This window comes from Achromobacter sp. JD-1, assembly GCF_038594925.1.
Taxonomy (GTDB): Bacteria; Pseudomonadota; Gammaproteobacteria; order Burkholderiales; family Burkholderiaceae_B; genus Achromobacter; species Achromobacter spanius_C.
This window is the reverse complement of the sequence record NZ_JBCGCS010000007.1, coordinates 112881-313646: the sequence shown is the minus strand read 5'-3', so window position 1 is coordinate 313646 and position 200766 is coordinate 112881. Positions and strand designations below refer to the sequence as shown.

Below are 200766 nucleotides of genomic sequence, written 5' to 3'. Positions count from 1 at the left end.
GGCGCTCGGCATGAAGACCCCGGCTGAGGCATTTGCATTAGCCGCTTAACCTGAGCAGGTTCTGCTGGGTCATTACACGGCTGACTTGCGCCAAGGGCTCGGCGAGAACAGCCAAGTCGTAGCGCCAGTTCGGCCAGTCGGGGGCCTGCCAGATATAAAGATAATCGCCGCAGTTCATGCGGCGATTATCGAGGCTATTCGCCGCAGCGGCAAGAGGTTCGCTAGAGCGCATCCATGATCTGGCTGTCCGTGAATCTCGATCGCTTCATGCTGTAGAACTCCTCACTGAGAAAATTCTACTTCCGACTGAATCCACAGCATCGCTTCTGTGGGGGGATTACCGTTCGAACTGGCTGTTCGCGGGAGCGCTGCGCGGCGGACAGCGCGCGGCCGCCATCATGAGCCTGATCCAGTCGGCGCGGCTCAATGGACACAATCCGTATGCCTATCTACAGGACGTGCTTACGCGCCTGCCCACGCAGAAAAACAACCAGATCGCTGAACTGCTGCCTCATCGGTGGGTGCCGACCAAGTAGGCTGGACCGTCAAGGGTGTGTTCGGCAGGCGCTTACATTTAAGCCGATCCAGTAGTACTGGGTTATGCCTCCAGGGCAATTGTGCAGCAACCTGCTGCACAACCTCGGCCTTGAGCTTCGCCTCGACGTACATCTTGCGTAGACGCACGTTCTCGGCCTCCAGTTCCTTCATGCGCGCCATCAGCGATACGTCCATGCCCCCGTACTTGGAACGCCATTTGTAGAACATGGCCGAGCTGATGCCTAGGTCGCGGCACAGCTCAGGAACGGCAAGACCAGCCTCCACGCGCTTGATGGCTTCAATGATCTGGCTGTCTGTAAATCTCGACTTCTTCATGCTGTAGAACCCCTCAACGAGAAAATTCTACTTCTGGCTACTGTGGATTCAGACGGTCAGTGCAACATTGCGTCCAGCGCTTCAGCCGCGCGTGAACCACCAGGAATCCAGGATACCGCAGCGCGACAAATCATCAGTCGAGAGCTTGGGCCCGAACGGTTGCAAGATCTCGGAAGATAAACAGCTTGGCATCCGCTACTTAACCACCTCCATCAGCTTGCCGAAACTGTCCACCACGTCGTACTTAACATTCTCCGGGGCGTAGCGGCGGCTCATCTCGTCGAAAAACTTGCGTGCGCACTTGATCTTGGTTTTTTCGATCTCGCGCAGATCCATTGTGGACATTGAACCCTTGGTCTCGGCAACGAAGTAGATGTGCTTGACAGCGCCTTCCTTGAAGCTGATCGCCCAGTCTGGGTTGTAGTCACCTACGGGCGTGGGAATGAGGAAGCCGCGTGGCAACTTGGCATAGACCACCACTTCATTTGCTGTGTCCAGCTCTTTCACGAACTCCCGCTCCACCTTCGAATCCGTCAGCACATAGTCATAGATGTGTCGCTGGAGCTTGTCACCGGCCTTGCTAAAGTCCTGCTTGGTCTGCCCGGCAGTGAAGATGTCGAGGTCGAACTTGTCCTCGACGGGATCGTAGGCAAGGTGTTCGATGATGACCGTGGCCTTCTGTTCGTTGATGAGTCGCGTGGCCTCGGCGATGAAACTTTCCGGATTGATCTTGAACTGTGCAAAAACCGCGACGTTAATACCCGTGAGGATTTCCGCCACCGTGCGGCGAGTCAATTGAGTACCTTCGGCCAGCTTGCCGATCAGGTCGTACTTGACCGCTGAATGAATCGACTGTTCGTTGTATTCGGTCTTTGTTTCGGCAATCTTGAAACCATCTCCACGCTTTAGCGCCTCACCAGTCACCCGGTCGATCTGTTCACCTGTCTGGATGGTGTATAGCAATGGGGTCACGCGCAGGGCCGCGTCCAGCTCTTTGACCGCCTTTTGCACCAGCTCGTCCGAGTCGAAATCGACACTGTAGGCCGCCTTGCGGTTGATGCGGTTCCACAGCGCTTTGAACTCCTGTTTGTCGAAGTTGGCGTTGAGCGGGTTCTTCTTGGGTTTGCGGTCGTCACCGATGTCGGGCAATTGGTTAGCACTGAACACACTGTCGATAAGCTGGTACACCTGCGCGGCGTGCGATTTCAGTTCGGCTGGCAGGTCGGCCAGCGTTCCGGCCTTCTTGGCATCGTGATACGTACCCGCGATCCGATCTGAATCATCTGTGTAGTCGTTCTTGACCAGATAGCGGTAGATTTGCTTCGCCAGTTGCGGCGTAACCGGTACATCGCCAGTCGCCGTTTTCAGCACCTTGCCGGTGAAGTATTCCTCGTTTGCCACACGCGGACGTTCCGACAGCGAATCGCTGATATCCTTCTGCAGCGCGGCAACGAAGTCCTTGTAGCTCTCGCTTGCAACCACGGTCAGCACATTCACTTCGTGAACGGTGGCTGGGTGATCCATCCGGTCGCCTGTCTGGTTGACGGACAGCCGCAAGCCACGCCCCACCTCCTGGCGTCGGGAGATGGTGTTGTCGCTGTGTTTGAGCGCGCAGATGACGAACACGTTCGGGTTGTCCCAGCCTTCACGCAGGGCAGAGTGCGAAAAAATGAAGCGTACCGGCTCGGTGAGCGACAGCAAGCGCTCCTTGTCCTTCAAGATCAGATCGTAGGCATCCACATCATCTGAAAGCCCGGCGTTCTCGCCACGTGCGGCAACCGTCGGGTCAGCCAGCCGCTTGGTTTTTTTGTCGATGGAGAAGTAGCCACTGTGGGTCTTGCCCACCGGAATGCCCTTCAGGTACTTGACATAGGCCGTCTCGTCCAGATCGAGCATCTCGTTCAGGTACTGCGTGTATTCCTCTTCAAAGATGCGAGCATATTCGCCCTTTTCGTCCGCCTGCGTGTAGTCACGGTACTTGGCCACCTCGTCGATGAAGAACAGGGTCAGTACCTTCACGCCCTGTTGGAACAATGCCTGTTCCTTATCGAAGTGCGTTTTGACCGCCTCCCTAATTTGGATGCGGCGTAGAGCCGCCTCGGTCACGTCGCCGGTGGCGTCGCCGACCGTCAGCTCCACGCCATTGGTAAAGCTCAGGGTGTCGGTGTTGGCGTTGATGTCCGTCACCACGTAGTTGCGGTACTGATCCAACCCGCCCGACAGGTCGAACAGGTTGTCGCCCTTGCCGAGCTTGCGCACTACGCGCTTGATGTCGCCATTGGCGAGCTTCTGCTCAAACTCTACGCGCGCCTCGGGAGGCCTCTTGCTCGAAATTTCGATCGATTGCAGATACAGATAGCCCGCCGTGCCCACCAGCCCCTTCACCGCGATGCCGCGCACGGCAATTTTTTTAACCAGCTTCTGGTTGTAGGCGTCCAGCGCATCGAGGCGGTGAATCTTGTTGTGGGTGGTCTTGTGAGTGGCCGAGTAGCGCAGCACCATCAGCGCCTTGAACGCCTCCAGTGATTTCAGCGTCGCCTCACCCTCCATCTTCTGCGGCTCATCCAGAATCATGATCGGACGGTTGGCGCTGATCACGTCGATGGGTTTGCGGGACTGGAAGTCGTCCAGCACGTCGTAGATGCGGCGGTTTTCCGCCCCGCGCGAAGCGAAAGCCTGCACGTTGATCACCATCACGTTGATGCCCGCGTCCGACGAGAAGCTCTCCAGGTGGTGCAGTTGCTTAGAGTTGTAGATGAAGAAGCGCGCCTTCTTGCGGTAAGTTTCCAGGAAATGCTCGGCCGTGATGTCCAGCGACTTGGCCACGCCCTCGCGGATGGCGATGCTGGGCACCACGATAATGAACTTGCTCCAGCCGTACAGCTTGTTCAGTTCGAAGATGGTCTTGATGTAGCAGTATGTTTTGCCAGTGCCGGTCTCCATCTCGATGTCGAGATTGACCTTGGCCACCTTGGTTTTGACCAGCGTATCCGACAGCGGCAGATTCTGACCCCGCTGGACGGTCTGGATGTTGTCCAGCAGCGCTATTTCCGATAGCGTGAAGTCAGCGTTGCGAAACGCAGCCTCCTTTTCCTCCGCAGCCTCAGACGAAGCGGCCTCCAGCGCCAGCGCAGCTTGCGGGCTCGCTGGCGCTGCTTTCTGGCTGCCGGGATCGAGCCGGTAGCGAATGCCGCCGTGATGTGGAACCTGCCCCTTGAAGCAGTCCACCACCGCCTGCACTGCCGCCGTCTGGTAGGCCTGCGTCTTGAATTTCAGCTTCATCGCCGTCCCCTCAGATGCTCTTCACTTCGGTGGATGGCGACAACAGCTTGAATATCTGCTCCACGTTGATCTTGACGGCGCTGTCCTTAAACCCGGCATCGCGGAACACCACGCGCAACGGCTTGTGCGTAGCCAGTTCCTTGACGAAGGCTTCGTCGATGCCGCCATGTGCGTCAAGGCAGGCGGCGAGCGCGTCGCCGTCCACGAAGAACACGTCCTTGCCCTGGATGGCCTTTTGCTCGATGGGCAGGGCAAGATCAACGCCCCAGTCCAGCATGACCTGGAACAGCAGATCTTCCGCCGAGCGGTCGGGCTTGATGTTGTCCACGAACAGGTCGAGGCTGGACTTGTCCAGCGCGTCGGGGGCGTAGTACACGTCGGCCATGTTCGAGGTGTCGATCTTGAGGCTCCGAAATCCGACGTCCACTTTTGCGTCTGAGCTTCTGAATTGATCGCCAACGCGTCGGATTCTCTCTCTGGCAATATCTGCAATGGTTGAGAATCCTGCATTTGCGGCAGCACTTTCTATTGGGCACACTTCTGGCAACTGCACGAGGATGAATCTCGTATTTGTACTGCAGGTCGCATTTCGAGCCAGAATTGCATGTGCGGTTGTGCCAGAACCAGAAAAAAAGTCGAGAACAATCTCATCGTCATCATCTGAAAGGCACTGAGATGCTAAGGATTCGATGAGTTGCGTAGACTTTGGATGTGGGAAAAGCTTCGCATTTAATATGTCTTGAAGCTCCCGTGTTGCCTGCGTGTTGGATGGCGCGATCAATGAGTTTGAAACCTTGTCATCCGCCCTTGAAACCATCCAGGTCGATACAGGAACTGTGTCAAATTTTGCCTCGTTCTTGAAGCGCTTCAGCATGGGGCGCCCGGATGCATCAGCGGGAAATATTACTCTGCCTTCGGAGATTTTCTCTGCCATAGTCTTCCGGCTGTAGGGCCAATAGCGACCTTGAGGCGGAAAGAATTCATTTCCCGTAACGGGATCTTTTATGGGGTAATAAACATCGCCGCCTGCTTTTCCGGCGCTCAGATTATCAGCTTTCCAGGGGCCGCGCGGATCGTTGTCAGGGTTGGTGTAGCCCGCATAGGTTCGCCCTATACCTGCAAGTCTTCCCTTGTTTTTGCCGTAGCAAAGCACATATTCATGATCTACGCTTGTGTTGTCTACTGAGTCCATCGCGCCACTGCGACGTTTCCACACAAAGCTGCAGTAGAAATTCTGAGCACCAAAAATCTCATCGCAGAGCAGCTTAAGGTTAGCTGCCTCTGAGTCATCGATGGAGATGAAGATAACTCCATCATCACGCAGCAAATGCCGAGCCAATCGAAGACGCGGCAGCATCATGGTCAGCCAGTCCGAATGGAACCGTCCATTGGCTGAAGTATTTGCACTGAGCCTGTTACCCTCATCATCTTTCTGATTGGATGAGCGCAGATACTCTTCCGTTTCTTGTGCGAAGTCATCTTCATAAATGAAATCGCTGCCGGTGTTATAAGGCGGATCTATGTAGATCATTTTTATCCGCCCAAGATAAGTTTCCTGCAACATCTTCAATGCATCAAGATTATCTCCTTCGATAAACAAATTTCTCGTTGTGTCGAAGTCTATGCTTTTCTCTCGGACAGGCCGTAGCGTCTTGGCTATTGGTGCATTGGCGGTCAATACCGCCTCGCGTTTACCGGGCCAATTTAAATGATATCGCTCCTGCATCCCGCCTATGACAATGTGAGAAAGCTCTTGCTGTAACTTCTCAAAATCGACTAATTTTCTTAGATTACCCGCACCATCGCGCGCTTCAATTACGCAATGAGGGAACATCTCCCGGATGCGGGTGATATTCTCTTCCACGATGTTTGGCGAGTGCATTTTTAGATTATCCATGAGGTTGATTCGCTAATCTGATGAACGTTTTAATTTCTTCCTAGTTTGTATCCTGCGCGAATCAATGCCCAGAAGAATTCATTGTTGTTAACGCGAAATCGCCATTCTTGCTTGTAAGGGCGCGCACCTTCCTCCACATCAATGCCAAGCACAGAAAATTCATCATTGAGATCACTATCGCAGTTGAAGTAGATACGACACTCAGCCCCCCACTTATTTGGTTGGTGCTGATATCCTTCACCAATAACTGGCATCTCCCCTGTGATCTGAAGGTAGTCGGCCTCGAACTTACCAGCTGCATTGGGATGAACTTCTGCCTCTAAATAGGCGCCTGTCACACTTGCGGAGAAAAAACTGACATTCATTGAAAGCTCCTTTGGATTGTAGGTATTCGCACGTTAGAAAAATTTTGGTCAACCGGCCATAAGCCTATTAACTTCATTTTTCAGTTTTCGCAATTCTGCATTGATATCTACCTTGCGATTGAACTGTTTTTCCTTCGCCAGCTGTGCCGTGGTCTTATCCAGCTCGCGCTGCTTGGCTTGTGCCTGTTCGACGCGCGCCACCAGCTCGGCCAGTGTTTCCTGTGGCCGCGCTGACAATGGGATCAGGCGGTGCAGCAATTGCTCATACATGCCGCCCAGATGCAAGGCCACGGGCATCGCGGTGCGCTCGCCATCCATCGACAGCCAATCCGATGCAAAGTAGTCCGAGAGTACCCAGCGGCTGGTATCAGCTTCGTTCGGGCGCTTGTAGGCGGCAGTTACCTGAGTTCTACCGTCGAAAGTCAGCTCGAACACGATGGGAAACGGGATGGCCCCGTCGATGCAGCGCAACACATCGGTGTGCAATTCCGGCGCTTTGAGCTGGATGCTGAAAATCTGGATTTCCGGCACGCCGGGGCGCGCAGGGAGATGGAGCGTCTCCGGGGCCAGCTTGTACCGCCAGACGATCTGTTCCACCTGTTTGACGAACAGGTCTTTGAGCCGGGTGTTGGCTCCGCTGTGCTCGCAGATCTTGTTCTTGGGCAGAACGCGCCCGAAGGCTGCCTGTTTGGGGTAGGCGATCAGCGCACTCATCCAGCCTCCTGAATCACGAGGAAACTGATGAGTTCGAAGTCGTCCAGCCCGGAGATGGTGCCCGTGAGCGCCGTGGTCTTGCCGCCGGTGAACAGGCTGTCCAGGTCCTTTTCTTCCTTCACCTCGATCATCGAACGGATGGCTTTGCCCAACAGATCGGAGTAGGGCTGCATCCTGCGGCCATCCGACGTTGCCTGATTGAAGCGCTGGCAAGCCTCAATCATGGGCTTGTCTCGCCCTTTGCAGCATGTACGCGCCAGATCGAGCAAACGCTTGACCTCGGTGTGGTCGTGGATGACTTCGCCCTCGTGGTTGATGTAGACGAGGTAGTAGGGGTGCAGGCGATTGTGCTGGTTGAGGTTGACGCCTGAATTGCGGTTGCGCAGCGTGAAGATTACCCCTGGGCGCAGCCCCATCTCAGCCTGGGCGGGTACAACGGCGTGCATCCCGTTGGGCACATTGCTCAATTCGCCGTGGGCCTTGACGTAGTTGAGCAAGTCCATGCGGAAGTCATTCAGGCCCAGATCGGTGATGGAGACACCGGTCTTCAAATCCTCCAGCTCAATGACTTCTTCCTGCAAGCGGCGCAGTTGCTCCTTGCGGTACGACACGTCGTTGGCTTGCGCGGACAGCACGTTGTCGTCGCCGGTGGCAGTAACGTCAGCGATCATCATGCGGCTTTCGACGCGCTCCTTGAGGTTGATGTATTCGTCGAGCGAAATGTCGGGCCAGTAGTTGACAAGCTGGATGCTGCTGTTGGGCGAGCCAATACGACCCACCCGACCAAAGCGCTGGATGATGCGCACCGGGTTCCAGTGGATGTCGTAGTTGATCAGGTAGTCGCAGTCCTGCAGGTTCTGGCCTTCGGAAATGCAGTCGGTGCCGATGAGCAGATCGACTTCGTGCGGCTCGTTCGGCAGCACTACGGCCTTCTCTTTCGAGCGAGGGGAGAACAGGGTGAGCAGTTCCTGGAAGTCGTAGCTGCGCTTGTGTGTGCCGCTCTTGATGGTGGACTGCGGCGCGCCCTTGCCGGTGACCTTGGCGGTGTGGATGGCGTGCGTGGCCAGCAGCTCCGGTGCAAGATTGGCATACAGGTAATCGGCGGTGTCGGCAAAGGCGGTGAAGATCAGCACCTTCCTGTTGCCGGGGTTGATGGGGTTGTCGATCTTGCCGAGCAGTTGCGCCTTGAGGTGCTGCAACTTGGCGTCGTCCTGTGGGGTGATCTTGTTCATTGAGGCCAGCAGAGCGTCGATAACCTGCAAGTCCACCTTGAGCTCGTGCTCCCAGGATGGCAAGTCCATGTCGGCGAGGCTGATCTTGATCTTCCCGCCGATCTCGCCGCCCTCGTCACTAGGCATTGGCAGGTCGTCGTCCTCGGCATACAGCCCCTCCAGCACTTCCGTAAGGTCACCCACTGTCGCCGCGCCACCGGATTGGTTGAACACGGCAATTTTGGCCAGCGTCGCTTCGTTGTTGGCGCGCAGCGATTGCAGGGTGAGTCGGAATGACTGTACCGAGCTTTCGAGGCGCTTGAGCAGGTTGACCGTCATCAAGGCCTGCAGGCTCTTTTCGCGGTCAGCCTGACGCAGCGTGCCCTTGCCGCCAACCTTGGTGTCGTAGATATCCTCGTACTTTTTCAGACGACTGGGCAGGATGTAGCTGATGGGCGCATACACGGCCAGTCTGAGCAGGGAGAGCTGTTCGAAGATTTCGTTGAAACCCAGCACGTCCGACCGCTCGGTCAGGCGGCAGTGGACCGACAACGGCTTGCGGCGCTCGGGAAACTGGCCAATGTCCTTGGTGTCGTAGAAGGTCTGGATGTGCTTGCGCGAGCGAGCAATGGTGACGCTGTCGAGCAGTTCGAAAAAGTCAAAATCCAGCGAATCAAGGATTGCTCGCGCGGTGCGTTCTTCCGGTGGCAGCTTTGACCATGTGTTGAAGACTGCTTGGGCATTGCGAAAAACTTCTTCCACCGACTTGCTGGTGCGGAGTTTCTTGCTGAGGCTTTCCGAGTCGCCTTCGTAGGCCAGCGCAAGCTGGTTGCGCAGGTCGTTGAAGCGGTTGTTGACTGGTGTGGCCGACAGCATCAGCACCTTGGTCTTCACACCTTCCTGAATGACCTTGCGCATCAGCTTCTGGTAGCGCGTTTCCTTGTCCTTGTAGGCGTCGTTGTTACGGAAGTTGTGCGACTCGTCGATGACGACCAGATCGTAGTTGCCCCAGTTGATGCGGTTGAGCGGTGTGCCGAAGGATTCGCCGCTGGTGCGCGAAAGATCCGTATGACACAGCACGTCGTAGCTGAACCGGTCGCGGGCGAAGATGTTGGTCTTGAGGTTGCGGTTGTAGTTGAGCCAGTTGTCGGCCAGCTTCTTGGGGCAAAGTACCAACACGGATTTGTTCCGCAACTCGTAGTACTTGACCACCGCCAGTGCAGTGAAGGTCTTGCCGAGGCCGACGCTGTCGGCCAGGATGCAACCACTGTAGGTTTCCAGCTTGTTGATGATGCCGGTGGCCGCATCCTTCTGGTAGTTGAAGAGCTTGTTCCAGATCAGCGTGTCCTGGTAGCCCGTGCGATCATTGGGCAACACGTCTTCGTCGATGTCGTCGAGGAACTCGTTGAAGATGTTGTAGAGCATCAGGAAGTAGATGCTCTCGGGCGAGTTCTCCTGATAGACCGAGGCGATGTGCTCGCAGATCTGCTCAGTCACGTCCTCAAGTTTTTCGGAGTCGTTCCAAATCTGGTCGAACAGACTGAGGTAGGTGGCAGAAAAGGGGGCCTCGTCCATCTTGTTGACGAGGTTGGACACCGCATTGCCTTGCTGGTAGCCGAGATCGACGGCGGTGAACCCATGCAGGGGCATGTACGCCGTGTCGGTGCCGCCAGCCTGCACGCAGGCGAATTGCTGCATGGGCGCTTTGGTGCGGTTGCTGCGGAACGTGGCCTTGCGTTGTATCCAGTCGGCACATTCCTTGGCCACCGCCCGCTGGGTGAGCTTGTTGCGAAGCTGGATTTCAAACTCGCTGCCGTAGAGGCTGCGTTCGCGGTCGAGCTTGGGGATGTGGAATTCCTTGCGCTCCTTGCGAATTTTGTCGGTAACCTCGTTGGCCACAAAGGTGGGCGAGGTGAAGATGAAGTTCAGCTCGTCGATCTTTTCCAACTCGGTTTTCAGCGCCTCGAAGGCGTACATCGAAAAGCACGAGGCCGCGATCTTCAGGCGCGCGCCGGGCCTGAGGGTCTGCTTGAGATCGTCGCCCAGCAAACGGCTGATGTTGTCGATCAGTTCCATCGTGCTCCCCTTACGCTCGCTTGATCCATTTCGCGCCTCGCCCTTTGCCAGTCGATTCGATCAACCCCTCTGATTTCATCGCCCGCAGTACTAGTCGAACCATGTCCCGGCTCACGCCCGGGCAGGCTTCTTCAATCTCGGAAATCGAGAATGGCAGGGTGCGCCCTAGAACTTCCGTCCGCACCCGGTCGCCTTTGCTGCCACGTCCCCGTTCGATGGTGCCAACACGCTCCTCGAACTCACGGTAGGCCCGCAGCAAGGCACCCCAGAAGTAGTCGAGCCAGGGCTTTACGTCGTGCTGCCCCTGGTGCCATCCCTGCGAACTGGCTTCCAGCGTCTCGTAATAGCCTTCTTTGGTTTCCTCGAAGATGCGCTCCAGGCTGATGTAGCGACCCACTGCATAGTCGAAGTGGTAGAGCAGCAGCAGGGTCAGCAAGCGGGACATGCGACCGTTGCCGTCCGGGAAAGGGTGGATGCACAGGAAGTCGAGCATCGCCAGCGGCACCAGTACCAACGGGTCGGCCAGGTGCTGGTCCAGCGCGGTGGCGTAGCGCCCTGTCAGATCAGCCATGGCCATCGGCGTTAGATGCGAAGCCACCGGCTGGAAGCGCAGACGCGAAGTGCCATCCGGGTGACGTTCGATGATGTCGTTATTGGTAGCCTTCCAGCGCCCGCCCGCCTGCGGCATGTAGCGGTACAGCAGGGTATGTAATTGCAGCACAACACCCTCGCTGAAGGGCATGTGCGCGGCGGACTCGTGGATCAGTGCCAGAGCATCACGATAGCCGGCGATCTCCTGTTCGGAGCGGCTCTTTGGCGTTGCGTTGCGGATGACCAGAGACTTCAACCGCGAGGGTGCGACGACAACACCTTCCAGCCGGTTGGATGACTCGGTGGACTCCACCACCGCGATCTGGCGCAGGCCCTTGAGGGCTTCGGGCGACTGCGCGGCGTAGAGTTGCTGCTTGCCCCGGTACTCGCCCAGTGTGCGCAACGTGGCGGCCTGGGTGCCATCGAAGCGAAGCGCGGCAAGGTACTCAGGTGTGAGCGAGTGCATGTAAATGTAAGTCCAGGCTGTCTAAATGGGGTAATCATAGCCGTTAAATGGGGCATTGCCTCTAAAAATGCCTCATTAACGGTGTTTGACTACCCCATTTCCTGAACATTGGACCGGTCGCGAGGATCTGGCATGGCTGACCGGGGAGGAAATAGGTAACATGAATCCAAAAAATGGGGCAATCAATTAACAATTGCCCCATTTATTTCATTGCCTACCCCATTACCAGCGCCCAGCCGTCGGCAAAGGCAAACGGCAAGGGAATGGCACTCAAGGGGCAACGGCCCTACCCAGAAAAGGAAAAGGCCGCACCTGTCCATTTGTTCTGCAACACCCGGCCAACTCTTCCCTATGCTGTGCCGCTGCCCTCCGCAGCACTCAGATAGTCCGCCCAGTCCTGCAACAGTGCCCTTCTCTGATCCAGCAACAGCGCCTTGTTGTAGGTCGCCCGCACCTTGTTGCTTTCCACGTGGGCAAGCTGCCGCTCAATCGCATCAGGCCGGTAACCGTTCTCATTGGCCCAGGTCGAAAAGGTCGTCCGCCAGCAATGCGGCGTCGTACCCCGCCCCAGGTTCATGTCACGCATGGCATAAGTGAGCCGGTTGGGCGTAGTGAAGCCCTTGCCGCTCCGGTGTGGGAACAGATAGCAGCCACCGCCCGTGATGCACTGCAAATCCTTCAGCACGGCAATGGCCTGCGCGGACAACGGGCTGACATGGTCACGCCGCGCTTTCATCTTCGCCGCAGGCCGACGCCACAGTGCATCCTCAAAGTCGAACTCGTCCCACTCGGCATCCGCCGCCTCCCCTGGACGGCATGCGGTCAGCGCAATCAGCCGCAGGCACAACGAGGTTTCCGGATAGCCCCGGTAGCTGCGTAACTCCTGATAGAACTTCTGGATTTGCTCTCGCGTCATCGCCGCCTTGCTCTCGCTGAACGGCACGCGTAGCAGCCCGCGCAGGCTGGGAATTGGATTTGCCTCGACCAGCCCCCGCACCACCGCAAACTCAAAGATCGCCGAAAGATCACCTCTGACATGGATGGCCGCCCACGCGCCATGAGCCTTGCATTCCTCCAGCAGGGGGCGAATCTGCTTCACGCCTATGTCGCTCATCGGCATCCCGTCGAACTTCGGCGACAGGTACTTCCTGATACGGGACTCTTTGGTGCGGTAGGAACTGAGCGCAAAAACAGGCTTGATCTCGGCCAGGTACGCCTGCGCTACCTTGGCGAACGAGCTTTCACGAGCGCGCTTGCGTTCCTCCAGTGCTTCCAGGTTGCGCTGCTTGACCTGCTGCCGCTCATGAGCAGGATGGATGCCTTGCTTGACCAAAGCACGCGCTTTCTCTCGAACCGCGCGCGCCTCCGCAAGACTTACTTGAGGAAAACCGCCAATGGCAAAGAGGTTCCCCTTGCCTTGCAGGCGGTACTTCCACCGCCAGAGCTTGCCGCCGGTGGGCTTGACCAGCAGGAACAGGCCCCCGCCGTCTGAAAGTTTCCAGTCTCGATCAGTCGATTTGGCCGACCTGACCTTGAGGTCGGTGAGTAGATTTTCGGGCATCGTCGGACTCCACTGCGGGGAGATGTACCCCCACGGTTGAACACGAGTACCCCCAACGCTACCCCCGAATTTTCTAGACCTCGATGAACAATAGGAACGCTCAGCAGACCGTATTGTTTCTGCAACCCATTGATCTCAAATGGGCTAGCCTGTCCACCAAGCGCTACTGAGCGCCACCGAGATCCAGCAAAAATTGTCAGACGTTGATCACACGTTAAACAAGAAATTCATCACGTCCCCGTCCTGCACGATGTATTCCTTGCCTTCGGCGCGCATCTTGCCGGCTTCCTTGGCGCCTTGCTCGCCCTCGTACGTGATGAAGTCTTCGTAGGCGATTGTTTGCGCGCGGATGAAGCCGCGTTCGAAGTCGGTGTGGATCACGCCGGCCGCTTGCGGGGCGGTGGCGCCGATGGGCACCGTCCAGGCGCGCACTTCCTTCACGCCTGCCGTGAAGTAGGTTTGCAGGCCCAGCAGTTTGAAGGCGGCGCGGATCAGGCGGTTCAGGCCCGGTTCTTCCATGCCCATGTCGGACAGGAAGGCCTGGCGGTCGGCGTCGTCCAGGTCGACGATTTCGGATTCGATGGCGGCGCAGATGGCGACGACCGGCGCGTTGCGCGCGGCGGCGAATTCGGTCAGGCGGTCAAGCAGCGGGTTGTTGGTGAAGCCGTCGTCGGCCACGTTGCCCACGTACATCGCGCGCTTGGCGGTGATGAAGCACAGTTGGGCGATGTCGGCGTGTTCTTCCGGGCTGAGATCCAGCGCGCGGATGGGCTTGGCTTCGTTCAGTTGGGCCACGCACTTTTCCAGCACGGCCACGATGCGCTGCGATTCCTTGTCGCCGGAACGCGCGGTCTTCTGATGACGCTGCAGCGCTTTTTCAGCGGTTTGCATGTCGGCCAGCGCCAGTTCGGTTTCGATGACTTCGATGTCGGCGATGGGGTCAATCTTGCCGGCCACGTGGATCACGTTGGGGTCTTCGAAGCAGCGCACCACGTTGACGATGGCGTCGGTTTCGCGGATGTGCGACAGGAACTGGTTGCCCAGGCCTTCGCCCTTGCTTGCACCAGCCACCAGGCCCGCGATGTCCACGAATTCGACGGTGGCGGACAGGATGCGCTCGGGCTTGACGATTTCAGCCAGCTTTTGCAGACGCGGATCCGGCACTTCGACCACACCGACGTTGGGCTCGATGGTGCAGAACGGATAGTTCTCGGCGGCGATGCCGGCGCGGGTCAGAGCGTTGAAAAGAGTCGATTTGCCAACGTTGGGCAGGCCGACGATGCCGCATTGCAGAGCCATGGGAATCCTGTGTAAGTACGGTAGTGATCGTTAACGTTCTAGTTTACCCCGGGCGCGCCCTGGGGCAGCTTCATCAAGGCCGGCGATATGGCCCCGCTATTTGACGACGGACGGCGCCCAGCGCATGACGGCCCAGATCATCAAAATGGGGCCGGCGTTGAATGTGGCGTGCAGCAGGATGGCCGCGCCGATGCCGCGTCGCACCCGCGTCCAGCCCAGCACCAGGCCCGTCAGCCATTGCGGCAGCACCAGCAGCGGCATCAGCCAGTACGGCGTCTTGCTATAGACGAAGTTGGTCAGGTGAACCGCGGCAAACGTCAGCGCGACCAGATGGAACACCAGGCCGAAGTGCTTCAGGTAGTAGCGCCGCCATGTCGTGTCCCAGCCTGACAGCATCGTCGCGCGGGGACGCACGCCCCAACAGGCCAGCAGCATAAAAGCGGCCAGCAGCAGTCCCGTCCACAGTTGCGGGCCATACAGGACCACGGGCATCAATGCGGGCACCAACCAAAGCGCCTGCAAGGGCCGGCGCAAACCGTAGCGAAACAGCATTTCTTCAACGAGCGGCGCCCAGATAACCGCCGTCAGCCACGGCAGGTTGGCCGGATCGATGCGGTGGGTGGCGCCGCCCAAGCCAGCAGCCATCACAGCCACGGGGCCCAGCGCAAAAAGATTCAACGCCCACAGCAGCCCGGCCCAGGCCAACAGGCGTCCGGGGCGAATGCCCGGCCACCAATCAGCCAGAAACCCATTACCCACACGCCCCGCCGCACGCCCCGAAACGCGCGACACTGGACGCGGGTGACGGATATAGCGCCAGAAGTCCGCGACTTCTAATCGAAAGCGGGTTTTACCAGCGGGCGCGGACTGCGGGTGCTTGTTCATCCGGCAACGTTGCCGCTATGCAATTGGCGCGTGGCCAATGGGAAATCACCCGCCAGCATCGCCGGCACCACGGCGCGGCAGCGGTCGATGACGGCATCGATTTCCTTCTGCTCATCGCGACGCGGCGGATGCAGCACAAAGTCCGCCACCTGCTGGGCCAGGCCCAGCGTGCGCGGGTGGCCGATACCGATGCGCAAGCGCCAGAAGTTCGGGCTGCCCAGCACCGCCTGAATGTCCTTCAAGCCGTTATGCCCCGCATGGCCACCGCCCTGCTTGAGCTTGACCTGTCCGGGCAGCAGATCCAGTTCGTCATGCAAGACCAGCACCTGTTCGGGCGCCAGCTTGTAGAAGCGCGCCAAGGCGCCGACGGCCTGGCCGGATTTATTCATATAGGTAATGGGCTTGAGCAACAGCACGTTGTCCGCACCCAGGCGCGACTTGGCGACCATGCCGAAAAAAGATTTCTCAAGCGCAAAAGAAGTGCGCAGATCGTCCGCCAGATGGTCGGCCAGCCAGAAGCCGGCGTTGTGCCGTGTGGTTTCGTAGTCGGGACCGGGGTTACCCAATCCCACAATGAGGCGTATGGGAATAGACATGATGGAGGGTGTTTAAACCAAAAAACCCTGCGCATGCAAATGCACACGCAGGGTTTCGGGCACAAGCCGCGGAAAGCCCGAAGGCTTTCCAAGAAGGCTTAGGCAGCCGGAGCAGCTTCTTCGGCGTCGTCGGCAGCGGCGGCACCGCCGCCCTTGACGATGGCGGCAGCCAGCAGCGGGTTGTCTTCACCGCCGTGGGGCACGTAGGTGACGCCCATGGGCAGCTTGATGTCGGCCAGGTGGATCGAAGCGCCAGCCAGGGTGTTGGACAGGTCGATTTCGATGAACTGGGGCAGAGCCTTCGGCAGGCAGGTGATTTCCAGTTCGGTCGTCACGTGGCTGATGATGGCGCCGGCCAGCTTCACAGCGGGCGAGATTTCGGCGTTGACAAAGTGCAGCGGCACCTTGGTACGCAGAGCCTGGTTGGCGTCCACGCGCTGGAAGTCCACGTGCAGGACTTGCGGCTTGTAGGCGTGCCATTGAACCGAACGCAACAACACTTGCTCATCCTTCGAGCCTTCGAGCTGCATTTGCAGGATCGATGCGTGGAATTCTTCCTTACGCAGGGCGTGATAGATCTCGTTGTGGTCGAGTTCGATGTTCAGGGGGGCAGCCGTACCACCATAGACAATGGCGGGAACGCGGCCCGCGCGGCGCAGGCGGCGGCTCGCACTCGAACCCTGGACGCTACGCGCAGTGGCGATGAATTTCATGGAAAACTCCAAAAACAAAATAAGGTGAAGAGGCTTCACCAGTTAACGGCACGGCGCGCAACATGCGCGCCGTGTTGATTGCGCCTTGCCGCGACCAGCAAGGTGCAAAAACTAAAAGTAGGCTGTGGCCTGACCGACGCGAAGCGCGTCAGTCGACGAACAGCGAGCTGACCGATTCCGCGTTCGAGATACGCAGGATGGTCTCGCCCAGCAGCGCGGCGCACGACAGCTGGCGGATCTTGCCGCTGGCCTGGCCTTGCTCGGAGAGCGGGATGGTGTCGGTGACGACCAGTTCGTCCAGTTCCGACGCTTCAATGCGATCAATGGCGCCGCCCGACAGCACGGGGTGCGTGCAATAGGCGTAAACGGCGCCGGCGCCGCGGTCTTTCAGGGCCTGGGCCGCCTTGCACAGCGTGCCGGCGGTGTCGACCATGTCGTCCATGATGATGCAGGTGCGGCCGTCGACTTCACCGATGATGTTCATCACTTCCGACACGTTGGCGCGCGGACGGCGCTTGTCGATGATGGCCAGGTCGGCTTCCAGTTGCTTGGCCAGGGCGCGGGCACGAACCACGCCGCCGATGTCCGGGGACACCACGACCAGGTTCGAGAAATTGCGGCGCCAGATGTCGCCCAGCAAGATCGGACCGGCGTAGATGTTGTCCACGGGAATGTCGAAGAAACCCTGGATCTGGTCAGCGTGCAGGTCCATCGTCAGGACGCGGTCAACGCCAGCCACTTGCAGCATGTTGGCCACCACTTTGGCCGAGATGGCGACGCGCGCCGAGCGCGGGCGGCGGTCTTGGCGGGCGTAGCCGAAGTACGGAATCGCGGCGGTGATGCGGCCGGCCGACGCGCGGCGCAGGGCATCAACCATGACCATGATTTCCATCAGGTTGTCATTGGTGGGCGCACAGGTGGGCTGCAGAACGAAGACGTCCTTGCCACGCACGTTCTCGTTGATTTCGACCATCACCTCGCCGTCTGAGAAGCGACCGACGGTCATCTTGCCCAGGGACATATCGAGGTGGTTGACTACGTCCACGGCCAGCCGAGTGTTGGCCGTGCCCGTGAAGATCATGAAGCTATCGTTTGCCATGATGGATGATGCGATGGTCGTTGTAAGACACTAACGAGTGATGCGGGGTGAAAACGCCAGCGGATCCGGAAAATAAAAAAGCTGCTGAACCCGGGCCAGTGTCTTACAGGCGTGTTCAACAGCTTTTTTATGTATTCGGTTGGCTGGGGAGGAAGGATTCGAACCTTCGCATGCCGGAATCAAAATCCGGTGCCTTAACCAGCTTGGCGACTCCCCAACTATCTTGCAATCCAATTCCGCAACGGATGTTCAGTTAAACCAGTACAAGCCTGCACTAACCGAAACCGTGGATGCGTTGTGCTGTTTGTTTTAACAGCGCCGCGCATTATAGCGGATATTTCTGCTTTCGCCAAAACGGCTTCGGAAAGTTCTGAGAATTCGGCGAATAAACACGCGCCTGATCCCGACATGCGTACAGGGTAACCCTGTTCTGCAAGCCACCGCGATGCCCTGGAAACTTCAGGATAAAGACGGTGAACCACCGGCTCCAAGTCGTTTTTCCCGAAGGAAAAAGTTGGCGAAGCAAGAAAGTCCGCTATTGTGATGTAAGAAGAATCCCTTGTCAAATCGGGCGCTGAAAATATTCCAACAGTCGGCACGCTAGTGTCCGGCTGCGCCACCAGGTAAGCGCGTTCGGGCAGCGTCACGGCGGTGAGCGCTTCGCCCACGCCCTCCGCGAAGGCTGATTGCCCGAACACGAATACCGGCACGTCGGCGCCCAAAGGCAAAGCCAGGTCCATGAGTTCGCGCCGCGTCAGCCCCGTGTTCCACAGTTTGTTCAACGCGATCAGCACAGTAGCCGCATCGCTGGAACCGCCACCCAACCCGCCGCCCTGCGGGATGCGCTTTTCAAGACCGATCTGCACGCCCTGGCGCGTGCCCGTGGCTTGCTGCAAGGCACGCGCGGCGCGCAAGGTCAGGTCATCGGCTTCGGACACGCCGGCAAGCTCGGTGGCCCGGCTGATGACGCCATCGGCGCGCGCATCGAAATGCAGCGTGTCGCACAGGTCGATGAAGCGGAAGACGGTTTGCAGCAAGTGGTAGCCGTCTGCGCGGCGGCCCACCACATGCAGGAACAGATTCAGCTTGGCGGGAGCGGGAACGTCGTACAGAGTCACAGAGGGCAGCCGATGCGTGCGGGACAAGCCCACATTCTAGCCACGCGCCGGACCTTGCGCCGTGTAGTAAGGCACCTCGGCGCGCGCAAGCGGCGTGCGGCCGCGAAGGTGGTCGGCGATTTTCTCGGCCATCATGATGACCGGGGCGTTCAGGTTGCCCGTGACGATATCCGGCATGATCGATGCGTCGATCACGCGCAAGGCCTCCAGCCCATGCACGCGGCCGTATCCATCCACCACCGCCATCGGGTCGGACGCCGCGCCCATCTTGTTCGAGCATGATGGGTGATACGCGGTTTCCGCTTGCGCGCGCACGAAGGCATCCAGTTCTGCGTCGGTCTTATATGCGGCGCCGGGCGAGATCTCGCGGCCGGCGTATTGCGCCAGGGCGGGCTGCGCGAACAGCTCGCGCGTGATGCGCAGCGCCGCGCGGAACTCACGCCAGTCCTGCGCATCGGACATGTAGTTGAAGAGGATGCTGGGATGATCGCGCGGCGAACGCGAACGAATGCGTACGCGCCCCCGGCTGGGCGATCGCATGGAACCCACATGCATCTGAAAGCCATGCACCTTGATGGGGTTGGACCCGTTGTAGTTGATGGCAATCGGCAAGAAGTGATATTGCAGATTCGGCCATTTGAAATCGTCATGGCTGCGGATGAAGCCACCCGCTTCAAACTGATTGCTGGCGCCGATTCCCGTGCCCATGAACAACCACTGCGCGCCAATGGCGGCTTGATTGCGCAGCTTCAGCGACGGAGCCAACGACACGGGTTGCTTGCATTCGTATTGCACGTATAGCTCCAGGTGATCTTGCAGGTTCTCGCCCACGCCGGGCAGCTCGTGCTGCACGTCGATACCCAGGCCGCGCAGCACTGAACCCGCACCCACACCGGAACGCTGCAAGATCTGCGGTGATGCGATGGCGCCCGCGCACAACAGCACTTCGCGCAGCGCGTAGCTGCGGTGATGCTGACCGTGCTGTTCCCACGCCACCCCTTCTGCGCGCTTGCCGGAAAACAGAATCACATCAGTCCAGGCCCGCGTGACGATCGTCAGGTTGGCGCGTGCGCGCGCCTGGTCCAGATAGCCGCGCGCCGTGCTGGCGCGCCGACCGCGAGGCGTCACCGTGCGGTCCATCGGCCCGAAGCCTTCCTGGCGATAGCCGTTCATATCTGGCGTTTGCGCGTATCCCGCCTGCTCGCCCGCCGCCACCATGGCGGCAAACAGCGGGTTGTTGCCGGCCTTGGGGGTAGTGACGCTGACCGGCCCCGAGCCACCGTGATAGTCACACGCGCCCACGTCGCGGCTTTCGGCCTTCTTGAAGTACGGCAGGCAAGACAGGTAATCCCAATGCGCCAGGCCATCGATGCGCGCCCAATGGTCGTAGTCCAGGGCATTGCCGCGCACGTAGCACATGCCGTTGATCAGCGACGACCCGCCCAGCCCCTTGCCGCGCCCACAATCCAGGCGACGGCCATTCAGATGCGGCTCCGGATCTGTCTTGTAGCCCCAGTTGTAGCGCCTGCCCTGCAAGGGCATGGCCAGCGCGGCCGGCATCTGCGTGCGGAAGTCCAGCCGGTGATCTTGCCCACCCGCTTCCAGCAGCAGCACGGTCGTGCCTGGGTCCTCGGTCAGCCGCGCGGCCAGCGTGTTGCCCGCCGATCCGGCGCCGATGATGATGTAGTCGTACTCGCGCTTGATGGACATCGTCTTCCCCTCGAACACGTACAGAAATCGGGCTGCCCGCCAGCGCGGCGGGCGCCCGTCGCCGAATCGTCAGTACGATCAGAACACCGACGCGAAAGGGCCGAGTTCGACCTGCACGGATTTTGTCTGCGTGTATTGGGCCAGCGCATCCATGCCGTTTTCGCGTCCAAGGCCAGATTGCTTGTAGCCGCCCACCGGCATCTGCGCGGGCGATTCACCCCAGGTGTTGACCCAGCAAATGCCCGCCTGCAAGCGATGCGCAACGCGATGCGCGGCGGCCAGGTCGCGGCTGACCACGCCCGCGGCCAGGCCGTAGCGGCTGTCATTGGCGCGCTGCACCGCTTCGTCTTCGGTATCGAACGCCAGGATGCTCATGACGGGGCCGAAGATCTCTTCCTGCACGATCTCCATGCGGTCTTCGCAATCTGAAAACACCGTGGGCGCCACATAAGAGCCCTTGCCCAACGCACCGTCTGTCAGCCGCACCCCGCCCGCCAACAAGGTGGCTCCCTCGCGCTTGCCGATTTCTATCCAGCTCAACACGTGGTCCATGTGCGCCGCGCTGACCAGCGGCCCGAAGTTCGTGCGCGGATCGAAGGGGTCGCCAATGCGGATGCGCGCCACCCGTTCCAGCACGGCAGCCTCAAACGCCGCCTTGTGCGATCGGTGCACGAACACGCGCGTGCCATTGGTGCATACCTGGCCCGAGCTGAAGAAGTTGGCCATGACGGCGATGTCTGCCGCGCGTTCAAGGCAGGCATCGGGCAGCACGATCAACGCCGATTTTCCGCCGAGTTCCAGCGTGACGCTTTTGAGCGTTGCCGCCGCCACGCCCATCACTTGTTTGCCGGTTTCCACGCCCCCAGTGAACGACACCTTCGCCACGCCGGGGTGGCCGGTCAGCCAATCGCCGATTTCACGGCCGCTGCCCAGCACCACGTTGAAGACGCCGTTGGGCACGCCTGCCTGGGTGTAGATCTCGGCCAGCCGCAACGCCGTCAAGGGGGTGATCTCGGCGGGCTTGAACACCATGGCGTTGCCGGTGGCCAAGGCCGCGGCCGATTTCCACATGGCAATCTGGACGGGATAGTTCCACGCGCCGATGCCCGCAATCACGCCCAGCGGTTCGCGGCGCGTGTAGAAGAAGCTGGATTCGCGCAGCGGCACTTGCACGCCCTCCACGGCCGCGGCCAGCCCCGCGTAATACTCGATGACGTCCACGCCGGTGGCGATGTCGACGGTACGGGTTTCGGACAGCGGCTTGCCGGTATCCAGCGTTTCAAGTTCGGCCAATTCGTCGTTACGTTCGCGCAGCATCTGCGCCGCCTTCAGCAGCACGCGCCCGCGCTCGGCGGGGGTGCGCGCCGCCCATACCTTCTGCCCTTCCTGCGCGCTGGCCACGGCGCGGTCGATGTCCTGCCGAGCGGCCACCTGCACTTCGGCCAGCACCGCGCCGTTGGCGGGGTTTACCGTGGTGATGGTCTTGCTGCTGATGGCGTTGGTGCGCCGGCCATGGATGTAGAGTTGCTGGATAGGCAAAGGCATGGGAGTCCGTCCTATTGTCAAAGTGAGGGCGGGCCCAAGGCCGGTTCGCCCTTGGATTGGCTGCGGTCAAGCAGCAGGTCCACATAGTCGTAGGCAATGTCACGCGCCTTGTCGCCGGCAAAATCCGCGCCCTGCAGGCTGCCCCGCAGCCACAGGCCGTCGATCAGGGCGGCAAGGCCACGCGCGGCGTCTCGCGCTTGCGCCTGCGGCATCACGCGCCGGAACTGGCAGCACAGGTTGGAATGCAGACGGCGGTCGTTGGCGCGTTGCAACCGGCGCAGGCGCGGCTGGTGCATGCTGGCCGCCCAGAACGTCAGCCACGCGCGCATGGCGCTGCCCGACACCTGGGTGGGCACGAAGTTGCCGTTGATGATGGCGCGCAACTGGGCGCGCGCTGCGGCCGGCGCATCAAGACGCGCGCGCGAGACGGAATCTCGCAGGTTGCGCAGCAATTCCCGCATGGTGGCTTCCAGCAGACCGTCCTTGTCGCCAAAGTAATGGCTGATGATGCCGGTGGACAATTTGGCCGCGCGGGCGATATGGGCGATGGAGCTTTCCGCCAACCCGACCTGATCGATGGATTCAAGCGTGGCTTGGATGAGTTGATTGCAGCGGATGGGCTGCATTCCGACTTTTGGCATGATGAATGCGGTTCCTGGGCGAGCAAGCGCTGGCAAGGGCGGGGCAGGAAAAGGGGGGCTGCCCAACCGGGTGCGGTCGAGTCTAATTTATATTGATTGATCATTCAATATAAAAACAGTAAGGTCCGGCAGACACGATCAAACAACGATCGGAAGCAGCACGGGAAGCACCACGGCAGTATCACCACACGGGGAGACAGCGGTGCAGCATGATCGGAAGAACTCGGCGCGGGATCTCGGGGCCGCGCCGCCCAGGCGCGGCTGGCTTGCGCATACCAACCCCATCGTTTTCCTCTGTGCGTCCGGCGCCGTGCTGCTTATCGGCGCCCTGCTCATCGTGCAGCCGGGCGAATCGCAAGCCTGGCTCGAGGCCACCCAATTGCTGGTGGCCGCGCACTTCGGCTGGTATTACATGCTGGCCATGGCGGTCAGCGTGGGCTTTGCGTTGTGGCTGGCGCTATCGCGACACGGTGCGCTGCGCCTGGGTGACGACGGCGAATCGCCAGAATTCAGCTACCTGTCCTGGGTATCGATGCTGTTCTCATCCGGCATCGGCATTGCGCTGGTGTATTACGGCGTCTACGAGCCGCTGGACCATTTCCTGATGCCGCCCACCGGCGCGGGCGGCACCCAGGAAGCGGCGCGCAATGCGCTGACCCTGACCTTTCTGCATTGGGGCATCCATGGCTGGACGCTCTACGCCTTGACCGCCACGGCGCTGGCCTACTTCGCGTATCGTCACAAGCAGCCCCTGGCGCTGCGTTCTCCCTTGCAAGGGCTGTCCGGCAAGCCGCTGCCCAAGGGCGTGGGCCACGCGGTCGATGGCTTTGGCGTGCTGGCCACCATCGTGTCCATGGTGACCAACCTGGGGTTGGGCGCCTTGCTGCTGCATGCCGGGCTAACATACCTGTGGGGCGTGCCGAACACGGCCGCCGTCCAGGTGCCCATCGTGATCATCATGATGGTGGTGGCCACGGGCGCGGCGGCGCTGGGCATCAAGCGCGGCATCGCCATCCTGTCGAACGTCAATACCGCGCTGATGTGCCTATTGCTGCTGTTCGTATTCCTGGCCGGCCCCACGCGCCTGCTGCTGGACGGCCTGGTGCAGAACCTGGGCGACTATCTGAACGCATTTCTGGGCAAAAGCTTCGACATGTACCTGTATGACCGCAAGGCCGTGCGCTGGACCAGTTCGTGGACCATCTTCTACTGGGCGTGGTGGATAGGCTGGGCGCCGTTTGTCGGCATGTTCATCGCCCGCATTTCACGCGGGCGCCGAATTCGGGAATTGATCTTCGGCGTCATGCTGGTGCCGCTGGGTTTCACGCTGGCCTGGCTGTCCATCTTTGGCAATACCGCCATCAATCTGGTGCTGAACGATGGCGCGGCCAGCCTGGGCCAGATGGCCATGGCCGACCCGCCGATGGCGTTCTACACGCTGATGGAATACCTGCCGATGACATCGCTTGTGGCCGGCGTCGGCGTGGTCATGTCATTCATGCTGTTCCTGACACCGGTCGATTCGGGCACGCTGATGATCGCCAACCTGTCGGCCCGCAACGCCGACGCCGGCCACGACGCGCCCATCTGGTTGCGTGTTTTCTGGGCGGCGCTGACGACGATGCTGGGGGTAGGCCTGCTGCTGGCGGGCAACTTCAATGCGATGCAGACCGCCGTGGTGCTGTGCGGCCTGCCCTTTTCGGTGATCTTGCTGTGCTACATGGTCAGCCTGTACAAGGCGCTGGTCCGAGACAACCCCGAAGCCAGCCACCTGCCCGCCACGCGCTAAGAGCCGGGGTTCAGCGTTCAGAACTCAGAACCCTGAACTCAGAACTCAGGGCTGGTTGACCACCAGCCGCACCATGATGCGGCGGCCCGGCTCCTGGCGTTGCAGCACCAGCATCTGCGGACCCAGCGTGTCGTAGCGCGACAGGTTGGCACGCCAGCCGCCTTGCTCGAACGTTGTGGGCCGACCGAGCTCGTCGCGGGCCACATCCGACGCTTCCGGCTCGGCCGGCAGCTTGCCGCGCAGCCAATCGCGCAGGCCGGACACGGGCATGCTGCTGCCCAGGGCTTCTTCGGCCAAGGCATCGGGGTTATCGGCCAACAGGCGGGTGCCGTCGGCCTTGGTCAAGCTGGCTGCGCCGGGGCGCCCTTCCACGCGGGCTTCGGTTGAGCCTAGCGGGTTGGTCAGGTCCAGCACGTAGCGCTGGCCATCGTCCGACCATGAAAAACCGCCTTGCACGGCATTCTGCTTGCCGCCTTCTTCGTTGACCGTGATGGCAAAGCGGCCGATGCGTGAAAAGGCGTCGGCGCTGGCGCCCTCAATGGGTTTGGGTGTGGTGGTGCAGGCGGCAAGCGCCATGGCCAGCATCGTCACCAGCGCCAGCCGCAGCCAGCCGGAAAGGCCGGCCAAGCTTCGCATAGCCAACACGCTCACAGGTTGACCCCCAGGCGCTTGACCACATCTTGCACGGTCCTGTTCTTGGGATCTTTCATCAGCGCGGCGCGCAGCAGTTCCATCGCCTGATCGCGCTTGCCTTGGCTCCACAGCACTTCGGCCAGGTGGGCGGCGATATCGGCTTCCGGGCGCACGCTGTAGGCGCGGCGCAGGTATTCCGCCGCGGACTCGGATTCACCCATGCGGTACTTGACCCAGCCCATGCTGTCCAGAATGAAGGGATCATTGGGCGACAGTTCAAGCGCCTGAGTGATCAGGTCCAGTGCTTCGGGCAGGCGCTTGTTGTGATCCGCCAGCGTGTAGCCCAGCGCGTTATAGGCGTGTGCGTGGTCCGGATCCAGCGCGATGACCTGGCGCAGCATGCGTTCCAGATCGTCAAGACGGTTCTGGCGTTCATACAGCATCGCCAGTTCGTACTTGATTTCAACGGTGTCGGGCAGCGCCTCGTCAGCGGCTTCCAGGGTGCGGATCGCCTGGGGCACGCGGTCGGCGTCGCGCAGGATCTGTGCCTTGGTCAAGACGCCCAGCGTGCGTTCTTCTTCGTCTTGCGGGCCGGCCGCGTCAATCATGGTCAGCGCATCGTCGACGCGGCCACTCTTGGCGCGCAGCGCCGCCTGCCGCATGCGCACGGAATACCGCAGCGTCGGGTCGTCGATGCGGCCCAGTTCATTGATGGCTTCGTCGTAATTGCCCTGGTCTTCGGCAATGCGCGACAGCAGCACATGCGCATCGGCGGCGGCCGCGCCAGCGTCGGTCGCGCCCGGCACCGTGGCGCGCTGCCGCTGCTGCTGCACGTCCAGGTACTGCTGAAGCAGGGTCTTGGCTTGCGGCAGTTGGCCGGCCTTGTAGGCCAGTTGCGCCTGCATGAAAAGCAGGTCGAAGTCTTCCGGCGAGCGGCGCGACATGGCTTGCAGTTCGGCCAGCGCGCCGTTGTAGTCGCCGCTGTCGGCCAACTGACCCGCCAGCATCAGCCGAACCTTGCGGGCGCCGGGATTGCGGTTGATATAGGCGCGGGCATCGGCCTGGGCACGCTGCGGATCCACCCTGAAACCGTATTCCAGCACGCGCTGGGCGGCCGGTTCGGATTTGGGATCGGCGGCCAGCGCGGCGCGGGATTCCTGCGCGGCGCGCGGGTAGTCGCCGGCGGCGGATGCCACGTCGGCCAGGGCCAGATGGGCGGCGGGCAGCTTGCGCACGCTGTCGCTCAGGGATTCGTCAAGAATGCGCAGCGCCAGGCGGCGGTCGTTCAGGCGGCTGAGCACGGCCAGCGCCTGGCCGATGGCGGCCGGCTTGTCGCGCGATGCGTCGATGCGGTTGCGCAGCGCCTGGGCCAGACCCTTGGTCTGGCCATTGGCGGCGGCAAGCGCCAGTTCGGTGGAACTGGCTTCGACATCGTTGGGAGACAGGCGTGCCCAGACCCGGGCTGCTTCCAGCGCGCCGGGCAGGTTGCCGCCCGCCAACTGGAATTCCAACCCGCGTCGCGCCAGGCGGGGGTCGCCTGTGTCGCGGGCCAAGCCCACCATGGTGGTGGCCGCCGTGCCGTACATGCCGCGCTGGGCGGCAATTTCTGACGCGAGGACGCGGTAGAAGATGTCGCCGGTCAGCGAAACATAGGGCAGTTGGCCCGGCCGCAGACGGATCACTTCGGTTTCAGGCTGACGGTTCTGCGGGGCCATGCGTGGCCCGGTTGCATCTCGCGTCCGGCTGTCGGCCGCCTGGGCCGGCAGCGCAAAACCTGTTGCAAGCGCAAGCGCCAACGCGGCGATCCCGATATTCATTTGTTTAAAAGACGACTTCACGCGGCCCGTCCGGTTGATGGCACAATCTTCGTACACGCAATTGATGATCTTACACTGGCTCATGCCGGAACTGCCTGAAGTCGAAACTACGCGCCGAGGAATCGACGCCGTCATCACCGGCCGGACGCTCAGGCGCCTGGTCATCCACGAACCCCGCATGCGCTGGCCGATTCCCGCGGAATTGCCGGCGCTGATCGGTGGCCGCGCCGTATTGGAATGCGCGCGCCGGGGCAAATATCTGCTGCTGCGGTTCGAGCACGGCACGCAGATTGTGCATCTGGGCATGTCGGGCTCATTGCGCAGCGTGGCGCCGGGTGAATTCCTGCGCAAGCACGATCATGTCGAATGGATTTTCGACGACGCCGTGTTGCGCCTGCATGACCCCAGGCGTTTCGGGGCGGTGCTGTGGCATGCCGATACCGACGGCCCCATCGACGCCCATCCCTTGCTGGCCAAGCTGGGCATCGAACCCTTCGACCCGCGCTTTGACGGCGCCTGGCTGCATCGCCACTTCAAGAACCACGGCGCCGCCATCAAGCAGGTACTGCTGGCGGGCATGGCGGTGGTGGGCGTGGGCAATATCTACGCATCTGAAAGCCTGTTCCGCGCGCGCATCAACCCCAAGACGCCCGCCAACAAGCTGTCACTGGCGCGTTGCGAACGGCTGGCCGACATGGTGCGCGCCACCTTGGCGGACGCGCTGACTTCCGGCGGCAGCACGCTGCGGGACTACGTGGGCGCCACGGGCGAACCCGGGGCGTACTTCGAGATTCATGCCGCCGTCTATGAACGCGAAGGCCTGCCGTGCCGAGTCTGCGAAACGCCCATCCGGCGCTTTGTCCAAGGACAGCGCGCCACCTATTACTGCCCAAAATGCCAAAGGAACTAAGCCCCAAGGCCCTGAAATTATTGGGGAAATCCCTGTAAAGCCTCGATCATTTGTTTATAGCGAACGTATTGCACAAACACTAACGCCAAGCTATATTCCTTCCACACACCTATTCCTATAACAGTGGAAGGAGCCTCCATGAGCAAGCAATTCGCCTCGCACGCCGATATGGACGACAAGGTCGTCTCGTTCGAAAAACTGTCCGACAACGCCTATGCCTACACGGCCGAAGGCGATCCCAATACGGGCGTGATCATCGGCGACGAGGCCGTCATGGTGATCGACACCCAAGCCACGCCGGTCATGGCGCAAGACGTCATCCGCCGCATCCGCGAAGTGACGGACAAGCCCATCAAGTACATCCTGCTGTCGCACTATCATGCCGTGCGCGTGTTTGGCGCATCCGCCTACAACGCCCAGGAAATCCTGGCCAGCCGCGACACCTATGACCTGATCGTCGAACGTGGCGAGCAGGACAAGGCCAGCGAAATCGGCCGCTTCCCCCGCCTGTTCCGCAATGCCGAATCGATTCCGCCGGGTTTGGTCTGGCCGACGATGACGTTCAAGGGCGAAATGACCGTCAACCTGGGCAACCTGGAAGTCAAGCTGCTGCAAGTGGGCCGTGGCCACACCAAGGGCGACACCATCGCCTGGCTGCCCGAGCAGAAGATCCTGTTCGCGGGCGACCTGGTCGAATACCAGTCCACCCCGTACTGCGGTGACGCCTACTTCCGCGACTGGCCCAGCACGCTGGACGCGCTGTCGGGCTTTGAAGCCGAAAAGATGGTGCCCGGACGTGGCCCGGCATTGAAAGACGCCACCGAAGTGCGCCAAGGCCTGGCCGGCACCCGCGCTTTCCTGACGGACCTGTACGGCGCGGTGAACCGTGGCGTGGCCGAAGGCAAGGATCTGAAGACGATCTACCGCGAGGTCTACGACTTCATGAAGCCGCGCTACAGCGACTGGGTGATCTTCGACCACTGCATGCCGTTTGACGTGTCGCGAGCCTATGACGAGGCCTCGGGCCACACGCATCCGCGCATCTGGACCGACAAGCGCGATCTGGAAATGTGGGCGCAGTTGGAAGGCTGAGCCTGCCGGGCCGACGGGCTGGTGCCCTTCGGCCCTGTGAATGAAACTGCAAGAACAGAACCGCGCGTCGCAAGACGGCGCGCGGCTTCGCACATAAAAACAAAATGACCCACACAGGAGACAACCGTGGGAGACATCGACTTTCAGGCGATGGAGTTCGCCTATGAGAAGCACGCCGACCAAAGCGCCGGCGCCGCGGCGCGGCATCCGGTCATCGTGGTGGGCGCGGGCCCAGTCGGCCTGACCACCGCCCTGGATCTGGCGCGCCAAGGCGTGCGCGTGGTGGTGCTGGACGACGATTACCGCTTGTCCACCGGATCCCGCGCCATCTGTTTTTCCAAGCGCACACTGGAAATCTGGGACCGCCTGGGTGTCGGCCAGCGCATGATCGACAAAGGTGTGTCGTGGAACGTGGGCAAGGTGTTCTTCCGTGAACAGGAAGTGTGGCGCTTTGACCTGCTGCCCGAACCCGATCACCGCCGCCCCGCCTTCATCAACCTGCAGCAGTATTACGCCGAAGGCTATCTGTACGAGCAGGCGCGCCAGGAACCGAATATCGACCTGCGCTGGAAAAACAAGGTTGCGGGCGTGTTGCAGACCGATGCTGGCGTTGAACTCAGCATCGACACGCCCGAAGGCCCTTACACGCTGCATGCCGACTGGTTGATTGCCTGCGACGGCGCACGCTCGCCCGTGCGCAAGCTGATCGGCCAGGAAAGCCATGGCCGCATCTTCCGAGATCGCTTCCTGATTGCCGACGTGAAGATGAAAGCCGACTTTCCGACCGAGCGCTGGTTCTGGTTCGACCCGCCCTTTCATCCCAATCAGTCCGTGCTGCTTCACCGGCAGCCGGACAACGTCTGGCGCATCGACTTCCAGCTTGGCTGGAACGCCGACCCCGTTGAAGCCGTCAAGCCTGAAAACGTGCTGCCGCGCATCCGCGCGCTGCTCGGCCCCGACGCGCAGTTCGACCTGGAATGGGTCAGCGTCTACACCTTTGCATGCGAACGCATGGACAAATTCCGCCATGGCCGCGTCGTGTTCGCGGGTGACTCCGCGCACCGCGTTTCGCCGTTTGGCGCGCGTGGCGCCAACAGCGGCGTGCAAGACGCTGAAAACCTGGCCTGGAAACTGAAGCTGGTGCTGGCGGGCCTGGCGCCCGACGCGCTGATCGACAGCTACGCCGCCGAACGCGAGTACGCGGCCGACGAGAACATTTTGAATTCGTCGCGGGCCACGGACTTCATCACGCCCAAAAGCGATGTCAGCCGCAGCTTCCGCAACGCCGTGTTGAACCTGGCCAAGACGCATGCGTTTGCGCGGTCGCTGGTCAACAGCGGTCGCTTGTCGCTGCCGGCCACGTATGTCGGGTCGCCGTTGAATACGCCGGACGCCGACGCCTTCAGCGGCCGCATGACGCCCGGCGCCGTCGCGCTGGACGCACCGGTGTCGGTGAATGGCGCAGATGACTGGTGGATGGCGCAACTGGACGGCAGCTTCGTGCTGGCCGTGTTCTGCGGCAGCACCCTGCCCAACCGTGACACACAATCGGCCTTGCAAGCGCTGCGCATGGCCCCGGTGCCGGTCAAGGCGGTTCTGGTGGTTGACGCGCAGTGCGATGTGTCGGGCTTGTCGGCGGACTTGCCAGTGGTGGCCGACCGCCAAGGATGCCTGGCCAAGCGCTATGACGCGCAGCCCGGCACCACCTACCTGATCCGCCCCGACCAGCACATCGCCGCCCGCTGGCGCGCCTTCCATGCCGACGCGGTTACCGCCGCCGTCAAGCGGGCCACGGGCCACGCCTGATTCCTGAGGTCACAAACTCATGCTGATAACCGATACCAACCTGAGCGCGCCCGACGATTTTTACGAAGCGCTGATCGAAACACATCGCGACCTGACGAACGAGCAAAGCCAGGAACTGAACGCCGCGCTGATCCTGCTGCTGGCCAACCACCTGGGCGACATGGCACTCTTGCGCGAAGCATTGCAGCAAGCCAGGGAGTCAGTAGTGGGATCGTAGGATGGGTGAAGCGCGAGAAAAAACAAAGAAGAACGAAAACGCCGAACGCGCGCAACCCATCAAGCAACGGTGAATTCCGGAAGGATTCAGCCATAACGCAGCCGCTGCATGATGGGTTACGCGCGTTCCACATCGGTTTTCTTTTTGCCGATTCTTCGCGCTTCACCCATCCTACGAGCATCAAGCGTCCCCAAACGTATTCACAATCAGCCCGCGCAACCATTGGTTGCCACTATCCCGGTCAACCCGGCGTTGCCAATACATGTTCGTCTGCAGCGCAGGCACCTTTACCGGCGGCGTCATGAAGCGCAGGCCAAACGGCGCCGCGGCGCTGGCGGCGAGCTTTTCCGGTACGGTGGCCAGCAGATCCGTTGCGCTCACGATATATGGCACGGCCGAAAAGTGCGGCACGCTGAAATGTTCCGCCAGCACCACCCCCGCGCGCTCCATCGACTGGTTCACCTGCCCGTAGGGCGCGGCGCGCGATACGATCAGATGGCGTTCCGCGCGAAACGCCTTGATGCCCATCCCCGCATGCGCCGTGGGGTGTGCCTGCCGGAACAAGGTTGCATAACCCTGGCGAAACAGCATGCGCTGCAGCGTGCCCGCCCCCATTTCGTCAAAGGCGCCGATCGCAAGATCCACCCGGCCGGACTCCATCTCGCGCGGCAAGTCCGGCCCCTGCACCCGCACCGAATCAATCCGCACCTGCGGCGCCATTTGCACGCAGACCTCCATCAAGCGCGGCATGAAGTGGATTTCACCCACATCCGTCATGGCCACCCGAAAGCGCCGGTTGCTGGTCGCGGCGTCGAACACGTCCTGATCCTGCAGCGCCTGCGTCAGCACGGTCAGCGCCTCGCTGACGGGGCCGGCCAACCGCTGCGCGCGCGGCGTGGGCAGCATGCCCTGCCCGGTACGCACGAAGAGCTCGTCGCCAAAAGCCTCGCGCAGACGGCGCAATGCATTGCTGACGGCGGGCTGCGTCAAGTCCATGCGACGTGCCACCGCCGACAGGTTTCGGTCTTCCATCAAGTGCTGGAACAGGACCAGCAGGTTCAGATCGACGTTGCGCAGTTCGGCCATGCCGCCCCCTACTATTCACAAAATTTATAGTCTGTATTTTTACATTCCCGTAGCCGTATTGGCAGTTTTTTCCGACAATGACGCATCGCCGCTGCGTTCGTCAGACGGCCCCATACCGACCGCGCGGCCACGCACCGCGCCGCCACCCAGGAGGATTCCATGGAACTGCAATATCTGACCGGCTTTGGCAACGACTGCGCCACCGAAGCCTTGCCCGGCGCGCTGCCCGTGGGCCGCAATTCGCCGCAGCAATGTCCGTATGGCCTGTATGCCGAGCAGCTTTCCGGCACAGCCTTCACCGCCCCTCGCAACGAAAACCGCCGTTCCTGGCTGTACCGCATCCGGCCGGGCGCGCAACACAAGCCGTTTGAAGCGTTTGACGGCGCCGCCGGCTGGGAAAGCACGTTTGGCCATGGCCCGGTCACGCCCAACCAACTGCGCTGGAGTCCGCTGCCGATTCCCGCCGCCCCCACCGACTTCCTGGAAGGCGTGAAGACCTGGGGCGGCAACGGCGGCCCCGACGAACAGGGCGGCGTGGCCATCCATCTGTATGCCGCCAACCGCTCGATGCAGGGCCGTTACTTCTACAACGCCGACGGTGAACTGCTGCTGGTGCCGCAGCAGGGCCGGCTGCGCCTGGCCACCGAACTGGGCCTGATTGATTTGGAGCCCCTGGAAATTGCCGTCATCCCGCGCGGCGTACGCTTTCGCGTCGAACTGCTGGACGGCGAGGCGCGCGGCTACATGCTGGAGAACTTTGGCGCGGCGCTGCGCCTGCCAGAACTGGGTCCCATCGGTTCAAACTGCCTGGCCAACGCCCGCGACTTCAAAACGCCCGTGGCCTGGTACGAAGACGTGGAAGGCGACTTTGAATTGATCGCGAAATTCACCGGTGGCTTCTGGCGTGCGTCCATCGACCATTCGCCGCTGGACGTCGTGGCCTGGCACGGCACGCACGCGCCCTACAAATACGACCTGCGCCACTTCAACACCATCGGCTCGATCAGTTTCGACCATCCGGACCCGTCGATCTTCACCGTGCTGACCGCGCCGTCGGACACCCCGGGCACGGCCAACATGGACTTCGCGATTTTCCCGCCGCGCATCCTGGCCATGGAAGACACCTTCCGTCCGCCCTGGTTCCACCGCAACGTCGCCAGCGAATTCATGGGCCTGATACAAGGCGTGTACGACGCCAAGGCCGATGGCTTCGCGCCGGGCGGCGCCAGCCTGCACAATTGCATGAGCGGCCACGGCCCCGACGCCGAGACCTTTGAAAAGGCCTCACGCGCCGACACGCACAGCGCCCACTACATCCGCGATACGATGGCGTTCATGTTTGAAACGCGCCGAGTGATTCGCCCGACCGCGCAGGCGCTGGCTTCCGACGCTCTGCAAGACGATTACTACCGGTGCTGGCAGGGTATCGTGAAGCACTTCGATCCCACCAAGGCGTGACGGCGCCCCCTCGCTGACCCACGCTCACGGCGATGCGCGAAAGCGCATCGCCGTTTGGCGTTCACCATCTGGCGTTCATCCTTTGTTATCCGCCGTTCAGCATTCGTACGGCTTGTCGGCCCTTCAACACACACATTAACGAGACACGCAGCCATGACCACCACCATCAACGAAACCCACGATCCGTCCTTGAAGAGCTGGGTTGCCAGCGCCAACACCGGCACGTCCGACTTTCCGGTGCAGAACCTGCCCTATGGCGCCTTCCGCCGCAAGGGCACGAACGAGTCGTTCCGCCCCGGCGTGGCCATCGGCGACCAGATCCTGGACCTGGCTGCGCTGGCAGCGGCAAAGCCGTTTGAAGGCCAGGCCGCCGAGGCGCTGGCCGCTTGCGCCAGCGACAGCCTGAATGCGTTGATGGCCTTGGGCAAGACACATTGGAGTGCCCTGCGCCTGGCCCTGTCGCGTGCGCTGCGCGAAGGCGCCGCGTTGCGCAACGTGGTCGAGCCGCTGTTGGTGGCGCAAGCCGATGCAGAACACACCACGCCCGCGCGCATTGGCGACTACACCGACTTCTACATCTCGGTGCACCACGCCACCGCCATCGGCAAACAATTCCGCCCCGACAACCCTTTGCTGCCGAACTACAAGTGGGTGCCCATCGGCTACCACGGTCGTGCGTCCAGCATCGGCGTAGACCAGAAATTCCCCCGGCCCGTTGGCCAGACTCGCCCGGCCAACGAAGGCGAAGCGCCGCAGTTCGGCCCGTGCGCCCGCTTGGATTACGAACTGGAACTGGGTATCTTCGTGGGCACCGGCAACGTCCAGGGCGAGCGCATCAACCTGGCTGACGCCGACGGCCACGTGTTTGGCCTGTGCATTCTGAACGACTGGTCGGCACGCGACATCCAGGCTTGGGAATACCAGCCGCTGGGGCCTTTCCTTTCCAAGAACTTCGCCTCGACGATCTCGCCGTGGATCGTGACCATGGAAGCGCTGGAGCCGTTCCGCACGCAGTACAACCGCGGGCCGTCTGAACCGCAACCGATGCCGTACCTGGCATCCGATGCGAACCGCGCCAAGGGTGCCTACGACGTGCAACTTGAAGTGCTGATGACCACCGCCCAGTCGCGCGATGCCAAGCAGCCGCCGGTGACGCTGTCGCGCAGCAATTTCCGCGACGCGTACTGGAACGTGGCGCAGTTGATTGCGCACCACACAGTGAACGGCTGCAATCTGCAACCGGGCGACATGCTGGGCACGGGCACGCTGTCCGGCCCGCAGCCGTCGGAAGCGGGGTCCTTGCTGGAATTGAGCAACGGCGGCAAGACGCCGATTGACTTGCCCTGGGGCGAAAAGCGCACCTTCCTGCAAGACGGCGACCAGATCATCATGCGCGCCGCCTGCGAGAAAGCGGGCTACCCGAAAATCGGCTTCGGCGAATCCTCAGGCGTGGTGCTACCCGCCAAACAGTAGGATGGGTGAAGCGCGGCAAGCCGGGTAGAAGAACCCCGGCATTCGCCGCGCGCAACCCATCACGACTGCGTTCAGGAAGGATTTCTCGCTTGCCGGGCGTGAGGGGTTACATGCGATGAGAGGTGGGGTTCTTGGGTGAAGATTTTTCGCACTTCACCCATCCTACGTGCCACGACTTCATCACGGCTGACGCGAGAAGCCCTGCTCGGCAGCCGATACTTTGCAACCCATCACGGCAACCGATACTTTTCTTCCCGATACGCCCAGCTTGCCCACAGGGCATGCGCCAGCGCCTCATCGGTCAACGTCGGGTCGGCGGGCTGCACGGGCGCATACGTTTCATTTTGGCCTACCGGCGCCGCTTCGTAGCGGAATTCGCGTGGCGGCTTCGCGGGTTCCAGCACCAGCAGCTTGTCGCCCTGCAAATACCCGAAGTTGTCCGCGTACTGCATCATCGCGCGGTTCGGGTCGCGCTGCGTCAGGTCGGCGCCCAGCATCGGGTTCACGTTGTCCAGGCCAATCAGAGACAACAGCGTCGGCGCCATATCGATCTGGCTCACCAGGCGTTCGTCCTGGCGCGGCGTGATGCCGGCGCCCAGGAACAGCGCGGGTATCTGGAAATGGCGCACCGGCACGGGTATCGACCCATACACGCGCGAATCGTGGTCCGCGATCACCAGGAACACGGTGTTGTCCCAGTACGGCGCCTGCTTCGCCTTTTCAAAAAACTGCCCTAACGCCCAATCGGCGTAACGCACCGTATTGTCCACCGTGGCCGGGTCGCCCACCGGCTTGATGCGGCCTTCCGGGTATTCCCAAGGTGAATGGTTCGACACGGAAAACGCCAGCGTGAAGACGGGCTTGTCGCCGTCAGCACGCAACAGGCGGTCGACCTGGTTGAACATGTCTTCGTCGGACGCGCCCCATGAGCCTTCATACACCGGATTCACGAACTTCGGCCGGTCCACCACTTCGTCGAAGCCGTTGCCCAGGAAGAACGCCCGCATATTGTCAAAGTGCGACTCGCCGCCATACACGAAGCGTGAACGGTAGCCGTGCTTGCCCAGCACCTGCGCCAAGGTGAAGAAGCCGGTTTGCGAACGCGGCAGCTTGACCACCGCGTCGGCCACGCTGGGCAGAAAGCCCGCCGTCACCGCTTCAATGCCGCGTACCGAGCGCGTGCCGGTGGCATAGGCGCGATGAAACATCCAGCCTTCCTTGGACAGGCGGTCAATATTCGGCGTCAGGTCGCGTCCGCCCAAACTGCCCACATACTGCGCGCCCAGGCTTTCCTGCAAGATGATCACCACGTTCAGCGGCTTGTCGCGCCGCACCGTGGCCTTTTGTTCATGCAAGCTGGGGTAGCGCGCATCCAGTGGCGCGCCGGTCAGGCCGGCCTTATCGCGAACAATGGCGTTCATCTGGTCCACCGGCATCTTCGGATACATCGCGGCCGACGAGCGCTCGTCCTGCATGCGATAGGCCGCGTCGAACACGCTGTACAGCGAATTCAGCGCCAAGGCATTAACCATGGAATCCGAGCTGAACGCCACCTTGGCCGGATTGATAGGGCGATGCTCCAGCGTGCCGCGCGCGCCCAGTACCGCCAGCGCCAGGATCACGAAGGACGCAATCGGTCGCTTCCACCACGCCATGAACCCGTCTTGCGAACGCGTCGGAAACAGTTTGAACGCCAACCAGGCCGCCACCACCAGCACCACGAACGCAGCCAGCAACACGCCCTTGTAGCCTTGCCACAGCATCGACCCCACTTCCTTGGGATTGAGCAGGTAGATGAAGTACAGCCGATTGGGCCGCGTGTCGTATTCCGTGATGAATTGCGGCGTGGACACCTCCAGCAGCACATACAGCATCCACCACACGCGGAACCACCACGCAGTGATGCGCGCCGCCAGCGGCCGATGCCCGAACCACGGCGAGAACACAGCAGGCAACGCTATCACCATGGACAGCAGGCAGACGTCGATACGCAACCCGCCCAGCAGCACCGGCCACAAGCCGCCAGCCGCTTGTACGCGGTCCCACATCCAGAACGACAGCCCAAGCCGCGACAACGTCAGCAGCACCAGGACGGCGAGAATGAATCGAAGTGTCAGGCGACGCATGCGGCAGCCCCTCGCAAGCGTCGAATCGCGTTTGCCGCTACTGATAAAAGAATGCCGTTATCCATGCCGAGCAAAACCATGCCGCCTCGTTGTCCGAAATTGAAACCGGGCAAAGATTAACGCGGTTTTGCCAGATCAGCGGTGATATCGAATCGGCGGGCCGCGTTGCACGACATCGCCGGCGCAACAGAGCGCTTGCGCGGCCCAGCAGCTTGCCCTATTGAACGCGTCGCAGCCGTTCTCGGCTGTTGCTCAGGTGCGTGCGCATGGCGGCGCGTGCCGCCTCCGCGTCCTGGCGCAGGATCGCGCTGTAGATGTCTTCGTGTTCCAGGTTCACGCGGGCCAGATAGGCCGCCCGATCTTCCTGCGCAAACTTGGCGGAATTGATGCGGGTACGCGGGATGATCGCCGAACCCAGATGCGACATCAGATCCGCAAAATATCGGTTGTCGGTGGACTGCGCCACCAGGAGGTGGAACTGGAAGTCGGGGGTGATCGTGTCGCCGCCGCTTTCCAAGGCGCTCTTGAAAAGGTCCAGCGCGCGCCGCATGTCCTGCAACTGTGCGTCGCTGCGACGCGTGGCGGCCAGGCCCGCCGCCTCGCTTTCCAGGCAGATGCGCAGCTCAAGCAGCACCAGCACGTCGCGCACCGTGGCGATGTCCGCGGGGTCAATGCGAAAGTCGGCGCTGCCGCTGGGTTCCAGCGCATACGTGCCAACGCCGTGATGGGTTTCCACCAGACCTGAGGCCTGCAGGCGGGAAAGCGCTTCGCGCACAACGGTTCGGCTCACGCCGAACTGACTCATGATCGCGGACTCGGTGGGCAGCTTGTCGCCAGGACGGATCGCTCCGCTACGGATTCGCTCGGAGATGCTTTCGACCAAGCCTTGAGCCAAGTTCCGGGGACGACGCTGCGGCAAAACGGGGGTATCGACAGGCGCGTTCATCTGGGTTGATCCGACAATGATTACAAGGGCTTGGTGCGTGAATTTGGGGCTGATTGTACTTTGCACAAGTTGTACGACAACATACCAGATACGCCCGCCTACGCGCCATCGGCGGGCGGGCTGCGTGCGCGGTCATGGGCACAAATTCACCATTTCAGGGGGATGGGTCGTGCCCACCGGCGCGTGCCACGATGGTCGGAAGGAAAAAGAGCGCCGCCAGAAACCACAGCAAGGTGGCGGACCACAGCGTCTGGCTCAGGAAATGCGCACCTTGCAATATGCGCACCAGCGAAAACAAGACCCCGGCCGACACCCCCACCGCCAGCCCGCCCCAGCGCCACGCCGGCCGCTTCAGCGCCCAGCCGACAAAGTACAGCGTCAGCATCGAATAGCCCGCGCCCGCGTGGCCGCTTGGCAAGGCCCCCCCGGCCCGTGCGCGCACCCAGGTCCACCAGTGCAGCGGGTATGGCGTATAGCCGCCCAGTGTGTCCAGGTCGTACGGGCGCGGCAACGTCGTGTAGTGCTTGAGCTGGTTCACCAGCACTTGCCCGACCAGGCAAGTGGCCGCCAACGCCAACGCCGGCGCGCGCCACCGACGCCAGGACGGCACACGGAAACTGGCGGCCGCCACGCTTGCGGCCCCCAGGGCCACGCCGATGGGCAGCACCAGTACCAGGCGGTGCCCCAGCACTTCCAGCAAACGGTTCGCGCGCAAGGGAAAGTCGTCCAGCGCCGGGCTGAACAACGCATGTGCGATGCGCAGGTCCAGCCCCGACGTATTGGCCCACCACGCCGCCGCCGCCCACGCCAAGGTCATGCCGATGAGTTGGCTGCATGCATACCAGGCAAGCGTGGGTGCACGCGCGGGCAGCAGGGAGGAAGGCATGAAGAAAAGTCGACGAAGATCGGTTCGGAAGCAAGCGCAGAGCTTAGTCGCCCGAAGGTCGAAAATTCGTCAAATTCACGCGGGGGCTTGTGGAGCGGCAGCGCTGGCATGGGCGTCCAGGCGCAGCAGGAACTGGGTCCCCCGCGACGCCGGTTCGCGGGAAGACGCGACGGTCAGTTGCCAACCCTGCATGTCGCAGACGCGCTTGGCGATTGCCAGCCCCAAGCCGCGCGCCGTGTCGTGCTGGCCCGCGGCCGCCGAATCCCGCATGCGGCCGCTGTAATAACGGCGGAACAGGAAGGGCAGGTCGTCGGCCGCAATGCCTTTGCCGTCGTCGCTCAATTCCAACAAAGCACCCGCGTGAAACCTGGCGGTAAGCGTGGCCGGCGCGGCGTGCTCGACGGCGTTGCGCACCAGATTGCGCAGCACGATCAGCAGCGCATAGCGGTCCAGGGTCAACACGTGGCCCGCTTCGATCTGATTGTCGAAGCGCAAATCCGCCTGTCCGGCCTGGGCTTCATAGCCGCGCCAGGCATCATCCATGCAGACGCCGATATCCACCGGCGCGGGCGGCAGCAACTGATCGCGCGCCATCGCGCGGGCGCTTTCCAGGCACACGATCACATCGTCCACGTTGTCCACCACGCGCGTCAGACGCTGATGCTGGTCGGGCGTCAAGGACTGAGTCAGCAGCATCAATTCGCTGTCTGACCGAATGGCGGCCAGCGGCGTGCGGATTTCGTGGCTCAGGTTGCCCGCAAACTCGCGTTCGCGCGCGATGGATCGGTCCACCTGATTCTGCACGCGGTTGAAGGCTTCGATCAGGCGGCCGGCTTCGTCGTCGCGGGTAACGGCCATGTCGGGCGCGCCGGGGGCCCAGGTGGCCAGCCGGTCGGTCAGGTCCAGCAAGGGCCCCACCGCCACCGCCGCCACGCGCCGCGACAAGGCGTACGCGCCCAGCACGCAGATGGCGCCCACGCCCAGCACGATCAAGCCGAAGTCGTGGACCCGTTCTTCATTGTCGGTGGCGTCGTACAGCAAATACACCTTGCCGCGGCCGGTATCCGCCACCATGACGTGCCAGGTATAGGCGTCGGGCTCGATCAGGTGCAGGCCATTGTCCAGCCCCAACACCTCATCGGGAATGCCGGCGGGACGCTGTCCGTCCACACTCATCCAGGCTCGCATCGAGCCGCCCAGTTCACGCGCGCCCTGGCGCGGCACGAACTCGTCGCTGGCGCGCGCGTGTTGCACCAGTCGGTCCATTTCGGTGTTGAGGATGTCGTTGACCAGGTCGTCTTCCATCTGGTCGAACGTCAGATAGGCCAGCAGCGCCAGCGCAGTCACGAACAGCGCCACCGTTCCCGTCAGCGCCCACACGACCCGCTGGGTCAGTGTGCCGCCCGCCGCGCGCGTCATGCGGCGGCTCCGTTCAGCGTCAGGCGCCAGCCTGTGCCGTGCAGGGTTTCGATGCCGTCGAACCCAGCATCGGCCAAGGCGCGGCGCAGCAGGTGCACCTGGCTGCGCAGCGCGTCCGAGGACGGCGGTTCGTTGCCCCACAGCAGGGATTCGAGTTCCTCGCGCGCCACCACGCGGCCAGGATCGCGCATCAGCGCGTCCATGATCAGGCTGGCCTTGCGCGTCAGGTGCACGGGCTGCCCGTTGACTGACACGCTACGGCTGCGCGTGTCGTATTGCAGCGGGCCGAACACGCGCACTACATCCACCGTTGCGCCCTTGGCGCGCTGAATCAAGGCCAGCAGCCGGGCCTCGACTTCAAGCAGCGCGAAGGGCTTGGTCAGGTAGTCGTCGGCGCCATGCGAGAAGCCCGTGAGCTTGTCTTCCAGGCTGTCGCGCGCGGTCAGCATCAGCACCGGCACATCCGCGCGCATGTCGTTGCGCAACGCATGCAGCACCGCATTGCCGTCCATGCCCGGCAAGCCGATGTCCAGGATCAAGGCATCGAAGCGCTGCGCCTTGACGCACGCCAACGCGGCGTGGCCGGTATAGGCGACGTCAGGCAGAAACCCGCGAACTTCCAGAAAGGAATACAGGTTGCCGGCAATGATGTGATCGTCTTCGACGATCAGCACCCGATAATTCGCACCCGCCGCGGGGCTGACTGCCATGGTTGGCGCTCCGTATGGATTGACCGCGAGTCCGTCGCAGGCACGTGCTACGCCTGCAACACCTTGCCCGGATTCATGAGCCCCTGGGGATCCAGCGCGCGCTTGATCCGGCGCATCAGTGCCAGTTCAACCGGGCTTTTGTAGCGCGGCAGCTCGTCCCGCTTGAGCTGCCCCACCCCATGCTCGGCGCTGATGGAACCCTGGTGGGCATGCACGCTGTCATGCACCACACCATAGATCTCGCTTTGCAGCGCCAGCAGTTCGGCTTCGGTCTGCCCCGGCGCGTTGGCCACGTTGTAGTGCAGGTTGCCGTCGCCCAGATGGCCGAAGATGACGTGGCGCACGCCCGGAAAGCGTGCCTGCAACAGGGCATTGGTCTTGTGCACGAAGCCGGCGATGGACGAAATGGGAATGGACACGTCATGCTTGACCGACTTGCCCAACTCGGCTTCGGCCAGCGGAATGCTTTCGCGCAAATGCCACAGCGCCTTGCTCTGCGCCACATTGGCGGCAATGGCGGCGTCGTTGATCAGGCCGGCGTCGATGGCCTCGCCCAACACGGCTTCGAAGCGCTCGCGCGCGTGCGCCTCGCTTTCGCTATCGGACAACTCAAGCAGCGCAAACCAGGGGGATTCAGCGGAAGCGCCTTCGAAAGGCAGGCGCTGTTGCGGGAACAGGCGCACCACCCCTTGCAGGCAGGCGTTGCTCATGAGTTCGAAGCCCGTCAGCGCCGCGCCGAAGCCGGCGCGCGCGCGTGACAGCACTTCCACGGCCTGGTCGATGGTGTCCAGCGTCAGCAGCGCGGTGCAGGACGCCACCGGGCGGGGAAACAGTTTCAGGGTGGCGGCGGTGATGATGCCCAGCGTGCCTTCGCTGCCGATGTACAGGTCGCGCAGATCGTAGCCGGTGTTGTCCTTGCGCAGGCCGCGCAGCCCGTCCCAGATTTCGCCCTCGGCCGTCACCACTTCCAGGCCCAGCGTCAGGTCGCGCGTGTTGCCGTAACGCAGCACTTGCGTGCCCCCGGCATTGGTGGCCAGGTTGCCGCCAATGGTGCAACTGCCTTCGGCGGCCAGGCTCAGGGGAAATAAGCGGTTCGCCCCCGCGGCGGCTTCTTGCACCGCTTGCAGAATGCAGCCCGCTTCCACTGTGATGGTGTCGTTGTCGGTGTCCAGGTTGCGCACCGCGGTCAGGCGGGCCGTGGACAGCACCACGGCGCGGCCGGTGTCGTCAGGCGTGGCGCCACCGCACAGGCCCGTATTGCCGCCCTGCGGCACCACCGGCACGCCATGGTGCAGGCACAGCTTCACGGCGTCGGCCACTTCCTGCGTGGAACCCGGCCGTATCACCGCGAGTGCCGCGCCCCGATAGCGGCGGCGCCAGTCAAGCACATAAGAGGCGGCGTCCTCGCCGGTCAGCACATGGGTAAAGCCCAGGAGGGACTGTAGATCGCTCAGCAATGTCATAGGCGCCGCACAAGAAAGGCCTGGAGCGCGCCCCAGGCTGGGGTGTAGGGATGTGCGGGCTATTGTAGGGGCGGAATCGCGCGGGCCGAAAGCGCCGCGCTAGCCCACGGCCTGGTCGAGCCGGGTGCCGGTCAGGCCCGAGCAGTACGCGCGCGAGGCGATGCGGTTCATCAGGAAAGCGCGGTCGATACCGGCCGGGCCGGGCATTTCAGACAACGCGCGGTAGGCACGGCGCAATGCTTCGCCGCGCGTGGCGCCGTACACCAGCAGCCGGGTGCAGGGCAGGCGGCGGTCAACGCAGCCGTCGATACGCATTTCCAAGGCGTGGGCGCCGATGGCGTCGGGGCTGGCCGCGATGGCGCCGGCATGCGGCTGCACGTTGGCGCTGATCACGCGGAATACGCCGCTGCGGTCGTCCAGGGAAAAGGCCACGGCCCCGGTACCCTTCCAGCCACGGTCGCGTGCGACCTCGGTGGCGACGCCACGCAAGGCTGCCTCGATGGAAGGCGGCAGATGCGGGGCGGGGCATTCGGCGATCAGCACGCGGGCCTCGCGCCAGACGCAGCGTTCCCAGGCACGGCCCGCGACCATTTCGCCCGTCTCGGACACGAATACATGGATATCAAGCCGGCGTTCCTGGCCAGCGCCCGGCCCGGCGTAGTCCGTGGGAGGACCGCGCCGGCTGGTGGCGCGCCCCGATGACATCACAGTGGAAACTTTGGCACCCATGGCCCCTCCTGTCTTTCTGCTTGCAGCGCAAGCGTATCACCTTCGGATGACGAGCAAATTGTGTGCCATGCGCGCGGCCCCCGGAACGGCCCCGTCCCCTCTTCTCTCGCGCACCGGATCAAGGCGGCACGCCACGTGCTACGCACCAATGCAGGGCGGGCGCCACCCCTAAGACGTCCTACTGCTCCCGTCGGATGAGAGCCATGCGCCAATGGGGGATAATTCACTTTTGATGCTTAACCCAGCCGGGTTCTGATATGCGGGTTTACCACTAACCCCGTCAGCGCTGGCGCTGCAACTCCCTACTCAAGGAATCGTCGTGGGTAACAACAACACGCAATTTCCCGCTTCTGTCTTCAAGGCTTATGACATTCGCGGCACGGTGCCGGACCTGATCGACGCGACGTTCGCGCGCGCCTTGGGCGTGGCATTGGCCGCGCGCGCGCGCGACGAAGGCGTGCAGACCCTGGTTGTGGGCCGCGACGGCCGCCTGAGCAGTGAAATGCTGTCCGACGCCTTGCAGGAAGGCATGCAGGAAGGCGGCGTAGACACGCTGGACGTCGGCATGGTGCCCACGCCCCTGGTGTACTTCGCCGCGAACATCATGCAGACCGGCTCCGGCGTGGCCATCACCGGCAGCCACAACCCACCCAAGTACAACGGCTTCAAGATGATGATGGGCGGCCGCGCCCTGTATGGCGAAGAGGTACAGGCTTTGGGCACCGCCATGAACGGCGCGAGCCCGGCCCCGGCCGAACGCCCCGGTGTGCGCCGCCAACTGGACCTGATTGCCGCCTATATCGCGCGCGTGGCCTCCGGCGTGAAGCTGGCCCGCCCCATGAAAATCGCGATCGACTGCGGCAACGGCGTGGCCGGCGCGGTGGCCCCGCAGTTGTTCCGCGCGCTGGGCTGCGAAGTGACCGAACTGTTCTGCGAAGTGGACGGCACCTTCCCCAACCATCACCCGGATCCCGCCGAACCCAAGAACCTGCAAGACCTGATCAAGTGCGTGGCCGAGACCGACTGCGAGCTGGGCCTGGCCTTCGACGGCGACGGCGACCGCCTGGGCGTGGTCACGAAATCGGGCCAGATCATCTGGCCCGACCGCCAACTGGTGCTGTTCGCCCGCGATGTGCTGGACCGCAACCCCGGCGCCACCATCATCTACGACGTCAAGTGCAGCCGCCACGTGGGCCTGTCCGTGCAAGCTGCTGGCGGCGTCCCGCTGATGTGGAAAACCGGCCATTCGCTGGTCAAGGCCAAGCTGGCCGAAACCGGCGCGCCGCTGGCCGGCGAAATGAGCGGCCACATTTTCTTCAAGGAACGCTGGTACGGCTTTGACGATGGCCTGTACACCGGCGCGCGCCTGCTGGAAATCGTGTCGCGCGAAGCCGACGCCTGCGCGCCCCTGGAGGCCCTGCCGCAAGACGTTTCCACGCCGGAACTGAAGCTGGAAATGGAAGAAGGCCAGCCGTTCACGCTGGTGAAGGCCTTGCAGGACCAAGGACAGTTCGCCGACGCCAAACGCGTCATCACCATCGACGGCGTGCGCGCCGAATACGCCGACGGCTTCGGCCTGGCCCGCCCGTCGAACACCACGCCCGTCGTGGTGCTGCGCTTTGAGGCCGAGAACGCCGAGGCACTGCAACGCATCCAGGCCGACTTCCGCCGCGAATTGGGCAAGCTTGCGCCAGAAGCCAAATTGCCGTTCTGATCCTCTCATGTCGCTACCGAACAGCCCAGCCTGGCAACAATTCACCGCGGCGGCCAAAGCCGCTCCCTTGCGCGGCGAGCAACTCAGGGTGATCAACGCGCCGGGCCTACGCCTGGATCTAAGCACCCAGGCGCACTCGCCCGCCTTGCACGCAGCGTCTGAAGCGCTGCTGGCTCAGCAGCAGTTTGACGCCGCCCGCGCCACGCTGTTTGACGGCGGCCACGCCAACTGGACCGAAGGACGCGCCGCCTGGCACACCGCCTTGCGCGCGGCCGAGCCCCCCGCCCCGGTTGCCAGCGCCGTGCAGGCCGAACGGGATCGCTTGCGCGAATTCGTGCGCGAGGCCGACCGCAGCGACCGCTACGGCTACGTGCTGCACCTGGGCATCGGCGGCAGCGATTGGGGGCCGCGCCTGGTGACACGTGCGCTACGCCATGGCGGCGCGCGGCGCGAAGTGCGGTTTGCATCGAACGTGGATTCGCACTCCGTCGCCGACGCCATGAGCCGGCTGGATCCGCACGACACGCTGGTCATCGTCGCGTCCAAATCGTTCACCACGACCGAACCGCTGGCCAATGCGGAAGTGGCCATGAACTGGCTGCGCGACGCCGGCGTGGCCGACCCCATCAAGCAGGTGGTGGCAATTACCGCCAACGTGGAAGCCGCGCTCAACCTGGGCATCCTGCCCGACCACATCTTCCAGATCTGGGACTGGGTCGGCGGCCGGTATTCGCTGTGGTCCGCCATCGGCCTGCCCATCGCGCTGGCCTTGGGCAACGACGCATTTGATCAACTGCTGGCGGGCGCCGCGGCCATGGACGACCATTTCCGCACCGCGCCCAACGCGGAAAACGCGCCGCTGCAAATGGCGCTGGCCGGCGTGGTCAACCGCAGCGTGCTGGGTTATGACTCGCTGGTGATTGCCCCCTACGACTCCCGGCTGGTTCACCTTGTGCCGTGGGCCCAGCAGTTGGAAATGGAATCGCTGGGCAAGATTGCCACGGCGGACGGCAGCCCCGTCGGCTTGCCGACCGGCCCCGCCGTCTGGGGCATGTCCGGCACCGACTGCCAGCACACCTTCTTTCAATGGCTGCATCAGGACGTCATGGGCGCGCCCGTGGATTTCATTCTTTGCGAGCAGCCCAACCACGCCTATGCGCGCCACCATGAACTGCTGATCGCCAACTGCCTGGCGCAGCGTTCGGCGCTGCTGCGCGGCAAATCCTTTGACGACGCACTGGCCGAAACCTCGGCCACGGAAAGCGATCCGGCGCGCGCGCGGATGCTTGCAAAGCACCGGGTTCACCCGGGCGGCCGCCCGTCATCGCTGATCGTGCTGCCGCGCCTGGAAGCTTATACCCTGGGTGCGCTGCTGGCCATGTACGAACACAAAGTATTCGCGCAAGGCGTGATCTGGGGCATCAACCCGTTTGACCAATGGGGCGTGGAATTCGGCAAGGCGCTGGCCAAGCACATCATGCGCGAACTGGATTCGCCGCAGACCAGCCAGCAAGATCCCTCCACCCGCTTCTGGATCGACGCGATCGCGCGCGGGCGCTAGGCGGGATCAAACCGACATCAAGCGACTCAGCCGCTCAGCGCGTCGTAGAGTTCGACATGGATGCGGGCAACCCGCCCGATGTCGAATTCGCGCTCAGCCAGCGCACGGCCCGCCGCGCCCAGGGCCTGGCGCAAGGCGGCATCTTCGACCAGCCGCGCGATGGCGTCCGCCAGCGCCTGCGCGTCACGCACCGGCACCAGCAGCCCGGTTTGGCCCGGTTCGATGGCGTCGCGGCAGCCCGGCACGTCGGTCGTCACCACCGCCCGCCCGCATGCCGCCGCCTCGATCAACGATTTCGGCAAACCCTCGCGGTAGGAAGGCAATACGGCGACATGGCTGGCCGCATACAACTCGGCAATGTCCGACCGTTCACCCAGCGCCTGCACGGCACCGTCACGTTGCCAGGCATCCACCTCTTGCTGCGTGGCCGACGCGGGGTTGCCCGCGTCCAGCCCACCCACCAATTGCATGACCACCGGCACACCACGCGCGCGCAGGATAGTGGCTGCCTCGACGAATTCGCGCACGCCCTTATCGCGCAACAGGCGCGCCACCATGGTGACCACGACGGGCGGTGAAGGCGGCTCGGGCGACGCGCGGTAGGCATCCAGGTCCACCCCCGCGCCGCGAATCATGACGACCTGCTCGTCGCGCACCGCACCCAGTGACTTGAGCAGGTCGCGGTCATTGGCGTTCTGGAAAATCACGCGGCTGTTGGGGTGACCCAGCGCCAAGCGATACAGGCGCGCCACCACGGCGCGCACCAATCGCATCTTCAGGGAATTCGACAGGAACACGAAGCCCAGGCCGGAAATCGCCGCCACCATGCCGGGCACGCGGGCCAGGCGCGCGGCAATGCCGCCATACAGCACGGGCTTGATCGTGACCAGATGGACCACATCGGGACGCACGCGACGAAACAGGCGCAGCAACGCCAGCAATGTGCCCAGTTCCTGCAAAGGATGTTTGCCACTGCGCGTCATGGGAATGGCGTGATGCGTCATGCCCAGCGCCTGGATGTCGGCCACGGCGGGACCATCCATCGTGGCCACATGCACGTCGTAACCCGCCTGTTGCGCGGCCAGCGCCACCGGCACGCGATGCGACATGAAGAAGGCCGGGTTGTTGACCACGAACATCAGGCGGCGGCTCATGCCTGGCCTCCCGCAATATCGCGCCATACGGCGATGTAGCGCTGCACCATGCGCGCCAGATCAAAGTTTTCAAACACGCGCGCGCGCCCTGCCTCGCCCGCGCGCCCGTGGCCGCGCGCAGCCACGTCGCACAAGGCAGTCTCGATGCCGCGCGCCAGCGCCTCGGCTTGCTCGGGCGGCACGATGAGGCCGGTATCGCCAACGATATAGGCGGCGTCGCCCACGTTCGTCACCACGCAGTAAACGCCGCAGGCCATGGCCTCGGCCACCACGTTGGGAAAGCCCTCGGCGCAGCTGGACAGCACATGCACGTCCAAGCCGTTCATCACCGCCGGCACGTCGTCGCTGGGGCCGGCAAGAATCAGGCGGTCGCGCAGGTTCAGCTTGTTGATCAAGGCGGCAAGCTCGGCGTTGTCGGCCGTCATGCCGCGCCCGACCAGCACGCAGCGCAAGCCGCCGTCGCGGCCATCGCGCACCAGCGCGGCCACGGCGCGCAGCAGGTTGGCGTGGTCTTTCAGCGGGTCCCACCGGGCCACGCTGCCGATCACGGGCGCGTCTTCCGACAAGCCCCATTGCGCGCGCACGCGCGTGCGCGCTTGCGCATCGGGCGCATAGCGCGACAGATCGTAGCCGTTCGGAATCACCACCATGCGGTCGCGCCGGTAGCCTCTGTCGGCATGCCGTTCGGCCGCGTTCTGGGCGGCGCAAACGATGGCACGCGGCACGCGGCCGGACAGCCATGCGCAAGCCCGCAAAACCAGGCGCGCCGACCGGCTGCTGCGTTCAAGGTGCGCACCGGAATTGCGGATACCCCAGGCGATGGCACGCACGCCCGCCAGCCGCGCGGCCAGGCCGCCGATCAGGTCCGCGTGATACATCCACGTCTGCACCACGTCGGGGCGCTGGGTGGCGATCAGCCGGCGCAGCGTCAAAAAGCCGCTTGGGCTGACACGCCCGCGCTTCATGCCCAAGGCATGCACCGCCACGCCCGCCGCGCGCAGGCGCTCGCCGTAGATGCCTTCATCGGTCAGCGACACCACGGTGTGCGACACGCCGGCCTCCGGGTAGGTGGCCAAGCGCAGCAACACGGATTCCGCGCCACCCTGCCCCAGGCCGGTAATAACGTGCAGGACGCGCAATGCCGGGACGTTCATCGCTCCTCCCGCACCGCTTCGAACAGCTCGTCCCATTCCGACAGCACAGTGGCCAGGGCGTAGCGCTGACGCACAGCGGTGGCGGCGCGCACGCCCAACTGCCGACGCAGCAGCAGGTCGCTCATCACGCGCTGCAAGGCCTCTTGCAAGGCGTTGCGGTCGCCCGCGGGCACCAGCAGCGCATCCTGGCCGTCGCGCGTCATTTCGCGTGGGCCGCTGGGGCAGTCGAAAGCCACGCAAGGCAGGCCCAACGACATGGCTTCCAACAAGACATTCGGAAAGCCTTCCACCAGCGAGCTCAGCACGAACGCCTGGCCGCGCGCCAGTTCTTCCCAGGGCGCTTCGGTGCGGCCCGGCAGGCTGATGCGTGCTTGCAGGCCCAGTTTTTCCACCTGCGCTTCCAGAGCCGCGCGCTCGGGGCCTTCGCCCCAGATACGCAGGTGCCAGTCGGGGTGCGACGGCGCCAATTGCGCGAACACGTCGATCAACAGATCAAACTGCTTGTCAGGCACCAGCCGGCCCATCGCCAACAATTCACGCGGGCCATCGTCTTCACGCTGAGCCACGCGCGGCGCGTCGAGCAAGGGCGCGGGCAAGGGGTTGGGAATGACGGCCAGGCGCTTGATGCCCGGCACCTGGCGCGAAAAGGGACCAGCGGTGTCTTCGGCCTGCACGGTAACCATATCGGCGCGCGGATACAGCAGGCGGCGCAGCCTGCGCCACACCGTGCCGGTGGTGGTTTCGGCCACGGGGTTGGTGCGTTCGCAAACGATAAGCGGCACGCCCAGGCCCCGCGTGGCGAGGATGGCGGCCACGTTGACGTTGGTCAGGAACGACACGACCACATCGGGCTTGGTGTCGCGGATATGCTTGCGCAAGGCCATCAGGCGCTTGAACGCGGCCATGCCGCCCGACGCCCGCGTGCCGGCGATATCGGCCAGCCAGGCGAGTGTGACCTTGTCCGACACGGGATAGAAGCAGGTGCCCTTGGACGAATAGGTAGGCGTCAACGTGACGGTGTCGCCGCGTTCGGCCCATGCGTTGACCAGCGTCGCGGCCACCCGTTCGGCGCCGCCCGCGTGCATGGAACTGACCAGCATCAAAATTTTCATGCGTCAACGACTCCCAATAGTTCCCCCTTGATCCGGCGCGGCGCGATAGCGGTCCAACCAGGCTTGCATCATCAAGACGCCCCACAGGTGGCTGTCCCAATTTCGATGGCCCGAGGTGTGTTCGCGCCATTTGCGCAGAATGGGTTCGGGTTCGAACCAACCTTCCTGGCGCAGCCGCGCGGGGTCCAGCAACGCATCGGCCCATTCGCGCAGCGGCCCGCGCAGCCACGCGGCCAGCGGCACGGCGAAGCCGCGCTTGGGGCGGTCCACCAGCGCCTGCGGCACATGCCGATGCAGCACCTGGCGCAGCAGCCATTTACCGGTATTGCCGCGCACCTTGTACTGATGCGGCAGGCTCCAGGCGAATTCATAGACACGATGGTCGATCAGCGGCACGCGCGTCTCCAGACTCACCGCCATCGCGGCGCGGTCCACCTTGACCAGGATGTCGTCGGGCAGATAGGTAATCGTGTCCAGCTTCATCATGGCTTCGAAGGTCGAGCCCTGCATGGCGCGCGCGAATTCCGACACCGGTTCCACGCCGCCCTTGACGACTTGCGTGGGGTCGGCCCAGTACGACACGAAGTGGCGGTAGAAGTCGCCACGCGTATCCGTGCGCAACAGCTCGCCCAGCTTGCCGACCTTGCCGCGCCACGCGCCACGTCCGGGAAGATGGGTGGTCGCGGAAAGCAGCGCGCCAGCCGGCTTGCGCAGCATGGCGGGCACGCGCTCGCATTGCTGCCACCAGTTGTTCACGCGGAAATAACGCGAATAGCCGCCGAAGAGTTCATCGCCGCCGTCGCCCGACAAGGCCACGGTGACATGCTGGCGCGCCATCTTGGTGACGAGCGACGTGGGAATCTGCGACGAATCGGCAAACGGTTCGTCGTACATGTCGGCCAGCGACGGCACCACCGCCAACGCGTCGTCCGCGGTGACGTAGAGTTCGGTGTGATCCGTGCCCAGATGCGTGGCGACGGCCTTGGCGTGTTGCGCCTCGTCGTAGCCTTTCTCGTGGAAACCGATGGCGAAGGTGCGCACCGGCTTGGCGCTTTGCGCCTGCATCAGCGCCACGATGGTGGACGAATCAATGCCGCCTGACAGGAAGGCGCCCAGGCTGACGTCGGACAGCATCTGGCCACCCACTGCCTTGGACAGCACGCTTTCCAGCGCCTGGGCAGCCTCGTCGTCGGAGCCGAAGGTCAACGGCGACCGGGCCGCGCTATCAGCGGCTTCGCGGGCGGACCAATACACGCGCGGTTCCGGCATGCGGCGGCTGCGGGCGTCGTCGGCGGTGAATTCAATCCAGGTGCCCGGCGGCAACTTGTTGATGCCCTGATAGATGGATTGCGGCGCCGGAATGTAGTTGTGGCGCATGAAAGACGCCAGCGCATTGCGGTTCAGCTCGCGGCCAAATCCCGGGATGGGCATCAGCCCCTTCAACTCGGATGCAAACACCAGCTCGGCGCCCGAAAAGCCGTAGTACAGCGGCTTTTCGCCCATGCGGTCGCGCGCCAGCGTCAGCTTGCGCGACGCGCGATCCCACAGCGCAATGGCGAACATGCCGACCGCGGCCTGCAAGGTGGCTTCGATGCCCAGGGCAGTGAAACCGGCCAGCAGCGTTTCGGTATCGGAATGACCCCGCCAGGACGGCGCCAGCCCTGATTTTTCAAGCTGCTGGCGGATGTCCAGGTGGTTGTAGATCTCGCCGTTGAACACCATCACATAGCGGCCGCAAGCGGACGTCATGGGCTGGTGGCCGGCTTCGGTCAGGTCCAGGATGGCCAGGCGCACGTGGCCCAGCGCCACGTCGGCTTCCGGGTCTTCCCAGAAGCCGTTGCTGTCTGGTCCGCGATGGCGGATGCGGCGGCAGCTTTCGGCCAGCACGCGCTCCTTGTTCCCGATGGGGCCCCAAATTCCGACTATTCCACACATGATGAAGTTCTCGTGGTCACCGTAGCAACGGCGCGCGCCGCGCGGACCCTAGCGGCCCGGCTTGCGCGCGTCGTCAAAAAGTTCTTGCCATTGCTGCAACACGCGCGCGGCGGAAAAACGGTCGCGCACATCGGTTGCCGCTTGCGCCATCCGCTGGCGCCTTGCGTCGTTTTCCATCACATCGGACAGCGCCTTGCACAAGGCCGGCACATCGCCATTGGGCCGCACCAGCACGCCGTCGATGCCATCGCGCACGATCTCGCGCGGTCCGGTATCGCAATCGAACGAGACGGCGGCCAGACCGCTGGCCATGGATTCAAGCAAGGTATTGGACAGCCCTTCAAAGCGCGAGGTCAGCACATACAGGTCTGCGCTGTCGTACCAGTCGCCCACGTTGCCGGCGCGGCCGGGCATCGAGATGCGCGAGGCCAGGCCGGCCTGGTCGACTTGCGCTTGCAGCGCGCCGCGTTCATGGCCTTCGCCCAGAATAACCAGATCCCAATCCGGATGCGATGGGGCCAGCGCGGCAAACGCCTGGATCAGCAGATCAAACCCCTTGTCCGCGTGCAACCGGCCAACCGCCAGCAGGCGCTTGCGGCCGTCGGTCGTGGTGGGAACCAACAGGGGCTCGGCGCGCGGCAAGGGCCAATGCACCGGGTTGGGGATGACGGCCAGGCGCGAGCCCGGCACGTGCTGTTCGATCCAGTCGGCCGTGCCACGGGTCAGCGCAACGACTCGCGCCGCGCGCGGGTAGGTGATGCGGCGCAGGCGCTGCCACAGGCCGGACAGCGTCTGCGACGGCGGATGCGTGTGCTCCGTGGCGATCACCCGGCAAGGAATGCCCGTGCACGCCAGCACCGACAGCACCGACGCCGTGGTCATCATGCCCAGCACGATGTCGGGGCGGAATTCCTTGACCACGCGACGCAGCGCCCGCACGCGCTGCACGTTGCTCCAGAGGCCGCGCAAGCCGCCGCCCTCGCCCGCCGTATGCAGGACTTCGCGGCGCACCTTGGGATGCAGCGCGTAGACGTCGCCGTCCGCGCTGGCCTGCGTCACCACCATGACCTCGCGGCCCATGTCGGCCCAGTGCGCGCTCAGGTCGGCGGCAACGCGCTCAGCGCCACCGCCATGCAGTGAATGGATGAACAGCAGCACGCGCAATGCGCGGCCGGAGTCGGCGTCGGACATTCAATCGGCCTCCTTGGGTTCAGCCTTGCGCATCGCCACGACGAGGTAGCACGCGAAGGACAGCACATACATGAGGCTGGTTGCCAGCATGATGCCGGCTGCGCCCATCTTGGGCGCCAGCACGGTGTTCAACACGGCCTTCAGCGCAAAGTTGGCCACGGCGATGGCGGCCATGATGCGATAGCGGTTCTGGCTCGCCAGCAATTGCACCAGGATCAGCACGCCAAAATAGAAAGGCAGTTGCAACAGGCCCCAGCGCAGCACGTGCGCAACGACTTCGGTGTTTTCAGCCGTGAAGGCGCCGCGCTCGAACAGCACGGCCACGCCCCACGGGGCCAGCACCCAGCCGATGGCGACGACCACGGCGCCCGCGCCCACCATCAGCACGGACCACTTCAACGCCATGCTGCGCGCGCGGGCGGTGTCGCCACGCGCCTGCACATCGGCCAGCACCGGCAGCGCGGCGCGCCCGACCGACACCGCGCCTATGCCCAGCAGCAACGACAGCAGCCGGCTGGCGTAACCCAGCGTGGCGTTGGCGTTGGCGCCCAGGTTGGCGGCGGCGTATTGGTCCAGCGGGCCGACAAAGCTCATCGCCACCTGGCCGATCAGCATGACCCCAGCCGCGCCCATCAGTTCGGGCCAGTGCGGCGAACGCAGCGTCAACCGTGGCGCGCCCCAGAATCCGCCATCGGCACGCGCGGCCAGCCAGGCAAGCCACACGGTCTGGATGGCATAGCCCACCAGCGTGCCCCACAGCAGCGGGCCCACGCCGTCGGCGCTGACAGCCAGCATGACCCAAGCCAGTGTCGCCACGGCAGGCACGCTGTCCAGCAAGGTATTGACATGGCGTTCGTGCGCGCGCAAGCGCGCGGCGCTGATGCCGGCGATGAGCAGCAGCGCCGACACCGGAGCGAAGGCGATGAGCAGGTCGCCCGTCATGCCGCGCACGCGCTCGGGCAAGCCCTTGCCCAAAGCGTCCACGACGTAGGGCCAGGCGAACCAGGTTGCGATGGCCAGCGCGATACCGGCCGCGGCCACCCAGCCTTGCAGTTCTTTGATGAATTGGTCGCGTTCAGTGTCGTCCGCGCGGCGCAGGCGGACCAGCACGGGAATCAAAACCACCGACAGCACGCCCACGATGGTGACCGGTAGCCAGGTGGCCATGGTCATCGTGAACTGATAGGCGTCCACGGCGTCGCTGACGCCGTAGCGGTACGCCACCGCCATCTCTTTGATGGCGCCGGCGGCCTTGCCCAGCAGCAGGAACACAGCCACCCGGAACGCGCCCTTGAAGATGCGCTGGTGGTCCGGGTGGATGTTGCCGAGTTTGCGGACGAGTGCTTTCAAATCAACGCAGGAATTGCGTGTACCAGGGCATGGCCACTTCCAGGCCTTGCAGCACGGTGTGCGACGGCGCGTAGCCCAGCAGTCGACCCGCCTTGCTGACATCGGCCTGCGAATGGCGCACGTCGCCGGCGCGGAAATCCGCGTAGACGGCTTGCTTGTCGTAGTTCACGTTCTGGTTGCCCAGGGCCTTGACCAAAAAGCCGAACAGGTCGTTCAAAGTGCTGCGACCGCTGACGGCCACGTTGTAGACCTGGTTGCGAGCTTCGGGCGGCGCCATGGCGGCCAGCAGGTTGGCCTGTACCGCGTTATCCACAAAGCAGAAGTCGCGGCTGGTTTCGCCGTCGCCGTTGATGGTGACGTCTTCGCCCTTGATCATGGCGGCGGTCCACTTCGGGATCACGGCGGCGTAGGCGCCGTCCGGGTCCTGACGCTTGCCGAACACGTTGAAGTAGCGCAGGCCTACGGTTTCGAAGCCGTAGGAACGCGCGAACACGTCGGCGTACAGCTCGTTCACGTACTTGGTGACGGCGTAGGGCGACAGCGGCTTGCCGATGTGTTCTTCCACCTTGGGCAAGGCCGGGTGGTCGCCGTAGGTCGAGCTGGACGCGGCGTAGACAAAGGACTTCACGCCGGCGTCGCGCGCGGCGACCAGCATGTTCAGAAAGCCGCCGATGTTCACTTCATTGGTGGTGATCGGGTCTTTCAGCGAACGCGGCACGGAACCCAGGGCGGCCTGGTGCAGGACGTAGTCCACGCCTTCGGTCGCGCGTTGGCAAGCGGCCAGGTCACGAATATCGCCTTCGACGAAGGTGAAGCGCGCCCATTGCTCGGCCGTGACCGAGGTGCGCACCTCATCCAGATTGCGCTGGTGGCCGGTGGCGAAGTTGTCCAGGCCGGTCACGGTCTGGTTCAACGTCAACAAGGTTTCCAGCAGGTTCGAGCCGATAAAACCGGCGCAGCCCGTTACCAGCCATTTACGCGGCGCGGCGGCCAGTTCCTGCTTGATGGTTTCGTAGCGCGTGGTCATGGCGGAATCCTTACAGACGCAGGTCGGATTCGGCGGGCGACAGCACGTACTTCAGGTCGTACAGCACGTGTTGTGGCTTGCCCAGCTTGCGGATGCCGTCGGCGCCAAGAGCCTTGAACTGGTTGTGCGCCACCGCCAGGATCACGGCGTCGTACTTGCCCTCTTCGAGCTTGGCTACCGGGGTCAGGCCGTATTCGTGCACCGCTTCGTCCGGATCGACCCACGGGTCGTAGACGTCCACATCGACGTTGTAGTCGCGCAGCTCGCTGACGATGTCAACGATGCGGGTGTTGCGCAGGTCGGGGCAGTTTTCCTTGAAGGCCAGGCCCATGACCAGCACGCGCGCGCCTTGCACATGGATGCGCTGCTTGGTCATGCACTTGACCAACTGCGACACCACGTAGCCGCCCATCGAATCGTTCAGGCGGCGGCCCGCCAGGATGATTTCGGGGTGGTAGCCGATGGACTGCGCCTTGTGCGTCAGGTAGTACGGGTCCACGCCGATGCAGTGGCCGCCCACCAGGCCCGGGCGGAACGGCAGGAAGTTCCACTTGGTGCCCGCGGCTTGCAGCACGGCTTCGGTGTCGATGCCCATCTTGTTGAAGATCAGGGCCAGTTCGTTGATCAGCGCGATGTTCACGTCACGCTGCGTGTTCTCGATCACCTTGGCGGCTTCGGCCACGCGGATGCTGGACGCCTTGTGCGTGCCGGCAGTGATGATTTCCTGGTACAGCTGGTCGACCAGCTCGGCGACTTCGGGCGTGGAGCCAGAGGTGACCTTCTTGATGGTGCTGACGCGGTGTTCCTTGTCGCCCGGGTTGATACGCTCGGGGCTGTAGCCCGCGTAGAAGTCCACGTTGAACTTCAGGCCGGACACACGTTCCAGCACCGGCACGCAATCTTCTTCGGTGGCGCCGGGATAAACGGTGGATTCATAGATGACGATGTCGCCGCGCTTGAGCACCGCGCCGATCGTTTCGCTGGCTTTGACCAGCGGGGTCAGGTCGGGCTGCTTGTAGTCATCGATGGGCGTGGGAACGGTCACGATGAACACGTTCGCCCGACCGAGTTCGGCGCGGTCGGCTGTGTAGCTCAGTTGAGCGGCTTCGGCCAGCTCTTCATCACTGACTTCCAGCGTGTGGTCGTGGCCTGCCTTCAAGGCGTCGATACGGCGCGTATTGATATCGAAACCGATAACCGAACGCTTCTTCCCAAACTCCACCGCCAGGGGCAAGCCGACGTAGCCCAGTCCCACGACAGCGAGTTTCACATCCTGAATTCGCAACATAACTCTCCCTTCACCGTAAAACGTTTACGGCATTTTAAATGTGGTCGGGTAAATGATGATTAACGAGCCCCCGACGGCAATCGCCGGGGCACTCAAACCTTAATCCGAGGTCTTCAGCACGGACGGCAACAGCAGCCACCCCGGGCGACGCCAGGACACCAGGCGGGCGTACAGCCAGACGTAGACGCTGGCGAACACCACCAGGCTGGCGCCCAGGGCCCACGCGTTGTCCCACCAGATGGTGGCCGGCACCAGGCCGATCAGCGCCAGCACCCACATGTAGGGCGACGCCATCGCGTTGCACAGCGCCGGCACCGCATGGCGGCGGCCACGGCTGAAGGTCACGCGAACCAGGCGGCGGAACACCAGTTGGTGCAGGTGCAGCGCGTCGGGCTGGTCAACCGGCACGCCGCGCTTGAAGCGGCGGCGCCAGATCGAAAAGCCGGTTTCGAAAACGGGGTAGAACAGCACGGCCAGCGCATAGAAGGGCGACACCGACGGGTTGCGCACCACCAGCAACACGGCCAGCTCGGCCAGCATGAAGCCCAGGAAGTACGCCCCACCATCGCCCAGGAAAACGCGGCCGAACGGGAAGTTCCAGACCAAAAAACCCAGGGTGGCGGACGCCAGGGCGGCCGCGATCATGAAGATGGGCACGTCGCCCACTTGCAGGGCCACCAGGCTGATCGACACCGCCATCAGCGTGGCGACCATGCCGGCCAGGCCGTTCATGCCGTCCACGATATTCAGCGCATGGGTACAGCCGCCCACGGCAAACATGGTGAACAACAGCGATACGGGCCAGTACGACAGCACGTAATCCACCGGGGCCATGCCGACACGGCTGACCCCGCCCAGCAGCCACCAGGCAATAGCCGCCGACAGGAACGCCGCCAGCAAGCGCTTGCTGGCGCCGATATCTTTCGTAATGTCTTCAAGCAGGCCGGCCACGAAGACCGGCAGGGCGGCAACGAACAATGCCGGCCAAAGCCAGGTCAGCGTCATGTTGGCGGGGCCCAGCACCAGCAGGCCCAGCAGGGTGCCGGCCAGTACGGCCAGGCCGCCAACGCGGGGCGTGGCTCGGGAATGATTCGCTTGCGGTTTGTTGAGGTCGCTGTCGCCGGTGAAGCGGCCATGCCAGCGCTCCGACCACACGATGAGTCCCCCCACCATGAACGCGACCACGCAGATATACAGCCAGGTCACTTGATCACCTTTCTTGGTCTATGGAGACAGGCCCGCCATTATCGGGGGCAGGTGTAACGCCCATATATGGGAGGAATAAGGAAGTGCAATTCACGGGCACGAAACGTAACTCCCGGGTCAGGGGCGTTCTTTCGCACGGAAGTCCAGGATTCATGCAGGCGATTGTAGATCTTTCCGCCTTGGCGCATGCGAAATATCCCAGGGAAAACGCGGATGCCTCCATAGGGAGGAGGCACCGTCATTCCAAGGCCTACGATGAACCTGCACTTACAAATAGGGACACATCGAAGGCGCGCAAAAAAAAGCCCGAGATCGTAAGATCTCGGGCTAAATCCACCAAAGGAGGAGGGTGGAGGAGACAACCGTGGCATGTTGGGAGCTGACCTTCTGCTCGCTTTGCTGTCGGGGTTTTGCACCGCGCCGACTGCGTTTCAACATCCGATGTGTGAATATTAACGAGGTTTTTTGTGCGATGCAAGAATTTTTTTGATCTCTGTAGAAGGTCAAATTCCGCGTTGCGTTTTTGCTGCAAATTTACGGCTACCCCCTTGGAAACCCGCAGCCACAAATGACTTGGCCGAAAAAAGGGTTTTTGCCGAACGGGTAAACCCCTTGGGGATTTACCCTCGTCGGTTTCGGGTAATCCCGCCTGAATTGTCGCACCATTTTGGTGCAATCTGCACCACGATGCGACCAAATTGATGCGTCGCAACATTTCTGCCGGCGGGGCCAAAACCGTCACACTTCAGATCCAATACGCCGTCGTGGTCATCACTTTGGACATCGCCCGCATGGCCGTCTTTACAGGGCCTGGCAGCGGTACGCCCCCTGCCCGCTCGGCGCTGGCGCGGTGCTCCGCTTCGTCGTCTTTCATCTTCCGAACGACCTCGCGCGAACGTTCGTCCTGCACCGGCAAGGTGCGTAGATGCTCTTCCAGATGGGCCTCGACCTGCTTTTCGGTTTCGGCCATGAATCCCAGATTGCGCGGCACGCCGGCGGCGCTGGCCAGCACGCCCAGGGCGAAAGAGCCGGCATACCAGACCGGGTTCAGCAGGCTGGGCCGGCTGTTCAATTCCGTCAGGCGCTCGTTGCACCACACCAGATGATCCACCTCCTCGGCGGCGGCATTCAGCAGCAACGCGCGCGGGGCGGGCTCACGGCACACCGAGGCTTGCCCCCGGTACAGCGCCTGAGCGCAGATTTCGCCTACGTGGTTCACGCGCATCAATCCGGCGGCGTGGCGTTTCTCCTCTGCCGTCAGCGTATCGGGCGCTTCCGGCGTCTTGGCGGGATACGGCCGCCCGGCCGTGGCGCTGTTGGACAGGACACGCAAGGCGCGGTCGGCTTCGGCCAGCAGGGCATCCAGGGGGCCGACGCGACGGCGCAAGGAAACAGTTCCAGATTGGGACATGGCGATGGGCATGGGCGACTCCTCTGCAAGACTGAGCACACACCCCTGATGCGGGGCGGGGCTCTCATGCCTGGAATTGTACGCAACGGGTATCATCGGCCATTGACTGCGCGCAATGTGGAAGGACACTCAAAATGGAATGCACGATAGACTGGGGCGGCCCCAACGGCATGCTCTTTACCGCCAGCACCGGCAGCGGCCATGTGGCCGTGATGGATGGCGCCGTGGATGGCGGCGGACACAACCTGGCGCCCCGCCCGATGGAAATGCTGTTGGCCGGCACCGGCGGCTGCACGGCCTACGACGTGGTGCTGATCCTGAAGCGTGGACGCCACGCCGTCACCGGTTGCAGCGTCAAGCTGCAAGCGGATCGCGCCGAAACCGACCCGAAAGTCTTCACCCGCATCCATTTCGCCTTCACCGTCACGGGCCGCAACCTGCCGCAGGCGGCGGTGGAACGCGCCGTGCAGTTATCGCACGAAAAGTACTGCTCGGCCTCGGCCATGCTTGAGAAAACCGCGGCGATGACCTTTTCGGTCGAGATCGTCGACACCCAGGACGCGCCGGCCGCAGCCTGAGGACCGCCATGAAACAATATCTAGACCTCGTCCAATCCATCCTGGACACCGGCTCGTGGCAGGAAAACCGGACGGGCATCCGCACGATCAGCATGCCGGGCGCCTCGTTGCGCTTCGACCTGCAAAAAGGCTTTCCCGCCGTCACCACCAAAAAACTGGCCTTCAAATCCGCCATCGGTGAAATGGTCGGATTCCTGCGGGCCTCGCGCAGCGCGGCCGAATTCCGTGAACTGGGCTGCAAGGTCTGGGACCAGAACGCCAATGAAAACAGCCAGTGGCTGGCCAACCCGTACCGTGAAGGCCCGGACGACCTGGGCCCGGTTTACGGCGTGCAATGGCGCCAATGGCCGGCGTACAAGCTGTTGGACGCCAGCCGCCCAGCGCAGGTACAAGATGCCTTGGCGCGCGGCTACGCCAAGGTAGCCGACCTGGAAGAAGGCGGCGTGGCCAAAGTCTTGCTATATAAGGCGGTGGACCAGTTGCGCCAGTGCCTGGACACCATCCACGAGCGGCCCGGCGACCGCCGCATCCTGTTCCATGGCTGGAACTGGGCCCAAATCGAAGAAATGGCGCTGCCGCCCTGCCATCTGCTCTACCAGTTCCTGCCCAACGCCACGACCCGCGAGATTTCGCTGTGCCTGTACATCCGATCGAATGACGTGGGCCTGGGCACGCCATTCAATTTGACGGAAGGCGCCGCGCTGCTGCATCTGGTGGGCCGCTTGACCGGCTACACGCCGCGCTGGTTCACCTACTTCATCGGCGACGCGCACATCTACGAGAATCACCTGCCGATGCTGCGCGAACAGCTCACCCGCGAGCCCTACGAATCACCCAAGCTGGTGCTGTCCGACCGTATTCCGGATTTCGCTGTCACCGGGCGCTATGAACCGGAATGGCTGGAAAAGGTGGAACCCTCCGACTTTTCACTGTCCGGCTACACCCACCACGCCCCGCTCACCGCCCCGATGGCCGTGTAAGGTCGCGCTGGGCCGGCCGGCCGCTTCGGCGGCTGGTACCCGCCGAGCGCACGGACGCTATGTGAAGATTGGTGAGCTTCTGGACGCGCGATTTCGGTATAACCCATCCCTTAGCCCGGGACGCGCGTCCAGAACCGCGTGCGCGCCCAGGCTTCCGACCGGCTCATGCCGCGCCGCGCCCGCCGCTTGCCGCGCTACCGCGGCGCGCCCGGCAGCGCAGACCGCAGGCATTGCTTGCCACCTCCCCCTACCCGACAAGAGAGTACGTAAATCGCCAGCGTCGACAGCAGCAATCGTCTTGCGACCTGATTGCAACTGTTGACTACTAATTGATTTGATTTGAGGCCGGCGTGACGGCAGTAAGCGCTTAGGACAGGACCGCACAAATGCTCGTTGGAACTTATAACCCTTCGCTCGTCCTCGTATCTCTAGGGGTCGCCATCCTGGCGTCATATACGGCGTTGGGCATGGCCAACCGCGTGCGGGCCTCGAACGGGCTGCCGGCCGCGCGTTACTGGCTGGCGGGCGGGGCGTTCGCCATGGGCGTGGGGATCTGGTCGATGCACTTTGTGGGCATGCTGGCCTTCAACCTGCCCATCCCGATGGGCTACGACCTGCCCTTGACGATACTGTCGCTGGCCATCGCGATCGGCTGCTCGGCCTTTGCGCTGTGGATCGTGTGCAAGGACGAACTGCCATGGCAGCGCCTGCTCAGCGGCGCGTTGCTGATGGGCGCCGGAATCGCCGCGATGCACTATCTGGGCATGGCCGCCATGCGCATGGCGCCCGGCATCATTTACGACGCAAGGTGGTTTGCGCTGTCCATCGTGATTGCGGTGGTCGCCTCGGGCGCCGCGCTGTGGATCACCTACCGTCTGCGCCACGACGGACCGCGCCTGGCCCTGTCGCGGCCGCTGGCGTCGGTGGTCATGGGCATTGCCATTGTCGGCATGCATTACTCGGGCATGGAAGCCGCCGCCTTCCCCGCCGGCAGCATCTGCATGGCGGCCGACGGCGGGATTTCGGCAGGCTGGCTGGCCATCGCCGTGACCGCAGTCACCTTGAGCGTGCTGGCGATTGCGCTGGTGGTGGCGGTGCTGGACAACCGGCTCGAGGCGCGCACATCGGCGCTGGCCTCTTCCCTGGCCGAGGCCAATGAAGAATTGGTGCAACTGGCCCTGCATGACACGCTGACCAAGCTGCCCAACCGCATCCTGCTTGAAGACCGCATGGAGCAGGCCATCGAAAGCGCCAGCCGACGCAAGGGCTATTTCGCCGTGCTGTTCTTCGATCTGGATGGCTTCAAGGCGGTCAATGACGCCTATGGCCACCACACGGGCGATGCCTTGCTGATCGACCTGGCCCAGCGCATCCGCCAGGCCCTGCGCACCCAGGACACGGTAGCGCGCCTGGGGGGTGACGAATTCATCGTACTGAGCGAAGTCATCGAACCCACCGACGCCGCCAACGTGGCAGACCGGCTGATCGAAGCCATTGCGCGCCCGGTCATGGTCTATGGCCACGAAGTGCTGGTGACCTCAAGCGTGGGCATCGCCATCTACCCGAACGACGGCGAAGACACCCACACGCTGCTGACCAACGCCGACGCCGCCATGTACCACGCCAAGCGGCTGGGCGGCACCGGCTACAGCTTCTTCGAGCCGTCCATGAACGCGGACGCGCACGAGCAGATCGAGCTGCTTCACGACCTGCGCCTGGCGCAGGAGCGCGGCCAGTTCGTGCTGCACTATCAGCCCAAATATGAAGCCCCATCGGGGCCGATCATCGGCGCCGAGGCGCTGCTGCGCTGGAACCACCCCACGCGCGGCCTGGTCGGGCCGGACCAGTTCATTCCCACCGCCGAAAAGACCGGCCTGATCCTGTCGATCGGCGAATGGGTGATCAACGAGGCGTGCCGACAGATGCGGGAATGGATCAACGCCGGCCAGGCGCACTGGACCATCGCCGTCAATATTTCGGCTCTGCAGTTCGCCCACGCCAGCCTGGTGGAGACGGTGCGCGTGGCGCTGGCGCGGCACGACGTGCCCCCCTCTTGCCTGACGCTGGAAGTCACCGAGTCCACCGCCATGCGCGACGCCGAGGCCAGCCTGGCCGTGCTCAAGCGCCTGTCGGGCCTGGGCGTCACCATCTCGATCGACGATTTCGGCACGGGCTATTCCAGCCTGCTGTACCTGAAGCGCCTGCCGGCGACTGAATTGAAGATCGACCGCGGCTTTGTGAATCAGTTGGAAAACGACAATGAGGATGCGGCGATCGTCGCGGCCATCGTCGCCTTGGCGCAGCAGTTGAATTTGCGCATTGTTGCAGAGGGCGTGGAAACCGCTGCGCAACAGACGTTCTTGACGGGGCTGGGCTGTGATTCCCTGCAAGGTTTCTTGCTGGGCCGGCCGATGCCCGCAACTGAATTTCTGGAACACGCGACGAACTAAGGGGGAGCGAATTTGCTACGCTTACGCCGTCGCGCGGGCCGACCCCCGGCCCCGCCCCAACCGTAGCCAACCCGCATGCCCGCCAGCCTTACCCTGATCGTCGCCTACTCCACCAATCGCGTCATCGGACGCGACAACGCCCTGCCCTGGAAGCTGCCGGGCGATCTGGCGCATTTCAAACGCAGCACGCTGGGCCATCCCATCATCATGGGCCGCAAGACCTGGGATTCCCTGGGGCGCCCGCTGCCGGGCCGCAGCAATATCGTCATCAGCCGCAATCCAGACTTCAGCGCAGCCGGGGCCACCGTGGTGCCGACCCTGGAGGCCGCCATCGCCGCTTGCGGCGACGTGCAGGAAGCCTTCGTGATCGGCGGCGCGCAGATCTACGCGCAGGCACTGCCGATGGCGCAACGGGTATTGGCAACGGAAGTGCACGCCGACGTTGAAGGCGACGCGTTCTTTCCGTTGTTGCCGTCGTTTCAGTGGAAGGAAACGGGACGTGAAGCGCAGCCGGCGGAAAACGGCTATGGCTATGATTTTGTGGTGTATGAGCGGTAAGGGGTGTGGGGGGAAGTCGATGGGTTTCGCGCGATAGGCACGGGCATTCTTCGTGAATCCGTGCCGCGCTTCACCCATCCTACCGATTGAGTCCGGTGGCTGTGCGTAGGATGGGTGCAGCGCGGCACAAGCGTCAGAAGAACGCCTTGGCCAATCGCGCGAAACCCATCATGTAGCCTTCCTCGAACCCCATCGCGTCGCCTTCCGCCGCACGCATCACGCCGCCCCCGCATTCCGCATGAACCGCCACAACGCTGGCGCCTCGGAATACGCCACGTTGAAACGGACCCAGGGCGTATCGGCCTCGTCCACATCAAAATACGATCCTGGCGCCAGCCAGATGCCGTCCTTCAAGGCCAGCTCCGCCAGGCCATTGGCGCCGCGCTCGCGCCATAGCCCCGCCACCTTCGCCCACAGGAACAAGCCGCCTTGCGGCCGGCCATGGATCTCGAAACCGTGTTGCCGCATCTGCTCGGCCACCACCCCATGCGCCTCGGCCAGCCGTTCGCGGGTGCGGGCGATGTGCGCGCGATAACGGCCTTCACGAATTACCTGGTGCACGATGCGTTCCATGATCTCCGGTGACGTCAGCCCCACCGCCATCTTGGTGCGCGCAATATCCCGAACCAGGTCACGGTGCGCCACCACATACCCCACGCGCACCGACGGGCTGATCACTTTGGAATACCCGCCCAGGTAGACCACCCGCCGCGCGCCATCCAGCGCTGCCAGCATCGGCGTCACGCCCGGCGCCAATTCGCGCGAGATATCGTCTTCAATCACCCACAAGCCATGCCGCTCGGCCGCTTGCAGGATGCGGAACGCATTGGCCATGCCGATGCTGGCGCCCGACGGATTCTGCAACACCGTATTGATGAACAGCGCGCGCGGCCGATGCAGCGCCGCCACGCGCTCCAGCGCTTCGCAGTCCAGTCCGTCCACCGTGCGCGGCACCGACACCACGCGCAGCCCCGCCAGCCGCAGCAGTTGCAACAGGTTGGCGTAGGCGGGCTGCTCGACCACCACCGTGTCGCCTGGCCGCAGCAAGGTGCGGATCACCATGTCCAGGCCGTGCGTTACCCCTTGGGTCAGCAGCACCTGTGACGCTTCCACCTCCATCCCTTGTGCGCTGAGGCTGGCCGCGATGGTTTCGCGCAGCGGCGCATAACCGTAAGGGTGTCCGTAATTGGCGATGCGCATCGCGGGCACCCGGCCCATGTGGCGCAGGGCAACATGCAGCCCCTCTTCATTCAGCCATTCGCCGGGCAGCCAGCCACAGCCTGACTTGATGGGGATGGAGTGGTCGGCAAAGATGTCCGACAGCAGCCAGCCGGCGTTCAGGCGCGGCGGTTCCCATGACAGCGGTTCGCCCCGGCGGGCCGGCGCATCCGGCGACGCCACCCGATAACCCGCGCCCGGCCGCGCGGCCAGCCAACCCAGCGACACCAGGCGGCTATAGGCGCTGGCCACCGTGAAGGTGCTGACGCCGTACTGGCGCGCGAACTCGCGCACCGAGGGTAGGGACATACCCGGACGCAGCGTCTGTTCCTCAATAGCCCGCAGAATGGCCGCGACCAATTGCTCCACCAGGGTCGGGGCCAGTCCGCGCGCACGGTTGGGCTGAAAATCAATCACGTCGAAGATAACTGTACAGTTGTGGCACCCGCAACTATACAGTTAGCGGTCTTTGCGCAGATCGTATATTTTCATTCCCCGTGGGACGGACCAGAATCAACTGAATCCCGGCGGCAGCGCCTTTCCCCTTGCCGTGCCGCCGTTTCGTTCTCCCTGGAGCCGCCATGAACGCCCCCGCCAATTTGCCCGACTTGTCCCATCTCTGGATGCCCTTCACTGCCAACAAGCAGTTCAAGGCCCACCCGCGCATGCTGGCAACGGCCAAAGGCATGTACTACACGTCGGCCGATGGCCGGCAAATCCTGGACGGCACCGCCGGCCTGTGGTGCGTCAACGCCGGCCACGGCCGCGAGGAAATCGTCGAGGCCATCTCCCGCCAGGCCGGCATCATGGACTACGCGCCGGGCTTCCAACTGGGCCACCCGCTGGCCTTCGAAGCCGCCACGGCAGTCGCCAGCCTGATGCCCCAAGGGCTGGACCGCGTCTTCTTCACGAACTCGGGCTCCGAATCCGTCGACACGTCCCTGAAAATTGCACTGGCTTATCACCGCGCGCGCGGCGAGGGCCAGCGCACCCGCCTGATCGGCCGTGAACGCGGCTATCACGGCGTGGGCTTCGGCGGCATTTCGGTCGGTGGCATCTCGACCAACCGCAAGACCTTCTCGGGCGCGTTGCTGCCCTCGGTTGACCACCTGCCGCACACCCACAACCTGGAACAGAACGCCTACTCCAAGGGCCAACCCGCCTGGGGCGCCAACCTGGCCGAAGAACTGGAACGCATCGTGGCGCTGCACGACGCGTCCACCATCGCCGCCGTGATCGTCGAACCGATGGCGGGCTCCACCGGCGTGCTGATTCCGCCCAAGGGCTATCTGGAAAAGCTGCGCGAAATTACCTCCAAGCACGGCATCCTGCTGATTTTTGACGAAGTCATCACCGGCTACGGCCGTCTGGGCGCCGCCACCGCATCCGAATTCTTCGGTGTCACGCCTGACATCATCGCCATGGCCAAGGGCGTCAGTAACGCCGCCGTGCCGGCCGGCGCGGTCGCGGTCAAGCGCGAAGTCCACGACGCCATCGTCAACGGCCCGGCGGGCGGCATTGAATTCTTCCACGGCTACACCTATTCGGCGCACCCGCTGGCCGCCGCGGCCATCCTGGCCACCTTGGACATCTACCGCCGCGAAGACCTGTTCGGCCGCGCCCGCAAGTTGTCGGGCGCGTTCCAGGAAGCCGCGCACAGCCTGAAGGGCGCGCCGCACATCATCGACGTGCGCAACCTGGGCCTGGTTGCCGGCATTGAACTGTCGCCGCGCGCGGGCGCACCGGGCGCACGCGCTGGCGAGGTCTTCCAGAAGTGCTTCGACAGCGGCCTGATGGTGCGCTATACCGGCGATATCATCGCCGTATCGCCGCCGCTGATCATCGACGAAGCCCAGATCGGCCAGATCTTCGAACAGATCGGGAAGATCCTGAAAGAAGTCGCGTAACTCCGATGATGACGCTGCCCTTGCGGTCGCGCCGCATCCACTAACACCTCTTGCGGGCGGCCCTGTGCCGCCCGCAAGAGGTTTTTGAAGAATCCCGCCTAGAAGCCCCCGCACCATGAAGAAGATCCCCCATTTCATCAACGGCCAGCATTTCGATGGCCGCAGCAGCCGCTACGCCGACGGCTTCAATCCGGCCACGGGCGAAATCTGCTCGTCCATTCCGCTGGCGTCCAACGAAGACGTGGCGCTGGCCGTGGCTGCCGCCAAGGCCGCATTCCCGGCCTGGTCGGAAACGCCCGCGCTCAAGCGCGCCCGCATCCTGTTCAACTTCAAGGCGCTGCTGGACCAGCACCAGGACGAACTGGCCGAGCTCATCACCCGCGAACACGGCAAGGTGTTCTCGGATGCCAAGGGCGAAGTCATGCGCGGCATTGAAATCGTCGAATTCGCCTGCGGCATTCCGCAACTGCTCAAGGGTCAGTACTCCGACCAGATCGGCGGCGGCATCGACAACTGGAGCATGCGCCAGGCCCTGGGCGTGGTAGCCGGCATCACGCCGTTCAACTTCCCCATGATGGTGCCGTGCTGGATGTTCCCCGTGGCCATCGCCTGCGGCAACACCTTCGTGCTCAAGCCTTCCGAACGCGATCCGTCGGCCTCGCTGCGCCTGGCCGAGCTGCTGACCGAAGCCGGCCTGCCCGCTGGCGTATTCAACGTGGTGCACGGCGACAAGCTGGCCGTGGATGCGCTCATCAATCACCCCGACGTCGAAGCCCTGTCGTTCGTGGGCTCGACGCCCATCGCCGAGTACATCTATTCCGAAGGCACCAAGCGCGGCAAGCGCGTGCAAGCCCTGGGCGGCGCCAAGAACCATTTGGTCGTCATGCCCGATGCCGATCTGGACCAGGTTACCGACGCCTTGATGGGCGCGGCCTACGGCTCGGCCGGCGAACGCTGCATGGCGATCTCGGTGGCCGTGGCGGTGGGTGACGTGGCCGACAAGGTCGTCGAACGCCTGACTCCCCGCGTGAAGGCGCTGATCGTCAAGGACGGCATGAACGCCGACGCCGAGATGGGTCCGCTGGTGACCGCGCAGCATCGCAACAAGGTCATGGGCTACATCGAAGACGGCATCGCGGCGGGCGCGGACCTGGTCGTGGACGGCCGGGGCCTGACCGTGCCCGGCAACGAAAAGGGCTATTTCCTGGGCGGCACGCTGTTCGACAACGTCAAGCCCGCCATGAACATCTATCGCGAAGAAATCTTCGGGCCGGTGCTGTGCATCGTGCGCGTGCCCGACTTCGCCAGCGCGGTTGAACTGATCAACGCACACGAGTTCGGCAACGGCGTGGCGTGCTTCACGTCGGATGGCGGCGTGGCGCGTGCATTCGCGCGCCAGATCAAGGTGGGCATGGTGGGCATCAACGTGCCGATTCCCGTGCCCATGGCCTGGCATTCGTTCGGCGGCTGGAAGCGTTCGCTGTTTGGCGACCACCACGCCTACGGCGAAGAAGGCATCCGCTTCTACTCGCGCTACAAGAGCGTGATGCAGCGCTGGCCGGACAGCATTGCCAAGGGCGCCGAATTCACCATGCCCGTGGCGAAGTAAGCCACGCGCGCGCCCTTACGTTTTTCATCGCACCGTATTCAAGAAGGATGCATTACCCGGCTTTTGCATAGGGCGCGGCTTCGGCCGCGCCCGGCCAGTACCACGACACAGCAACATCAAACAACACAAGGGGATGCCTGATGCGCATCGGTATAGGCGGCTTTCAGCACGAAACCAATACGTTCGCGCCTTCGCGCGCGACGTGGGAAGATTTTGCCGAGAAAGGCGGCGGCTGGCCAAAACTGGTCAGCGGCCCCGCGATGTTCCAAGCCGTGGCAGGCGCCAACATTCCCGTGGCGGGCTTCATCGAAGCCATGAGCCAGCACACGCTTGTGCCCACCACCTGGGCTGCGGCCAGCCCGTCGGGCCCGGTCACCAAAGACGCCTTTGAACGCATCAGCGCGCTGATCCTGCAAGGCTTGTCCGACGCCTTGCCGCTGGACGGCGTCTACCTGGACCTTCATGGCGCCATGGTCACCGAACACCTGGACGACGGCGAAGGCGAACTGCTCAAGCGCGTGCGCGACCTGGTCGGCCCCGACGTGCCTGTTGTCGCCAGCCTGGACCTGCACGCCAACGTCACGCGCGCCATGGTGCGCCACGCCGACGCGCTGGTCTGCTATCGCACTTATCCGCACATCGACATGGCCGAAACCGGGCAGCGCGCCGCCGCGCTGCTGTCGCTGCGGCTGGCCGGCATGCCGCGCCCGTACGCATCGCTGCGTGCCCTGCCCTACCTGATCTCGCTGTGCTGGCAGTCCACCGACATCGAACCCTCGCGCAGCCTGTACGCGCAAGTGGGCGAGATTGAATCGCGCGGCGCCACCAGCTTGTCGTTCGCCACAGGCTTTCCCGCCGCTGACTTTCCCGAATGCGCGCCCACCGTGTGGGCCTATGGCACGACGCAGGCCGAAGCCGATGCCGCCGCCGCTGAAATGGCGCGCGCCGTGCTGAACGCTGAACGCGAATTCGGCGGCAAGCTCTACACGCCGGATGAAGCCGTGGAAGAAGCCATGCGAATCGCGCGCGACGCCAACAAGCCCGTTGTCATCGCCGACGCGCAAGACAACCCCGGCGCGGGCGGCAGTTCCGACACCACGGGCATGCTGCGCGCCTTGATCCGCCATGATGCGCGCGACGCCGCCATCGGCCTGATCGTCGACCCCGCCGCCGCGCTCGCCGCACACCGCGCGGGCGTAGGAAACAAGGTACGGATTGCACTAGGTGGACACTCGGGTATTCCCGACGACGAGCCGCTGGACAGCGAATTCATCGTCGAGAAAACTTCAGATGGACGCTTCGATACGCACGGCGCGTTCTATCGCGGCTTCCACATGGACCTGGGCCCCAGCGCCTGCCTGCGCATCGGCGGCGTACGCATCATCGTCGCGTCGAACAAGGTGCAGATGGCGGACCAGGAGATGTTCCGGTTCGCCGGCGTGGAACCCACGCGCGCCGCGATCCTTGTCGTGAAGAGCTCCGCGCATTTCCGCGCGGATTTCACGGCCATCGCGCAAACGATCCTGGTCTGCGCCGCCCCCGGCTCCATGCTGATGGATGCGGCAAAACAACCATGGACACGGTTGCGTCCCGGTATCAGAATGGCGCCTTGCGGACCGGTGTTTTCCGGCCGGACCGCAACCGCCTGACCCTCGCACGCCGCCATCGAGCGGCGCGTTAACGACGTAGCGGCCGACCGTGCCGCTCACACCGCTTCAAGGGGAATCTCCATGCTCAAGTTTGTTCGAGCGGCCGCGCTGGCCGGTGCAACGTTGATGATGGCTCACGGCGCTTACGCCGAAACCGTCATCAAGTCCGTCATGCACTCGCCGTTGCGCCTGACCGACCCGCACGCCACCACCGCGTACATCACGACGTGGCACGGCTACATGATCTACGACACCTTGCTGGCCACCGACGCCAACAACAAGATCCAGCCGCAGATGCTTGAGAAGTGGGAAGTCTCGCCCGATGGCAAGACCTACACGATGACCTTGCGCGACGGCCAGAAGTGGCACGACGGCAAGCCGGTCACGTCCGAGGATTGCGTGGCGTCCATCAAGCGCTGGGCCGCCGGCGACGGCATGGGCCGCACGCTGCTCAAGTTCACCGACAAGATCGAAGTCATTGACGACAAGAGCTTTCGCATCGTCATGAAAGAACCCACGGACCTGGCGCTGCGCGCCCTGTCCAAGCCCACCGGCACCGCGCCGTTCATGATGCCCAAGCGCATCGCCGAACAGCCCATCGGCAAGCCCATCACCGACATGACCGGTTCGGGTCCGTTCAAGGTTGCCGAATTCAAGCCGGGCGTGAAGACGGTGTACGTGAAAAACACTGACTACGTGCCGCGCAAGGAACCCGCCAGCGGCCTGGCCGGCGGCAAGGTCGTGAACGTGGACAAGGTGGAATGGGACGTCATGCCCGACGCGCTGACCACCGCCAACGCCCTGCTGGGCGGCGAGATCGATTTCGTCGAACAGTTCCCGTATGACCTGTTGCCCATGATTGAAGGCAACCCCGACCTGAAGGAAGAATCGCTCAGCCCGGTCGGCTACTTCACGATGTACCGCTTCAACTTCAAGTACCCGCCCTTCGACAACAAGAAGATCCGCCAGGCCGCCATGTACGCCATCGGCCAGGAAGACGTGATGAAGGCATTGGTGGGCAACCCCAAGTACTGGAAGACCTGCGCATCGCTGTGGGGCTGCGGTACGCCGATGGAATCCGATATCGGCAAGGAAATAGTCGTGCCCTCGAACATCGAGAAGGCCAAGGCGCTGCTGAAGGAAGCGGGCTACGACAACACGCCCATCCTCATGATGCACGCGACCGACGTGGGCACGCTGTCGGCTCAGCCGGTGGTGATGGCCCAGGCGCTGCGCAAGGCGGGCTTCAACGTCAACCTGGCCGCGATGGACTGGCAAAGCGTGGCCACGCGCCGCGCCTCGAAGGCCGCGCCGGCTGAAGGTGGCTGGAACATCCACAACACCAACTGGTACGCCACCGACGTGATGGACCCGGTGCGTTCCGCGCCCGCCGCCGCCAACGGCGACAACGCCTGGTTCGGCTGGCCCGACATGCCGAAGGTGGAAGAGCTGCGCACCAAATTCGCCCTGACGTCCGACCCTGCCGAGCAGAAGAAGATTGCCGACGAACTGCAGCGCATCGGCATCGACGAGGGCCTGTACGTGCCGCTGGGCCAGATGTCCGTGCCCACCGTCTACTCGACCAAGCTCTCCGGCCTGGTGCATGCACCGGTCTTTGCGTTCTGGAACGTCAAGAAAGCTCCTTAAAGGGGCAAGCAGTTCAGGGGGAAATACATGCTGGCATTTGTCTCACGCCGGCTCCTCGCGACCATCCCCGTTCTGGTGATGGTCGCGGTGGTGGTCTTCGCGATATTGCGTTTCAGCCCGGGTGATCCGGCCATCATCATGGCGGGCGACGGCGCCACGCCCGAACGTATCGTCCAGATACGTCAGACGATGGGCCTGGACCAACCGGTCATCAAGCAGTTCGTCATCTGGGGCGGCAGGCTCCTGAAGGGCGATCTGGGCACCTCACTCATGTCCGGCGTGCCGGTCACCAAACTGATTGGGCAACGTCTGGAACCGTCCATGAGTCTGGCGGTACTGACACTGGTCTTCACCTTGCTGGTGGCCATTCCGCTGGGCATCCTGGCGGCTTGGCGGCAAGGCAAGCTGCTGGACCGCGCCGTGATGGGCTTTTCAGTGCTGGGCTTTTCCGTGCCGGTGTTCGTCACGGGTTACCTGCTGATCTGGCTATTCGCCATCAAGCTGGGCTGGTTCAACGTGCAGGGCTATACGCCACTGGCCAAGGGATTCTGGCCGTATCTGCACCGGCTCATCCTGCCGTCACTGGCCTTGTCCACGGTCTACGTCGCACTGATCGCCCGCATCACGCGCACCAGCGTGATCGAGGTCATGGGTGAAGACTTCATCCGCACCGCGCGTTCCAAGGGTCTGGGTGAAACCGGCGTGCTGCTTGGCCATGCGCTGCGCAACGCCGCCGTGCCCATCGCCACGGTGGTGGGCCTGGGCATTGCGCTCTTGATCAGCGGCGTGGTCGTGACCGAATCGGTGTTCAACATCCCCGGCCTGGGCCGCCTGGTGGTGGAAGCCGTGCTGGCGCGTGACTACCCCGTCATCCAGGGCCTGACGTTGTTCTTCGCGTTCGTCTACGTGTTCATCAATCTGGTTGTCGATTGCGCCTACACGGTGTTCGACCCGCGAATCAGGTACTAGGGCAGAGCCATGCAAACGCCAACCGATGCCGCCGCGCAAGCGGCCGCCGACCTTCCCGGAGGCGGCACTCCTCACGTCACCGCCTGGCGGCAAGTCCGCCAGGGCCTTAAAAGCTGGCCGGTCATGCTGGCGCTGGTGGTGCTGGTCGCCATCGTCGCCATTGCCGTGTTCGCGCCGCTGCTGGGCACGGTGGACCCCACCTTCATCGACCCGGGCTCGCGCCTGAAGCAGCCCTTTACCGACTTCCTGTTCGGCACCGACGCCTTTGGCCGCGACGTCTGGTCGCGCGTGGCCTACGGCGCGCGCATCTCGCTGATCGCGGGCCTGGGCGCCGCGGTCGTCAGCGTCGTCATCGGCCTGATCATCGGCGTCATCGCCGGCTGGTTCCGGTCGCTGGACGGGCTCATCATGCGGACCATGGACGCCATCATGGCGATTCCCGGCATCCTGCTGGCGATTGCCCTGGTGTCCGTCACCGGCGCCAGCATCATGACTGTGCTGATCGCCATCACCATCCCGGAAATTCCCCGGGTGGTGCGACTGGTGCGCGGGCAGATCCTGACGGTGCGCGGCGAACCCTATGTGGAAGCCGCGCTGGCGCTGGGCACGCCCTTGCCGCTGCTCTTGTGGCGCCACATGGTGCCCAGCACCATCGCGCCGCTGACGGTGCAAGGCACGTATGTGTTCGCCTCGGCCATGCTGACCGAGGCCATCCTCAGCTTTCTTGGCGCGGGCATCCCGCCCGAGATCGCGTCGTGGGGCAACATCATGTCCGAAGGCCGCATGTACTTCCGCATGCTGCCCGGCCTGATTCTCTTTCCCGGCCTGTTCCTGTCGCTGACGGTGCTTAGCGTGAACATCCTGGGTGACGCCCTGCGCGACGCGCTGGACCCGAAAATGGTGCGCAGGATCTGATGCCGATGACCTACTCCCCTACTCCCCCCGCGGGCGACACCTCGTCCGCCATCCTGGCCATTCGCAACCTGTCGGTGGAAGTGGCCGGCGCGGGCAACCGCGTCGTGCGCAACCTCAGCCTGGACGTGCACGCTGGTGAAACCGTGTGCGTGGTTGGCGAATCCGGCTCCGGCAAATCGGTCACGTCGCTGGCCGTGATGGGCCTGTTGCCACCCGGCGTCCTGTCGATCAGCGCGGGATCCATCCGCGTGGAAGGCGAAGACGTGGCCACCGCGTCGCAGCGACGGCTGCGCGAAATGCGCGCGACCCGCATGGCCATGGTGTTCCAGGAACCCATGACGGCGCTTAACCCCGTGCACACCGTGGGCAAGCAGGTGGACGAAGTGCTGCGCCTGCACCGCAAGGGCATGAGCGCCGCCGAACGCCGCGCCAAGGTGCTGGACATGTTCCAGTCGGTGCACCTGCCGGATGTCGAACGCATATTCGAGGCTTACCCGCATCAGTTGTCGGGCGGCCAGCGCCAGCGCATCGTGATCGCGATGGCGCTGATCCTGGAACCCAAGCTGCTGATCGCAGACGAACCCACGACCGCGCTGGACGTGACCACACAAAAGCAGATTCTGGCGCTGATCAAGGAACTGCAGGTCAAGCACAAGACGGCGGTGCTGTTCATCACGCACGACTTCGGCGTGGTGGCCGAGATTTCGGATCGCATCGTGGTGATGAACCGCGGCGACCTGATCGAAAGCGGCACGCGCAACGAAATCCTGGCCGAACCCAAGCAGTCCTACACGCGGCGCCTGGTGTCGTCCGTGCCCAGCCTGGTGCCCAACCGGCGTGACGCGCCCGACGGCCAGTCGGTGCTGCACGTCAAGGGCCTGGGCCGCACCTATGCCGGCAAAAGCTCGCTGTTCTCCCGCACGGCCGCGCAGAACGTCATAGCCGCGTCCGACGTGAACCTGACGCTGCGCAAGGGTGAAATCCTGGGCATCGTGGGCGAATCCGGTTCGGGCAAGTCCACGGTGGCGCGTTGCATCGTGCGTCTGATCGAACCCACGGCCGGCCACATGATGATGGGCGGCGAAGACCTCAGCACGCTGTCCGGCTCGGCCTTGCGCCCGGTGCGCCGCCGCATTCAGATTGTGTTCCAGGACCCCTACCGGTCGCTGAACCCGCGCCGCACGGTGGGTGAATCCATCATCGAAGGCCTGCTCAACTTCGGCATGCCGCGCGACCAGGCCGTGAAGCGCGCGGGCGAAACGCTGACCGTGGTGGGCATGAGCCCCGACGCCATGCGCCGCTACCCGCATCAGTTCTCTGGTGGCCAACGCCAGCGCATCTGCATCGCGCGCGCGCTGGTGATGGACCCGGAAATCCTGGTGGCCGACGAAGCCGTGTCGGCGCTGGACGTATCCGTGCAGGCGCAGGTGCTGGAACTGCTGGAACAGGTGCGTCAACGCACGGGCGTCGGCGTGCTGTTCATCACCCACGACTTGCGCGTGGCCGCGCAGATTTGCGACACCATCATGGTCATGCAGCGCGGCAAGGTCGTTGAAACCGGCTCGGCCGAAACCGTGCTGACCGACCCTCGGCATGAGTACACGCGCACCTTGATCGACGCGGCCCCGGGGCGCGACTGGGACTTCCGCAACTTCCAGCCCGTGGCCACCACGCTGGCGCAAGCCGCCGCATCCTGATGCGCTGGTGTGCTGATGTGCTGATGTCCTGATCACCCGAATTGCCTTCCTTTGCAACACTGGAACCCAGATGTCACAACCGCATGAATTGTCCGCCCAGGAACTGCTGCAGGCGTATCGCGACAAGACCCTGTCGCCGGTCGAAGCCACGCGCTCCGTGCTCGAACACATCGAGCGCTGGGAACCGCACCTGAAGGCCACCTATGCGCTGGACCCCGACGGCGCGCTGGAGATGGCCCGCGCCTCGGAGGCCCGCTGGATGAAGGGCGAGCCGCAATCGGCCGGCGGCTATTCGCTGGACGGCGTGCCCGCCACCATCAAGGAAAACATCGCCACGCGCGGCACGCCCGTGCCCCTGGGCACCGCCGCCACCGAGCTGACCCCGGCGGCTGCCGACGCGCCGCCCGCCGCCCGCATGCGTGAAGCGGGCGCGGTGCTGCTGGGCAAGACCACCATGCCCGACTTCGGCATGCTGTCCTCGGGCCTGTCCAGCTTTCATGAGCTGACCCGCAACCCCTGGGACCTGACGAAGAACCCGGGCGGCTCCAGCGCCGGCGCGGGCGCGGCGGCCGCGGCGGGCTATGGCCCCTTGCACATCGGCACCGACATCGGCGGTTCGGTGCGCCTGCCGGCCGCCTGGTGCGGGATTGCCACGCTGAAACCCAGCCTGGGCCGCATCCCTATCGACCCGCCCTTCATGGGCCGTTGCGCCGGCCCCATGACGCGCACCATCACCGACGCCGCGCTGATGATGGGCGTGCTGTCGCAGCCCGACGCGCGCGACCACATGAGCCTGCCCTTCCAGGACTTTGACTGGCTCAACCTGGCGCAAGACGTCAAGGGCCTGCGCATCGGCCTGCTGATGGACGCCGGCTGCGGCCTGCCGCTGGACCCGGAAGTGCGCGACGCCGTGCAAGCCGCCGCGCAAGCCTTCGAGGCGGCGGGCGCCATCGTCACGCCCATGCTGCCGTGGATGACGCCCGACATGCTGGAAGGCGTGGACCGCTTCTGGCGCACGCGATCGTACATAGACCTGGCCGCGCTACCTGAAGCCCGCCGAGCCAAGATCCTGCCGTTCATCCGCGCCTGGGCGGAAAGCGGCGGCGGCCAGAGCGGCGAAGCCGTGTTCAAGAGCTACTACGAAACGCTGAACGTGCGCGCCAAGACCGTGGCCGCCTGCGCGCCTTTCGACTACGTGCTGTCGCCCGTGGCGCCGGTGGTGGCGTACAACGCCGAATGGCCGTCGCCCACCAATGAAGTGGCCACGACCATGCATCACATCGGCTTCACGCTGCCCTTCAACATGAGCGAACAGCCCGCCGCGTCCGTCAACTGCGGCTACACCCGAGCGGGCCTGCCAATTGGCCTGCAAATTGCCGGGGCGCGCTTTGACGACCTGGGCGTGTTGCGCGTGGCACGCGCGTGGGAACAGATGCGCCCCGCGCAGCAGCCGTGGCCGCAGCCCCCCAAGACGAACTGAGCTTCCCCTACCCTTTCCACAGGAATTCCCATGCGTTGGCTCTTGGCAATGATCAAGCACGAGACGAATACCTATTCGCCCGTGCCGACCCCGCTGGAACGCTTTTTCCGCGGCAGTCCTGAAATCCTGGCTGGCGAACGCGCCATCAAGGCCTACGAAAACACCGACAGCGGGCTGGGCGGGTATATCGAAGTGGCCCGCCGCGAGGGCGCGGAAATCGTGGTGCCCGTGGCCGCCGAGTCCTGGCCCAGCGGCCCCACCAGTGCCGACACCCACGAACGCCTGTGCAAGCTGGTGCTGGACCAGGTCAAGCTGGGCGGCTTTGACGCCATCTTGCTGGACCTGCACGGCGCCATGGTCGCCGAAGGCGTGGAAGACGCGGAAGGCGACCTGCTGCGCCGCCTGCGTGAAATCGACCCGACCACGCCCGTGGCGGTCACGCTGGACATGCACGCCAACATCTACGACGACATCGTCCACAACGCCACCGTCATCAGCGGCTTTCACACCTATCCACACGTGGACATCCGCGACGCCGGCGTGCGCGCGGCCAACGTCATCGTCCGCACGCTCAAGGGTGAAATCAAACCCGTCATGAGCTGGGCCAACAAGCCCATGCTGCCGCACATCATGTGCCAGGGCACGCACGCCGCGCCCAACAAGCCCTTGCAGGAGCGCTGCAAGGAACTGGAAGCGGGCGGCGTGCTGGCGGCGTCGGTCTTCGTGGGCTTTCCGCACGCCGACATCCGCGAAGCCGGCTTGAGCGCCGTCGTCTGTACGGACGGCAACCTGGCCGAGGCCGACAAGTACCGCGACGAACTGCTGGAACGCGCCTGGACGGGCCGCGCCGACTGGGTGTTCCACCCCGAGCCGCTGGAACCCACCATCGCGCGCGCCAAGCAGATCGAACAAGGCCCCGTCGTGTTGCTGGACCACTTCGACAACACCGGCTCGGGCGGCACCATGGACACCACCGCCGTGCTGGCCGAAGTGCTGCGTCAGGAACTGGACAACGTGGTGTTCTACGCCATCTGCGACCCGGACGCGGCGAACGAAGCTGCCGCCGCGGGCGTGGGCAAGACCATCACGATCAAGCTGGGCGGCAAGCTGGCCATGCCCGCCATCAAGCAGCCGAGCGAACCGCTGGAAGTGACGGGCCGCGTCAAGCTGGTGTTTGACGGCGTCTACCTGAACCGGGGCCCCATGTACCGGGGCGTGCGCAACGACACGGGCCTGACCGTCGTCATCGACACCGGTCGGGTCGAGATCGTGGTGGTGTCGCGTCACCAGGAACCCTTTGACATCAACTGCCTGCTGTCGGCCGGCATCGACCCGCTGCAAAAGCGCTATGTCGTATTGAAAAGCCGGGTGCACTGGCGCGCGGGTTTTTCCGACATGGCGACAGAAGTCATCGAATGCACCGGCGTGGGCGTGACCACATCCGACTACAGCCAGCTTGAATTCAAGAACGTGCGCCGCCCGATCTACCCTTTGGACCCGCTGTAAATCACGCTAAAAACAACTGAACCCACGCGATAACCGCGGAATTGTCGACAAAAAGGCCAGCGTTGATCGCTGGCCTTTCATTTTGAAACCTCCCGTAACTGTGCGCACGGTCATGTGTCCCTTCGCGTCGGTATACTCCGCCGCGGGCCCTTACAGGCCGATGAATACGTATACGCCGGCAGCCGCGCGTGGGTAACCACGGCGCGATGGCTCAGTGCCTTGCCTGCCGGGTATGACTCGACAATCAACGAAGAAGCAAAACGATGAAAAAGAGCGTAGCGATCACCCTCGGCGTGGTCATAGTGGGAGCGGGAAGCTGGATAGGCGCCACTTGGTATACCGGCAAACGCATTGAGGAAAGCTCGCAACGCCATCTGGCCGAAGCCAACGAAAAGCTGGCCAAGCTGACGCCGTTGTTCGGGTTTCGCATTGACCAGCTCAAGTACGAGCGCAGCCTGTTCTCGACCCAGGCACGCTACGGCCTGTCGCTGGTGAAGAACGACAAGAGCCTGGACGACATGCCCGCCGGCATGATTGAGTTCGACGCGGTCATTGAACACGGCCCCTTCCCCAAGACCGCCCTGTCGCGCGGCGCCCTGGCGCCCAAGCTGGCTTTCGTGCACGCTGAAATCGCCAAGACGGACAACCTGAAGGAAGTGTTCGCCCTGACCAAGGACGTCTCCCCCCTGGTCAGCGACGCCATGATCAGCTACAGCGGCACCACCAGCTCCACATCGAAGATTGCGCCGGTGTCGACGGCCGTGGACGGCAATTCGATCGACTTCAGCGGCATGCTGATCACCGGCACGTTCGACCGTACGCTGGAAGCCGTCACCGCGCACGGCGTGATGGACAAGCTGGCCATCGACGGCACGAAGAGCAACGACCCGGTCGTCATGGCCATCACCGGCATGACGATGGACGTCAACAGCCGCATGGGCAAGTTCGGCGTGTCCATGGGCGACTCCGATCTGAAGATCAAGCGCGTCGACGTCACCCGCCCGGGCGACGACGTCAAGCTGTCGCTGGACAACTTCGGCTATGGCGTGAAGCTGTCCGAAGACGACAAGGCCATCAACGTTCAAGCCACCTATCAAACGGGCGACATGACCGTTAACGACGTGGCGTTGGGCAACGGCCAGGCCGTGATCAAGCTGGCCAAACTGGACGGCCAGGCCGTCAAGCAACTGTCCGACACCTACAACCAGATGCTGCGCCAACTCATGGGGCATGCTGAAGACGAAGGCCTGAAGGACGAGCAGGTCCAGACCATGCTGGACGCCGCCGGCAAGCTGTTGGCGGGTAACCCGTCGTTCAGTATCGACCCCATCAGCTGGAAAACCGCCAAGGGCGAAAGCAAGCTGAACTTCACGCTGGACCTGGCCAACCCGCCCGACGTGAAGAACCTGACGCCGCAAGAGATCGCCGTCCAGGCCATCAAGCGCATCGACGCCACGCTCATCATCTCCAAGCCGATGGTGCAGGACCTGGCGACGCAGTACGCGATCAAGAAAGAAGGCCTGACGCCCGAGAAGGCCGCCGAAGGCGCGGCGGAAAGCGTGCGCCAGATGTCCGGCATGGCCGAGATGCTCAACGTGGGCAAGAACGACGGCGACAACATCGTCGGCAAGTTCACCTTCGCTGACGGCATGGGCAACTTGAACGGCAAGGAAATTCCCGCCGAAGAACTGTTCAGCGGCCTGCTGGGTGCAACCGGCATGGGCGGCGGCATGGACGACTTTGACGACGAACCGATGCCGGACATGGGCCAGGAAGAACCTGCCGCGGATGCGACGCCCGCCGTCGGCGTGATGCAGGATTTCAGCCTGGACACGGTCAGCAGCCTGCTGGACGACATGGGCATCACCGCCAACAAGCTGGATGGCGACGAAGGCCCCGTGCTGTTGCTGGATGCCGGCAACACCGGCGCCAGCGAGCTGCGCCTGGAATTCCTGTGCAACGACTTCACCGAAAAGTGCCTGGACCTGGTCATGACGGCCACGTACCAGACCAAGAAGCCGATGCCGCTGAAGGCCATCAATAGCTGGAACCAGGAATACCGCTGGACGCGTGCCTATCTGGACGACAAGAACCAGGCCGTGCTGCAGATGGACATGAACGCGGAAGGCGGCATCGGCAAGGACAACCTGCAGATCCTGCTGAATACCTTCATCAGCATCGCCGAAGACTTCAACACGGCGGCGCAGGCAGCGCCGGCCAAGTAAGCCTGATAGCCATCAGGGCAAACGCCCAGCAAAAAGCCTCCATCTTGCGATGGAGGCTTTTTTATCGCCGGGCGCCAAGCGCCCGGCTCGCCATGCGTTACGCGTAGGCTTCGATCGGCAGGCAGGCGCAGACCAGGTTGCGGTCGCCGTAGGCGTTGTCCACACGGGCTACCGGCGGCCAGTACTTGGCCTCGCGCAGCGACGCCACCGGGTAGGCGGCCTGCTGGCGCGGGTAGTCGTGCAGCCATTCTTCGGCCAGCAGCATCTGCGCGGTGTGCGGCGCGTTCTTCAGCACGTTGTCGTCGCGGTCACGCTCACCACGCTCAACCTGGGCGATTTCCTCGCGGATGGAGATCATGGCGTCGATGAAGCGGTCAAGCTCGGCCACGCCCTCGGATTCCGTGGGCTCGACCATCAGCGTGCCCGCCACCGGGAAGCTCATGGTGGGCGCGTGGAAGCCGTAGTCCATCAGCCGCTTGGCGATGTCTTCGGCGCTGATGCCGCTGGTTTCCTTCAGCGGGCGCACGTCCAGGATGCACTCGTGCGCCACGCGGCCATTGCGGCCCGCGTACAGCACCGGGTAGTGGTCGCGCAGGCGGGTGGCGATGTAGTTGGCGTTCAGGATGGCCACTTCGGTGGCGCGGCGCAGGCCGTCTGCGCCCATCAGCGCGATGTACACGAACGGAATCGGCAGGATGCCGGCCGAGCCGAACGGCGCGGCCGAGACCGGGCCAACCTTGGCGTCGCCGGGCAGCTTGCCCTGCTCGTTCACCACGCCCGGCAGGTACGGCGCCAGATGCGCGCGCACCGCCACGGGGCCCACGCCGGGGCCGCCGCCGCCATGCGGAATGCAGAAGGTCTTGTGCAGGTTCAGGTGCGATACGTCGGAGCCGAACTTGCCCGGCTGGGCCACGCCCACCATGGCGTTCATGTTGGCGCCGTCCAGATACACCTGGCCGCCGGCCTGGTGGACCAGGTCGCAGATTTCGGTGACGGCTTCCTCGAACACGCCGTGCGTGGACGGGTAGGTGATCATCAGCGCGGCGAGCTTGTCGCCCACCTGTTCGATCTTGGCGCGCAGGTCGGAAAGATCAACGTTGCCGTTGGAGTCAGACGCCACCACCACCACGTCCATGCCGGCCAGTTGGGCCGACGCGGGGTTGGTGCCGTGGGCCGAAGCCGGGATCAGGCAGACGTTGCGCTGATGCTGGCCGTTGGCCTGGTGGTAGCCGCGGATGGCCAGCAGGCCGGCGTATTCGCCCTGCGCGCCCGAATTGGGTTGCAGGCTGATGTTGTCGTAGCCGGTGATTTCGCACAGCGCAGCCGACAGGCGGTCGATCAGTTCGTTGTAGCCCTGGCTTTGCGAGGCGGGCGCAAACGGGTGGATCAGCGCGAACTCGGGCCAGGTGATGGGGATCATCTCGGCCGTGGCGTTCAGCTTCATGGTGCACGAACCCAGCGGGATCATCGTGCGGTCCAGCGCCAGGTCCTTGTCGGCCAGCTTGCGCAGGTAGCGCAGCATGTCGGTTTCGGATTGCACGCTGGAGAAAACCGGGTGCTTCAGGATGGCGCTTTCGCGCACGACGGATGCGGGAATGCCGCTGGCGGCGGCCGCGTCCAGCGCGTCGATGTCGAGCTCGACGTCGTCGCGTTCCAGGCCGGCGGCGAACACGTTGACCAGCGCTTGCAGATCGTCAACAGTGACGGTTTCGTCCAGCGACACTGCCAGGCGGGCGCCATCGACGCGGCGCAGGTTGATGTGCTCGCACTCGGCGGCGGTCAGGATGGCCGGGGTGGCGGCGCCCGTTTCCAGCAACAGCGTGTCGAAGAAGGTGTCGTTGACCACCTTCACGCCCAGCTTGATCAGTTCACCACGCAGGATGGCGGTGCTGCGCTGCACGCGCTGGGCGATGCGGCGGATGCCTTCCGGACCATGCCACACGGCGTACATGCCGGCCATCACGGCCAGCAGCACTTGCGCCGTGCAGATGTTGGACGTGGCCTTCTCGCGGCGGATGTGCTGTTCGCGCGTTTGCAGCGCCAGGCGCATCGCCGGGTTGCCTTGCGCGTCTTTCGACACGCCGACCAAACGGCCGGCCATGTTGCGCTTGAAGGAATCCTTGCAGGCCATGAAGCCGGCGTGCGGGCCACCAAAGCCGAACGGCACGCCAAAGCGTTGCGCCGAACCGATGGCGATGTCCGCGCCCCACTCGCCCGGGGCGGCCAACAGGGCCAGCGCCAGCAGGTCGGTGGCGCACGCCACCACGGCGCCTTGCGCGTGGGCGGCTTCCGCCAGCTTGCGGTAGTCGGACACGGAACCGGTGCTGTGCGGGTATTGCAGCAGCACGCCAAAGCACTCGGGCAGGCCTTCGGCCTCGTCACCCACGGCGATTTCCAGCCCCAGGCCTTCGGCGCGCGTACGCACGACTTCGATGGTCTGCGGATGCACGTGGCGCGAAATGAAGAACACCGGGCTCTGCGACTTGGCGCCACGGCGAGCCAGCGTCATGGCTTCGGCGGCGGCGGTGCTTTCGTCCAGCAGCGAGGCGTTGGAGATGTCCAGCCCGGTCAGGTCGGCGACCATGGTCTGGTAGTTCAAGAGCGCTTCAAGACGCCCTTGCGAGATCTCCGGCTGATACGGCGTGTAGGCCGTGTACCAGGCGGGGTTCTCAAGAATGTTGCGCAGTACGACGTTGGGCGTCTGCGTGCCGTAGTACCCCTGGCCGATGTAGTTGCGAAAGACCTTGTTGCGGCCGGCAATCTGCTTCAGCTCGGCCAGCACGTCGGTTTCGCTGCGCGAGGGCGGCAGCGCCAGCGGGGCCTGGCTGCGGATCTTGGCGGGCACGACTTCGTCGATCAGGGCGTCCAGGCTGACGCTGCCAATCACTTGGAGCATGGCGGCCTGGTCGGCGTCGGACGGGCCGATGTGGCGGGGGATGAAGTCGGTATGGGTGTCTAGGGCGCGCGACATGGAGAGATCTCGGGGTGGTGGTGCATTTCGCGAGCCGGGCGCGCCACGAGGACGGCGCGCCCGGCTCGAACCGGCTTAACCGTTGGCGACGGCTTCGTAGCCGGCGGCGTCCAGCAGCTTGTCGGCGTCGGCGGCGTTGACCGGCTTGATCTTGAAGATCCAGGTGGTGAAGGCCGATTCGTTGATCAGGCTGGGGTTGTTTTCCAGTTCGTCATTGAAAGCGACGATTTCACCGTCGACCGGCGCGTAGATGTCGGAAGCGGCCTTGACCGACTCGACCACGCCGGCGGTTTCGCCCGCCTTCAGCTTGGCGCCGACATTCACGTCGCCAACGAAAACCAGGTCGCCCAATTGGTCCTGGGCGGTGTCGGTGATGCCGACGACGAACACGTCGCCTTCAGCTTTGACCCATTCGTGGGACGGGGTGTACTTGCGATCGGTGGGCAGGCTCATGGGAAATCCTCTAGGGAATACGGGGTAGATGAATGGTGTTGCGCGCCTCGCGCGAACGCCGCGTGCGTCTGGGCAGGCGGCCGGTCGCGCGAAGCTTCGAGTTTACGAGTGTTCGACGGCTTTGCCGTTACGAACAAAAGGCAGCTTGCAGACCAGGGCGGGCACCCATTTGCCACGGATATCGACTTCGACCGTATCGCCCGGACGCACGCCTTGCGGCAGGCGGGCAAAGCCGATCGACACGCCCAGCGTGGGCGACATGGTGCCGCTGGTGAGTTCGCCCGTGCCGGCGGGTGTGCGCACAGCCATGTGGGCGCGCATCACGCCGCGCTCTTGCAGCTTCAGGCCGACAAAGGCGGCGGGGGTGGCGAATTGTTCTAGCGCGTCGCGGCCGATGAAGCGGCGCTCGGCGTTCTTCAAGGACACGGTCCAGGTCAGGCCGGCCTGGTCGGGCTGGGTCAGCTCGTCCATGTCTTGGCCGTACAGGTTCATGCCGGCTTCCAGGCGCAGCGTGTCACGCGCGCCCAGACCCGCCGGGCGCACGCCCTGGGCGGCAAGGTCGCGCCACAGTTGCACGACGTCGGCGGCGGGCAGGACGATTTCAAAGCCGTCTTCGCCGGTGTAGCCGGTGCGAGCAACCAGCGTGTCGTCGCCCACGCGGGCGGCGACGAAGGGAGTCAGGGGTTCGGTAGCGGCCTGCCAGGCCGGGCGCGCGGCCCAGACCTTGGCGCGGGCGTTGGGGCCCTGCACGGCCACCATGGCCAGGTCGCGGCGCGGGGTGATGGCAACGTCAAAATTGCCGGCCTGCTTCACGCGCTGCATCCAGGCCACGTCTTTGTCGGCGGTGCCGGCGTTGACCACCACGCGCCATTCGTCGGCGGCGAAGAAATAGATGATCAGGTCGTCGATAACGCCGCCCTGCGGGTTCAGCATGCAGGAATACAGCGCCTTGCCGGGCACGGTCAGCTTGGCGACGTCATTGGCGACCAGGCGTTGCAGGAAGGCGAAGGCGTCCGGGCCAGCGACATCGACATTCAGCATGTGCGACACATCGAACATGCCGGCGTCCTGGCGCACCGCGTGGTGCTCTTCAAGCTGCGAGCCGTAGGCCAAGGGCATGTCCCAGCCGCCGAAATCGACCATTCGGGCGCCGGAAGCGATGTGTTCGTCGGCCAGCGGGGTGCGTTTGAGGGTTGCGGACATGCGCGAGAACTCCGGGACGGCAATGCTTTGCCAGGGTTACGGAATGCCGGTCGTGACAAGCGGACTGCGCCCGCACGGCATCGGCTGAATCTTCCGCCCCTCTGTCCTTTTGCCTGAGAGTTGCCCCGCGCGTGGCGGGTTTGCACCTTCGGCGCCTGGGCTGCTCGCTGTGTCCCGAATTCGGGGCGGCGCCAGGTCTCTCCAGAGTACTGTTTTGCCGCATCCACACGGTAAAAACCGGGACGGGGCAAGCATGTGCGGTATCGGTTACCTGAGCGATTCTGGGCGAATTGCGCCTTCGGCGGCGGCCCACTGAAACGGCCGCTCTCTCCCGCAAACATGCGTGACAGCGGCGCCAAGCATACAACGAAAACCAGCCCCGGAAAAGCGCGATTTCGGGGCTCGCCCCCTTGGCAAACCACTGCCAGGAAGCCGCGCTCGGCTTGACGCCAGCGGAGGCTATCCCAGCGCCGTGTCCAGCAGCATCATCAGCACAAAGCCCAGCATCAGCCCGCAGGTGGCATAGACCTCGTGCCCCTTGCGGTGCGATTCGGGAATGATTTCATGGCTGATGACAAACAGCATGGCGCCAGCCGCGAAGCCCAGACCCCAGGGCAGCAGCATCGCCGACCAGCCCACGATGGCGGCGCCCAGCACGGCGCCCAGCGGCTCGACCAGCCCCGACAACATCCCCAGCGCCACGGCGAAGGTTCGCGTGTAGCCGGCTGCCAGCAACGCCACCGCCACGACCAACCCTTCGGGAACGTCCTGGATGGCGATGCCGGTAGCCAGCGCGGTGCCGGCCACCGGATCGCCGCCCGCAAAGCCGACCCCGATGGCCAGGCCTTCGGGCAGGTTATGCAGGGTGATGGCGATGACGAACAGCCAGGCCCGACGAATGCGGCGCGACTCGATGCCTTCGCGCCCCTTGATGAAGTGTTCGTGCGGCAGCGTGCGGTCCATGATGAGCAGCACGGCGGCGCCCAACAGAATGGCCGCCCCCACCGTCAGCCCCGCGCCCCATGGGCCCATGCCCTGGCTTTCGGCCGCCGCGATGCCCGGAGCCACCAGCGAAAACGCGCAGGCCGCCAGCATGACGCCAGCGCCGAAGCCGAACATGCTGTCCTGGACCTTTTGCGGAATGGTGCGGGCGAACAGAATGGGCAAGGTGCCCAGCGCGGTGGCGGCGGCGGCCACCAGGCCGCCCAGCAAGGCGTCAGCTACGTGCGGCGCGCGCACATCCAGATAAGCCCACAACTGGTGCAAAGCCAGGCATGACACCAAGACCGCCAGCGTCCAGACACTGATGCTGGTGGCCGCGGGACGCACGCGATGACGACTGAAGGTGTTCATGGGGCGGCTGCCTCCGTCACAGAGCGGGCTTAGCCCTTCGCAGCCGCATAGCGGCGAGCCACTTCGGACCAATTCACGACATTGTAAAAGGCGCCTATGTATTCAGGACGACGGTTTTGGTACTTGAGGTAATAGGCGTGTTCCCAGACGTCCAGACCCAGGATCGGGGTGTTGCCCTGCATCAGCGGACTGTCCTGGTTGGCGCTGCTTTCCACCACCAGCTTGCCGGCGGGCGTGACCGAAAGCCAGGCCCAGCCGCTGCCAAAGCGGGTCAGGGCGGCTTTGGTGAAGGCCTCGCGGAAAGCAGCCATGCCGCCCAGTTCGGCATCGATGGCGGCGGCCAGCGCGCCATCAGGCTCACCGCCGCCTTCGGGCGACATGACGGACCAGAACAAGCTGTGGTTGGCGTGCCCGCCGCCATGGTTGCGCACCGCGCCGCGTATGGCTTCGGGCAATTGGTCCAGGCGCGCGACCAGGGCTTCAACAGGCTCTTCCGTGCTGATGCCCGCGCCATCCAGCGCCGCGTTCAGGCTGGTGACATAGGTTTGATGATGCTTGCTGTAGTGGATCTCCATCGTCATCGCGTCGATGTGAGGCTCCAGGGCGTCATAGGCGTAGGGCAGCGTCGGAAGGGTATAGGGCATGCATGTCTCCGTGGGACAGGTGCCTTTGCATCGAAAGGCGCCAGTCGAAATCGAAAACATAAATGATATGTATTTTTATTTGATAAAACAATAACGACATTGTCATAAGTCGCGGAATGGTCCCGTCCTATGATCCCGCAGTCCTAGGGCGCCCACCCCGGACGCTTTAACTTCGAGTATCCGCCGTAAACATGATCGAAATTTCCACCACGAGCATCGCAAGCGCTCTGATAGTCCTGTTTCCCCTGGTAGCACTCATCCTCGTTTCCCTGCGCCGCGTTGTGCCCACCAACATGGTGCACATCGTGCAATCCAGCAAACAGACCACGCCCTACGGGCGCGGCAAGTTGGGCGGCAACACCTACTACCACTGGCCAAGCTGGGTACCGATCTGGGGCGTGGCGGTATCCAAGTTCCCGGAAAGCAACTTCCAGGTCGACCTTAAGGATTACGCTGCCTATGACGCGGCACGGCTGCCGTTCGAAGTCGACGTCACCGCGTTCTTCCGCATCGAAGACGCCTCGCTTGCCGCCCAACGCGTGTCCACCTTTGATGTCCTGGTCGACCAGCTTCGCAACGTGGTCCAAGGGTCCGTGCGCAGCGTGCTGGCAACGAACAAGCTGGAAGACATCATGCAGGCGCGAAGCACGCTTGCCGATGCTTTTACCGCGGCAGTCGACACCCAACTGGCCGAATGGGGCGTCAAGACCGTCAAGACCATCGAGTTCATGGACATCCGCGACAGCGCGAACAATAAAGTGATAGACCAGATCATGGCTCGCGAAAAGGCGCGCATAGACCGCCAGAGCCGTGAAGAAGTGGCCGAACACAATCGCGCGGCAACCGAAAAAGAAATCGCCATGAAGCGCGAAATCGACCTTCAACAGCAGAACGCTCGCCAACAGGTCGGCATGCGCAACGCGGAAACCGAACGCGAGGTCGGCATCGCGGAAGAAAAGTCGCGCCAGGCGATTGCATTCGAATCCGTCAGCACGGCTCGAAAGGACATGGAGGTGCAGCGAGTGCGCGACGTACAAACGGCCGAAATTTCGCGCGATGTTGCCGTCGTCAGGGCCGAAGAAAACCGGCAGATTGCCGTGGTCGCCGCCCACGCCGAAAAAGAAGCCCAAATTGCCAAGGCGGAAGGCGATTTGATCTCGGCCACCCGGGAAGCCGAGGGGGTAACGGCGCTTGGCGCCGCAAAAGCGTCAGCGGAGCAAGCCATGCAGGTGGCGCCCGTTGAAGCGCAAATCAAGCTGGCGAAAGAAATCGGAGGCAACGCCGGCTACCAGGAATACCTCATCCGCATCGAACAGGTACGGTCAGGCAAGGATGTCGGCATGGAAATGGCCCGCGCCATGCAGCAAGCGGACTTGAAGGTCATCGCCAATTCGGGCGATATGCAAAACGGCGTCGCCTCACTGGGCGACATGTTCACCCCCGCTGGCGGCACACGCCTGACCGGCATGTTGGCCGCGCTGGCGCAAACACCGGAAGGCGCCGCACTGATTGAAAAGCTGGGCGTCCCGCTGGTAGCCGGCAAGGCGATCAAGGAAGTTTCCGATAGCGCCACACTAGGCGCCGTGGCAGCCGCTGCCATGTCCCACGAAGCAATCTTGACGCCCCCGCCTGCTGCGACGCCTACGGCCGAAGGAGCAATCTGGCGGCAGCGCTGATCTCTGCGCGGTTTACAGCGCCTTGCCGCAGGCCACGCCCGAGGCCCAGGCCCATTGGAAGTTGTAGCCGCCCAGCCAGCCGGTCACGTCCACGGCTTCGCCAATGAAGTACAGGCCGGGCGCGGTCTTGGCCTGCATGGATTTCTGATCCAGGCCGCGTGTGTCGACACCGCCACGCATCACTTCGGCCTTCTTGTAGCCGGCGGTGCCGCTGGGCACCAGCGTCCATTGATGGATGTCTTGCGCCAAGGCCCGCAGCGTCTTGTCCGGCGCGTCAGCCAGGCGCATCGCGGCAAGGCCGGGCTTGCCGCCCTGCTCCGCCAGATGCAGCCAACGATCCGCCAGCCGCTTGGGCCACAGCCCTGCCAGCACGGTGTGCAATTGCTGCCGATTGCCCGACTTGGAAGCCAGCAGTTCTTCGGCCAGGTCACGGCCCGGGGCCAGGTCAATGACGATGGGTTCACCTGGCTTCCAATAGCTGGATATCTGCAGGATGCCCGGCCCGGACAGGCCGCGATGGGTGAACAGCAGATCTTCCAGGAATTCACCACGGGTCTTGCCCTGCCCCGTTTGCAGGCCCACTTCCAGCGCCACGCCCGACAGTTCCGACAGCGCCTGCCATTGGGCCGGGTCAAAGGTCAGCGGCACCAGCGCGGGCCGGGGCTCGACCACCTTCAAGCCGAATTGGCGCGCAATCTTCAAGCCAAAATCGGTGGCGCCCAATTGCGGGATCGCCATGCCACCCGTGGCCACCACCAGCTTGGCCGCGCGGATCACGCCCTGGCTGGTGCGCAACTCGAAACCCTGCTCACCATGGCTGATCTCGGCCACCGAACAGCCCATGCGCCACTGCACATTGCCCGCGTCGCACTCGGCGCGCAGCATGTCGATGATGGATTCGCTGGAATCGTTGCAGAACAACTGGCCACGATGCTTCTCGTGCCAGGCGATGTGGTGGCGCTTCATCAGCGCCAGGAAATCCTGCGGCGTATAGGCCGACAGTGCCGAGCGGCAGAAATGTGGGTTGTCGGAAAGAAAATTGGCGGGTCCGGTGCCGATGTTGGTGAAGTTGCAGCGGCCGCCGCCCGAAATGCGGATCTTCTCGGCCAGGCGCTCGGCGTGGTCGACCAGCACCACACGCAAGCCGCGCTGGCCGGCTACCGCTGCACACATCATGCCAGCGGCGCCGGCGCCGAGTACGGCTACATCAAACATCAGGACTCCAGACCCGCCGGGTCTTATTCTTCGATCAGGCAATCAACGTAGTAGCGCTTTTCGCCATCGGGACCCACTTCATCGGCCAGGCCGTGAATATAGGTTTCGAAGCCGGGGAAGCGCTCGTTGAATTCACGCGCGAATTGCAGGTACTGCACGATGGTGCGGTTGAAGCGTTCGCCCGGAATCAACAGCGGAATGCCCGGGGGATACGGCGTCAGCAGCACACCCGTGACGCGGCCTTCCAGCTTGTCGATGTCGACACGCTCGACCTCGCGGTGCGCCATGCGCGCAAAGGCGTCCGACGGCTTCAGCGCCGGCACCATGTCGCTCAGGTACATCTCGGTGGTCAGGCGGGCGACGTCGCGCGCGCGATAGGCTTCGTGGATTTCCTGGCAAAGATCGCGCAGGCCCATGCGCTCGTAGCGGCGATGCACGCGGCAGAAGTCCGGCAGGATGCGCCACAGCGGCTGGTTGCGGTCGTAGTCATCCTTGAACTGCTGCAAGGCGGTCAACAGCGTGTTCCAGCGGCCCTTGGTGATGCCGATGGTGAACAGGATGAAGAACGAATACAGGCCGGTCTTTTCAACCACCACGCCGTGCTCGGTCAGGTACTTGGACACCAGCGCGGCCGGAATGCCGGTTTCGCCAAAGCTGCCCGACATGTCCAGCCCCGGCGTGATGACCGTGGCCTTGATCGGGTCCAGCATGTTGAAGCCTTCGGCCATTTCGCCGAAGCCGTGCCAGTGGTCGTTGGCTTCCAGGATCCATTCGTCGCGGTTGCCGATGCCTTCGGACACCAGGCGGTTCGGGCCCCAGACCTTGAACCACCAGTCGTTCTTGCCGAATTCCGATTCCACCTTGCGCATGGCGCGGCGGAAGTCCAGCGCTTCGCGGATGCTTTCCTCGACCAGCGCGGTGCCTCCGGGCGGTTCCATCATGGCGGCGGCCACGTCGCACGACGCGATGATCGCGTACTGCGGCGAGGTCGACGTGTGCATCAGGTACGCCTCGTTGAAGACGTTGCGGTCCAGTTTGCGGGTCTCGGATTCCTGCACGATGATCTGCGAGGCCTGCGAAATACCGGCCAGCAGCTTGTGCGTGGAGTGCGTGGCGAAGACCATCGCGTCCTGGCTGCGCGGGCGGTCCTGGCCAATGGCGTGCATGTCCTGGTAGAACTCGTGGAAGGACGCGTGCGGCAGCCAGGCTTCGTCAAAGTGCAGCGTATCGACATAGCTGCCGAGCTGTTCCTTGATCATTTCCACGTTGTAGATGACGCCGTCGTACGTGCTTTGCGTCAGCGTCAGGATGCGCGGATTCTTGTTCACCGCTTCGCGCGCGAAGGGGTTGGCTTCGATCTTCTTGCGGATGTTGTCCGGGTGGAATTCTTCCAGCGGAATCGGGCCGATGATGCCCAGGTGGTTGCGCGTGGGGCGCAGGAACACCGGGATCGCGCCCGTCATCGTGATGGCGTGCAAAATCGACTTGTGGCAGTTGCGGTCCACCACCACCACGTCGCCGGCCGCGACGTTGGCGTGCCACACGACCTTGTTGGACGTGGACGTGCCGTTGGTCACGAAGAAGCAATGATCGGCGTGGAAAATGCGCGCGGCGTTCAGTTCGGACTCGGCCACGGGGCCGGTGTGGTCCAGCAGTTGGCCCAGTTCGTCCACGGCGTTGCAGACGTCGGCGCGCAGCATGTTTTCACCGAAGAACTGGTGGAACATGCGGCCCACGGGGCTCTTCAGGAAGGCGACGCCGCCCGAGTGGCCCGGGCAGTGCCAGGAATACGAACCGTCTTGCGCGTACTTGACCAGCTCGCGGAAGAACGGCGGGGGCAGCGAATCCACGTAGCTGCGCGCTTCGCGGATGATGTGGCGCGCCACGAATTCGGGGGTGTCCTCGAACATGTGGATGAAGCCGTGCAGCTCGCGCAGGATGTCGTTCGGAATGTGTTCCGACGTACGCGTTTCCCCATACAGGTAGATGGGGATGTCGGCGTTGCGGAAACGCAGTTCACCAATGAACATGCGCAGGTTCTTGATCGCGCTGGCCACGTCCTCGGGCGAGTCCACGTCGAACTCTTCATCGTCGATGGACAGGATGAAGGCGCTGGCGCGGCTTTGCTGTTGCGCAAACGAACTCAGGTCGCCGTAACTGGTCACCCCGATCACCTCGACGCCCTCGGCCTCGATCGCTTCAGATAAGGCACGAATACCCAAACCGGACGCGTTCTCGGAACGGTAGTCCTCGTCGATGATGAAAATGGGGAAGCGAAATTTCATGCAGGCGCTCCTGGGGGCATGGCGGGTTCGGTCGCATAACGCGGCGCGAGTGTACTGCTTGTAAAAATCCGGCTGATGACAGACGGCGCGAGCCCCCGCCGACAGGCGGGAATGGCCGAATTGTAGGGCCGTTTTTCTTTCAGTCCTACGGGAAATCCCCAGATGGGCCGAACAGCCGTTGTCATCGCGCCAAAAGCGGCGGCTTTCGGCACGGAGACAACGGTTGCCGGGGAAAAAACCTACCGGATGGTACGAGCTTCACCAGCCCGCAGGGCCGAGGTGAACAGCTCGAAATAGGCGGGGATGGACTCGGCGGCCCCGTCCCGAATGCGGCGCTCGACCTTGGCGATGGCGCCAAAACAGACCTCAGCCCCAGGTTCGCCGCAGACAAGCACGACCGGATCGTCGTCGTCGCAGACCTCATACAAGCCGCCGTGTGCGCGGCGACCCACCTCGTAAAGGTAGGCGGCGGCGCCGACGGTCTGCATGGGGGTCAGGGGCAGGCTGCCCAGGTGGGCGGCCTCTAGCGCGTCATCAAGCGCATGGACGCTGGACAGGGAGTAGTCCAGCACGACGCCGGTGGATTCGGCGACGTCTACAAAGTGTTGCGCGGCGTCCGCCACTCGCTCGACAAACGCATCCTGCACTTCGTCGAGATTGGCGTCCTGGTTTATCTTGAGGAAACCGAACATCGTTGGCTCCTTTGTGAAAACCGCAAGCGGCAATAGCCCGATTATAGGCGGCGGCTTTGCCTATACTGCCCCGCAAAGCCCGCCAACGTTTCCTATTCCCAACACTTGACGCCCATGAACCCAACGCTAGTCAGACGCCTGACCACCCCGGATGCCCCGTCTTTACGACGCCTGCGCCTGGATGCGCTGATTGAAACGCCCGAATCGTTCGGATCAAGTTACGAAGAGGAACACACGCTGACACTGGAAGATATCCAGGCGTGGATCGCGCCGCAGAACGATGGCGCGATGTTCGGGGTATTCGACGATGAGTCGCTGGTGGGCATCGTGGGCGTGGGCCGCCAGCGCAAGTTGAAGATGCGCCACAAGGCGCACATCTGGAGCATGTACGTGGCGCCCGCGCAGCGCGGCCGTGGCTTGGGCCGCTTGCTGATGCAGGCCGCCATTGCACACGCGCGCACCATGCGTGGCATCCGCCAGGTGCAGTTGAGCGTCACCGCCAACAACGCGGCGGCAGCATCGCTGTATGCCAGCCTGGGATTCGAGGAATACGGCAAGGAGCGCGAATCCCTGTGCGTGAACGGCCAGTTGTACGACGAGACATTGATGGCGCTGCCGCTCGACGGCAAGTAGCCCGCTCGGCCCAGGGCGAGGGGTCAGGCGCCGTTAGATCCGACCGCCCCAGTCAGGCCGCCGAACCGCGCCGCCGCGCGCCATAGGCGCACACCTGATTGCGACCGCCATCCTTGGCTTTGTACAGCGCCTGGTCGGCCGCCTTGATCACCGCTTCGGGCGCGCGCAAGGCGTCGCCCCGCTCGGCCACGCCGATGCTGACGGTGACACGCATCGGTCGCGCATTGCGTCCACCACGCGCACCGCGCCGACGCTGGCCGAGCTGGTCCGCCTTGGGCCGCGCCGGCTTATCCCGCAAACGCATCTGATACGCCTCGATGGCCCGTCTGACCGCTTCCAGATGCGGCATGCTTTCGGCCGCCGTCTTGCCGGGAAACACCAGCGTGAATTCTTCGCCGCCATAGCGATAGGCCTGGCCGCCGCCCGGCACGCGCCGCAATTGCGAGGCCACCATGCGCAGCACCTGATCGCCCACGTCGTGGCCATGGGTGTCGTTGAACGCCTTGAAATGGTCCACATCGGCCATCGCCAGCGTGTACACGCGGCCCATGCGCTGCAAGCGCTCGTTCAGCGCGCGCCGCCCCGGCAGGCCGGTCAGCTCGTCGCGAAAGGCCATGTGAAAACCTTCGTGTGCCAGCGAAATGCACAGCGCGGTGAGCGCCGCGGACGACATCAGGGCCAGTTCAATCGGGTGATGCTCGCCGCGCGGCAACACCCATGCCATGCACACGAAACCGAGCCACTGCCCCGCCTGCTGAGGACGCCCGTAACGCAACAGCAGCAAAGTCAGCGTCAGGCCGGTGCCCAGCAGCGCCACCAGCGCTTCGATCGGCACGCCCAGGCGCGCCAGCTTGCCTTGCACGGCCAGGGTGCCAAACACTTCCACCAGGCCGTCCTTGCCGATCAGAGCAATGCCGGCCACGCCGATGGCAATCAGGCCAACACGCAAGGCCAGGTCCAGCAGCATGCTGGAACGTTCCGCCCACAGCGCGTTGATGGTGTAAGCCACCGCCCACCAGGCCAGCGCGGGCCCCAGCGCCCAGGGCGCTTCACGCGCCAGCGTTGGCCACATCACGGTGGCGGCCAGTACGCACAGCATCAGCGCCATCGTCTGCGAACGCTGGTACATCAGGCAGATCGCCGCGCCAATCAGCGCCATCACCCAGGGCACGAACGGCACGATCAATGTGAGCGCCGGCGGCCATTCCCGCCACAACAAGAGCGCAACCGCGGCGGCCACTGGCAGCGCGGGGTAAAACAACAGGGGCAGCCAGGGAATATGGGGGTAACGCACGGGGGTCGGGGCCTTGCTCAGCTTGCAGAGATGACGTCGCCAAATCGGCAAACACACATATTCTTTTTACGGTCGCGGGCGTGGGTTCTTTAGCGCATACGACCCAACACCGCCGCCGATCTCTCCGCGTGATATGGTTTTCAACCGCCTGACTCCGGAACGCCCCATGCAGCTTCTTATCAATATCGATGTGCCCGATCTCGAGCATGCGCTTGACTTCTATCAGCGCGCTTTCGGCCTGACGCTGCACCGACGACTGGGGCCGAAAGCGGCGGAAATGCTCGGCGCCAGCGCCCCCATCTACCTGCTTGAAAAAGCCGCGGGCACGCGCGCCACCAGCGCCGTGCCGCAATGGCGGGACTACGCGCGCCACTGGACACCCGTGCATCTGGACGTGGTGGTGCCGGACGTGGACCGCGCTGTTGATCAGGCCGTGGCCGCCGGAGCGCGTCTGGAAGACCCCGCGGCAACCCACGCGTGGGGCCGCATCGCACACCTTAGCGACCCTTACGGCCACGGCATTTGCATCCTGCAATTCCTGGGCCGGGGCTATGACGAACTGGTGGAAGACACCGACGTGCGGATCACGCCCGTCGCGGCGGCGGATTTCGATGCGCTGGCGGACATACGCGTCGCGGCCATGCGCGACAGCCTGGAACGGGTGGGCCGCTTTGACGCCGACCGGGCGCGCGCGCGGCTACGCGACAATTTCCACCCGGACTGCACCTGGTGGATTGAACGGGGCGGACAACGGCTGGGGTTCTATGCCCTGCGGCCGGATGGCCAGGGTTTGCGGCTGGACCACCTGTATGTGGTGCCCGCCGCGCAGGGCCAGAGCCTGGGCGGCCGCGTCCTGCAAGGCATTCTGGCAGACGCCGACCGCCAAGGGTTGCCGGTCAGCGTGGGCGCGCTACGGGGTAGCGACGCCAACCGCTTCTATCGTCGGCACGGCTTCGTTCAGGCTGGCGAGACCGAATGGGATATTGCATACCTGCGCCCGGTGGGCGGGCAAACGCGCTGAAGAATCAGGCTTGATTCGTCAGCGCCGCCCATCAGGTACGCGGCAAGGTCACGCCGCGCTGCCCCTGGTACTTGCCGCCACGATCCTTGTACGAGGTCTCGCAGACTTCGTCGCTTTCCAGGAACAGCATCTGCGCGCAGCCTTCGCCGGCGTAGATCTTGGCGGGCAGCGGCGTGGTGTTCGAGAATTCCAGCGTGACGTGGCCTTCCCATTCGGGTTCCAGCGGCGTCACGTTGACGATGATGCCGCAACGCGCGTAGGTGCTCTTGCCCAGGCAGATGGTCAGGACACTGCGCGGAATGCGGAAGTATTCCACCGTGCGGGCCAGGGCAAAGGAGTTCGGCGGGATGATGCAGACATCACCCTTGAAGTCCACGAATGAGCCCTCGTCGAAATTCTTGGGATCGACGATGGTGGAATTGATGTTGGTGAAGATCTTGAATTCGTCGGCGCAACGCACGTCGTAGCCGTAGCTGCTGGTGCCGTAGCTGACGATGCGCCCGCCATTGGCCGTGCGGACCTGGCCCGGTTCAAAGGGTTCGATCATGCCGGCGTCGGCCTGGCGGCGGATCCAGCGGTCGCTTTTGATGCTCATGGTGGCAATGGTGCTAAAGGGGTGAAGTGGGGGCCATTTTACTCAGTTCCCCCAGAACGTCCGGTAGACCAGGGCAATACCGTTCACTGATCCGCCCTTCAGGTCCACCGACAGCCCGCGCGCCAACCGGTAACTGGCCCGGCCCACGGTATCGCTGCCCGCCAGCCCCTGTTCGACGCTCAGCGTAATGCCGTTGGCGAACGATTTGCTGGCCACCAGGAACTGGGTGGCCAACTGGCTGTTGCTGTCCCGGTTCACGTTGCCCGCCACGGTGCGGTCGGGCAGGATGCTGCCTGAACTGCCGATGTTGCCGGTGCGCACGCTGACGTCGTCCAGCCCGAACTGCTTGTAGAACGGCTGCCCGCCTCCCAGCAGCGCGGTACCCACCGACACCAGCAGGGCCGCGTCGCTGCCGCTTTCGTCGGGCCCCCGACCCAGCAGCAGCCACGACAGCTTTTCCACGTCGCTGACTTCGGGGTAGGACACCAGGTCGATGCGCGGACGCTGGGCGGTGCCCACCACCTTGACGCCGGCTTCCACCTGTTCGCCCGTGCGCAGCGCCTCGATATCCAGTATCGGGTTGTCCAGCCGGCCTTGGAACGTCAGGGTGCCACGGGTTAGCCGCAGCTTCTGGCCATAGGCCTCGATGCCGCCGCCCCGCGTGCGCAAGGCGCCCACGCCCGTCAAGCGGCCATCGTTCAGCAGGATCTGGATAGAGCCGAGCAGGCCGGCGTCCAGCCCCATGCCGGTGATGTAGAAGCGCGGTCCCATGTCGAACTTCAGATTCATGCTGGTTTGCAGCGGCGTGGACACCGTGGCGCTGTCCTCGCCGGCACGGATGACTTTCACATCGTCGTCCAGCGACGGCACGCCCTGCAGGATTTCCAGGCTGAACCAGCCGGCGTCGGCTTTCAGGTCGCCCACGATATCGATGCGCGGCATGGCCGCCGTCAGGTTGATGGTGCCCGAGACCATGGCGTAGCGGTCCGAGCGTTGCAGCGCCGGGAAGCGATACAGCGTCAACTTGATGTTGCCGCCGCCGTCCATGATGTTCCATTGACCGCTGGCCTCGGCGTATCCGCCCTTGGCGCCGGGGTTGGTCGTGATCCATTCCTTGGTGCGCCATTCGGCCGGCATCACGCGCAGCGCCGCCGGAAACCGCAGGCTGTCCAGCACCAGCCGCTGGCCATCCAGCCGCGCCGCCAGCGTGCCGTCAACGAGGCGCACGCCGTCGTCGATGCGCACCACGCGCAGCTTGTCGCCACGGATGTTGCCGGTGGCCGACCACTTGCCGGCCAGCGTGCCCTGGACGTCGATGTTGGCCTTGACCGCCCCGCCCACTTCCATGGTGTCACCCACGAAAAGACTGACCCAGGCCAGGTCGGCAATATCGGCGTCAAGCTTGGCGCGCAGGGCTTGGCGCTCGTCCAGCGCCATGCCGCCCTTGGCGTCCATGCGCAGCACCGCCGTGCCGGTGCCATTGACGGTGCCCATCTTGTTGGTGGCCAGATTAAGCCTGGCATCCAGACGGCTGGCATTCGGCGACGTAGGCGTGGCGGTCAGGTCCAGCACCAATGCCTTCAAACCCAGCGGGATGGGCGGGTCGCCGGGAATCAACAGGTCCCCTTCGCGACGAGCGATGCGGGCCTTGCCGGCCAGCCTGCCGTCGAATTTAAGGTCCCAAAGCACATCCAGCGCGATGCGGCGCTGGCCCTCGGGCACCATGGCGTTCACGCGAGCGGGCCCCTTGCCCAGCTTGCTGGCGGCATCAGGGTCGATGGCGCCTATCAGCTGGCGGGCCATGGCGGCGGTAATGACCAGGTTGTCGGCCTGGCCGGCGGTTTCCCAGCGCTTGCCGCCCCCGCGCGATCCCTGATGCGCCAAGGTCAGCCGCTCCTTGCCCGGCAAGGTGATGCCAAGCACGGTCTGCCCGACCTGCCATTGCCATTGCGGGTGTACAGCCGAGGGCAGATAGGCCAAGGACACGGGACGGTCAGCCGCCACGGTGAAGCCGGCGGTATCAGCCGTCAGCCGGGAAAACGTGCCGCGCCAGCCAACCAGCGCCGAGTCGGGCTGGCCCGCCGGGCCTTTGCCCCAGCCACCGGCAAAGACGATATTGGCCCTGACGGGCGCTTGGCCCAGGACACCGGCGCGTGGTTGGGCGGGCGTATAGCCAGCGCTCAGTTCGCCGCGATGCGCGGCCACGGTGCCGGCTAATTTGCCCTTGAGTTCCGCGCCACCGGGGATGCCGGGCCAGAAAGCGTCCAACTGCGGGGCTTGCGCGTCCAAGGTCAGGGCGCCGTCATTGGCGTCCATCTCTCCCGATGCCTGAATGCGGTTGCGGCCCAGTTTCAGATCCACGTCCAGGCCGTGAATGCGCAGCCCGGCCAGCGGGTCAGCGGTGGAGGACGGGGTGGTGGTGGGGGCTGCCGCGGCAATATCCACTTGCGCCTTGACGCTGCCTGTCAGAGGCTGCTTGTTCCAACGGGTGCCGTCTTCAAAGCGCAGATCAACGGCGGCGTGACGCAACTGGCTCAGGTTTTCGATATCGGCCTGCACGTCGCCGCGTACGGTCAGCACGGCTGGCGGAATGGACTCGCCCAGCCAGGGTGCCAAATCCAGGCGCTGCGCGCTGATGGTGCCCGCGATGCGGTCGCGGCCCGCCCCCTGCTGCGCCGGGTTGGATTGCAGGTCCAATTGCGCGGCCAAGGCCGATTTATCGGGCAGTTGGACGTTGACCCGCGCGCTGCGCAACACCAACGCCGTGCGCGGCGCCAGGTCGGCCACCACGTTCAGCAGCAAGCCGGAGCCGTCGCCATCCAGCTTGGCCTGGATACCATCCATCGACCCGGCGGCATCGGCGCGCAACATGACTTGGCAGGCGGGCGGCGGCGGCCCTGCCAACTGGGACGAGTCGACAGGCTTGGCCTCGCCCTTGGCGGATGCCGCCGCCCCGGTCTTGGCGTCGGCCTGGCGCTTGGGGTCGGACTTGGCTTTGGGGTCGGGCGGTGACTTGGGCGACTTGGCATCGGCCTGCTCGCCGCTTGCCGTCTGGCTTGCGGCCACCATGCCGCTTAATTTGTCCGCCTGGCACAAGGGGGATTCGGGGCCAGATCCGCGCGCGGTCACATCCAGGCGCGCGGCGAAGGGCCAGGGGTCCGCCATGCCTTGAAGCTCGGCCTCGCCCGAGACCTGCGCCTCGCCCATTTCGTGGCCGACGCGCAATGAAGCAATGCGCAACTGCGCGCCCTGCTTGCCGGCCGCGAACGTGGCGCTCAGGTCGCCCAGCGTGACCGGCAAGGGCTGACCGTCCTGCTCCAAGAGGAAGTCGCCCAACGCCACGCGGTCCACGGCGATATCCACGGGCAGCGACGGCAGCGAAAACGGTTCGCCGTCATCCTCGGGGGCAGGCGCGTCGGCCTGGGTCGTCAACGCCACGCGCACCGACCCCGCCGATACATCCCGCACATGCAGTCGCCGGTCGCCCAGCGCGCGCCAATTCACCCGCAGATGCAGCTCGGTGACGTCGATGTGCGTACCGCCGCCCACATCCAGGTCCAGCTTGCCCACGGTCACGCCGCGCAGCAGCGAACCGTGAACGTCCAGCGCCTGGCCGTCCAGTTGTTGGGCAGCCGTCGTCAACAGCAGTCGGGTTCCGTTCTGCGACCCCACCAGCCAGAACAGAAAGCCGCTGGCCAACAACAGCAGCATCGCCACGCCGGGCAGCCACCACACCAGCACCTGGCGCAGAAATTTGCGCAACATCCTCAAAACGCGATCCCCAACGAAAAGTGCAGGCGCAGGTCGCGCTCGCGCTGACCGTAAGCCACGTCCAGGGACAGCGGGCCAGCGGGCGTGCGCACCCGCGCACCCACGCCGTAGCCCAGGGCCAGCGACATATCGCCAAACGACTCCGCGGCATCGCCGGCATCCAAAAACACGCCCATGCCCCAGCGCTCGTCGAAGTAGTGGTCGTATTCGATGCTGCCGACAACCAGCGTGGGCGCGCCCACCACCGCGTTGTCGCGCTGCAAGCCGATGCTCTGGTACTTGTAGCCGCGAATGGACCGCGCGCCGCCCGTGCGAAAGCCGAAGTCGTCAGGCACCTGCACCTTGCTGCTGGACCACACCCGCCCGACCTCGCCGCGTACCGTCAGCACGTCCAGCTTGCCGATGGGCCACCATTTCTGCGCGCGCAGCCGGGCGCGGGTATAGGGCTCGCCGGTGTCCAGCGTGACGCCCACGCCGCCGCCCACGGCGATCAGGTTGCCTTCGCGCGGGTTGTATTTGTTGTCCACGTCGCGGCGCAGCCATTCGGCCGTGGCGGTCAGCGTGGGCAAGGTGTATTCGTCGCCGCCGTCGATCTTCACGTGATCTTGCGCCAGCAACATGCCCCAACGGGTTTCGTATTCGACCCGGCTGTCGCCCGCGCCCTTGCGCTCTTGCAAGCGCGTGGCGCCCAGGGCATAGCGCGTCACTTCCAGGCCCTGGATGTCGGAATGGTCAGCCAGGACGCCGATTGAATCCTTGTAGCCGCGCTCGGTCGGCGGCAGCAGGAAGTCGGCGTAGGCGCGTTGGCGCAGCCGGTCCACGCCGAAACCGGTTTCCATGGTGACGGGCTGGCCAAACACCACGTTCTGCCGGTACAGCGATTCCACCCGCACGCCCGCTTCGTCGTCCAAGCCGATCGACGCCGTGAAGCGCTTGGGTGGCGCTTCGACCACGCGCACCTGCACCGGCAGGGTCACTTCGCCGTCGGAATCAAAGGTGGGCGGCGGAGGCGGGACGGCGCCGGATACGGACGGGTCGCCCGCCGGCGTGGCCGCGTCCAGGTCGGTGGAGCCTGGTGCACGGGCTCGATCGACATTCACGTCGCTCGCCTGCGACTGCGCGCTGCCGGGTGTCTCCAGCGACACGAACGCGCCGCGAAAGAAGGAGGTGGATTGCAGGTCTTGCTGCCAGGAGTCCAGCCGGTTCTGGTCATAGGCCGCGCCAACCGAATAGCGCACGTAGCGCTGGACGAGCTTGTCGGGCACGCGCTTCAGGCCTTCGGTGTTGAGTTCGCCCATGCGGACCTGGGGGCCGCTGTCGATGGTGACGTGCAAGTTGGCCGTGGCCGTGTCAGCCATGATGTCGGCTTGCGAGGCCGTCATGCGCGCCAGCATGAAATCGCGCGTGGAAACGTCGTCCAGCAAGGTCGACTTGGCGCGGTTCCAATCGCTGTTGATGAACGGCTGCCCGGCCTTGAGCTGCCAGTCGTCGCGCAATCTCTGCACGCGCTGGGCATATTCAGGCCGCGTGATGCGGCCCGTGAATTTCAGGTCCACGGACGAAACGGTGGTGCGCTTGCCGGGCACAATGCCGATATCCCAGGTTTCCCCGCCGATGTCGGTGCCGGCTTCCAACGTCACCTTGGGTGAAAAATACCCCTGCGTGGCCAGCGCGGCCAGCGTGGCGTCGCGCGCGCGACGACGCAGCCGGTTGATTTCACCGCCGTCCTGGTCCTCGGCCAAGCGCGCAATGGCGTCAACCGCCTGGGTGATCGCCGTCAGCGCGGCGGGGGGCACGCCCCCCGGGTCCACAATGATTTCCGGGCGCTTGGCCAGGGCCTCGCCCGACACCACGCAGAGTCCTGCCAGAAAGGCGCGTGCTGCCCACCGCATGCGTCACGTCGGCTGCTGGACGACGATGGACGGGAATTTTCCGGCCATGTCGCGCGGAAGCGTCGCGACGCCCGCCGCAAGCTTGCGCGCAATACCGCGATACAGCGCGGCGGCTTCGCTGCCCGCGTCCGACACCACGGTGGGTTTGCCGGCATCCGTCTGTTCGCGGATGGCCAGCGTCAAGGGCAGGCTGCCCAGCCAGGGCGTCTGGTACTGCTCGGCCATGCGCTGGCCGCCGCCTTCGCCAAAGATATGTTCGGCGCGCCCGCACTGCGAGCAGATGTGGATGGCCATGTTTTCGACCACGCCCAGAATCGGCACCTCCACCTTCTGGAACATGCGCAGGCCCTTGCGCGCGTCCAGCAATGCCACGTCCTGCGGCGTGGTGACGATCACCGCGCCAACCACCGGCACCTTCTGCGCCAGCGTCAGCGCCACGTCGCCCGTGCCCGGAGGCATGTCGACGATCAGGTAATCCAGGTCGCGCCAGTTGGTCTGGCGCAGCAATTGTTCCAGCGCCTGCGTCACCATGGGGCCGCGCCAGATGGCGGGCGAATCGGCGTCGATCAGGAAACCAATGGAATTGGCCTGCAAGCCATGGCCCGTCAACGGTTCCATGCTTTTGTTGTCCAGGCTTTCGGGGCGGCCGGAAATGCCCAGCATGGTCGGCACGCTGGGGCCGTAGATGTCGGCATCCAGCACGCCTACGCTGGCGCCGTCGGCCGCCAGGGCCAGCGCCAGGTTGACGGCGGTGGTGCTCTTGCCCACGCCGCCCTTGCCGGAGGCAACCGCAATGATGTTGCGCACATTGGGCAGCGGCTTCAGGCCTTTCTGCACCGCATGCGCGGCAACCTTCCAGGTAATGGTGATTTGTGCGTCGGGCACGCCAGCGGCGGCCAGGGCGGCGGCGGCAATGGCGGCGACGTCGTCGCGCACGCCGTCGGCGGGATAACCCAGTTCCAGCGTCACGGCGGGGCGGGCGCCCGCCAGTTGGATGTCACGATCTTTTACAGAAACGCCCAGGTCCAAACCCGTGTTGGGGTCGCGCGCGACGCGCAGGGCGGCGCGGATATTTTCTATCGTTATACTCATGTCACTATGGTTCCGTAGGCAGCGCGGCTTTTGCGGGCCGCCATCCCCTAAAGGATAGCGGATACGCGGGAACCTTTCGCTGCGTTTTGCATCCGACCTTCATGACCAACACACTTATCCGCTTCTTCCGTGCCGTCCTATTCGCCGCCCTGGCCTTGATTGGCATGGCGATGGCGCTGGTCTTCATGCTCTCCACGGCGCTTGCCGTGGCGATCCTGTACGTGGTCGCCAAGGTGCGTGGCAAACCTTTCGGCGTCCGCGCCTACTGGAGCCAACGCCAAGGCGCCCGACCGGGTCCATTCCAGTCCGCCACCGCCCCTTTCGCCACGCAGCCGCGTGGCGATGTGATCGACGTCGAAGCCCGCGAAATCCGCTAACGGCAGCGTTGCATAATGGCTTGCGCCGCACGCGGCGCAAGCTTGCCGTTGCACGATGCGCCCGCGGGGCCTGCATGCCGCAGGCGCCGGCGCTCCGCTCTGGCCGCTTGCTCTTGACCGCTTCTCTTCAACCCGCCCGAATCGCAACCCTGCGACCGGCGGGTTGAGTCGTTATCGGAGCGCATCAGGGGCAAGACTTCGCCATTGCCCTAAAATGGCCGCCAATCCCCTTTTTCCTTCCACCTCTGTCGACAACCATGTCTCGCACCCTTTTTGTCACCACAGCGCTGCCCTACGCCAACGGCTCCTTCCACATCGGCCACATCATGGAATACATCCAGGCTGATATCTGGGTCCGTTCGATGCGAATGGCGGGCCACACGGTGCATTTCGTGGGTGCGGATGACGCGCACGGCGCGCCCATCATGCTGAAGGCCGAAAAAGAAGGCATCACGCCGCAGGCGCTGGTGGCCCGTTACGCAGCCGAACGCCCGCAGTACCTGAACGGTTTCCACATCCGCTTCGACCACTGGCATTCCACCGATTCCGCTGAAAACGTCGCGCTGTCGCAAGACATTTACCGCGCGCTGCGTGCCCAGGACCTGATCGAAACCCGCTCCGTCGAGCAGTTCTACGACCCGGTCAAGGGCATGTTCCTGGCCGACCGCTACATCAAGGGCGAATGCCCCAAGTGCCATGCGAAGGACCAATACGGCGACTCCTGCGAGGTGTGCGGAGCCGTCTATGCGCCCACCGAGCTCATCAACCCGTATTCGGCCCTGACCGGCGCCACGCCCGTACTGAAATCGTCCGACCACTTTTTCTTCAAGTTGTCGGACCCGCGCTGCGTGGAATTCCTGCAGCAATGGACCACCGGGGCCAATGCCAACGGCGGCAAGCACCTGCAGCCCGAAATGCTGGCCAAGACCCGTGAATGGCTCGGCGCCGAAGACGGCGAGGCCAAGCTGGGCGACTGGGACATTTCTCGCGATGCGCCCTACTTCGGCATTGAAATCCCCGATGCGCCGGGCAAGTACTTCTACGTGTGGCTGGACGCGCCCGTCGGTTATCTGGCGTCGCTGAAGTCGTATTGCGCGGTCAAGGGACTGGATTTCGACGCCCTGCTTGACCCCAGTGGCAGCACCGAACAAGTCCACTTCATCGGCAAGGACATCGTCTATTTCCACGCACTGTTCTGGCCCGCCATGCTGAAGTTCGCCGGCCGCAAGACGCCGGACCAGGTGAATGTGCACGGCTTCATCACCGTCAGCGGCGAAAAAATGTCCAAGAGCCGCGGCACCGGTATTTCGCCGCTGCGCTATCTGGAACTGGGCATGAACGCCGAGTGGATGCGCTATTACATCGCCGCCAAGTTGAATGCCCGCGTCGAAGACGTGGACTTCAACCCGGAAGATTTCATCGCCCGCGTGAACAGTGACCTGGTCGGCAAATACGTCAACATCGCCAGCCGCGCCGCCAGCTTCATCACCAAGCACTTTGATGGCGTGCTGGGCTATTCCGGCGACACCGCCGCGCTGTCGGCCGAATACGCCGAACAGGCCGAATCGATCCGCGCCGCGTTCGAAGCCCGCGAATACAACCGCGCCATCCGCGAAATCATGGCCTATGCCGACCGCATCAACCAGGCGTTCGACACGGCCCAGCCGTGGGTGCTGGCCAAGGGCCTGGCCACCGCTGACGACGCGCAAAAGGCGGCGCTGCAAGACATCTGCTCGCGTTCGCTGGCGGGTTTCAAGGCCTTGTCCGTGATGCTGGCCCCGGTGCTGCCGTCGTTGGCCGAACGCGTGGCGCTTGAACTGTTTGGCGCGCAGGCCCCGTTCACCTGGGCAGACGCCGCCGTGCTGCCGCAACGCGTGGCGCCGTTCAAGCACCTGATGCAGCGCGTGGAACCCCAAATGCTGGAAGATCTGTTCGAGCCGCCCGCCGCCCCGGTGGTGGTGCCCGGCGGCGAACCGCTGGCCGAGACCATTTCCATCGACGATTTCGCCCGCGTTGACCTGCGCATTGCGCAGATCGTCAATTGCGAGCACGTCGAAGGCTCGACCAAGCTGCTGCGCCTGACGCTGGACGTAGGCGAAGGCCGTCATCGCAACGTGTTTTCGGGCATCAAATCGGCCTACAAGCCGGAAGACCTGATCGGCAAGCTGACCGTCATGGTGGCCAACCTGGCCCCGCGCAAGATGAAGTTCGGCGTATCCGAAGGCATGGTGCTGGCCGCCAGCCACGCCGACGAAGCGGTGGATGCCGGCATCTACGTGCTGGAACCCTTCCCCGGCGCCAAGCCCGGCATGCGCGTGCGCTGATCGGGATGCGCTAGCCCAGCAACAACCCGCCAATCGGCGGGTTTTTTATCGTCTGATGGTAATCAGCGTTGACTAGGCGCCAACCCCGGATCCAGCGAATGGCGTTCGTCGAAGACGAAGCATTTGCCGTCATACCCCGGGCCGCCCGTTTCCTCGAAGTACTTGAGGATGCCGCCGTCCAATTGGTACACGTTCTGGATACCCGCTTCGTTCATGTAGATGGCGGCTTTTTCGCAGCGGATGCCGCCCGTGCAGAAACTGACGACGGTCTTGCCTTCGAGGTCGGCGCGGTGCGCCTGGACGGCGGCGGGAAACTGCGTGAAGCGTTCGATGCGCCAGTCGATGGCGTTATGGAATGTGCCTTCGTCGACTTCGAAGGCATTGCGCGTGTCAAGCATCACCACAGGCCGGCCAGCGTCGTCGGCGCCCTGCGCGAGCCAGCGCGCCAGCGTCTTGGCGTCCACGCCGGGCGCACGGCCCGCTTCGGGGCGGATGGTGGGGTGGTCCATGCGGATGATTTCGCGCTTGATCTTCACCAACAGCTTGCGGAACGGCACGGCGTCGCTGTGGCTGAACTTGACTTCCAGGTCGGCAAAACGGGGGTCGGCGCTCAGCGTTTGCAGGAAAGCGTCGATACCCTCTGCCGAGCCCGCCAGAAACAGGTTGATGCCCTCTTCGGCCAGCAGGATGGTGCCCTTGAGCGCACAGTCCCCAGCCACCGTGAGCAGGCGGGCGCGCAGGTCGGGCAGGGAATCCAGCGAGACAAATTTATAAGCGGCGATATTGACAACGGAAGTCATGGCAAAGCGATGAAAAGCGGACGGCGAAGCCCGTAATAGTAATCGGTGCGCGGGCCGCGCCGCCCGGCGCCAGGCTGGCCACGGCTTGATCCGGCTCAAATGAGGGGACGGTTTCCTGCTCGACCACGGCATTCAGCTCCCGGCGCGCGGACGAGGCATCCGCCGCCGGCTTGAGGGGCATCACGGATCCGCGCGACGGCCGAAGTCCAGGGTGTCGCCCGAGCTCAATACCCAGGTCATGCGCTGCGGGTTGTTGGTGTTGTCCAGCGACATTGCGGTGATGCGCGTCAGGCCAGCCAGGAAGTCTTGCTCCAGCTTCATCGTCTGCGCAGCGCAGGCCATCCTGGTGGCCACGGGGTTCGCACGCACGATGAGTTGGCCGTTGGCCACCGTGTAGGGCGCGCTGTACTGGTTGCAGCCTGCAAAGCCCGACAGGATTGGGGCCCCCTGCACATGGACGAAGCTGGCCGTCAGCGGACGGGAATTCGATGACGGATGCGGGATGCTGCGCAGGCCGCCGCCAGGCAGCGTCCAGCGAGCCAGGTCCCACCCCGTCTGTGCCAGCACGTCCGACGCCGACGCCGGTTGAAAGCGCGGGTCCTGCCCGTCCGCGGCGCGATACGGCGGTGCGGCGCAGGCGGCCAGGCCCAGGGATAACAGGCACGGCGCCAGCCTGCGCAGAGAAGCGATAAAGGGCATGAACGGCCTCGCGGAATCAGGGGGTGGGAGGATCCTGGCGGCGCTCGAATTCCAGCACGTCGCCGCCGCGCAGGTTGAACGTCAGGTGCCGCGGAGCACCGCCGCTGTCCAGCGTGAAGGTATCGATGGCGCTCAGCCCGCGCAGGTAGTCGGCTTCGAGTTTGGCGCGTTCCGCCGGCACGCAGGCCATGCGGGTGGTGGCCGGCGCGTTGATGAACAGCTTGCCGCCTTCCAGCTTGTAGGAACCCATGTAGCGGTTGCATCCGGCAAAGCCATTGACCCGGTACTGCTTGCCTTGGGCCAGGAACGTCAGCCGCACCGGTTCGCCGTTGTCACCGTGGGGAATATCACGCAAGACACCGCCGGGCTGCGCCCAGCGGACCAGTTCCCAACTGGTCTGGGCCAGTGAGTCCGCGCTGGTGGCGGCATTGGCCGCGGCGGCGCCTTGCGGGCGCGCACCTCCGTTGGACCCCGCGCACCCCGCCAAGGTCGCCGCCAATAGGCTCAGGCATAGCAGCCGACAACGCGAAGACAGATGGGTAAGCATGGGTAGGGCTCCTGAAGGTTTCGACCCCCCGACTGTAACCGGGCCAGCCCCGTGTCGTCCTCGTATCTCCCCCCTACAGCGGTATCCAAAAGCAGCAAGCCGCGTCCGCCGCCTCACACCGATGACGCAGCCAACTGCATCGAATGCCGCATGGCGGCGGCTTCAGCCGACGCGCAGAATCATTCCAGATAAGGGTGCCGACCGCCCTGCAAGCACAGGAAAGCAAGTCGATTACCGACGCATCAAGCAACGCAGGTGTCCGGTCCGAGGGGGCCGCAAACAACAAGACTACCGGGGAGACACGGCGATGGGCTTCTTAAGAACCTTACTGGCGCTATCAGTGGTGCTGGATCATCTGGGTGGCAGCTACACCGACAATCTGGTCGGTGGCCGGCTGGCGGTGCAACTGTTTTATGTGATCTCGGGATTTTTGATTTCGTACGTACTGACCGCCACCGACAATTACCAGGGTGCCACGGGCAAGTTCTACGCGAATCGCTTCCTGCGGCTGTTTCCCATCTACCTGACCGTGGCGGCGCTGACGCTTGCCGCCCATGTGCTGAGCGGCGGCGCCTTTTTCCGCATCTATGAAGCCCTGCCTTTTTCGGCCGAGCTGTTCCTGCTGCTGTCCAACGTGTTCATCTTCGGCCAGGACTGGCTGATGTTCTTCGGCATCCAGCATTCGGCCCTGGCCTTCACGGGCAGCTTCGCCAACAGCGACGTGCCGCTGTATCAGGGCTTGCTGGTGCCACAGGCCTGGACCCTGGGCGTCGAGATGAGCTTTTATCTGGTGGCGCCTTTTGTGCTGGGTTCGCCGCGCCGGCTGCTGGCTTTGCTGGTTGCTTCGCTGGCGCTACGTGGTGTGCTGATCGCAACCGGCATTGGGCTGAGCGACCCCTGGACCTACCGCTTCTTTCCCACCGAGTTGGCGCTGTTCCTGATCGGCTCGCTGTCGCACCAGGTACTGCTGCCGCTGTTCAAGGCCTGGACCCGACGCGTGAGCCGTCTGCCGGAAATAGGGACTGCCGTGCTGTTCGCCTACACGCTGCTGCACTTTTCGATCAGCATCAACCCCACCGTGCGTGACGGGTTGGCCGTGCTGCTGTTCGCCGCGCTGATGCCCCTGGCGTTCCTGTTCCAATCGCGGCATCGGCTGGACAAAGCGATCGGTGAACTCAGCTACCCGATCTATATCTGCCATTCGCTGGTGATCCTGGTGTTCGGCTGGCTGCTCAACGACATTGAAACGCATCAGCCCACGCTCTTCGCGGCGCTGGTGATTGCGGGCAGCATCGGATTTTCAGCCCTGTTGAACGGCCTGGTCGCCGACCCCGTGGAACGCTTGCGCAGCCGCCTGCGCAGCAAGCCGCAAGCCGGCGCGCCGATACCGGCGCCGGATGCCCGCCGGCGGCCCCAAAACGCGCCGCAGCCCATCGGGACTATTCGCCGCGTGCCTTGATATAGGCGGCCAGCACCAGTTCTATCTGCCGCTTTTCCTGCAAGCTCAACCGTGAATAGGTGGCGTACGACACCGATTCAAACGGCCAGGCGGGTTGCGGGGAAATACCGCCTTCGGCCGTCGCGGCCGGGTCGGTGTAGCCAGAATTCAGCATCGGACCTTCTCCGGTGCTGAGCCACATCGGGCTGACCCGCAAGGCGCGGGTCAATTTGATGAGGGCATCACTGGAGGGTTGCAGGCGCTGCCCGCTTTCGTAGTTGCCGATAGCGCTCTGAGAGAGGTTGCTTGCGACCGCCAAGTCCTTTTGAGTCCATCCCTGAAGCATTCTTGCGCTGCGCAGACGATGGCTAAACGTGTCCAATCGATCAACCTGAGACATTAATCTGAAATTATTTATTAATTAAAACATCTCAATACAACCGCCAAATAAACGGATTGCACCCCAATTCCCGGGTTAATCCGTAAATCGCACTATTCGTGCGCTTTCCCGCTGACGCCAGTTGCGCGGGCCGCCCTGCCCGGCACCCCATATTTTTAAAAAATCCCATATCTGGCATTGACTTAACTCTGCCGCCCACCAGGTACAACCCGTCGGCGTCGGAAGTACGACTGGCACCTTGGGCAAAAAAATTCGGGGCTTGAGTTTATTAGCCTTCAGGTATGCAAAATAGAAAATAATGTATCGGTAATACTTAATAATTCCTTGCAGGGCATGTGACAACGCGGAAAAACAATCACCGTTTCAAGCCCTTCGCCAGAGGGACGCCCCCTCCTGCGGTTACCATCAGAAACTACAGAAACGTATCTTCACAAAAAAACACGCCCGTGTTTAAATGAAACACGGGCGTGACTTCAAGACGGCATTTGGTCCACCGGCCCCTGGCGGCCAGCATGGGACAAGCAACCGGCCGGATTCCTCGCCCCCATTCAAAAAACACCGCCGGACGGTCTCGTCATGGCCCGCCGCTTCGGGCCGCGCCTCTCATTGGAAGCATCAATGAATAACACGCTGGATGTCATTTTCCTTGGCAATGACGATGCCAAGCACACAAGGCTTGTGGACGCCTTATCTCATCTGGGCTTCTGCGTACGCCGCTGTCACGACCTGATCGACGTCTACGATCGCTATTCCCGCCGTCCCAGTCCCCTGGTGGTATTGGACGCGCCACTTTCCGATATCCACAACGCCGCCGTGCGTTTACGCGCGGTCGACCGAGGCTTGGGCATCGTGGCGATCGCCGCATTCACGGACGCGGAAAGCCGCATCCGCACGCTGCTCTGCGGCGCGGATGCCTGCCTGCCGCCCGACGTCACAGGGCTGGAATTGGCGGCGGCGCTCCAGGCTTTGGTACGCCGCGCGGTGGGCTTGGACGGCATGGAAGCCGCGGCCGAGGCACACACCGAAGAACCCGCACAGGAAGCCTGGCGGCTGGCGAACAAGGGTTGGACATTGATCAGCCCGACAGGCCGCACATTGGGCCTGACCACCGGCGAACGGGATTTCCTGTCGCGGCTGGTGACCGCGCCCGATCGCAAGGTCAGCCGCGACGCCTTCTACGCCGATGGGGCCGAAGAGGCCGACAGCGGCATCACGCGCCGACGCTTCGTGGACGTGATGATCAGCCGCCTGCGGCGCAAGGCGGCCGCCAACCAGATGACGTTGCCGATCCGCGCCGTGCACGGCTGGGGCTATATGTTTGCCGCGGACATCACGCTGGACCTGGACTATCGGACTTCGGGGGAAGACAGCCGCCAAGACGGGCTGGAAGAATGGCGCCGCGAAACCGAGGACGCGGACGCGGCCAACTGAGTCGGCTCGAATGGCCTGGCGTGTTCAGCGTTGAACACAAAGAAGACGGGCAAAAAGCAGATAAAAAAACGCGGCGCTGCCCCCGAGAGGTAAGACGCCGCGCTAAAACAACACGTGAACCCGGAGTCATCAGCCGGCACTGATGCCTTCTACCTGGATCACGCGATTCCAACATTCGTGCCTCATACTGCTCACGCACGGTCCGACCGTGAACCTGCGCCGGGTCTCTAGTCCCCGCGCAAGCTGCAACGTGATCAACGCCTGGATGTCGGGCCGGCCCTGACTGCTGGCTGGCCTGCCATCCACATCAGCGGTTTTCCACTTCGATAGCCGCGTGATGAACGGAGTTTATGACTTGGGCCGCGAAACCAGTAATTCTTTGTTGATAGCCTTCCATACCTATTTGATATAGCAGGGCCTCTCGTCGCATCGTCCTAAAATGCGGACTAAAGGATCAGTCCAATGCCCCTGAATTCCCCGTCGCTGTCACGCCGGCTCAAGAAACTGCGAGCGCTGTTTTCGCCCAACTGGTGCCTGGCCATATTGGTCGCCCTGGACGGCTATGCCTTCATGCACCCCGTGTTGCGCGAGGTGCGCGCGCGCGAATATTCGTTTTGGCTTGCGCTGGACAACTGGCATGAAGTGATGCGGGTGGTCGGGCTGTTGGAGATTCCCCGGCTGGTGCTGGGCGTGGGCCTGCAAGTGATTGCCATCGGCCTGATTCTCAAGGCGCGGATCGCGTGGGCCTTTTCACTGGTGCTGCTGATCGGTATCGGCACCTTTGCGATTCTTGGCGAGGCCGGGCGCGCGGGGCTGGGCGTGTACACGCTGGTGCTGTTGATTGCGCTGATCGTCTATTGGCGGCGCTTTGACCGCGCGAGCGTCACGGCGGGTTCGCTGTTCGCCCTGGTCAGTGTGGTGTCTCTGCTGATCTACGCCGTCTTCGGCACGCTCTACCTGGGCAACGAGTTCAACCCGCCGGTGCAGGACATGGGCACCGCGTTCTACTTCTCCATCGTGTCCATGTCCACGGTCGGTTATGGCGACATCACGCCACACAGCATCACGGCCAGGCTGTTCACCGCGTCGATTATCATTCTTGGCATTACCGTATTCGCCACGTCCATCAGCGCGATTGCCGGCCCGGTAATCGGCGGCAATCTGAAACGGCTCGTCAAAGGCAGATTCTCCACCGCCATGAGAAAAAACCACATCATCATCGCGGGCGCGACTCCGCTGGCGCTTAGCGTCTATGCCGGACTGCGCCGCCGGGGCGACGAAGTCACGGTGATCGTGCCGCCCGGCAGCCCGCAGGAATATCCCGCCGCCGCGGACCTGATCGAAGGCGATCCGTCCAGCGTGGAAGTCTTGCACAGCGCCGGCGTGACCCGCGCGCGCTACGTGCTGGCGCTGCGCGACGACGACGCCGAAAACGCATTCATCGTGTTGGCGGCCAAGGAAGCCACGGGCGAGGGCGGCGCGAAGACGGTGGCGCTGGTCAACACCAGCAAGCACCTGGAGAAGATCCGCCGCGTGCAGCCGGACCTGGTGTTTTCGGTGCAGTTGCTGGGCGCGGAGTTACTGGCGCGCGCCATCAATGGCGAACCCATGGACGGCCAGGCCATTGCGGACCTGTTCTTCGCCAAGGTAGAACCGCAGGCCAAACCCGCCTGATGATGTTGCCGGCCGCGTTGCCTGCATCTAGGGCAGCGATGCCACCCGCTCGCCGGGCGGCGAGTGCCCCGCATACCAGGGCACGAAATCAGCGGACGGCATGGGCCGTGCAAACAAATAGCCCTGGATGAAGGCGACGCCGCGCGCCGTCAGATATTCAAACTGCGCCTGCGTTTCAACCCCTTCGGCCACCACCGCCAGGTTCAGTCGGTGCGACAGCGTGATGATCACGTCAAGCACGGGCGCCTCTTCGCCGGATGGCATGATCGCCTGTACGAAGCCCTTGTCGATCTTCAAATAATCCACCGGAAATTTCTGCAGATACGACAGCGAACAGTGCCCGGTGCCGAAATCATCAATGGCCACGCGCACGCCCGCGGCACGCAGCGTATCGATATTGCGGCGTGCCTGGCCGCTGTCCGAGATCAGGCTGCGCTCGGTGATCTCAAGCACGATCAACGGCCGGCGCGCCGCGACCTTGGCCACGAAGGCCTGGATGTCTTTCACCAGCACGTTGCTGGACAGATGTTCGGGCGCGATGTTCACGCCCACATGAAAGTCGGGCGGCGTCGTCCAGGACTGCATGTCGCGCTCGATCAAGCGCAGCAAATGCTGGGTCAAGGGGATGATCATGTTTTCCGCCTCGGCCGCGGCAATGAAGATGTCCGGCCGCACGAAGCCCACGCCCGGGCGGTTCCAACGCATCAGCGCTTCAACGCCCGCGCACTGCCCCGTCAGTTGCCCATACACGGGCTGATAGTGCACCTGGAATTCATCGGCGCGCATGGCTCGACGCAGTTGCTCCTTGAATGACAGGCGATTCAATTGCAGCCGATAGGCGGCGAACGCCAGGCCCGCGCCAATCAACAACGCCACGGGCAGATAGCTCAGCAATAGCTGCTGCCAGGCGTCGATCAGGTTGGCGGTGGGCGCCTTGACATGGATGGTCAGCGCCACGCGCCCGTTGTTGCGCGTGACCTCGTCGTACACGGCTTGCACATTGGCATCGGACGCATGCCAGGAATCGCTGTGGATCGGCGCCCCCTTGCCTACGATCAATTCCATGCCATAGTCGCCCAAGGTGGCCACGGCGTTGAGCAGGTCCAGCACGTAGCGGCCATCCACGGCCACCGCGCCGCTGTATCCCGGCGCGCCCGGCTTGCCCAGCAGGATGGCGGGGCGATCTGGCGCCAAGGGTGTGCCCGCCACCGAAAACAGCCAGCGATCCGGTGTGCCTTCGCTGGGCCATTTGCGCAGATCGCCCAGCGCGAAATCCACCTCGCCCACGGCCGACGAACAATAGAGGTGCCGATCGTTGGACAGAACCAGAGCACGAAAATACGGGTTCAGCGTGCCCAAGCGCCGTAGCTGCGGCAATACCTCCGCGCAGGGCCGCGGCGTCAGTTCCGCCACCTGGTCCAGCACGGGCCAGGCTTGCTCCAGCATGTTCTCCATTTGCACGCGAACAATCTGCGCAGCCGCCTCGGCTTCCGTGCGCTGCTGCTTCTTGGCGTAAATCCAGGTCTCGACGGAGCACAGTACGGTCGGCAGCACCAAGGCAAACGCCACCGGCAGGTATCTCCAGGACGGCACGCGAACCGTCATTCCTGATGTGGACAAATTCGCCTCGTCGAGAAGTTCCAGGGCAGCGCGAAGGCCGCGTGTATTGGGGCGCCGATGGATGGCGTCGATGCATGACACACCAGGCGCGAAGTAACGTCAAGTTACTTTGGCGCCATTTCTGCACGGCCCGTATCGCCCGCCATGCGGCGTTTGCGCGCTGCGTCAGGCGACAAAGAGGTGGCGGACGCAGACTGGTGTTGCGGGTCTGCGCTGCGCTATTGTTAACGCACGCCACACGCACGGCGCCGGCCGCCCCGACCTGACGGCTTGAGGACTGATTCGTTACCCCTTACCCACTTTGACAAGGACGGATGATGAAGAAACCTACTGCCTCCCCTTCCCACGGAATCGTCGGCGCCAACGCCGCCTATTGCCAGCGCCTGGCGCAGCTTGCGCAAGAAAGCCAACAACGCTGGATGGAGCTGGGCCGACGCCTGGCCGACGACAACGCCACCAAGTACCTGGCGACGCTGGGGCCGCTACAGCATTCCGGCGCCTGGCAGGACATCGCGCCCGCAATCGGCGACATCGCGCGCAAGCAATGGCAATGCCAATTGGACGCCAGCCAGGCCATCACCCACGCCGCACTGGAAGAACAAGCGACGCTGGCAGCCGGGCTGGGCGAAGCCATGAGCGGCTGGTTCAAGCTTGCCACCGGCGGCGGCATGGCGCTGGCCACGTCGCCGATGACGCAGATGTGGTCAGCCCTGTCCGACCAGATGGCCGCCGCATGCTCGGCCATGCGCGACGCCAGCCCAGCAGGGGCGCATCATGACGCCTAAACGCACCGCACTGGTGACAGGCGGCGCGGGCGGCCTGGGCCGGGCCATTGCGCTGGCCCTGCACGACGCTGGCCACGATGTCATCGCCACTTATCACTCCAACGAAGCCGCCGCGCGCGCCTGGGCGGAAGATGAAGCATCGCGCGGCCGCCGCTTCGCGCTGTACCAGGTAGACGTGGGCGACCATGCCTCGTGCCAGGCGCTGATGCACCAACTGGAACACGACGGGCGAACCATCGACATCCTGGTCAACAACGCGGGCATCACGCGCGATGCCCGGCTGGCCAAGATGAGCCTGGAACAGTGGACCGAGGTCATGCACAGCAACCTGGATTCCCTGTTCCACATGACGCAGCCGCTATGCGGCGGCATGGCGGCGCGCGGCTGGGGCCGCATCGTGAACATTTCATCGGTGAACGGCAGCAAGGGCGCCTTCGGCCAGACCAACTACGCCGCGTCCAAGGCGGGCATTCATGGTTTCACCAAGGCGCTGGCGCTGGAACTGGCCAGCAAAGGCGTCACCGTCAACACCGTATCGCCCGGCTATCTGGACACGCGCATGGTGCAGGCGGTGCCCGAAGACGTGTTGAAGGAAAAGATACTGCCGCAGATCCCGGTCGGGCGGCTTGGCCAACCCGAAGAAATCGCCGCGCTGGTGGCCTTCATCTGCAGCGACGCGGCGGGTTTCATGACCGGTAGCAACGTTGCCATGAATGGCGGTCAGCACATGTATTGACGGATTTGACCCGCCCGGCTTCGCGCCCGCCCACGGACTCCGTCGGCGGGCGCGGTTGTTTCAAGGGTGGGACAAAGGTGCAACCCAGTGGCTGAAACGCGGTTTATGTGAACCGCGTGCGCCCTTGCCCCGGTCTTTCAAGCACCGCCGGCCCCCACCAGACCCCGGTCCGGCAATCCTTGTGCGCGAGCTGTATCTGGGCGGGCGCGCCGCGTAGGTGGGTTCCGTCTACACGTCTTGAAGGCCCGCCGCGCGCGGGCCTTCAGCCGTTCAGCCGTCCTGGCGCATGCGGTGCATGGCCACCAGGTTCTTCTTGGTTTCGATGATGTGCGCTTCAACCAACTGCGCCGCCAACGCGCCATCCTGCTGACGACAGGCTTCCAGGATGCGGTAGTGGTCCGACTGCGGGCCTTCCTTGCCGGTGGCCTGCGACATCATCTCGTGCGTGTAGCGGTCGGTATTCAAGCCGTATTCCTCAATCAGCCGACGCAAGCGCGTGTTGTTCGCGGGCGCGCACAAAGCCAGATGGAAGCGGCGGTTCAGTTCGGCCCATTCCGACACGGAATCGGCCTCGTCGTAGGCCTTGAGGATGGCCTCCAACGTATCCAGGTCAGCCCGCGCCATATTGGGCACGGCCGCGCGCACGGCATAGCCTTCCAGCGCGATGCGGATGTCGAGCAGTTCGCAGATCTGGTCCACGTCCATGCGGATGACGACGGCGCCCCGGTTCAGGTGATACGCCACCAGGCCTTCGGTTTCCAGTTGGCGCAGCGCTTCGCGCACGGGAATGCGGCTGGCCTGGAAGCGCGTGGCCAGGGCGTCCTGCTTGAGCGGGGTGCCCGCGGGCAAGGCGCCCGTCAGGATTTCGTAACGCAACTGATCGCGGATGCGGTGCGGCAAGGCCTGGGCTTTACCGGACGTGCCCTTCGTTTTGGTCATGCTCATAACTATCCGGTATCTCTGGGCGAAGGACGGCGCCCTGCGGCAAACGTCAATGAAGGTTGTTCCAACAGCGGGCTCTCATCGTAGCCGAACGGACCGCTGGCGGGAACCGTGGCCCGGCCCGGGCCGGAAGCCGCCGTACTACCCCGCCCTGACCAACCTGATCTGCTAATTCGGGGCCATATGCGCCACCTGCATTCCAGCGAAGCACAGCACCACGGCCTGCGTCCTGACTGGTTTCAGGCATCCCTCCGATCAAACTGATCCGCTTTTTTATCCGGATTCTGAATCTGTACTACTTCGCGCCCCGGATCTACCGTTCAAAGCGTAGGACACCGCTTATCAGGAAGACCGCTATGCATGGCGACGCGCTATTGCTTGCCCGAATACAGTTCGGGTTCACCATTTCTTTTCACATCGTATTTCCCGCCATCACGATAGGCCTGGCCAGCTACCTGGCTGTACTTGAAGGCTTCTGGCTGCGCACGGGCAAGCCCGTCTATCGCGACCTTTACCACTTCTGGACCAAGATCTTTGCCGTCAACTTCGGCATGGGCGTCGTGTCCGGCCTGGTGATGGCGTACCAGTTCGGCACCAACTGGAGCTTTTTCTCGGACTTCGCGGGCAGCATCACAGGGCCGCTGCTGGCCTACGAAGTGCTGACCGCCTTCTTCCTGGAAGCGGGCTTTCTGGGCGTGATGCTGTTCGGCTGGACGCGCGTGGGCCCGGGGTTGCACTTTTTCTCGACCATCATGGTGGCGCTGGGCACGCTGGTGTCGGCCACGTGGATCCTGGCGTCCAATAGTTGGATGCAGACGCCCGCCGGCTACGAAATCCTGGACGGGCGCGTCGTGCCCACCGACTGGCTCGCCGTGATCTTCAACCCCTCGTTTCCGTACCGCCTGGCGCACATGGGCATCGCCGCGTTCCTGGCGACCGCGTTGATGGTGGGCGCGTCCGGCGCCTGGCATCTGCTGCGCGGAGACCGCAGCCCCGCCGTGAAGAAGATGTTCGCCATGGCGATGGGCATGCTGTTGCTGGTGGCGCCACTGCAAGCCGTGGTGGGCGACTTTCATGGCTTGAACACGCTTAAGCATCAGCCCGCGAAGATCGCCGCCATTGAAGGCCATTGGCAAAATGAACCGGGCGCGGGCGTGCCGCTGACGCTCTTCGGCATCCCCGACATGGAGCGCGAAGAAACGCGCTTTGCGCTGAACGTCCCGCGCCTGGGCAGCCTGATCCTGACGCATAGCTGGGACGGCCAGTTTCCCGGCCTGAAGTCGTATCCGCCCGAAGATCGGCCCAACGCCACTGTGGTGTTCTGGTCGTTTCGCATCATGGCTGGGCTGGGCATGCTGATGATTCTGCTGGCCGGCTGGGCGCTATGGACGCGCTGGCGCGGACGGCTGTATGAATCGCGCGCGCTGCAACGCTTTGCGCTGTGGATGGGGCCATCGGGCATCGTCGCGATGCTGGCCGGATGGTACGTGACCGAAATCGGCCGCCAGCCGTGGATCGTCTACGGCGTGATGCGCACCGCCGACGCGGCCACACCGCATGGCGTTGGCGAACTGACGCTGACGCTAGCCTTGTTCGTGGCCGTGTACCTGCTGGTGTTCGGCGCCGGCGTGTCGTACATGCTGCGCCTGATCCGCATGGGTCCCAGCCCCGCCCCCGGCCACGCGCCGCTGTCGGGCGGCCCGGGCGAAGCGCGCCAACCCTCGCGCCCGCTGTCCGCCGCCTCCACGCTGGCCGGCATCGAAGCCGCGCCACGCAAGCCTTCGGGAGTCTGACGCCATGGGCATCGACCTTGCATTGATATGGGCCGTCATCATCCTGTTTGGCGTGATGATGTACGTGGTGATGGACGGCTTTGACCTGGGCATCGGCATCCTGTTTCCGCTGATCCGCGACCGCGATGAACGCGACGTCATGGTCAACACCGTGGCGCCCGTCTGGGACGGCAACGAAACCTGGCTGGTGCTGGGCGGCGCGGGCCTGATGGCGGCCTTTCCGCTGGCGTATTCCGTGATACTCAGCGCGCTGCACCTGCCGCTGGTGTTCATGCTGCTGGGCCTGGTGTTTCGCGGCGTGGCGTTTGAATTCCGCTTCAAGGCCGATGAACACCATCGTCGGTACTGGGACCTTGCCTTCGTGTTCGGCTCGGTCACGGCCACGTTCTTCCAGGGCGTGACGCTGGGCGCCTACATCGAAGGCATCGCCGTGGTGGGGCGCGCCTATCAGGGCGGTGCGTGGGACTGGGTCAGCCCGTTCTCGCTGTTCACCGGCCTGGGCCTGGTGGTGGGCTACGCCTTGCTGGGTTGCACCTGGCTGATCATGAAGACCGAAGGCCGGCTGCACCGCCACATGTGCAGCATCGCGCGGCCGCTCACGTTCACGCTGCTGGCCGTGATCGCGGTGCTGAGCGTGTGGACGCCGCTGGCGCAGCCGCATATCGCGCAGCGCTGGTTCAGCCTGCCCAATATGTTCTGGTTCTTGCCTGTGCCGGTATTGGTGGCCGCCGCCGGCTATGACTTGATCCGGCGCGTGCGCGGTACGCCCGCCGCCGGCCCATTCCTGCTGTCGCTGGCGCTGGTGTTCCTGGCCTACACCGGCTTGGGCATCAGCATCTGGCCCGCCATCATTCCGCCTGACATCTCGATCTGGACGGCGTCCGCGCCCCCGCAAAGCCAGGGCTTCGCCTTGGTCGGCGCGCTGCTGATCATTCCGATTATCCTGGCCTATACCGCCTGGTCGTACTACGTATTTCGCGGCAAGGTCCGCACCGGCGAGGAGTTTCATTGATGCCTGCCTTGACGACACCCCCTGACGCCGCCCGCCCGGCCCCTGCGTCGTGGCGCAGCCGCCTGCTGTGGCTGGCGCTGATCTGGGCCACCAGCGTCGCGGCGCTAGGCGTGGCGGCCTACGCGCTGCGGCTGCTGATGCGCGTCGTCGGCATGTCGACATGAGTCCGCCCGTGCTTGCCCCACCCTCTTCCCTTTGAATCGGAGCCACCATGAAGCGCTATGAAAGGCTGACGGAAGACATCACCGCGTCAATCAGTTCGGGCTTGCTGCAAGTGGGCGACCGCCTGCCTTCGGTACGGCAGACGAGCGCCAGCCGGGGCGTCAGCCCGTCCACGGTGTTCAAGGCCTATTACCTGCTGGAAGCGCGCGGCCTGATCCGCGCGCGCGACCGGTCCGGCTACTACGTGTTGCGCGCGCCGCAGGCCGCGCTGCCCGAGCTGGACGGCTTGTCCAGCGCCCCCGCCGGCCGACACCCGGTGGACGTCAGCGACAACGTGCTGCAAGTGCTTAACGCCACGCTGCGCCGCGACATGGTGCCGTTTGGCTCCGCCTTTCCCAGCCCGTCGCTGCTGCCCTACGCGCGGCTGGGCAAGTTCATGGCGTCTGCCGCACAGCGGCTGGACCCCTGGGGTTCCATCGACGACCTCAGCCCGGGCGATGCGGCGCTGCGCCGCGCCATCGCGTTGCGCTACCTGGCCGATGGGCTGACGGTGCCGGTGGACGACATCATCATCACCAACGGCGCGCTGGACGCGCTGAACCTGAGCCTGGCGGCGGTGACCCAGCCCGGCGATGCGGTCATCGTGGAATCCCCCACGTTCTATGCCGCGCTGCAATCGCTGGAACGCAACCAGCTCCACGCCATCGAAGTGGCCACGCATCCGCGCGAAGGCATCGACCTGCAAGCGCTGGAAGACGCCATCACGCAGCACCGGCCGCGCGCCTGCTGGTTGATGACCACGTTCCAGAATCCGCTGGGCAGCCTGATGCCCGACAGAAAAAAGGAAGCGCTGGTCCGACTGCTGACCCGGCATGGCGTCGCGCTGATTGAAGACGACGTCTACGGCGAACTGTACTTCGGCGAACAGCGGCCACGCCCGGCCAAGGCCTTCGACAAGGAAGGCATCGTGATGCACTGCTCGTCGTTTTCAAAGACACTGGCGCCCGGCTACCGCGTGGGCTGGGTGGCGGGCGGACGCTATACGCAGAAGATCATGCGCAACAAGCTCACCACCAGCCTGGCCACCGCCGCGCCCACGCAGGCCGCCATTGCCGCCTATCTGGAAAAGGGCGGCTACGACCGCCACCTGCGCCAGTTCCGCCAGGCACTGGCCGTGCAGCAAGGCGAACTGCTGCAAGCGGTAGCGCGCTACTTTCCCAAGGGCACGCGCGCCACGCGCCCGGCTGGCGGCTATTTCGTGTGGGTGGAATTGCCCGCGCACATCGACACGTTGAAGGTTCACCGCGCGGCGCTGGATCACGGCATCAGCATCGCACCGGGCCCGCTGTTTTCGTCGTCGGGCGCCTTCCGGAATTTCCTGCGCTTGAACCATGGGCACCCCTGGAACGCCGATATGGAACAAGGCATGGCGACACTGGGCAAGCTGCTGGCGGGCGGTTAGGGGTGAGCGATCAGAGTTAGCGTGCCGCCTCGACCTCGCGATACAGCGATGCCGCATCCGGCCGCAAAGGCAGCGCCAGCTTGCCCCGGCGGTCGATGGCGCCCCATTGGCCGCCCGTCATGAAGCTGTGTTCGCCATCCGGCGTGTGCGCCTTGCGGCAGCCTTCGCACACCACGGCCAGGCCGCCGCTGTAGCGGTCGACCCATTCATAGGGGGTGGCCAGCACGCGGTTAAGCTGCGTGTCGTAAAAGGCCATGCCGCCCGACCAGGGCCCGCGCGTCAGGCCGCCTTCGAAGTCGTCCGCGAAATTGTCGTAGGTGACGACCGCCACCGATTTTCCGTCAGGCCGCACCCAGCGCCACGATCCGTGCGTGAATACCGGCGACAAGCCATCCTCGTTGAAGTCCATGCGCCCAAGCGCATCCGCCGCGAACACGACCGCGTCACCCTCCACCCGCGCACATTGATCGGCGGGTTCCAGCATGCCGCCGTCCTGCCTGGCGACGTACAGACATTGAAGCGCATAGGGAATGGATGAACGCGTGGTGGTGGCATCCGTGGCGGCTACATCCATGGGCGCGGCGTTCGCCGGAACAGGACCCGCGTCAACAGGATTCGCGGCAAGGGCTGCTGCCGGCAGCGCCGCCAGCAGCGTGAACAAGAAGGTTTTCAGCATGCCGGAAATCCTAGCATGCGCCCCGCCAGCCACAGCCCTGCTTCAGTTTGCCGTCGCGCCGGAATCCTTCACGGCCTGCGCCCATGTCGCAATCTCGGTCTGGATAAACTTACCGAACGCGGCCGTGTTCACGTTGGAGGCCTGCGCGCCCTCTTCCATCAGGCGTTGCTTCACGGCGGGCGCGGCCAACGCACCGCTCAAGGCCTGGTTCAGCGTGGCGACCACGGCGTCCGGCGTGCCCGCGGGCGCCACCACGCCGTGCCACGACACCGCTTGAAAGCCCGGCAGGCCAGACTCGGCCATCGTGGGCACATCGGGCAAGGCCGGCGACCGCTCGGGCGACGTGACCGCCAGCGCGCGCAAGGTGCCCGCCTTCACATGCGGCAGCACGCCCGGAATGGTCGTAAACATGAAGTCGATCTGGCCGCCGATCAAATCGGTAATGGCGGGGCTGCCGCCTTTGTACGGCACGTGCGTGAACGTCAGTTTCGACGAGCTCTTGAACATCTCGCCGGCCAGATGGCCCGGGGTGCCTGCGCCCGCCGAACCCATGTTGGTCTTGTCGCCCTGCCCACGGATGTAGGCGATCAGCTCCTGCACATTGGCGGCCTTGACGTTGGGGCCGATCACCAACACGTTCGGCACCGTCGCCAACAGCGTGACGGGCGTGAAGTCCTTGACCGCGTCATACGAAATGCGCGAGTACAGCGACGGGTTGATGCCGTGCGTGCTGGCGGTGGCCAGCAGCAGCGTGTAGCCGTCCGGCGCAGACGTGGCCACCTGCTTGGCCGCAATGGTGCCGTTGGCGCCGCCCTTGTTCTCGATGATGATGGTCTGGCCCAGCGTCTTGCCCGCTTCCGCCGCGACGGTGCGCGCCAGGATGTCCGACGTGCCGCCCGCCGAGTGCGGCACGACCAGCGTGATGGGCTTGGTCGGAAAGGTTTGCGCCTGCACCGCCGGCAGCACCGGCGTGAAACAGGCGGCCAGCGCAACGCGCGCCAGCAAGCGGTTATGGCTCATTGAAGTCTCCTCGTTTGTAATCGAATGCGGCGCCCTCGCCGGGGCGCCGTCATGCCCGTGGCGGATGGGGCCGGTTCAGTCGGACCCAAGTTGCAGCTTGTTGGGCTGGCGCTTTTCGATGGACCACTTCAGCAGCGCGGCCGAGCGGTAGATGCCGTGCGCGAACTTGCCATAAGGCAGGGTCAGGAACAGCGCCATCACCACGCCCAGGTGGATGGCCAGCAGCAGCGCCATCGCGCTGCCATCGCGCCCGGCCAACAGCGCCAGGCCGGTGGCGCTGGTCAGGAACAGCAGCACGATAAAGCCCCGGTCCATCGGTTTTTGCGCGGCATCGCCTTGCTGCGGGTGGCGCTTGATGTTCAACCACAGCAAGCCGGCTGGCCCGATCAGCAGGCCGATGCCGCCCACCGTGCCCAGCAGCACCGGCGCGCTGAAGAACGGATACGGCGCTTGCAGGCCCAGCAGATAGTGGTACAGCGTGGCCACGCAGGTGGCCGCGAAGCACAGCATGAATCCGTAGAACGTGAAGTGATGAAAGCGCCGCCGCCACAAGGTGAAGGCGTCGTCCGCGTTGTTGCAGCCCTTGCCGTGGCCGCCGTCCAGATAGCGCAGCCGCAGCGCGTCGTGCGCGGCTTCGGCCACGGCCGCGCCAGAGGCCGCCCCCGGGCTGACGTTGCGCCAGAAGCGCGTGACGCCCACTGCCAAGGCCAGCATCGAAAAACCAAACACCACGCCAAACATCAGCGCCAACGTGTTGTGCGGGAACACGGCATAGAAGTTGCCGGCCATGGGCTCATGAAACAACCCGCCCGCCATCAATACGGCCAGCACCAGGAACAGCGCCAGGCCACCAACGGTAGCCAGCGACAAGGCCAAGCCATTGCGCTTGTACAGCGTACCCAGCGCGGCGGGCCAGGCGTAGTCGGTGTAGGTCTGCACCCGCACCTTGGCCATGGCCTGTGGCACATTCACCGCGAATTCATGCGGCGGCGCGTACTGGCAGGCGTGCAGACAGGCGCCGCAGTTGTGGCACAGGTTGGCCAGGTAGTTCAGGTCGGCCTTGCCGAATTCCAGCCGGCGCGTCATGGCCGGAAACACCGCGCAAAAGCCTTCGCAGTAGCGGCAGGCGTTGCATATCTGCATGACGCGCGCGACTTCGGTTTCGTCGTCGGTCAGCAGGTCGGCCTGCGGCTTGGCGGTCTTGCCCAGCCAGCGCACGGGTTGTTCGGCCATGGCCGGGCCGGCGGACGGCTCGGCATGGGCGGTGGAAAACGACTGCGCCTCGCGGGCCAGGGCTTCAAGCTGCTTCATATCGTGCTCTTCGCAAGGGTCTGGGCGCGCGCGGCGGCAGCGGCCCGGGTGCCGGCAATACGGCCGAACGCCGTGCCGATGGACATGCCCACGCCCGCCGTATAGCCCTTGCCCAGCACGTTGCCGGCCATCATTTCGCCGGCCACGAACAGGTTGTCGCTGGGCACGTCGTTAAAGCGCACGGCGGCAGTGTCGTCCACTTTCAAGCCCAGATAGGTAAAGGTGATGCCGGGGCGCAGGGCGTAGCCGTAGAACGGCGCGGTATCGATGGGCCGGGCCCAGTGCGTCTTGGCGGGCGCAATGCCTTCGGTGTGGCAGTCGTCCAGTGCGGTGTGGTCGAACGTGCCGACGCGGCAGGCGGCGTTGTAGTCGCGCAGGGTTTGTTCAAAGGTGGCGGGGTCCAGCCCCAGCTTGTCGGCCAGCTCGGGCAACGTGTCGGCCTTCACACCCGGGAACACCGGCGGCATGAAGCGGCCGATAGCCTTGGCGTCGATGATGGAATAGGCGATCTGCCCGGGCTGCATCGCCGTCAGCCGGCCCCAGATGGCGTAGCGCTTGGGCCAGAAGTCTTCGCCTTCATCGTAGAAGCGCACCGCGTCACGGTTGACTACCACGCCCAGCGACACGCAATCGATACGGGTACAGATGCCACCGTCGTACAGCGGCGCGCGCGCGTCGATGGCCACGCAGTGCGATTGGGACGGGTCGCCAATGCCGTCCGCGCCCACGTCCAGCATGAATTTCAGCAGCACGCCCATGTTGAAGCGCGTGCCACGAATCAGGAAGTTATCGGCCGGCCATTCACCGCGCTCGTTCTGGCCCCAGGCTTCACGCAGCCACTCGCGGTTGGACTCGAAGCCGCCCGCGGCCAGCACACAGGCGCGGGCCTCGATGCGTTCGTCGCCGATGCGCGCGGCCTTGAAACGGCCGTCTTCCAGTTCCAGCGCATCCACGGGTGCGTTGTAGCGGATCTGCACGCCCAGCGCTTCGGCGCTGCGGTAATAGGCATTCACCAGCGCCTTGCCGCCGCCCATGAAAAAGGCGTTGGTGCGCGCCACATGCAACGCGCCTGACAGCGGCGGCTGGAAGTTCACGCCATGGCGGCGCATCCAGTCCCGACAGGTGGAAGATTCGCGGATGACCAGCCGCGCCAGGTGTTCGTTGGTCTGCCCGCCCGTAACCTTCAACAGGTCTTGCCAGTATTCCTCTTCGGGATAGGCGTCGGTCAGCACGTCCTGCGGGGCGTCGTGCATGCAGCGCAGATTGCGCGTGTGCTGCGAATTGCCGCCACGCCATTCACGCGGCGCGGCCTCCAGCAGCAACACGCTTGCGCCGGCCTCGCGCGCCATCAGGGCCGCGCACAGCGCCGCGTTGCCCCCGCCCACCACCAAGACATCCACCATGCCATTGCCCCCCAACATCAAGGGGACGACTCTACCTGGCGGATGGGGCGCGCGATATCAGGCGGGCGTCAACGGGTCTTCACGAATCGTGAAGAGCCACCACCGCCCATTTGCCGTCGCGCGCCAGCGTGCGCGACACATCGGCCAGCACCAGCCGGGCGGCCAGCGCCGCGGGCGAGAGCTCGTCGTCGGACAGACTGACCAGCAGATTGGGGCGAAACAGGTGCGCGTCTTCAATGCGCGCCATGTGCAACTGCCCGGGCGCGATGCGCGCCGTGGCCGAACTGGGCTGGATGGTGGCGGCGTTGCCCAGTTGCACCACGTCCATCAGCAGCGACAGGCCGTCCACTTCGGCCACCACGCGCGGCGTCTGCCCCAATTGCAGGAACGCGTTGTTGACCAGCGCTCGCAGGCCGTGCCGGCCGCTGGGCAACACCAACGGCAGATGCGCGATGTCGGCCAAGCGCGTCGTGTCGCCCTTGGGCAGGCCCGGCATGTCGCGCCGCGCGCACAGGAACAGGGGCTCGTCCAGCAGCGGCATGATGCTCCAGCGGCGGGCGGATTCGGCCTGGAACACAATGGCCAGATCCAGCATGCGGCCGTTGAGCATGTCGGCCAGATGCCCCGACAGCGCCTCGACCAGATGCAGGCGGATGTCGGGGTAACGCTCGTTCATGGCTTGCAGGAACGGCGCGCCCAGGATGGCGGCGGTGGTGGACGACAGGCCCACGCTGACATGGCCGGCCAGCCGCGCCTGCTGCGCGGCCTGCACGGCGTCGTCGGCATGGCGCAGCGCCAGTTGAGCCTGCCGAAAAAACGCCAGCCCCGCGTCCGTGGGCACCACGCCACTGGCGCTGCGTTGCAGCAGCCGGGTCGACAATTCGCCTTCCAGCCGGCTGATCTGCTGGCTGAGCGCGGACGTGACCATGCCGATGGACGTGGCAGCGCGGCCGATGCTGCCCGCCTCGACCACGCGCACGAAGTAACGCAGTTGGCGCAGTTCCATGCCTAGGCGGGAATGCTCAGGCCCCGCGCCACGGCCGGGCGGGCAACAAACGTTTCCAGCACGCGAGCCACGTTCTTGAACCGAGAGAACTCGACCAGGTCACCGGCGTCGTAGAAGCCCACCAGATTGCGCACCCAGGGCAGGATGGCGATGTCGGCCACGGTGTATTCGTCGCCCATGACCCAATCGCGGCCTTCCAGGCGCTGGTCCAGCACGGCCAAGAGGCGCTTGGATTCCGCCACATAGCGCTCCAGCGGGCGCTTGTCTTCGTAGTCCTTGCCGGCAAATTTATGGAAGAAGCCCAGTTGGCCAAACATCGGGCCGATGCCGCCCATCTGGAACATCACCCATTGAAGCGTCTCGTAGCGCCCCGCCGTGTCGGTCGGGATGAACTGGCCGGTCTTGCTGGCCAGGTAGATCAGGATGGCGCCGGACTCGAACAGCGCCAGCGGCTTGCCGTCCGGGCCATTCGGGTCGAGGATGGCCGGAATCTTGTTGTTCGGGCTCAGCGACAGGAATTCGGGCGAAAACTGGTCCTGCTTGTCGAAAGCGACCCGGTGGGCCTCGTAGGGCAGGCCGATTTCTTCCAGCAGAATCGACACCTTCACGCCATTGGGCGTGGGCAGCGAATACAACTGGATGCGATCGGGATGCTGGGCGGGCCACTTCTTGGTGATGGCGAATGAGTCTAGGGCGGTCATGCGGGGTTTCTCCAGGGGAGGCGGAAGTCGTGACGGGTTATTGCGCCGACAATCCTAGCGCAAATGCCCGAAACGCCGCTGAAATACCCGCTTGCCGACCCGGCCGAACAGGGCCTGTCGGCCTGGCTCCCAGCGCTGACAGAGAAATAGGGGTTCGTGACACAATTCGGCTCGCCCAAATCCATCCGCAGACGCCGCCCCGCAGCCCCCATGACATTCCCGATGCAGCACCCGTTTACCCCGCTCTTGCTGGCCGCCGCCGCGCTGCTGATGCCGTCGGGAGCCCAAGCCGACGTCGCAGCGGCGGCCAGCGCCGCCCCGCCCCCCGGTATGGCCCAGTACGGCGTGGGCCCGCATGGCCAGAGCCTGACGCTGACTTTGCTGAACAGCCGCGACAGCGCGCCCGCGCCCAACACGCCCTATCGCCTGTTCCTGACGGGCAAGCAGGAATCCATCCTCGACACGCCCACCCAGGACGGCATTCTGCACGGCACCACCGACGCCGAAGGCCGCACCGCCTGGGTCTGGACGGACAAGGCGTACCAGCCTGAAGACTTCACGCTGATCCGCCGCGTGGGCGATGGCCGCTGGGGCCATTTTTTCCAACTGCACTCCAGCGGCGACGACAAAGAACCCGTGGCGGCCTGGCCCTACATCCTGACCATGCACCAGCGCTGGGGCGAACAATGGGTAGACCTGGGCTACACCACGCGCCAAGGCGCCACGGCCTACTTCAGCCACGACGTGCCAGCCGCATCCCTTTCTCTGTCCATCGATGCGTCCGTCACTGACAACCGGGCGTGCTTTGACGAGCTGGACGCCATCAATCGCAAGTTCAGCCAGAACGATGCGGCCGGGGCGCAGCAGTTGATCCAGACCATGCAATGCGCCGACACGCCGCGCCACCGGCTGGATCTGGCTCACCTGCTGCTGATGGTCGGCCGGCAGGACGACGCGCGCCACTGGCTGATGCGGTCACGCGAATGGCGGTTTCCGGAATCGCTCACACCGATCGAAACCCCGCTGCTGCGCGACCGCCTGGCCCTGGAACGGCTGCTGGGCATGCCCGACCTGGCGCTGGCCGACGCGCAGGCGCTGCAACGCCGCCAGACCAAACCCGGCCGGCCGCCTCGGGCAAGCGACACGGACTGGCCCAACGATATTGCCTATTACCTGGCGGACTTTCCCGACTACCTGCCGCAGGCCGAAGAGGAAGTGCGCCGGTCCATCCGCCTGTGGGGCCCCAACCCCTACAACCAGGGCACGCTGGGCTGGATCCTTAGCTTGCGAGGCGACACCGAGGAAGGCCTGCGCCTGATGCGCGCGTCGTACCGCAAGATGCCGCGCAACGAGGAAATCGTGGCCGACTACGGCTTGGCGCTATGGCGCAACGGCCAGCCGGAACAGGCGGTGCGCTTATGGAACGAAGCCCAGACGCAATGCGTTTGGGGCCGCCGCCTGTACGACGCGATGCGCGAAGCGCGGTACGACCACCCCTATTTCCAGCCAGCGGATTCCGACGCGGTGCAAGCCTATCGGCAACGCTGCGATGGGCCCCGGACGAAAGGCAAGCGCTGGTCAAAGGGCGCAGATTTATAATTCTTCGCATACGTTGCGCACCACGCGCCTGCTGAGGGGCAGCCGCAGGAGACCATCATGAGATCACCATTGATTGTTTTGCTTGCCACGCTTGCCATCACCGGCCTGGTTAGCGCTTGCACCGGCAGCCCGGGCGGCCCGCCCCATCCCGGCGCCGTCAACCCCTACAGTGAAGGCGGCTTTCACGACGCGGGGCCGAACTATCCGAATACGGGTCGCTAAGACTTTACTTACCCCGCCCCGCGCCGCCGCCCTTGGCGGTGCGCGAAACGCATAACAGCTTTGTGCGCCGGGTGCATCCCGCCGCAAGCCGGAAATCCTAGACTACCTGCACACAACAGGAGTCAAGGAGAAGGCTTTGCAGCCGCTGTTATCAAACGTGAAAGTGCTGGACTTGAGCCGCATTCTGGCCGGCCCCTGGGCCAGCCAGATCCTGGCCGATCTGGGCGCGGACGTCATCAAGGTCGAGCGGCCGGGCCTGGGCGACGACACTCGTTCCTGGGGGCCTCCGTTCCTGAAGGACGAACAGGGCCAGGACACCAGCGACGGCGCCTACTTCATCGCCACCAACCGTGGCAAGCGCTCCATCACGCTGGACCTGCAGACGCCTGAAGGCCAGGCCCTGGTCAAGGACCTGTGCCGTGACGCGGACGTGGTGCTTGAGAACTACAAGGTCGGCACCCTGGCGCGCCTGGGGCTGGACTATGAATCCCTGTCCAAGATCAACCCGCGCCTGGTGTATTGCTCGGTCACCGGCTTCGGGCAGACCGGCCCGCGCGCCGCCGAGCCGGCCTACGACTTCCTGATCCAGGCCATGGGCGGCCTGATGAGCGTAACGGGCGAACGCGACGACAAACCCGGTGGCGGCCCGCAGAAAGTGGGCGTGCCCATCGTGGACCTCACCACCGGCGTGTACGCCGCGCTGGGCATCGTCGCCGCCTTGCTGCGGCGCTCGCAAACGGGCCAGGGCGAATATATCGACGTGGCCATGCTGGACGTGCAGGTCGGCCTATTGGCGAACCAGGCCATGAACTTCCTGCTGGGCAACCGCGTGCCGCGCCGCACCGGCACCGCGCACCCGAACATCCAGCCGCAGCGCACCTTCGCCTGCGCCGATGGCGACATCGTCATCGTGGTGGGCAACGACGCACAGTTCGCCACCTTGTGCCGCGTGCTGGGCAAGCCCGAACTGGCGCAAGACCCGCGCTACGTCAGCAACAGCCAGCGCGTGACCAATCAAGCCACGCTGGACCCGATCCTGGACGCCATCATCGTCGCGCAGCCTCGCGCGCACTGGCTGGCTGCCCTGAAGGAGGCCGGCGTACCGGCAGGATCCATCAACACCGTTCCCGAAGTGTTCGACGACCCCCAGGTGGCGCACCGCGCCATGCTGCGCCACCTGCCGCACCCGGCCGCCGGCACGGTGCCGCAAGTGATGAACCCCTTGCGCTTTGCCACGGCGGACCTGCGGGCGGATCGCGCCCCGCCGCTGCTTGGAGAACACACCGCCGACGTGCTGGCGGAACTGGGCGTCACCCCACAACAGATCCAGGACTTGCGCCAGCGCAAGATCATTTGAACAAGACGGAGACTCTGGACCATGACCCTGCCTGAAAACTTGACCGGCCCCTACACCGCGCTGGACGTCACGGTGAACAACGGCGTGGCCGTCATTCTGCTGGCCAACCCGCCGGTGAACGCGCTGAGCACCGAGATGATGAATGAGTTGTCCTGGGTGCTGGACCGCATTTCGGAAACCCCCGACGTGCGCGCCGTGGTGGTGTCCGGGCAAGGCAAGACGTTCTGCGCGGGCGCGGACTTGAAGAACCGCGCCACCACCATCAAGGGCCCGGGGGACCTGCCGCAACACTCGCGCCGCACCCGCGAGTGCTTTCACGCCATCCGCGAATGCGCCAAGCCGGTAATCGGCGCGATCAACGGCGCGGCGCTGGGCGCGGGCCTGGCCATCGTGGCCTCTTGCGACATCTTGCTGGCCGCGTCCACAGCGGTCGTGGGTCTGCCGGAAATCAACGTCGGCCTGCTGGGAGGCGGGCGCCATGGCATGCGCCTGTTCGGCCATTCCCGCTTGCGCAGGATGATGCTGACGGGCCTGCGCGTGGATGGCGACGAGCTTTATCGCCTGGGCATCGTTGAAGCGTCCGTGCCCGCCGATGCCTTGATGGACCGCGCCCTGGAACTGGCGCATGAACTGGCGTCCAAGAGCCCCCTGGCCACCGTGCTGGCCAAGCAGACGCTGAACGCCATCGAAGACATGAGCCTACGCGACGGCTACCGGTACGAACAGGACATGACCGCCGCCATCGCCAAGACCGAAGACGCCCAGGAAGCGCGCCGCGCCTTTCTGGAAAAGCGCGCACCCGTGTTCCAGGGCAAATAAGGAGTCGCCATGACCGGTGCATTGGAGGGCGTGAAAGTCCTGGACCTGAGCCGTGTGTTCTCCGGCCCCTGGGCGGCGCAGATGCTGGCGGACTTTGGCGCCGACGTCATCAAGGTGGAACGCCCGGGCCGGGGCGACGACGTGCGGCACCAGGGCTACCCGATGCCCGACCGCAAGGGCGAGCCCAGCGCGCAGACCTCGTCGTTCGTCGCGATGAACCGTGGCAAGAAATCCCTGACGATCGATATCTCAAAGCCTGCTGGCCAAGCCTTGGTTCATCGCTTAGCGCAAGGCGCCGACATCGTGATCGAAAATTTCAAGGCGGGTGACCTGCGCCGCTACGGCTTGGACTACGCATCGCTGTCCGCGATCAATCCCCGGCTGGTGTATTGCTCGATCACCGGCTTCGGCCAGACCGGCCCCTATAGCCACCTGCCCGGCTACGACCCCATCTTCCAGTCCATGAGCGGCTTGATGAGCGTCACCGGCGTGCCCGATGGCGAGCCGGGCGCCGGCCCCGTGAAAGCGGGCTATTCGGTGTCGGACCTGACGGCGGGCTTCTACGCCGTGGCGGCCATGCTGGCGGCGTTGCGGCATCGCGACCAGGTGTCTGGCGTGGGCCAGCATATCGACCTGGCACTGCTGGATGCGCAGATCGCCGCCATTTCACACATCGGCATGAACTACCTGGCCAGCGGCAAGCTGCCCGCGCGCATGGGGTCGGCGTCGCAGATCACCGCGCCGTTTCGCGCCTTTGCCTGCCGCGATGGCCACCTGATGGTGGCCGTGGGCAACGACTCGCAGTTTCGCAGCTTCTGCGCGGTCATCGGCCTGCCGGCCTTGGCCGATGACCCACGCTTTGTCAGCAACCCCAAGCGCGCCGCCGCGCAAGCCGACTTGTCGCGCCTGATCGAGCCGGCCATGCTGGCGCGCGGCGTCAGCGAATGGAATGACGCGCTGGCGGCCGCCAACGTGCCCTGCGGCCCAATCTACACAATGGATCAGGTATTCGAAGACCCGCAGGTGCGGCACCGCAAGGTACTGGGTAGCGTCTTGCATCCCGAGCTGGGTGACATGCCCGTCATCAACAACCCGATTCATTTTTCCGGCACACCGATCGCGCCCGGCCTGCCTCCGCCGATGTTGGGCGAACACACGGCGGCGGTGCTGCGCGGCGAACTGGGCCTGTCCGACGACGAGATCGCGCGCCTGCACGCCGAGGGCATCGTATGAGCGCCGTTGACCACGCGCTGATCGAAGAGATCCGCGACAGCGCGCGCGACTTTCTTTCGCGCCGCGATCAGCGGCAACGCAAGCGCACGGCAAGCGGGATTGACCGCGACTACTGGCGTGACATCGCAAACGTGGGTTGGCTGGGCATGAGCGTGCCCGAGTCTCTAGGCGGGCTGGGCCTGGGTTGGCACGCGATGGCGGCAGTGATGGAGGAAGCCGGACGCGCGCAATTGCCCGAGCCGCTGGTTGGGGCCGGCGTGCTTGCCGCCACGCTGCTGGCGCACATCGACGCCATGCCAGGATCGGCGCTGCGCGACACCCTGCTGCAAGACCTGTGCAGCGGTGCGCGCATCATCGGGGTGGCCTGGCAAGAAACCGAAGGCCAGTTGGAAGCCGGCGAAGCCGCGGGCGTCTTCGGCGTCAGCGTCACGGCGCGCGAAGGCAAGTACGTGCTGAACGGCGAAAAGCGCCACGTCATCCCCGGCGACGGCGTGGACGGCTGGCTGGTGACGGCGGACGGCGAACAGGGCACCGCGCTGTTCTACCTGGAAGCCGGCACGCCCGGGTTGACCGTCCAGCCGCATGCGCGCGCCGACGGCACCCCTGCGTGCCACCTGAGCATTGAAGCCGCCATCGTGCCCGCGCATGCCTTGCTTGCCCGGCAGGATGTGCTGGACGCCGTTGACGATGCGCTGGACTATGGCCGCCTGATGCAGTCAGCCGAAATGATCGGCTTGGCGCGGCAGGTGCTGGCCGACACGGTGGCCTATCTGAACACACGCCAGCAGTTCGGCAAGCCGCTGTCATCATTTCAGGCCTTGCAGCACCGCTTGGTGGACGCCGTCATGCAGGTGGAGCTGGCGGCAAATAGTTTGCAGGATGCCTTGAATACCCTTTCCGATGCGTCGGGCGCGGATACCCCCGCCACCCTGCGCAAGATCGTGGCCAGCCGCGTCAAGGCGCGTGCGGCGCGCGCCAGCCTGGAGGCATCGCGCCTGGCCATACAACTGCACGGCGCCATCGGCTACACCGAGGAATGCGACGTCAGCCTGTACTTTCGCAACGCCCTGAATTTGGCCGCCTGGCTGGGCAACGCCACGGCCCATCGGCAACGCTACGGCGCGTTGGCCGAAGACCCGTCGCCCCCTTCCGATGACGCGCCTGTGCAGGATGACGCCCAAGCGGAGTTTCCCCGCGAGGCAGACTGGAACGGCATGCCCGAGGAAGATTTCCGCGCCCTCTTGCGACGCTTCTTCCGCGCGCACTATCCCGCGCATCTGCGCCATGTGCCGTGGCGCCTGCATTGGGACGAGATCAAGGACTGGTACTACACCTTGTCGCGCCAAGGGTGGATTGCCCCGTCGTGGCCGCGCGAACACGGGGGCATGGCGCTGTCACCCGCGCGGCAGATCGCCTTCATCGAAGAGGCCGAGCGCTATGGCGTGGCGCGCGCGCCCGACCAGGGGCTGGTAATGCTGGGCCCCATCCTTATCCGTTACGGCACCGACGAACAACGGGCGCGCTTCCTGCCGGGCATTCTGTCGGGCGAAGCGGTCTGGGCGCAGGGCTATTCAGAACCCGATGCCGGGTCGGACCTGGCGGCCTTGCGCTGCGAGGCCGTGGTCGATGGCGACGACCTCCTCGTCACCGGGCAGAAAACCTGGTCCACGCTGGCGCAGGACGCCACCCATATGTTCATGCTGGTGCGCACCGACAAGACCGTCAAAAAGCAGGCGGGCATCAGCTTCCTGCTGGTTGACCTGGCCAGCCCCGGCGTCAGTCGGCGGCCAATTCGGACGCTGTCCGGCCACGAGGAATTCTGCGAAGTGTTCTTTGACCAGGTGCGCGTGCCGCGCGCCAACATGGTGGGCGAACTGAACGCCGGCTGGGGCATCGCCAAGGCGCTGCTGGGCTTTGAACGGCTGTTCTCGGGCAGCCCCAAGCATGCCAGCCATGCGCTGCAACAAATCTTCAGCGTGGCGCGGCAACGCGGCCTGCTGACCGACCCCGCGTTCACCGACCGGCTGGCCGAGCTGCGGTTGGACACCGCCGACCTGACCGCCATGTACCGCGTGTTCGCCGACATGGTGCGCGCCGGGCGGCCGCTGCCACCAGAACTTTCACTATTGAAAATCTGGGCCACCGAAACGCATGAACGGCTGGGCGCACTGCTGATCCAGATTGCCGAGGAATACGGCGGCGTGGAAATGCGGCTGGGCTATGGCCATGGCGGCGTCCACGCGCTGGCGCCCTATGTCAACGCGCTGGCCGCCACCATCTTCAGCGGCACCAACGAGATTCAACGCAATATCTACGCCAAGCAGGTCCTGGGCCTGGACGGCGCATAACAACAGCGCCCGCAGGCTTGGGCGCCATCGGAGAGAGACAATGAAAAAAGCATCCGCACTGACGGCAGCGGCGGTCTTGCTGGGCGCGGCGCTTGCGCCCGTGGCACAGGCCGCGCAACCCTGGCCCAGCCAGCCCATCCGGCTGATCGTGCCGTATCCGCCAGGCGGCTCGGTGGACAACCTGGCGCGCTTGCTAGCGCCGGCGCTGAGCCAACGGCTGGGCCAGACCATCGTCATCGAAAACAAGGCGGGCGCCAGCGGCACCATCGGCGTGGACGCCACGGTGCGGGCCACGCCGGACGGCAACACCTTCGGCTTTGGCGTGCCGGGCGCCATCACCGGCCTGCCGCACGTCATGAAGGTGCCTTACGACGTCGGCAGCATCCAGTACGTGTCGTTGGTGGCCCGCATTCCGCAGGTCATCATGGTGAACCCTTCCCTGCCCGACAAGACGCTGGCGGCCTTCGTCAGCAGCGCCAAACAGCATCCGGGCAAATACAACTACGGCTCCGCCGGCAACGTCACCACCCCACATCTGGGTGGCGAACTGCTGAAGCAGCAGACGGGCATCGACATCATGCATGTGCCCTACAAGGGCGCCGCCCCCGCCGTCACGGCCCTGCTGTCCAACGAGGTGCAGATGTTTCCGGGCGATGCGTCGGCGGCCCTGGGCTTCATCAAGGCGGGCAAGCTGCGCGCCCTGGCGGTGGCCAGCCCCCAACGTTTCGAAGGCCTGCCAGACGTGCCCACCACGCGCGAAGCGGGATTTCCCGGGGTGATCGTGGAATCCAATTACGGCATCATCGCACCCACGGGCACGCCCAAGGACATCGTGGACAAGATGGCGGACGCCATCGCCAAATCATTGGCGGACCCGGTTCTGCGGCAAAAGATGATCGACCAGGGCGCCATGCCGGCCGCCACCACGCCGGACCAGTACCGCGCGCTGATGGAATCGGAATCCAAGAAATGGGGCGACGTGATCCGGCGCGGCAAGCTGGGCGTGGAATGACGCTGGGCAAGGCATGTCGCTTGGGGCCCGACGCCCCTTGCGATGTGATGCCCCTTGCAGTGTGATCCCCCAACCTCGCGCGCTTTGCCGTACGCTTATGCGTTCCTTCCTGCGACCCTAGCCCCGCCAACATGCCCTCCGCCAAAGCCACCGGCCTGAGCCTGGACCTTACCGCCGACCTGCACAAATGGCGGGCATTCCTTGCCATTGCAGAGCTGGGCAGCATCACGCGCGCCGCGCTTTATCTAGACCAGGACCAATCGGTGCTCAGCCGCCGCATCAACGCGCTGGAACGCGAGTGCAACGCGCGGCTCTTCAACCGCACGGGGCGCGGCGTGCACTTGTCCGAGGTGGGCGAGCGCCTGTTCCCCTTGGTGCAAACCCTGCTGGGCGACGCCGAACGCCTGGAGCTGGAACTGAACGGCCAGGCCCGCGAGCCGGCCGGCGAGGTCACGCTGGGGCTGCTGCCGTCCACCGCGCATCCCCTCATCCGCCGCCTGTTCTCGCGCTTGCGCAAAAACTTTCCCAAGGTTCACCTGAAGATTCTTGAGGGCTCCAGCGGCCAGATCGAAGAGTGGTTGACGGACAGCCGCGTGGACATCGCCATCCTGTACCGGTATGGCGACAAATGCCCGCCAGGCGAGCAGGCGCTGGCCTATGTGGATTCGTATCTGGTGGGCGCCGCAGGCGATGCGCGTACGCAGTCCGGCGAGGTCACGTTCGACCAGCTCAATGGCCTGCCCTTCATTCTGCCCGGCGCGCCCAATGGCTTGCGCAACGCGCTGGACGGCCTGGCGCGGGCGCGCAAGATCACGATTGCGCCACTCATCGAAGCGGACTCGCTGCCGCTGATGAAATCGATTGTGGAACACGAACACATGTACACCGTGTTGCCCCTGCATGCCGTGTGGCAAGAAGTGCAGGAGGGCCGGCTGAGCATCGCGGCGCTGCGCGATCCCAGCATGGGCCGCATCATCTCCATGGCGTTTTCACGGTCCAAGGGACCGGGGCGCACGGTGATGGAAGTGGCGGCGCAGATCGAAGCGCTGGTGCGGGAAATTGGCGGCGAAGGGGTCTGGCACGCCAGCCCCTGAACAATCAAAAGCCGTATAGCCGTGCCGGGTTGTCCACCCACACCTTCTTGCGCAGGCTGTCATTGCCCAGCCATTCATAGGCAACGTCCACCAAGGCATCGGCTGACGGCGCCGACGCGCCCATGCGCACGAACGGCCAGTCCGAGCCCCACAGCACCTGTTCGGGGTTGGCGGCGGTGAAAGCGTCGTGGATGAAACGCGCGTTGTCATAGCCAGGCGCGGCGCCCACCCGACACAGCGTCAGCTTCATCCAGATACGGCCATCGGCCAGCAGGCTACGCAACAGTTGAAACGCCGCATCCTCGGCGCCGCGCGCCGGCACCAGGCTGCCCAGGTGGTCGATGACGATCGGCAGGTCCAGCGTGGCCAGGTCCGGCAGGTGCTGCACATAGGCATCGCATGGCGCCCACAGCTGCGCATGCAGACCGAACTGCTTCATGCGCGGCGCCAGCGCGGCGATCTGGCCAAAGCCCACGCTGCCGGGAAAGAGATTGCCCGCGGGGTCGCGCGCTTCCAGAAAGCGCAATCCGCGCACACCGCCATCCACCATGGCCTGCAACTGCGCGTCGGTGACTGACGGGTCGGCCACCGCAATGCCGCGCAAGCGGTCACGGCCTTGCGCCAAGGCATCCAGCAGCGCCGCCGGATTCACGCCATAAGGCGCGGGCTGCACCAGCACCCCGCGCGCCGCGCCCAACGTGTCCAGCATTTGCAGGTAACGCGCCACGGGCGCATCCGGCGCGGCGTAGGACGACGGATGCTGCAAGGGAAAGCGGTCATAGGGGCCGAACACGTGGCAGTGCGCGTCGCAGGCCAATGCGGGCAGCGTGTGCTTGGGCGTGACGGGCATGCGCGGCGTTTCGGTATTCATGGCTGCCCCTTTTTGGGTAACGGCGCCAAGGTGCTAAGCGCGGGCTGATCCGCTTGCCGTGGGGTATCCAGCGGCGCGGGCGCATCGTCCGGCATCGGGATCTCGTGCGCGTTCAAGGTGATGGACACCATGGTGTAGTAGCCGATCACGGCCGTCAGTTCCACCACGCCCACCGCCTGCCAGCGCGCCACTGCCTCGGCATACAGCTCGGGGGCCACCTGACCGGTTTCTTGTAGCTGCCGTGCGAATTCGTAGACCACCTCGTCGTCGCGCGATTCAAACGACGGGGTTGCGCGCGACTGGATCGCGTCCAGCACCGCATCCGCGATACCCGCCGCCCGCGCCGCCTGCGCGTGGATATGCCATTCGATCTGGCTGTTCCAGCGGCGCGCTGTCACCACAATGGCCAGTTCGCTGACGCGCGGCGGCAGGCTGGTGCCGAAACGCAGCAAGGCGCCCAGCGCCTGCCAGCGCTCAGCAAGTTCAGGGCTGTGCAGCGCCGCGCGCAAAGGGCCGACCAGACGCCCGCGCGGACCCGAGACAATTTTCTCGTACACGCGCTTCTGGTCGTCGGTCATGCTGTCGGGGGAAGGCAGCGGAATACGGCTCATCATCGTCCTTGGTTCGGGAAATGCAGCATTCAAGGCGTTTCGTCAGGCTGGCTGCGCGCCACCGACGGGCGGGCGCAAAAGCCCTGGTGCCACGCGGCAAGCTGAGGGTGCCCGGCGCGCCAGTCGATATCCGGAAAACGATAGTCCATGTACGACAGGGCGCAGCCGATGGCAATCACACCCAAGTCGAAATCGCTTGCCGCCAACGCGGGCGCTTCCGCTTCCAGCGCGGCCAGCACGGCGCGCACCTTCAGCGCGAAAGCGTCCAGCCACGCCGCCGTCTGCTTTTCCACAGGCTTGTTGCGCTCTTGCCGGAACAGCAGCAAGGCGTCCAGAAAGCCATCACCCAGCGCCTGGCGGCGTTCAGCGACCAGACGCGCGGCGGCGTTTGCTGGTAGCAAGCGGCCCCCGGCCAGCCCGTTCAAGTAGGCGCAGATTACCCGTGAGTCATACAAGGCAGTCCCGTCGTCCAGCACCAAGGTGGGCAGCTTGATCAAGGGGTTGTCCGCCACCAGATCCAGATTGGGCTTGTCCATCGCGACCGGAGTACGAACCAGTGCGACCTGGCCTTCGATGCCGGTTTCATACAGAACAATCATCACCTTGCGCACAAATGGCGATCTGGGCGACCAATGCAACTTCATCGTCTAGCTCCTTGTTCGTTAAGCGCCGCGACGCTGCTCAATGGCCTTGGGGCGGGCGCACGGACGGGTCGTTGGCCGCGTCTGGCGTCAGCATCTGAAACAGGTCGGTCGTGTGCGCGTACCAGCCCGCGCCATGCATGCGCCCCAGCAGTCCCAGCGCGGGGGTATCCACGTGAAAGCGCTCGCGGTTCAACAGCGCATCGTCGCGCAAGTACATGCCCATCACGCGCGCCAGCACGATCACGCGCTGCGGCGCGGCCTCGATCACCTGCCACACCTTGCATTCCAACGCCGCCGGACTTTGCGCGATGCGCGGCGGCGCCACGATCCGCGACGGCTCGGTGGAGAGCCCCGCGCGCACCAGTTCATTGACGCTGGCGTCGTAATCCAGGCTGGTTCGATTCATCTGTTGGGCCAGTTCGGCCGACACCAGATTGATCACGAATTCGCCCGTGTCCAGAATGTTGCGCGACGTGTCCTTCAACTGTCCGCCGCGCGGGCCGATGCCCAGCGCCACGATGGGCGGGTCGCTGCTGACCACGTTAAAAAATGAGAAGGGCGCGGCGTTCAGCTCACCGCGCGCCGATTGGCTGACCACCCAGGCTATCGGGCGCGGCACGACCACGCTGGACAGCAACTTGAAGGCGTCGGCCGACGCCAGTTGGCTGAAATCAAAATTCATGGCGGCATCGGCTGGCGTGGAGTGCGGATGGTTGCGTCATTTTGCCAGCAGCCCCAGCGAGCTCAACAGCCGCTGCATGTCGGCACGATCGCGGCGGACGTAGGCGTCGGCTTCGGCCGGTGTCAGCGACATCAGCTCGATTGCCTGCTCTTGCATGACGCGGCGGTAGTCCGGATCGTCGTTCACGGATCGCACGGCGCTGCTCAAGCGCTGCACGATGTCGGGCGGCGTGCCGGCGGGCGCGGCCAGGCTGTACCAGGTTGCCGCCTGCGCGCCGGGCACGCCCGCTTCGGCCAAGGTAGGCACTTCCGGCAATAGCGCCGAGCGCTTGTCGGCCGCATAGGCCAGGGCAATCAAGCGCCCCTGGCGGATGAACGGCAAGCTGGCCGACAGGTTCAGCATGGCCAGATCGGTCTGCCCGCCCACCACGTCATTGATGGCGGGCGACGCGCCGGCGTAAGGGATGTGGTTCAACTGCACATGCGCCGCCTGCTGAAAGAGTTCAGCGCCCAGATGCGTGGCGCCCCCCACCCCCGCCGAGCCATAGCTGAGCTTGCCGGGTCCGGCCTTGGCGCGCGCCAGCAGCGTCGCCACGTCGCGGATGCCGCGCGATGGGTTCACGACCAGCATGATGGGTTGCACCGCAACCACCGAGCAAAAGGCAAAACCGTCCACGCCGTCGTAAGGGGTCTTTTGCATCAGCGGCGTGACGACGTGACCGGCAGAGGTGCCCAGCAGCAAGGTGTAGCCGTCGGGCTTGGCCCGCGCCACAAAACCCGTGCCGATGGACGCGCCGCCGCCCGGCTTGTTTTCAACCACCACCGGCTGGCCCAGCCGTTTTTCCAGCGCGCGGCCCAGGCTGCGCGCCACGACATCGGCGGGACCGCCCGCCGCGTAGGGGTTGATCAGCGTCAGCGGGCACTCGGGGTACGCGGCCTGGGCGGCGGGCATCGCCACGGCGGCCATCACGCTTGCGGCTATCAGCAGGGATCGGATCATGGATGTCATGTCAGTCTGCCCGGGCGCCGGACTGCTTGATCACCTGCGCCCACTTCACCGTGTCGGTCTTGATCTGGGCCGCGAAGGCTTCGGGCGTGCTGTGCGTGGTCTGGATGCCATAACCCGCCATCCGCTCGACCATCTGCGGCGACTGCATCACCGCGCCGATGTCCTGGTTCAGCTTGTCGATCACCGCGCGGGGCGTTCCCGCCGGTGCCAGCACGCCAGACCACAAGCTGACCTCATACGCTGAAAAGCCCGACGCTTCCGAAATCGATGGCACATCGGGCAGCACCGGCAGACGCTTGCGGCTGGTCACGCCCAGCGCGCGCACCTTGCCCTGCTTCACTTGTTCGATGAAATTGGAGGATGTGTCGATCATCATCGAAATCCGCCCCGCCAGAAAATCGTTGATGGCGCCGGCGGTGCCCTTGTACGGGATATGGCGGATATCCACCCCTGCCGTCGACTTGAACATTTCACCCGCGAGATGGCTGGTGGTGCCATTGCCCGACGAGCTGAACGTCAGTTCACCCGGCCGCTGCCTGGCCAGCGCCGCCAGTTCCTCCACCGAATTCACGTTCAATTCCGGGTTCACCACCAGCAGGTTCGACGTCAGGTTGGTCAGCGTGATCGGCGCGAAGCTCTTTTGCGGGTCATAGCGCAGTTTGGCGTACAGCGACGGGTTGATGGTCAGCACGCCCATCGTCGAGTACAGCAAGGTATAGCCGTCGGGCGCGGCGCTGGCCACGGCCTCCGCGCCGATCGACCCGCCTGCTCCGCCCCGGTTTTCCACCACGACAGCCTGGCCAAGCTTGTCGCCCAACCCTTGCGCCAGCGCGCGGGCCATCAGGTCCGTTGCGCCCCCGGCGGGAAACGGCACCACCAGCCGGATGGGATGGTCGGGATAGGTGGCCGCCACGGCGGGTGCCGTCATGCCCACGGCGCACGCCATCGTTGCGCCCCCCAACCACAGGCTGACCGACGTCAGCGCGCTTGCGATCTTCATGCTGTCTCCAAACCTTGGGTTTTTGTGTTTGGAGCATGGTATGCGGCGCGCCGGGGTGGCGCTATGCGCGGTATCGCATATCTGCTTTGCGCCGCGCCATACCGACAGCGCCCCCGCTTGCCGCCCCCCTCATCAACCCGGCTGCGCCAACAAGCGCTGAATCTCGGCCTCCGTCTCCGCATACTTGCCCTCGCCAAAATGGCGGTAGACGATCTGGCCTTGCTTGTCGATCAGGTAGAAGGCCGGCCAGTACTGGTTGCGGTAGGCGTCCCAGGTGGCATAGCGATTGTCTTGCGCCACCGGATACGTGATGCCAAAGCGTTCCAGCGCCTTTTGCACATTGGGCGTGGACCGTTCAAACGGGAACTCCGGCGTATGCACGCCCACCACCTCCAGCCCCTGGCTCTTGTACTTCTGATACCAGCTTGTCACGTAGGGCAAGGTGCGCACGCAATTGATGCAGGTGTAGGTCCAGAAATCCACCAGCACCACTTTGCCGCGCAGCGACGCCAGCGTCAGCGGGTCGCTGTTGAGCCAGTGCTCGATGCCGGTGAATTCCGGCGCGGGGGTGGGTGTAGAGGCGCCCGCCTGCGCGGTAAGCGGCATCACCGAGGCAGCCAAAGACGTGGCCAGCAACGCGCCCAGCGCGATTTTCTTGAAGGTGGCAAACATGGTCGTACTCCTTGAATGCGGGTAAGGGAGTTCAGTTGAAAAGGTTGCTGATCCAGGCGTAGGCCAGGATGTCGTACTGGAAATAAATGGCGGCGGCGGTCAGGATCAGCAGCACGCCAAAGCCTTGCTGCAAGCGCTGCGTGTAGCGCGACAAGCCACGCACCCTTGCCGCGATGGCCTGGCCGCCGTAGGCGATCACCAGCATCGGAATGCCCGCGCCGATGGCGAACATCAACAACAAGGTGCTGGATTGCGTCAGGTTCTGCGCCTTGGCGGCCAGCACCAGAATCGACGCCAGCACCGGGCCGGCGCAGGGCGTCCACACCGCCCCCAACGACAGCCCCAGCACAAAGCCGCCCGCGTTGCCGCTGCCAGAGCCGCCCGCGTTGAACGCCAACTGCTGCAAGGGGCCGCCGATGCGGGCGATCAGGCGGTCGTAAGGTTGCGGCCAGATGCGCACCAGGCCGAACAGCGCCAGCAGCGCGATCGACGTGGACCGCACGGCTTCGTGCACCGATGCATTCAAGGTGGACAACAGGCTGAGTGCGATACCCAGGCCGGCAAACGCCAGCACAAAGCCGGACACCACGAACAAGGGACGCCAGCGGTCCGGGCGTTCCAGCGAGGTGCCCAGCAGCACCGGCAGCAAGGGCAGCACGCAGGGCGAGGCAATGGTCAGCATGCCGGCCAGCAAAGCGATGGGGGTGTTGATCAGGTCCATGGGGCAAGTCCTTTGGAAAGAGGCCCCATTGCACCCGCGCCGCGTATCCGGCTTGTGCCGGTTTTGCGTGTTTTTTCCTGGCTTATGTATCTGCCGCCGGGGCGTACACAGTACGACACACTTGCGGCGGCGGCCGGCGCTATAACCCGTTCATGCCCTGCCCCCGGAGACCCTTATGAAGCGCATCCTGGCCGTACTGTTGTTGATGTTCGGCGGTTTCAGCACCGAAGCCGCCAAGCCGTTTCAATGCCAGCTCATCACGAACACCCGACCGCGCCGTGATCCGCTGCCGACGGATGACCGCTAGCGCCGCCGCCTTGGATAAAATCCGCCTACCCGCGCGTGTGCTTCCGCGCGTTGCCGCCCCCACCCTTTAGGCCACCGCAGATGGATCAGATTGATCACGTAATGATCGTCGACGACGATCGTGAAATACGCGAGCTTGCCGGCAACTTCCTGAAGAAGAACGGCCTGACCGTTACGCTGGCGGCCGATGGCCGGCAGATGCGTTCGCTGCTGGAAAACCTGTCCGTGGACCTGATCGTGCTGGACATCATGATGCCGGGCGACGACGGTCTGGTGCTGTGCCGCGAACTGCGCAGCGGCAAGCATCGCCGCATTCCGATCCTGCTGCTGACCGCCCGCAGCGACGACATGGACCGCGTGCTGGGCCTGGAAATGGGCGCCGACGATTATCTGGTCAAGCCCTTTGTGGCGCGCGAGCTGCTGGCCCGCATCAAGACGATACTGCGGCGCACGCGCATGCTGCCGCCCAATTTTCAGGTGACGGAACCGGGCCGCGAGATCGCCTTTGGCGACTGGCGGCTGGACACCACCGCGCGTCACTTGCTGGATGAGAGCGGCACGGTGGTGTCGCTAAGCGGCGCCGAGTACCGGCTGCTGCGCGTGTTCCTGGACCACCCGCAGCGCGTGCTGAACCGCGATCAACTGCTGAACCTGACCCAAGGCCGCGACGCCGATTTCTTTGGCCGCTCGATCGACCTGCTGGTCAGCCGCCTGCGTCAGCGCCTGCGCGAAGATGCGCGCGAACCCCGCTACATCAAGACCGTGCGCAGCGAAGGCTATGTGTTCGCGGCGGCGGTCGACGTGTCGGAAGCCAACCAGTGAACCGCGCCGCCCGCCCGCGTTCCGCCTGGCCCGGCACCCTGGTCGCCCGGTTGTTCCTGATTTTTCTGATCGGCCTGGTGCTGGCGTATGGCTTGTCGTTCGCCTCGCTGTTCTACGAACGCTACAACACCACCAAGAGCATGATGCTGGGCGACCTGGAGCGCGACGTCGCCATTGCCATGGACGTGCTGGACCGTCTGCCCGCCGATGAGCGCGAGGCCTGGCTGCCGCGCCTGTCCAGCGGTAACCGACAGTACCTGTTGAGCGACGGCCAGGCCGATCAACCGTTGCGGCTGGACGTCGCGCGCAATGCCGCCAGCGCCATCGAAGCGGCGCTGGGCACCGCGCGCCCGCTGACCATACGCGCCATGGCGAACGACCCCCGGCACATCCAGGCGCGCGTCGTGCTGTCCGACGGGCAACCCGTGGTCCTGGATATCCACCTGTCGTCGATGCGCCCCGAGCCATGGCTGCTGGTGGTGCTGGCAGTGCAGTTGCTGCTGCTGATCGTTTGCGCATGGCTGGCGGTGCGTCTTGCCGTGCGGCCGTTGACGCGCCTGGCCCATGCCGCCGAGACGCTGGACCCGAACACCAAGAGCCCGCTGTTGGAAGAAGACGGCCCCGCCGAAGTGGCGCACGCCGCCACCGCGTTCAACGCCATGCAAGCCCGCATCGCCGCCCACGTAGCCGAGCGCATGCAGATACTGGGCGCCATCTCGCACGATCTGCAAACGCCCATCACCCGCATGAAACTGCGCACCGAGTTCATGGACGCATCAGACGACCGCGACAAGCTGGCGCAGGACCTGCACGAAGTGGAACGGCTGGTGCGCGAAGGTATCGACTACGCACGCAGCGCGCACGGCAAGGTCGAAACGCCTGCGCGCGTGGACCTGCATGCGTTTCTGGAAAGCCTGGTCTATGACTATCAAGACACGGGCAATCTCGTCAGCTTAAGCGGTGACCACGCCAGGCCGCTGATGACGCGCCCGCACGCGCTGCGGCGGATTTTGGGCAACCTGATCGACAACGCGCTGAAGTTCGCGGGCGCGGCTGAAGTGGACGTGGCGGTGCATGGCGACACGGCGGTATCGATCTTTGTGCAGGATCGCGGCCCCGGCATTCCCGAACACGAACGGGCCGCCGTGCTGCAACCCTTCTATCGCCTGGAAAGTTCGCGCAACCGCGATACCGGTGGCACGGGCCTGGGCCTGGCCATCGCGCAGCAGTTGGCGGACGTGGTGGGCGGCACGCTGACGTTAGGCGCGCGGGAAGGCGGGGGGCTGTCGGTGGAGCTGCGCTTGAACGTGGCCCGCCAGGAATCCACGCCGCTTGGTCGATTGCCCTAGCCGTCCAACAAGGCGCCCGACTTCAGCAGCGGCGCCAGTATGCCAGCGGAATAGACGCGCGCGACGTTTTCCAGGAACGCGGTGAAGTCTGTCTTGGCGGCATGGTCGGCGCGGTCGGATATCACGCGCATCACCGCGAAGGGCACGCCGAATTCATAGCAGACTTGAGCCATCGCCGCGCCTTCCATTTCCACGCACAAGGCATCTGGCAAGCGCTTGCGCAGCACTTGAGCCTCGTCGTTGTGACTGACGAAGCGGTCACCGGTTGCGATCAGACCATGGTGGACGGTGGGCGTGGCCTGCGTGGCGGCTCCCTGGCTCGCGTGGGTAAACGCCTGGGTGAAGGTCACCGCGCTGTCACGCAGCAGTGTGCTCAGGCCGGCGTCCGCGTCAAAACACACGCGCCCCAACAAGGGAACCTCGTGTTGATCAAACAGCGGACGCGCGTCCATATCGTGCTGCATCAAGGTGCTGGCCACGACCACGTCGCCCACGTCCACGTCCGCATGCAGCCCGCCCGCCAAGCCAGTGAAGATGACGCGCGACACGTTGAATTCCCGAATGACAATCGATGCCGTGGCGGATGCCGCCACCTTGCCGATGCGGCTTAACGCGATCACGCAGGGCGTGCCCCACAAAGTGCCCACATGAAAGTCGCGCATGGCGATTCGGTGGATGGTGGCGCCGGGTTCCATCGCGGCCAACAGGTCGGCGATTTCTTCGTGCAAGGCGCCCAGGATGGCGAGACGTTTCATGCGCCCTCCTCTACGTACCCCAGCGCCGCGCTGGCCGCCGCCGCTTCTTTTTTCACCGCCGCCACGATCTTGCCGTTCGCCGACACATCGAAGCCGCCCGTCGCGCCCAGCGCCGTCAGCACCGCGCAGGGGCGGCCGGTGTGGTCATACAAGGGCGCCGACACTGCGCTGATGCCGCGCAGGTTGGTGTCTTTCACGGTGGCGCACCCGGCAGCGCGCACCTGGCGCCGCAGTCCGCCGATGGGATCGTCGCGCTCCAACAAGGCACGCAGGTCATCAGGCGACTCGGCCAGCTCGGCCAGCGCCATCTGCTGAATCGGCGCTTCGTCCAAGGCCCCCAGAAACGCGCGGCCCGTGGCGGACCACAGCATCGACAACACCGAGCCCACGCGCACATTCACGGTGACGGGAAGCGCCGGTTCCTCGAAGCGAACAATCGTCGGCCCCTTGTTGCCCATGACGGCAATAAAACATGTGACGGCCAGGCTCTCGCGCAGGCGGATCAGCACGGGTTCGCTGATGCGCAAAGGGTCCGCCTGGCGCATGGCGGCCACGCCGACCATCAGCGCTTCCAGGCCCAGGTGGTACTGCTGGGTAGCCACTTCCTGGTCCACCAGCCCCTCGGCGATCAAGCTCATCAGATAGCGGTGCACCTTGGCGGGGCTTTCGTCCACATGCGCGGCCAGCGCGGTCAGGCTGGCGCGCCCACCTAAGCGGGCCAAGCCTTTCAGCACCACCATGCCGGTTTCTGCGGCCTGCACCCGTTGGCGGCGTTCGCGCGGGCGGTCAGCGGAGTCCAGTTCGGGGGTCGGGACGGTCGCTGTCGTGGACGCTTTGGTGGACGCGGCAGTGGCCCCTTTATTGGGCGACTTCGTGGACGTCTTGGTCGACGGCTTGGGGGGACTCATAGCGGATGCACTTCCTGCAAATAGGGTGCGCGGACGACGACGCGCCGCGAAATCGGCTCCAAGGTTAACCCCTCTTGAAAAATTACGCATTGCGTATATGATTTACGCAAAAGAAGGGATGCCATCAGGTCATCCCAAAATGGAGACAGCCGATGCGCACCCTGAATCGCCCCCTGAAACGCACTTTCCTGGCCGGCCTGCTGGCCCTGCCCGTGCTGGCCTGTGCCAACGCTTTTGCCCAACAGGCGCCCGCCAACTACCCATCCAAGCCCGTGCGCTGGGTGGTGCCCTATGCGGCAGGCGGCGGGTCCGACTTTCTGGCGCGCAGCATCGGCCAGGGCTTGTCGGGTCGCCTGGGCCAACCGGTTGTGATCGAGAACAAGCCGGGCGGCAACACCGCCATCGCGGCATCCGAAACCGCGCGCTCGCCGGCTGACGGCTACACCATGCTGTCCGCCGACAACGGCACGCTGGTGTTCAACCCGGCGCTGTACAAGAAGCTGTCGTATGACCCCGTCAAGGACCTGGCGCCCGTCACGCTGATGGGCCGCTTTCCGATGATTCTGGTGGTTGGCCCGTCCATGAAGGTCAACACCGTGCAGGAATTCCTGGCCGAGGCCAAGTCGCGCAAGGAAGGCCTGGACTACGGTTCCGCCGGCGCGGGCAGCCCGCACCACCTGGCCATGGAACTGCTGAAAGTGGAAACCGGACTGACCATGACCCACGTGCCGTATCGCGGCGCATCGCCCGCGTTGGCGGACGTGGCGGGCGGCCAGATCCCCGCCATGATGGTCGACCTGGCCGCAGGCGCCGGCTTCATCAACGGCGGCAAGGTTCGCGCGCTGGCCGTCGCCAACCCGACCCGCCTGCCGCAACTGCCCGACGTGCCCACCTTCGCCGAGGTCGGCCTGAAAAACGTCGAAGCGTCCGCGCAAGTGGGCGTGGTGGTGCCGGCTGGCACGCCGCCCGCCGTCATCGACGCGCTGAACAAGCAGGTGGTGGCCACCATCAACGACCCGGCCACGCGCAAGCGCCTGGTGGACTTCGGCATCGAGCCGGTCGGCAACACGCCCGCTGAATACGCCGAGATGCTCAAGGGCGAACGCGCCCGCTGGCAAAAGCTGATCACTGATCTGAAGATTACGCTGGACTAAGCGCTGCCATCAGCACCCGCGGCCTGCCGCTCACGCGGCAGGCCGATGCATCACGAATACACGGAAAGCATCATGAGCCAATCGCCCTCTTCCTCGCGCCCGTCGGGCTGTCCCATCGATCACGCGGCGCTTGCCGCGATGCAAAGCCCCACCGGCTGCCCCGTCAGCGCCCGCGCGGCCGAGTTCGACCCCTTTGGCGATGGCTACCAGCAAGACCCGCCTGAGTACGTGCGCTGGGCGCGCGAACAAGAACCCGTGTTCTACAGCCCCAAGCTGGGCTACTGGGTGGTCACGCGCTACGAAGACATCAAGGCGATTTTTCGCGACAACATCACCTTCAGCCCCTCCATTGCGCTGGAAAAAATCACCCCCACCGGCCCCGAGGCCAACGCCGTGCTGGAGTCGTACGGCTACGCCATGAACCGCACGCTGGTCAACGAAGACGAACCCGCCCACATGCCGCGCCGCCGCGTGCTGATGGACCCGTTCACGCCCGAAGAACTCAAGCACCACGAGCCCATGGTGCGCCGCCTGACCCGCGAATACGTCGACCGCTTCGTCAACGACGGTCGCGCCGATCTCGTCGACCAGATGCTGTGGGAAGTGCCGCTGACGGTTGCGCTGCATTTCCTGGGCGTGCCCGAAGAAGACATGGACCTGCTGCGCCAATACTCCATCGCGCACACCGTCAACACCTGGGGCCGCCCCAAGCCCGAAGAACAAGTGGCCGTGGCGCATGCCGTCGGCAACTTCTGGCAGTTGGCCGGCAAGATCCTGGACAAGATGCGTCAGGACCCGTCCGGCCCCGGCTGGATGCAGTACGGCTTGCGCAAGCAGCAGACGCATCCCGACGTCGTCACCGATTCCTACCTGCATTCCATGATGATGGCCGGCATCGTCGCCGCCCACGAAACCACCGCCAACGCGTCCGCCAACGCCATCAAGCTGCTGCTGCAACACCCCGACGCCTGGCGCGAAATCTGCGAAGACCCCGACCTGATTCCCAACGCCGTCGAAGAATGCCTGCGCCATAACGGCTCGGTTGCGGCGTGGCGCCGCCTGGCCACGCGCGACGTCGAGATCGCCGGTGTACCGATCCCGGCAGGCTCCAAGCTGCTGATCGTCACATCGTCCGCCAACCACGACGAAGGCCAGTTCAACGACGCCGACCTCTTCGACATCCGCCGCGAAAACGCCAGCGACCAGCTCACCTTCGGCTACGGCTCGCACCAATGCATGGGCAAGAACCTGGCCCGCATGGAAATGCAGATCTTCCTGGAAGAACTCACGCGCCGCCTGCCGCATATGAAGCTGTCGGAGCAGTCGTTTACCTATGTGCCCAATACCTCGTTTCGTGGGCCGGAGCACCTGTGGGTGGAGTGGGACCCGAAGCAGAACCCGGAACTCGCGTCGCCGACATTGCTGAATGATCAGCACCCCGTGCGTATCGGCGAGCCCTCGTCGCACGCCATCACCCGGCCCGTCGTCGTGCAAAGCGCGGTCGAGGCCGCTGACGGCATCCTGCGCCTGCGTTTGGTGTCGCCCGATGGCAAGCCGCTGCCGCGCTGGACGCCGGGCTCGCACATCGACGTGGAATGCGGCGACACGGGCTTGTCGCGCCAATACTCCTTGTGCGGTGATCCTTCGGAAGCCGGTGTATTTGAAATTGCCGTGTTGAAGGAAACAGAAGGCCGGGGCGGTTCCGCGTGGATGCACGCGAACGCGGTGGTCGGCGCACGCTTGCGCATCCGTGGGCCGCGCAATCACTTCCGCATGAATGAAGCGGCCGACAAGCTGATCTTGATTGCCGGGGGCATCGGCATCACCCCCATCAGCGCCATGGCGCGACGCGCCAAGGAACTGGGCCTGGATTACCAAATGCATTACAGCGGCCGCTCGCGCGCGTGCATGGCGATGCTGGACGAGCTTGCCGCGCTGCACGGCGACCGCCTGCAAGTTCACGTCAAAGACGAAGGCACGCGTGCGGATTACGCGGCGCTGCTGTCTCAGCCGGACGCCGGCACGCAGATTTATGCCTGTGGTCCGCAAGGCTTGCTGGATGCGCTGGCGGCCTGTTGCGCGGCGTGGCCCGAAGATGCGCTGCGCGTGGAACATTTCCATTCCACCTTGGGCACGCTGGACCCGTCCAAGGAACAGCCGTTTGAAGTCGTGCTGAAGGACTCGGGCATCGTCATCAACGTGCCCGCGGATCAGACCTTGTTGACCGCGCTGCGCGGCGCCAATATCGACGTGCAAAGCGACTGCGAGGAAGGCCTCTGCGGATCGTGCGAGGTGCGCGTGCTGGAGGGGCAGATCGACCATCGGGACGTCGTGCTGACGCGCGCGGAACGCGACGCGAACAACAAGATGATGGCGTGCTGCTCGCGCTCGTGCGGGGGTGGGAAGGTGGTGTTGGAGTTGTGACGATCAACTGATCGCTTCCGCTACCAACCGCTTCTACGTGGATACCATCCTTTAGGAATCGGATTGCTACCCATTATCTAGTTCGACCATCCCGCCTTCGGGATTCGCCTGCGCCGTCACCTCGGCGCAGGCTTTTTTATGCCTTGTCGGCTAGTAAAAAAGGCGGTGTACATGCCGCCAGCAGGGAAACCACGCAGGCGGCAAACGCGCAACCCGCGTGCTAGCGTGCCTTACGCGGGCGTCATCGCAGCCAGCAACAGATGTATCGGAAGACTCGATCTGTGGGGAGCTGAACATGATGAAGAATCTGGCCATCTTCTTTGACGGCACGTGGAACGAACCCAACGACCGCACCAACGCCTACGAGCTCTACAAAGCCGCCCCGGAAACCAGCACGCAGGAAACCCTGTATATCGAAGGCGTCGGCACGCAAGGCCAAGGTCTGTGGGCCGCCATCGACAAATTCCTGGGTGGCGCATTCGGCGCCGGGCTATCCGCCAATATCCGCCACGGCTACCAATGGCTATGCCAACGCCAGGAAGCCGGCGATCACATCTTCCTGTTCGGCTTCAGCCGTGGCGCGTACTCGGCGCGCAGCCTGGCCGGCATGGTCCGCAAATGCGGGCTGCTTAAAAGCCCCACTGACGACAACGTTGCTGAAGCCTACGCGCTCTATCGCGACGATTGCCATCCGTCTTCCATCGAAGCGCTTTCGTTTCGCACGCAATTTTCGCGCGACACCGACCTGCATTTTGTGGGCGTCTGGGACACGGTAGGCAGCCTGGGGATACCCGTCGGCGGCATTTCGTTTCCCGGGTTTTCCAAGTTCTATAACTTCCACGACACCGAACTCAGCAATCATGTCCACCATGCTTATCATGCAATTGCCACGAACGAATATCGCGAGCCATATTTTCCGACCTTGTGGACGCGGCTGGTTAACTCCGAGCCCCGTCCTGCGGACAGACCGGTAGAGCAGCGCTGGTTTATTGGCGCGCATTCGGATATTGGGGGTGGGTATCGGGACGGGAGTTTGCAGACGCTGCCGGCGGCTTGGCTACAAGAGAAAGCGCGGTACGTCGGGCTTGAAGCGGGCGTTCCGCAGCGGGTATCCACGGACTACGACCAGTGTCATCCGCATGACTCGTATAAGGAGTTCACCGAGAAGGTGCTGATTCATGTAAAGAAGCGAGCGCGGCTTTGGGATGGCGCGACGGTGTTGAACCTGACGGTGGATGAACGATTGGTGAAGCGCCTGGAAAGGAATGCGGAGTACCTGAAGGAGTTTCCGGATTTCAAGGAGGCGGTGGCAGGTTTGCCGGTGGGGCGAAGCTAGACCACCACTTCACCGTCCGTATCAAAAAAAAACCCGACGATTTCTCGTCGGGGAATCCCTGCACACACAACACAGCTTGCTCAGTTCGAATACACCTTGATCTGGTCGCTTTTCAGCACGTCCGGGGTCAGGTTCTTTTCAATCCAGCCCATCGACGTGTCTTCCACGCCCGGGGTTACCAGTTCCGCCGGCACGATCGTAATGTCGGCCAGGACCTTGAACGGATATTTGTCGCTCTTCTTGGTCACGCCGAACAACTGCGCTTCCAGGGCTTGGCCGTCGGCACGGTGCATTTTGACTTCGCGGCCGTAGCCTTTGAAGTTCACGTCGTGCATGGCGGCGGCCACTTGTTCCACGGTGGGCCAGGCACCGCCGTTGTCCTTGATGGCTTTTTCGTAGCCGGCTTTCAGGCCTTGAAGCGCTTGCGCCATGTGGTAGACCGAATAGATCGGATACGCGCCCGTCTTGTCGTGGAATTTCTTCACGAAAGCCTGGTGCTGCGGGTCGTCCTTGGTTTCCGGGTGCAGGAAGTAGTGGTCGCCGCGCGCGCCGACGTAGACGCCTTCGGGCAAGGCGTTGCCCAGGCGTTCCAGCGAGCTTTCGGCCAGCGACAGCACGAAAGTGGAGTTCTTGAACAGGTTGCGTTGCGAGGCCTGGCGCACGAAGTTGTCCAGGTCGCCGCCCCACGAAGTGGACACGATGACGTCGGGGCGCAGGGCTTGCAGGCGGCTGATTTCGGTGGAGAAGTCGGCGGCGCCGAACTTGGGGAACATCTCGGCCACGACCTTCACATCAGGCTTGAACTTCTTCAGCGCGGCCATGAAGATGTCACGCGAATCGCGGCCCCAGGCGTAGTCCTGGTTGACGATGGCAATCGTCTTGAAGTCGGGTTTGACCTTCATCAGGTACAGCACCTGCGCGACCATTTCCGTGGTGGCGTTGGCTTGGGTACGCACCACGTACTTGTACTTCTTGCCTTCCAGGGCCTTTTCCGTGCCGCAGTCCCACATCACGTTCAGCACTTTCAGGTCTTCGGCGACGGGGGCCACGATGTTGCAGTTGCCGCTGGAAATCGCGGACAGCATCACGCGGGTGCCACCTTCGGCCAGGCGGCGGTATTCGGACAGCAGCTTTTCACCGCCGCCGCCTTCGTCGATGTAGCTGGGCACGATCTTGACGCCGTCGATACCGCCCGCGGCGTTGAGATCCTGGATGAGGATTTCGGCCGCATCGCGGGCGGGTACGCCGAACACCGAGGCCGAGCCCGACAGGAAGGTCGAGATGCCGATGTTCAGTTCCTTGGGCTTGTCGGCGGCGCTAGCCAGGGCCGCGAAGCCGGACAGCACGGTGGCGCCTAACAGGGCGGCGAGTCTTGAGGTTTTCATGGTCTTGTCTCCAGTGTTGTAGTCGGGTCTATGCCCTTAGAAAACGATGGCGTCGCGCAGGCTGCCGCCGGTGGCGAGGTGATCGAACCCCTCGTTGATCTGGTCCAGCGAAAATGATTTGCCCATCATCCTGTCCACCGGCAAGCGGCCGGCTTTGTACAGATCGATGTAGCGGCCGATGTCGATGGCGGGCACGCCCGACCCCAGGTAGCTGCCGCGTATGTCGCGCTCTTCGCCCACCATCTGCGAGAGCGACAGCGGGAAGCTGAACTTGGGGTTGGGCAGGCCCGACGTGACGGTGGCGCCGCCGCGCCGGGTCAGCTTGTAGGCGGTCTCGAACGCGGGCACGGCGCCCGCCATGTCAAAGCCGTAGTCCACGCGGCCGCCTGCCAGGTCGAACAGGTCGTCGTCCGTCTTGACCTGCTTAGGGTTGACCACGTGGGTGGCGCCCAGCTCTTTGGCCAGGGCGAGTTTTTCGTCGCTGAGATCGACGGCAACGACGCGCCGCGCGCCGGCCGCAACCGCCGCCAGCAAGGCCGACAAGCCGACGCCGCCCAGCCCGACGATGGCGGCGGTATCGCCGGCCTTGATGCGCGCCCGGTTCAGCACCGCGCCCGCGCCGGTCAGCACGGCACAGCCGAACAGCGCGGCCTCGCGGTGGCTGAGTTCAACGTTGACCTTCACGCAGGAACGACGCGACACCACGGCGTATTCGGCAAAGCAGGACACGCCGGTGTGGTGGTTCAGGTATTCGTCGCCGATGTGCAGGCGGCGGTCGCCGCCCAGCAAGGTGCCCTGCGTGTTGGCGGCGGCGCCGGGTTCGCACAGCGCGGGGCGGCCTTCCATGCAGGGGTTGCAGCAGCCGCAGCTGGGCACGAACACCATGGCCACGTGATCGCCGGGTTTCAGATCGGTAACGCCAGGGCCGGTCTCGACCACTTCGCCCGATGACTCATGCCCCAACACGATCGGCACGCCGCGCGGGCGGTCGCCGTTGATGACCGACAAATCGGAATGGCACAGGCCGGCCGCCTTGATGCGTACCAGCACTTCGCCCGTGCCGGGCGGGTCCAGTTCGACCTCGGTAATGGCCAATGGCTGGGTCTGAGCGTAGGGGCCGGGCACCCCTACGTTACGCAACAACGCCGCTTTGATTTTCATACCGTGCGTCCGCCGTCCACGGGGAACTCCACGCCGGTGATGAACTCCGCGGCGTCGCTGGCCAGGAACAAGGCCGCCGCCGCCACGTCCGAGGGTTGGCAGAAGCGGCCCAGCGGAATGGTGGACACGAACTTGGCGCGGTTCTCGGGCGTGTCGGGCAAGCCCATGAACAGTTCGAACATGCCGGTGATGCCCATCACAGGGCAAATCGCGTTGACGCGGATGCCGTCGGGGCCAAGTTCCACGGCCATGGACTTGGACAGCACGTTGACCGCGCCCTTGGACGCGTTGTACCAACTGAGGCCGGGGCGCGGGCGGATGCCGGCGGTGGACCCCACGTTCAAAATCACGCCGCGCTTTTGCTTGCGCATCACGGGCACCACGGCCTGCGCCATGTGATAGATGGACTTCACGTTGATCTCGAACATGCGGTCGAACATGGCCTCGTCCACGTCCAGCATCGGCTGGTTCTTGTGGGTGATGGCGGCGTTGTTGACCACGATATCGACCGACCCGAATTGCTCCAGGCACATGCGCACCACGTTATCGATGTCGGCGCGGCTGGACACGTCGGCCTTCACGGCAAGCGCGGCCGCGCCCACTTCGCCGGCCACGCGGTCGGCGGCTTCCTTGTTGATGTCGGCGATGACGACCTTGGCGCCTTCCTTGGCGTACAGCTTGACGATGCCTTCACCGAAACCGCTGCCCCCGCCCGTGACGATGGCGACCTTACCCTGCAACTGACTCATGACTGGACTCCGTAGATGGCGTGGCGATCATTCGCCGTAGAACTGGATCAACGTTTTCGTGGTGCTCATTTCTTCCAGGGCGATAAAGCCCTTCTCGCGCCCGTGGCCGCTTTTCTTGACGCCGCCAAACGGCAGTTCGACGCCGCCGCCCGCGCCAAAGCCATTGATGTAGACCTGGCCGCATTTGATGCCGCGCGCCACGCGCTGCTGGCGTCCGCCGTTCTCGGTCCAGACCGCGCCCAACAGGCCGTAGTCGGTGGCGTTGGCCAGCCGGATGGCGTCGGCTTCGGTGTCAAAGGGCAGCGCCACCAGTACCGGCCCGAAGATCTCTTCGGTCAGCAAGCTGCTGTCATGCGAGGGCGCGGAGAACAGCGTGGGCTTCACGAAGTAGCCGCCCTTGGGCACGCCATCGGCAATGCCGCCTTCGGCCGCCACGGTCAGGCCGTCGGCCAGACCCTTGGCGATGTAGCGGTTCACGCGGTCGAATTGCGCCTTGTTGACGACGGGGCCGCAGGTCAGGTCCATGTCGGGCGTGCCGGCGCGCACCTTGGAAAACTCTTCGGCCAGCGCCTTCATGAAATCGGCGTAAACGCCGCGTTGCACCAGCAGGCGGCTGCCCGCCGTGCAGGTCTGGCCGGTGTTGTGGACGATGCCCTTCACGATGGCGGGGATGGCCGCCTTGGTATTGGCGTCGTCAAACACGATGTGCGCCGACTTTCCGCCCAGTTCCAGCACGCACTTGACGGCGTTGACGGCGGCCGCCTGCTGGATCAGCACGCCCACTTCGTTCGACCCGGTGAAGGTGATGAAGTTGATGTCGGCGTGGCGCGACAGGCTGGCGCCCGCCTCTTCACCCAGGCCCGTCACGATGTTCAGCGCGCCCGCCGGAAAGCCCACTTCCAGGGCCAGTTCGGCCACGCGGATGATGGACAGGCAGGCGTCTTCGGCCGGTTTGACCACGCTGGCGTTGCCCATGGCCAGGGCCGGCGCCACGCTGCGGCCGAACATCTGCGCCGGGTAGTTCCACGGGATGATGTGGGCGGTGACGCCCAGCGGTTCGCGAATTAGCTGAACCGAATAGTCCTTCTGAAAAGGTATGGTCTGGCCATGGACCTTGTCGGCCGCGCCGCCGTAGAACTCGAAGTAGCGCGCCAACACGGTGATGTCGCCGCGCGCGGTGGACATGGGTTTGCCGGTATCACGCGATTCCAGCTGCGCCAGTTCTTCGTGGTGCGCCAAGACGGATTCACCCAGACGCAGCAGCAGGCGGCCCCGTTCCAACGCCGTCATGCGGCCCCAGTCGCCATCCAGCGCGGCGCGCGCGGCCTGCACGGCGGCATCGACGTCGGCCTGCTGGCCGCGCGGAATGGTGGTGAACACCTCGCCGTCCACGGGCGACACCACGTCGATGGTGCGCCCGTCCTGGGCGTCAACCTGGCGGCCGTTGATAATCATCTGCGTCATGCAATGTCTCCGGTAGTCAATTCAAGGTGATCGAGCCGCGCTCAATCGTCCATATCTGGTCAGGGATGCCGCCCAGCAGCTTCACGTTGGATTCGGTGATGACCACGCACAGCTCGGGCTGCAACTCCTTCAGGCGTTCCAGCGCTTCGGTGTAGTCGCGCGCGAGCTTGGGGGCCAGGCCCTGGAAGGGTTCGTCCAGCATCAGCAAGCGGGTGCCGACCATGATGGCGCGCGCCAGCGCCACCATCTTTCCCTGGCCGCCCGACAAGGCCGAGCCCGAGCGGCCCAGCATGGGTTCCAGTTGCGGCACCACCTTCAAGACCGTCTGGAGTCGCGCCGCGATGTCCGTCTTGGACTGGCCTTGCACCTCGCAAGGCAGGTTCAGGTTTTCTTGCACGGTCATGGTGGGGAAGATCACGCGGTCTTCGGGCGCGTAGCCCACTTTCAATGCGGCGCGCTTGTGGCCGGGCATGGCGCTGAGGTCGGCGCCGTCAAACATGATCTTGCCCGACTTGATCTTGGTCAGGCCCATGATGGTGCGCAGCAACGTGGTCTTGCCCGCGCCGTTGCGGCCCACGATGCCGATGGTCTTGGACGCGTCGAAGCTGGCGCTGACGTCGCGCAGAATGCGGTTGCCGGCCAGGTCTACGTTGATGTCGGATAGGTTCAGCATGACTCAGGCCCCCAGCACTTCGCTTTTGATCTGCGGGTTGTTCAGGACTTCGTCCGGCGTGCCATCGGCCGCCACCTTGCCCGCGATCCAGGCGGCCACGCGCGTGGCGTAACGCGACACGATGTCCACGTCGTGCTCCACGAACCAGCTGGTCACGCGGCGTTCGTCCAGCGCATGCATCACGGTTTCCATCAAGGCGAATTTGTCTTCGGACGCCACGCCGCTGGTGGGCTCGTCCATGATCAGCAACTTGGGGCGCAGCGCCAGCGCCATGGCCACATCCAGCAGCTTGCGCTTGCCTTCGGGCAGTTCAATGGACGCTTCGTCGGCTTCGGGCAAGAGGCCCACCAGGTCCAGCGTGGCGTCCACTTCCTTGTCGTCGATGGTGCTTTCCAAAGAGCGGAACCAGCTCAGTTCCTTGTTGCGGCGCGCGGCGGCAATCTGCACGCACTGGCGCACAGTGTGCTCGGTGAACAACTGCGGCAGCTGGAACGAACGGCCCAGCCCCAGGCGCACGATCTTGCGTGGGGCCATGGCCGTGACGTCGCGCCCGTCGAAGTACACCTTGCCTTTGGAGGGCGCCAGGTAGCCGGTGCAGATGTTGATGAAGGTGGTCTTGCCCGCGCCGTTCTGACCAATGACGGCCAGGCGTTCGCCTTCATGCAATTCAAAGTTGATGTTGTCGGCCGCGATCACGCCGCCGAAGGACAGGTGCAGGTCGGTGGTTTGAATAAGAGGTTTCATTTTCAGTTCCTAGCCGGCGATTGCGTAGCGGCGGAAACACGCGCCTGCAAGGCGGCGTTGGCGCCGGCGCGGGCCCGAGCTTGGTCGCGTTTTTTCGTGGCGACGCGCTGCATGATCTGGCCGACAAAGCCGGTGGGGAACATGAAGATCACCAGGATCAGCGTCAGGCCCAGCAAGAACTGCCACAGGCCGGGGAAGTACGCGGCCGACACCAGCTTCACGGTTTCAAAGCCCACCGCCCCCAGGAACGCGCCGGCGGCATGCCCGGCCCCGCCCAGAATCGTGATGAACACGAACTCGCCCGACCGCAGCCACGAGCCGATTTCCGGCGTGACCAGGCCCTGCATCAGCGCCAGGATCGCACCTGAAAACCCCACCACCACGGCCGACAGCAGATAGCCCTTCCACATGATGAAGTAAGCGGAAAACCCCAGGTATTCAATGCGCGTTTCGTTCGTCTTGATGGCCGCCAGCGCCTGGCCGCTGCCCGACCGGAAGTAGCGCTGCACCCACCAGGCCAGCACCAGCGATACGACCAGCGTCAACACCAGCAAGGCGCGTTCGAATGCATCGCGCTCCATCAGCACGCCAGCGATGGCGGGCCGCACGATGCGCATGCCGTCCGAGCCGCCTGTCAGGGTGTAGAGCTTGCCCAGCAGCGCAAACAACACCATGCTTAGCGCCAGGTTCAGCATGCCGAAGAAGATGCCGCGATACCGCACCACGAACAGGCCGATCACAATGGCGGCCAGGAAGCTGGCCACGACACCGGCCAGTATCAGCACCAGCGCATCGGCGCCCGGCATGGCGCGCGCCAGAAAGGCCACCGTGTAGGCCGAGATGCAGGAATACATGGCGTGGCCGAACGAGATCTGGCCGGCGCGGGCCATCACCGACACGCCTAAGGCGGCGATGGCGTAGGTCAGGCCGATGACGATCGGCGTGATGGTCCACGAATAGGTATAGCCAAGCAATAGCGTGGCCAGCGCGGCCACGAGGCTGAGTACGACGACTTTCATCAGATCCTCCGGGCTTGGGCGACGGTGAACAAGCCATGCGGCCGGATGATCAGCACCAGCACCATGATGATGTACGGCACCGCCACTTCAAGTTCAGGCGCGGCGTAGACGGCAATGGAGCGCATGACGCCAATCAGCAATGCGGCAATCAGCGCGCCAGTGATCTGCCCCAGGCCCGCCGTGGCGACGACGGCGAACGACAGCACGGTCATGTCGGTGCCCGCGCCCGGCACCAGCGACGTGGTGGGCGCGGCCATCGCGCCGCCCAGCGCGCCCAGAATGGTCGCGATCACGAAGGTGACGTAGCCGATCTTCTTGGCGTTGATGCCCAGCGACGTGGCCACTTCACGGTTGTGCGTGGTGGCCACCGTCTGCTTGCCCAGCTTGGTGTGGCGCAGGAAGAATTCCAGGCACACGTAGGCCAGCACGGCGGTCACCGGCACCACCACCAGTTGGTAAGTGGTGTAGGTGATGTCACCGATTTCGATATTGCCCAGGCGGTTGACGACTTCGCTGGCGCTATAGGGCTGCGCGCCCCACAGCAGGCGCTGAATGTCTTCCAGCATCAGGAAGCCGCCAAAGGTGATCAGCAGCTTCAGAATGGGGTCGTAATTTTGCGCACGGCGGATCAGCACGAATTCCATGATGCTGCCCAAGGCCAGGCCCACCGCGATGGCGGCCACGAACAAGGCGGCGAACAGCAGGAAGGGGGAATCGGTCTTGGGCGCCAGGAACATGACGAGGCTGGCCGCGGCATAGCCACCGAAGGCGTAGAAGGCGCCATGGGCGACATTCAAGATGCCCATCACGCCGAACACCAGGGTTAGTCCCATCGACACCAGGAACAGCAGACTGGCGTACGCCACGCCATCCACCAAGGCGAGAGGCAGTAGATCCAAGGTCAAGCGTCTTCTCCCAATCCGCTAAGCACCTGCCGCGCGGGCGATGCGTTGCCTTGGCAACGTGCGTCCCCAGCACGGTGGTACGGGCATGTCGCCCGGGACGCGCATGGCGCGCCCTTGTCTCGTTATGGACCTTGCCGTGCCTGTTTCCGATGCAATACGGATCAGGCCGGAAGGCGTTTATATGGACGGGTGTGATGGCTGGCAATGCCCGCTTTTCGTACTCGTCCGATGTGGAAAAGAAGTATAGGGATGCGCGTTTTCAGCGCCTATTTATCTTTGTGCAAGCCGGGTTTCACAAGCGATAGAGTGGCCGTTGAAGGCGTGCTTATCGTCTGCGGGTTTACCTGGATCGCTGCCAAAGGCGCCCGCGTCTGGTAATTGGGGATGATGCGCAGATGCGGCTCGTCGGGCAATTGCACATAACGGCCTAGGCCATCCGGCGTAAGCGCCCCCACGTCCATGCGGGCCAGCGCGGCGCCGTTGGCGTCGTCGATGGCGATACGCAGCGCGGGTGGGTTCAAGCCATAGGATTCGTCCGCATGCGGGTTCAGGATGCGGTCGCTGCGCGCGTGCGAGAACAAGTTCAGAAAGTCGGCAGCGTCGAAGTTGGCGGCGGCGGGCGTCGCTACCCAGCCTTGCGCGCCGCGTTGCAGCGTCAACGTTTGCTTTGATGCCTGCGCGGATGCGGGGATCTCCAAGGTGATGCGGGCCGCTTGCTCCGCGTTCCAGGCATACAGGCGCGCGGGCTTGCCGGTATCGTCGTGCAGATGCGTGTGGCCGCCATGCATGGCGGGCGACTCCCCGGCTTCATGCCACTGCCACGCCGACAGCGCCACCCCAGCCGCCAGCAGCATTGGCCACGCAAGGCGAAGGCAATGGCGACGGCGAAGGCCACCGCCTATGCGCGCCGCGTTCATTGCCCCGTTCATCGCCGCCTCCACCACAGCAACAAGCCCGTCATCAACGCCAGCAGCGGCAAGACCACGGTGCTGGTCCAGAACACCGTACGCATCTGGCGATTGGTAAGTTCGACGCGGCGGTTTTCATAATGGCGCGGGCGGATCGTCAGCAAGGCGTCTTCGCCAGCCAGCAGCGTGACCGCGCTGGTGAAGAGCGCGCCGTTGCCCAGGGTGGCGAAATGGCGGTTGGTCGCAAAGTCGCTATCGCCCGCCACCAACAGGGTGGGCCGCGCCGATCCGTCCGTACTCGCCGCCTGCGCGTTGCGCGTGGCCAGCGCCATCAAGGTATGCCGCGTGCCGGCTTGACCCGGCAGATGCGCCTGGGCAGACGTCTGCGCCACCGGAATCACGGTCACCCCCGGGGGCAGGCTGTCGCCCGCGGGCTCCAGCACAGCCGCGCCGGGAAAAAAGCTTAATGGCAGGCCGCGCGTCATCTTGTGGCGGGTGTAGTCGCTAACCGCCGGGCTACCGGCGTCGTTGCGATAGTGGCTGCCCGGGTCCACCAACGCACCGGCAGGCCGCGCAATGCCGAAGTCGGCCAGCAAGGCGTCCAGGCCATGCTGCGTGTCGGGCTCCAGCAGCAGCAAGGTCTTGCCGCCAGCAGCGGTCCAGCGGCGCAGCGCCCGCGTGTCGTCCGCGCCGAAGGGCGTGCGCGGGCCGGCCGCCACCACCACGGCGCAGGCTGGCAGCGCTTGCGCCAGGCTGCCCGCGTTCACGGCGCGGGTGCCAAAGCCCAACGTCTGCAAGGCATTGCGCGCCATTGCCATGCCGTGCTGCTCATGCACTTCGACACGCGCCACCAGGTTTTCGTCGTCGCCGTGGTCTTCCAGATCGTCCAGCGACGTCAGGCTGTCCAGCATGGCTTCGCGATGCCCTTGCGTGAAGCACACCGTTTGCGCGCCCTGCTGGCTGATGCGGATCAGTGCGTTGGTGAAGTCGGTTTCGGTGCCGCCGTTGATCGTCATTTTGCGGCTGTCGGCGGCCAGCACCGCGCTGCCCGCGAACTGGATGCCGGCTTCGCGCGCCTCGGCCGGGCGCAGCGCCGGGTCCACGCCGCGCACGCGGATCAGCGGGTTGGCGTGCTCGTACTGGCGCAGCAGTTCCAGCGCATCCACCATGCTTTTGTTGCGCAGGTCGTAGAACCAGGTCACGTCCACAGGCTGCTTGATCTGGCGCGCCACCTCCAGGCTTTCGGGCGACAGGCTGTAGAGCCGTTGCGCGGTCAGGTCCCAACGGCCCAGATGTCGGGATGCCCACAAGTTCAGCGCCAGCAGCAAGGCCGCGACCGCCAGCACGGGCAGCCATAGCCACAGCCGTCTGCCCGCGCGGCGCAAGCCGGGGTGGCCGTTCATCGCAGCCTCCAGCGCTTCAGGTTGACGGCCGCGATCATCAGCGCCAGCACCGCCACGCTGGCAAGCGTCACCGTGGCGGGCCCAGGCAGCACGCCGCGAATAAAGTCCACATGCTGCGCCGACAAGGACAGCGCCTGGAATAACGGCGACAAGGCCGGAAAGGCATCCAGCGCGGCCGGGTAATCCATGAACCACAGCAACACCAGGATGCCCCAGGTGGCGCTGGCCGCCACGATCTGGTTCGCGCAGGCGCTGGACACGGCAATGCCTATCGCCAGGAACAGCGCGCCGTACAGGAACACGCCGATGTAGCCGCCCACGATGGGGCCGTAGTCAGGCTGCCCGTACCAGGCCAGCGGCAGCACGGCGGCGCTCGTGCCCGCCAGCATCAAGGCCAGCACGGTCAGCCCCGCCGCGTACTTGGCCGCCACCAGCGTTGCGTCCGACAAGGGCAAGGTCAGCAGCAATTCCAGCGTGCCTTGGCGCGCCTCTTCCGCAAACGCGCGCATGCTGACCAGCGGCATCACCAGGATCAGCAGGATCGTCATGTTGTGAAACGCCGTCACCATTTGCCCGGTGCTGACGAAGAACAGATTGAAGCTGAACAGGTAGCCCGACAGCGCCCAGAACACGGCCACCACCACCAGCGCCACGGGCGAGCCGAAGTCGGTGCGCAGCTCTTTTCGGTACAAGGCAAGAAAGCCCTTCATGCGCGCCTCCGCAACACCGGATCATTTGGCGCCAGCGCCGCCAGCAGGCGGGTTTCGACGGCGTCGCGCAAGGACAGCACGGCGCGCACCTGGGCATGCGCCAGCACAATGCGCAGCACCTGGTCGCACACGGCGCCTGGCTGTTCACCACCACTGGCGGTGTTCCAACTGATGCGCCACTTGCTCAGCCCGGCGTCCAGCACCGTGGCGTCCACCGCGTGCACGCCCGGGCAGGCCGACAAGGCGGTATGCAAGGCCGCGTGGCCCGACATGGGCAAGGCCAGTTGCAATTGCAGCGCCGACTGCGCCTGGCCCAAGGCTGCGTCTTCCACCAGATGGCCTTGGCGCAGGATGGCGATGCGGGTGCACAGGGCTTCCACCTCTTGCATGAGATGGCTGCTGAACACCACCGCGCGCCCTTCGGCGCAGCGGCGGATCATGGCGCGTGCTTCCACGATCTGCACCGGGTCCAGGCCGTTGGTGGCTTCGTCCAGCAGCAGCACGGGCGGATCATTCAGCACGGCTTGCGCCAGCCCCACCCGTTGCCGCTGGCCCTTGGACAGGCGGCCGATGGCGCTGCCGGCAACGGCTTGCAAGTCGAAGCCGTCGATGGCGCGTTCAATGGCCTGGCGACGCGCGCGCGCCCCGCCGGCCACCTTTACGCCCGCGCCAAACTCCAGGTATTGCATGACGGTCAGCGCGTCGTACAGCGGCGCGCGTTCGGGCAGATAGCCGATGTCCGCATTGCCCCGGCCTGGGGCGGGTTCCTGGCCGCGCACGGTGACGCGGCCACTGTCGGGGGTGTAGAACCCGGCCATCAGGCGCAGGGTGGTGGTCTTGCCGCTGCCGTTCGGCCCCAACAGGCCCACGATTTCCCCGGGCGCCACGGAAAGGCTCAGGGAATGCAGGACCTGCCGGGGCCCGAACGACTTGCAGACCTGATGCAAAGCAACAGCCGGCTGCATGGGATGCCTTGGGTCGAAGTGGCGGGGTCGGGATTGCCCGGGTCGGTGTTGGGGCCAGCGCCTTAGTCAAAGATCTTGGTCTTGGCGTTCTGCGCATGCTGCTCGGCGTCGTGGCTATACCAAAGCTGCCCCTGGCGCGCATCGCGTATCTGCTTGAGCCGGTCGATAGCCTGCATCGACGCGGCGGTGTTCCAGGTGATGCCCGGAATGACGCCGGCCTCGTTTTCAGCGGTGTAGATGGCGTCAGCCGCCAGCAGCACCGTGCCGGTATTCTTCAGTTTCACTTGCAAGGACTGGTGGCCCTGCGTGTGGCCCTTGGTGTCCAGCAGCACGATGGTGCCGTTGCCAAACAGGTCGAAGTCGCCTTCCACCTGGATGAAGTCGTAGTCGCGCGTGGTGTCGAAGTCTTTCATGACATAGGCGGCGCGCTGGAATTTTTCGGGCCACCAGGCGGCGCGCAGCTCGGCCTTTTGCACCACATGCTTGGCCTTGGGGAACATCTTGATATTGCCGGCGTGGTCCAGGTGGAAGTGCGAATACACCACGTACTTCACGTCGCTGACGTCAAAGCCCGCGGCCTTCAACTGGCGGTCGATGACTTCGTCGCGGCCCTGGATGGAATTGAAGGCGCCGCACAGGCCCTGCCCCCAGTAGTTGGCGCAGTTGCCGTCGGCGGTGGCCTGGTTCATGCCGGTATCGAACAGGACCAGCCCGCGCGGATGCTGAATGACATAGGCGGGCACGGGGATCTTGATCTTGGTGCCCACATCGACCATGGCGGTCATGAAGCCTTTGTCCAGCTCGATCTTGCCCACGGACATCTGCATCAGCTTGACGTCGGGCGGCGCGTCGGCGGCCTGCGCGCCCGCCCCCGCCATGATCGCCATCGCCCCCAACACACCTGCAACGCTCTTCCAGCTTTTGCTCATTGTCGTCTCCTCGAACCAACATGGATGACCGCCACCACGTGGCAACGGTCGATAGCAAGCCACCCGGTGTGTCCCGGATTTCTTTCGATAGGGTTTTGCTGTGCGGGGTTGATGGCGCGGCGGATCGGTTCGCCGACCAGGACGGCATCTGACGGCCGTTTTCTCTGTTGCGCACTCTGACGCAGCGCCGCGTGGCTGCCAATTAAGGATTTATTAAGCTGGGCTTCACGGCGGCTGAACGGGTAGCAACCCTAGTCGCTATTCCGGCCCCAAGACGCGGCCTGAGTAAAATTCGAGCGTCTCCCCTCCGCCCACCCGCCATGCTCCGTCCCTATTCGCTGTTGACCGGCGCCTTGACCCTGGCCGCCATACTGGCTTGCGGCGCCGCACAAGCCGCCAGCGGCCCCTGCCCCGAAGCAGCCGGCATCGTGCGCGCCGCCTACAACAACACCGACAAGCCCGACGCCCAAGGCCGCATTCGCCTTGCGGAAGGACACGCCATCGTCACGCTGTCCGATGCCGATGTAGGCGCGCCGTTTGCCGTGGCCTGCAAGGTCTGGCCCGCCAACCCGGATCTGTTGCTGGTGGCGGTGCCCTTGATGCAGGACACGCCCGACCCCGAGAACGGCCACGTTGGCGACCTGGACGTGCTGGTGCTGGACAAGCAAACGCTAGAAGTGCGCCAACGGCGCAGGCTGGTGGACCTGATGTCGGACGATGCCGTGCGCATCGTCGGGCTGGCGTTCGACACGGCGCGCTATGACGTGGCGGCCGACCAGCGCGCCTTCGGCATCCGGATCGAACGCGAGGGCGCATCGCGCGCCAACCCCTTCGACGAAACCAGCCTGCGCCTGTTCACCGTGCATGCAAACGAATTGCGCCTGGTGCTGGACGGCATGATCGTCAACCACTCGTCCGGCGAATGGGACACCACCTGCGCGGGCGAATTCTCGGAAATCGCCGTCAGCCTGGCGATAGGCGACACGCAACGCCGTGGCTACCGCAACCTGATCGCCACCGAATCGTACTCGGCCAGCCGCGCTTCGGTGCAGCAAGGCGGCTGCGAGGAAAAAACCATCAAGCAAGGCAAGACCCGCCACACCCTGACGTTTGACGGCAAGCGCTACCGCATCCCCAAGGCGCTGCGATCCATGGATCGGGATACCGCTGGATAAGCATGATTTATATCGCTGGTTTCTGAAAAGGCCGGCATCAGCCAAGCACGCTCGATAACGTCCCGCCTTCGATGTTCAATATTTCTTAGTCGTCCTATAGCCATACCCTGAATCGCTGTCCAAGATGTGCCGCATCACGCACTCAATGGGGGGCATCGTGAGTCACAAACACGACTTTCGATTCAGCTTTGGCATCGTAGGCGGCATGGACTTTGAAGTGGTCGAGTTCACCCTGGACGAGGGCTTGTCCGAGCCCTTTCGCCTGGACCTAGCTCTGGCCAGCCATGAATCATCGGTGGACTTCGGCCTGGTGCTGGATCAGGCAGCGTTGCTGACCATCTGGCATCAAGGCATCCCAGTACGCTACGTGCACGGCGTGGTCTCGCGCTTCGAACAAGGCACCACCGGCTTTCGCCGCACCCGCTACCGCGCCACCGTCGAACCGCTATTGGCCCGCGCCGGCCTGTGTTCAGACTGGCGCATCTTCCAGCATCTGTCCGTACCCGAAATCCTGCAAGCGGTGCTTAAAGAACACGGGGTCCTGGACTACGAACAGACGGTCACCCACGAACATCTGCCCCGCGAATACTGCGTGCAGGCGGGCGACACCGATCTGTATTTCCTGGAACGCCTGGCGCGCGAAGAAGGCTTCTTCCATGCCTTTCATCATCATGCCAAAGGCCACCGCCTGGTCCACAGCGACCGTCTGCATATCCACGGCAACATCGACGGCGGCCCGGTTCAGTACCAGCCTGCACCGGGTGGCGACCAAGCCGAACCGGCGTTGCGCCGCTTCACCTACGCCGAACAGGTACGCACGGCCCGCCAAACCCAACGCGACTACACCTACACGCACCCCAGGTACACGCAGGAACACAGCCGCGATGGCGTCAACCTGGACCACCAGCATCGCCACTACGAACGCTATGACTACCCGGGCCGCTACAAACGCGACGAAGCGGGCATACCGTTCACCGAGAACCGCCTGCGTGGGCTACGGCGCGATGCGCGCGTCGCCACGGTCGAAGGCGATGACCCGCGCCTGGTCCCGGGCTTGTCATTCGAACTGGAAGGCCATCCGCGCAGCGACCTGAACCAAGGCTGGCGCCCGGTACGCATGCGTCATCACGGCGTGCAGCACAGCAGCCAACAGGAAGACGGCGCCGATGCACAGCAAGGCACGCGCTATGCCTACACGGCAGAGCTTGTCTCCAAACATACGGAATGGCGTGCCGAGCCGCTGCCCAAGCCGCGCATCGACGGGCCTCAAATTGCCACGGTGACGGGGCCAAAAGGCGAAGAGATTTATTGCGACAGTTACGGGCGCGTCAAAGTGCAGTTTCCCTGGGACCGCCTGGGCCGCCACGACGAACACAGTTCGTGCTGGATCCGGGTGTCGCAAAACTGGGCCGGGGCGATGTGGGGGCACATGGCCATTCCGCGCATCGGACAGGAAGTGATCGTGAATTTTTTGGATGGCGACGTGGACCAGGCTGTCATCACGGGCCGCACCCATATGGCGCTGCAACTACCGCCTTACGAACTGCCCCGTCACAAGACGCGCATGACGATCAAAAGCCAGACCCACAAGGGCGAAGGCTACAACGAACTGCGCTTTGAAGATGAGCGCGATCAGGAAGAAATTTTCGTGCATGCGCAGCGCGACCAGAACATCCACGTCAATCACGACGAAACCACCTTCGTGGGACACGACCGCAGCGAAAAGATCGAAAACGACGAGACGATCGCCATCGGCCGCGACCGCCGCGAAACCGTGGCCAACAACGAGCACGTCGATATCGGCCAAGACCGCCGTCACAGCACGGGCCAGGACGACTTCCTGAACGTGGGCCGCAATCACACCATACATACGGCCAAGGACCGCACGGAAGACGTCGGCAACAGCCGTCGCGACAAGACGGCGGCCAACCACTGGACCGACATCGGCGGGTATGCCGAAACGAAGATCGAAGGGTACGACCTGCTTGAAGTGGGCCAGAAGATACACCGCAAGACCACCGTCTACGAGTTGCAGACCGGCGAGAAAGTGATCTTCAAGGGCCCTGGCGGCACCATCACCATCGACGGCTCGGGCATCACGCTGGATGGCGTCGAAATCAAGATCAAGGGGCCCCTGAGCCAGAGCAGCTCGGGCAGCGGCAGCTCACTCCAGATAGCGGGAATGCCCGCCGTGTCGCGCGACGTCGACCCGGCGGATATTCCGTTGTCAGAGTAAGGAACCGCGCAGGAGTTCATCGCAGTTCGAACCTGGGAGTAAGACGTCATGTTGATCAGCGCACCCTTCCTACGCGCCGTGCTGCAAGCCGAAGACGCGGAGAGCAATGCCTACTGGAGCCTGGGTGAAAAATCCGGCAAGGGTGCGTTTCCTGTCAGCCATCAGTTTGGCTGGCATGGCGGAGTGCATCTGGTGGCGCCGGGGTCTCCACAGAATCCTGAACCGGTGCGGGCGATTGCGGATGGCGTCGTGGTGTATGCCAGGGCCAGCGACAAACCTAAACCGGCAATCGATGCCGCCTCGCCATCCAATGCCCCCTTGATGTACTACAAGGGCTGGACCAGCAACGGCGTCTTGGTCCTGAAGCACGACACCGAGATCGGTGAAGGCGTCAGCGTCACCTTCTATTCGATCTATCAGCACCTGCACGCTTTGGAAAAGAACGCGGGCACAAAACTCGCCTTGAACACCGGCGACAAGGTGTACCGCAAAGAGGCCATCGCTCAGGCGGGCTACATCTACGGTGAACCCCACCGCATTCACTTCGAAATCGTGGCCGACAAGGCCAACGTTGAGCGACTGCTGGGTCGCAGCACGGGTGAACTGAAAAGCAAGGAAGGCCGACGCGACTGCGTGTGGGGTGATATTCATTTTGTGCTGCCGGCCAATACCCCGCTGTACGACACGAACCCTCGTGAGTTTCGAAGCACCTATCTCACCCGCTTATTTCAATCCGGGCAACCGGGAAGCAATGATCGCCCCGATGCCATTGCATCCTTGTTCGGCACCACCCCGGATCAGTTGTGGAAGATGAACCGCAAGTCCATTAGCGGCGCGGTGCGGGAGGGGGACGAGAAGACGTGGTTCAACTGGGTAACCGGCGCCCACCAGAATATGTTTGATCTACCCACCCCTAGCGCAACCGAAAGAACGATCTACGTGCCTGGGGTATACGGCGCACTGGCCGACCGCTTTCCTTCCGGTTCAAATCCCGACCATTGGGCGAACTGGCATGTACCGGTGGCGGCACGGACGACAGCAGAGCTAATCATCAGCATCAGCGAACAGCGCGGAGTTTTCACGGTCACTGCCCGCAACCGGCAGGGCAAGGTAACCGGCATCTTGCAAGGCGCCGCCGAGAAAAGCGAGAGTTCGTACGAGCTTTACAACACCGCCGTCAAAAACTATCCAGGTTGCCCCAGCGCGGGCTTTGAAATGCTGCGCTTTGGCCGTGTGCTGGGTCCTGATGCACCAGCGCAAAGCGATCTGTATAACGGCCGGCTGCCGCATATCCGCAGAGTCCGGCTGTCTGATGGCAGCATATTTTTTGTTGATCTGAATGCGGCAGGCGTTCGCGTCTACAGCGACGCTGATTTTCCGCATTGGCAAGGCTGGACGTTTATTGACGACGACCTGGATGGGAATAGCCGGTGTGATTCCGGCACGCTGCTGAACCTGATTGAGCCGTTAAAACCCACGCCGCATCCGCTACCGCAGGTGACAGGCGTCATAGGCGACGCGATCCACAAGGTGGCGACCGGCGCGCACGCCTTGATGCAATACCAAGACCGCCTGGCACGCGCCACCGCCAAGATTCGCACCGCGCAGGTATCCAAGGCGTTGCGCCGCTGTGTGGTGAAGATTCCCACGGAATGGTCGCGTGACGATTTTGATCAGCGATGGGGCTGGCTGAAGGTCGACGATCCTGATCAACGCCCGGCGAATGTGTTGAGGACGAGTGAGTGCCTTAGCGATGAGGCGTATGGCAGGCTGAAGCGGCATCACCTGGCGCTGGCGTTTTGGGAGGAGGCGCAGGAGAAAGGCTTGGCGCTGGATAAGGTGCATTACCACTTTCATCCGTTGCAATTTATTGAGGAGTTTAAGAAATGTGGGTGGCTGAGCGCGAAGGAAATGGTCCAAATGCTGCCAGCCACCGGTTTGGGACTGACATATGAAGATGCGCTTTCAATCATTACTGTGGGGCAACACCGACAAGACAAATATGTCGTGCCCGCCGGGATGCACAGAGCTCTTAACCTGATTCGCAGGAAATACTATTTAGAACCTCCGATCCGGACAGCCCATTTCTGGGGGCAAATAGTGCAAGAGACCGACGGGTTTCAGACGGTACGAGAATATGCAAGCGGCGCAGCTTATGAATACAAGCCGGGCACCGGCAACACTGAGGACGGCGATGGACCACGATTTCGCGGAAGAGGCGTCATTCAGCTAACGGGACGAGCCCATTATGGAAGATACGAGAAATATCGCCGAAGGAACGTAACGCACGAACCCCATCAGCTTTTGCTTGAAGAAGATGCTTATTCTGCATGTGACGCGTCCGGTTTCTACTGGATCGCAGAAAGAACTCGGGATCGGATTCCAACCCCCCCGGGCAGCGCCAAAAAATACAGGTGGTTGCCAGATGGCCTAACCAATATAAGTACAAGAGCAGATATAAAGAATTTCCAAGACTTGAGCGATGGCACACATATCGCCGCCGATGTATTGAACGTCACCTTACAAGTAAACAGAGCGGCATCACATTTACAGAACAGAATCAAATATTTTTCCCATGCGTATCAGGCCATATCGGACGACGTTCCTATCAACCTTCCAGAGGGAAGCATTCGACCATGATTAAATTAATGGCTACCTTGATGCACTTAGGTATCATCGCATTTTCTTCAAATTCGAATGCCTCTAATTCCAGAGCTCTGTTTGACCTGTCCTCAGCTTGCGGATACTCAGTGCAATCGAGTCGACCGCTAGTTATCCAAGCCGATAAATGCAGATTTTTTTATGAAGATAAGGTGAATAGCCCCGCCTTCTATGGAAGCCTTAGATCGTTCAAGACAAACGAAACCCCTTCTCCGGACTTCGTGCTACTTAAATACGTAAATGGCCGATTAAAGTCCTTAAGAGAAGATTATTACGACAGCGCCCGCGACACAAAGCAGACCATTATAAAAAGGCGACACTACTCATTCCCCAGAAAAAACAATCGAGACACCACAATAATTACGCGACTTCAGGTCGACTATCTCAAAGAATCCCCTGACGCCACTGAACTGGAATCGGTTGAAGAGATATATGACTGCTGGGATGGCGTGGCTTACGGCACAACCTTTGGGGTTCAATACGCGCTCTGTTCCCTGGTGGGTCACCACAAAGATCCGCTCTTTTCGACCGCGCGCTGGCAGTATCAAGTAATCAAAAGCCTCAAAATCCAATAATGACCATACTTGAATCCAGCTTCAGCCGCCCCCCGCCCCAGCAATCGATGCCCCCCACCACCACTGGATAACCACCATTTACAAGCCGATTCGTCTCTGTGCATGCTGCCCTGTTGATCCGGCGTAGACCGGGCGCAACATGGAGACGACATGCCTAGTCAGGAATCCCTGCATACCGCCCACATCCGCGAGATCGAACAGGTGGGCCGGGGCCGGCCCACACAGCGCGACGCGCATGTGGTGCGCAGTTGGCTGCGCTGCCTGGATCAATACCGGCTGGACCCCGCGCAGGCTTGCGAAGCCTATATCGTGCCCGATGGCAGGTTGCGAGAACACCGCCAGCAATCCGAAGCACTGATCCGCATCGCGCGCAGCGGGCTGGACCATCTGTTCCGGCAGGTGGCCGGGCAAAACTACGTGTTGCTGCTGGCCGACCGCCAAGGCGTCACCGTGGAATTCCTGGGCGACCCCGCGCAGACGTCCAAGCTGCGCAAGGCGGGCCTGTACCTGGGATCGGAATGGTCCGAGCCGCGCGCCGGCACCTGCGCGGTGGGCGCCTGCCTGGAGACGGGCGAGGCGCTGACCATTCACCAGACTGACCATTTCGACAACACCCATACCCCGCTGTCCTGCACCGCCGCGCCGATCTACAACGCCGACGGGGAACTGGCCGCCGTGCTGGACATTTCCTTGCTGAGTTCACCCAGCCTGAAGACCAGCCAAAATCTGGCGCTGCACCTGGTCAACAGCACGACGCGCCGCATCGAACTGGCCAACCTGATGGCACGCACGCGCAACGAATGGGTGCTGCGCTTTGCGCGGTCGCCCGAGTTTTTGGACGTGGATCCGGAAGCGGCAATATCACTGGACGGCGCGGGCCGCATTCTGGGCATGACGCATTCAGGCGCCAAGCTGCTGGCGCGCGCTGCCGGGCTGGACTGGCGCCAGCCGGCGGGCCTGATCGGCCAACCGGTTACGCGCTTCTTTGACGTGCAGTTGGACGACCTGCCCCAATACACGCGCGGCCATGCGCCGCAGGACCGCCTGATCGTCGCGCGGGATGGCAACGCGCTGTTTGCGCACGCCATTGAACCGAACCGCAGTGCACGCGGCGCCACGGTCGCGGTGCGCGGCACCCCGTCCGCGCTGCGCGGGCTGGACGGCGGCGATGCCAGGATGGCGGCCTTGCAGACGCGCGCCGCCAAGCTTGCCCGGCAAGGCCTGCCTATCCTGCTGCAAGGGGAAACCGGGGTGGGGAAGGAATACCTGGCGCGCGCGATTCACGAAGACAGCCGGCGACCGGGCCGCTTCGTGGCGGTGAACTGTGCCGCCATTCCGGAATCATTGATTGAAAGCGAGCTGTTCGGCTATCTGCCGGGCGCTTACACCGGCGCTGCGCCGAAGGGCCGCAAGGGCCTGATCGAAGAGGCCGACGGCGGCACGCTGTTCCTGGACGAGATCGGCGATATGCCGCTGGCGCTGCAAAGCCGACTGCTGCGCGTGCTGGCGGAATCCGAAGTGACGCCCATCGGCGCGAACGCACCGCGCGCGCTGCGCCTGGCGCTGGTGTCGGCCTCGCACCGCGACCTGGGTGCGCTGGTGCGCGAGGGACGCTTTCGTGAGGACCTTTACTACCGCGTCAATGCCGCCACGCTGACCGTGCCCGCGCTGCGCGAGCGTCAAGACCTGGACTGGCTGATCGCACGCATGCTGGCGCGGCACCAGGATGAATCCGGCGCGCCCGTGCTGTCGCCCGCCGCGTTGCTGGCGTTGAAGGCGCATGCCTGGCCGGGCAACATCCGCGAACTGGCCAACGTGATCGCGGTGGCCGCCGCGCTGTGCGAACACGGCGTCATCGAACCGGGCGACCTGCCCGAAGCGCTGGCCCCGGGCGGCGTCGCGGTGTCGGCCGAGGAAGCGGCGTTGCGATCCACACTGGACAGTTGCGCGGGCAATGTGTCGGAAGCCGCTCGGCGGCTGGGCCTGGACCGTTCCACCGTGCACCGCCAGATGCGGCGTTACGGGCTGGGTCCGCGCGGGCGGCGCTAGGGCTTTCTGCACTGCCGGTTCCTGGCGTTGCTGTCCGCGACCAGGCCGTAAACTTGCCGCGCCGCCGCCAGTTAGCGCGCTTGGCCATGCCTGGCCGCAATTTGCCGCGCCTCGCCTAACTTGCGCCTGCCCTCGACCAAGCGCCTCCCGCCACACTGCCGCGCCACAGGTGTGGCGTCGCGCCACGACGAATCGGCAGCGTATTCGCCCGTTCCCCTGCGCCACGGGCGACGCCGCGTCCTTCATAACCTGGCACGCCGTTTGCATACACAAGCTTGAGCTGCCACCGGCCGGCACAGGCCGGGGTTGCCTCGGACGCCCGCGTCCGCCCCCCCACCACGCCCTCAACGGGCAAGGAGACAAGCTATGCAGACCGCCCCCGCCGACGCCGCTTTGGACGCGGTGCTCGCCCGTCTGAACACCGCGCTGGGCAACAAGGACATGGCCGCCATCACCGGCCTGTTTCACGACGAATGCTATTGGCGCGACCTGGTGCTGTTCAGTTGGAACCTGCGCACCTTCGAAGGCCATGCGCAGATCCGCGACATGCTGACGCAACAACTGTCGCAGGTGGAGCCGGTGCGCTTCACGCGCGACGAACGTGAAGCGTCGACCGACGACGGCGGCCTCTTGCAAGGGTGGCTGCACATCGACACCAATCTGGCGCGCGGCTATGGCCACATCCGCGTGAAGGACGGCAAGATCTGGACGCTGCTCACCACCATGTCGGAACTGAAGGGCCACGAGGAACCCAGCGGCACGCGTCGCCCCTTGGGCGCCGAACACGGCAGCCGCCGCGAGCGCCAGACATGGCTGGAAAAGCGCGAGCAGGAAGCCGCCGAACTGGGCTACAAGACACAGCCTTACGTGCTGATCATCGGTGGCGGGCAAGGCGGTATCGCGCTGGGCGCGCGGCTGCGCCAACTGAACGTGCCCACCATCATCATTGAAAAGAACGAGCGCGCGGGCGATAGCTGGAGAAAGCGCTACAAGTCCTTGTGCCTGCACGACCCGGTCTGGTACGACCACCTGCCCTACATCCCCTTTCCGGAGAACTGGCCCGTGTTCGCACCCAAGGACAAGGTGGGCGACTGGCTGGAGATGTACACCAAGGTGATGGAACTGAACTACTGGACGTCCAGCGTCTGCGAATCGGCGCGTTACGACGAAGCGAAGAAAGAATGGGAAGTCACCGTACTTCGGGAAGGCAAGCCCGTGGTGCTGCGGCCCAAGCAGTTGGTGCTGGCCACCGGCATGTCGGGCAAGCCGAACGTGCCCCGCTTTCCCGGCCAGGACGAATTCCAAGGTGAACAGCAACATTCCTCGCAGCACCCCGGCCCCGACGCCTATCGGGGCAAGAACGTGGTGGTGATCGGCGCCAACAATTCTGCGCACGACATCTGCGCGGCTCTGTGGGAAGGCGGCGCCAACGTGACGATGGTGCAGCGTTCGTCCACGCACATCGTGCGCTCGGACACCTTGATGGACATCGGCCTGGGTGGCCTGTATTCCGAGCAGGCGCTGGCCAACGGCATGACCACGCGCAAGGCCGATCTGACATTCGCATCGCTGCCCTACAAGATCATGGCGCAGTTCCAGATTCCGCTATACAACCAGATGCGCGAACGCGACGCCGAGTTCTACGGCAAGCTGGAGAAGGCGGGCTTCATGCTGGACTGGGGTGACGACGGCTCGGGCCTGTTCATGAAATACCTGCGACGCGGCTCGGGCTATTACATCGACGTGGGCGCCTGCGACCTGATCATCGACGGCAGCGTCAAGCTGCAATCCAACACCGATGTCAGCCACCTGGCGCGCGACGCCGTCGTCTTGAAGAACGGCGTGACCTTGCCGGCTGACCTGGTCGTCTACGCCACCGGCTACGGCTCGATGAACGGCTGGGCCGCCGACCTGATCAGCCCGGAGGTGGCGGACAAGGTCGGCAAGTGCTGGGGTCTGGGGTCGGACACCACCAAGGACCCCGGTCCCTGGGAAGGCGAACAGCGCAACATGTGGAAGCCGACCCAGCAGGAAGGGCTGTGGTTCCATGGCGGCAACCTGCACCAGTCGCGGCACTACTCGCAGTATCTGTCGCTGCAACTGAAGGCGCGGCACGTGGGGTTGCCGGTGCAGGTGTACGGCATGCAGCAGGTGCATCACAAGCGCTAATCGGCGTTGACACTTCTGTCGCAAGCGGCCTCCCGGCCGCTTGCACCTCACCGTTCCACAAGGTAAATTGTTGACAATCTAGCGTTTCCATAGCGCTTTAACCCGATCCCACCCCCACAAATCGGACCGATTGTTGACACCATGAGCAAAGTGCTGACCCTGCCGGGCGCTGCGCCCGGCGATGGCGAGACCTTGTCGGATCACATTTTCAAGAAGATCCAGGCCGCTATCGTCAAGGGCGAGATCGCCCCAGGCAGCAAGATTTCCGAGCCCGAGCTTGCGCGTATCCACGGCGTCAGCCGGGGTCCGCTGCGCGAAGCGCTGCATCGCCTGGAAGGCCAGAGGCTGCTGGTGCGCGTGCCGCATGCGGGCGCGCGGGTGGTGTCCTTGTCGCCGCAGGAATTGTCCGAGCTGTATGAGATCCGCGAATCGCTGGAAGGCACCGCGTGCAGGCTGGCCGCCGAGCGCATGCCGCCGTCTGAAATCGCCGAGCTGCGCGAAGTCTTGCACGCGCACGAACGCGATGCTGCCTTTCAGGCCGGCGTGGGTTACTACCAGCAGGAAGGCGATTACGATTTCCACTATCGCATCGTCAAGGGCAGCGGCAACCAGATGCTGTTTCGCATGCTGTGCGACGAGCTCTATCAATTGGCGCGCATGTACCGCATTCAGTACTCGACCACGCCCAACCGCCCCCGGCAGGCCTACGCCGAACACCACCGCATTCTTGACGCCATTGCCGACGGCGATGGCGAGCTGGCTGAAATCCTGATGCGCCGCCATATCCGCGCGTCCCGCATCAACATCGAACAACAGATCGCGCAAAGCACGTTGCAGCGCACGGAGGCATGATGAACCATTCGTACCGCAAGACCCTGCCCGGCACCCGCCTGGATTATTTCGATGCGCGCGCCGCCGTCGAAGCCATCGCGCCCGGCGCCTACGCGGGCCTGCCCTACACGTCGCGCGTGCTGGCTGAAAACCTGGTGCGCCGCTGCGATCCGGCGATGTTGACCGATGCGTTGAAGCAGTTGATCGAACGTCGCCGCGACCTGGACTTTCCGTGGTTTCCGGCGCGCGTGGTCTGTCATGACATTCTGGGCCAGACCGCGTTGGTGGACCTGGCGGGGCTGCGCGACGCCATCGCCGAGAAAGGTGGCGACCCGGCCAAGGTGAACCCGGTGGTGCCGGTGCAGTTGATTGTGGACCACTCACTGGCCGTGGAATTCGACGGCACCGACCCCGACGCCTTCGCCCGCAACCGCGCGGTGGAAGACCGCCGCAACGAAGACCGCTTTCATTTCATCGACTGGACCAAGCAGGCCTTTCGCAACATCGAAGTCGTGCCGCCGGGCAACGGCATCATGCACCAGATCAACCTGGAGCGGATGTCGCCGGTGATCTACACGCAAGACGGCGTGGCGTTTCCCGATACGCTGGTCGGCACCGACAGCCACACGCCGCACGTGGACGCGCTGGGTGTCATCGCCATTGGCGTGGGCGGCCTGGAAGCCGAAAACGTGATGCTGGGCCGCGCGTCGTGGATGCGTCTGCCGGACATCATCGGCGTTGAACTCACGGGCCGCGCGCAGCCGGGCATCACCGCCACCGACGTGGTGCTGACGCTGACCGAATTCCTGCGTAAAGAAAAGGTAGTCGGCGCGTATCTGGAGTTCTACGGCGAAGGCGCCGCCAGCCTGACCTTGGGCGACCGCGCCACCATCTCGAACATGGCGCCGGAATACGGCGCGACGGCCGCGATGTTCTCGATTGACCAGCAAACCATCGACTACCTGCGCCTGACCGGCCGCGAAGACGAACAGATTGCGCTGGTGGAAACCTATGCCAAGACGGCGGGCCTGTGGTCCGACAGCCTGGCGACCGCCGAATACGAGCGCGTGCTGCGCTTTGACCTGTCGACCGTGGTGCGCACGCTGGCCGGCCCGTCCAACCCGCATCGCCGCCTGCCGGTGTCCGACCTGGCCGAACGCGGTATTTCCGGCGTGGTGGAAAACGAGCCGGGCTTGATGCCTGACGGCGCCGTCATCATCGCCGCCATCACCAGTTGCACCAACACCAGCAACCCGCGCAACGTGATCGCCGCCGGCCTGTTGGCACGCAACGCGCGCCGCGCGGGCCTTGCCCGCAAGCCCTGGGTGAAGAGCTCGCTGGCGCCCGGCTCCAAGGCCGTGCAGTTGTACCTGGAAGAAGCCGGGCTGCTGCCCGATCTGGAAGCCCTGGGGTTTGGCGTGGTGGCGTTTGCCTGTACCACTTGCAACGGCATGTCTGGCGCGTTGGACCCGGTCATCCAGCAAGAGATTATCGACCGCGATCTTTATTCCACCGCCGTGCTGTCCGGCAACCGCAACTTCGACGGCCGCATCCATCCGTACGCCAAGCAGGCGTTCCTGGCCTCGCCCCCGTTGGTGGTGGCCTACGCGATTGCCGGCACCATCCGTTTCGACATTGAACGCGACGTGCTGGGCGTGGATGCCAGCGGCAAGGAAATCCGCCTGAAAGACATCTGGCCCAGCGACGAAGAGGTCGACGCCATGGTCAAGGCGGCGGTCAAGCCGGAACAATTCCGCAAGGTCTATGCGCCGATGTTCGGCATTCAGGAAGACCGCAAGGCAGGCGTCAGCCCCTTGTATGACTGGCGCCCGCAAAGCACCTACATTCGCCGTCCGCCGTACTGGGAAGGCGCGCTGGCGGGTGAACGCACGCTGCGCGGCATGCTGCCGCTGGCGGTGCTGGGCGACAACATCACCACCGACCATCTGTCGCCGTCCAACGCCATCCTGATGGACAGCGCGGCAGGCGAATACCTGCACAAGATGGGCCTGCCCGAAGAAGACTTCAATTCCTACGCCACCCATCGTGGCGACCACCTGACCGCACAACGCGCCACCTTCGCCAACCCCAAGCTCTTCAACGAGATGGTGACGAACGACGACGGCACGGTGAAGCAGGGATCGCTGGCGCGCGTGGAACCGGAAGGCGAGGTGATGCGCATGTGGGAAGCCATCGAAACGTATATGCAGCGCAAGCAGCCGCTGATCATCGTGGCGGGCGCGGACTACGGCCAGGGCTCGTCGCGCGACTGGGCGGCCAAGGGCGTGCGGTTGGCGGGCGTGGAAGCCATTGTGGCCGAAGGGTTTGAACGCATCCACCGCACCAACCTGATCGGCATGGGCGTCCTGCCGCTGGAATTCAAGCTCGGCGTGAACCGCAAGACGCTGGCGTTGGATGGCACCGAAAGCTATGACGTGATCGGTGAACGCCGGCCGCGCGCCGACCTGACGCTGGTGATCCACCGCCGTAACGGCGAGACGGTGCAGGTGCCGGTGACGTGCCGCCTGGATACGGCGGAAGAAGTCTCCATCTACGATGCCGGCGGCGTGCTGCAACGCTTTGCGCAAGACTTCCTGGAAGCCGAATCCGTGGCGGGCACCACCAAGAAGGCTGGCTGATTTTCAATTGGACAGGCGGGTGCCCACGCGCCCGCCGCCTTCAACATTCCAGACATCAGGACAACTCCATGGCCCATGCTCCCCAGAGGAAAATTGCCGCCACCTACATGCGCGGCGGCACCAGCAAAGGCGTGTTCTTCAAGCTTGACGACCTGCCCGAATCCGCGCGCGTGCCGGGCCCCGCGCGCGACGCGCTGCTGCTGCGCGTGATCGGCAGCCCGGACCCCTACGGCAAGCAGATCGACGGCATGGGCGCGGCCACGTCCAGCACCAGCAAGACCGTGATCATCGGCAAGAGCACACAGCCGGATCACGACGTGGACTACCTGTTTGGCCAGGTCTCCATCGACCAGCCGTTCGTGGACTGGAGCGGCAACTGCGGCAACCTGTCGGCCGCCGTCGGCCCGTTTGCCATCACCAACGGCCTGGTGGACCCGGCGCGCGTGCCCGACAACGGCGTGGCCGTGGTGCGCATCTGGCAGGCCAACATCAAGAAGACCATCATTGCGCACGTGCCCATGACCGACGGCGCGGTGCAGGAAACCGGCGATTTCGAGCTGGACGGCGTGACGTTTCCCGCCGCCGAGCTGCAACTGGAATTCATGGACCCGGCCGAAGACGGCGACGGCGGCTCGATGTTCCCCACCGGCAACCTGGTTGACGACCTGGAGGTGCCGGGCGTAGGCACGTTCAAGGCCACGATGATCAATTCCGGCATCCCGACCATCTTCCTGGACGCGGCCGCACTGGGCTATACCGGCACCGAATTGCAGGACGACATCAACAGCGATGCCGCGGCGCTCGCCCGCTTCGAAACCATCCGCGCGCACGGCGCGCTGCGCATGGGCCTGATCGAAAAACTGGAAGACGCCGCCAGCCGCCAACACACGCCGAAGGTCGCCTTCGTTGCGCCGCCCAAGGCCTACGTGTCATCCAGCGGCAAGCAGATCGGCGCGGGCGACATCGACGTGCTGGTGCGCGCGCTGTCCATGGGCAAGCTGCACCACGCGATGATGGGCACGGCATCGGTGGCCATCGCCACCGCCGCGGCAGTACCCGGCACGCTGGTCAACCTGGCCGCCGGCGGCACCGACCGCGACAACGTCAACTTCGGCCACCCCTCCGGCACGCTGCGCGTGGGCGCGCAGGCGCAGTTGGTGGACGGCGAATGGAAGGTCACGAAAGCCATCATGAGCCGCAGTGCGCGGGTGTTGATGGAAGGGCGGGTACACGTGCCGAACGTCGGATTCTGAACCTGAATTGATCCCCTCCGGTTGCGAGCAAACGCTCGCAACCCCCCTATTTACCGGGTTTTTAGGCCTCAAGGGTAGACGCCGCCGTCGTCTGTCCCTATACTCCTGGGCTGTTGTTATTCATCACCGGACCCTGACGATGCATCGTCATCCCAGGGCACCCGTCACACGGCTGCGCACAGCGGCCCGGCGCCAGCGCCGAAACACCACCACCCAGCCGCCAGGCTTATACCGGCGGCTGCGGAACAAAAACCTGCTTACCCAGCAGGACCATTGCTCACCGCATTGAGCTGCGCCTGCATCTAGGGCTTCGAGCTACGGCGTCGAATCACGCGTTCCAACTACGCGCTCGAACGACGTCTTCGTTTCCATGATGCGCCGGCCCAATGCCGCAGCAAGACACCATTACGGTGTGTCTTGTGTCTTGTCCACCCCGGGCTGCCATCCCCTGCCCGGGCGGGCAGGCACGTGATCGCGCGCGCGAAACGTACAAGCCCTGCGCTCGCGATCAATGGTGTTTCGTGCCTGGCCGTCTACGAGCAAGGACCTACACGATGCAAGAGAGTGTTTTCTTCCAGTTATCGGCCACCACGGCCATTTTGTTGCTGGCCGGCTTCTACGGCGCCACGTTCCTCATGTCGCTGTTCATTGGCGAAAAAAACGAGAACGTGGATGGCTTCATGGTGTCCAACAACGCGGTCGGTTTCGGCCTGTCGGCCGCCAGCATGATCGCCACCTGGATTTGGGCGGCGTCCTTCTACGCCAGCGCCACGTCCGGATTCAAGTACGGCTTGTCGGGCCCGCTGCATTACGGCTTCTGGGGCGCCTTGATGATTCTGTTCATCTACCCCTTCGGCAAACGCTTCAGACAACTGGCGCCCAAGGCGCACACACTGGCCGAAGTGATCCATGCGCGCCACGGCACGTCCAGCCAGATGATCATGGCGGTGTCGAACATTGTGGGCAGTTGCATCAGCCTGATGGTGAACTTCACGGCGGCAGGCGCGCTGGTGTCGATACTGAGCCCGCTTACGTTCATCCAGGGCGTGCTGATCGCCGGGCTGGGCGTGCTGACCTACACGCTGTGGTCGGGCTTTCGCACATCAATCATGACCGACTTCGCACAACTGGCGGCGATGATCATCGCCGCCGTCATCATCATTCCGCTGATCTTCTTCAACGCAGGCGGGCCAGACTTGCTGCAAGCCAACATGTGGCGCTTGAGCAGCGATCAGGCCGACTTCTATTCGACCAAAGCCATCCTGGAACAAGGCGCGCCCTACTTCGTGGCGGTGCTGGCCTATGCCATCGGCAACCAGACCATCGCGCAACGGCTATTTGCCGTACGGGAAGACCTGATCAAGCCCACGTTTCTGACGGCCACCATCGGGTATGGCGCAGTGGTGATCGGGCTGGGCATGCTGGGCCTGTTGGCCTTGTTCGTGGGGCTTGAACCCGCCAACGGCGACATGAACAACATCATTCCGCAGATGGCATCGACCTACCTGCCTCCGTTTGGCATCGCGCTGTTCTTCCTGCTGGTGGTGGGCTCGCTGTCGTCCACCGCCGATTCCGATCTGGCTGCGCTGTCGGCAATCGTCATGACCGACGTCTACGCCAAGAACCTGGCGCGCGGTCGCCCGGACCCGCGCCGCATGCTGTGGTGGGGACGCGCCACCATGATCATCGCCACGATGATTGGCGTGATCTTCGCAAGCCTGCGCCTGGACATCCTGGTCATGCTGGTGTTCGTGGGCGCGTTGTGGGGCGCCATCGTCTTTCCGGTGATCGCCAGCTTTTATTGGGACCGCGTCAACAACCGCGCATTCGTCTGCTCGGTGCTGTCCGCCGTGGCGCTGTTCACGATCGCGCGCTTTGAGCTGCTGCCCATGACAGGCGTGATCGCGGTGTTCTTTGAAATCTGCGCGGCCGTGGGCGGCGGCGTGGTGTTGGGCCTGATGACGTTCGGCTTCTTCGGTCGCACGGCCGCGATTGCCGTGGGCACGATTGGTGTCGTCGTCATGCTGCCCGCCTTCATCGGCAACTTGCGCGACTACATCGTGCTGTTGGCATCCCTGACGGCCTATGGCGCCAGCGCCATCGTGTGCGTGGCGCTCAGCCTGCGCAACCGCGAACGCTTTGATTTCACGCTGCTGGCAGACCGCGTGACGTCGTTTCATCACGAGCACGAGGTCATGTTGAAAACGCCGTCCTCAACGCTCGCCCCCGACGCCGCGCAATGATGCACCTGCCTCAACAACAAGGAGATTGATATGTGGTTGACCGCCTATTTTCTGATCTGGCCGGCGATATCCGCGGCCATTCTGGCGATCTTGTGCGTGACGCTGTGGAGGGATATCAGCGCGGCGAAGCAAAGCGGAAAGTCAATGATCTGACGCTGCGGCCAGCACCTTCAACACCGCCGCCCCCGTCGCGACCACATTGCCCGCGACGCTCAATTCCCCGCGCATGAACACCAGGCTGGACGTGGCGCGCAGCAACTGCCCGCGCACTTCCAGGAACTGGCCCGCGCGGGCCGGCGCCAGGAAATGCGTGTCCAGTTGCACGGTGACGCACGGGCGGCGGTCCCGGGCTTGCCAGGCGATGGCGCTCAGACCGTGGTCCAGCAGTGCGGTCAACAGGCCGCCGTGCACCACGCCGGCGGGGTTCAAGTGATCGGCAGTCGCCAATAATCCGTACGCCCAGGCTTGCGCTTCACTGCGCATCCCTTCACTGCGAACCCCTTCACTGCGACCCCCTTCACTGCGACCCCCTTCATCCCGCACCCCTTCCCTGCGCACCCACAACGGCCCGATCAAGCCCGCGAATCCAGGCAGTGTCTTGCAATGCCAACCCTCGGCGGCAAGTGATTCGGCGGTGACGGGTGGCGGCATGGCTTCAGCTCCGGGTGGACAACAGTTGCGATAGCGTGTGCGCTTCGGCTTGCAGGTCCTTGGCCAATGCATGCGCGCGGGCGTCATCCAATTGCTCGGCCAGCCCTGCCGCCACCAAGGAGTGCGTCATGCGGTTGTGGCTGTTCAGCACCGGCACCGCAATCACGACGACGCCGTTGATGTAGTGGTTGCGGTCCAGGCTGTAGCCGTCGCGGCGCACGGCGTCCACGTCTGCTTTCCATTCGGCGTAGTCGGGCGCCTGGTCCCAGCGCAGGGCCTTGAAGCGGCGTTCCAGTTCTTTGTCCGATAGCTCGGAAAACGCGGCAACCAGGCGGCCCGTCGCGCTGATCAGCGCGGGAAAGCGGCTGCCCACGTCCACATGCAAGCGGAATGGCGCGGTGGAACGCGACAGCGCCAGCACCACCATGTGCTCGCTGCCCGCCACTTCAACGCCGATCGCCGTGACATTCGCGGCGCTGGAAATCTTGTCCAGCACCGGCTGCACCAACGCAGGAAACGGACTGCTTTCGATCACGCTGCGCGCCAGCGTCAGCATGCCCACGCCCAGGCTATAGCGCTTGGTGCCGGGGTCGACTTTCACCAAGCCCTCTTCCACCAGCACGCGAAGAATGTGCAGGCAGGTGCTGGTCACCATGCCGAGCTCTTGCGAGATCGTCTTCAAGGTCATTGCCTCGCCACCACGGCCCAGCAATCGCAGGATGGCAATCGACCGTGTCACCGCCGGCACGGCGCGCACGCGCGGCCCCGTGCCGGCAGCGGATTCCTGGGAACTGGCTTCACTCATCTGGCTCTCCGATTTTTATTGCGGCAAGCATACCTTGGGCGCGCTTTGGCCGGTGACCTCGAACCCGGCATTAAATTGTATATATACAATCAATGGACGTTATTGACAATTTAAAAGCCGACGCGCATAGTCTGTTCAACCGCTTGCCGACCCACACAGGTACGACGACATGACGACGTTGACGCAGACCACTTCTTACGCAGACGCCCAGGCGCTCTGCTCTCCGGACAAACTTTGGGAGCTGTTCGACGGCAATCGTGATTGCATGAACATCGCGCACGAATGCATCGATCGACACGCGGGCAAAGACCAGCCCGCGATCATCCTGGTGCGGGCGGCGGGGGGTGATGAAACCTTCAGCTTCCAGCAGATTGCCGAGGCATCCTCCCGCTTTGCGCACTATCTGGTGGACCAGGGCATACGCCCCGGCGACCGCGTGGCGGTGATGCTGGAGCCCTCGCTGGCGTTCTACGTAGCGATGTTCGGGGCAATGAAAATGGGCGCGATCGCCGTGCCGCTGTTCACCCTGTTCGGCCCTGATGGCATCCGGCTGCGCGTGCAGGACTGCAAGCCCCGCATGCTGGTCACCAACGCGGAAAAGGCGCCCATGGTGGCGGCCGCCGACGACATGCGTGTCGTCATCGCGGACGACGGCTTCGTCGCTACGCTGGCGCGCTATCCCGCGCACTACGACTGCAACACCCTGGCCGACGACCTGGCCATCTACCAATACACGTCGGGCACCACCCGCGAACTGCCGGACGCCGTGAAGCACACGCACCGCGCGCTGGTCACGCTGATGCTGGCGGCGCTGTATGGCACCGGCGTGCGGCCGGGCGACCGCTACATGTGCCCGTCGTCGCCGGCCTGGGGCCATGGCTTGTGGCACGGCACGCTTGCCCCCTTGGCGCTGGGCGTGACCATCGGCGCCTACGCCGGCAAGTTCAACGCCGAACGCCTGCTGCAAGCCTTGCAAGAGCACGGCTTCAACAACATCTCGGCCGCGGCCACGCACTACCGGATGATGCGCAACTCCGGCGCTGCGGGCCGGTATCGCTATCAGCTCGACAAGCTGTCCTTCACCGGCGAGCCCATCGACAGCGAAACGTCCGCCTTTGTTGAAGCCACCTTTGGCCGCCCCGTGTGCAGCATGTACGGCACCACGGAGATCGGTGTGTGCCTGGTGAACTATCCGGGCGCGTCCGACTTCACGGTCAAGCCGGGGTCGCTGGGCAAACCCGTGCCGGGCTTGCGCGTGGAAGTGCAGGACGCCAGCGGCGCGCCCTGCCCGCCCGGCGTGACGGGCGAACTGAAACTGTGGCGCCGCGACGCCTGGGTCGCCACCAAGGACCTGGGGCGTGTCGACGAAGACGGCTACTTCTGGCATGGCGGCCGCGCCGACGACGTCATCATATCGGCCGGCTGGACGATGAGCGCCGTCGAAATCGAAGACGCCATCCTGAAGCATCGCGACGTCACGGAAGCCGCCGCCATCGGCGTGCCCGACGCCTTGCGCGGCCAGGTCGTGAAAGCCTTTGTGGTGTCGGCCCGCCCGGGCGACGACGCCTTCGTGGAAGAAATCCAGAACACCGTGCGCAGCCAATTGGCCCAGCACGAGTACCCGCGTCAGGTGGTGTTTGTGCCTGAACTGCCCAAGACGCCGGCCGGCAAGATCCATCGCCGAAAACTGCGCGAGCAAGAGCTTGCCACCGCTGCCGCATCAACCCCCGACACCCCGAAAGCCGCGCCCGCCGCGCACGTCTAACCCATCCCCAGGAGACATCATGTTGACCAAGACCAAAACTGAACGTAGTTTCCCGACCATTACCGAACGCGGTCTGGACGAACTTCGCGCGCGCATCGGCGTAAAGATCGGCGCCACCGCCGAACCGTGGTGCTACGAGGCCACGCGCGACAACATCCGCCACTACGCCCACGGCATCGGCGACGACAACCCCCTGTGGTCAGACCCCGAGTACGCCGCCAAGACCCAGCATGGCGGCATCATCGCCCTGCCCAGCTTTCTGTTTTCCACGAGCCGCATCGTGTCGGGCTACGTGGGCGGCCTGCCCGGCGTGCACGCCATGTGGTCGGGCGCCGACTGGACCTGGCACAAGACCGTCAAGCGCAACGATGTGATCTCCACCGAAGCGCACCTGAAGGACCTGATCGAACACCAGACCCGTTTCGCGGGCCGCGCGATCCAGCAGATCTACCACGTAGACTTCTTCAACCAGGACGGCGACAAGGTGGCCGAGGCCGATAGCTGGTGCTTTCGCACCGAACGCGATCACGCCCGCGAGCAAGGCAGCAAGTACAAGGAAGTGCGCGCCCGCGAACCGCGCCGCTACAGCCCCGAGGAAATCAAGGAAGCGTACAAGCTCTATGCCCAGGAAGAAGTACGCGGCGCCACGCCCCGCTATTGGGAAGACGTGAAGGAAGGCGAGGAACTGCCCGTGATGTTCAAGGGGCCGATGACGGTAACGGGCTTCATTGCCTACGCGCAGGGCTGGGGCGGCCTGTACATCCGCGCCAACAAGCTGGCCTGGCAACTGATCGACGCGCACCCGGGCGTGGGCATCACCAACCGCTTCGGCATTCCCGATGTGCCCGAGCGCGTGCACTGGGAAGAGGAATTCGCGCTGGAAGTGGGCGCGCCGGGCGCGTACGACTACGGTCCCGAACGCAATTCGTGGCTGACGCACCACCTTACCAACTGGATGGGCGATGCCGGCTTCCTGCGCAAGTCCATGTGCAAGATCCGCCGCCACAACCCGGAAGGCGACATGCTGTTCTTCAAGGGCCGCGTCACGCGCAAGTACGTGGAAGACGGTCGGCACCTGGTTGAAATCGAACAGGAAGCGCGCAACCAGGACGACGAGCTGTCCGTGCTGGGCACGGGCGTGGTTGAATTGCCCACCCGCGGATGACGCGCCCGCCCGCGCGTCGGACATGACCAAAACGAGGTCAATGATGTCTGATTCATCGGAGCACGCAGCACACGCCCCGCCTGCCCGCGCCGCCGGCGCGCTTGAAGGCATACGGGTGATTGATCTGTCCCGGGTGTTGGCCGGGCCGCTATGCACCCAGATGCTGTCTGATCAGGGCGCCAGCGTCATCAAGGTAGAGCCGCCCGGCGGCGACGAAACCCGCGCGCTAGGTCCGCCCGTCAACGCGGACGGCGACGCCGCCTACTTCACGGCGGTGAACCGGGGCAAGCGCGCCATCGGGCTGGATTTGTCCTTGCCCGATGGGCGCGACGTGCTGCTGCGCTTGCTGGAGCAGGCCGACGTGCTGGTCGAGAACTTCATCCCGGGCACGATGGCCAAGTGGGGGCTGGACTACGAAGCCGACTTGAAGCCCCGCTTTCCGCAACTGATCTACTGCGCCATCTCGGGTTTTGGCGAAGACGGCCCGCTGGGCGGCCTGCCCGGCTACGACGCCATCCTGCAAGCCATGTGCGGGCTGATGAGCGTGAACGGCGACGCGGCCAGCGGGCCCACCCGCATCGGCATTCCCATCGTCGACCACCTGACGGGATACACCGCGCAGTCAGGCATTCTGCTGGCGCTTTACCACCGCGCCCGCACGGGCCAGGGCCAGCGCGTGGACGTGACCTTGTTCGACACCGCGTTGAGCCTGCTGGTGCCGCACGCCGCCAACTGGATGCACACGCAACGCACACCCGGGTTGATGGGCAGCGCGCATCCCAACATCGCGCCCTACGACCGCTTTGCCTGCCGCGATGGCGACATCTTCCTGGGCGTGGTGAACGACCGACAGTTCCGAAAATTTTGCGACTACATCGGCCTGGCGGCCTTGCTGGAAGACGAGCGCTACACGTCGAACCGCCAACGCCTGCAACACCGCGACGCCCTACGCGCGGCCATCGAAGGCGCGCTGCGCGATCGCGCGCGCGATGCGGTCTGCCATGACCTGATGCGGCTGGGCGTGCCGGTGGGCCCGGTCAATAGCGTGCCCGAGGCTTTCGAGCAGGCACACACGGCGCATCGCGGCATGCGTATCGATCGCGACGCTTATCACGGCATCGGCCCCGCCACGCGCCTGGCCGAAGCGCCCGCGCGCGTGGGCCGCCTGCCACCCGCTTTTGCGCAGCACACGGACGAGGTCCTCCGGGAGGCCGGCCTCGACGACAACCGCATCGCAAGCTTGCGGGAGCAAGGCGTACTGCCGCCACGCAGGCCTCCGCCCAAGCCGTAGCAGCAAGATCGCAGCCCATAACAAAACCCAGGAGACCACCATGAAATCACTACGTTTGATTGCCGCGCTGGCGGCATCCCTGCTGTTCACGCAGCCCGTGGCCGCGGCGGACAACTATCCTTCGAAGCCGGTGCGTATCATCGTGCCGTATCAGGCGGGCCAAGGCACCGACGTGGCCGCGCGCTACCTCAGCGACTACCTGGCGCGCGAGCTGGGGCAACCCTTCATCGTTGAAAACCGCCCCGGCGCGGGTGGCAACATCGGCGCGTCCGAAGCGGCCCGCGCCACGCCCGACGGCTACACCGTGCTGATGGGCACCAACGGCACCCATGTGCTGAACCAGTTCATCTACGCCTCCACCAACTTTGATCCCGCCAAGGATTTCGAGCCGATCATGCTGGTCAGCTCGTTTCCGATGGTGTTGGTGACGACACCCGCGTCCCCCTACAAGAGCCTGGCAGACCTGCGAGATCCGAAGAAAGCCAAGCCCGACAGCGTAACGGTCGGCATGCCCAGCACCACGGCGCGCCTGGTGTTCGAACTGCTGAAGCAGCAAGGCGTGGCCAGCATTCGCGGCATTCCCTACAAAGGTTCAGCCACGGCCACCACCGATCTGATGGGCGGCCAGGTGCAGGTCGGCATCGACACCGTCAGCGCCGCGCGTACGTTCATTACTGGCGGCAAGCTGCGTGCGCTGGCTGTCACGTCCTTGAAGGAGTCTGCCTTGCTGCCCGGCGTGAAGCCCGTGTCGGCGCAAGGCCTGCCGGATTTCCAGGTGATCGCTTGGAACGGGATGTACGCGCCCAAGGGCACGCCGCCCGCCGTGGTGCAGAAGCTGAACGCCGCGCTGGTCGAGATTCTGAAGCAGCCCGAGGTGCAAAAGCGCCTGCTGGAGCTGGGCCACGAACCGGGCGGCGGCACGCCGGCCGAGCTGGAAGCCTTTGCGCGCAGCGAACGGCTGAAGTGGGAACCGCTGATCATCAAGGCGGGGTTGAAAGCGCAGTAAGAGTTCGGGCCGTCTGAAGGTCCCTGTCCCAAACCCTCCAATGAATGACAACGCCCGGGCCATGTGCCCGGGCGTTTGCGTTTGACTCGGCCAACTAGCAGTTCTGATAGCTCCAGGGTTTACCCCAGCAGAATTAATACATATAACATCAGAGAATATAACTATTAAAACAAACCACCCATCACCTAACGGGAGACAACCATGGCGATGCCCACCCTCAAGCATTTCATCAACGGTCAATACGCGGAGTCCAAGGGCTCCGAATATTTTGACCTCATCAGCCCCGTGACCGGCCAGCCGATCGCCCGCTCTCCCAACGCCAACGACGCCGACGTGGACGCCGCCTACGCCGCCGCCAGCCAGGCCTTCAAGACCTGGGGCCGCAGCACCCCGTCGGCCCGTCAGCAAGCCCTGTTGAAACTGGCCGACGCTGTCGCCGCCAACAGCGACCGCCTGGTGGAAGCGCAAAGCCGCAACACCGGCCAGCTCAAGCACTTGATCGCCTCGGAAGAAGTGGCGGTGTGCGTGGACCAGATCCGTTTCTTTGCCGGCGCGGCGCGCTTTCTGGAAGGCAAGGCCGCTGGCGAATACATGGAAGGCCTGACCTCCAGCATCCGCCGCGAACCGCTGGGCGTGGTGGGCCAGGTCACTCCCTGGAACTACCCGCTGATGATGGCGGTATGGAAGATCGCGCCGGCACTGGCCGCGGGCAACACCGTGGTGCTCAAGCCCAGCGACAGCACCCCCGAAAGCACCTTGTTGCTGGCCGAGATCGCCGCGCCGTTCTTCCCCGCCGGCGCCTTCAACGTGGTGTTGGGCAACGCCGCCACGGGCGCCAAGGTGGTGTCGCACAAGACCCCGGCGCTGGTATCCATCACGGGTTCGGTGCGCGCCGGCCTGCAAGTGGCCGCGTCCGCCGCCGCCAACCTCACGCGCGCCCACCTTGAACTGGGTGGCAAGGCGCCGGTCGTCGTGTTTGAAGACACCGACCTGGACCGCGCCGCGCAGCACATCGCCATGACGGGCTTCTTCAACGCCGGCCAGGACTGCACCGCCGCCACGCGCGTCATCGTCGCGGAATCCGTGCACGATGCGTTCGTTGAAAAGCTGGTGGCTGCCGCCCGCGACACCCGCTTCGGCGAACCCGACGACCAGGACGCGCTGTACGGCCCACTGAATAACGCCGCGCAGCTGGAACGCATACAGGGTTTCATCAAGCGCCTGCCCGCCCACGCCCGTATTGAAACCGGTGGCCGCCACGCCGCGCGCGCCGGCTACTACTTCGAGCCCACTGTCATCACCGGCCTGCAGCAGCAAGACGAAGCCATCCAGACCGAAGTCTTCGGCCCCGTCATCACGGTGCAGAAATTCGCCGATGAACACGACGCCATCACCAAGGCCAACGACGTGGAATACGGCCTGGCCGCCAGCGTCTGGACGCGTGACCATGGCCGCGCGCAACGCCTGTCGCGCGATCTGGATTTCGGCACCGTGTGGATCAACACGCACATCCCGCTGACGGCCGAAGCGCCGCACGGCGGCTTCAAGCGGTCAGGCTACGGCAAGGACCTGTCCGCCTACGGCTTCGAAGAGTACACGCGCGTCAAGCACGTGATGAGCTCGCACGATTAACCAGGGGACCACCATGACAACAACGCCGCATTCCTCCCCACCCCAGACCCAGTCCCTGCGTGACCTCGTCGCCCGCGCGCACCACGAACTGTTCACGCTGCGCGACACGGGCGCACTGGAGCGTTATTTCTCGCCGCGCTTCATCGAGCATTCGCCGCTGGTGAAAGACGGCGCGGACGGCCTATTCACGCTGGTACAGGACCATATCGACCTGCACCACGAGGTTTACCGCGTGCTGGTGGACGGCGACCTGGTCGCCATCCATGGCCGCTACACCGGGCTGGGCGAGCAAGCGCTCGTGGGCTTTGACATTTACCGCGTGGCCGACAACCGCATCATTGAACACTGGGACGGCCTGGTTCCCGAAGCCGCGCCCAACGCCAGCGGCCGCACCCAGTTGGACGGCCCCACGCAGCCCCGCCCCGATCAAGATGCCGAGGCCAACCGCGCGCTGGTCCTGGCGTTCTTCACCCGCGCCCTGATCGATGGCGACTACACCGCCTTCAACGATTACTGCAACGGCGAAGGCTTTCACCAGCACAGCCCCGACATCGCCGACGGCACCGTGGCCGTGGTCAGCTTCCTGAACCAGTTACGCGAAGCGGGCCAAGGGCTGCAATACAGCCGCGTGCATCGCAGCGTGGCCGAAGGCGATTTCGTGCTGACGCATTCCGAAGGCAGCATCGCCGGCGAGCGCCATGCCTACTTCGAGCTGTGGCGCGTACAGGACGGCAAGGTCGTCGAATTATGGGACGCCATCACGCCCGTGCCAGACGACAGCCAGGCGCTCCATCGCCACGGTATCTTCTAGCGCGGCCATGGCATGATGCACGTTTTCCATTCCCGCCCCGGAGTCCCGCCATGACCGCCCACGCCATCGTCTATGCCCCGATTGGCCAAGGCACGCGCTCGGAGCAGGTCGTCGAACGCTTAAGCAACGCGATCGTCGCCGGCCTGCTGCATGCCGACGAGCAACTGCCTAACGAGAACGAGCTTTCGCGCCTGATGGGCGTGTCGCCCGTGACCATGCGCGAAGCCCTCAACACCTTGCGCGCCCGGCAGTTGATCGACACGCGGCGTGGGCGCAATGGCGGCAGCTTCGTGTGCCCGGTGCCAGCCCAGATGATGCACGACCGCCATCCGCTGCGGCTGGCCACCGCCGGGGATCTGGCCGATTTGGGCGAACTGCATTGCGCCGTGGTCGGCCACAGCGCGAAGCTGGCCGCGCAACGCTCCACCGCCGATGAGCACTTGCGGCTGGCGCGCGAGATCGATCAATTCGAGGCGGCGACCGACCCGCAGGCACGTGCACAGGCCGACATGCGCTGCCTGCTGATGTTGGCCACCCACGCGCAGTCCGCGCGCTTGGCCAACCAGGAGCTTGGAATCCAGGCGGAATGGGCGCCGCTGGTCGCATCGATTTACGCGCATGCGGGGGTGCACGCCGGCATCGTGCACGCCTACCGCCGCCTGCAGGCGGCGCTGCGTGATGGCGACGAGGCTGCCAGCAGCGCGCATGCCCAGGACATGATCGGCACACAAACCGACCACCTGCTTGAACACAAACTGCGGTTGGACGCCACGGCGCCGCCGCCACAACAGACCTAGGACCGCTGACGCTGGCGGCAAGCCTGGGCAGAGGAGACGGCAGATGAACGAAGATGCGCATATCGACCGAGCCAACGGCATTCTGGAATGCGTCTTGAACGACGCGCAGAACACCGCGGGCGCGTTGGCCGAGGCGGCGGCCCAGATCCTGTCGGGGCAGACCCCGACGCCGGGCAGCGGCCTGCGATTGTCAGGCGAACACCGCCGCGCGCTGCAAACCCATATCCAGGTAGCGCTGCAACTCAACCCCTGGTGCAACGGCGCGGGCTTTGCCAGCTACGCGGCGCCAGCCGGGCTGGACGACGGCTACTGGACGCTGGAATGGTGGCAACAGGAGGGCCCATCGATGCAGCAGGCGCAGTTGGATCGCAACCAGGAAACTCGGCGGCGCCTGGACTTCCGTGCCTTCGCCTGGTTTGACCAGCCCGCGCGCTGCCTGCGCCCCGTCGTGGAAGGCCCTTACGTGGACTACATCTGCAACGGCGCCTACACCATCACCGCCGCGCATCCCGTCCTGGTGCAGGGCGCCTGCGCGGGGGTTGCCGCCGTTGACGTGCTGGTCGCAACGCTGGACCGCATGCTGCTGCCGGCCTTGCACCCTATCGGCAAACCGGCGCTGGTGCTGAACGCCGATTCGCGCGTCGTCATGTCCACCGCCCACCGCATCCGCCCCGGCAGCTTGTGGCGGCCGCAGCAGGGGGACCGCCTGATCGGCCCCGCCCGCGCGCTGCGCCTGGCGGTACTGGCCGCCACGCCGCTGCGCTCGGTCTTCGCCTCCCCTCGGACCGTTGCGCGCCACAGCAGCACCAACAGCCCTGGCAGCCAGGCCAGTTCAACCCGCCAAACCCGCCCCAACTCTTGACGGGCTGATCGCAGGCGGGCCACGCCCGCCCCTCTCATTGTCTTGACAGTTTCCCGCCGCCTGCGCCTGCCCCGGCGCGGATGGCGCACATCTTTTGCAAACCGGAGAACCTTCATGAAGTGGTATCTGCAAGCCCTTAAACACTACGCCGTCTTCGAAGGACGCGCGCCGCGCCGCGAGTACTGGATCTTCGTGCTGTGCCAGATCTTGATGGTGCTGGCGATTTCGGCGGTGGAACGCGCGCTGGCCATCGCCAACCCCGAAATCCTGTTCGGCTGGTACACGGCGGGCTTTCTGCTGCTGACCTTTGTTCCCGCGCTGGCGGTAACGATCCGCCGCCTGCACGACACCGGCCGCAGCGGATGGTGGGGCCTTCTGCATGCCGCGCCGGTCATCGGCACGCTGCTGTTGCAGGCCTTCATGCTGCCCGCCGGCGCCCCAGGCCGTAACCGCTACGGCCCCGCTCCCTCCCCCGCAACGGCCTGAGCCGCTCTCACCGCCTTCAGGAAACTCGACATGACATTGAATCGACGTGAATTCATCCTCAAGACGGCGGCCGCCTCGACCGCGGCATCCGCCGTCGGCGCGCTGGGCTTGTGGCCGGCGGCCTCCTCTGCCCTGTCCTCCACGCCACTGGCCACCGTACCGTTGGACAACACGGCCTTGCGGCCCGCTCAACTGCTGCAAGACGCGCGCAAGATTCCCACCCAACTGGGCATCGACCCGCGCATCTGGAATTGGCGCCATGACGCCAGCCCGTCCGACCCCATGCCGGCCAACTATTACGAGGCGTCGCTGTCCGAATGGCCGGCGTTCGGCTCGCTGCCCGGCGACCTGGATTGCGAGGTCGTCGTCATCGGCGGCGGCCTGCTGGGCGCGTCCACCGCGCTGCATCTTGCCGAAGCCGGCGTGGAAGTCGTGCTGATCGAAAAAGACCATATCGGTTCGGGCGCCTCGGGGCGCAACGGCGGCCAGATGACGCCCGGCCTGGCGCGCTGGGAAGCCGGCACCATGCTGGACAAGCTCCCCCTTGAGGATGCCCGCCGCCTGTGGCGCTTTGCCTCGGTTGAAGCCATGGAGACGGTGGATGGTCTGCGCGACCGCTACGGCTTTGACTGCGACCGCAAGCGCGGCCACATCACGGCGGCCGTACACGCGGGCCACATGGGTGCGCTGGTGGAAAACGCCGATGCGCGCCGCCGTCTGGGCGACGACGCCGTCAAGATCATCGGCAGGCACGAACTGAAAGACCAGTACGTCAAGTCCGACATCTATTTCGGCGCCGCCATCGACGACGGCGGCGGCCAGGTACAGCCGCTGGCCTTGTTGCGCGGCCTGGTCCATGCCTTTGTCAAACTGGGCGGGCGGGTCTACGACAACACCACCGCGCAAGCCATTGAAGAGTCGCCGGGCAGCACGCTGGTCAAGACCGCGCAAGGCGCAATCAAGGCGCGCCGCGCCGTGGTGCTGGCCGTGCACAGCGCCACCTTTCAGTTCATGCCGGGCAGCGCCACCACCGTGCCCTTCTTCACCTATGTGGCCGTCACCCCGCCGCTGGGCGACACCCTGGATGCGCTGATTCCTTCAGGCTTGCCGGTCTACGACACGCAACTGCAAATTGACTACTACCGCCCGGTACGCAACGAGCGGCTGCTGTTCGGCGGCCAAGGCACGGGCAACTCGTGGTCGCCGCGCGACGTCAACAACTACCTGCTGGACCGCATCAAGACCGTGTTCCCGCAGTTGGAAAAACCGGAACTGGAATATTCCTGGAGCGGCATCAGCGACCTGACCTTGAACGGCGCCACCGACAGCCGCAAGAGCGCGGGCGACGTGCCGGTGTACATGGTGCATGGCTGGAGCGGCCACGGCGTGGCGCAGACGGTGCGCATCGGCCGCGCCATCAGCGACGACCTGACTGGCTGCAACACCGACTACGCCATGCTGACGCGCTTTGACCACGCCGGCATTCCGCTGGGCCGGCATTTGTCGCCCGTCGCCATTCCGCTGATCAAGGGCGCGCTGGGTGTAATGGGCATCATCAACCCGGCGGACATGGTGTCGTTCTAGGCCGCCACGCGCGCGCGGCCCCGGTCCAGCGCCGCCAAGGCCAAGGCCAACAGCAGCAAGGCAGCGGCCAAAGCGTACGTCCACCGCATGCCCGTCGCCAAGGCGGCGGGCGGTGCGGCTTGGAGGTCGCCCGCGCCAGCCGCCCAGGCGAACACCGCGCCCATCACCGATGCGCCCGTAATGAAGCCCAGGTTGCGAGACAGGTTCAACACGCCCGATATCGCGCCACGCTGGTCCGCGCCCGCGCTGGCCATGACGGCGCTGCTGTTGGCGGCCTGGAACAGCGCGTAGCCGCTGGTGATGACCACAAGCGGCGCCACGTATTCCGCCACGCGCGCCATCCCTGCCACTCCGCCCATCACAAGCGGCACCCAGGGCAGCAGGATCGCGCCTGTCGCCATTGCGGCCAAGCCGGCCAGCATCACGCGCTGCGCGCCATAGCGGTCCACTGCGCGTCCGGCCGGCACGCCCACCAGCGCCGCCACGACCGGCCCGCAAGACATCACCAGCCCAACCCGCGCCGCGTCCAAACCCAACGCGCCCGCCAGGTAGAACGGCCCAACCACCAGCGTCGTCATCATCACCGTGGACACCAGCGCGTTGGTCGCCACGCCCGCCCGCAGCGTGGGCTGACGGAACAACGCCAACTGAATCAAGGGCGACGCCGCCCTGGCCTGCAACCGCACAAATGCCACCGCCGCCACCATGGCCGCCAACAGCAGCACGGCATGGTTTCCGCCAAAGCCGCCACCGGCCGTCATCGCCAGCGCATACGCCGTAATGCCTAAGGCCAGCAGCAGCGAACCCTTCACATCAAAGCGCGCGCGTGGCTGGCTGGCGGGCTGGCGGTCCGCCGGCAGATAAGACCAGGCCAGCACGAACGCGAGCGCGCCCAGGGGCAGATTGATCAGGAAGATAAGCGGCCACCCCCAAGCACTGATCAGCAGGCCGCCCAAGGTGGGCCCGAGCGCCGTGCCCACCGCCGACATGCTGCCCAGCAGCCCCATCACGCTACCGGTCTTTTCCTTGGGCGCGGCGGCGCTGGCGAACGCCATCGTCAACGCCATCATGACGGCGGCGCCCAGACCTTGGACCGCACGCGCCCCGATCAAGCCCATCAAACCGCCCAACCACGGTGACGCGCCGCACAGCGCCGACCCCACGGTGAACAAGCCGATACCCACCAGCATCAGACGCCGACGCCCCATCAAGTCGCCCAGGCGGCCCACACTGACGATCAGCGTGGTGATGGCAAGCAAGTACGCCAGCACCACCCATTGCACGTCTTGAAAGCGCGCCTCGAACGCTTGCGCAAGCGTCGGCAACGCGACGTTGGCAATACTGGTCGCCAGCGCAGGCAGCAGCATGCACAAGGACAGGCAGGCCAGAAGGGGAAAGGATGGGATAGTCGAGGACGGTTGGGTATGCATGGTCAGCCCTGCAAGAAAATCGGGCCGCCAACACGGCGCCCTCAACACATCCTATGCCTAGCCCATACCAAGCGGAAGACGCAGCATTTGCATTCAATACCTGCACATGACGCCATAACAAAACCCGCAATCAGGCACGCATCCATGCTACGTTTGCGAGCATGGCCACGCCCGATCTCAATCTGCTTATCACCCTGGATGCCTTGCTTGACGAAGGCAGCGTGGCGCGCGCCGCGCGGCGCTTGCGCCTGAGCCCGTCCGCCATGAGCCGGGCCTTGGCGCGGCTGCGCGCCACCACGGGCGACCCGCTGCTGGTGCGCGCCGGGCGCGGGCTGGTGCCCACGCCACGCGCCCTGGCGCTGCGCAGCCATGTGCATGAACTGGTGCAAGACGTAGAAGCCGTGCTGCGGCCTGCCGAAGCATTGGACCTGGCGCGGCTGGATCGTACCTTCGCGTTGCGCGCCAGCGACGGCTTTGTCGAGAATTTCGGCGCCCGGCTGCTGGCCCGCATTGGCGACGAAGCGCCCGGCGTGCGTTTGCGTTTCATGCAGAAGACCGACAAAAGCAGCGCGCCGCTGCGCGAAGGCGAGGTAGATCTGGAAACCGGCGTGGTGGGCGACGCAGCCAGCCCCGAGCTGCGCACGCGCGCGCTGTTTCAAGACCGCTTCATCGGTGTCGTGCGCGCGGGCCATCCGCTTGTCAGCGGCAAGATCACGCTGGCCCGCTACGCCAAGGCGCAACACATCCTGATGTCGCGCCGCAATCAGGACAAAGGGCCAGTGGACGAGTCCCTGGCTGCCCTGGGGCGGCAGCGGCACATCGCCACCTTGGTGGGCGGCTTCTCGGCCGCGCTGGCGCTGGCCCGGGAAACGGACCTGATCGCCACCGTGCCGGAACGGCACACCGGCACGCTGCGCGCCGGCATGCACAGCTTTCCCCTGCCCTTTCCCGTGCCGGCGTTTACCGTGTCGATGCTGTGGCATCCCCGCATGGACGGCGACGCCGCGCATCGCTGGCTGCGCGCTTGCGTGCTGGACGCCGTCCAGTAGCCCCCGCGCGCAGCCGCTTGCGCTTACTTCGTGGCGCTGGCCGCCAAGGTGTTGAACTGCTTGTCCAGCTCGGCCAGGGACTGGTTGATGTGGGCGCGGCGATCCTGAATCCACTTGCCCTGCGCGCTCAACTGCTCACGCGCGGCCTTCAGCATGCGGTCCATCTCGGCGGGCTGCGGGCCGCCGATGGTGGCGCGGTTCTTCACGATGGCCACGGGGTCCAGCGTCGAGCGGAATTCCGCTTCGCTCATCGGCAATTCCTTGGCGTACTTGGAGTCTTTCATCGTGTCCGCGTAAATGCGGCGGGCCTGCTCATACGGAAAATCCAACGGCTTGATGTTGTTGGAGCGGGCGTAGCTGACCACTTCGGACGCAAAGTGGTGGCCGTCGCGGAACGGCAGCTTGTACTTGCGCATCAGCACGTCGGCCAGTTCCTGCGACGCGGTCCAGTCGCTGTTCAGTTCTTCCAGCGCGCGCTCGGGGCTGATGACCATGGCCTTCAACACGCGGTCCCAGCGCTTGAGCGCCGAGATGCCGCTGTCCACCATCGCGGAATTCTGCTTCACGTCCTTGGGATCGCTCATGCCCGGCGTGATGTTGTGCGTCTGGATGGCCGGCCCCATCGCCAGCGTCAGCGCGGTAGAGGCGTCGCTGCGGGTAGAGTTCAGCAAACCCGGGTTGCGCTTTTGCGGCATGGCGCTGGACACATAGGTGTTGTCGCCCCCCTCTTGCAGCAGGATCCAGGGACGCGACTGCGCGTACTGCGTCATGACGTCTTCAACGAAGTTGCCTGTGCGCAGCGCGATGCTGGTCACGATGGACGCCACTTCCACGGGCTGGTCCATGGACGAGATCTGCGAAGCATCGTAGGCGTTGTCCACCAGCGCTTCAAAGCCCAGGTACTGCGCCATGCGCTTGCGGTCCAGCGGCCAACTGGTGCCATTGAGCACGGTGGTTCCCATGGGTGAACGGTCGATACGCACATAGGCTTCGCGGATGCGGTCTGCGTCACGCGCCAGGCCCGCGGCCTGGCCCAACAGGTAGTGGCCATAGCTGTTGGGCTGCGCGGCCACACCATTGGTGTAGTTGGGCACGACGGTGCCGGCGTGCTTGGCGGCCAGCTCCACCAGCGTGGTGGACGTCTTGTTCAGTTGGTCGGCCAGCTCCAGCAGCTTGTCGCGCAGGATGGCGCTGCGATAGGTCGCGTGCATGTCCTGGCTGGAACGGCCGGCGTGCAACAGCGTGATGTCTTCGCCCGCCGCCTTGATCAGCAGGGGTTCGAAGGTAATGACGGTGGCGGGGCGCTTGCCGCCGGGCTGATTGCCGTCATGGATCACCTTGGCCACCCCCGCCGCCAGGCGCGGCGCCATGGACTTGTCCAACAGCCCTTCATCGGTATTGATGACGGCGGTGGCTTTGTTGATTTCCCCCAACCAGAAGAAGGGATCGCGGGGAGTGGCGGGGGCTGCCGCCGGCTTGGCGCCCGCAGCCGGCGCTGCCTGGGCCAAGGCGGCGTGCGCACTCAGCGACAAAACCAGGGCGGCGCCCAGGGTAGGGAAAAACTGTCTCATGGCGTTCTCGTTATTGGGGGTGGTCCGGTAGTTTATGGAAAAGCCCCTACGCCGAAAACCCAGAGTTTCACGCATACCCATCGCAAAGAAAAAAGGCCCCCGCCATCCCGAAGGCAGGGGCCAAGCCGGCGCGCGGGCGACAAGGTCGCCCAGCACCCCGCGACAGGCGGATTCAGCTTGCCGTCATGGCTTGTGGATTCGATGCCGCCCGCACCGCTTAGCCCGCCGAATCCAGGCGCACCTGCACGCTGTCAGCGTTGTAGACA

165 protein-coding genes, 1 tRNA gene, 3 pseudogenes and 2 riboswitches (1 of these 171 cut by a window edge) are annotated in these 200766 nt (G+C 64.2%); of the genes and pseudogenes, 74 read left to right on the top strand and 95 right to left on the bottom strand.

All coding sequences use genetic code 11. From position 1 onward, the window contains the following. Positions 1 to 37: 37 nt before the first annotated feature. Positions 38 to 232 carry a DUF4172 domain-containing protein gene (locus WBR68_RS31485; RefSeq protein ID WP_370641225.1) on the bottom strand — a complete coding sequence of 65 codons (195 nt, stop codon included), beginning with the start codon at positions 230 to 232 and terminating at the stop codon, positions 38 to 40. A 97-nt stretch (positions 233 to 329) separates the two neighbouring features. On the opposite strand from WBR68_RS31485, the pseudogene WBR68_RS14015 reads away from it, so the two are divergent. Beyond that, positions 330 to 536, top strand: a pseudogene (locus WBR68_RS14015) (transposase domain-containing protein); the annotation flags it as partial. Positions 537 to 615: 79 nt separating this feature from the next. Here the strand turns inward: WBR68_RS14015 and WBR68_RS14010 are convergent. The 18 genes and pseudogenes from WBR68_RS14010 to betI form a co-directional block, all read right to left on the bottom strand. Further along, positions 616 to 873: pseudogene (locus WBR68_RS14010) on the bottom strand (transposase); the annotation flags it as partial. A 195-nt stretch (positions 874 to 1068) separates the two neighbouring features. After that, positions 1069 to 4155 carry a type III restriction-modification system endonuclease gene (locus tag WBR68_RS14005; RefSeq protein ID WP_230694549.1) on the bottom strand — a complete coding sequence of 1029 codons (3087 nt, stop codon included), beginning with the start codon at positions 4153 to 4155 and terminating at the stop codon, positions 1069 to 1071. A 10-nt stretch (positions 4156 to 4165) separates the two neighbouring features. After that, complete coding sequence (locus WBR68_RS14000; RefSeq protein WP_230694548.1) at positions 4166 to 6052, bottom strand: site-specific DNA-methyltransferase; 1887 nt, start codon at positions 6050 to 6052, stop codon at positions 4166 to 4168. A gap of 29 nt (positions 6053 to 6081) precedes the next feature. After that, positions 6082 to 6417 (bottom strand): hypothetical protein, encoded by a 336-nt coding sequence (locus WBR68_RS13995; protein ID WP_230694547.1) that lies wholly within the window; start codon positions 6415 to 6417, stop codon positions 6082 to 6084. A 48-nt stretch (positions 6418 to 6465) separates the two neighbouring features. Next, a complete protein-coding gene (locus WBR68_RS13990; protein ID WP_230694546.1) occupies positions 6466 to 7131 on the bottom strand; it encodes a DUF4391 domain-containing protein in 666 nt (221 codons plus the stop codon). Next, the gene (locus WBR68_RS13985; RefSeq protein WP_230694545.1) at positions 7128 to 10418 is read right to left on the bottom strand and encodes a helicase-related protein; all 3291 of its coding nucleotides are present in this window, start codon (positions 10416 to 10418) and stop codon (positions 7128 to 7130) included. The genes WBR68_RS13990 and WBR68_RS13985 overlap by 4 nt, the downstream gene beginning before the upstream one ends. 10 nt (positions 10419 to 10428) lie before the next feature. Next, positions 10429 to 11475, bottom strand: a complete 1047-nt coding sequence (locus WBR68_RS13980) for a Fic family protein (RefSeq protein ID WP_230694544.1) — start codon at positions 11473 to 11475, stop codon at positions 10429 to 10431. Positions 11476 to 11824: 349 nt separating this feature from the next. After that, positions 11825 to 13036 carry a tyrosine-type recombinase/integrase gene (locus tag WBR68_RS13975; protein ID WP_230694543.1) on the bottom strand — a complete coding sequence of 404 codons (1212 nt, stop codon included), beginning with the start codon at positions 13034 to 13036 and terminating at the stop codon, positions 11825 to 11827. Positions 13037 to 13243: 207 nt separating this feature from the next. Continuing rightward, on the bottom strand, positions 13244 to 14335 hold the full coding sequence (gene ychF, locus WBR68_RS13970) for a redox-regulated ATPase YchF (RefSeq protein ID WP_230694542.1): 1092 nt from the start codon (positions 14333 to 14335) through the stop codon (positions 13244 to 13246). 96 nt (positions 14336 to 14431) lie between these two features. Then, entirely contained in the window at positions 14432 to 15220 is a 789-nt protein-coding gene (locus WBR68_RS13965; RefSeq protein WP_230694541.1) for a CPBP family glutamic-type intramembrane protease, read from the bottom strand. Beyond that, positions 15217 to 15816: an aminoacyl-tRNA hydrolase gene (gene pth, locus WBR68_RS13960; protein WP_050448047.1), complete on the bottom strand. Its 600-nt coding sequence runs from the start codon at positions 15814 to 15816 to the stop codon at positions 15217 to 15219. The genes WBR68_RS13965 and pth overlap by 4 nt, the downstream gene beginning before the upstream one ends. A gap of 98 nt (positions 15817 to 15914) precedes the next feature. Then, positions 15915 to 16529: a 50S ribosomal protein L25/general stress protein Ctc gene (locus WBR68_RS13955; RefSeq protein ID WP_050448048.1), complete on the bottom strand. Its 615-nt coding sequence runs from the start codon at positions 16527 to 16529 to the stop codon at positions 15915 to 15917. Between the two features lie 148 nt (positions 16530 to 16677). Continuing rightward, entirely contained in the window at positions 16678 to 17628 is a 951-nt protein-coding gene (locus tag WBR68_RS13950; protein ID WP_006227587.1) for a ribose-phosphate pyrophosphokinase, read from the bottom strand. A 140-nt stretch (positions 17629 to 17768) separates the two neighbouring features. Further along, a tRNA-Gln gene (locus WBR68_RS13945) sits at positions 17769 to 17845 on the bottom strand. 1 nt (position 17846) lies between these two features. Next, a complete protein-coding gene (gene ispE / locus WBR68_RS13940; RefSeq protein WP_050448107.1) occupies positions 17847 to 18746 on the bottom strand; it encodes a 4-(cytidine 5'-diphospho)-2-C-methyl-D-erythritol kinase in 900 nt (299 codons plus the stop codon). Between the two features lie 36 nt (positions 18747 to 18782). Beyond that, the gene (gene betA / locus WBR68_RS13935) at positions 18783 to 20456 is read right to left on the bottom strand and encodes a choline dehydrogenase (RefSeq protein WP_230694540.1); all 1674 of its coding nucleotides are present in this window, start codon (positions 20454 to 20456) and stop codon (positions 18783 to 18785) included. A gap of 78 nt (positions 20457 to 20534) precedes the next feature. Beyond that, a complete protein-coding gene (gene betB / locus WBR68_RS13930) occupies positions 20535 to 22001 on the bottom strand; it encodes a betaine-aldehyde dehydrogenase (RefSeq protein WP_050448050.1) in 1467 nt (488 codons plus the stop codon). Positions 22002 to 22018: 17 nt separating this feature from the next. Then, complete coding sequence (gene betI, locus WBR68_RS13925; protein WP_230694539.1) at positions 22019 to 22642, bottom strand: transcriptional regulator BetI; 624 nt, start codon at positions 22640 to 22642, stop codon at positions 22019 to 22021. A 202-nt stretch (positions 22643 to 22844) separates the two neighbouring features. Between betI and WBR68_RS13920 the strand changes: the two genes are divergently transcribed. Next, positions 22845 to 24431, top strand: coding sequence for a BCCT family transporter (locus tag WBR68_RS13920; RefSeq protein ID WP_230694538.1), 1587 nt, complete (start codon positions 22845 to 22847; stop codon positions 24429 to 24431). A gap of 45 nt (positions 24432 to 24476) precedes the next feature. Here the strand turns inward: WBR68_RS13920 and lolB are convergent, their stop codons facing one another. Beyond that, positions 24477 to 25067: a lipoprotein insertase outer membrane protein LolB gene (lolB, locus tag WBR68_RS13915; protein WP_050448109.1), complete on the bottom strand. Its 591-nt coding sequence runs from the start codon at positions 25065 to 25067 to the stop codon at positions 24477 to 24479. Positions 25068 to 25078: 11 nt separating this feature from the next. Beyond that, positions 25079 to 26965, bottom strand: coding sequence for a tetratricopeptide repeat protein (locus WBR68_RS13910; protein ID WP_050448052.1), 1887 nt, complete (start codon positions 26963 to 26965; stop codon positions 25079 to 25081). Between WBR68_RS13910 and mutM the strand changes: the two genes are divergently transcribed. The 4 genes from mutM to WBR68_RS13890 all read left to right on the top strand — a co-directional run bounded on the left by mutM (position 26964) and on the right by WBR68_RS13890 (position 30906). Next, positions 26964 to 27791 (top strand): bifunctional DNA-formamidopyrimidine glycosylase/DNA-(apurinic or apyrimidinic site) lyase, encoded by an 828-nt coding sequence (gene mutM, locus WBR68_RS13905; protein WP_127185779.1) that lies wholly within the window; start codon positions 26964 to 26966, stop codon positions 27789 to 27791. The two genes, WBR68_RS13910 and mutM, sit on opposite strands and share 2 nt — an antisense overlap. Positions 27792 to 27929: 138 nt before the next feature. After that, positions 27930 to 28883, top strand: a complete 954-nt coding sequence (locus WBR68_RS13900) for an MBL fold metallo-hydrolase (RefSeq protein WP_050448054.1) — start codon at positions 27930 to 27932, stop codon at positions 28881 to 28883. Positions 28884 to 29009: 126 nt separating this feature from the next. Beyond that, entirely contained in the window at positions 29010 to 30689 is a 1680-nt protein-coding gene (locus tag WBR68_RS13895) for an FAD-dependent oxidoreductase (protein ID WP_127185780.1), read from the top strand. A gap of 19 nt (positions 30690 to 30708) precedes the next feature. After that, positions 30709 to 30906 carry a DUF2783 domain-containing protein gene (locus WBR68_RS13890; protein ID WP_050448056.1) on the top strand — a complete coding sequence of 66 codons (198 nt, stop codon included), beginning with the start codon at positions 30709 to 30711 and terminating at the stop codon, positions 30904 to 30906. Positions 30907 to 31086: 180 nt separating this feature from the next. Here WBR68_RS13890 and WBR68_RS13885 read toward each other — a convergent pair whose 3' ends face one another. Further along, complete coding sequence (locus WBR68_RS13885) at positions 31087 to 31992, bottom strand: LysR family transcriptional regulator (protein WP_127185781.1); 906 nt, start codon at positions 31990 to 31992, stop codon at positions 31087 to 31089. Positions 31993 to 32151: 159 nt separating this feature from the next. On the opposite strand from WBR68_RS13885, the gene hmgA reads away from it, so the two are divergent. Beyond that, complete coding sequence (gene hmgA / locus WBR68_RS13880) at positions 32152 to 33450, top strand: homogentisate 1,2-dioxygenase (protein WP_230694537.1); 1299 nt, start codon at positions 32152 to 32154, stop codon at positions 33448 to 33450. Between the two features lie 153 nt (positions 33451 to 33603). Further along, a complete protein-coding gene (fahA, locus tag WBR68_RS13875; protein ID WP_230694536.1) occupies positions 33604 to 34923 on the top strand; it encodes a fumarylacetoacetase in 1320 nt (439 codons plus the stop codon). Between the two features lie 230 nt (positions 34924 to 35153). Here fahA and WBR68_RS13870 read toward each other — a convergent pair whose 3' ends face one another. The 7 genes from WBR68_RS13870 to WBR68_RS13840 all read right to left on the bottom strand — a co-directional run bounded on the left by WBR68_RS13870 (position 35154) and on the right by WBR68_RS13840 (position 43202). Continuing rightward, a complete protein-coding gene (locus tag WBR68_RS13870; protein ID WP_050448060.1) occupies positions 35154 to 37049 on the bottom strand; it encodes an LTA synthase family protein in 1896 nt (631 codons plus the stop codon). Positions 37050 to 37266: 217 nt separating this feature from the next. Beyond that, positions 37267 to 37995, bottom strand: a complete 729-nt coding sequence (locus WBR68_RS13865) for a FadR/GntR family transcriptional regulator (protein WP_050448061.1) — start codon at positions 37993 to 37995, stop codon at positions 37267 to 37269. Positions 37996 to 38149: 154 nt separating this feature from the next. Beyond that, positions 38150 to 38881: a phosphatase PAP2 family protein gene (locus tag WBR68_RS13860; protein ID WP_050448062.1), complete on the bottom strand. Its 732-nt coding sequence runs from the start codon at positions 38879 to 38881 to the stop codon at positions 38150 to 38152. A gap of 75 nt (positions 38882 to 38956) precedes the next feature. After that, positions 38957 to 40300, bottom strand: coding sequence for a sensor histidine kinase (locus tag WBR68_RS13855; protein ID WP_127185785.1), 1344 nt, complete (start codon positions 40298 to 40300; stop codon positions 38957 to 38959). Next, the gene (locus tag WBR68_RS13850) at positions 40297 to 41010 is read right to left on the bottom strand and encodes a response regulator transcription factor (RefSeq protein WP_050448064.1); all 714 of its coding nucleotides are present in this window, start codon (positions 41008 to 41010) and stop codon (positions 40297 to 40299) included. The genes WBR68_RS13855 and WBR68_RS13850 overlap by 4 nt, the downstream gene beginning before the upstream one ends. Before the next feature lie 47 nt (positions 41011 to 41057). Further along, on the bottom strand, positions 41058 to 42473 hold the full coding sequence (locus tag WBR68_RS13845; RefSeq protein WP_127185787.1) for an FAD-binding oxidoreductase: 1416 nt from the start codon (positions 42471 to 42473) through the stop codon (positions 41058 to 41060). Between the two features lie 99 nt (positions 42474 to 42572). Further along, the gene (locus WBR68_RS13840; RefSeq protein WP_370641224.1) at positions 42573 to 43202 is read right to left on the bottom strand and encodes a BPTD_3102 family carboxylase-like protein; all 630 of its coding nucleotides are present in this window, start codon (positions 43200 to 43202) and stop codon (positions 42573 to 42575) included. A 319-nt stretch (positions 43203 to 43521) separates the two neighbouring features. Here WBR68_RS13840 and WBR68_RS13835 point away from each other — a divergent pair, with 319 nt between their 5' ends. Then, positions 43522 to 44916 carry a phosphomannomutase/phosphoglucomutase gene (locus WBR68_RS13835; RefSeq protein WP_127185788.1) on the top strand — a complete coding sequence of 465 codons (1395 nt, stop codon included), beginning with the start codon at positions 43522 to 43524 and terminating at the stop codon, positions 44914 to 44916. 7 nt (positions 44917 to 44923) lie between these two features. Then, on the top strand, positions 44924 to 46477 hold the full coding sequence (gene pgi, locus WBR68_RS13830) for a glucose-6-phosphate isomerase (protein ID WP_127185789.1): 1554 nt from the start codon (positions 44924 to 44926) through the stop codon (positions 46475 to 46477). Positions 46478 to 46503: 26 nt separating this feature from the next. Here the strand turns inward: pgi and WBR68_RS13825 are convergent, their stop codons facing one another. From WBR68_RS13825 to coq7, 10 genes are all read right to left on the bottom strand, one after another. Beyond that, positions 46504 to 47631, bottom strand: a complete 1128-nt coding sequence (locus WBR68_RS13825) for a glycosyltransferase family 4 protein (protein ID WP_050448069.1) — start codon at positions 47629 to 47631, stop codon at positions 46504 to 46506. After that, entirely contained in the window at positions 47628 to 48785 is a 1158-nt protein-coding gene (locus WBR68_RS13820; protein ID WP_164741307.1) for a glycosyltransferase family 4 protein, read from the bottom strand. Before WBR68_RS13820 ends, WBR68_RS13825 begins: the two co-directional genes overlap by 4 nt. Next, positions 48782 to 49897, bottom strand: coding sequence for a glycosyltransferase family 4 protein (locus WBR68_RS13815; protein WP_230694535.1), 1116 nt, complete (start codon positions 49895 to 49897; stop codon positions 48782 to 48784). Before WBR68_RS13815 ends, WBR68_RS13820 begins: the two co-directional genes overlap by 4 nt. 3 nt (positions 49898 to 49900) lie before the next feature. Continuing rightward, entirely contained in the window at positions 49901 to 51832 is a 1932-nt protein-coding gene (asnB, locus tag WBR68_RS13810) for an asparagine synthase (glutamine-hydrolyzing) (RefSeq protein WP_127185791.1), read from the bottom strand. Between the two features lie 48 nt (positions 51833 to 51880). Then, the gene (locus WBR68_RS13805; RefSeq protein ID WP_127185792.1) at positions 51881 to 53023 is read right to left on the bottom strand and encodes a glycosyltransferase family 4 protein; all 1143 of its coding nucleotides are present in this window, start codon (positions 53021 to 53023) and stop codon (positions 51881 to 51883) included. Next, positions 53024 to 54373, bottom strand: a complete 1350-nt coding sequence (murJ, locus tag WBR68_RS13800; RefSeq protein WP_050448074.1) for a murein biosynthesis integral membrane protein MurJ — start codon at positions 54371 to 54373, stop codon at positions 53024 to 53026. Between the two features lies 1 nt (position 54374). Beyond that, on the bottom strand, positions 54375 to 55400 hold the full coding sequence (locus WBR68_RS13795; protein ID WP_050448075.1) for an SDR family oxidoreductase: 1026 nt from the start codon (positions 55398 to 55400) through the stop codon (positions 54375 to 54377). A 10-nt stretch (positions 55401 to 55410) separates the two neighbouring features. Further along, on the bottom strand, positions 55411 to 56688 hold the full coding sequence (tviB, locus tag WBR68_RS13790) for a Vi polysaccharide biosynthesis UDP-N-acetylglucosamine C-6 dehydrogenase TviB (RefSeq protein ID WP_230694534.1): 1278 nt from the start codon (positions 56686 to 56688) through the stop codon (positions 55411 to 55413). Positions 56689 to 56787: 99 nt separating this feature from the next. Beyond that, a complete protein-coding gene (locus tag WBR68_RS13785; protein ID WP_050448076.1) occupies positions 56788 to 57894 on the bottom strand; it encodes an MraY family glycosyltransferase in 1107 nt (368 codons plus the stop codon). Positions 57895 to 58639: 745 nt separating this feature from the next. Next, positions 58640 to 59317, bottom strand: coding sequence for a 2-polyprenyl-3-methyl-6-methoxy-1,4-benzoquinone monooxygenase (gene coq7 / locus WBR68_RS13780; protein WP_370641223.1), 678 nt, complete (start codon positions 59315 to 59317; stop codon positions 58640 to 58642). 122 nt (positions 59318 to 59439) lie between these two features. On the opposite strand from coq7, the gene WBR68_RS13775 reads away from it, so the two are divergent. The 4 genes from WBR68_RS13775 to WBR68_RS13760 all read left to right on the top strand — a co-directional run bounded on the left by WBR68_RS13775 (position 59440) and on the right by WBR68_RS13760 (position 63871). Next, positions 59440 to 59883 (top strand): OsmC family protein, encoded by a 444-nt coding sequence (locus WBR68_RS13775; RefSeq protein ID WP_100854429.1) that lies wholly within the window; start codon positions 59440 to 59442, stop codon positions 59881 to 59883. An 8-nt stretch (positions 59884 to 59891) separates the two neighbouring features. Next, complete coding sequence (locus tag WBR68_RS13770) at positions 59892 to 60863, top strand: thymidylate synthase (protein ID WP_230694533.1); 972 nt, start codon at positions 59892 to 59894, stop codon at positions 60861 to 60863. A gap of 386 nt (positions 60864 to 61249) precedes the next feature. Further along, the gene (locus WBR68_RS13765; protein ID WP_050448079.1) at positions 61250 to 63313 is read left to right on the top strand and encodes a putative bifunctional diguanylate cyclase/phosphodiesterase; all 2064 of its coding nucleotides are present in this window, start codon (positions 61250 to 61252) and stop codon (positions 63311 to 63313) included. Positions 63314 to 63388: 75 nt separating this feature from the next. Further along, entirely contained in the window at positions 63389 to 63871 is a 483-nt protein-coding gene (locus WBR68_RS13760) for a dihydrofolate reductase (RefSeq protein ID WP_127185795.1), read from the top strand. Positions 63872 to 64087: 216 nt separating this feature from the next. On the opposite strand, the gene WBR68_RS13755 is transcribed toward WBR68_RS13760, so the two are convergent. Beyond that, on the bottom strand, positions 64088 to 65506 hold the full coding sequence (locus WBR68_RS13755; RefSeq protein ID WP_050448081.1) for an aminotransferase-like domain-containing protein: 1419 nt from the start codon (positions 65504 to 65506) through the stop codon (positions 64088 to 64090). Between the two features lie 164 nt (positions 65507 to 65670). Here WBR68_RS13755 and WBR68_RS13750 point away from each other — a divergent pair, with 164 nt between their 5' ends. From WBR68_RS13750 to WBR68_RS13705, 10 genes are all read left to right on the top strand, one after another. Beyond that, entirely contained in the window at positions 65671 to 66996 is a 1326-nt protein-coding gene (locus WBR68_RS13750; RefSeq protein ID WP_230694532.1) for an aspartate aminotransferase family protein, read from the top strand. Between the two features lie 115 nt (positions 66997 to 67111). Then, entirely contained in the window at positions 67112 to 68605 is a 1494-nt protein-coding gene (locus WBR68_RS13745; protein ID WP_050448083.1) for a CoA-acylating methylmalonate-semialdehyde dehydrogenase, read from the top strand. 140 nt (positions 68606 to 68745) lie between these two features. After that, positions 68746 to 70254 (top strand): M81 family metallopeptidase, encoded by a 1509-nt coding sequence (locus WBR68_RS13740; RefSeq protein ID WP_050448084.1) that lies wholly within the window; start codon positions 68746 to 68748, stop codon positions 70252 to 70254. An 81-nt stretch (positions 70255 to 70335) separates the two neighbouring features. Beyond that, a complete protein-coding gene (locus WBR68_RS13735) occupies positions 70336 to 71901 on the top strand; it encodes an ABC transporter substrate-binding protein (RefSeq protein ID WP_050448085.1) in 1566 nt (521 codons plus the stop codon). A 27-nt stretch (positions 71902 to 71928) separates the two neighbouring features. Then, positions 71929 to 72870, top strand: coding sequence for an ABC transporter permease (locus WBR68_RS13730; protein WP_050448086.1), 942 nt, complete (start codon positions 71929 to 71931; stop codon positions 72868 to 72870). Positions 72871 to 72879: 9 nt separating this feature from the next. Continuing rightward, positions 72880 to 73785 (top strand): ABC transporter permease, encoded by a 906-nt coding sequence (locus tag WBR68_RS13725; protein WP_127185798.1) that lies wholly within the window; start codon positions 72880 to 72882, stop codon positions 73783 to 73785. Between the two features lie 5 nt (positions 73786 to 73790). Further along, positions 73791 to 75482 carry an ABC transporter ATP-binding protein gene (locus WBR68_RS13720; RefSeq protein WP_230694531.1) on the top strand — a complete coding sequence of 564 codons (1692 nt, stop codon included), beginning with the start codon at positions 73791 to 73793 and terminating at the stop codon, positions 75480 to 75482. Positions 75483 to 75552: 70 nt separating this feature from the next. Next, positions 75553 to 76962: an amidase gene (locus tag WBR68_RS13715; protein WP_230694530.1), complete on the top strand. Its 1410-nt coding sequence runs from the start codon at positions 75553 to 75555 to the stop codon at positions 76960 to 76962. Between the two features lie 30 nt (positions 76963 to 76992). Continuing rightward, a complete protein-coding gene (locus WBR68_RS13710) occupies positions 76993 to 78468 on the top strand; it encodes a M81 family metallopeptidase (protein WP_230694529.1) in 1476 nt (491 codons plus the stop codon). A 263-nt stretch (positions 78469 to 78731) separates the two neighbouring features. Then, a complete protein-coding gene (locus WBR68_RS13705) occupies positions 78732 to 80693 on the top strand; it encodes a DUF945 family protein (RefSeq protein WP_230694528.1) in 1962 nt (653 codons plus the stop codon). A gap of 97 nt (positions 80694 to 80790) precedes the next feature. Here the strand turns inward: WBR68_RS13705 and gcvP are convergent, their stop codons facing one another. The 5 genes from gcvP to WBR68_RS13680 form a co-directional block, all read right to left on the bottom strand. Beyond that, a complete protein-coding gene (gene gcvP, locus WBR68_RS13700; protein ID WP_230694527.1) occupies positions 80791 to 83664 on the bottom strand; it encodes an aminomethyl-transferring glycine dehydrogenase in 2874 nt (957 codons plus the stop codon). Between the two features lie 75 nt (positions 83665 to 83739). Then, positions 83740 to 84117: a glycine cleavage system protein GcvH gene (gcvH, locus tag WBR68_RS13695; protein WP_050448093.1), complete on the bottom strand. Its 378-nt coding sequence runs from the start codon at positions 84115 to 84117 to the stop codon at positions 83740 to 83742. 102 nt (positions 84118 to 84219) lie between these two features. Then, positions 84220 to 85320, bottom strand: coding sequence for a glycine cleavage system aminomethyltransferase GcvT (gene gcvT / locus WBR68_RS13690; protein ID WP_230694526.1), 1101 nt, complete (start codon positions 85318 to 85320; stop codon positions 84220 to 84222). Between the two features lie 91 nt (positions 85321 to 85411). Further along, positions 85412 to 85535: riboswitch (glycine riboswitch) on the bottom strand. A gap of 33 nt (positions 85536 to 85568) precedes the next feature. Then, positions 85569 to 85664, bottom strand: a riboswitch (glycine riboswitch). A gap of 115 nt (positions 85665 to 85779) precedes the next feature. Continuing rightward, positions 85780 to 86673 (bottom strand): ZIP family metal transporter, encoded by an 894-nt coding sequence (locus WBR68_RS13685; protein WP_127185803.1) that lies wholly within the window; start codon positions 86671 to 86673, stop codon positions 85780 to 85782. Positions 86674 to 86702: 29 nt separating this feature from the next. After that, positions 86703 to 87317, bottom strand: a complete 615-nt coding sequence (locus WBR68_RS13680) for a superoxide dismutase (RefSeq protein ID WP_230694525.1) — start codon at positions 87315 to 87317, stop codon at positions 86703 to 86705. A gap of 191 nt (positions 87318 to 87508) precedes the next feature. Between WBR68_RS13680 and WBR68_RS13675 the strand changes: the two genes are divergently transcribed. Continuing rightward, on the top strand, positions 87509 to 88993 hold the full coding sequence (locus WBR68_RS13675) for an SPFH domain-containing protein (protein ID WP_083447444.1): 1485 nt from the start codon (positions 87509 to 87511) through the stop codon (positions 88991 to 88993). Between the two features lie 12 nt (positions 88994 to 89005). Here WBR68_RS13675 and WBR68_RS13670 read toward each other — a convergent pair whose 3' ends face one another. The 3 genes from WBR68_RS13670 to WBR68_RS13660 form a co-directional block, all read right to left on the bottom strand. Beyond that, positions 89006 to 90208, bottom strand: a complete 1203-nt coding sequence (locus tag WBR68_RS13670) for an NAD(P)/FAD-dependent oxidoreductase (protein ID WP_230694524.1) — start codon at positions 90206 to 90208, stop codon at positions 89006 to 89008. Positions 90209 to 90231: 23 nt separating this feature from the next. Further along, a complete protein-coding gene (locus WBR68_RS13665) occupies positions 90232 to 92493 on the bottom strand; it encodes an arginine/lysine/ornithine decarboxylase (RefSeq protein ID WP_050448098.1) in 2262 nt (753 codons plus the stop codon). Between the two features lie 239 nt (positions 92494 to 92732). Next, positions 92733 to 93185, bottom strand: a complete 453-nt coding sequence (locus tag WBR68_RS13660) for a hypothetical protein (protein WP_230694523.1) — start codon at positions 93183 to 93185, stop codon at positions 92733 to 92735. 114 nt (positions 93186 to 93299) lie between these two features. Between WBR68_RS13660 and WBR68_RS13655 the strand changes: the two genes are divergently transcribed. After that, the gene (locus WBR68_RS13655; RefSeq protein WP_050448112.1) at positions 93300 to 93818 is read left to right on the top strand and encodes a GNAT family N-acetyltransferase; all 519 of its coding nucleotides are present in this window, start codon (positions 93300 to 93302) and stop codon (positions 93816 to 93818) included. Between the two features lie 52 nt (positions 93819 to 93870). Here WBR68_RS13655 and WBR68_RS13650 read toward each other — a convergent pair whose 3' ends face one another. Continuing rightward, positions 93871 to 95112, bottom strand: a complete 1242-nt coding sequence (locus WBR68_RS13650) for a GGDEF domain-containing protein (RefSeq protein ID WP_230694522.1) — start codon at positions 95110 to 95112, stop codon at positions 93871 to 93873. A 166-nt stretch (positions 95113 to 95278) separates the two neighbouring features. On the opposite strand from WBR68_RS13650, the gene WBR68_RS13645 reads away from it, so the two are divergent. Beyond that, positions 95279 to 96133: a GNAT family N-acetyltransferase gene (locus tag WBR68_RS13645; protein ID WP_230694521.1), complete on the top strand. Its 855-nt coding sequence runs from the start codon at positions 95279 to 95281 to the stop codon at positions 96131 to 96133. A gap of 31 nt (positions 96134 to 96164) precedes the next feature. Here the strand turns inward: WBR68_RS13645 and dcd are convergent, their stop codons facing one another. Genes dcd through apbC form a run of 4 tightly spaced genes read right to left on the bottom strand, consistent with a single transcriptional unit; the run spans position 96165 to position 103483 of the window. Beyond that, positions 96165 to 96728 carry a dCTP deaminase gene (gene dcd / locus WBR68_RS13640; RefSeq protein WP_050448101.1) on the bottom strand — a complete coding sequence of 188 codons (564 nt, stop codon included), beginning with the start codon at positions 96726 to 96728 and terminating at the stop codon, positions 96165 to 96167. 42 nt (positions 96729 to 96770) lie between these two features. Further along, positions 96771 to 100499, bottom strand: a complete 3729-nt coding sequence (locus WBR68_RS13635) for a translocation/assembly module TamB domain-containing protein (protein WP_446697886.1) — start codon at positions 100497 to 100499, stop codon at positions 96771 to 96773. Further along, positions 100496 to 102391 carry an autotransporter assembly complex protein TamA gene (locus tag WBR68_RS13630; protein WP_230694519.1) on the bottom strand — a complete coding sequence of 632 codons (1896 nt, stop codon included), beginning with the start codon at positions 102389 to 102391 and terminating at the stop codon, positions 100496 to 100498. Before WBR68_RS13630 ends, WBR68_RS13635 begins: the two co-directional genes overlap by 4 nt. A gap of 3 nt (positions 102392 to 102394) precedes the next feature. Then, positions 102395 to 103483 (bottom strand): iron-sulfur cluster carrier protein ApbC, encoded by a 1089-nt coding sequence (apbC, locus tag WBR68_RS13625; protein WP_230694518.1) that lies wholly within the window; start codon positions 103481 to 103483, stop codon positions 102395 to 102397. Between the two features lie 101 nt (positions 103484 to 103584). Here apbC and WBR68_RS13620 point away from each other — a divergent pair, with 101 nt between their 5' ends. Both WBR68_RS13620 and metG read left to right on the top strand, forming a co-directional pair. After that, complete coding sequence (locus WBR68_RS13620; protein WP_050448114.1) at positions 103585 to 103860, top strand: hypothetical protein; 276 nt, start codon at positions 103585 to 103587, stop codon at positions 103858 to 103860. A gap of 257 nt (positions 103861 to 104117) precedes the next feature. Then, the gene (gene metG, locus WBR68_RS13615; RefSeq protein ID WP_050448105.1) at positions 104118 to 106184 is read left to right on the top strand and encodes a methionine--tRNA ligase; all 2067 of its coding nucleotides are present in this window, start codon (positions 104118 to 104120) and stop codon (positions 106182 to 106184) included. Positions 106185 to 106246: 62 nt separating this feature from the next. Here metG and WBR68_RS13610 read toward each other — a convergent pair whose 3' ends face one another. The 4 genes from WBR68_RS13610 to WBR68_RS13595 are packed head-to-tail and all read right to left on the bottom strand — an operon-like array spanning position 106247 to position 108230. Next, positions 106247 to 106984 (bottom strand): sulfurtransferase, encoded by a 738-nt coding sequence (locus tag WBR68_RS13610; protein ID WP_230694517.1) that lies wholly within the window; start codon positions 106982 to 106984, stop codon positions 106247 to 106249. Then, complete coding sequence (locus tag WBR68_RS13605; RefSeq protein WP_157055504.1) at positions 106953 to 107165, bottom strand: hypothetical protein; 213 nt, start codon at positions 107163 to 107165, stop codon at positions 106953 to 106955. The genes WBR68_RS13610 and WBR68_RS13605 overlap by 32 nt, the downstream gene beginning before the upstream one ends. Further along, positions 107165 to 107683 carry an META domain-containing protein gene (locus WBR68_RS13600; protein ID WP_050449444.1) on the bottom strand — a complete coding sequence of 173 codons (519 nt, stop codon included), beginning with the start codon at positions 107681 to 107683 and terminating at the stop codon, positions 107165 to 107167. The genes WBR68_RS13605 and WBR68_RS13600 overlap by 1 nt, the downstream gene beginning before the upstream one ends. Before the next feature lie 16 nt (positions 107684 to 107699). Next, the gene (locus tag WBR68_RS13595; RefSeq protein ID WP_050449443.1) at positions 107700 to 108230 is read right to left on the bottom strand and encodes an META domain-containing protein; all 531 of its coding nucleotides are present in this window, start codon (positions 108228 to 108230) and stop codon (positions 107700 to 107702) included. Between the two features lie 307 nt (positions 108231 to 108537). Between WBR68_RS13595 and WBR68_RS13590 the strand changes: the two genes are divergently transcribed. Continuing rightward, on the top strand, positions 108538 to 109689 hold the full coding sequence (locus WBR68_RS13590) for an acyltransferase family protein (protein ID WP_050449442.1): 1152 nt from the start codon (positions 108538 to 108540) through the stop codon (positions 109687 to 109689). On the opposite strand, the gene WBR68_RS13585 is transcribed toward WBR68_RS13590, so the two are convergent. Beyond that, a complete protein-coding gene (locus WBR68_RS13585; protein ID WP_230694560.1) occupies positions 109670 to 109843 on the bottom strand; it encodes a hypothetical protein in 174 nt (57 codons plus the stop codon). The two genes, WBR68_RS13590 and WBR68_RS13585, sit on opposite strands and share 20 nt — an antisense overlap. A 30-nt stretch (positions 109844 to 109873) precedes the next feature. Further along, a pseudogene (locus WBR68_RS13580) lies at positions 109874 to 110068 on the bottom strand (helix-turn-helix domain-containing protein); the annotation flags it as partial. Positions 110069 to 110686: 618 nt separating this feature from the next. On the opposite strand from WBR68_RS13580, the gene WBR68_RS13575 reads away from it, so the two are divergent. Further along, positions 110687 to 111499, top strand: coding sequence for a winged helix-turn-helix domain-containing protein (locus WBR68_RS13575; RefSeq protein WP_050449440.1), 813 nt, complete (start codon positions 110687 to 110689; stop codon positions 111497 to 111499). A 462-nt stretch (positions 111500 to 111961) separates the two neighbouring features. Then, a complete protein-coding gene (gene kch, locus WBR68_RS13570) occupies positions 111962 to 113173 on the top strand; it encodes a voltage-gated potassium channel protein (RefSeq protein WP_127185811.1) in 1212 nt (403 codons plus the stop codon). Positions 113174 to 113200: 27 nt separating this feature from the next. Here kch and WBR68_RS13565 read toward each other — a convergent pair whose 3' ends face one another. Then, on the bottom strand, positions 113201 to 114766 hold the full coding sequence (locus tag WBR68_RS13565; RefSeq protein WP_342490502.1) for an EAL domain-containing protein: 1566 nt from the start codon (positions 114764 to 114766) through the stop codon (positions 113201 to 113203). A gap of 344 nt (positions 114767 to 115110) precedes the next feature. Between WBR68_RS13565 and WBR68_RS13560 the strand changes: the two genes are divergently transcribed. Together WBR68_RS13560 and phbB are read left to right on the top strand one after the other, a co-directional pair. Next, positions 115111 to 115578: a hypothetical protein gene (locus WBR68_RS13560; RefSeq protein WP_342490501.1), complete on the top strand. Its 468-nt coding sequence runs from the start codon at positions 115111 to 115113 to the stop codon at positions 115576 to 115578. Next, positions 115568 to 116314 carry an acetoacetyl-CoA reductase gene (gene phbB / locus WBR68_RS13555; RefSeq protein ID WP_050449435.1) on the top strand — a complete coding sequence of 249 codons (747 nt, stop codon included), beginning with the start codon at positions 115568 to 115570 and terminating at the stop codon, positions 116312 to 116314. The genes WBR68_RS13560 and phbB overlap by 11 nt, the downstream gene beginning before the upstream one ends. A gap of 270 nt (positions 116315 to 116584) precedes the next feature. On the opposite strand, the gene WBR68_RS13550 is transcribed toward phbB, so the two are convergent. After that, a complete protein-coding gene (locus WBR68_RS13550) occupies positions 116585 to 117253 on the bottom strand; it encodes a GntR family transcriptional regulator (RefSeq protein ID WP_230694515.1) in 669 nt (222 codons plus the stop codon). 359 nt (positions 117254 to 117612) lie between these two features. Between WBR68_RS13550 and WBR68_RS13545 the strand changes: the two genes are divergently transcribed. Genes WBR68_RS13545 through WBR68_RS13530 form a run of 4 tightly spaced genes read left to right on the top strand, consistent with a single transcriptional unit; the run spans position 117613 to position 121685 of the window. Further along, positions 117613 to 119049, top strand: a complete 1437-nt coding sequence (locus WBR68_RS13545; RefSeq protein WP_230694514.1) for a cytochrome ubiquinol oxidase subunit I — start codon at positions 117613 to 117615, stop codon at positions 119047 to 119049. A gap of 4 nt (positions 119050 to 119053) precedes the next feature. After that, the gene (gene cydB / locus WBR68_RS13540) at positions 119054 to 120061 is read left to right on the top strand and encodes a cytochrome d ubiquinol oxidase subunit II (RefSeq protein ID WP_230694513.1); all 1008 of its coding nucleotides are present in this window, start codon (positions 119054 to 119056) and stop codon (positions 120059 to 120061) included. Beyond that, positions 120061 to 120225, top strand: coding sequence for a DUF2474 domain-containing protein (locus WBR68_RS13535; RefSeq protein ID WP_230694512.1), 165 nt, complete (start codon positions 120061 to 120063; stop codon positions 120223 to 120225). Before cydB ends, WBR68_RS13535 begins: the two co-directional genes overlap by 1 nt. A gap of 47 nt (positions 120226 to 120272) precedes the next feature. Continuing rightward, entirely contained in the window at positions 120273 to 121685 is a 1413-nt protein-coding gene (locus WBR68_RS13530; protein ID WP_127185820.1) for an aminotransferase-like domain-containing protein, read from the top strand. A 16-nt stretch (positions 121686 to 121701) separates the two neighbouring features. Here WBR68_RS13530 and WBR68_RS13525 read toward each other — a convergent pair whose 3' ends face one another. The 6 genes from WBR68_RS13525 to WBR68_RS13500 form a co-directional block, all read right to left on the bottom strand. Further along, positions 121702 to 122361 carry a hypothetical protein gene (locus WBR68_RS13525; protein WP_230694511.1) on the bottom strand — a complete coding sequence of 220 codons (660 nt, stop codon included), beginning with the start codon at positions 122359 to 122361 and terminating at the stop codon, positions 121702 to 121704. Between the two features lie 42 nt (positions 122362 to 122403). Then, on the bottom strand, positions 122404 to 123381 hold the full coding sequence (locus tag WBR68_RS13520; protein WP_230694510.1) for a Bug family tripartite tricarboxylate transporter substrate binding protein: 978 nt from the start codon (positions 123379 to 123381) through the stop codon (positions 122404 to 122406). 75 nt (positions 123382 to 123456) lie between these two features. Beyond that, positions 123457 to 124692, bottom strand: a complete 1236-nt coding sequence (gene tcuB, locus WBR68_RS13515; protein ID WP_255696046.1) for a tricarballylate utilization 4Fe-4S protein TcuB — start codon at positions 124690 to 124692, stop codon at positions 123457 to 123459. Next, positions 124689 to 126095 carry an FAD-dependent tricarballylate dehydrogenase TcuA gene (gene tcuA, locus WBR68_RS13510; RefSeq protein WP_230694509.1) on the bottom strand — a complete coding sequence of 469 codons (1407 nt, stop codon included), beginning with the start codon at positions 126093 to 126095 and terminating at the stop codon, positions 124689 to 124691. Before tcuA ends, tcuB begins: the two co-directional genes overlap by 4 nt. Positions 126096 to 126174: 79 nt before the next feature. Further along, positions 126175 to 127101, bottom strand: coding sequence for a LysR family transcriptional regulator (locus WBR68_RS13505; protein WP_050449427.1), 927 nt, complete (start codon positions 127099 to 127101; stop codon positions 126175 to 126177). A 2-nt stretch (positions 127102 to 127103) separates the two neighbouring features. Then, on the bottom strand, positions 127104 to 127802 hold the full coding sequence (locus WBR68_RS13500; RefSeq protein ID WP_230694508.1) for a glutathione S-transferase N-terminal domain-containing protein: 699 nt from the start codon (positions 127800 to 127802) through the stop codon (positions 127104 to 127106). Positions 127803 to 128012: 210 nt separating this feature from the next. Between WBR68_RS13500 and WBR68_RS13495 the strand changes: the two genes are divergently transcribed. The 8 genes from WBR68_RS13495 to WBR68_RS13460 all read left to right on the top strand — a co-directional run bounded on the left by WBR68_RS13495 (position 128013) and on the right by WBR68_RS13460 (position 137486). After that, positions 128013 to 129401, top strand: a complete 1389-nt coding sequence (locus WBR68_RS13495) for a tetratricopeptide repeat protein (protein WP_230694507.1) — start codon at positions 128013 to 128015, stop codon at positions 129399 to 129401. 57 nt (positions 129402 to 129458) lie between these two features. Then, the gene (locus tag WBR68_RS13490) at positions 129459 to 129623 is read left to right on the top strand and encodes a hypothetical protein (RefSeq protein ID WP_164741310.1); all 165 of its coding nucleotides are present in this window, start codon (positions 129459 to 129461) and stop codon (positions 129621 to 129623) included. A gap of 136 nt (positions 129624 to 129759) precedes the next feature. Then, entirely contained in the window at positions 129760 to 130980 is a 1221-nt protein-coding gene (locus tag WBR68_RS13485; protein ID WP_230694506.1) for a CaiB/BaiF CoA transferase family protein, read from the top strand. Between the two features lie 21 nt (positions 130981 to 131001). Continuing rightward, entirely contained in the window at positions 131002 to 131799 is a 798-nt protein-coding gene (locus WBR68_RS13480) for an enoyl-CoA hydratase/isomerase family protein (RefSeq protein ID WP_230694505.1), read from the top strand. A gap of 9 nt (positions 131800 to 131808) precedes the next feature. Next, complete coding sequence (locus WBR68_RS13475) at positions 131809 to 133032, top strand: CaiB/BaiF CoA transferase family protein (RefSeq protein WP_230694504.1); 1224 nt, start codon at positions 131809 to 131811, stop codon at positions 133030 to 133032. Further along, complete coding sequence (locus WBR68_RS13470) at positions 133029 to 135380, top strand: acyl-CoA dehydrogenase (RefSeq protein WP_230694503.1); 2352 nt, start codon at positions 133029 to 133031, stop codon at positions 135378 to 135380. Before WBR68_RS13475 ends, WBR68_RS13470 begins: the two co-directional genes overlap by 4 nt. Positions 135381 to 135420: 40 nt before the next feature. Next, on the top strand, positions 135421 to 136392 hold the full coding sequence (locus WBR68_RS13465) for a Bug family tripartite tricarboxylate transporter substrate binding protein (RefSeq protein ID WP_230694502.1): 972 nt from the start codon (positions 135421 to 135423) through the stop codon (positions 136390 to 136392). A 131-nt stretch (positions 136393 to 136523) separates the two neighbouring features. Next, a complete protein-coding gene (locus WBR68_RS13460) occupies positions 136524 to 137486 on the top strand; it encodes a LysR family transcriptional regulator (protein WP_230694501.1) in 963 nt (320 codons plus the stop codon). A 4-nt stretch (positions 137487 to 137490) separates the two neighbouring features. Here the strand turns inward: WBR68_RS13460 and WBR68_RS13455 are convergent, their stop codons facing one another. The 8 genes from WBR68_RS13455 to WBR68_RS13420 all read right to left on the bottom strand — a co-directional run bounded on the left by WBR68_RS13455 (position 137491) and on the right by WBR68_RS13420 (position 143695). Continuing rightward, on the bottom strand, positions 137491 to 138357 hold the full coding sequence (locus WBR68_RS13455; RefSeq protein WP_230694500.1) for an amidohydrolase family protein: 867 nt from the start codon (positions 138355 to 138357) through the stop codon (positions 137491 to 137493). Continuing rightward, complete coding sequence (locus WBR68_RS13450; protein ID WP_230694554.1) at positions 138354 to 138968, bottom strand: carboxymuconolactone decarboxylase family protein; 615 nt, start codon at positions 138966 to 138968, stop codon at positions 138354 to 138356. The genes WBR68_RS13455 and WBR68_RS13450 overlap by 4 nt, the downstream gene beginning before the upstream one ends. A gap of 29 nt (positions 138969 to 138997) precedes the next feature. After that, positions 138998 to 139612 carry a glutathione S-transferase N-terminal domain-containing protein gene (locus WBR68_RS13445; RefSeq protein WP_230694499.1) on the bottom strand — a complete coding sequence of 205 codons (615 nt, stop codon included), beginning with the start codon at positions 139610 to 139612 and terminating at the stop codon, positions 138998 to 139000. Positions 139613 to 139649: 37 nt separating this feature from the next. Then, positions 139650 to 140294: a flavin reductase family protein gene (locus tag WBR68_RS13440; protein WP_230694498.1), complete on the bottom strand. Its 645-nt coding sequence runs from the start codon at positions 140292 to 140294 to the stop codon at positions 139650 to 139652. Positions 140295 to 140330: 36 nt separating this feature from the next. Next, positions 140331 to 141302, bottom strand: a complete 972-nt coding sequence (locus WBR68_RS13435) for a tripartite tricarboxylate transporter substrate binding protein (RefSeq protein WP_370641222.1) — start codon at positions 141300 to 141302, stop codon at positions 140331 to 140333. A 1-nt stretch (position 141303) separates the two neighbouring features. Beyond that, positions 141304 to 142302, bottom strand: a complete 999-nt coding sequence (locus WBR68_RS13430; RefSeq protein WP_230694497.1) for a Bug family tripartite tricarboxylate transporter substrate binding protein — start codon at positions 142300 to 142302, stop codon at positions 141304 to 141306. 132 nt (positions 142303 to 142434) lie between these two features. Further along, entirely contained in the window at positions 142435 to 142974 is a 540-nt protein-coding gene (locus tag WBR68_RS13425; RefSeq protein ID WP_230694496.1) for a thioredoxin family protein, read from the bottom strand. A gap of 31 nt (positions 142975 to 143005) precedes the next feature. After that, positions 143006 to 143695 (bottom strand): cytochrome c biogenesis CcdA family protein, encoded by a 690-nt coding sequence (locus tag WBR68_RS13420; RefSeq protein ID WP_100854370.1) that lies wholly within the window; start codon positions 143693 to 143695, stop codon positions 143006 to 143008. A 175-nt stretch (positions 143696 to 143870) separates the two neighbouring features. Here WBR68_RS13420 and WBR68_RS13415 point away from each other — a divergent pair, with 175 nt between their 5' ends. From WBR68_RS13415 to WBR68_RS13405, 3 genes are all read left to right on the top strand, one after another. Then, positions 143871 to 144002, top strand: coding sequence for a hypothetical protein (locus WBR68_RS13415; RefSeq protein ID WP_255696044.1), 132 nt, complete (start codon positions 143871 to 143873; stop codon positions 144000 to 144002). Between the two features lie 80 nt (positions 144003 to 144082). Beyond that, positions 144083 to 144823 carry a response regulator gene (locus WBR68_RS13410; RefSeq protein ID WP_230694495.1) on the top strand — a complete coding sequence of 247 codons (741 nt, stop codon included), beginning with the start codon at positions 144083 to 144085 and terminating at the stop codon, positions 144821 to 144823. Further along, complete coding sequence (locus tag WBR68_RS13405; protein WP_230694494.1) at positions 144820 to 146172, top strand: ATP-binding protein; 1353 nt, start codon at positions 144820 to 144822, stop codon at positions 146170 to 146172. Before WBR68_RS13410 ends, WBR68_RS13405 begins: the two co-directional genes overlap by 4 nt. Here WBR68_RS13405 and WBR68_RS13400 read toward each other — a convergent pair. After that, entirely contained in the window at positions 146169 to 146927 is a 759-nt protein-coding gene (locus WBR68_RS13400) for a 5'-methylthioadenosine/adenosylhomocysteine nucleosidase (protein ID WP_230694493.1), read from the bottom strand. The genes WBR68_RS13405 and WBR68_RS13400 overlap by 4 nt on opposite strands. Further along, positions 146924 to 147835, bottom strand: a complete 912-nt coding sequence (locus WBR68_RS13395; RefSeq protein ID WP_230694492.1) for an IclR family transcriptional regulator — start codon at positions 147833 to 147835, stop codon at positions 146924 to 146926. The genes WBR68_RS13400 and WBR68_RS13395 overlap by 4 nt, the downstream gene beginning before the upstream one ends. Before the next feature lie 152 nt (positions 147836 to 147987). Between WBR68_RS13395 and WBR68_RS13390 the strand changes: the two genes are divergently transcribed. The 3 genes from WBR68_RS13390 to WBR68_RS13380 all read left to right on the top strand — a co-directional run bounded on the left by WBR68_RS13390 (position 147988) and on the right by WBR68_RS13380 (position 152749). Further along, positions 147988 to 148989: a Bug family tripartite tricarboxylate transporter substrate binding protein gene (locus WBR68_RS13390; RefSeq protein ID WP_230694491.1), complete on the top strand. Its 1002-nt coding sequence runs from the start codon at positions 147988 to 147990 to the stop codon at positions 148987 to 148989. Between the two features lie 72 nt (positions 148990 to 149061). Continuing rightward, on the top strand, positions 149062 to 151413 hold the full coding sequence (locus WBR68_RS13385) for a cytochrome P450/oxidoreductase (RefSeq protein WP_230694490.1): 2352 nt from the start codon (positions 149062 to 149064) through the stop codon (positions 151411 to 151413). 298 nt (positions 151414 to 151711) lie between these two features. Continuing rightward, positions 151712 to 152749 carry a DUF2235 domain-containing protein gene (locus WBR68_RS13380; RefSeq protein WP_230694489.1) on the top strand — a complete coding sequence of 346 codons (1038 nt, stop codon included), beginning with the start codon at positions 151712 to 151714 and terminating at the stop codon, positions 152747 to 152749. 80 nt (positions 152750 to 152829) lie between these two features. Here the strand turns inward: WBR68_RS13380 and WBR68_RS13375 are convergent, their stop codons facing one another. From WBR68_RS13375 to WBR68_RS13315, 13 genes are all read right to left on the bottom strand, one after another. Next, positions 152830 to 154134, bottom strand: coding sequence for an ABC transporter substrate-binding protein (locus tag WBR68_RS13375; RefSeq protein ID WP_050449417.1), 1305 nt, complete (start codon positions 154132 to 154134; stop codon positions 152830 to 152832). A gap of 36 nt (positions 154135 to 154170) precedes the next feature. Further along, positions 154171 to 155295: a zinc-dependent alcohol dehydrogenase family protein gene (locus tag WBR68_RS13370; protein ID WP_050449416.1), complete on the bottom strand. Its 1125-nt coding sequence runs from the start codon at positions 155293 to 155295 to the stop codon at positions 154171 to 154173. Continuing rightward, on the bottom strand, positions 155292 to 156044 hold the full coding sequence (locus tag WBR68_RS13365) for a glucose 1-dehydrogenase (protein ID WP_127185831.1): 753 nt from the start codon (positions 156042 to 156044) through the stop codon (positions 155292 to 155294). Before WBR68_RS13365 ends, WBR68_RS13370 begins: the two co-directional genes overlap by 4 nt. Before the next feature lie 27 nt (positions 156045 to 156071). Beyond that, positions 156072 to 157508 carry an aldehyde dehydrogenase family protein gene (locus WBR68_RS13360; RefSeq protein ID WP_230694488.1) on the bottom strand — a complete coding sequence of 479 codons (1437 nt, stop codon included), beginning with the start codon at positions 157506 to 157508 and terminating at the stop codon, positions 156072 to 156074. A 16-nt stretch (positions 157509 to 157524) separates the two neighbouring features. After that, positions 157525 to 158181: an ABC transporter ATP-binding protein gene (locus tag WBR68_RS13355; protein WP_127185833.1), complete on the bottom strand. Its 657-nt coding sequence runs from the start codon at positions 158179 to 158181 to the stop codon at positions 157525 to 157527. Between the two features lie 3 nt (positions 158182 to 158184). After that, the gene (locus WBR68_RS13350; RefSeq protein WP_050449412.1) at positions 158185 to 158925 is read right to left on the bottom strand and encodes an ABC transporter ATP-binding protein; all 741 of its coding nucleotides are present in this window, start codon (positions 158923 to 158925) and stop codon (positions 158185 to 158187) included. A gap of 2 nt (positions 158926 to 158927) precedes the next feature. Then, a complete protein-coding gene (locus tag WBR68_RS13345) occupies positions 158928 to 159944 on the bottom strand; it encodes a branched-chain amino acid ABC transporter permease (RefSeq protein ID WP_050449411.1) in 1017 nt (338 codons plus the stop codon). After that, complete coding sequence (locus tag WBR68_RS13340; RefSeq protein WP_050449410.1) at positions 159944 to 160849, bottom strand: branched-chain amino acid ABC transporter permease; 906 nt, start codon at positions 160847 to 160849, stop codon at positions 159944 to 159946. The genes WBR68_RS13345 and WBR68_RS13340 overlap by 1 nt, the downstream gene beginning before the upstream one ends. A gap of 266 nt (positions 160850 to 161115) precedes the next feature. Further along, positions 161116 to 161703 (bottom strand): DUF4340 domain-containing protein, encoded by a 588-nt coding sequence (locus WBR68_RS13335; protein WP_230694487.1) that lies wholly within the window; start codon positions 161701 to 161703, stop codon positions 161116 to 161118. Positions 161704 to 161774: 71 nt separating this feature from the next. Then, complete coding sequence (locus WBR68_RS13330; RefSeq protein WP_230694486.1) at positions 161775 to 163160, bottom strand: GldG family protein; 1386 nt, start codon at positions 163158 to 163160, stop codon at positions 161775 to 161777. After that, complete coding sequence (locus tag WBR68_RS13325; RefSeq protein WP_230694485.1) at positions 163157 to 163870, bottom strand: ABC transporter permease; 714 nt, start codon at positions 163868 to 163870, stop codon at positions 163157 to 163159. Before WBR68_RS13325 ends, WBR68_RS13330 begins: the two co-directional genes overlap by 4 nt. Further along, positions 163867 to 164835 carry an ABC transporter ATP-binding protein gene (locus tag WBR68_RS13320; protein ID WP_127185838.1) on the bottom strand — a complete coding sequence of 323 codons (969 nt, stop codon included), beginning with the start codon at positions 164833 to 164835 and terminating at the stop codon, positions 163867 to 163869. The genes WBR68_RS13325 and WBR68_RS13320 overlap by 4 nt, the downstream gene beginning before the upstream one ends. Positions 164836 to 164897: 62 nt before the next feature. Further along, positions 164898 to 165764, bottom strand: a complete 867-nt coding sequence (locus tag WBR68_RS13315; RefSeq protein WP_230694483.1) for an N-acyl homoserine lactonase family protein — start codon at positions 165762 to 165764, stop codon at positions 164898 to 164900. Positions 165765 to 166084: 320 nt separating this feature from the next. Between WBR68_RS13315 and WBR68_RS13310 the strand changes: the two genes are divergently transcribed. The 11 genes from WBR68_RS13310 (at position 166085) to WBR68_RS13260 (ending at position 183748) form a co-directional block, all read left to right on the top strand. Further along, positions 166085 to 166939, top strand: coding sequence for a hypothetical protein (locus WBR68_RS13310; protein WP_230694482.1), 855 nt, complete (start codon positions 166085 to 166087; stop codon positions 166937 to 166939). Between the two features lie 157 nt (positions 166940 to 167096). Continuing rightward, on the top strand, positions 167097 to 169175 hold the full coding sequence (locus WBR68_RS13305) for a type VI secretion system Vgr family protein (RefSeq protein ID WP_230694481.1): 2079 nt from the start codon (positions 167097 to 167099) through the stop codon (positions 169173 to 169175). Between the two features lie 48 nt (positions 169176 to 169223). Beyond that, on the top strand, positions 169224 to 171815 hold the full coding sequence (locus WBR68_RS13300; protein ID WP_230694480.1) for a M23 family metallopeptidase: 2592 nt from the start codon (positions 169224 to 169226) through the stop codon (positions 171813 to 171815). Beyond that, positions 171812 to 172411, top strand: a complete 600-nt coding sequence (locus tag WBR68_RS13295; RefSeq protein WP_157055345.1) for a hypothetical protein — start codon at positions 171812 to 171814, stop codon at positions 172409 to 172411. The genes WBR68_RS13300 and WBR68_RS13295 overlap by 4 nt, the downstream gene beginning before the upstream one ends. A 150-nt stretch (positions 172412 to 172561) precedes the next feature. After that, positions 172562 to 174460: a sigma-54-dependent Fis family transcriptional regulator gene (locus WBR68_RS13290; protein WP_230694479.1), complete on the top strand. Its 1899-nt coding sequence runs from the start codon at positions 172562 to 172564 to the stop codon at positions 174458 to 174460. A 366-nt stretch (positions 174461 to 174826) separates the two neighbouring features. Then, positions 174827 to 176629 (top strand): NAD(P)/FAD-dependent oxidoreductase, encoded by a 1803-nt coding sequence (locus tag WBR68_RS13285; RefSeq protein ID WP_230694478.1) that lies wholly within the window; start codon positions 174827 to 174829, stop codon positions 176627 to 176629. A 141-nt stretch (positions 176630 to 176770) separates the two neighbouring features. Further along, on the top strand, positions 176771 to 177481 hold the full coding sequence (locus WBR68_RS13280; protein ID WP_050445729.1) for a GntR family transcriptional regulator: 711 nt from the start codon (positions 176771 to 176773) through the stop codon (positions 177479 to 177481). Continuing rightward, positions 177481 to 180099, top strand: coding sequence for a Fe/S-dependent 2-methylisocitrate dehydratase AcnD (gene acnD, locus WBR68_RS13275; protein ID WP_230694477.1), 2619 nt, complete (start codon positions 177481 to 177483; stop codon positions 180097 to 180099). Before WBR68_RS13280 ends, acnD begins: the two co-directional genes overlap by 1 nt. Positions 180100 to 180167: 68 nt before the next feature. Then, entirely contained in the window at positions 180168 to 181352 is a 1185-nt protein-coding gene (gene prpF, locus WBR68_RS13270) for a 2-methylaconitate cis-trans isomerase PrpF (protein WP_230694476.1), read from the top strand. Positions 181353 to 181906: 554 nt separating this feature from the next. Beyond that, positions 181907 to 183595, top strand: coding sequence for a sodium:solute symporter family protein (locus WBR68_RS13265; RefSeq protein WP_127185846.1), 1689 nt, complete (start codon positions 181907 to 181909; stop codon positions 183593 to 183595). Positions 183596 to 183625: 30 nt separating this feature from the next. Further along, positions 183626 to 183748, top strand: a complete 123-nt coding sequence (locus WBR68_RS13260; RefSeq protein ID WP_230694475.1) for a putative transporter small subunit — start codon at positions 183626 to 183628, stop codon at positions 183746 to 183748. Here the strand turns inward: WBR68_RS13260 and WBR68_RS13255 are convergent. Together WBR68_RS13255 and WBR68_RS13250 are read right to left on the bottom strand one after the other, a co-directional pair. Further along, positions 183737 to 184078, bottom strand: a complete 342-nt coding sequence (locus tag WBR68_RS13255) for a PaaI family thioesterase (RefSeq protein ID WP_230694474.1) — start codon at positions 184076 to 184078, stop codon at positions 183737 to 183739. The two genes, WBR68_RS13260 and WBR68_RS13255, sit on opposite strands and share 12 nt — an antisense overlap. Before the next feature lie 172 nt (positions 184079 to 184250). Further along, a complete protein-coding gene (locus tag WBR68_RS13250; protein ID WP_127185847.1) occupies positions 184251 to 185051 on the bottom strand; it encodes an IclR family transcriptional regulator in 801 nt (266 codons plus the stop codon). Positions 185052 to 185220: 169 nt separating this feature from the next. Here WBR68_RS13250 and WBR68_RS13245 point away from each other — a divergent pair, with 169 nt between their 5' ends. From WBR68_RS13245 to WBR68_RS13200, 10 genes are all read left to right on the top strand, one after another. Further along, positions 185221 to 186816, top strand: a complete 1596-nt coding sequence (locus WBR68_RS13245; RefSeq protein ID WP_230694473.1) for an acyl-CoA synthetase — start codon at positions 185221 to 185223, stop codon at positions 186814 to 186816. A 19-nt stretch (positions 186817 to 186835) separates the two neighbouring features. After that, positions 186836 to 187981 (top strand): FAS1-like dehydratase domain-containing protein, encoded by a 1146-nt coding sequence (locus tag WBR68_RS13240; RefSeq protein WP_127185849.1) that lies wholly within the window; start codon positions 186836 to 186838, stop codon positions 187979 to 187981. Positions 187982 to 188021: 40 nt separating this feature from the next. Continuing rightward, complete coding sequence (locus WBR68_RS13235; RefSeq protein WP_230694472.1) at positions 188022 to 189272, top strand: CaiB/BaiF CoA transferase family protein; 1251 nt, start codon at positions 188022 to 188024, stop codon at positions 189270 to 189272. A 40-nt stretch (positions 189273 to 189312) separates the two neighbouring features. Continuing rightward, positions 189313 to 190278, top strand: coding sequence for a Bug family tripartite tricarboxylate transporter substrate binding protein (locus WBR68_RS13230; protein WP_230694471.1), 966 nt, complete (start codon positions 189313 to 189315; stop codon positions 190276 to 190278). A 201-nt stretch (positions 190279 to 190479) separates the two neighbouring features. Continuing rightward, on the top strand, positions 190480 to 191910 hold the full coding sequence (locus WBR68_RS13225) for a gamma-aminobutyraldehyde dehydrogenase (RefSeq protein ID WP_230694470.1): 1431 nt from the start codon (positions 190480 to 190482) through the stop codon (positions 191908 to 191910). Positions 191911 to 191923: 13 nt separating this feature from the next. After that, positions 191924 to 192721, top strand: coding sequence for a nuclear transport factor 2 family protein (locus WBR68_RS13220; protein WP_230694469.1), 798 nt, complete (start codon positions 191924 to 191926; stop codon positions 192719 to 192721). A gap of 50 nt (positions 192722 to 192771) precedes the next feature. After that, complete coding sequence (locus WBR68_RS13215) at positions 192772 to 193518, top strand: FadR/GntR family transcriptional regulator (RefSeq protein WP_050445717.1); 747 nt, start codon at positions 192772 to 192774, stop codon at positions 193516 to 193518. A gap of 43 nt (positions 193519 to 193561) precedes the next feature. Beyond that, positions 193562 to 194380, top strand: a complete 819-nt coding sequence (locus tag WBR68_RS13210) for a cache domain-containing protein (protein ID WP_230694468.1) — start codon at positions 193562 to 193564, stop codon at positions 194378 to 194380. Positions 194381 to 194494: 114 nt separating this feature from the next. After that, positions 194495 to 194866 carry a DUF805 domain-containing protein gene (locus WBR68_RS13205; RefSeq protein ID WP_050445716.1) on the top strand — a complete coding sequence of 124 codons (372 nt, stop codon included), beginning with the start codon at positions 194495 to 194497 and terminating at the stop codon, positions 194864 to 194866. A 30-nt stretch (positions 194867 to 194896) separates the two neighbouring features. Further along, positions 194897 to 196450 carry an NAD(P)/FAD-dependent oxidoreductase gene (locus WBR68_RS13200; RefSeq protein WP_230694467.1) on the top strand — a complete coding sequence of 518 codons (1554 nt, stop codon included), beginning with the start codon at positions 194897 to 194899 and terminating at the stop codon, positions 196448 to 196450. Here WBR68_RS13200 and WBR68_RS13195 read toward each other — a convergent pair. Continuing rightward, positions 196447 to 197880 carry an MFS transporter gene (locus WBR68_RS13195; protein WP_230694466.1) on the bottom strand — a complete coding sequence of 478 codons (1434 nt, stop codon included), beginning with the start codon at positions 197878 to 197880 and terminating at the stop codon, positions 196447 to 196449. The genes WBR68_RS13200 and WBR68_RS13195 overlap by 4 nt on opposite strands. 161 nt (positions 197881 to 198041) lie before the next feature. Between WBR68_RS13195 and WBR68_RS13190 the strand changes: the two genes are divergently transcribed. After that, positions 198042 to 198929 (top strand): LysR family transcriptional regulator, encoded by an 888-nt coding sequence (locus WBR68_RS13190; RefSeq protein WP_050445713.1) that lies wholly within the window; start codon positions 198042 to 198044, stop codon positions 198927 to 198929. Positions 198930 to 198952: 23 nt separating this feature from the next. Here WBR68_RS13190 and WBR68_RS13185 read toward each other — a convergent pair whose 3' ends face one another. Then, entirely contained in the window at positions 198953 to 200500 is a 1548-nt protein-coding gene (locus WBR68_RS13185) for an argininosuccinate lyase (protein WP_230694465.1), read from the bottom strand. Positions 200501 to 200717: 217 nt separating this feature from the next. Then, a protein-coding gene (locus tag WBR68_RS13180; RefSeq protein ID WP_230694464.1) for an acid phosphatase crosses the window boundary here: on the bottom strand, positions 200718 to 200766 show its final stretch. It continues 1931 nt past the right edge of the window; only the last 49 of its 1980 coding nucleotides appear in the window; its start codon lies beyond the right edge, outside the window — the gene reads right to left on this strand; its stop codon occupies positions 200718 to 200720.

Bases quoted from the DNA above. Each gene is read 5' to 3' on its own strand.
- WBR68_RS31485 (WP_370641225.1), bottom strand. From the start codon at position 232: ATGCGCTCTAGCGAACCTCTTGCCGCTGCGGCGAATAGCCTCGATAAT.
- WBR68_RS14005 (WP_230694549.1), bottom strand. From the start codon at position 4,155: ATGAAGCTGAAATTCAAGACGCAGGCCTACCAGACGGCGGCAGTGCAG.
- WBR68_RS14000 (WP_230694548.1), bottom strand. From the start codon at position 6,052: ATGGATAATCTAAAAATGCACTCGCCAAACATCGTGGAAGAGAATATC.
- WBR68_RS13995 (WP_230694547.1), bottom strand. From the start codon at position 6,417: ATGAATGTCAGTTTTTTCTCCGCAAGTGTGACAGGCGCCTATTTAGAG.
- WBR68_RS13990 (WP_230694546.1), bottom strand. From the start codon at position 7,131: ATGAGTGCGCTGATCGCCTACCCCAAACAGGCAGCCTTCGGGCGCGTT.
- WBR68_RS13985 (WP_230694545.1), bottom strand. From the start codon at position 10,418: ATGGAACTGATCGACAACATCAGCCGTTTGCTGGGCGACGATCTCAAG.
- WBR68_RS13980 (WP_230694544.1), bottom strand. From the start codon at position 11,475: ATGCACTCGCTCACACCTGAGTACCTTGCCGCGCTTCGCTTCGATGGC.
- WBR68_RS13975 (WP_230694543.1), bottom strand. From the start codon at position 13,036: ATGCCCGAAAATCTACTCACCGACCTCAAGGTCAGGTCGGCCAAATCG.
- ychF (WP_230694542.1), bottom strand. From the start codon at position 14,335: ATGGCTCTGCAATGCGGCATCGTCGGCCTGCCCAACGTTGGCAAATCG.
- WBR68_RS13965 (WP_230694541.1), bottom strand. From the start codon at position 15,220: ATGAACAAGCACCCGCAGTCCGCGCCCGCTGGTAAAACCCGCTTTCGA.
- pth (WP_050448047.1), bottom strand. From the start codon at position 15,816: ATGTCTATTCCCATACGCCTCATTGTGGGATTGGGTAACCCCGGTCCC.
- WBR68_RS13955 (WP_050448048.1), bottom strand. From the start codon at position 16,529: ATGAAATTCATCGCCACTGCGCGTAGCGTCCAGGGTTCGAGTGCGAGC.
- WBR68_RS13950 (WP_006227587.1), bottom strand. From the start codon at position 17,628: ATGGCAAACGATAGCTTCATGATCTTCACGGGCACGGCCAACACTCGG.
- betA (WP_230694540.1), bottom strand. From the start codon at position 20,456: ATGTCCATCAAGCGCGAGTACGACTACATCATCATCGGCGCCGGATCG.
- betB (WP_050448050.1), bottom strand. From the start codon at position 22,001: ATGCCTTTGCCTATCCAGCAACTCTACATCCATGGCCGGCGCACCAAC.
- betI (WP_230694539.1), bottom strand. From the start codon at position 22,642: ATGCCAAAAGTCGGAATGCAGCCCATCCGCTGCAATCAACTCATCCAA.
- lolB (WP_050448109.1), bottom strand. From the start codon at position 25,067: ATGCGAAGCTTGGCCGGCCTTTCCGGCTGGCTGCGGCTGGCGCTGGTG.
- mutM (WP_127185779.1), top strand. From the start codon at position 26,964: ATGCCGGAACTGCCTGAAGTCGAAACTACGCGCCGAGGAATCGACGCC.
- WBR68_RS13910 (WP_050448052.1), bottom strand. From the start codon at position 26,965: ATGAGCCAGTGTAAGATCATCAATTGCGTGTACGAAGATTGTGCCATC.
- WBR68_RS13900 (WP_050448054.1), top strand. From the start codon at position 27,930: ATGAGCAAGCAATTCGCCTCGCACGCCGATATGGACGACAAGGTCGTC.
- WBR68_RS13890 (WP_050448056.1), top strand. From the start codon at position 30,709: ATGCTGATAACCGATACCAACCTGAGCGCGCCCGACGATTTTTACGAA.
- WBR68_RS13885 (WP_127185781.1), bottom strand. From the start codon at position 31,992: ATGGCCGAACTGCGCAACGTCGATCTGAACCTGCTGGTCCTGTTCCAG.
- hmgA (WP_230694537.1), top strand. From the start codon at position 32,152: ATGGAACTGCAATATCTGACCGGCTTTGGCAACGACTGCGCCACCGAA.
- fahA (WP_230694536.1), top strand. From the start codon at position 33,604: ATGACCACCACCATCAACGAAACCCACGATCCGTCCTTGAAGAGCTGG.
- WBR68_RS13870 (WP_050448060.1), bottom strand. From the start codon at position 37,049: ATGCGTCGCCTGACACTTCGATTCATTCTCGCCGTCCTGGTGCTGCTG.
- WBR68_RS13865 (WP_050448061.1), bottom strand. From the start codon at position 37,995: ATGAACGCGCCTGTCGATACCCCCGTTTTGCCGCAGCGTCGTCCCCGG.
- WBR68_RS13860 (WP_050448062.1), bottom strand. From the start codon at position 38,881: ATGCCTTCCTCCCTGCTGCCCGCGCGTGCACCCACGCTTGCCTGGTAT.
- WBR68_RS13855 (WP_127185785.1), bottom strand. From the start codon at position 40,300: ATGACGCGCGCGGCGGGCGGCACACTGACCCAGCGGGTCGTGTGGGCG.
- WBR68_RS13850 (WP_050448064.1), bottom strand. From the start codon at position 41,010: ATGGCAGTCAGCCCCGCGGCGGGTGCGAATTATCGGGTGCTGATCGTC.
- WBR68_RS13845 (WP_127185787.1), bottom strand. From the start codon at position 42,473: ATGACATTGCTGAGCGATCTACAGTCCCTCCTGGGCTTTACCCATGTG.
- WBR68_RS13840 (WP_370641224.1), bottom strand. From the start codon at position 43,202: ATGGGTGCCAAAGTTTCCACTGTGATGTCATCGGGGCGCGCCACCAGC.
- pgi (WP_127185789.1), top strand. From the start codon at position 44,924: ATGTCGCTACCGAACAGCCCAGCCTGGCAACAATTCACCGCGGCGGCC.
- WBR68_RS13825 (WP_050448069.1), bottom strand. From the start codon at position 47,631: ATGAGCCGCCGCCTGATGTTCGTGGTCAACAACCCGGCCTTCTTCATG.
- WBR68_RS13820 (WP_164741307.1), bottom strand. From the start codon at position 48,785: ATGAACGTCCCGGCATTGCGCGTCCTGCACGTTATTACCGGCCTGGGG.
- WBR68_RS13815 (WP_230694535.1), bottom strand. From the start codon at position 49,897: ATGAAAATTTTGATGCTGGTCAGTTCCATGCACGCGGGCGGCGCCGAA.
- asnB (WP_127185791.1), bottom strand. From the start codon at position 51,832: ATGTGTGGAATAGTCGGAATTTGGGGCCCCATCGGGAACAAGGAGCGC.
- WBR68_RS13805 (WP_127185792.1), bottom strand. From the start codon at position 53,023: ATGTCCGACGCCGACTCCGGCCGCGCATTGCGCGTGCTGCTGTTCATC.
- WBR68_RS13795 (WP_050448075.1), bottom strand. From the start codon at position 55,400: ATGACCACGCGCTACGAAACCATCAAGCAGGAACTGGCCGCCGCGCCG.
- tviB (WP_230694534.1), bottom strand. From the start codon at position 56,688: ATGTTGCGAATTCAGGATGTGAAACTCGCTGTCGTGGGACTGGGCTAC.
- coq7 (WP_370641223.1), bottom strand. From the start codon at position 59,317: ATGCCCATCGCCATGTCCCAATCTGGAACTGTTTCCTTGCGCCGTCGC.
- WBR68_RS13775 (WP_100854429.1), top strand. From the start codon at position 59,440: ATGGAATGCACGATAGACTGGGGCGGCCCCAACGGCATGCTCTTTACC.
- WBR68_RS13770 (WP_230694533.1), top strand. From the start codon at position 59,892: ATGAAACAATATCTAGACCTCGTCCAATCCATCCTGGACACCGGCTCG.
- WBR68_RS13765 (WP_050448079.1), top strand. From the start codon at position 61,250: ATGCTCGTTGGAACTTATAACCCTTCGCTCGTCCTCGTATCTCTAGGG.
- WBR68_RS13760 (WP_127185795.1), top strand. From the start codon at position 63,389: ATGCCCGCCAGCCTTACCCTGATCGTCGCCTACTCCACCAATCGCGTC.
- WBR68_RS13750 (WP_230694532.1), top strand. From the start codon at position 65,671: ATGAACGCCCCCGCCAATTTGCCCGACTTGTCCCATCTCTGGATGCCC.
- WBR68_RS13745 (WP_050448083.1), top strand. From the start codon at position 67,112: ATGAAGAAGATCCCCCATTTCATCAACGGCCAGCATTTCGATGGCCGC.
- WBR68_RS13740 (WP_050448084.1), top strand. From the start codon at position 68,746: ATGCGCATCGGTATAGGCGGCTTTCAGCACGAAACCAATACGTTCGCG.
- WBR68_RS13735 (WP_050448085.1), top strand. From the start codon at position 70,336: ATGCTCAAGTTTGTTCGAGCGGCCGCGCTGGCCGGTGCAACGTTGATG.
- WBR68_RS13730 (WP_050448086.1), top strand. From the start codon at position 71,929: ATGCTGGCATTTGTCTCACGCCGGCTCCTCGCGACCATCCCCGTTCTG.
- WBR68_RS13725 (WP_127185798.1), top strand. From the start codon at position 72,880: ATGCAAACGCCAACCGATGCCGCCGCGCAAGCGGCCGCCGACCTTCCC.
- WBR68_RS13720 (WP_230694531.1), top strand. From the start codon at position 73,791: ATGACCTACTCCCCTACTCCCCCCGCGGGCGACACCTCGTCCGCCATC.
- WBR68_RS13715 (WP_230694530.1), top strand. From the start codon at position 75,553: ATGTCACAACCGCATGAATTGTCCGCCCAGGAACTGCTGCAGGCGTAT.
- WBR68_RS13710 (WP_230694529.1), top strand. From the start codon at position 76,993: ATGCGTTGGCTCTTGGCAATGATCAAGCACGAGACGAATACCTATTCG.
- WBR68_RS13705 (WP_230694528.1), top strand. From the start codon at position 78,732: ATGAAAAAGAGCGTAGCGATCACCCTCGGCGTGGTCATAGTGGGAGCG.
- gcvP (WP_230694527.1), bottom strand. From the start codon at position 83,664: ATGTCGCGCGCCCTAGACACCCATACCGACTTCATCCCCCGCCACATC.
- gcvH (WP_050448093.1), bottom strand. From the start codon at position 84,117: ATGAGCCTGCCCACCGATCGCAAGTACACCCCGTCCCACGAATGGGTC.
- gcvT (WP_230694526.1), bottom strand. From the start codon at position 85,320: ATGTCCGCAACCCTCAAACGCACCCCGCTGGCCGACGAACACATCGCT.
- WBR68_RS13685 (WP_127185803.1), bottom strand. From the start codon at position 86,673: ATGAACACCTTCAGTCGTCATCGCGTGCGTCCCGCGGCCACCAGCATC.
- WBR68_RS13680 (WP_230694525.1), bottom strand. From the start codon at position 87,317: ATGCCCTATACCCTTCCGACGCTGCCCTACGCCTATGACGCCCTGGAG.
- WBR68_RS13675 (WP_083447444.1), top strand. From the start codon at position 87,509: ATGATCGAAATTTCCACCACGAGCATCGCAAGCGCTCTGATAGTCCTG.
- WBR68_RS13670 (WP_230694524.1), bottom strand. From the start codon at position 90,208: ATGTTTGATGTAGCCGTACTCGGCGCCGGCGCCGCTGGCATGATGTGT.
- WBR68_RS13665 (WP_050448098.1), bottom strand. From the start codon at position 92,493: ATGAAATTTCGCTTCCCCATTTTCATCATCGACGAGGACTACCGTTCC.
- WBR68_RS13660 (WP_230694523.1), bottom strand. From the start codon at position 93,185: ATGTTCGGTTTCCTCAAGATAAACCAGGACGCCAATCTCGACGAAGTG.
- WBR68_RS13655 (WP_050448112.1), top strand. From the start codon at position 93,300: ATGAACCCAACGCTAGTCAGACGCCTGACCACCCCGGATGCCCCGTCT.
- WBR68_RS13645 (WP_230694521.1), top strand. From the start codon at position 95,279: ATGCAGCTTCTTATCAATATCGATGTGCCCGATCTCGAGCATGCGCTT.
- dcd (WP_050448101.1), bottom strand. From the start codon at position 96,728: ATGAGCATCAAAAGCGACCGCTGGATCCGCCGCCAGGCCGACGCCGGC.
- WBR68_RS13630 (WP_230694519.1), bottom strand. From the start codon at position 102,391: ATGCGGTGGGCAGCACGCGCCTTTCTGGCAGGACTCTGCGTGGTGTCG.
- apbC (WP_230694518.1), bottom strand. From the start codon at position 103,483: ATGAGTATAACGATAGAAAATATCCGCGCCGCCCTGCGCGTCGCGCGC.
- WBR68_RS13620 (WP_050448114.1), top strand. From the start codon at position 103,585: ATGACCAACACACTTATCCGCTTCTTCCGTGCCGTCCTATTCGCCGCC.
- metG (WP_050448105.1), top strand. From the start codon at position 104,118: ATGTCTCGCACCCTTTTTGTCACCACAGCGCTGCCCTACGCCAACGGC.
- WBR68_RS13610 (WP_230694517.1), bottom strand. From the start codon at position 106,984: ATGACTTCCGTTGTCAATATCGCCGCTTATAAATTTGTCTCGCTGGAT.
- WBR68_RS13605 (WP_157055504.1), bottom strand. From the start codon at position 107,165: ATGCCCCTCAAGCCGGCGGCGGATGCCTCGTCCGCGCGCCGGGAGCTG.
- WBR68_RS13600 (WP_050449444.1), bottom strand. From the start codon at position 107,683: ATGCCCTTTATCGCTTCTCTGCGCAGGCTGGCGCCGTGCCTGTTATCC.
- WBR68_RS13595 (WP_050449443.1), bottom strand. From the start codon at position 108,230: ATGCTTACCCATCTGTCTTCGCGTTGTCGGCTGCTATGCCTGAGCCTA.
- WBR68_RS13590 (WP_050449442.1), top strand. From the start codon at position 108,538: ATGGGCTTCTTAAGAACCTTACTGGCGCTATCAGTGGTGCTGGATCAT.
- WBR68_RS13585 (WP_230694560.1), bottom strand. From the start codon at position 109,843: ATGCTGAATTCTGGCTACACCGACCCGGCCGCGACGGCCGAAGGCGGT.
- WBR68_RS13575 (WP_050449440.1), top strand. From the start codon at position 110,687: ATGAATAACACGCTGGATGTCATTTTCCTTGGCAATGACGATGCCAAG.
- kch (WP_127185811.1), top strand. From the start codon at position 111,962: ATGCCCCTGAATTCCCCGTCGCTGTCACGCCGGCTCAAGAAACTGCGA.
- WBR68_RS13560 (WP_342490501.1), top strand. From the start codon at position 115,111: ATGAAGAAACCTACTGCCTCCCCTTCCCACGGAATCGTCGGCGCCAAC.
- phbB (WP_050449435.1), top strand. From the start codon at position 115,568: ATGACGCCTAAACGCACCGCACTGGTGACAGGCGGCGCGGGCGGCCTG.
- WBR68_RS13550 (WP_230694515.1), bottom strand. From the start codon at position 117,253: ATGACCAAAACGAAGGGCACGTCCGGTAAAGCCCAGGCCTTGCCGCAC.
- WBR68_RS13545 (WP_230694514.1), top strand. From the start codon at position 117,613: ATGCATGGCGACGCGCTATTGCTTGCCCGAATACAGTTCGGGTTCACC.
- cydB (WP_230694513.1), top strand. From the start codon at position 119,054: ATGGGCATCGACCTTGCATTGATATGGGCCGTCATCATCCTGTTTGGC.
- WBR68_RS13535 (WP_230694512.1), top strand. From the start codon at position 120,061: ATGCCTGCCTTGACGACACCCCCTGACGCCGCCCGCCCGGCCCCTGCG.
- WBR68_RS13530 (WP_127185820.1), top strand. From the start codon at position 120,273: ATGAAGCGCTATGAAAGGCTGACGGAAGACATCACCGCGTCAATCAGT.
- WBR68_RS13525 (WP_230694511.1), bottom strand. From the start codon at position 122,361: ATGCTGAAAACCTTCTTGTTCACGCTGCTGGCGGCGCTGCCGGCAGCA.
- WBR68_RS13520 (WP_230694510.1), bottom strand. From the start codon at position 123,381: ATGAGCCATAACCGCTTGCTGGCGCGCGTTGCGCTGGCCGCCTGTTTC.
- tcuB (WP_255696046.1), bottom strand. From the start codon at position 124,692: ATGAAGCAGCTTGAAGCCCTGGCCCGCGAGGCGCAGTCGTTTTCCACC.
- tcuA (WP_230694509.1), bottom strand. From the start codon at position 126,095: ATGGTGGATGTCTTGGTGGTGGGCGGGGGCAACGCGGCGCTGTGCGCG.
- WBR68_RS13505 (WP_050449427.1), bottom strand. From the start codon at position 127,101: ATGGAACTGCGCCAACTGCGTTACTTCGTGCGCGTGGTCGAGGCGGGC.
- WBR68_RS13500 (WP_230694508.1), bottom strand. From the start codon at position 127,802: ATGACCGCCCTAGACTCATTCGCCATCACCAAGAAGTGGCCCGCCCAG.
- WBR68_RS13495 (WP_230694507.1), top strand. From the start codon at position 128,013: ATGACATTCCCGATGCAGCACCCGTTTACCCCGCTCTTGCTGGCCGCC.
- WBR68_RS13490 (WP_164741310.1), top strand. From the start codon at position 129,459: ATGAGATCACCATTGATTGTTTTGCTTGCCACGCTTGCCATCACCGGC.
- WBR68_RS13480 (WP_230694505.1), top strand. From the start codon at position 131,002: ATGACCCTGCCTGAAAACTTGACCGGCCCCTACACCGCGCTGGACGTC.
- WBR68_RS13475 (WP_230694504.1), top strand. From the start codon at position 131,809: ATGACCGGTGCATTGGAGGGCGTGAAAGTCCTGGACCTGAGCCGTGTG.
- WBR68_RS13470 (WP_230694503.1), top strand. From the start codon at position 133,029: ATGAGCGCCGTTGACCACGCGCTGATCGAAGAGATCCGCGACAGCGCG.
- WBR68_RS13465 (WP_230694502.1), top strand. From the start codon at position 135,421: ATGAAAAAAGCATCCGCACTGACGGCAGCGGCGGTCTTGCTGGGCGCG.
- WBR68_RS13460 (WP_230694501.1), top strand. From the start codon at position 136,524: ATGCCCTCCGCCAAAGCCACCGGCCTGAGCCTGGACCTTACCGCCGAC.
- WBR68_RS13455 (WP_230694500.1), bottom strand. From the start codon at position 138,357: ATGAATACCGAAACGCCGCGCATGCCCGTCACGCCCAAGCACACGCTG.
- WBR68_RS13450 (WP_230694554.1), bottom strand. From the start codon at position 138,968: ATGAGCCGTATTCCGCTGCCTTCCCCCGACAGCATGACCGACGACCAG.
- WBR68_RS13445 (WP_230694499.1), bottom strand. From the start codon at position 139,612: ATGAAGTTGCATTGGTCGCCCAGATCGCCATTTGTGCGCAAGGTGATG.
- WBR68_RS13440 (WP_230694498.1), bottom strand. From the start codon at position 140,294: ATGAATTTTGATTTCAGCCAACTGGCGTCGGCCGACGCCTTCAAGTTG.
- WBR68_RS13435 (WP_370641222.1), bottom strand. From the start codon at position 141,302: ATGACATCCATGATCCGATCCCTGCTGATAGCCGCAAGCGTGATGGCC.
- WBR68_RS13430 (WP_230694497.1), bottom strand. From the start codon at position 142,302: ATGAAGATCGCAAGCGCGCTGACGTCGGTCAGCCTGTGGTTGGGGGGC.
- WBR68_RS13425 (WP_230694496.1), bottom strand. From the start codon at position 142,974: ATGTTTGCCACCTTCAAGAAAATCGCGCTGGGCGCGTTGCTGGCCACG.
- WBR68_RS13420 (WP_100854370.1), bottom strand. From the start codon at position 143,695: ATGGACCTGATCAACACCCCCATCGCTTTGCTGGCCGGCATGCTGACC.
- WBR68_RS13415 (WP_255696044.1), top strand. From the start codon at position 143,871: ATGAAGCGCATCCTGGCCGTACTGTTGTTGATGTTCGGCGGTTTCAGC.
- WBR68_RS13410 (WP_230694495.1), top strand. From the start codon at position 144,083: ATGGATCAGATTGATCACGTAATGATCGTCGACGACGATCGTGAAATA.
- WBR68_RS13400 (WP_230694493.1), bottom strand. From the start codon at position 146,927: ATGAAACGTCTCGCCATCCTGGGCGCCTTGCACGAAGAAATCGCCGAC.
- WBR68_RS13395 (WP_230694492.1), bottom strand. From the start codon at position 147,835: ATGAGTCCCCCCAAGCCGTCGACCAAGACGTCCACGAAGTCGCCCAAT.
- WBR68_RS13390 (WP_230694491.1), top strand. From the start codon at position 147,988: ATGCGCACCCTGAATCGCCCCCTGAAACGCACTTTCCTGGCCGGCCTG.
- WBR68_RS13385 (WP_230694490.1), top strand. From the start codon at position 149,062: ATGAGCCAATCGCCCTCTTCCTCGCGCCCGTCGGGCTGTCCCATCGAT.
- WBR68_RS13380 (WP_230694489.1), top strand. From the start codon at position 151,712: ATGAAGAATCTGGCCATCTTCTTTGACGGCACGTGGAACGAACCCAAC.
- WBR68_RS13375 (WP_050449417.1), bottom strand. From the start codon at position 154,134: ATGAAAACCTCAAGACTCGCCGCCCTGTTAGGCGCCACCGTGCTGTCC.
- WBR68_RS13370 (WP_050449416.1), bottom strand. From the start codon at position 155,295: ATGAAAATCAAAGCGGCGTTGTTGCGTAACGTAGGGGTGCCCGGCCCC.
- WBR68_RS13365 (WP_127185831.1), bottom strand. From the start codon at position 156,044: ATGAGTCAGTTGCAGGGTAAGGTCGCCATCGTCACGGGCGGGGGCAGC.
- WBR68_RS13360 (WP_230694488.1), bottom strand. From the start codon at position 157,508: ATGACGCAGATGATTATCAACGGCCGCCAGGTTGACGCCCAGGACGGG.
- WBR68_RS13355 (WP_127185833.1), bottom strand. From the start codon at position 158,181: ATGCTGAACCTATCCGACATCAACGTAGACCTGGCCGGCAACCGCATT.
- WBR68_RS13350 (WP_050449412.1), bottom strand. From the start codon at position 158,925: ATGAAACCTCTTATTCAAACCACCGACCTGCACCTGTCCTTCGGCGGC.
- WBR68_RS13345 (WP_050449411.1), bottom strand. From the start codon at position 159,944: ATGAAAGTCGTCGTACTCAGCCTCGTGGCCGCGCTGGCCACGCTATTG.
- WBR68_RS13335 (WP_230694487.1), bottom strand. From the start codon at position 161,703: ATGCTGCTGGCGGCTGGGGTGGCGCTGTCGGCGTGGCAGTGGCATGAA.
- WBR68_RS13330 (WP_230694486.1), bottom strand. From the start codon at position 163,160: ATGAACGGCCACCCCGGCTTGCGCCGCGCGGGCAGACGGCTGTGGCTA.
- WBR68_RS13325 (WP_230694485.1), bottom strand. From the start codon at position 163,870: ATGAAGGGCTTTCTTGCCTTGTACCGAAAAGAGCTGCGCACCGACTTC.
- WBR68_RS13320 (WP_127185838.1), bottom strand. From the start codon at position 164,835: ATGCAGCCGGCTGTTGCTTTGCATCAGGTCTGCAAGTCGTTCGGGCCC.
- WBR68_RS13315 (WP_230694483.1), bottom strand. From the start codon at position 165,764: ATGAGCAAAAGCTGGAAGAGCGTTGCAGGTGTGTTGGGGGCGATGGCG.
- WBR68_RS13310 (WP_230694482.1), top strand. From the start codon at position 166,085: ATGCTCCGTCCCTATTCGCTGTTGACCGGCGCCTTGACCCTGGCCGCC.
- WBR68_RS13300 (WP_230694480.1), top strand. From the start codon at position 169,224: ATGTTGATCAGCGCACCCTTCCTACGCGCCGTGCTGCAAGCCGAAGAC.
- WBR68_RS13295 (WP_157055345.1), top strand. From the start codon at position 171,812: ATGATTAAATTAATGGCTACCTTGATGCACTTAGGTATCATCGCATTT.
- WBR68_RS13290 (WP_230694479.1), top strand. From the start codon at position 172,562: ATGCCTAGTCAGGAATCCCTGCATACCGCCCACATCCGCGAGATCGAA.
- WBR68_RS13285 (WP_230694478.1), top strand. From the start codon at position 174,827: ATGCAGACCGCCCCCGCCGACGCCGCTTTGGACGCGGTGCTCGCCCGT.
- WBR68_RS13280 (WP_050445729.1), top strand. From the start codon at position 176,771: ATGAGCAAAGTGCTGACCCTGCCGGGCGCTGCGCCCGGCGATGGCGAG.
- acnD (WP_230694477.1), top strand. From the start codon at position 177,481: ATGAACCATTCGTACCGCAAGACCCTGCCCGGCACCCGCCTGGATTAT.
- prpF (WP_230694476.1), top strand. From the start codon at position 180,168: ATGGCCCATGCTCCCCAGAGGAAAATTGCCGCCACCTACATGCGCGGC.
- WBR68_RS13265 (WP_127185846.1), top strand. From the start codon at position 181,907: ATGCAAGAGAGTGTTTTCTTCCAGTTATCGGCCACCACGGCCATTTTG.
- WBR68_RS13260 (WP_230694475.1), top strand. From the start codon at position 183,626: ATGTGGTTGACCGCCTATTTTCTGATCTGGCCGGCGATATCCGCGGCC.
- WBR68_RS13255 (WP_230694474.1), bottom strand. From the start codon at position 184,078: ATGCGCAGTGAAGCGCAAGCCTGGGCGTACGGATTATTGGCGACTGCC.
- WBR68_RS13250 (WP_127185847.1), bottom strand. From the start codon at position 185,051: ATGAGTGAAGCCAGTTCCCAGGAATCCGCTGCCGGCACGGGGCCGCGC.
- WBR68_RS13245 (WP_230694473.1), top strand. From the start codon at position 185,221: ATGACGACGTTGACGCAGACCACTTCTTACGCAGACGCCCAGGCGCTC.
- WBR68_RS13240 (WP_127185849.1), top strand. From the start codon at position 186,836: ATGTTGACCAAGACCAAAACTGAACGTAGTTTCCCGACCATTACCGAA.
- WBR68_RS13235 (WP_230694472.1), top strand. From the start codon at position 188,022: ATGATGTCTGATTCATCGGAGCACGCAGCACACGCCCCGCCTGCCCGC.
- WBR68_RS13230 (WP_230694471.1), top strand. From the start codon at position 189,313: ATGAAATCACTACGTTTGATTGCCGCGCTGGCGGCATCCCTGCTGTTC.
- WBR68_RS13225 (WP_230694470.1), top strand. From the start codon at position 190,480: ATGGCGATGCCCACCCTCAAGCATTTCATCAACGGTCAATACGCGGAG.
- WBR68_RS13220 (WP_230694469.1), top strand. From the start codon at position 191,924: ATGACAACAACGCCGCATTCCTCCCCACCCCAGACCCAGTCCCTGCGT.
- WBR68_RS13215 (WP_050445717.1), top strand. From the start codon at position 192,772: ATGACCGCCCACGCCATCGTCTATGCCCCGATTGGCCAAGGCACGCGC.
- WBR68_RS13210 (WP_230694468.1), top strand. From the start codon at position 193,562: ATGAACGAAGATGCGCATATCGACCGAGCCAACGGCATTCTGGAATGC.
- WBR68_RS13205 (WP_050445716.1), top strand. From the start codon at position 194,495: ATGAAGTGGTATCTGCAAGCCCTTAAACACTACGCCGTCTTCGAAGGA.
- WBR68_RS13200 (WP_230694467.1), top strand. From the start codon at position 194,897: ATGACATTGAATCGACGTGAATTCATCCTCAAGACGGCGGCCGCCTCG.
- WBR68_RS13195 (WP_230694466.1), bottom strand. From the start codon at position 197,880: ATGCATACCCAACCGTCCTCGACTATCCCATCCTTTCCCCTTCTGGCC.
- WBR68_RS13190 (WP_050445713.1), top strand. From the start codon at position 198,042: ATGGCCACGCCCGATCTCAATCTGCTTATCACCCTGGATGCCTTGCTT.
- WBR68_RS13185 (WP_230694465.1), bottom strand. From the start codon at position 200,500: ATGAGACAGTTTTTCCCTACCCTGGGCGCCGCCCTGGTTTTGTCGCTG.